Source organism: Actinokineospora baliensis, assembly GCF_016907695.1.
GTDB lineage: Bacteria > Actinomycetota > Actinomycetes > Mycobacteriales > Pseudonocardiaceae > Actinokineospora > Actinokineospora baliensis.
Genome location: NZ_JAFBCK010000001.1, coordinates 2,276,749 through 2,504,297 on the forward strand (window position 1 = coordinate 2,276,749; position 227,549 = coordinate 2,504,297).

Below are 227,549 nucleotides of genomic sequence, written 5' to 3' on the forward strand. Positions count from 1 at the left end.
CCGGTGGCTTGGCGACCCTCGTGGCCGAGGCCGAACGCCAGCACGCCGACAAGCGTCGGTTCCGCGACCTGGTTCTACGCGAAGAGGAAGTCCGCGCGCAGGTAGCGGACGCCGAGAAGAAGTTGGCTCTATACCCAGACAGGATCAAGAAGGCACGAGAAGACCTAACGGCCGCGACGACCGCGCGCGCTGAGTTGGTCGGCTTGCGCGCTCGCCGGTCTGAGATCGACGCGGCCCTAGGTAACCGAAAGGCCCTACCTGGCGCGCAGAAGGCCGTAGTCGGCGCAGAAGACGCCCAACGCGCAGCCACGGACGCACACCAGTCCGCCCGCGAAGAGGTCCAACGCCTCCGCCAACTCCGCTTGGACGGAATGGCAGCAGAACTTGCGGCAGGCCTATCCGACAACCACCCCTGCCCGGTCTGCGGAGGCCGCGACCACCCGAACCCAGCGTCAACCCCCACGGGCGCCGCGACCGCTGCCGACGAACGGAAAGCCCAGGCAGCCGAGGTAGCGGCTCTGCGCGTGCGTGAGCAGTCAGGCGCCACTCTCACCAAGGCCCGCGCCGCCGTCGATGTACTCAACGAGCGCCTTGCCCCTTGGGGCGGACACGACCTAGCAACCGCCTACACCGACGCCGACAAGGCGTACACCCGCGCCAATGACATCGCCTCACGCCACCCGGCCCTAGATCGCGCCCTGCGCAACGTCGAGCGCGAACAGGAAGCCCTGCGCGACGGGCACGCCAAGCAAGACCGTGAGGCTGCCAGGCTCGCCTCTGAGGCCGCCGAACTGAAGTCCGCCATAGACCGCCGAGAAACCATTGTCGACCAGGCCCGTGGCACCCACGCCTCCGTAGCCGACCACCGCCACCACGTCCTCGAGACAGTCACCGCCATAGACGCCTTGATCGAGGCGCACACCGCAGCCCTTACTGCCCACGACCGCGTCCGTGAGCAGCGCGACGCTCTTACAGACACGGTCTCCTCGGCTGGCTTCGCCGAGCTAGCGGAAGCTCTTGCCGCTGCTCGCACAGAGCCGATTATCGACAAACTGCGAACCCGGATCACAGAAGCCGCCGAAGCCGAACAGCAACACCGGTCGACCCTCCTAGAGCCCGAACTCTTCGGCCTAGAGGCAGACCTGGACGTCGACCTGGCCCCGCTACTCGCCCGCGCTGCGGCTGCTCGTGAAGACGCCGAGGAGGCGGTTGCTGTCGCGCGAGAGACGAGCTCCCGGTTGGAGCAACTGTCCGGCCTTGGAGGCCGACTGAGGGTGGCCTGGGCCGAGCTGGAGCCGCTAGAGGCCGAGTACGCGGAGCTGGACGCACTGACGGACGTGGTCAACGGACGCGGCCAGAACTCCACAAAGATGTCGCTGCGCTCCTACGTGCTGGCAGCACGCCTAGAGGAAGTCGCCACAGCCGCGTCTTCGCGCCTGCGCAAGATGACCCAGGGGCGGTACTCGTTCGAGCATTCGGCTGAGGCGGGTGCCCGCGGTACGCGCGGCGGGCTGGGGCTCGACGTGCTGGACGACTACTCGGGGATGACCCGACCCGCGAAGACGTTGTCGGGTGGGGAGTCGTTCGTGGCTTCGCTGGCGCTGGCGCTCGGGTTGGCGGACGTGGTGGCGGCGGAGAGCGGGGGAGGGGCGTTGCTGGACACCTTGTTCGTGGACGAGGGGTTCGGGACGCTGGACGCGGGGACGCTGGATGAGGTGATGGCGATCCTGGATGAGCTGAGGGATGGGGGGCGGGTGGTGGGGGTCGTGTCGCATGTGGACGAGTTGCGGCAGCGGATTCCTACGCGGGTGCGGGTGCGGAAGGGGCGGGGTGGGTCTGCGCTGGAGTTGACGGTGTAGGGGTTGTCCACAACGGCTTTGGTTGTCCACAGGGGCTGTTTGCGTCGCCTGATGTGGTGGGGCGCCTCGGTAGGCTGTGTATTCGGGGGATCTTGGGTTAGATGATCTTCGGCTCGCCTGCGGCATTGCGCTGGATCCGGGGTGGTGCGGTGTGCTCGATGGAGCGAACTTGTTTTCGCGGGGCCCCTGCGCCAGTCGTGGCAGGACCGCAAAGCTGGGGCCGAAAAGCGTGGCCCTGTCCGCGCTGAAACGCTACGACTGCCGCTCCCCCACGCAAAACAAGTCCGCCCCATCGAGCAGTTGGCACCTCGGGTTCCGAGTGTCCAGTGGTCGGCAATGCTGTCGGAGTCGGGTGGTTGGGGTGGCGGGGTTGGCTCGGGGGGCTGGGGTGGCACCAGCGGGTTCCGGGAGCGGTGATCGAGTTGGCGGGGTTGGTTCGGGGGGCTGGGGTGGCGGGGTCGGTTCGTGGTGGCTGGGTGGGCTCGATGGGGCGAACTTGGTTTGCGCGGGGCCCCTGCGCTACCCGTGGCAGGACCGCAAAGCTGGGGCCGAAAAGCATGGCCCTGCAGCGCACAACGCTACGGATACCGCCACCCCACACAAACCAAGTCCGCCCCATCGAGCATTGGGTGGGCGGCTTCCGGGGAGCGGTGGGTTGGCTCGCGGGGCTGACTCGGTGGGGCGGGTTGGCGGGACCGGCTCGGGGGGCTGGGTTGGCGGGGCCGGTTCGTGGGGTGTGGGTGTGCTCGATGGGGCGAACTTGGTTTGCGCGGGGCCCCTGCGCTACCCGTGGCAGGACCGCAAAGCCGGGGCCGAAAAGCATGGCCCTGCAGCGAGGCAAGGCTACGGGCACCGCCACCCCACGCAAACCAAGTCCGCCCCATCGAGCATCTGGCACCGGAAGTTCCGAGTGTCCAGTGGCTGGGTTCGGTGGTCGGAGTCGGGTGGCGCCTATAGGCCCTGGGCGCCTCAAAGGCGGTGGTGTGTCAGTGGCTTGGGGGACAAGGGGTTGGGGTTAGGGCGAATGGTCTAGACAGTGGGGCCTGCGGCGCGTAGTAGGTGCATTCCGGCGTAGGAGCGCCAGGGGCGCCAACGGCGGCCGTGTTCGGAGAGGGCTTCCATACTGGAGGGGAGGCCGAGGGCTCGGGCTCCGTTCCGGAGCGCCAAGTCCTGCGGTAGTAAGACATCTGGGTCGCCGAGGAGGCGCATTACTACGTAGCCTGCTGTCCACGGGCCGATGCCGGGGTAGGACTGCAGGCGGCTTCGTAGGGCTTCCCCGTCCACCCCCACGTGCAGCTCTATGTCTCCCGAGGCGATCGCCGCGCAGATGGTGCGGATCGTCTCCACTCGGCGAGCTGGGCCGGTCAGGATCTCCGGGGCTCGTTCGGCCACGGCCGCTGCTGAGGGGAACAGGGTTGTCAGGTCGCCTTCGGGGGCGAGGAGTTGTTCGCCGACGGCTTCGGTGAGGCGGCGGGCGGCTGAGCGGGCGGCGGCCACGCTGACCTGTTGGCCCAGGAGCGCCCGCACGACCGTCTCGGTGCCGTCCACGCTGCCGGGGACGCGGATCCCGGGTATCGCGGCCACCGACACCGCCAGGGCCGGGTCGGCGGCCAGCACGCCGTCCACGGCGGCCGGGTCGGCGTCGAGGTCGAAGAGCCTGCGGAGGCGGGAGACGGCGGTGCTGAGGTCTCGGAGGTCGGCCAGGCGCAGCGTGCATTCGACGTGGGTGCCCGCCGGGCGCAGGTGGGCGGTCGCCGAGCCGTGGGGGAGGCGCAGGGTTCTGGCGTAGCGGCCGGGGCGGGCGGATTCGACGCCGGGGATGGCTCTGGCGGAGAGGAAGGCGAGGATCCCGGCGGCGTCGAACGGGGTGCGGACGGGTAGGCGGAGGCGGACCCGACCGGCGCCCGCGTGGTGCCTGCCGCGTCCGGCGCGCTGGGCCGCGACCCGCAGTTCCGACGGTGTGGTGGCGAAAACCGAGCGGATCGTGTCGTTGAACTGGCGCACGCTGGCGAACCCGGAGGCGATGGCCACGTCCGACACCGACATCGTGGTGGTCTCGATCAGCAGCCGCGCGGTGTGCGCGCGGTGCGCCCTGGCCAGCGCCAGCGGTCCGGCGCCCAGTTCCGCGGTCAGCACCCTGGTCAGGTGCCGTTCCGAGTACCCGACCCGGCGGGCCAGGCCGGGCACGCCCTCGCGCTCCACCACACCGTCGATGATCAGCCGCATCGCCCGGCCCGCCAGGTCGCCGCGGGTGTCCCACTCCGGGGACCCCGGCACCACGTCGGGCAGGCAGCGGCGGCAGGCGCGGTAGCCGGCCTGCTGCGCTGCCGCGGCGGTCGGGAAGAACTCCGCGTTGCGCCGCCGCGGCGCGATCGCCGGACACGATGGTCGGCAGTACAGCCCGGTCGGTCGCACGGCGAGGAAGAACTGACCGTCGAAGCGCGCGTCGCGGGAGACGACCGCGCGGTATCCCAGCTCCGGGTCGATCAACACCCGACCATGCTGCCGGCGTGCAAGCGCAAGAGCTGGCAGGAAAGAGACATCTGCATCCGTACGGCCCACAAAACAAGTGGGACCCGCCGCGAACGGCGGGTCCCACCCGGCTTACCCCTGGGGAATCAGGTTCGGTTACGACACCGCTTGGACCACGACGTCACCCGTTCCGACGAGCACGTTGCCGTCGTTGCGGACCTCGACGTTGCCGAGCAGGACGCGGCCGGCCGCCGGGGCCTGGTTCGCGGTCACCGTGCCGGAGACCGTCCACTGGGCGCCCGCCGCGCGGGTGGCGTTGGTGTCGGTCACCGACACCGTGCCGAACGCGGGGTTGGCGAACACGTCCAGGTAGCTGTAGGTCGTGGTACCCGCGGGCACCGCGTAGCCCTGGACGAGGACGATCCAGGTGCCCGCCGCCGGGTTGGCGATGGTCACCTCCTCCTCCGAGTCGCCGTCGGCCTGCTGCCCGGCCAGCACGCAGCTGCCCGAGGTGCAGTTGAAGACCGCGAGGTCGAGGTCGGCCCCGACGTCGGAGGTCTTGCCGATCTTGGCGCGCAGCGAGGTCGACCCGGCCGGGACGACGACCTGGTACTGCTGGTTCTGGCCGTCGGTGATGCTCAGCGTGCCCAGCTTGGCGCTGCCGAGCGGGGTGCCGATCGCCTTGCCGGTGAACGGACCGAACAGGTTCTTCAGCGTGTAGCTGCGGGTCACCGGGGTGCCCTTGGTCGCGGAAGCGATCGTGTCGGGGTTCGGGGACACCGAGGCGCCCAGGACCGACGCGGTCAGGGTGAACGGCGCGTAGGCGGCGTCCGAGGTCCTGCGGGCCTCGACGACGACCTCCCAGACACCGGCCTGCGGGTTGGTCAGCGTGCGGCTGGTGGGGCTGCCCGCGTCACACCCGGCGACCGGGGGGTTGTAGCAGTTGGTCGAGGCGTTGGCCTCGATGCCGACGCCGTACGGGTGGAAGCGCAGGAAGCGCAGCTGGCCCGCACCGGCACCGGTGCCGCCGCCCTGCAGGTCGACCTTGAAGGCCGGGGTGCCCGCCGGGACGCGGTAGTAGAACTTCGCGACCTCGTTGCGGCCGAGCTGGCCGCCCTTGCGGACGGTGTAGCTGTTGGTCGCGGTGAAGTCCTCGGCCGCGATGACGGTGTTCAGCGTCTGCGCCTCGATGCCCGAGGTGAGCGGGCTGTCGAGGTTCAGGATCGCCGAGTGGATGCCCGCGGAGCGCGGGTTGACCGTCACGACGTACTTGACCGGGCTGTTCTTCGGCAGCGTGATGACCGGCGACGAGCTGAACGTGCCGTCGTTGCCGACCCACTTGGCCTGGTAGGTGACCGGGTAGTCCGAACCGGTGGTGCGGTTGAAGGTGTAGGTCCGGGTGTAGCGGTCGCCCGTCTTGACGCCCTCGCGGTCGTAGATGCCGGTGCCCACGCCCGGGGTCTTCAGCAGCGGGGACAGCACGGTGTTGACCGGGACCGACGCGGAGATGGCGGTCTGCTTGGGGTTGTCCTTGAGCAGGTTCCAGGCCTTCTTGGTGTCGATGAGGCCGTTGCCCTGCTCGTAGGCGCCCAGGCCGTCGATGAAGCGGGCGGTCGAGCGGAACGCGGTGCGGATCTGCGCGGCGGAGTGCGAGATGTTCTTCGCCTTGGCGGCGCTGACCAGCAGCGCGGCGGCACCGGCTGCCTGCGGCGAGGCCATCGAGGTGCCGTTGAACTGCGCGTAGCCGGGGGGCAGGGTGTAGGTGCCCGGGACCGGCTGGCCCAGCTGCCAGGTCGGCACGGTCGAGATGGCCGAACCGGGGGCGACGATCTCCGGCTTGAAGCCGCCGTCCTCGCGCGGACCGCGGGAGGAGAAGCCGTGCAGGCTCTCCGAGCGGCCGAGGTCGGAGCCGTAGTTGCTCTTCCAGGTCTCCTTGGTGATGTAGGAGCCGACGGAGAGCACCTTGCTGGCCACCGACGGGTCGCCCACGGTGTTCGCGCCCGCGCCCGAGTTACCGGCGGAGATGAACATCTGGACGTCGTAGGTGTCGATCAGCCGGTCGTAGAGCTCGGCGCGCGCGTTGTTGGCGTCGTTGAGCGCGGGCAGGCCACCGATCGACATGTTGATCACGTCGGCACCGGCGTCGCGGGCGGAGTAGATCATGCCCTCGAGCAGCGCGTGGTTGGTGCAGCCGGTGATGAACAGGCAGACCCGGACCGAGACCAGCTTCGCGCCGGGGGCCGCGCCGTTGACGGTGCCGCCGAAGAGGCGGTTACCGGCGACGATGCCCGCGACGTGCGAGCCGTGCGCGCCGGAGACGATGCCGATGTTGACCACGTTGTTGGTCACGTCGGTCTGCACGACGTAGGGCATGGACTCCTTGACCGCGGTGGCCGGGTTGTCCTTGCCGAAGGTGCCGATGTCGTACTTGACCTTGTAGTCGGTCATCGGCTGGTCGTCGCCGAAGTTCTTGTTCTGGTTGGTGTCGACCCAGACGGTGCCGGTCGCCGGGTTCCACAGCACGCCGAACAGGCCGCTGCTGCCCGCGGGGTTGCCGTCGCGGTTGACGTCCGAGCCGACCTCGCCGCCGAGGCGGGCGTCGCGCTCGTTGAACACGCCGTAGCGCAGCGCGCCCGACTCGTTCGGCAGGCCGTTCTCCGGGCCGGTGGTCGGGGTGGACATCTGGATCCACGTCGGGTCGTCGTCGTTGTTGACGCCGTCGGTGAAGGTCGGGTCGGTGTAGGTGACCCAGTCGGTGATCTTGCGCTCACCGGTGGAGGTCTTGTTCAGCGACGGGTGGTCCAGGTCGACGCCGCTGTCGACGATGGCGACGGTGGTGCCGCGGCCGTCCCAGGTCGGGTGCTCGTTGACGAACTGCGCCGCGTTGGTGTCACCGGTCGGCATGTAGGGGTTCACCCGCGGCGTGTTCGGGCCGGGGGCGGGCTGCGGGGTGGGGTCCGCGACGCCGGTGGGGCGCGGGTCGGGCAGCGGGACGTTCTCGTCCAGGTCGAGCGCGGTCACGCCGGGCAGCTTGGCCAGCTTGGTGACCTTGTCCACGGGGACCTCGGCGCGCACGTAGCCGATCTCGTCCTCGCGGTACTCGACCTTGGCGCCTGCCTTGGTCAGCTCGTCGACGTGGCGGGCGGCGTCGCCCTCCTTGGTCGCGATGAGGACCTTCACGGTCTTCTCGCCTGCTTGCTGGGCCTTGGCCAGCAGCTCCTGGTCGTGCTTGCCGATTCCGGGGCCCTCTTCGGAGGGCGTCTGGACGGGCGCCGCGTTGGCGGTCGGGAACGTCGTCAGGACGGCGCCTGCCACCGCGGTGGTGAACGCCATCCCGAGCGCGATCCGGCCACGCCGTCGCCTGGGGGGTTGAATCATCCCACTTCCTTCTTCCTCAGCGGGTGAGCTGGGCGCGCCCCTGAGCCTCCGGTCGGTGGACGAGCGCGGGGGCGCTCACGGAGTGTTCTTCGCGGGTGTCCCGGTGACTAGCGTCCATTTGGGCTAATCCCGTCGGGTGGCTCTAGACGATTTGGCACGCAGTGTGCTCGCATCGTCGCAAGTGGCCAGCCCGTTACCAAGCGAACGGGGGGTTTGCTGCGTATGAAGGGCCCCGGACATACATCGTTTAGTAGTCAAAACTGGGAACGGTGTTGGTAACTATTTCGCACACGACCGGGTGGCCGGGCATCCTCGGCGGGGGTCCGTAGACTCAGGCACCGTGAGTTTGACCCTCGGGATCGTCGGCCTGCCCAACGTCGGCAAGTCCACCCTGTTCAACGCGCTGACCAACAACGACGTGCTCGCGGCGAACTACCCGTTCGCCACCATCGAGCCCAACGTCGGCATCGTGCCGCTGCCGGACGACCGGCTCGACCGGCTCGCCGAGCTGTTCAGCAGCGAGCGGACCGTGCCGGCCGTGGTGTCGTTCGTGGACATCGCGGGCATCGTCAAGGGGGCGAGCGAGGGCGCGGGGCTGGGCAACAAGTTCCTCGCCAACATCCGCGAGGCCAACGCCATCTGCCAGGTCATCCGGGTCTTCGACGACCCGGACGTGGTGCACGTCGACGGCGCGGTCGACCCGCTCGCCGACATCGAGACGATCAACACCGAGTTGATCCTGGCCGACATGCAGACCCTGGAGAAGGCGCTGCCGAGGCTGGAGAAGGAGGCGCGCACCCGCAAGGAGGCCCGCCCGCTGCTCGACGCGGCCACCGCGGCCAGGGACGTCCTCGACAGCGGCCGCACCCTCTTCGCGGCCGGTGTGGACACCGCGCTGCTGCGCGAGCTGTCCCTGCTCACCACCAAGCCCTTCCTCTACGTCTTCAACGCCGACGAGGCCGTGCTGACCGACCCGGCCCGCCGCGCCGAGTTGGCCAAGCTCGTCGCCCCCGCCGACGCGGTGTTCCTGGACGCGAAGGTCGAAGCCGAACTCCTCGAACTCGACGAGGAGTCCCGCCGGGAACTGTTGGAATCGGTGGGACAGGACGAGCCCGGCCTCAACGCGCTGGCCCGAGCGGGCTTCCACACCCTCGGCCTGCAGACCTACCTGACCGCGGGCCCCAAGGAAGCCCGCGCCTGGACCATCCCCCAAGGCGCCACCGCCCCCCAAGCCGCAGGCGTGATCCACACCGACTTCGAACGGGGCTTCATCAAGGCCGAGGTCGTCTCCTACGCCGACCTGGTCGAAGCGGGCTCCATGGCCGCCGCGAAGGCCGCGGGCAAGGTCCGCATCGAAGGCAAGGACTACACCATGACCGACGGCGACGTGGTCGAATTCCGCTTCAACGTCTAGCGTGAGATAGGCGCACGCTTATCATTGCAGGTCACTGCTGTCAAACTCCCAGGTAGAAGGCGCGGAACCCCCCATCACGTATCCCGGACGTGATGGGGGGTTCCCGCTGTTTCTCACTCCCGTGCTGGGTTGGTGCTGGGTCAGACGGGGGTATCTAGTCCTTTGTGGACATCAATCTGACCGGCTGCGGCGGGCAGCTCGACAGCTCGTCGTCATCCGTGCTGGCAGTCAGTCTCAGAGGACACGGCCCGGTCGTGTCCTCGGCCCACATTGGGCTCACTTGTGTCTACCTCGCGCGGCACCAGGCGCAGGATCTCGGTCACACACTCGTCCACGAGCATCGGCGTGACCTCCCCCCGCACGTACTTCGTGGTCCCCGGGCGGACAACCTGAGCGTGAACCCAGCGGTCAAGGAGAGTCCCGCGCGACTCGATCACCCGGAACACGAAGGTTGTACCAATCGCCGGGCCCACGTAGCGGGCGTAGGCACCTACGGTCAGACAGCTACTCACAGCGTCGCCAATCGTCGTGACAGAAGCGAAACGCCGGGACCCCGTCGATCCGAGTTCCCGGCGTTCATGTGAACGAGATGTCTACTGGTGCTTCCGGAGCCATTCGGCTGCGCCAGCCAAGAGTTCGTCGATCGCACGCTGATCACTGGCAATCACAGCCGGGGCGCTCCGACCCCTCACTCGGCCCTCCTTGAACCAGATGGGCGCAAGCTCGATGACCATGTCGCGGTCAAGTCCAGTGAGGTCGGAGATGCCCTCGGGGGTCGCCCCTGCCCACCCGCATAGATTCGCCACTGCGGTCCGCGCCACGCCGATGAAGTAGGCGTACTCGGGCGATTCACCCGGCCAGTTCGTAGTGGCCTCAACGGCTGCTGCGGCGAGGGCGGAGTAGTCGCCCTTGCCGTAGGCCGGGTCATGGAACCCCACCAGCTCCCAGACGACCGAAGGCGAGAAGTCAGCCTGGGCCAGGTCCATACCCTGGCGGGTGGCCTCCTCCACCAGTTCGAGTGCCATACCTGCAATGTCGAAGTCGTTCAGCCCGCACTGGCGTGCGACGAAGTCGATGCTCGGGTGCATCGCCAGCACGAGCTTGACCACCTCCTCGACCTTCAAAGCCATGCGATCCTCTGCAAGCTCGAACATGCGCGTCGTTCCTCTCCGATACCTGGACATGCAGAAGGCCCCTGGCATGTTGCCAGGGGCCTTCCGAAGCTTCGATGTGAAGGTTGACGGACACAGCTCCGCCTGTGACCGCCACAGTAGCTCAAGCGCCCAGCAGCGACCATCCCCCGATCGAATGAAGACTGGCTGCACCTGCCGCACTCGGGGGCAGCGAGGTGACCGTGCTTCAAGGTCGGCTGTCGTGCTGACCAGCCAGACCCGGGGACTTGACGCGCGACAATAAACCACCTGGCTGCCGGGACCCCCGAACCAACGCAAGCTTCGTCGCGACCGGGGCAGCGGCCGAGCAGGGCGGCCCGCCCGCCTGGGGCGACGTCATCCGTTCGTGTAGGGCGCGAGGGGCCGTACCCTGGTGTCAGCATCTTCGCTGGGGGATCTGTATCCCGCCCGACGGGCGTGGGCAGTCTGGCGAAGCCCTGCGGGCGAAGGTGAGGAAGGCGCATGTCGGTCGACGAACTCGCGGGGCTGCCGTTGGGCGCCCGTTTGAAGGCCATCCGCGAGCGTAAGCACAAGTCACGTTCGGTAGTCGCGGGCCTTGTTGGCAAGTCAGAGAGCTGGTTGAAGAAGGTCGAGAGTGGGGAGCTCCTAGAGCCACGGACGGCCATGCTCGTACGACTGGCCGAAGCCCTCGAACTCCACGATCTTGCTGAGTTGACCGGGGACAAGGGGCTCACGATCTCCGTCGGAGGACGCACTGGGCACCACGCGGTTCCGGCGATGCGCCATGCCATCGAGGCGCCGATACTGGTGGTAGGTAGCGACCCCTTGCCTGACGCATCAGTGTTGACCGCGAGGGTCGTAGACGCTTGGGCGCTGTGGCACTCGTCCCCGACGCCCAGAGCGGCTGTGGGCGCCGTCCTACCACGGATCATCACCGATGGCCGTCGCGCTACACGAATGCTGGAAGGTCTGGAGCGCAGGCAAGCGTACGCAGCGCTCTCTTCCGCGTACGCGCTGTCCGAACAGCTACTTGCGTGGGTAGCCGATAGTGCCTTGCTCTGGCTTGCCGCTGACCGGTGTATGAACAGCGCGGAACAGGCCGACGATCCTTTGGCTCTGGCCAGCGCGGCGTGGGTCGTCGGCAACGTTTGGAGATCAACTGGGCGAGAGGACGAAGCTCTGACGTTGGCGCATGAATCAGCAGATCTGCTGAGCGCTCAGCTTGAAGAGAGCGAGGAGGCTCGCGCCCTGTGGGGCGCAGTTCGGCTGCATGGGGCGATCACCGCAGCACGAATGGGCCGTGAAGGCGATGCGCTCAATCTGATGGATCAGGCCGCAAGTATGGTCCGTCGGCTACCGGGTAGCTACGCCCATCCGAGCACACTGTTCGGAGCAGCCAACGCCGCGCTCACGGGCGTCAGTGTGCATGTAGAGCTCCGCAAGGGCGGGAGAGCAGTCGAGACCGCTGAGGACGCCGACCCTGACTCAGTTCCGTCGCTGGACCGTCGCGCCCGGGTCTGGCTGGAGGTCGCACGAGGTTACCGACAGCGCAAGGACACGACTGCTGCGCTGCACGTGCTCCATCGCGCAGTTACCACCAGTCGCGAGTCGATGTCATGCCACCCGCTGGCACGCACTCTGGCGGTCGATCTGGCCACGAATGGGGGAAAGATCGTGCAGCGCGAGGCTCGTGCCCTCGCTGGAGCTCTAGGCGTTGACCTATAACCCCAGGTCAGATGGGGTAGGTTTTGTACCCCTTCCCATACAGCCCCAAACTGTACCCCTTGTCCAGGATCTGTCCGCCTACCGTCGGTCCAACCCGACGCGGAGGTGACAGGTGCAGCAGCGATCACGAGTTTTGGACACGAGTCCGACCCGACACACGACACCGCTGCTCACACCTCGGGGGCCACTGAACGCACCAGAGGACGAGCAACCCAACGCCGCGGCGACCACCTCTGGGCCGCTGGCAGAGGTGCACGCAGCTACATCGTCAAGCTGCCGTACTCCAGTCTCTACGCGGACGCCCCGCGGCGCCTCGGTCGCCTCACAGAACGCGGTAGAGAACTGCATGTGGGCGCCGATTGTTAAGTTCCGGCGCAGCGACTCTCCTACGGTCGACGTCTCGTGACGACCATCCTCGCCATGCCCGCCGTGCTGCTGACCTTTGGTCTGCTAGCAGCGATTGGCCGTATTGCTCCCTGGCCCGACCATCGCGCAGCGGAGAGGCGTCAACGTGGCCTCCCGCGTTGACCCGAAGGTCTATGCCGAAGCTGCCGCCCGCAACGCGTATCGCGATAGAAAGGTCCAACTCCTATGGGACGCAGGGGCAACCTTCCTATTCAACGGGATACCTGCGACGAGACCCGCAGTGGCCATAATTCGCTACTGGGAGGGCGCTGGCTGTGCTGACGTGGTCATCCTTCGAAGCTCGCTCAATGGCGTCGTATACAGAACCAATCTACTGGGCAGCAACGGAGCCGAGGTCGACGTACTTCTACCACGCCGGGTGATCTGGGGGTTCTTCGAGAAAGAGAACTCCAACAACGCGCTTCGGATGATGTCTGAACAAGCGCACCCAAGAGTGCCCACTCAAGATCTTTGGGACTTTCCCCAGAATTTGGGGCTTGTTCGCGCCGACAGTGCGGAGTGCCATGTCGGGAACCCGAACAAGGTTGCGCCGAAGATTCGCTGGTCACAGCGACATTCGAGGATGACCGGCAGGGAAGTCGAATGACGGACGACCTCGGCGCCCGGCGGTATCTGGATCATCTGATCGACGGGCTTGAACGTGGCGAGCTGGATCGGATGACCAAGTACGTTGAGCGGATGTACGCATTCAGGCCGCCCCCACCGGAGCTGCCTGGATCGAACCCGACCAACACACACAAGTCCGAGCCGACGCATTCAAATGTGATCCAGTTTCCACGGCCGCTGGGGAACCAGCTCCCTGAAGACAATACGTGATCGACGCCGTCCCGACTTAGACAACAGGAACGGAATCAGACAGAAGTCCAATGACCCATGCGAGGTAGAACCTTTGGATAGCGACCAAATATTCTTGGAGTTGACGGCACTAGGCCCATCGACTGCCCAGATCCTCCCTAGGTGGACTAGCCGAGGGTGGGAAACTCTGGGGTTAGAGCCGGGCAACGTATATCTCTGGTATCCCGCGAGCTTTGGTGGAAAATGGACCAAGGAGCGGCCAGAGCGTAGGCGACTAGTGCCGATTGGCGAGTTTGGCTTGAACGGGCTGGAGGTAGCTCTTCACAAGGAGGACGACTCTCTGCTCGCAAGATTCTGCACGGCAGGGGTAACCGAGGGGTGCAGCGACCATCGTAGCGACAAGTACACGCTAGAGATCCCAAATGGTCACACTCCCGTCGGGCTGGAAGAGATCGAGCGATCCGCGAGTCAGATGGATGTGCCACAGTTGGCCGTGTGTCTAATCTTCGGAAAGTGCTCCTTTCGAACAGATCCACTACTTTCCACTTTGCCCTAGCATTCTGATGCGCGTTAATCATCGCGAAGGAAAAGTATGAGCTGCCCGGCTTCCTTCTCGGCGTCCGGCCACGGATGCATGGGGTGCCCCGTGTGTGTAGCGAAGCAATACGAGGAGCGCACCGGCGAGCCCCTGAAGCAATCAGGCACCAAGCCAAACGGCGCTAAGCCTGCCAGCGGCGCCAAGCCCGCCAAGTCGAACTAGCCCGGATTACAGCAGTACTCTGAGCCACCCAAGGAGATGGTTGCCGTGTTCGGCCGATTCAAAGCGCACCGATACAGGCTCAAGGTTGCGATATGGGCTGCGTACGCGATGGCGGCCGTCTCCGTCTCCGGGTGGGTAGCCTTGTCTATCCAGATTCGGACGCAAGTACCTTGGTGGAGGCTTCCCAGCTTGGCGTTTGTGGCGATGATCTTATGGGCCGGGCTTCTCGGATGGATCTTCTTGCCGAAGCTGTATACGTATCCAGGGCGGCGTGTTCCTCGCAGGAGATGCGCTCGAAACAAAAGGAGGATCCACCGGAAGAAATCGAAAGATCTCAATGGAACCGACTGTCGACCATCCGTGGCTGGTGATAATCTACCACCAACGGGAACAGAATTTAGTTCCTAGATGCGCTTCTCGAACACCTCCAAATTGGCAACACTTCAAGACCCAAGGTTCAAACATTGAAGTTGAAAATCCCAGGCGAGATTGCCGCAAGGTTCGTTGACGTCGCACATCGTCAGACCATACCCCTGTTCGCCGACGAACAGGGCATAAGCCCGTCCAGCGCGCGGCGGCTCCTTACTAGAGCGGGACTGCATCGCCCCGAGTGGCCCCACTTCCTCGGCTTGGACGCGCAGGGACTTGTGTCAGCCGTCAAGGCCAAAGCCATTGGGGGTATGACGGCTGCCGCAATCTCACGGGCAACCGGGATACCTGTAGCTTACATACGAGAAGTATGCAGAGGAGTCGTGCGTTGCCCTGGCATAACCGGTGTTGCCACCAAAATCGGAACCAGTTTGCCAACCAGTGCGTATCGGCAGCGCCCGGCTTCGGACAGGGCGTTAGCACTCCGATGGGCCTCGAACAAGACATCCATCCTTGAGTTCGCAGAGAAAATTGGGCGTACTCCAACTGCGGCGCGGCGACTGCTTGAGGACGAAGGTATCCACTCTCCCGAATGGCCGGACTTGCTTGGAATCGGCGCGAAGCTCCGGGATGGAGTGATCGCGGAGAAATACAAGTCTGGGATGAGCTTGAGCCAGATTTCCACAGCTACGTGTATCTCAATTCGGGAGGTAAAGCGAATCCTCGACGTCTGCGGCGTGTCAATCAGAGGGAAAACACGCGGCCCACTACCCGTATCTGATGCGCAGCCCACACTGGATCGACCCGGAAGATAGCGACCAATGGCGACGACCGAACCCAGTGATGAGCCCGGAGCGCGCCGCGGCCTTGCGGGGCCCGTACAGGTAGCAGCAGGCAGGATCATTCGAAGGCAGCGTGAAATGTTGAAACTGACTCGCGCTCAAGTTATTGCGTTGCTGGATCTTGAAATTCATTCTCAAACGCTGGCCACATACGAACTTGGCATACGTTCGATGTCCCTAGAACGCTTCGTCGAGATATGCCTAACGCTGCGACTGGATCCTGCGGAAGTAATCGCCCAGGCCCGGGTCGATATGGTCACCAAAAAGCCTGTTACGGTCAATCTGATCAGGTTGTCAGAGGCGCGAACCAAGAAGCTGGGGCCACTCAAAGGATGGGCCGCCATGGTGTCTTCAGGGTACAACACCTCGGAGTATGTGGTCGAGCCTGTAGAACTACGTGGCTGGGCTTTGCGGCTTGGCATGTCACCCGACGAACTACAGGATCTTCTTGAGAAGGTGGCGTGAAGATCGCAAGTTGCGTATAAGGTTCGGACACGTGTCAATCGAGAGCGAAGTCAAGCGATTACTCTCTCTGAGAGAGTCAGTCGTGGCGTCTGCCGTGGCGTTAGCGCCCTACGCCGAGTGGGTCGACGAGGCAACTCGTGACGTCCAGTCCATCCTTGGCCAGTCCGCCCGAATCAGCGTGGTCCTAGGGTTGCTAGAGCTAGTAAGAGAAAGCCTCGGCACGCTCGAACAAGTCGTAGTCCAGGCAAGCACCGCGATCGCTACCGCTGCAAGCCACCATGGCGGTCCTGCGGCGACGGGGCCTGCGGCAGGTACGCGACAGGAGCTGGCCCCCACAGCCCAGGCTAGTGACGACGATGGACTGCGGCGCGCCACCTTCGGGCATAGCGACTCGACCAACTACAAGAAGACGTTCTTTGCCGCACATCCGGATCTCAAGGGCAAGGTGTGGGTTCATCATGCCGTGGAACAGCAAGCGATGGAGCGCTTCCCAGAGGCCGGATTAACATCCGAGGAGATCCACTCGCTAGAGAATCTGAGGGGGATACCGACAGGGGAGACCAATAATCGAATACATCTGAGCGCAATACGGAAGGAGTGGAACAAGTTCTATCGAGCGAACAAGAACAAGAAGGTAACAAAGGAGAAGTTGCTCGACTGGGCGACGTCAGTGGACGAGAAGCACGGGACTGAGTTCCGTCCTCCGGTAAGGTGAGGCATGTGACGCACTACTATCAGCTTGAACCGGAGGTTCCTGGGGAGCTCGGGCCCGGCTCCGACGTGGACCGCTCGGCCGCCCCCTGGGTAATCCGCCGTGTGGAGTTCGCGTTCCACGACTGGCTTGGCGATGACCTGATCACTTCGGACCCTATATTCCTGGTGACCGCAGCGATGGCGGACAAGCTCGACGAGTCCGGGTTGACCGGGTTCGAGCTTCGCGAAGCGGCGATCACGCGGGCTTCTGAGGGACTCGACATGATCGAAGACTTCGAGTCCTACCCCGCGTTCAGGTGGCTGGACGTCGTGGGCAGGGCGACGGTAGACGACTTCGGCCTGGACCTTGAAGGCGCGCTGGTCGTCTCTGGCTCCGCGCTGGAGGTCCTCGAAACCGGGCGCCTTGATCAGTGCGACAAGACTCCGCTCTCGCCGTAGCAGCAAGTTCTCGGAGCCTGAAATGCCAAAAGCCCCGTCCGAGTGGACGGGGCTTTGGCCTTAGCGGTGCACGTCAGGTGTGGCCTGGCGAGGTCTACCTTCCACCACTGAGACAGCACGCGTCAGGAAGCTACGAGTGGCAGCAGACGCGCGAGGGCGTAGGCAGCCTGTGCTGGCACAACGCCGTTGCCCGCGGCCTGCTCTACCTCCCGTGAGGTGATGCCAGGTACACGGGAGAACCATCCTTCTGGTAGGCCCATGACCCATTCGCCGAAAGCCGCGCTGGTCCGCCGACCTCCGCGCGGACCTACCGACAGGGGGTACGGGGCTGGACGCCCTAGGATGCGACCCCATCGGGTGATGGCTGGCGCGAAGCGTCCCCAATCGGCAGGGCTCGCAGGGTCGAGACCATCATCGGCGTATCCCGTTTGTACTCGGCTGCGCAGATGCCTCTCGTAGAGTCGCTCGCTCTCGGTGTCGCTAGCAACGATAATGATTCGCTCCCGTTTGTGGGGTGCGCCAATGTCGGAAGCGCGTACGCACAGCCATCCCGCACGATACCGGCTTTGGGCCAAGTTACCGAGGACTTCGTCGAACCCCTTGCTGAGATGGCCTCGCACGTTCTCCAGGACAACGAGTCCGGGTCGTAGTGTGCGAATAGCTTCTGCGATGTAAGGCCAGATGTGCCGTTCGTCTTCGACTCCTCGTCTTTTGCCAGCAACGCTGAAAGGCTGGCACGGATAGCCAGCCGTCAAGATGTCGACGCGCCTGACATCGAGCCAGTCGGCCTCCTTCACATCGCCAAGGTTGGGGATGCCGGGGCGGTTGTGCTCGAAGATCCGCTGAGCGGTCTTGTCGATATCCGAGTACCAGGCGGTCTTCGACCAAAGGACGGTCTCGACCGCCAAGTCCAGTCCCCCGTAGCCCGTGCACAGGGAGCCGATTGTCAATGGCTCCAGTGGCTCGTCCTTCGTGCTTGAAGGCTGCGCCCTACGTCCTCCGCTAGCCAAAGGCGATCCCAGCGACAGTGAGGGTCAGGAGCAGGACCACGAGCCCGGCCGCGGCGATCGCGCGCAGGCGGCTGGCAGCTCGAAACACGTCGTCCGGAAACTGGGTCGGCTCTGCGCAGTCGTGGTGCCTGGTCAAGCGGCCTCCGTTTTGCAGAAGTGATCGCGATTCAAGAGGAACTCGGGTACATCTTGAGGCTTCATGCAAGGGTGTCTCCTTCAGTCACTAGACCGATCAGGTGGTGCTCTCTGGGGTTTGGATAGAGAACCTCTCTAGTGTTCGGCGCCGTACAATGAGCCCCAGGACCGACTACCCACTTCTGGGTCGGTGTCGACCAGAACTGGCCCCATCTGTTCGGCCATAAGGTTCGCGATCCGGTCAGCGCCCCAGTTCGCGCGGTCGGACGGTAAGGACGCAACGACCTCGTCGTGGATTGGAAGGCGTAGGTAGGGAGTGAACCCCGCGCGGTGGAGCTTCACCAAGCCGCGGCACGTGACATCGCGACTGGTGGACTGAACTACGTAGTTGAGTGCCGCGTATGAACGGCTTGGGTCAACGGGCAATCGGCGCCCGGATGGGGTGGTGACATAGCCCTGTCCGGCTGCCACCTTGGCGAGCTGGCGGGAGTAAGCCGCTACACCGGGGTACCTGCGGTCGAAGGCGTCTACGACGCTCTTGGCGGTGTCCATGCTGATGCCGGTCGCTTCGTGCACCATCTTGGCGGCGCCGCCGTAGACGCGGCCGAAGTTCACCGTCTTGGCGATCTTGCGGTGCTGTTTGTCGTTGGCTTCCGGACCGAATGCGGCTCGGGCGGTCATCATGTGCAGGTCGGCGCCTTCGGCGAAGGCCCGGATCATCGTCTGGTCTCGGGCAAGGGCGGCAAGTACTCGTAGTTCTTGTGCCTTGTAGTCAACAGATGCGATGAGTTGGCCTTCGTCTGCGATGAAGCATCTGCGGATGATCCAGTCGCCTGCGGGCAATGTTTGCGCCGGAATGCCGGTGATCGACATTCGTCCGGTCCGTGCTTGCAGAGTGTTGATCGAGGCGTGGCACCGGCTGTCGACATCCATCTCACGCAGGAAGGTGTCGACCCATGTGGTCCGCCACTTTCGCGCCCTCTTGGCTTCTTTCACTGCTTTGGCGAACTGGTCACCTTGAGCCACTAACGTATCCAGCAGTGTCGAGTTGACTTGCCGCTTTCCGCTGGGTGTACGCCCGTTGATGATCACGCCGCGGTGTTCGAGGACGTCGGCAACTTGCTCCGTGCTGTTGACGTTGTCGCACCCGAAAGACCGGGCGATCTCGGTGAATCGCTGTTCGTCAGCACTCAAGCGGGAGGAGAGCGCACGGGTGTACTCGACATCAACGAGGAAGCCGGTCCGTGCCATGGACGAGCAGATCTCCGCCACTTCGTGCTCGAAGGAGATCAGGTCACGAGCACTGTGTGGGATTCGTGGCAACAGCATCCCGACCAGCCGCGCCACGAGAATGCAGTCCATCCCGGCATAGAGGTTGTACTCAGGGTGTGCAAGGTCGATCAGTTTCCAGATCTTGGTCTTGGTGGTCTTGTGCTCTTTGGCCAGTCGGGCCATGAGTCCTTTTACTTCGGCAGCGATTTCCGTGCTGATGTAGTGATCCGTCAAGTCCTCCAGCGACGTACCGATTCCGCCCTTGTCCCGTGCTCGGGGGTCGATCAGCTTGGCAAGGATCTGCGTGTCGACCGTCTTGTCCCAGAGCTGTTCTTGGGGTATGCCCAGGTGTCGGTCGAAGACGGCGAGGTCGAACGAGGCGTTCTGGATGACGAGCTGGTCGAGGCCGAGCAGAGCACGGCGCGCCGCCTCCTCGAAGGGGCGGCCGTGCTCCACCGGAACTACCCACGCATCCGTCTTGTTGCCAAACTGCACCAATCGGACTCGATTGGTCGGGGCATAGATGTCCAAGCCCGTTGTCTCGGAGTCCACTGCCAGACCGCGCAGGTGTCGGCGGACGAAGTCCTTGAACCGAGTCAGGTCGCTTTCATGTTCGACAACATGGATGCGGACGGCCTCACCTTGAACGGTGTAGGTCTGTTCGCGCAATAGCCCTCCGGGGCGGCCTTCGAGAATCGGGCTAAACTGGGTGGTAAATTCCTCGGACGATTCGACTCACGGTCGCCCGGTTGAGGTCGAAGCGATCGGCGATCCAGGCTTGCGACCGACCCTCCTTGCTGAACCTCCGGATTCGTGCGACTTCGGCGACGCTTAGCTTCTTCCGATTGTCGACCTTGGATTTCATCACCGCGAGGTCTTGCACAACCTCACGGTATCGCGCCCGCAGCTCGTCGAGTTCCCTTTGGACGTTGACGAACGGGTCCGGACGTCGGCTGGAGTATGCGACTACCGTCACGTAGGTGTCCCTGCCCTCTTGCAGTAGGCGACCCATTTTTCGGCCGCGTAGACGACTTCCTCGGCGGGAGTGTGGATTACTAGTTCTTTGTCCTCGAACAGGACTTCGGCAGGAGAGAAGATGGATACTGCGCCGGTGACGTCGAGCACGTAGACGGTCGTCATCGCGGAAAGCCAGGCGCGCGACCCGCAAGGTCCTGTACTGAGTTCGGCGCGATGCCCGACAGCGCGTTCTCGACCTCTGCGCAGAAGCTCGCGAGTTCGCTGCCCTGGGAGGTGCTGTGGGCAGACCACATGAGGTCACGCCACGCACGGACGGTCGCGGTGACCACCACGGGCGCCTCGGTGCTGTTGGGCAGGATCGAGTGCGCTGTCTGCCTCGCTGTCGAGCGGTCCAGCCCGTTCCGCACAAGCAGGGTCATCAAGCGCTCGTAGGCGGCACGTGCGTGGACGTCCTGCTCGTGGACGATCGCCGCGGCCTGGTCGGCATCGCTGTCCGCCAGGCTCTCAAGGACCGGTGGCATCACGACTCCGACGTGATCGGCATCGAGCTCGCCGTGGGACAGGGTCGAGATCGACAGACGTCGGTGCAGACTGAGTTCTGCGATCATCGCTCGTGATGCGCCCTCGACATAGAGCGTGATGCTCACGTGCTCGAAGATCGACATGTTTCCTTGCCGGATCGCCTCGCCGAGAAACGCCCGGTTGTTCGCCGTTGCTGGGTGTGGCCGATCGAAACTGAGCGACTGAGCCCGTCCGATGAACTCGGCGACGTTATCGGCTTCTGTTCCCTCGATGTTGTAATCCATCCAATCGTCAATGGCGAAGGGAGGCCCCTCGCCGTAGATGGGAGCGAGTCGGGTGTGGGCGATGACAGAAACGTTCAACTGAACTCCTCCGCCGAAGAGCGACGTCTCTGGGGAGACGTAGGGGATTGCCTACTTGACGAACTCGGGCTTGCACTGCTCGTTGCGGTCCCGCTCCGAGCAGAAGAACCCCCGATAGGGCTTGCCCGACGACTTCGAAATGCCGCTCATGTACTTCATCGAGCCGTGCTTGCAGTAGCGTTCCTGGCCATCGGGGGCCTGCTCGGCTCCTGCGGGCTTGCCGGGCTGTTGCGAGCTGGAACCGGCCGCACTGGGCGAGTACGCCTTGTGCAGAGCCTTGGCCGCGGCGTCGGTCGCGGTGATGAGTCGGCCGATGGCGGGGCGGTCCTCAAGGCGGGCGGCGACGTGGTCCACCGTCGCGCCACGGATGACGATCCACGGCGCTTCGTATCCCGTCCCGGCCTTGAGCGTCACCGACACGGCGGCGGCCGGACTCGTCTGGTTGGGAGCGGAGGCGGGATCGCTGTCCTGCTCCCAGGAGCCGGAGCTGGTCGTGTCCTTCTGCGCCTCGTCGGCGCCGTCGTGCTCGAAGGGGTCAAAGGTCATTGAGGGTTGGGTCTCCCGTCAGTGGAATGGAAGATGGGGAATGCGTTCGCGGTCCGGTTTCCGGTACCGCAGCGGGGCGAACCGACTCAGTAGTGCTTGCCGGTGAGGGCCTGGGCTTGATCGTTCGTGAGCACTTGGCGTGATCCCGGACCGGCGGTGACCTGGTTCGTGTGGTCGCGATGTGCGCGGTTCATGTGGCGTGTGAGTGACTCGATCGCGCGCTGTAGGTGCTTGCGCCGGGTCGAGCCGCCCACGGGTTCGCGGCGCAGGTAGACCTCGCCAATGATTCTGGAGTGTCCAGGATTGGCTTCGCTGAGCCGAAGCAAACCTGCGTGCGCGTCCATCCGTTCGACGTCAACGGTTTCCTCCCGCTCGTCGAGTACACCGCTGTCGAGGAGTCGGCGCACTTCGTCTGTTCCGTAGTGCCACTGGCCGCTGAACACGTCGAAGTCATCGCGGTGTTCCGATGCGATGCGGACGCCGATGCGGTTGAGGACGTCGGCACGGGCCGCGGGGTCCAGCTGGGCGGCCTGCGTCGCGTATCGGTCTTCGAGCAACCGCAGCGCGATCTCTTGTGTGAGGTCGTCCGCGTCGATCACGTCGGACCAGCGATCTGAGGTTCGGCGCGCCGCTCGTTCGATGTCGGGCAGGATGGACGCGAGAGCGTGGCCCAATCCCTCTCCATTCTTGTTGTGCGTCATAGGCGGTACAGGACCCCATCGACAGAGAATCGCTTTCCCTCGATGAAGACGAGTTCGGGTTGCACTGTCTTCTCTTCGGTGGTGACGAGTGCGAATCCCTGCTGCCAGTTGCCCGTACCGCCCTTGAGGTAGCCGGCCTGCCTCATGTCCATGAGGTTTCCGACTTCCATCCCTACGAGCGTCTTTCCCACTTCTCCGCCATAGCCGGATGTGTGGGCACCGATGCCCATTCGGTGGGTGTGGCCCATGATCACCGACGATCCGAACCGTCTCGCGGCGTTCAATGCCGTGTTGCCCGCGATCTGACTTAGCCCGATCTTCCCGAGGTGACCATGTGTCATGATCCATCCCGGCGAGAATGGGTAGAAGTCTGGGAGAAGGCGTGCGCCGAAACCGTCGAAGTCGAGCATCACGTCCAGCGTGAACGCGCCTGACTCGGCGAGCGCAGGCGCGTACTTCGCGAGGTATTCACGGGGTCGCAGGTCGTGATTGCCCTCGATCACTCCGATGGGTCCGTCGTAGACGTCCCGCAGTGGTGAGAAGAAGTTCCTCTTGGCGTACTCGGCGTCCTCGAATACTGATCCTTGGAACTCCGCGGCCGTGTCCTTGGACCACCGCGACGGCTGCGGGAAATCCATCAGGTCTCCGATCTGCACGACCTCGTCTGGCTGGTAGTCGGCTACGAATCGGATCACCGAACGAAGTGCTTTGCGGTCTTCGTAGGGCATCTGGGTATCGGATATGACGACGTACCGTTTGGTCAAACACTATCCTCCGGGATCATCTCGTTCAGTCGGGCGAGAAGAGTTCATCTGCCGTACAAGGTGTCTCGGCGTCACCAGCTAGGCGATCGCGTCGGGTCGCACCACTTTCTCACCTGTGGACTCTTCGCCTGAGTTCACCGGCGCCGTTTTTGACGACGGTGGAGTTCACGTCTTCGCCGTCAGCCATTCGAATGATCACACCGTTGGGGAGGTCCGCTGCGACGGTGTTGGCGAACTTGATTCCAGCCTGGTCACCATCCGCGAGAATGAGAACCAGCTCGTAGCCGAGCAAGGGCTCTCGAAACACACTCTTCCAGCTCCCGGCCCCGGGTATCCCGATCGCGGGCACACCGGAAATTGTGGCTGTTATCGCGTCGATCTCTCCCTCCGTGACGGCGATCTGTTCGTCATTCCGGATGATCTCCAGGGTGTTGTATATCCGAGGGCGGTCACCGGCCACGGTGTTGTACTTGCCGTGGTATTCGTGCGAGCAGGCGTCATCGAGGCACCGAAAGCGGATAGAGACCACCGACCACTCGCGACCGGGACTCACTCGAAGGTAAGGGATGGCGAGCATTCCCCGGTAGGGCTCGTGTCCTGGTAGTGGATCAGACACGTAGCCAAGGCGGTAGGTGGCGGTCTTGTCCGCGATGCTCGGTGCCAGCAGGCCGCGCGTCGCCAAATGCTCTTCGCCGGGACTTCCTGGCAGGCTGGCGTGGTAGCGGCCCGTTGCCTCTGCCAAGAATCTCCTCCGCACGGCGGACTGCCGCGCCATGAGCGATCTTCTCCTCTCTCATGATCAGTTGGATGACCCCGCCTTTGGTGCCGCAGCCGTGGCAGTTAAAGGCGTTGTGCGTGTAGCTGACCGAGGCTGATGGGCGGGATTCCGCGTGGAACGGGCACAGACATCTGAGCCAGGGCCGGCCGTTGTCGGACGGCGGTTCCCAGTCGGGGTAGTACACCTGGATCACGCGTACAACCTGAACATCCACTGTCTGTCCGAAGTACAGTTAGGGGCCGAAGAGTACCCGCCACGCGGGCGGGTCCTCCAGGTACTCAGCGGCCCGGCGAAGGGCGTCGGGATTGTCGCGGAGGTGTCCGAGGACATCCCTGTTGCAGGTCTTGCACAGCAGGCCACGTACGCATCGGCCGCAACTGAGCGGTCCCGGGCAGCATCGGTGGTCATGGTCGACCGATAGACGGCGACCTCCGGTGCCCTTGGCTCTCCGGCAGATGTGGCAGGCCCCGCCTTGAGCGGCGTAGAGGGCGTCGTACTGACCGGGAGTCAAGCCGTAGGTTCGCAACACGTGGCGGTCCCGTGCTGCCTGCCTGAGTGCTCGCTGTCGCAGTCGCTGATGAGTCGCGCACCGAGGGCCGGGATGGGGTGCCGGTCGTCGAGGTGCCGCGGCAGGGCAATCCTTGCAGCGTCGCGGCGTGGCTGGCATCTAGGCGGCCAGCACCAGGGCCGGATTGAGGAACTCGTCGCGAAGGCGACCTGCGATACGGGTGAAGCTCTCCCGGAACCCATCGTTTAGCGAGACAAGATCGCCCAGCAGCGTGGTGCTGGAGTGAGCGAAGATGTCAGGGGCAATGCCTGCCCAGGCGAGTACTGAGCGAGGCGGGACCATCGAGACTCCGTCGTAGTGAGTCAGCGTGGTCCAACTCGACTCGACGGCCGGCGGGATGGCACCCGCGCGGACGGCGAGCTCGCACAGCACACCCCAGACGCACCAGACCGGCCCGGCGGGTGTTTCGGTTCGTAGGGCGTGGAATCCTTGGCGGAACTCGCCGGACTCCAGTGCGGCGGCCCACTCTTCCGCGATCTCGCGGTGCATGGTCAGTCGGTCCCTTCGTCGTAGTCGTCGTCGAGCAGATCCGGGTCATCGCCGCTACGCGGACGATCGCATTCCTCGCAGCAATAGAAGTCGTCTTCTGGGCCGAATGATTTTTCACTGTCAGAATCTCGATCTGGTGCGCCGAGATCACTGACGCCATCGGCGTCGATCAGGTCCAACATTCCTCGCTATGCGTACACTCGATCGCGGATATTCATGGTCGCCCCGTCGAAATCAAGTTCGACGTAAGTCTGTCCGGAAGGGTCCGCTTTCCCGCCCCTGTTCTTCACGGTGGAGACACAGAGAGCATCCGGGTTGAAGTCATCGCCAGGCTTGCGAAACAACGTCAATACCGTTTCAGGTACGCGGGTGATCTGGCCCTTGACGCCACTGAGAGGGATGGGTTTCGCAGAGTCATTGAAGGGGCCGGTGACGTGATGCAGCCCGACCACGCACGCTTCGGTCTCCCGTGCCATCGTGTGCAGGTAGTCCATTAGGCTTTCCAGACCTGCGAATGGATCATCGTCGCCATTGGGCCGGTCCAAGCGGACGTTGGTCACGTTGTCGACGATGATCAGGTCCGGATACTCCCCGTAGACTTCCTCGTATGCCTCAAGTTGACCTTCGATGACATCGAGTGTCGGGCTCGCCGAGTAGTGCATCCGGATCGGAAGACCGGTCAAATGCTTGCGGACCTCATCCAGACGGTCTTCGAGAATGACTGCGGCCGATCGTTCCTGCGTCCAGCCTGTCTTGATGGAGATACAACGCTTCAACTGCTCGAACGCGTCGGAATCGGCCGAAAAGTACATACACGTAGCTCTTGACTTCAAGGCCAACGTGAGGGTGAATCCGGACTTTCCCGTCCCCGGTCCAGCAGGTACGAGAACGAGTTGTCCCCGCCGGAAATGCGTTCCCGAGTCGGCAAGACTCTGGTAGACGGTGGGCAGCGGTTCTCCGGCCGCACCCCTGATGCGTTTGCTCTGGATCAGAGAGTGGATCAAGACCTCCCAACGTCGCAGATTGTCCGAAGTGCAGTTCTGGTGCGCCGAAAAGAACTGGCTACTCGTAAACTGTGATTGACTTGATCCTCGGAAACACCTCGTAGAGGTCTCCGTCCCACTCGGTCCCGTCATAGGAGCTGTAGTAGCCGTTAACGCGGAAGTAGCGCACCGGCCCGTCCTCGGGGAGCACGCGGAACACCAGGTGTGCGTGGCTCCCCTGGTCCTCTCCGCCCACGTTCTCCACCACCGTCACGACACCCAGGCCCGGGACGGGCTCGTCGGCCTCGGCCTCGTAGTCCCAGAACTTCCAGCCGTCGTCCTTGGGGGCGTGTGCTCGGAGAAACGTCGCGATGTCGTGCGCTGTCATCGTGTGCACGGGGGCTCTTCTCAGTCGTAGTAGGTGACGGACTTGGTCTTCGCTACGACCTCGGTGAAAGGCCCGTTGAAGTCCATGCCGCCGTAGCTGTCGATGGTTCCCGTCTTGCGGTAGTGCTTGCCGTCGATCTGAAAGACGATCCAGATCCCGGCCGCGGCGTCGATCCGATCGCCGTACTCGGCGCCCTGCGCGACCTTGGTGATGGCCGTGCCATCCGGCGAGGTCACGACCTCGCCGATGGAGAAGTAGCGCGTCCAACGCCACCACGACGCCGTTTCGAGCACAGCATCTTCGATCGAGCTGTCGGGAATCAGTTGCCGACAGGTGTCACAGAGCACGGTTAGTGTCCAATCAGGATCAACTTGTGTCCGTTCGCCTTGTGCCATTTCACGTAGTCGACGTCCGGCGCGCGGAAGACGTCATAGTGCTCGACCAAGAATCGAGCCGACCACCCTCTTGTGAGGCTGGTGATCGTCCGCCGCAAGGCCCAGGCGTAGGCAGCTCTCGGCGACTGGCGGTATCCACTGGGGATGATCAACCGTTCCAATGCTGTCGCATAGACCTCCTCCCGGTAGAGCCGGACCTGGTCGGCAAACGAAAGCGCCCGGACCTTGGACATGTCGATCGCGACCGAGGCGCCGTCGACGAGTACCGACTCATAGAGCGGCCTGTCGCCGTAAGCGACGCTGGCATGGATCGAGTCGTGGTCGTAGCGACGGGTGACAGCGTCTGCGAAGAAGTCCGGCGCGTCCTGGTCGAGCTTCACCCGCTTCCGGCCGTGCTCGGACGACCAGACGCGGTACAACATCCTGTGCAAGCTGGGAATCAACTGTGCGCCAACGCCTTTCAGGCGCATCGCATCCATGATGTGCTTCTCCCAGGAGCCGTTCTCCAACTCCCAGTACGAGTGCGAGACCTTGATCGTGTATAGCTCGTCGCGGGTCGCGTGACGATCCGTTCCCTCGGGAATCCAGTCCGCGAACGCTGGATCCCAGTAGGACTCTGCCGCGGCTTGCGGGTCTGGGCTGAACACGTCCAGGTCCTTGGGGGTTCTGTCCGACAGGCCCATGCCTTGCAGGGCCGTCGATCCGATTACCAGGCGTCTCACGTGGCCCTCGGGGACCATGCCTCATGGGCTCTTGGGAGCGCCGTACCCGAGTCAGCCGTCCGGCCCTCGATCGGCAACGCGCTAGGCGGCGATGACGCGGCCATACCTTGCAACTCAACTTCCCATCTCTGTCCGAAGTGCAGTTTTAGACGGCGAAAGGACATGCGGAACTCACCGAGCACCGTCCACATGAGGCGGGATCCGGGCGAGGCGTCCAATCCTCTGCGGTGATGGCGGCATCGAGTTCGCCGAACATCTCCGTCAGTCGCGGCTTCGTCCACTCCTTCAGGTCGTAGGGGAAGGTGGCCTTCCCACTCTGAGCCATCCAGTAGTCCCCGAAGCGGGCCTCGTGGTCGTAGACCTCCTCGATCGCGAGGGCGTAGACGCCGAGTTGAAAGGGGTCTCCTGGCAGACGTCCGGTCTTGGCGTCACGGACGGTGAGACTCGTCCGCCGGGGGTGCTTGTAAACGTTGTCGATGTACCCCCGTACCCACACCCCGCCAAGTTCGATCACGAAGCCGAGTTCGACGGCTAGCGTGCCATCCGGGGTCACCCAGGGCGTTTCTTCCGCCCCCGCTCCCTCGCAGTACGACAGGTACCGCGCGACCTGCTCCAGCCCGAGGCCGTAGCGGCGTTCGATGTCACGTTCTCCGTCGTACGGTCCGGAGCGGGACCAGAACGACAGGTTTGGGGTATGGGCGGTACTGGCGTTCACCTCGGCCGCGTATGACTCACGGAAGACGTCCTGCGCTTGGTCCACCGTGAGGAGTCGGCCGGACCGCTCATACGCCTCGATCGCGGCATGTACGGCGGTGCCCTGGGGCAGCCAGGCCGCGGGCCGCTGCCAAGCCTTGACTACGCGGCTGAGGTAGTAGGCGTGTGGACACTCACCGAAGTACTGCCGGTACTGAGATACGGATCTGTAGTGGACGGTGGACGGAGCGTCAGCCATACCTTTCCTCCTGAGTCGGCAGGGGTCCTCGCTTCCGGGATTGTCGGGCTCGATCTGCACTCGTGGGCCACGTGCGGGCCGGGACATCCCTGGAAGACCGCGTAAGTGGTCATCCTGGCTCGACCGTGGAGCATGTCCGGGTCCTCGATCTCCACGGTGGTGTTCACGTGGTGGCAGCGCGTAGCGAGCACTGCCGCGACCGGCCGATAGACCAGATCGTCCACTTTGACCTGGACACTGGCGTAGACCCTGAGCACCAATCCAAGGGCTTCGACAGGCAGGAGAACCGCAGAGAGGTAGGGCACGTTCGCGGCAACCACGCCGCCGGTCAGATGCAGCAACGGTAACTCCCCCAGTGCAGGCATACGGCCTGCGGTCACGCGCGGGCTAGGGCTTGGTGACCCTCCGTGCCCTTTTGATCGCTTCCTGTGGTAGGCGCCAAAGCCCCCTGTCCTCATCGGTCACGGTGGTGTGTTCGTTAACTCGGATCACCAAGTCGGCGTCGGCAGGCTCGCGCCGTACGTAGTCCCATCCCCCGCTGGCGAGGCCGGGTTTGGCCGGGAACGCGGGGTCGAACTCCACGACGATGCGGTTGTCACGGAGGCTTTCGTGGAAGGAGTTCAGCCGGTCGAGCTGGTTGTCCGAGAGTTGGTCGACCCCGCAGACGGCAAAAAGCAGGTGCTCGGTAACCCTCTTATAGTGTGCGGCGACCTTGAACCTAGGGTCCATGGTCTTCCACGGAAAGTATTCCATGGCTTTCTCGCGTGGCTTCCTGAACTGGCCTCCATTATTACGATGCCAGCTCACGGCCGACTTGCTCACCCCGTACTGGGCCGCGATAGCCTCGATTGTGAGACCTTGTTTCATCAATTGATCGACAAGCGCCGCCGTGAGTCCACTGCGTCTGCCGTAGGAAATTCCGTCATTGGTCGAATGGCTTGTTGATATGGATGTCGTCATGTCATCGTCGCCTGCACTCACTTGTATCACCTCGGACAGAGACGGTACGCGGGCACCTGGACAGGGTCAACGTGTCCGACGTCCAGTCCGGTGGGGGAGGCCAGGCGTACGTCCCCACAGGTCGTACGCCTGGCCTTGGCTCCGCCCCAAGCCCTTCTTACCCGCGCTCGGGCGACCGCCTAGACGGCCGCCTTCTTGGCCCTGCCAGTCCGACGGGGTGCCGCCGGAGCCGCCGTCGCGACGAGCTCGTCCATGACGGGGGCCTTGGACCGGGCCGTCCTCGGTGCCGAGCGGGTCGACTTCCTCGCCCGCCTCCTGGGTGCGGTCTCGGTGTCGGCTGCGTCGACGGAAGCGAAGTCGGGAGCGTCCGGCGCCTGCTCAGGAGCAGCGGCCTGGGTGTCGACGTCCAGGTCAGGCGCGCCGTTGGCGGTGGCCTGCTCGTAGGCGTTCACGATGTCGAGCGGGATGCGCCCCCGGTCCGCCAACGTGTATCCGTTCTGCTGAGCCCAGGCACGGATACGGCGGTTGCGCTCCTTGTTGACGCCGATGGGCGCCGCCGCGGCGCTGGCGCCGCCCCGGGTGGGCAGTCGCCGACCGCCGGAGCGGCGAGCGCTCGTGACGAACTTCGCCAGGGCCTCGCGCAGCTCCTCTGCGTGGGCCTGCGACAGGTCGATGGCGTAGGTGACTCCATCAAGGCCGAACTCGATTGTTTCGTCCGCGATCGAACCATCGACGTCGTCCACCAGGGTGATGGTGACCTTCTGAGCCATTGCTTTCTCCAATGTGGGTTGAACAAGGACCGCCACGCACCTGATGCAAGTCAGGTGCGCGACGGAAAGGGTTCAATCCTCTCGCCTCTGCGGCTGCGTCGGTGTCGTCAGCGGGGCACCAGACAGACACATGGGCAGCATCAAGGGCACGGCGTACAGGCGCGAACGATTCGTGACACCGGACAAGGATAGTGATTGGGCTAGCCGGAATTGGGTGAAGGCTAATGCCTTCTCACCAATGGGCATCGCATGAACCGGGCTCCGCTGGACTCGACGCGCGCCGGAATCTCGAACTGGACCCAGTCGACGTTGTTCCTGCCGGTGACGCGGACGACACCGGCCGGGGAGAGGTCGACTGTTCGACCGTCCGACAGCGTCATCGTCACCCCACCTACCCCACTCGCGTCCCCAGGTTCACCGACCACCATAGATCAAACCTCCCGAGGATGTGGCGCCCCCTGGGCGTCTTGTCGTCACGGGTGCCCTACTTCCACGCTCGTGCGAGGCGAACGGCAACGTACGTCGCGAAGGCAGTGCGTGAGGACGGGTGCATCGACGCGGTCAGGTACTCCAAGCGCTTGATGGCGAGCTCGACCGGATCCTCACGCTTGGCGGCCCGTTCTCGGGCGTCGAGGCCCAACTGCAGCTCTGCGGCGCGGGTCTTGGCCGATAGCTGGTCTCGCAGCTCTTCGTCCTCGGATCGGTCACCCGTGTAGCCCGGTCGACCGTGGAGGTAGGTGCCGCCGTCATCGTCCCGCGTCACGCGTGCGTTGTAGACGGCGCCGACTGCGTAGGACCCCGCAGCCTTGAAGTACCTGCCCTCTCCGTTGGGAGAGAGCCAGTAGTGGACTCGCTTGTTCTGGTGGACCCGGACTCCGCCGAACACCCACCGCTCTTGGGTTGGCTCCTTGTTTTCCATGCCAAGCCTTTCTAGTTGGGGACGGACGGACACGGCCTTGGCCATGTCCTACCGACTCCGACTAGCGAGTACCCCCAACCAGGCGCGCGATCTTCAATGCGAGAGCCAGGGGTACGTTCTTCAGCTCGATGGTGTTGAGGTTCGAGCCGTCCCGGTCCACAGTCCACGTGCCACCAGGAACCCGTGCGTCGGCGTAATGAGAGAGCCGCCGGTCAGCGACTCTGGCTCCAGGAAGCTGGCGAGCGAGGTTGTCGAGCGCGCGTGTCCGCCGGTCGGTCTCGTCAATGTCCCGGTTGAGGCGGTCGATCACATTGTCGAGCGCGACCCGGTAGTCGGGGAGAAGCCTCCGATGGATCTCCCGAACGATGACTTTTGGGTCTCGCCCGTAGTACACGCCGATGCTCACAGTGTCGACATGTCCCAGTTGGGAGAAGGTCGATTGCGGGTAGGCGCCCTCGAACACGAGCCGATCGTTGATCTTCTCATCGAATCGAACCTTGATCTTCATGTTCTCCGGGCCGTCGATGTAGATCAGGTGCTCATGTCCCCGCCCGAGGTTCAACCGCCATCCCGCGCCCAAAGCAAGCACAACAGTGCCAGCGGCACTTCTTAGTCGTTCGGTCTTTGTGTCCACGTCATTCCTTCCGCTGGGCATGTACGGCGCAGGCACGGCCACGGCCGTGCCTCACCGAACAGGACAAGCGTCATGGAGACTCAAGGGCCATGCCGATAGCTGGCCAGAAGATGCGGTCGTAGTCGTTGCTCGCGAGTTCCTGTGCGAGGTACCAGGCCGCGGAGCCTTGGCGCGCCCACTTGACGACCGTTGACAGGAAGTCTTTCAACGCGCGGGAGCCCCCGAAGAGGTAAACTTTCCGGCCCTGAGCGGTCAGGATCTCCTCATTGTCCAGCCACATCAGCAAGAGGTCGGTGACGTACTGCTCCCGGGCACTGAGCGTGGGTGGGCGGGGGATGTCGGGCACCGATAAGCCGAGTGCGGTCATCGACCCAATCCTTTCGTATCCGTTCGGGAGAGTGGCATCACTCGTAGGTTCTGAGAACCGCGACCTCGCCACCAAGGCCCTTGACGAGCAGGTAGTCGGACGTCTCCGCGTAGCTCTGCCAATCGAAGGTCAGAGGCAGGACATTCGCGCAATACACCTTGTAGACCTCGGGGTAGAGTTCCTCGAACTCCGACAGAGCCCAATCCTCGACGCTGCCGAACTCTCCCACGTATGCATCGTCGAACGCGGCGATGCGCTCTTCTACAAGCTCGTCGGCATCATGGTTGAGCCATGCAGCCATGACTGCGCCATGCTCCGAGATCGCGGCACCCACGGCGACCACCTCCCGAAGGCTTGCGTACTCACCTACGTCGTAGCCGCAGAATCCCTCGTGGTCGTGAATCGCCCACTCTTCCGCAGGTCCCGACACGCTCCGTGAACTGGCTAGCAGCTCCTGAACGCCTGTCATCAACTCATCGAATTCGGTGGTCTGGTCGATCTCAAACCATCGTCCGTGATAGTAGCCATCGTTGTAATCGGACAACGACGCGACATAGATTCGTGGTGGCGTCATTTCAAGACTCTCTCTAGGTTGGTCATCACACAGAGCCGTGTACGGACATCGGAGTGCCCGTACACCACTCAATGCGGTGGCCGCTCTCGAATCACCTAGCTCGGATCCAGCCGTTCGATTCGACTTGTGCGGCAACCAGCCGGACAAGTGGCGTCCTTGTCGGGTAGCGCCCCTGTGGGCTCTCCCGACCAGGGGCACGAGTCCCCGATGTCGTTTGTGTGATCTGTCCATGTCGCGCCCCGCTGTTCCCACCAGGTTTCACCGGTGGCATCCACATGCGTCACGCCGTCACAGACGGTCGCGACACAGAAGCCGGACCAACATCCCTGAGACATACCATTCCTCTCTGATCGCGCATGGCCGGATACGTCACCAGGGACGCACCCCGCCAAGCGCGATCAGTCGGGATCGGCGTCCGACAACTCGCCGATGTCGACCGAATCGGATACGCCTGTCGCGTCGTTGGTGACATCCACCATGGGCGCGTACATCCGAATATCGCGCCACGCCAATCTGGCGGCCCGCTCCATGCAACAGGCATGGTCGACGGTGACCGAAAATCGGACTGTGTATCCCATGTTTTCTCTCCCAGGTTCAGAAGTCGGCAATGTGCATGACGTGTTGGCCTTCTGCTTCCGCGAGATAGACGGTCACGTCGTATGCGCGGACGCGTCTGCGCTTGAACGCAGGCATGGCCTGGAAAACTGCCACGGCCTTCTGCTGTGCCAGGTGCGTCGTGTCCGCGTGGACATCGGTTCTGCTCTGCCGGTATAGGCAGATGTAGCCATTCATGGCCAACCCTTCGGTCCGGTACAACACGGCGCAGGCATGGCGACGGCCATGCCTCACCGAATCGCGCCGATCACACAATCCAACCGAAAACCGTGCGGGCGGCGTACTTCATGGCTTTCTCATGGGCGGCGTTGACCACATTGGTCGCCCCTTCGCAGTACCATTCGTTGTCCGGGTACTCGTAGTACGCTACGCGGAATCTGTCCTCGAATGTGTCCCACAGCCAGTCCGCGTAGTCATTGTGGTCCACGACCGGATGACCGTAATACATGGCGACGAGCGGTACTTGAACATCGACCTCGTGTATCAGCTTGGATACCTCGATCGACAGATCGCTACCTAGGTACTGGTCCCAGTTCTCGTTTGCCAGCCTGGTCATGTGCTCCGAGTGCGCGTCGTCGGAGAGCAGAGGGTTGTCCGTCGTCGATTCGACAATCCGCGCCAGCAACTCAAGCCTTTGAACCGCATCCTCGGTGTCCTCGCTGTCGGGCCAAGCCTCTCCGACCTGGATCCACGCTGACCCATCGCCGTGGGTGCCGTTCTCGGACAGGCACACCCAGCCAGGGAACTCCTCTGCCAGCACGCGTGCGTTGACCACGTCGCAGCAGTCCCCCGAGTAGTCCGACCAGGAGAACAGGGTCAGGGTGTGCGCCTCGACGTCGTCGGTCGCGGCGCCGTCCGACATGACGAGCTCGTAGAGCGTCGTGTCAGGCACAGGGCCTGCGGCGTTGCGGTATCCGCAGTCGGCGGCGACGCGCACGCTCGGACTCGCCATGATGCCTTGCCACGCGTTCACCACGCGTTCGTACTGCGCTGGTGAGTAGGGCCATGCGATTTTCATTGCTCCACCTGGGAAAGTTGAGTGTCGAGTGGACAAGGGGGGACACGGCGCGTGTCCGTGCCCCGACTTGCCCGATCGAAACTCAGAAGTCGACTCCGACGCACGCGGTGATCCAGGTGTGCGCGTTGGACTCGATCCGCCCGCCCGCATCGGCGCACCTGGCCTCGTGGCCATCATCGGGTCGCATGACCAGGATGACCGTGTCGCCGGGTTCGGCGTTGAACTGGTGGCCGTAGTCCTCGGGAACGTAGATCGTCTGCGGGGGGCGAAGGCTTCCGATCGGGGTATCGACCGCATGGGTGGTCTGTGTTCCGGCCGCCAGAGCGGCCCCGACCACCACCAGCGCGGCCGCGGCGATCATCGAGAGACGTAGTCTCATCTTTGATTCCTTTCAAGTTTGGTGTTTCAACCCCGGTGGACAGACATTGCCTGTCCACCGGATTCAGACGCCAAACTTCGCGGGTCGGACGTTTTCGACGTACCATCCCTCGTACATGAACTGCGCCACCGATTTTGTGACGTTGTGAAAGACCATGACATGCGGGTCCCAATGGGCCTCGATGCCCAGCCAGGTTGCGAACCACCAGCGGACGCACACAGTCGTTCCGCCAGGGGCGGTTCGCCATGCGTAGCAACGTCCAGCACCGAGGTCATCCGTTCCGTCGCCGATGGCATGCTCAGTGATCATTTCTTCTTCCCTTTCGATCGCTCAAGGCCCCACACGGATAGGAAATGGACAGATGATGGGCCGATGCTTAATCGGAATCCATCACGTTGAGCCATTCCCGTGTGGGGGTATTCAACGATCAAACCTTGCGTGTACTGCGATTGCGATTTCCGGTAGCGACCTTGCGATATTTCCTCGCTCACCCCGAGGGGAAGCGATGGTCTATCTCGGAGCGCATACGGTCCCCGTGTTGACCGGGGTCGATATCGAAGGGTCACCCTCGCTTTCCGAGGGCTGTCCCGCTGTTCCGGATCAGCCGGCCAGGGGGTTCGGGTGGCTCTGGGCACGGCTCCTACTCGCCATCCGTGCCGGTCATCGCGTGTCGCTCTCCCGGGGAACCGGGGTCGTCGCGCTAGCACCCGCCTGCCTGACCGCCGCGTGGTTCCGTCCGGTCGGTCGTACATGGGTAGTCGCTATGGAGTTCTCAAGGAACGGGGTGTGGCCTGTGCGCGGTTCCGTGAAGGGGGACCGTCTGCCGATGAGGGCGGCACTCGGGGAGGCGCTTCGGCCTGACTTCGGCCGTTCCGCCTGGCCCCGGTTGGCCTGACAACGAGAACTGTACGCAGGCGATCTGTCCGAAGTACAGTTAAAGTGACGGCGCTCACATCGACATCTGTTTCCGCAGGTCAAGGCGTCGCAAACAGCCTGGTAAAGGTGGGATGTTTACCAGGTGCTGCCTGATCGGGCACGGCGGATGTCACGCACCCCCCCGACGTGACCCCCCTAGGAAGGGTGAGGGGAGCACAGCGACCCGAGCCCGGTGACACCCCCTGCCGGGGCGCTGCAGCTCTAGGCCGACCCGTTGGTCGGCCCTTGCCCGTGACACCCCGGCCGCGGCCTCTGGCGCGGCCCGTGGAGCGCGTCAACGCGCCCGAGGGGATAGGGGTGTTGGTGTCCGGTTGGAACGGCTCAAGCCGTGCCGGGCGCCTGCCCGGGGACTGGCCTGCCCGCAGGGCTGCCACGCTCGCCAGGGACAGGCACAGGTGCCAGCTCCGTGGACCCCTGTGTGTCGGGCTGGCGTCCGAAGTCGATCACGTTCGCCCCGGTGACGATCACGACCTGTCCAACCTGCGGGCCGTCTGCCGTCCCTGCCACGCAGGGAAGTCCGCTCAGGAAGGGCACGCCGCACGGGCCCGGCTGGCGCTGCTCCGCAGACGCCCCGCCGCACGGCACCCGGGAATGCTGACAGGAATGGCGCAGCCGCGTATACCGCATTGGGAATAGGGCGGCTAGAGAAGAATTGCGGGTGCGGCGTAGGCCGCACTCGGGTTGTGCAGTGCGCGGGTTAGGGTAGGATTTGCATTGCTGGTTGACAGTGAGAATATTGTTCGGCCCCCAGGGGGTATACCCCTGCCGGGCCGCCGCTGATCGGCCGTCATAGCGCCTGACCGTTCTTGTACGGGTTTCAGGTCCGCCAGGCGACGACCTCAACCTGTTCGATCACCAGTGAAGTCCGAAGGTGCAGGAAGCCGCGAGCGGCCCCCTGCACCTACCGCAGAATTGCCCCAGATTTGCGCGGTTGCGCCTATCCCCAGACGGACGATGTGTCCGGTCTTGCGATTCAGGGAGCCTCGGTGATCTTCACCGAGAACGCCTGCGGGTAATCCTTGTTCGGGTGGGGGTGGATGGACCCGGTGAACGACACCGTGTCTCCCGCCCGTATAGCGCTCTCGACTTCTGAGCTGAGATCAGTCCTGGAGAAGAACCAGGAACGTCCCGTCTCATCGTGGATGAAGCCGAACTTCTCTCCAGCCAGTAGCCGGTTGACGACACCGTGACGTCGACCAGCGTCGAGCGAGGACGATTGCACCCGTTTCAATAAGGCAATCGTCGCGTCGAATGCCTCGACACGCCCCCGGGCCGCCACGCCCGCGAACCGGACTTGCTCATTCTCGCGTGTTACCCCAAACTTCTCCGCTTCTTCTCTGGAGTTGAACGGACCGATATCTACCGCGGCTTCCACTGTCTCAAACCGCGCGTCGAAACGCGTAGTCATGATCTAGGTATAGCCGATGCACGTGCATCGTGCACACGCAGGGGTGCCGACCTGCCGGGATTCACCCGTTCGGCGGTATGTCAAGCCTGACCTGCGGTGACGCCGCGCACCCTAGTAGTCCGATCGGGCCTACGCCACCCATTTCGGACATGCGGGAAAGTTGATCTTGGCCGTGCCTGACCGTCGACCGGAGCGCCTCCGGTGACTACCCGCATACAGTGTTTAGTTTGTTGGAGGTGGCCTCATGTCCGCCAGGGGGCCTATCCCCAAGAGGTCGGATCAGCGCGTTCGTCGAAACAAGGACAGCGGCGCCCCGATCCAACAGGTTGCAGCTATTGGTGCGGTAGACGTTCCCGCTCTCAGCATCCCTGATGCCCATCCGATGATCGAGGACTTCTATCGAAGCCTCATCGACTCGGCACAATCCCGATTCTATGAGCCGTCTGATTGGCAGTTCGCCCGTTTCACTCTTCACTTCGCCGACCGGCTGGTAAAGAGTTCTAAGCCAAGCGCTCAAATGCTTACGGCGGTGAACAGCGCTCTGACCGACCTCCTTGTTTCCGAGGGGTCGCGTCGCCGAGTTCGCCTGGAGATCGAGCGCGAGCAGGCTGCGGGCACCGTGATCGACGTCGCGGAGATGTTCCGCCAGCAGCTTACGGCCGCCTCGTAGCGCGACTCAGCCGTCGCGATCCGGACGTCGGCGGATCGCGTAGTCCGGAACCATCTGCTCGCGAAGCCACAGTTCCGATCTTCTGCCATCGGCGTACTTGACGCCGAAGTTGACGATGGCGACCCAGTCGCCGCTGACGGTCGGCACCCAGTGCGTGAGCGTGGCCGGCGCGTGGCCACTCAGGTCGATGCCCGCGCCGTTGATGTGGTTGGGCCTGCCAGGTCCACGTACGTACAACCAGTCGAGACAGACGAAGACCCGGTCCGGCGGCGTCGTGAGGCCGTGGTTCGCGTCGATCACCCGTGGGGCGGTCCCCTCGGTCCTCGGCAGATCCTCCATCGAACTCATGTTCGACACAGTAGCCCGACTCCCGTGATCGAGTCGAGTCCACACGAAACGATCTTGCGCCTCGTAAAGGTCCCGTCCTAGGCGGACGGTCGACGGCGCTCAACACCTACCGGGAGACAATCCGTGGCCTCGTGGGGCGAAGACGCCAGCCTGATCGCGCCGGAGCAGCCAACAGCGGCATCGAGTTCGGACCACGGTGCGATCAGCCTGGGTACCCGGATGACATCCACCACTGCCGGCCGGATCACCGCCGTGTTGTGGTACTGCCCCGCCGGGTGGCAGGCCGCTGGCACCGTCTACGCGTCGGTGTATCGAAGCCCGTCCGACCGAGCCGCGCACGTGGCACTCCCCGCCCCGATACCGGGGGCATGGAACCGCGTCGCGCTGCCCGCCCCGGTGGAGCTGCCCGCGGCCTCCTCCTGGACCGTCGCGGTCTGGCTACCTGCCCGCGCGAGCGGCGGCGACTACGCGTATACGCCGGCCAAGCTCGGTGGCCCTGTCGTTCGAGGAGACCTGACCGGGACGGGCGGAGCGTTCGACTACTCGATCGGTGCCGTGTTCCCGAGCAACGGCACGCCCACGTGGTTTGGCGTGGACGTCGTGTGGCAGGCCGCGGTGACCGACCCGACGACGATCCCGCCCGGATTTCCCACCCAGAGCACGACCGGCCCCGCGCCCGGCACCACGTTCACGACATACGCAGGGCCTACGACGATCCCACCAGGCAGCTACCTCGGGATGCGTTTCCCCGAACTGCCGCCGAGAGGGTTCTACGACAGCAACGCGGCCGACCTGATCTTCCGGGACTGCGAATTCAACAGTGGCCTGGTCCTTCGCGGTGACCGCCTGACGATGGAACGCACCCGGATCGCCGGCGGCTTGTCCCTCTCCGGCGTCGACACCGCTCTCCTGAGACTGATCGACGTTCACCACTCCGGCACCGATCTTCTGCACATCACCTCCGACAGCGGGCAATGCTCAGACATCACCATCTCCGACTCGGTGTTCCGCAACCCCGTGCCGATCGAGGACGCACACTCGGACGGACTCCAGGTCCGAGGAGTCCGAGGGCTCACGATCCGGCACTGCTCGTTCGACATGGGGCCGTGGGTGCTCGTAGCGGGCAAGGACACCCTGAACTCCTGCGTCTTCTTGCAGAACGCTCAAGGCGGCAATCATGACGTCCGCATCGAGGACACCTACCTCGACGGCGCCGGCTTCGCACTGGTCGTCGATGTGGTGCACGGACGCCTGATCCTCAAGGGAAACCGTTGGGGAGTCCAAGATCATCATGGCCCGGTCTCGCTGACCGGCGCGGTCCCCACGCTGGCGCAGGACAACCGCCGGTATGTCTCGGGCACTTTGGTCATCCCGGACACGCTCGGTGTCGACGACCTTTCGATCACCTGGACTCCGCTTCGGCCACAATGGACATTCGACGTGAAGGACTTCTAGTGGAGCTGCGTCAAACCGCCGGCGAGAAGAAGTTCCTGGCCGTCACCGTCGCCACGACCACGGCAGTGGACACCGAAGACCTCGTCATCAGGTTCGCCTTCACCCCCTACGCCGCGCAGGCCCCGGGAACGACATGGCATCCCGGGCAGTGGCTCAGTCCGATCAAGACGGCCCGCATCCTCCTCGGTGTCGGAGCAGTACCCCTGCCGACCGGGCTGCTCAAGGTCTGGATCTCGGCGAGCAACGGAACCGAAGTCGTGTTCGACGTGCTCGGCACCATCCGGGTCAGCTAGTCGCAGCTCCGTCGACCGAACCGCGGCCTCCGCGCACACCTCGCTCACGTGAAACCGGCTGTGGACCGTGTTTCGGCTCCATCGACGGGATTCCATGACGCAGGACCAGTTCCTCCCTGCGCCGGGTCACATGATCGGTCCGACCTGGCGACGTTCGCACGACGGCAAGTGGTGGCTCCCGCAGCGGACCCTCGGCTGGTCCATCCTCAATTGGTTCGCAACGTATGTCGCTCAGCCCAATGGTCCGACAGCAGGGCTCCCTTTCTTGCCCACTCTGGAACAAGCGCGATTCATTCTCTGGTGGTACGCGGTTGACGAACGCGGCCGGTTCGTTTATCGCGCAGGTATTCTTCGAAGAATCAAAGGATGGGGCAAGGACCCAATTTGTGCGGCGATGAGCCTTGCCGAACTATGCGGACCTACCCTATTTTCACACTTCGACACAAAAGGTGATCCAGTCGGCAAGGCGCATTCGTCGCCGTGGATTCAAATCGCGGCCGTCAGCCAGGACCAAACGCGGAATACTTTCTCACTGTTCCCCGCAATGGCCACGAAGCGGCTTCGAGAAGAGTTCGGCCTCGATCTGAACAAGACCGTCATCTACAGCAGGGCAGGCGGGATCATCGAGGGTGTCACCTCCAGCCCACTCGCGCTCGAAGGAAAGCGGCCCACGTTCTGTGTGCTCAACGAGGTGCAATGGTGGCTACAAGCCAACGACGGCCACTCGATGTTCAACGTCATCGAAGGAAACATCACTAAGAGCCGCGACGGCGAAGCGCGCTACCTGGCCATCTGCAACGCGCACATCCCGGGCCAGGATTCGATTGGTGAACGTCTATGGGACAACCACCAAGCAGTCCTGAGCGGACAAGCAATCGACACGCGCATCCTCTACGACGCTCTTGAAGCACCAGCGACGACGCCGGTATCGGAGATCCCCAACCCGGACGATGACCTTGAAAGGCATCGAGACGGGATCGAGCAACTGCGTGCCGGTATCGCGGTCGCAAGAGGAGACGCGACCTGGCTCGACCTGGACGTCATCATCGCGTCCATTCTCGACATCAACAATCCGGTTTCGGAGTCACGCCGGAAGTTCCTGAATCAGATCAACGCATCCGAAGACGCGTGGATCGCGCCTTGGGAGTGGGACTCCTGCCAAGGAGATGTCACGCTGGAAGCGGGAGACCGAATCACGCTCGGATTCGACGGTTCCAAGGGCTCCGACCACACCGCGCTCGTCGCATGCCGCATCTCCGATGGCGCGATCTTCCCGTTGAAGATCTGGAATCCAGAACTGCATGGCGGTCAGATTCCTCGGGACGACGTCGACGCGATGGTTCACTGGACGTTCGCCAGATTCGATGTGGTCGCCTTCCGTGCCGATGTGCGCGAGTTCGAGGCGTATGTAGACCAATGGGGTGCGAAGTATCGCCGGCGACTCAAGTACAAGTCGTCACCGACCAACGCGGTCGCGTTCGACATGCGCGGGAACAAGAAGAGATTCGCCCTGGATTGCGAACGATTCCATGACGCGGTCCTCTCCTTGGAGATCACCCACTCCGGGAACTCGCTGCTCCGCCAGCACATCCTGAACGCGCGCAGGCATCCGACAGTCTATGACGCCATCACGATCCGAAAAGCGAGCAAAGACAGCAACCGAAAGATCGACGCCGCCGTTTCGGCCGTACTCGCTTTCGGTGCCCGGCAGGAGATCCTGATGAGCAAACATAATCGAGGGCGGAAGGTGGCTGTACTGCGTGGCTGACTATTCCGGGCCGGTGGAAGAGTTGGCGCACCAGATCGCAACCAATCGTCCTCGGCTCGATCTCTCTGCCGACTACTACGAAGCGACATATCGGCTTCAAGCAATCGGACTCGCCGTCCCCCCTGAGATGAGGGCACTCACGGCCCACATCGGCTGGCCTCGCATGTACTTGGACAGCCTCGAAGAGCGGCTGGACATCGAAGGGTTCCGGCTCGGCCAGGACACCGGCGCGGTGGATCGGCTATCCGACTGGTGGCAGGCCAACTCGCTCGACGAAGAGAGCGGCCTCGCCCATCTCGACGCGTTCATCTACGGCAGGTCCTACGTCACCGTCGCGGCACCGAGCGACGAAGACGAGCCCGGTGTTCCGGTGATCCGTGTCGAGTCCCCTGTATCCATGCTCGCCGAGACCGACCCACGGACGCGCAGGGTCACCCGCGCCCTGCGTCTGTACCGGAGCTCGGATCAGACATGGGCCACACTCTACCTACCTGATCGCACCGTCCCGATGACCCTGCGCCGCGACAGATGGGAAGTCGACGGTCCGGTCGTGGAACACCGCCTGGGCATCGTTCCCGTGGTACCGCTCCTCAACCGCGAGCGGCTGTCAGACCGCCACGGGCGAAGCGAGATCACCCCAGAGATCCGCAGCCTCACCGACGCAGCCTCTCGAATCATGATGGACATGCAGGCCGCGGCCGAGATCATGGCGGTCCCGCAGCGTGTCCTCTTCGGTGTCGAAGCCGAAGATGTGGCTGGCGGGGGAACGCCGACAGAGATCATGGATGCCTATCTCGCCCGCATTCTCGCTTTCGAGAACGAGGGCGGCAAGGCGTTTCAGTTCACTGCGGCTGAGCTTCGCAACTTCGTCGAGGTTCTTGAGCAACTTGCGAAACACGTCGCGTCCTACACCGGGCTGCCACCACAGTATCTCGCCTACAACAGCGACAACCCTGCATCTGCGGAGGCGATCCGCAGCAGCGAGGCACGCTTGGTGAAGAAGTCCGAACGCAAGGCACGGATGTTCGGCGGAGCGTGGGAAAGCGTGATGAGGCTGGCCATCCGTGTCATTGACGGGTCAGTGGCGCCAGAGTTGAACCGGCTCGAAGTCGTCTGGCGTGATCCCTCCACTCCGACATTCGCCGCCAAGGCAGACGCCGTGATGAAGCTCTACGCCGGCGGCACGGGGATCATTCCGCGCGAGCAGGCGAGGATCGACATGGGGTACACGCTCGAACAACGCGATGAGATGCGGCGCCTCGATGATGCGGACCCCCTGTCTCGGTTGAACGCACTCGTGGGTTCCCCTGCCGACGCACAAGCCGCGGACGCAGGTCGATTCGAGACGGCCGCGTGACCGCACCGGCACCCGGTCTGACCTACAGCCAGTACGTGCTGCGCCAGGCCGCCATCGTGTCCGCTCTCGCTCGGATCTTGGTGGTGCTGCTAGCGCCGTATCGCGTGTTGCGGCTGGGGCCGGGACTCTGGCAGTCGCTCCTGACGGCGGTCTTCCCCCACGTCGATCGTGCTCGCACGTTGTCGGCATCACTGGCGAGGGAGTTCTACGACGCCGAACGTCTCCGCCAGCTCGCGGACGGAGCGACACAGCAACGTGACAACGAGCACCAGGCGGTGCCAGCCGGGCGAGACGACCCGCCCCGGAGTCGGCATCCGGTCGACCTGCCCGGATACGACCCTCGGTGGCTGGCCGAGTCCTTGGAACCTCATCGCGCCGCACTGTCCCTGCCGAACGCCTCGGCGACGGCGTTGGCCCAAGTCGTCTCGATCGCTGCCAAGCACGCAGAGGACGCGGGCCGTAAGACCACGTTGCGGGGGATCAAGGACGACAAGGAAGCAGTCGGGTGGGCCAGGGTCGCAGGCGGCGGTGAGAGCTGCGCGTTCTGCACGATGCTGATCAGCCGCGGACCGGTCTACCTCTACGCATCAACGGCGGGTCTCGATACCGATGACTTCACCGCCGGGCAGGCAGCGAAGAAGCTGGTCAAGTCGGGGGACAGCACGCTCGTCGACGAGCTGATGACCCGCTGGCACCCCCACTGCGACTGCAAGGTGGTTCCTGTTTTCCGACTTTCCGCATGGTCGGGCAGAGACGCCTATCTAGAGGCGCAGTCTCTGTGGGAAACCGCAACCAAAGGGCTCCGTGGCAAAGACGCGTTGAACGCGCTACGGAGAGCCCTCTACGCAGGTGAACGCGACGAGGACGTTCCCGTCCCCTTGCGCCCCGCAGCCTAGTCACTTCTCCCAATCTCTTGGCGCCCCCGGTGGGCGCCCTTTTTGTGCCCTGGAGGCATTCATTATGTCTGGTTCCACGGTCGAACCGAGCGCATCGGCGACCAATGTTAACGACCTCCCTGAATGGGCGCGGAACGAACTGTCCAGCGTCCGGCAAGAAGCCGCAACTCGTCGTGTCGAGCTGCGAGCGAAGGAGGCCGACGCTACCGCGGCCCTGAATCGGGTCACGGAGCTGACCACCGCGAACGCTGATCTCGAAGCCCAGCTCGTCGCCTCCAGTGCGGAACTCCTACGTCTCAGGATCGCATTGGAGTCCGGCGTACCCGGGGACAAGGCCGCCGACTTCGCGGCCCGTTTGAAGGGTTCGACCGAAGACGAGCTTCGCGTGGACGCGGAGTCCGCCAAGTCGCTCTTCGGCGCTTCCACCTTCTCAGCTCCAGCTATCGACCCCTCGCAGGGGCGCGGCAACGAGACGCCGGTCGCAATCACTCCACAGGCCGCTTTCGCGGAAATGATCCGCGCACAGTTCGAGAGCCTTCACCGATAGGACGCACCCAACTTAATGCCTGCTGCTGGTAACCGGACTGATCAGGGCTATCTGAGTCGCCTCCCGGCTAATCGACTTCCTCGCGAAGTGGTCGGAGACATCTTTACCAAAGCCAAGGATCAGTCGATTCTGCTTTCCCTCGGTCGAGAGATCCCCGTTTCGATCAACGAAACGGTCATCACGACCGGAGACACCTTCCCCGAGGCCGGACAGGTCGGCGGCACCACGCTCGCCAGCCGTGAAGGCGCGGAGAAGCCCCTCCAAGGTATCGGGTTCGGCACCTCGAAGAGCTTCAGCCCGATCAAGCTAGCCGTCATCGTCACCGTTGGCGATGAGTTCGCCAAGGCTAATGTGGACGGTCTCTACACCGACCTCGCCGCCAAGCTGTCCGGGGCGATCGCGAGGGCGGCGGACCTCGCGGCCTTCCACAACCGGGACGCCATCACCGGTCTTCCGCTGATCGGCACCACCGCTTCGTCGTACGTGAACGCCACCAGCAACAGGGTGGAGCTCAACTTCCGCAGGGACGCCGCTCCCGATCTCGTGGATCAGCTCCTGGCCGGGGTGGACCTAGTCGAGGACGACGAGGCCAAGAACTTCGAGGTGAGTGGCTTCGCGGCGGTCTCCCGCATGCGGACGAAGCTCGCGACCCAGCGGGACAAGAACGGTAACCCCGTCTTCATCGGTGACTACCCGGGCAGTGGCGCGCAGATCAATCTGCGTGCTCGCATGGGAAACCTGTTCGGTGTTCCGATCGCCTTCGGACGGTCGGTGAAGGGCAAGCTCGGCGCCTACGCGGGATCGAAGGTCAAGATGTTCGCCGGCGACTGGACTCAGCTCGCCTGGGGCTTCGCCGACGAGATCCGCGTCAAGGTGAGCGACCAGGCCACGGTCGGTGGAGTCAGCATGTGGCAGACCAACCAGATCGCGGTGCTGGCCGAGGCGACTTTCGGCTGGATCGTCAACGACACCGCAGCTTTCGTCGCCTACGACGACGCCGTCGTAGACGCTGCCCCCGCGTGACCTGGGTGGGACGCCCCCTACCGGGCGTCCCACCTCTCGGACGAATAAGAGAGAGTCCCCGAACACCCATGGCCCAACTGACAAGCCCGCGAGGGGTGAAGGTCTTCGTCGCCGACGACAAGGTGGCCCAGCTCGCCCTGCTGGGGTACGTCCCTGTCACCCCGGATGAGCCCGAGCCCGAGGCCGCGGCGCCCCGCAGGCGCGGTAGGCCCCGAACTCGGACCGAGGACTCCGCCCCGGTAGGTGAGTGATGGCCTACGCGACATCCTCCGATGTCGAAGACCGCCTTGGCCGCGAGCTGGACGACAGCGAGACCCAGATCGTCTACACCCGGCTTGAGGACGCCGAGACCCTGATCCTCGCCAAGATCCCCGATCTGCACACCCGGGTCACCGCGAACACTGTGCCGCGCTCGGTCGTCACCATGATCGAGGCAGACGCGGTCCTGAGACTCCTTCGCAACCCGAACGGATTCAGCGGCGAGACCGACGGCAACTACTCCTACCAGCTCTCACGCGACGTGGCATCCGGAAAGCTGGAGATACTGGACAGCGAGTGGGCTCTATTGGGGATTCGACGAAAGCGGTTCGTCATCGCGCCCCGGCTCCCAGTGCCAACGTTCCTCGTTGGGCGATGCTGCAACCCCAACTATCCCATCGAGTCCTGCCTGTGCCTTCGAGAGGCGAACACAGATTAGCCTTCTGGACAGAACGAACTACGACGTCGTGGTCTACATGGAAGAGAAGTCAGCGGACTCCGATGGCAACATCGTGACGCGCCCCTCGTCCGTGGGTTTTCCGGCGCGGGCAATGATCCAGGTTCTCGCACAATCCGGTACGTCCGCCAGGCGCTCCGAGCAGGACAACGAAGGATTCGAAAGCGAGGAAGTGTACCGCTTGCGATTCGCCCGGTCCTTCCCGTACCGATTGGGCGCACAAGCGCGCATCGAGTGGCGTGGCCAATACTGGGCGATCATCGGCGAGGCCCGAATCTATGCGGGCTCTCGCAGCACGGCGCACGTCGACTACACGATTCGCCGCACCTAGTCAGGCACCGAGGCCATCGAGAGCGAACCCGAAAAGCAAAACCACAAAACTCAACAGCTTGATGGTTTTCACGGTTCGATCGTGCCCGTAGACCCAGATCGCGGCGAACAGAAGCACCACCCGGCCAAATGACGTGACGATGACGCCAGTCAACAGGCTAATCCCGGATACAAGAACGATCCGCGGCGCGTCACAGTAGACCAGCACTGTCAAGGCGACAACGAGCGGGATCGTCAGCAGTGTCACTGCCCGCTCCTGGACGGTCAGGTCGATTCCTGCGAGTCGCTTCTTCGGCTTCTCGGCGCGACGGTTCGCCCATGCCTGTATGCGCTCGGGGCCGACAAGGTCCACGACGATGACGGCCGCAGCGATCAGCGTAAGCAGCTTCCCGAGGCGAGCCCACCAGAGAATCTTCATCCCCCACAGGTATGCATCGCGCAGCGTGGGATCTCCCGCTGCCCACCTGCTCAGGGCCTCGCCAACCGATACGTGATCCATTCTTCGCCTTTCCGTGGAGACTCGCTTTGGCCCGACGATATTCAGCCAGGTACATCAACGATGTTGTAGCTCACTTGGCGGGCGTGGTGGATTCGGTTCACGACACCGCCACCCGCATCGGCATTGAAGCCGAATCTCGACTCGACCGCCACCGGTACCGGGGTGAAGCCCGGATCGAGGTAGAGCGTGGAGGTAAGACCGACTCGTTCGTGTCGCTTGTCGACCCGGCCGCTCGGAGTATCGAGTTCGGACACCGGCACAACTTCACTGGCCGATGGGTCCCAGGGCTCTACATCGTGACCGGTGCCGCTCACCGGTTCTAATCGCAGGACGGACTTTGGCTACGCGAACAATGCCGCGAATCCAAGAAGTGGTTATTCCGGTACTGCGGGCAAATCTGCCGGGAGTCACCGTCACATCCTGGGTCCCTAAAGTAGACCATCGAGACTTTCCGCTGCTGAACATTCGCAGGCTGGGTGGACTTCCGAAGGACGTCCGGCGACTGGACATGCCGGTCATCGAAATGACGGCATACAGCCGCGATGGGCTGATCGCCACCGAGAACCTTTATCTGGATGCGCGCCAGGTGCTCTGGGACATGGTCCGCGATCAAACCGTCACTCCACGCGGATATCTTCACAGCTACTTCGAAACCATGGGCCCGTCCCAATTCGACAGCCCGTACGACGACTCCTGGCGAATCCAAGGTTTGATCCAACTCGGGCTTCGCCCGCTCAATCCGTAGGAGTTTCGCCGATCTATGGCGCTCAATGACGATGCGGTTTTCACCGCCGCAAAGGGATACATCCTCACCGCCCCAGTCGGCACCGCGGCCCCAACCCCGACCGCGATCGACTCCTTCAATCCAAACACCGGCCTGTCGCCGTGGATCAGCATCGGACACACGTCACGGGAGGACTTACCCGAGTTCGGTTTCGACGGGGGCGAGACCGAAGTCCGGGGAACGTGGCAGAACGAAGCCCTCAAGTCCGTGACCACGGAAGCGGCGGTCGACTTCGTCACCTTCTCGCTGCACCAGTTCGACGAAGAGGCCCTGTCGCTCTACTACGGGGTGACGAACAGTTCGTCCACGACCGGAGAGTTCTCGGTCGCGGCGGCCTCGACGTCCGCCACCGAGCGCGCGCTGCTGATCGTCATCGTGGACGGACCCACGTCGATCGGCTTCTATGCCCGCAAGGCCGCAATCCGACGCGAAGACGCCATCGAGCTGGCCACTGACGAGTTCGCCCGCCTACCACTGCGCGCCACCTTCCTCAAGGACGGTGCGAACCCACTGTTCTCGTGGATCTCTCTCGACACCGACGTCAACCCGGCGCCTTGAGGCCCGGAACGCGCGGCTCTTGGCGGACCTCAGCGCTTTCCGCCCCACGGCATGGTCCGCCGAACACCCCAGTTGAAAGGTTCGCCGCCGCCCGATGCCCAACATCTTCACCCTCTCCGACCTCCGCGCGGATCTTGACCGCGAGTTCGCCCCACTGACCCTCGACCTGGGCGAGGGGGTTGTCACACTCAGGAACCTCATGCGTGTCTCCGAGGACGAGCGAGCCACCGTGCTCACCGCCCTGTCCGAGGTCGACGAGCTGCATCACTCCGAAGACGACTCCACGACCACCACCCCCGAAGACCTTGCCCGGCTCGCCCGCGCGGTCGAGACGATCCTGTCCGTCGTCGCCGAGCCCGGCCGCGGCGATGCTGTCGTCCGAGCGTTGGGTGGAGACCTGATGCTGTCCATGAAGGTGATGGAAGCCTGGGCGGAGGCGACTCAGCCGGGGGAAGCGCAGCACTCGCCGAGCTGATCGACAAGCACGGCGAGGAACTTGTCGCAGACTTCCTCCTCTACTACCGCCTGGACCTACGTATGGCGCTCGTGCCTGGGTCCGGCCTCTCCGCTCGCCGGGCGCTCGCCTTGGTCAGGCAGCTCCCCCCGGAGTCTGCGACCGTCGCCGCAATTCGCGGTGGACCTCGGTTTCGCGGCTGGGGGCCTGACAGGTACCTCATGGCGAGGCTCATCGACACCGTCACCAATCACGCGTACGCGTTCGTAGCGGCCAACTCCAAGCGGAAGCCGAAGCCACCCGATGCCGTGACACGCCCGGACACCCGCGCTCGCAAGCGCGCCCGAGGCGACTTCTCCGCCTTGGCCGCCGCCCGTATCTCAGCGGTGAGAAAGCTCAAGGAAGGTATGGATGGCGAAAGGCCCCGGCGGTAAGGAAGTCGACCGCGTAGCCGTTCGAGTCGCTCCCAACACCAGCAAGTTCGCCAAGCAGCTCCGGGCTTTTCTCAAGAATCTGAAGAAGATGCTCCGCCTCACGGTGCCAGTCGAGCTAGATATCAAACACGCACGACAGTCCATGGCCCGGCTGAGACGAGATCTCGCCAAGCCCGTGAAGGTCGCCGTCCAAGTCGATGCGAAGAAGCTGGACACCAGCCTCCCGCGAATCGACATGTCCGGTTTGAATCTCGACCTGGGACCAACTGAGACGTTGATCGGCAACATCCTCGTCAAATGGATGCAGACCGAGAGGTTCCTCGGTCTGGTACGGCGGAGAGCAGTCGAGGTAGCCCGCGAGACACTGAACATCGCGAAGCGCACCGCCAATGTTCGCGCACACTGGCGCTATGTCGGCGGAAAGCTGACACAGGCCGCCAAGTCTATTCGCGCGATCAAGGCCGACGGCTTCTATAAGAATCTCCTCCGAACCGGTGACGCACTTGCTGGTGCCACCGGTCGAATGGGCCGGTTCGGGATCGCCGCCACGAGAACCCTCGGACGGACCACAACCCGCCTTGCCCGGGGCGCTGCATCGGCTGTCGGCACCATCGGTTCAGCACTGGGAAGCGCGGTCGGTTCGCTCGGCAAGCTCGGCCGCGCGGGATGGATCGCCGTAGGGGTCTTCACCCTCGCTGCTCCCGCAATCGGACTCGTCAGCACATTGCTGGCCGGCTTGCCGTCATTGGGCCTTGCGGCAGCCGCCGGAATCGCGGCGGTATCCCTCGGGCTGGACGGAATCAAGAGGGCCGCAGCTCAGCTCAAGCCAAACATCGCAGCGCTCAAGGCGTCGCTATCGGCGAACTTTGAGAGCGGTCTTAAGCCGGTATTCGCACAGCTCAAGCGCGTCTTCCCCGTTCTCGACCGGGGTCTCAACAAGGTCGCTGACGGCGTCATCGTCATGGCGCAGTCCTTCGTGGACGTAGTCACGTCCGCGCAAGGTCTTCGCCAGATCGAGGCCATCCTAGGCAACACGGGGAAGTTCTTCACACAGCTTTCCCCGATGGTTCGGGACGGCACGAGCGCATTCTTGGCACTCGGAAAGGCCGGTAGCGAGCAGTTCGGCCTTCTGGCCTCAGTCCTTAACAAGTTTGCACAGGACTTTCGGGCTGCAACCGACCGAGTCATCTCCGACGGCTCTTTCAAGCAAGGAATATCTGGGCTTGCAAAAGTAACAAGCTCCCTGCTTGACGTTTTCGTAAAGCTGTTCGAATCCGGCATCCGAGTAATGGGCCAGATCGGCGGCTCGTTGTCCGAGCTGATTTCGGCGGTCGGTGACGCCGCAGTGGTCCTGCTGCCAATTCTAGGCACCCTGACCAATCTGGTCTCGAAGGTCTTGACCCAAGGGCTTCGCGCACTCATTCCCGTCGTCGAGGCGCTTCAGCCAGCCTTCGAGCTGCTTGCAGAAATGGTGGGGACACTCCTCGGAGACGGGGCAATAGGCGGCCTAGCTCCCATTCTCCTAGAGCTGGCTCGGGTGGTCAATTCCGTCCTGGTAATGGCGCTTCGCGCCATCCAGCCAGCAATCGGCCCCCTAGTCGATTTCCTAGTCCAACTTGGGCGGATCGTGGGGGATTTCCTCGCGGGTGCGTTCCGCGAGCTGGAACCGCTCCTGACTGAGCTTTCGAAGATTCTGTCCGAATTGCTGATTGCCGCCGTTCCGCTTTTGCCTTCTTTGCTTGAGATCGCGCGAGTCGGATTCGGCGTACTGCTGGCAGTTCTCTCTCAGCTCGTCCCGCCCGCCGTGGAATTGGCTCGCGTGGCGCTCCCGATTCTGGTGGATATTGTTCGACTGGCTGTGCCTGCGGTGGCTCAGCTCGCAAAGATCCTAGGTGGGCTTCCTCTCGCGGAACTCACTGGCGCGATCGTGCAGTTCCTGATTCCGGCGTTCAATGCTGTTCTAGTCGCGACGCGAGCGGTTTGGCCACTGGTCTCCGGGATCATCAAAGGCGGCCTCGATTTTGCGATCGGTCTGATTCGATTATTCGTCGGTCTTCTAACCGGAAACTGGCAACTTGCCTGGGAAGGCGCCAAGCAGATCTTGTCTGGCGCCTGGGTCGCGCTCAAGAATGGCTTCACGCTCGGATTGCGCGCGCTGTACGAGCTGGTCGTCGGAATCCCGATGGGGATCCTTCGCAGTCTTGGGAATCTTGGCAGCCTCCTGTATGACGCCGGAGCTTCGATCATTTCCGGGCTGATCGACGGAATCCGCTCGATGTTCAACTCCGCGCTGAACTGGGTGGGTGGACTTGTCTCCGACATTCGAGACTTGTTCCCGTTCTCACCGGCGAAGAAGGGTCCTTTCTCAGGTAAAGGCTACACCCTGTATTCCGGTCGCGCTCTCGTCAGCGACTGGGCAAAGGGCATCCGCGACGGCACGCCGGCCGCGATCGGAGCTATCGAGGAAATGATGGCCGCCACCAACACCGCGGCCTCCGCCGAATGGCAGGGCGAAATCAAAGCCGATGGGTTCGGCGGAATCGGCTCGGTTGTCGCGGACGCACTGTCGGGCTGGCAAGTACAACTCGACGGAGGCGGCTTAGCGAAGCTGGTCAACAAGGCAAACACACGGAATGCGAGGCGCGGGTGAGCACCTGGTACCTAGGCCCCCTCGGGGATCTCCGGGCACTCACCTGCCCCGAGCCAGGCATCACCGTCAGCCAGGTCCGTTACGGCGGTATCCACCAAGGTCTTTCCGGTGCTCGCACGCTGGACGTCACCGGCCACAAGGCGGAGTACACCTTTCAGTGGCGTTGGATCGACCCCGCTGAACGACTCTGGCTCGAAGCACTCCACACCAGACTGATCCCCGGACCGTTTCGTCTCATCGACCCCCTGCGCCACAACCGACTCTCCATCAGCGCGGTCACCCTCAACGGCCCCGGCATCACAGTGCCCACCGCGACCCGAACCTGGACTACCGACTGGCCTGCACTCGCCGGCCCCGGGTACCGGTCGTTGCGCCTGACCGGCTGGGGTGGCGAGACCAACACGGTCACCTTCGACCAGGCGGTCAAGACGGCGGTGTTCCCCGAGGAACAGATGGTGGGCTCGGTCTGGCTCAAGGCCGACGCTGCGGTCAGCGCCCGGATCGGCTTCGAGTGGTTCGACCGGACTGGTGCCCAGGTGGGCACCAACTACAACACCGTGTCCATCACCACCACGTGGACTCGTTTCTCGATGTTCCGGTTGGCCCCAGTAGGGGCGGTCAGCGGGGTGTTCCAGTTCCGTGGCCAGACCTACACCACGCCTGTCCAGCTAGCCGCACCCCAGTTCGAACGCGGCAGCACACCCGCCGCGTGGGAGACCGGAGGCGGCGCGCCAGTGGTGGTGCTGGACCAACTCGCGCTCACCTCCCCCCGATTCCCCTTGGTCGACTGCGACCTGACTCTCCTGGAGGCATGACTTGCAGACCCACGGCGGCACAGCAGCCGCCGGTGCGATCGAATCGCGTGAACGCAGATTCCTCGCTTCACTGATGGTCGACTGGAACCGCAACGGTCTGTTCGATCATCCGCTGTCAGACCTGTCGTCCTACCTCGACGACGTGTCGGTCGATCGGTCGCTGCGTGGCACGGCCCCGGAAGAGCTGCTGCTGATCGAAGGAGCCGCGGCGGCCGAGCTCGTCGCCACGGTTCACGGCGCCTACAACGGGCTGCCGTTCTCAGGGGTTTTCTCCCCGTACAACACCGCGTCACCGCTGTACGGCAAGGATGTCATCGGAGCGGAGATCATTTACCGGCTCGGCGTGGAGACCCCCGGCGGTGTCATCTGGTACCCCCAGTTCACCGGGCGTGTCCGAACCGCCTCGCCGGACCGGTCGGATGGCGCCGTGGAGATCACCGCCCTCGACCGGGCCGAACTGCTCCGCAGGCCGGTCACTCTGCCCTACTGGGCCGTGTCGAGCTACCAGGAGCGCGAGGGGGCGTACGGCACACAGCTCATCAGCTCCCAGTGGGTGATCGACACGTGCCTTCGCCAGTGCGACACATCGCCGACTCCCTACCGACCCGCGACCCGCGAGGAGTTCTCGCTACCGGACTCGTCCTCGACAGGGACGCAGTTCTGGATGTCCGGTACCGGCTCGCTGGTCCCGACTGTTGGGTACTTCGGACACGCGGTCGACAACCTCTATCCGACCGACGCATCCGGCGCCGTCATGTATCGAGCCACTGCACCCACCCATCCCAACTCGCCCGAGCCCACTACAGCGCCCCTGGCGCTGGCGGCCCTCGGCACCTCGTCCGGGGACCTGCATCGCTACTCCGTGCTCGACCGAGACCAGATTCTCGAAGAGGGAACCCACTACGCGGGTTTCACCCTGGTCACCAACGGCGTAGGTAGTGACTACTACAAGACCGCGGCCAACCACAGCGTCATGGGCGTTTGGATCGGGGCTCGCTACTTCTTCAACGTGGCCATTGGTGACAACGGCAAGATCTGGTCGAACTTCTGGAATCTGGATGGTGGCCCCACGCTCTCGTCACCCAAGCTGACTATTCCTACGACTGGAAGCAGTCAGCGGGTAGAGCTGATCTGGGACCCATTCCGTTCCGGTACCCCGCAAGTCTTCCTCCGATGTGGCACCGCCACCACAGGCGGGTGGGTTTCCACTGGAAGCGCGTTTCCCTTCACATGGCAAGACGATGGGGACAAGGGCACCATTGTCCTCTCCCACAAGGACTCCCTCAGTGACGTCTTCTACGGAACCTGGGAGGGCAACTCGCCGTCCGTGGAGACGACGTACCTGGTCACCCGGCCGGCGAAGTACGCCGCCGTGCTCGACCAGTCGAAGAACCGCCTGTGCACCATCGCCGCGCAGAGCGGCACCGACGCCTGGGACGTAATCACGGAGGTGGCAGCGGCCGAGTACGGGTCGGTGTTCTGGGACGAGTCAGGCATCTTTCGCTTTTGGAACTACGACCGAGTGGTCGGGTTACAGAGCACGGCGGTTCGATCGTTCACACTCGATGACGTCACCGGCCTCAAGTTGACCAACTCGCTTGATTCCGTCCGAAACATGTACTCCGTCAAGGCCAAGCGTTCGCGCTCGCACTACGCGCGAATCTTCAAGTCCGACGATGTCGACCAGTTCTACACGCCAGGCGGTACGGTCAAGTATTTCACCGTACCGGTCGACCATGTCGTTCAACCCGATCCGCTGAGACCTTCACGCCGAACCAATGCGACGTGGCGCGACTCGGACAGGCACCGCTATGTGGTCCAGTGGTTCAAGTCCGGGGCATGGGTCGAGGACGACACCCGCACCAGCGGTGTCGACATCCGCGCCTACTTCGACGAGACCCGCCGAGTGGTCATCGAGATATGGAACGGGTACGGCGAACCCTGCCGACTGGCCAACAACAACGGAGAAGCCTGCCTGGCAATCGGCGGCACGGTCGTCGAAGACTATCCCGAGTGGACCTTCACGCGGAAGAATCTCGCGTCGGTCAACAAGTTCGGAGGCAGGAACTTCGAGCTGGCAAGCGATTGGCACCAGGAGTCCTACGACGCGCTGTCGCTGGCCACCACCCTTCTCGGCAAGACCAGCAGTCCCACCCCGGCGACAGACGCGATCAGGATCGCGGGCGACCCGCGACTCCAACTGGGGGACTGCATCTCCATCGCCGATCCGGACGCAATGGGATCTCTCAAGCTCCAGATCTACGGCATCAGACGCGTCTTCAGCAGAACCGATGGTCTCTCCGACACGCTGACCATCGAACTCGTCCGCCCCGCACCGTAGAGAAGACTCGACCATGAGCCCTCTGATTCCACCACCGATCGGGGAACCCGAAAGCCTAGGCGAGCTGTCCCGACTGGTCTCCTACGTCCTGACGTCGATCAGCCAATCCCTGAGCGACATGTCCTCTCGGCTCGACCACGTGGTCACCCGCGACCAACACCGAGCGGACCTCGCTGGCCTGCGCCGCGAACTGGACGAGGCCAAAGCAGAGATAGCCGACGTCAGCAAGGCGTGCGAGGAAGCACAAGCGCGCTCGGCGTCGACCGTCCGATGGTCCATCGGCTCCATGATCACCATCGTGTCCATTGTGGTCACAATCTGGCTTGCCCTCTCAGGCAACTAACACCCCCACCACGCAATGCCCCTCAGCCACAGGCCGGGGGGCATTGTCGTGCGCTCTCAAGGAGATCCATGCCAGTCAGCCAGAACGGTTGGCCTGTAGACCCCCCGCGCTCCAGCCGGCTCGTTCCGGGAACCAACGTCCGAGTCACCGTCGCCAACGGCCCAGCAGGCGACGTGCTTCTCCACGTCCTCTCGCAGTTCGACCGGCGGGTCGAAGACCTCGACCTGGCCTCAACCCGAGGAGAACTGGACGACTGGGGCTACGCGAGCCGCCCGATCCGCGGCGGCACCGCGACATCCAATCACTCCAGCGCTACCGCCGTAGACGCAAACGCGACAAGGCATCCCCTTGGCGTGCGCGGAACGTTCAATGCCGCACAGGTAGCCGAAATCCACCGCATTCTCAACGAAGTCGAACACGTGGTCCGCTGGGGCGGAGACTACGTCGGGCGGCCAGACGAGATGCACTTCGAGATCAACGCCTCGTACGAGCACGTCGCTCGCGTGGCTGCCCGACTGGCAGGTGGTTCCTCCCCCTCCCCCTCACCCGCTCCCAACGGCCGCCCCACACTCCGGCGGGGAAGCAACGGCGCAGACGTCGCCTTGGTCCAGCGCTATCTCGGCGTCCGACCCGCAGACGGCATCTTCGGCCCTGCGACCGAGGCCGCTGTCCGGACCTACCAGGCCCGTCAGCTCCTCAGCGTGGACGGCGTCGTCGGCCCAAGCACCTGGGCACGTATCCAGTCCGGCCTTGGGTCTGCTGTACCTGCTGGGGGCGGGACTCCTGCACCTGCGCCGCCGCGCCCGAGCCGTCCGACGATCCGAAGGGGATCGACGGGCGAAGACGTAGAGACGCTGCAGCGGTGGCTTGGACTGCCCACCGATGGCGCCTTCGGCCCCGCGACCGAAGCGAAGGTCCGCCGGTATCAAGCCATGAAGGGCCTGAGCGCGGACGGCGTCGTTGGCCCGAAGACCTGGGCCGCAATGGGCCTGTAGGCCCTCACCGAGCAGAAACGGACTGAACCTTGACTACCCCGAACCCCAACCCGAACCTGCCCACTCGCAAGGTCGGCGTGTCCACTGCGGTTGGTGCACTCACTGTCGTACTTGTATGGATCGCGGGCTCCCTCGGCGTCGTCGTACCCGAAGTGGTCGCCTCCGCAGTCACCGTGATCCTCGCCTCGATCGCTGGATACATGGTCCCTGAGCGAGACCTGTAGACAGAAAGCCCCCTCCCGGCCAAGCCGGGAGGGGGCTTTCTGTGTTTGACCACCGACGTCGTCTCGCGGCTTGGTGCTGACGCTCAGGCCGCGGTCGCATCGCTCTCGATCGACCACCGGAGCAGAACCCGCTCGATGTCCTCTCGGCGGAACCGCAGCGGGCCGCTATCGCCGCCGCCTATCCGCACGGCCGGGACACCCCAGGTACGCCAGTTCTGGTAGACGGTCTTCGACGCGATCCCGAGGTAGTCAGCTACCTCTTCAACGTTCATCAACCTCGCCATACGCGTTGCGTGTCTCCTGTCGGCTACTGGGGCACGCGCCCCTGCATCATGAGACCTCTTGACTACCCCGTCTGTCAACCATGCTTGCCATACCTGGGTATGTCCGGCATGATGGGCTCATGGGAGAAGCAAGCAGGGAGCTTCCCAAGGTCGCTGACCTGGGGATACTCCAGACCATAGGTCCCTGGCAGGTCAGCCTTCGCTGGCCGGAGGGGGCAGACCAGGGAGGACCCTGGCACTTGGAGATCCGGATGGATCCCGCCGCAGACCCAGAGGACGCCGTCGGCGGCATTTCCTCGACGGTCATTCGGCAAATCGACTTTCGTCGGGCTGCTGAAGGATGGCGCCAGCTCCGTGGGGCGGCAATCAGCGGTGCGGAGGGAATCCGGACACTTGCGATTACGGCCGAGGGGTTCAGTAAGATCGTTCGGCCGCTGATTAACGATGGACTCAGTGATGAGTACCTGGCTTGGTTGGCGACTGCCTATGTCACCTTCGTGGAGGCCGGTGTGGCTTCTGTGACGGCGCATTTGTCCGACGTTGTCCAGCGACGGCCGGACACAATAAGGTCACACCTGAAAGAAGCCCGTAACCGTGGACTCTTGACTACGATCAAGGGGCGGGCTGGGGGGAAACTGACCGACAAAGCCAAGGCCATTACTTCTGTCAGGTTCGAGGGAGATGATATTGGCGAAGGTGTTTCAACGTTGCAAGGAGGAGTGGGATCCTCCCTGCACTAAGGCTCGGTGCGGTCACGACTGGACCGTTCGGTACCGCGAGCCAGGAGGGCGTACGGGGCGCCAGCGGGAGCAGTCCTTCCCGCGCGCCAAGGAGGCTCGCGCCTTTGAGTCCAGGATCGAGAACCAGAAGAACGAGGGCCTCTACCTCGATCCGAAGCGAGGCGCTGTAAGCGTCGCGTGGTGGGCGGATCAGTGGCTGAAGAACATCAATGTTAGCGAAGGGACGTTCTCCAACTACAGCGGATTCGTTCGCAACTGGGTAGTTCCAGCCATCGGTGATCGCACCTTGGCGGGACTCCGAATGGAGCACGTACAGACGGTCCCCACGGCGATGCGGGAATCGGGCTTGGCCGCTTCGACCATCCTTGACCGGTTTGACATTCTTTACAAGATGCTGAACGCAGCGATCCGTGCCGAGCGGATTCGGAACAATCCGTGCGAAGGGGTCAGCCTTCCTACGGCCGTCGCGGCTGCCGTCAACCAGGATGATATTCCAATTCTGGAAGAGGTGGAGGCCATCCATGAAGCCATGGTCGACTATTACAAGCTGACGGTTCGTCTCATGAGCGGCGGCGGTCTGCGAGTGAGTGAGGCTCTGGCGTTCAACAGGGGCTGTCCGCGTGGTGACTTCATGCGAATCTCACAGCAGATCAGCTCGAAGGCCAACCGGGAAGACTGCAAGACCCGGTTGGTTCCTCTGAAGCACAGAACGGAGAAGGAGTACCGTGACGTCCCCCTCGTCCCGCTTCTGAGGCAGGACATCGACTGGCACCTGGACGAGTTCGGGACCGACCTGTTGATCAGCGGCAACAAGGAGGTGGAGGTCTTCTTCGCGCCGCGGCAGCGCGGCAAGGGGACCATGCCCACCGCCACCACCTACGGGTACCACTGGGTGAAGGCGCTGAAGGCGTGCGGGCTCGTGACACTGTCGGGCAAGCACAAGTACACCCCGCATGATCTACGTCACTTCTTCGCGTCGGTGGCGTTGGCCAACAATCTGCCCATCTTGGAGCTGTCGCGGTGGCTCGGGCACAAGTCGTTCAAGACGACGGCGGACATCTACGGCCACATGATGGCCGACGCCGTGGACAGGTTCCTCCTGGTCATGCAGGCTGCGCTCACGGTCAGACGGCCAGCCTTGGTGGCCGCGTAGGATCTCCCGTGCTGGATCGGTGCTGGCTCCGACCAACTTTGACCCACATACAGCCTGGTAGGAGGGGGTGTGGCAGAATTCAGGTTCAACGTATAATTCGACCACTGCCGCGCTGCCCCGACAATCGAAACACCCAAGCGCGCTCGGGTTTTTGTCGAGCCTGATCCGCGAGATCTGGCAGTGACGCGCGGAGCCCCTCGTGCGGCGCATCCTGGTGCCGCAGAACGCATCGGGGGCCCGCGTGGTCATCGCGCCTGCTGTGCGGGTAATGGGCCGGGGTACGATGCGCGCTGAGGGGCGTATTGGACACGGGGTGTGTGGGTGAAGGATTTTCTCGACGGGGTCGCGGGGCCGAGCAGTATCACCGATCGGCATTTCGTCCGGCACGTGGAGCGGGCGGTCGCGGAGTTGGGTGCGGGGATCACCTGGCACAGCGGGCACTGGATCGGCGAGATCAGCAGGGGCGCGGCGCGGGGGTTGATCATCGGGTACTCGTTCCCGCTGAACAACGTCGCCTCGGCGAAGGCCGCTGACGACAAGGTCGCGACGACGGTGTTGTTGGCGGCGGCGAAGGTGCCCTGCGTCGAGCACCGGCTGGTGCGTCCGGGGTGGACCGGGTCGGCGCCGGTCAACTGGGACCGGGAGTTGCCGGTGGTGGTCAAGCCGAACGTGGAGTCCGGGGGTCGGGGGGTGCTGCTGGCGGCCACGCGGTCCGAATTGGACTCGGCGATCAGGGAGCTCAGCGGCCGGTACCGGGCCATCGCGTGGTCGCCGTTCCTGACCGTCGCCGACGAGTACCGCACGGTGTTCCTCGACGGCGAACTGCTGCTGGCGTTCCGCAAGGTCCGCACCGGGGCGACCGAGTGGCGGCACAACCTGCACCTCGGCGCGACCCCCGAGGTGTGCGTCGACCCGGCCGTGCTCGACCGGCTGACCCAGGTCGGCGGCGACGCGATGACCGCGCTGGGGCTGCGGTTCGCGACCGTGGACGTCGTCGTGGTCGACGGGGAGCACCTGGTGATGGAGGTCAACAGCGGGGTGTCGCTCGAGCGGTTCAGCAGGCACAGCCGCGAGTACGCCGCCCTCGCCGGGGACGTCTACGCGAAGGCCGTCGCGGCCAGCGTCAACTAGAGGTTGACGATCCGGTCATCGTCAACCTATGGTTGACGGCATGAACGCACCTCGACTCGACGACCTGATCGCCGCCATCGAACACCGGACCGACGACCCGCTCGGCAGGCTCACCGAAGCCGTTGTCCTCGGCCGCCACCTCGACGAGGTGGCCGACCACCTGATCGGCCACTTCGTCGACCGCGCCCGCCGCTCCGGCGCCTCGTGGACCACCATCGGCGACAGCATCGGCGTGACCAAGCAGGCCGCGCAGAAGCGGTTCGTGCCAACCGAACCCGCGACCGGCGAGGACGACATCCGCATCTTCGCCCGCTACACCGACGGCGCCCGCCAGGTCGTGGTCCGCTCCCAGGAGCAGGCCCGCGCCGCGCACCTGCCCGAGATCCAGCCCGGCCACCTGCTGCTGGCCCTCCTGCAGGACGACGCCGTGGCCGCCCTGATCCCCGACGCCGACCAGGTCTCGACCACCACCAGGACCACCCTCGGCACCGGCACCGCCCCCACCGAGGACGCCATCCCCTTCTCCGCCGCCGCCAAGAAGGCCCTGGAACTGGGCCACCGCGAAGCCCTTCGCCTGGGCGGCGACAAGATCTGGCCGGAACACCTCCTCCTCGGCGTCCTCACCATCGCCCCGGACCACGGCGTCACCCGGGAGCAGGTGGAGGAAGCCCTGCGCGCCAGGGGTGAGTGACTAGGCGTGCGTCAGAGTTCGATGCGGTGACTGGATTCCCCGTCTTCACCGCTGACCAGCACCGCCCCGTGCGTGCCTTGCCGTGGTAGCAAGGAGATCTCGTACGTTCCCGGTTCGATCGGGCCCGTGCCGTAGATCCGGGTCGGCAGCCAGGGGCCCGTGCCGTTGAGCTTGATCACGACCGGGATGGTGTCGGTGTGGTCGTCGATGACCGTCAGGCGGGTGCGGCCGGTCGTCAGCGGGATCGCCAGGGATTCCAGTTCGCCGCCGGTGATGCGGTGGGCTTGTACGCCAACGGTGTGCGGGTATTCCGACAGTGCGACCGCTTCGCCGCGGGCGATCAGCAGTGCCCCGCGGGCGGTTTCGGTCGGGTCCGCCCAGCGCACCGAGGTGACCCGCCCGGCCGCCGCCGCGGTGACCGCCTCCAGCACCGCCGTCGCCGCGTTTCCGCCGGTCACCACCGCGTGCGGCAGCAGCGGTCCGTCGACCCGGCCCAGTAACCGCCGGACGGCCGCCGCGGCAACCTCGCTGGGGGAGTCCCGCCAGCCCGCGCTGGTCAGGTCGCTGTGCGCGGCGTCGACCAGTCGTGTGGTCACACCGTCCACTATGTACACGGCAGCGTCCACTGCGGACGCTCCAACGTCGAGTGCCAGCAGCGCCCCCGCCGGGCGGCCCGGCCTGCATTGTGCGGCGGCGACGCATTGCAGGCCGGGTACCAGGCGGGCGTCGGCGAATCCGACCTCGGTGGTCAGCACCCGCGCGAACGCCTGGCCGGTCTGGCTGGCCTCCGGTGCGACGACCGCGTGCTCGTCGAACACCGCCCACCGGTCGGGCACCGCGAACACCACGCTCGCGCCGCCGGGGTCCACCGGCACCAGCCCGGTGAACACCTCGCCGAGGAACCGGGCCAGCCGCCGCGCCGCCGACCGGGTCGAGACGTGCTCGGCGATCCCGGTGGGTGACCCGCTCGGTAGCGGCGGGCTCGCGCACTCGTGCACCGACCCGGCCGCGGCGATCTTGGTCCGCGCCGTGCCGATGTCGATACCGACCGCGTTCGTGCTGGTCATCGGTCCTGCGCCACCCTGGTCAGCGGGAACGGCACGGTGGTCGCCGGACCGGCGCGACCGAGCACGCGGGCGTCGGCGGCGAGCCGGTCGGCGGTGGCCCAGTCGGCGCGCAACGGGGTCCCCGGACGGGTCAGCGCGGCCCACACCGCGCCCGCCTTGTCGCTGGTCTCGTTGTTCTGCGCGCACCACGCGGGCTGCTCCCACACCGCCACCCGGTGCACGTCGTCGCGCTCCAACCTGGCCAGCAGGTCCGGCCAGCGGTGCTGGTTGGGGCAACTCGGCGCCAGCCGGTAGCCGAGGTCGGTCGGGTGCGGCGGCCTGCTCCCGAGCAGCACGAGGGTCCGCGGTACCGGCCGCCACGGCATGCTCGCGGCAGCCCACAAAGCATCTTCGACGGGAGCGGCGCACTGCTCGACCAGCGGTGTCGCGCGCAACCGGTCGACGAACTCGCGGGCCAAGTGGAGTGCGCCGAATTCCTGCACGGCAAGGACTTGCTGCGGTTGGCGTCCTTTGTGGTCGGAGTAGCCGAGTACCGCGATCCGCGCCGCCGCCGGGTCCGGGTGCTCGCGCTCGATGGTGTCGAACAGGTCCAGCGCCAGGTCCCGCCTGCGGTCGAAGGCCTCCCCGCCGAGTTCCACGGCGACGACCAGGTCGACGGCGTGGTCGTGGCGGCGGTAGCGCGGCGGCACCCGGTCCAGCGAAGCGGGCCAGGTGTCGACGGCCCACTGGTCCGGCTCGGTGGCGGGCTCGACGATCTCCACCGCGCACGGTCCGGTCAGCCGGACGCGGATCGTGTGCTGCCGGTCCGGCGCGAGTTCGCACGTCGCCGCGCTGATCGGTGTGCAGCGCCACGGCGGTGCGCCTGGCGGACCCGCGACCACAGCGAGCAGCACCGGTTCGCCCTGCGACGGCGCGCCGACCCGGACCACCGCCTCCTGGCTGTCGAGCGCCGTCGCGCCGCGCGGGAACAGCGGGTGGGTGACGGTGCTGGTGCGGCCGTCGGCGGCGACGTCGACGAGGACCAGGCCGCAGGCGTGGCTCTGGGGAACGGCACGGGCGAGGGCGCGGACGAGGTCGTCGTCGATGGGGGGTTCGTCGCCGCGGATGTGGTGGGTGGCGGGCCAGTCGCCGACCAGGTCGTCCGCGGTGCGCCAGCCGGTGAGCCGGTTGAGCACGACCGCGTCGTCCGGCCAGTCGGGTTCGAGCACGGCGGTGCCCGCGGCCAGCGCGAGCCGGGCCTGGTCGTCGTCGGCGGGTAGGCCGAGCGCCTGCCAGCTGTGGTGCTCGGTGCCGGAAAGCCGGGGTCGACCGAGGCCGTCGGTCTCGAGGTGGCACTCGGTGATCCCGGCGGGACCGATGTCGATGATCGTCGCGGTGGTGAGCAGCACCGGGCCGATCGCGGCACCGACCGTGCCGAGGTCCTGCCTGCGCGCGGCCGCGGCGTCGATCGCGGCTCTGAAGTCCGATTGTTCCGGCCTCGACCCGCGGGCGCGCAGCACCAACCTGGCGAACCGGACGGGGTCCCCGGCATCCGGGTAACCGGCGGCGAGCGCGGCCGCGGTCAGGTCCCAGGTGCGGCAGGCGGCGGCGAACGCGGTCGCGAACGAGTGTGCGCGCGCCGCCGAGGGTGGGCCGACCCACGGACCGGCCGACAGCAGCCACCCGCAGCCGGGGCAGTGCGTGCCGACCGGGTCGGTGCGCTGGCACACCGGGCAGGTCGCGCTCGTCATCGCTTTCCTCGATCGCCGAAACGTTCGCCCGCGACGCCGTGATCGCCGTCTGCTGTGGTAGTCACCGAACCCCGGCGGCGCGTTACAAGCGCGATATTCGGCCAATCTCCCGGTGAACTCGGGGTTGCGGGAAATGGGACAACATTCCGCCGCGACCACGATTCCGGTCGTAGTACACCTTTCCGTCGACTGGGTGTCACTGAATCCAGTTACGGTCGGGCCGCGCACACACAGAGCGGAGTGGGCCCATGGAGCGTCGCAACTTCCTTCGGGTGGCCGTCGTCGGTGGTGCCGCCGCCGCGTTCGGCGGCGCGTCCTGGGGGACCGCCTTCGCGGCGACCGCCCAACCCGGTCCCAGTCCCTACGGCGCGCTTCTGGCGGCCGACGCCAACGGCATCCACCTGCCGGTCGGCTTCGCCAGCCGGGTGATCGCCCGCACCGGCCAGAAGGTCGCGGGCACCGACTACTTCTGGCACCCTGCCCCCGACGGCGGCGCCTGCTTCGCCGACGGTGCGGGCTGGATCTACGTGTCCAACAGCGAGGTTCCGCTGGTCGGCGGGGTCGGCGCGGTCCGGTTCGACGCGTCGGGCGCGATCACCGGTGCCTACCGGACCCTGTCGGGAACCAACGTCAACTGCGCGGGCGGCGCGACCCCGTGGGGGACCTGGCTGTCCTGCGAGGAGATCGACTACGGCCGCGTCTTCGAGACCGACCCGTGGGGTGTGCGCGCTGCGGTCGCTCGCCCCGCGCTGGGCAAGTTCAAGCACGAGGCCTGCGCCGCCGACGCCGACCACGGCTACATCTACCTGACCGAGGACACCACGGACGGGTGCTTCTACCGGTTCCGCCCGACTACCTGGGGTGACCTCTCCAGCGGCGTGCTCGAGGTCATGACCGGCGCGAACGACCTGGTGGACGGTCCGGTCGGCTGGGCAAGGGTCCCGGACCCGGACGGCTTCCCGATCACGACCCGCAAGCAGGTCCCCACCGCCAAGCGCTTCAACGGCGGCGAGGGCTGCCACTACGCGGCGGGCACCTGCTGGTTCACCACAAAGGGCGACAACCGCGTCTGGTCCTACCGCCCCGCCACCTCCACCATCGCGCTGACCTACGACGACTCCCTGGTCACCGGCACCCCGCCCCTGACAGGTGTCGACAACATCACCCGGTCGGCCACCGGCGACCTCTACATCGCCGAGGACGGCGGCGACATGGAGATCAACATCATCACGCCAGCCGGTGTGGTGGCGCCGTTCCTGCGGATCGCGGGCCAGTCCTCGTCGGAAATCACCGGCCCCGCCTTTAGCCCGGATGGCCGCAGGCTCTACTTCTCCTCCCAACGCGGCACCGCCGGAAATGTCTTCGGCGGCATCACCTACGAGGTGACCGGCCCCTTCCGGAGTTGATCCACCCTCAGTTCTCCACCGATTTGCTTTGTAGTCGCCGTGGTGCCCCGGTCAACTGACGGCGGTTAGGCGAGAACGGCTTCTATCTGCGTCGCCAGTGCGGCGTCCTTGGCGGTGATGCCGTTCGCCGAGTGGGTGGTGCAGCGGAAGGTCACCTTGTTCCACCTGATGTCGATGTCCGGGTGGTGGTCGGCGGCCTCGGCGAGGTCGGCGACCCGGTTGACCACCGCCATCGCCGCGGCGAAGTCGGCGAGTTCGGCGACGCGGACCAGGCCGCCCTCGTTGAGGCGCCAGCGGGGGAGGGTGCCAAGGGTCTTGCCGATTTCCTGGTCGCTCAGCAGTTCAGCCATGGTGTCCATCCTCGCCCCAACGGCAGGCGTACGCTCATCGCGCCACGGGAGTCCGGATGTCGGGCTGAGAGGAGGGCGCGCAGCCCTCGACCGTCCACACCTGATCGGGGTCATGCCCGCGCAGGGAGGTGCTCGTGGCGCGCACGCCCGAGGAAGGACATCCATGCGCCGTCTCAGTCTCCTGCTGGTGGTCGCCGCGACCCTGACCGCGAGTTGCACCAGCAGCACCCAGAGCAACGGCGAGCGCACCGTCGTCCTGGTGACCCACGACTCGTTCACCGTCGAGCAGTCCGTGCTCGACCGCTTCCGCGCCGACACCGGGATCAAGGTCGACGTCCGCAAGAGCGGCGACGCCGGGGCGTTGACGACGCAGTTGGTGCTGACGAAGGCGGCGCCGATCGGGGATGTGGCCTTCGGGGTGGACAACACGTTCGCGTCGCGGGCGCTGGCGGAGGGCGTGTTCGCCGAGTACCGGCCCGCGGACGCCGACAAGGGGCCGCAGAAGTTCGCGGTCGACGGCCTGAACCGGCTCACCGCGGTCGACGTCGGCGATGTCTGCGTCAACGTCGACCTCGCCACGCTCGCGGGCCGCGAGTTGGCCACGCCGACCAGCTTCGAAGACCTGGCCGACGCGCGCTACAAGGACATGCTGGTCATCGAGGACCCGGCGACCAGTTCACCCGGGCTCGCCTTCCTCATGGCGACGGTCGCGCACTACGGCGCCAAGGACTGGCCCAACTACTGGAAGCGCCTCAAGGACAACGGCGTGAAGGTCGTCGCCGGTTGGGAAGAGGCGTACACCCAGGAGTTCTCCGGCTCTTCGGGTAAGGGGCCGCGTCCGCTGGTCGTCTCCTACGCGTCTTCCCCGTCCGCGGAGGTCGGGACCGACGGCAAGCCGAGGACCGCGGCCGTGCTGGACACCTGCTTCCGGCAGGTCGAGTACGCCGGTGTGCTCGCCGGTGCGAAGAACCAGGACGACGCGCGCAAGGTCGTCGACTTCTTGATCTCCGAGACCTTCCAGAAGCTGGTCGCCGAGTCGATGTACGTCTACCCGGTGCGCGACGGCATCGCGCTGCCTGAGGCGTGGCAGAAGGCGTCGCCGCGGCCGGAGAGCCCGGCGTCGTTGCCCGCCGAGGACATCCAGGCCAACCGGGAGCGGTGGATCGAGCAGTGGCGCACGGTCGTCCGGGGTTAACCGGAGCTCTCGCCGCCGCTGCAGTGCCGCTGGGTTTCCTGGCGGTGTTCTTCCTCTGGCCGGTGGCGGCGATCGTCCAGCTCGGCCTCGGTGACGGGCTCGGCGCAGTTCTCCTCGCGCCGAGCACCTGGAAGATCGTCGGCTTCACCTTGGGGCAAGCTGCTGCGGCGACGGCGGTAGCGGTGATCACCGGCATGCCGGTGGCCTTCCTGATCGCTCGGACTTCTCTGCGCGGCAACGCCTTCATTCGAGCGGCCGTGATGGTGCCCTTCGTGCTGCCGACCGTCGTCGTTGGGCTGGCGTTCCGGTCCCTGTTCGGCGAGGGCGGCCCGGTCGCGATCATCCTGGCCAACGCGTTCTTCAACGTCGCGGTGGTGGCCAGGACGGTCGCCGCTCTGTGGTCGCATGTGGACAGACGGGCCGAAGACGCCGCCCGGTCGCTCGGGGCGTCCCGGCTGCGGACCTTCACCTCGGTCACCCTGCCCGTGCTGCGACCGGCGATCTCCTCCGCCGCTGCCGTGGTGTTCCTGTTCTGCGCCACCAGTTTTGGCGTGGTCCTGCTCCTCGGTGGCGGCGAGTACGCGACGTTGGAGACCGAGATCTACCTGCGCACCGTGCAGCTGTTCGACCTCACCGGCGCGGCGGCGCTGTCGCTGCTGCAGATCACCTCGGTCGTCGCGGTGTTAGTCATAGGAGCCGTCCTGCGCCGCCGGTCGACCACCCTGCGGCTGCGCGGCCGCGCGGACACCACCCGCCGACCCGCCGGTGGTGAGTGGGGCATCGTTGCCGCCGCCTACCTCGTCGTGCTCGCCCTGTTCGTCCCGATCGCATCGCTGGTCGCGAAATCGTTCGAATCGGGACTCGACGGCTACCGGGCGCTCGGCGGGACCGGTTTCCGCGGATCGCTGCAGGTCACCGGCTGGGAAGCGGTGCTCAACTCGCTGCGCGCGGCAACGGATGCCACCCTGCTCGCCCTGGTGCTCGGTGGCATCTCCTGCGTCGCACTGGTCACCCTCGGGCGGACCAGAGCCCGCCCGAGCCTCGTCGAGGGCATCGACACCGCGTTGATGCTCCCGCTCGGCGTCTCCGCGGTCACCGTCGGCTTCGGGTACCTGATCACCTTGCACCTGCTCCCCGGTGACCTGCGCACCTCGCCCCTACTGGTCCCCCTGGCGCAGGCGCTGGTGGTGACGCCGCTGGTCATCCGCACTCTGCTGCCGGTGCTGCGCGCCATCGACACCCGCCTGCGCCAGGCCGCCGCCACCCTCGGTGCCGCCCCGCTGCGGGTGTGGCGGGAGGTCGACCTCCCGCTGGCCGCCCGCTCGTTCGTCGCCGCCACCGCGTTCGCCTTCGCGGTCGCCCTTGGCGAGTTCGGCGCGACCAGCTTCCTCGCTCGACCCGAATCAGCCACCCTGCCGGTCGTCATCGGCAGGCTCGTCGCCCGCCCCGGCGAGCTCAACAACCAGATGGCCTACGCGTGTTGCACCCTGTTGATGCTGGTCACGGTAGCGATCGTGATCGTCGTCGACCGGTTGCGCGTCGGCTCGGTAGGGGAGTTCTGACATGCTCCAGATCACCGACCTGACCGTGCACTACGGCCGCCAGCGAGCGGTGGACGCGGTGGACCTGCGGATCGCCGACGGGGAGGTGCTCGCCCTGCTGGGTCCGTCCGGCTGCGGCAAGTCGACCCTGCTGCGCGCGGTCGCTGGCCTGGAACCCGCGGACGGCGCGATCTCCTGGGACGACGTGGACCTCAGTGGCGTCCCAGTGCACCGACGCGGGTTCGGCCTGGTCTTCCAAGACGGCCAACTGTTCCCGCACCGCACAGTGGCGGGCAACGTCGTCTTCGGCCTACGCATGGCAGGCGTCGCCCGCCCCGAACGCGACCGCCGCGTAGAGGAGCTCCTGGACCTGGTTGGCCTCGCTGGCTTTGGAGCAAGAAGGGTCACGGAGCTCTCTGGCGGTGAACAGCAGCGGGTCGCCCTAGCGAGAGCTCTTGCTCCAAGACCCCGCCTGCTGCTTCTTGACGAGCCACTGTCTGCCTTGGACAGATCCCTACGCGAGCAGCTGGCCATAGACCTGTCTCGGCTCCTAAGAGACTCCAAGACCACTGCCTTGGTCGTCACCCACGACCACGACGAGGCATTCACCTTGGCTGACCGGGTAGCCGTCATGCGAGAGGGCAGGGTCGTTCAGTCCGGTCTCCCAGATCAGGTCTGGCGTCACCCAGTGGACGAAGACACCGCAAGGTTCCTGGGTTGCAGCACCTTCGTAGACGCCCCCGCGAAGGACGGCGTTGTCCAAACGCGATTCGGTTCTCTCGCGCTTGATGTGCCCGACGGGACCACGCACCTCGGTCTTAGGCCGTCCGCGCTAAGAGTCGGCGGCGGCCCTGTCGCAGGTCTGGTGCAGGCCGTCGTTCACAGGCGCGACCACGTGCGCGTCACAGTGCGGACGGGGGAGCAAGAGGTCGACGCGGTGGCTGGTATCGCCACCGCGCCATCCCCCGGAGAACAGATCCACCTGGAGCTCGACCCAGACGGCATCGCCGTCATCGGGTAGGTCACCCGTCCCGCGTGAGCATCCGGCTGTAGGCGATCGACCCGCCGATCACCAGGTAGCACAGGCCCCGCAGGCTGCCCTCGATGAGCGGGCCCCACTCGATCGGGTCCCGGACGACCTCCGACACCGCGTCCCAGCTCGTCGTCACCAGCACCGGGTCCACCCCGTCCAGCGCCGGGATCGCCGAGAGCACCCCCGACACGATCACCACGCCCAGCGTCACCACGACCACGATCAGCGGGTGCTCGGTGAACGCCGACACCGCCAGCGCGACCGCGGCCAGCGCCCACACCTGCAGCGTCACGTACAGGACCGTGATCAGCACCCGGCCCAGCGCGTCCATGAACGGCAGCGAAGTACCCGACGCGGTCAGCATGCCGTCGCCGCCGAGCAGGATGACCCCGCTGAGGATGCCGGTCAGCGCCATCAGCAGCACGGCGAGCAGGGTCACCGAGGCCACCCCGAACGCCTTGACCGCGAGCAGCCGCCCGCGCCCCACCGGGGCCATCAGCATGCCGCGCAGCGTCCCGTGCGCCGATTCCCCCGCCAGCGCGTCCGCGGCCAGCATCGCGCCGGTCAGCGGCAGCAGCATCGCCATCGCGATGGACAGCGCGAAGATCGGCAGCAGCATCCCGTTGCCGACGACCAGCGCCGCCAGTCCCTCGGTGCCGCCCTCCTCGCCGTTGGCGGTCGCGATCGCGATCCCGACACCCATCAGCACCGGCACCAGTGCCAGCAGGCCGAGCCCGATCAGCGTGCGCGGCCTGCGCAGCACCATCCGCAGTTCCGAGCGCAGCACCCGTGTGATCGGTGCCCGGCGCACCACCAGCGTGCTCATCGGGCCTCCTCCGCGATCAGCGTGTCCAGCTCGGTCATGTCGGCCGTCGAGGATGCCTCGGTCAGCCGGGCGAACAGGTCTTCCAGTCCGGTCCGCTGCTTGCGGACCTCGTACACAGGCACCCCAGCGCGCACCAGTGCCTCTACGACAGCGGGCGCGGTAGTGGCCGACAGGTCCACGCGCACCCCGTCTGGAGTGGGTCGCGCAGGCACCCGCTGGTCTCGCAGTGCGTCGACCGCGGCCGTGGCCTCCGGTGTCGTCACGAGCAAACTCCCGCTACCGGCCTCTAGAAGCGCCGACAGCTCCCCCTGCGCCACCACAGTGCCCTGGTTGAGAACCGCGACGTGCGTACAGGTCGCCTCAACCTCAGCTAGCAGGTGCGAGGACACCAGCACGGTGGTCCCCGCCGCGTGGAGGTCCGCGATGATCGTGCGGATCTCCCTAGTGCCAGCCGGGTCCAAGCCATTGGTCGGCTCATCGAGCACTACGAACTTGCGAGGCACCAGAAGCGCCGCCGCCAAACCCAGCCGCTGCTTCATGCCGAGCGAGTACCCCCGGAACCGTCGCCCCGCAGCCGCGGTAAGTCCCACCCGCTCTAGCGCCGCCCCCACGGCGTTAGGCACATCCGCGGTGGCCAACAGCGGCTCCGCAGCACCGAACCGCAGCAGGTTCTCCCGCCCGGAGAGGAACGGGTAGAACCCGGGCCCCTCCACCAGCGCCCCCACCTCGGGCAGCGCCTTGGCCGCCCCGTCCGGCATCTTCTCGCCGAGCAGCTCCACCTCACCCGCGGTGGGCGTGACCAGACCGAGCAGCATCCGGATGGTCGTCGTCTTGCCTGATCCGTTGGGGCCGAGCATCCCCAGCACCGCGCCCGTCGGGACCTCCAGGTCGACGTTGTCCACGGCGACCGTCCCCCGGTAGACCTTGCGCAGGCCCTTGGTGCGGGCGGCCGCGGTACCCACCGCGGCCGCCCCCTGCTCGGTCAAGCCGCTCACTTCTGCCCGAGGGCGTCGATGAGGACCTGCTGCGGCACGGCACCCACGGCGATCCGACCGTCGGTGGTCACCAGCGCGGTGCCGACCTTGGTCGAGATCGCGTACCCGGTGCCGAACGGACCGCTGACCTCCTTGCCGAGCCGCTTGAGCATGCTCGTCACGTCGACCGCCTGCCGCTCACCCGACTGCGGGACCTGCGCCGACAACAGCGCCGCGGGCACCTGCCCGGTGGCGACGGTGTCCCAGCCGTCCCCGACGATCTTCAGGTTGGCCGCCTTGAACAGGTCTTCCCGGTCACCCTCGTTCTTGCCCTCGGTGGACCCCTCGACCACCTTGGCGCCCGCGGGCGGGGTGAAGGTGAACAGCGCCGGGTCCTGCGCGCCCGTGCTGAACTCGGTGAACCCGACCCGCAGCGCGGGCTCGGACTGGCCGTTGGCCAGCACCTCCAGCCGCAGCGGCACCCTGGTCTCGGAGTCGACCGACACCCGGACCTCGCGCAGCAGCGTGCGCTCGGTCGGCTTCGGGGTCAGCACCAGCTGGTAGACGGACCTGCCCGCGACGCGCGCCGTGCCGTCCACCGAGACGGTGCTGGACTCCTTGATCAGGTCGACGACCTCCTTGGCCGCGGCAGCCGGGTCGGCCAGCTTGTCCTCGACCTCCTTGGGGTCGGCGCCCTTGGCCGAGTCGAACTTGGTGACCGACCGGTTCGCCGAGCTCCACAGCCAGGTGGTGGTGCCGTCCTGCACGAAGGTGCGCTCGCCGCTGCCGTCCTTGAGCGAGACCCGGCCGCGGCCGGTGCCGTCGGCGTAGACCCGCGCGACGTTGTCGCCGGAGACCTGCGGCAGGCCCGGGATGGGCAGGCCGATGTCGTTGCGCAGCTCGACCGCGCCAGCCAGCGACGGCACGTGGGCCTCGATGGTCGACTGCACCAGTGCCTCCGCGCTGATCGGCGGCAGCACCGGCGGTGTCTCGTCGGCCCCGGCCGGGCTGGCGATCAGGACCAGCCCGGCGACCCCCGCCGCCGTCCCCGCCGCCGCGACGGTCAGCGCCGTCCTCTTCCTGTCCATTGCTCTCTCCCTGTTCGGGTTGTCGTTCCCGCACCGAGAACACTGCGCCCTGGTCGCTGAGATGGTGCTGAGAGCGGCCACGCTGCTGAGAGTCGGCTGAGAGTCCGCGCCCCGCGCGGGGCGATAGCGCCATGATGGCACTCGTGAAGCCTCGGGTGTTGGTGGTCGACGACGAGCTCGGCGTGCGCCGGGCGCTGCAGCGCGGGCTGACCGCCGAGGGCATGGACGTGGTCGTGGCCGCCGACGGGCCCAGCGCCCTGCGCGTGGCGCTGACCGGGGCGTTCGACGTGATCCTGCTCGACATCATGCTGCCCGGCCTGTCCGGGTACCGGGTGCTCGAGCGGCTGCGGGGCGAGGGGGTGCGCACGCCGGTGCTGCTGGTCTCGGCCAAGGACGGCGAGATCGACCAGGCCGACGGGCTCGACCTGGGCGCGGACGGGTACCTGGTCAAACCGTTCTCGTTCGTGGTGCTGGTCGCCCAGGTCCGCGCGGTGTTGCGCCGCGGTGCCGATGAGGGCGGTGGCCGGACGCTGCGGCTGGGGGCGCTGGAGATCGACCGGGGGACTCGGCAGGTGCGGTTCGCGGGGGCGCCGGTGTCGCTGAGCCCGCGGGAGTTCGCGGTGCTGGACACGCTGGCGGGCCGGGCTGGGTCGGTGGTCACGAAGGACGAGCTGCTGCGCGCGGTGTGGGGCGACGAGCAGGCCGCGACCCGCAACGCCGTGGAGGTCTACGTCGGCTACCTGCGCCGCAAGCTCGACGCGGCGGGCGCGGACGGCATCGTGCGGACCGTGCGCGGCCACGGGTACCTGGCCTCGACCTCGGACCTCGACGCCGCCATCGACCCGGCACCCAGGTGATCGACTTCTTGTGGCGCCGCCGCTCGATGCGGCTGCGGGTCACCGCGGTCGCGACGGCGGTGACCTTGGCGGTGCTGATCGCGCTCGCGCTGCTGACCAGCCGCATGATCGGGCCGCTGCTGGTCAGGTCTGCCGATGACGAGCTCGCGCCTGTGCTGTCGGCGGCCGTTCAGTCTGTCGCTGCTGGTGAGACTCCGGTGCCGGGGTCGCCGAACATCCATGTGCACGTTCTGGACACTGCAGGAGACCCGGTAGATGGGCAGCCTGCGCCGGTGTTGTCCTACGCGGATGTGCGGGTCCTAAAGGCGGGCACGCCTGTCCTACGACTGACGGACACGCCTCCAACGCGGTGGCAGGGGACAGTCACTACGGCCCCCGACGGATCCCAGCGCCTGGTGATCGTTGGCACCGGGCTGCCCGGGTACTCCGCTGCGCACGGCAGTGCCATCAGGTGGCTCTTGATCGCGGCGATCATCGTTGCGGCCGCCGGTGCGCTGGCCACGTGGTTCGCGGTCAGCTCGGCGCTGCGACCGGTGCAGAGGATGCGCCTGGCCGCAGCTCGCCTGGGTGCGGGCAAACGTTTGCCCCTGCCGACTTCCCACGATGAGCTGCGCTCTCTCGCGGGGGCGTTGAACGACCTCTTGGCCCGCCGAGACGAGGCAGCGGACCGCCTGCGCCGCTTCACGGGGGACGCGGCTCACGAACTCCGGTCTCCCGTCGCGTCGATTCGCGTCCAGGCAGAGGTAGCCGTGCGACACCCCGACCCGGAGCTGTCGCAAGAGGTCCTGACCGAGGTGGTCCACGAGTCCGAGCGCCTATCGGCCTTGGTCGACGGCCTACTGACACTGGCCCGGTCTGACGCGGGCGAAGTACCCCCAGCCGAACCGGTAGACCTAACGGCGGCCACCCACGATGCCGCCGCCCGCTGCTCCGACGACGGCCCAGAGGTCGTAGTCCACACACCGACCGGCTTGTGCTGGGTCTGGGCCGCGCACAACGAGGTCGACCTGGTCTTGGACAACCTGCTCCGCAACGCGAGCCGCCACGCCCGGTCTCTTATAACGGTGACGGTGATCCCCGGCCCCACAGTGACCCGCCTAGTGGTCGACGACGACGGCTCAGGCATCGCTGCGGAGCACAGGCAGCGTGTGTTCGACAGGTTCTATCGCGTGCAGGACGACCGAGCCCGTAGTAGCGGCGGCACAGGCCTAGGGCTCGCATTGGTCGCGGAGGTAGTCCGCCGACGTGGTGGGACTGTGCGCGTGGCTGAGTCACCCGAGGGCGGCGCGCGGTTCTTGGTGAGTTGGCGCACGACGTCGGTGTCGTAAGGATGACCGCCATGCGCGTAGTGGTGGGAACAGCGATCGTCGGCTCACGGGGGCTCTTGGCGCAAGAGCGCGCGTTTCCGCCTGAAGTGGCGGGGATGTGGGAGGTACCGGGGGGACGGGTAGAGCCGGGCGAGACGGAGGAAGAGGCCGTCCGTCGGGAGTGCATGGAGGAGCTGGGTGTGATCGTGGTTGTGGGGGAGCGCGTAGGCCCAGACGTGCCTTTGCGCGAAGACTTGGTCCTACGCGTCTATAGGGCTGATCTGGTTGATGGAGAACCCACCGCCCGAGAACACAAAGCCCTGCGCTGGCTCACAGCAGAAGACCTACCGACCGTCGAGTGGCTCCCAGCGGACCAGGTACTGCTGCCTGCCCTACGCGCCCTGTTGCCGTAAGAGAACGTGCCGCCGCGGTCGGCGCGCCCCTAGTGACGTCAGGCGGACAGTTCGACCTGGATGAGGTTGACCAAGGTCTCCAAGGCCCCTCGGGTGAACCGCATGGTGAGGTCCTGCCCGGTGACGGACTCGTTGAAGTGCACGTCGACGCCGTCCGAATCGGTCTCGAGGCGCATCGGGCAGTCAGCGGTGATGGTGACGAACGTGTCGACGATGACGGGACCCTGTCGCATGGTTTCTCCTGGTTGGTGGGGTCGAGATCGCGCTCCGGTGCCGCATGGCTACGCTGCGGAGGCGACCTCGGTGGTGTGGGTTACATGTATCCCATAACCTAGGGGGTACATGCATCCGGAACTAGACGCCCGATCGGGTGTAGTTCCCCCCAGCGCAACGAGATGGTGGGATGGCTATAGCCGTGCCCACGACGACAGGAGAATCGATGGCGAAGGGCGCAGCCACCATGCCCCGAGTCTTCCTCGGCGTGGCCCTGGCCCAACTCCGCGCCGACGCGGGCATCTCCCTGGAAGCGGCGGCCAAGCACGTCGGCAAGTCCCGCCAACGCCTCATGAACCTCCTCGAAGGCAGAGCCACCTTCACCGCGGAGGAGTTGCGCCACCTAGCCCAACACCTAGGCGCCACCGGCGACCGGTTGTCGGAGCTAGAAGCCCTAGGCGCCGAAGCCCGAAAATCCCCCACCGGCGACCCCTACACCGACCTAGGCCCCGAATCCTGGCGCCGCGTCGCCTACCTAGAGGCGAAGGCAGAGTCCATCCAGGACTATGAGTATGGGATCTTCCCTGCTCTGATCCAGAGCGCCTCCTACGCAGAGGCTCTCATCCGCGCCACCGAAGGCGTATGGCAAGACTCCCTGGGCGATCAGGTTCGTGCCACCCGCGCGGCGTTCCGACTCAAGCGGCAACAGTTGGTCTTCGACTCGGCGGAGCCGAAGCGGATCAGCCTCTTCTTCACCGAGGACACCTTCAACGCCGGAGTCGGCTCACCGCACGTGATGAGCGAGCAGTGCCAGCACATCCTCGACTTGGTCGAGGCTCATGACAACCTCGATGTGAGGATCATCCCGGCATCCACTTGGGACAACCCGGCCCAGAACGGTGGCTTCGTGCTGTTTGGCTTCGGCGAACTGCTTCGGCCCATCGGGTTTCTCCCGGTCATCTACGGGCCATCCACGTACATGGACGGCCCTGAGGACACCAAGCGGATGGCCCGTGCCTTTGCGCGCCTCGGCGAACTGGCCCTCAGTCGTGACGACAGCCTAAAACTGGTTTCCACGAATAGGGAAAGGTTCGCGAGATGAAGATCGGTCCCCAAGACACCGGCTGGTTCAAGAGCTCCTTCAGCGGCGGCGCCAACGACCACTGCCTCGAAGTCCGCTTCACCGAAGGCAACCCGGTAGCCATCCGCGACTCCAAGAACCCCACCACCGACCTCGCTGCCCCCTCCGCCGCCTGGTCCCACCTCATCCACTCCATCCGATGACCACCGCCTGGTTCAAGAGCACCTTCAGCGGCGCCGCCAACGACAACTGCGTCGAAGTCCGCTTCACCGAAGGCAGCCTCGTCGCCGTCCGCGACTCCAAGAACCCCTCCGCCACCCTCACCATCCCCACCTGGCGCCACTTCCTCACCACCCTCACCCGCTGACGGCATGGCATCCTCGGCGGCATGGACTACACCGTGTCGCCGTGGGTGCTGACCTGGGACGAGGTCGATCCGGGTCGCCACCCGTTCGACGCCGGTCCGGTGCGCGACGTTGTTCGGGAGTTGGCCCCGGCAGTGCCCGCTCCGCTGACCGCGGAGGAAGAAGCGGCGCTCGACTGGTCGGAAGATCCGGGCTCGCGCTGGACGGATGCCATGACCGCGAGCCTGGTGGATCGCTACGGGTCATGGGCCGTCGGGTGGAGTTGGGGCAAGGATGAGAGTGACTACGGCGGTGGTCCGGTGGGTAGTTGGTGCTGTGCGAGGGACTCCATCACCACCGCCGAGGAAACCGTCGCCCGGGTGGCCGATTCGTTGATCGAGTGGCGGGGGTGGCTGGAGGAACTCGCCGGGTGCTTCGAGCGGTTCCCGTTGGCGGACCTCCGGGAACCTGAACGGTTCCAGGTTTGGGAACGCGGCGCGGTCTGGCTGGTGCACCACGTGGTGGAGCGCACCGGCGCGGGCGACGCCTGGTACCGGCATTGCGCGCAGGTGCTGACCTGGTTCCTCGCGCGCTGGGGTGTGTCCGGCGATGTCGCGGCGCGGATGGTCGAGCAGGCGATCGGCGGCCGGTTCGACAGTTGGATCGTGCCAGCCGACAGCCTGGTGGACGACATAGCCGGCCACATCGCCTGTGCCGCCACCAGCCCGTGATCGACCACCTGCGCATCTGGTGCCAGATCCGAGAACAGGTTCCCTGGCAAGACATCCGCCACGGCCCCGACTGGCCACCCGCCCCCGTCCAAGCCCACCGCGACGGCCTGACCCACCAAATCACCACCGTCGACCAAGCCCGTGACCCCGCCCGGGCCCGAAGACTCCTAGCCGCCTACGACCAGGCGCGCGCCGATACCGCCAGCCCCCTCACCTTCGGCCTACTAGCCCAATGGCAACAAACCATCCTGGGCGTAGACGACGCGCCATTCCGCAACGGCCCAGCATTCGCCAAGGCCGGTCGCGAGCACTACGGCCTCGACCCCGATACCCCCGCCCTCTTCGACCTTTGCCTAGCAGAGACCGAGGATCCCGCCCTCCCCATCGCATCCCGCGCCGCCCGCGCCTACCTCGACATCTGCTTCTTCCACCCCTTCCCCGACGGCAACGCCCGCTCGGCCCTTCTAGCCCTCACCTTCGTACTGGCCAAGCAAAACATCGTCCTCGACCAAGTAGCCCCCCTCACCCTCCAACGCCCCGCCCACGACCCAGACGGCCCCCAAGCCCTCGCCAACCTCGTCGTCACCCTGATCGAAAACACCCAACGCCGCTCCGATTCCGCCCCGGAGCCGAAACCCCACAGATCGACTTAACGCCGCTCAACGCTCACTTGCCTTTCCACCGCGCACGCCCGCTGAGGCGAGTTCGCGGACTGGCGGAGGCCCCTACGATGACACTGTGTCCATCGCCGAGTCCGCACAGCGGTTGGCAAGGCTCGCCGCGTCAGTAGCGGATCTGCAGCGCTTCCTCAAGGACTGGCATCGTGGGTTGGACGCGGTGGATAGGGACATCGCAGCACTTCTAGGGCCGTCTTCGCGAACAGTCGACATCAATGTCGCGCTCGGACGAGCCGAACACTGCCTGCAAGACCTGAACGCCGTACTCGATCAGGTTTCAGACAAGATCCGTGCTATCGCGGATCACCACCTCGGCAACCAAGTAACCGGTCCGAGAGCTGATAGGCGCGACCTCCGCGCTGGCCTTCCTCCCGACTTGCCGAGCACGAAAGACCGCTTGCGACGACGACCGTCCGCAAAAACACACGGGCGGTGGAGTGGGTCAGACGGTCGAGTTCGCGAAGAGATCAGCGGGTGGGACGACAAGTACCACGCGGCTGTCCGGTGGTTCAAGGATCAGCCGGGTGCGAGAGTGCCGATGGCCGCCGCCGACGTGGAGGTGAAGGTGGCTGTGCACATGCGCGACAACGAGATCAGGGAGGTGACGCTCGCGATCAACAACATCCCGTGCGTCGGCGAGTGGGGGTGCGACACCTTGGTGCCGCGGATCCTGCCGCGTGGATACACTTTGACAGTCCATGGATCCGGCGGATTTCGTGCCGTGTATCACGGGGAGGCGAGTCCATGAACGTGGTCAGGGTCTACTTCGAGGACGACGAGCCGCTCGTTGTCCGTACTCTCGAAGAGGTCACCGCGTTCCTCGACGGCGCACGGGCTGACTCCCGGCAACACGATCTGCCGTTGTTCTCGCAGTGGTACCTCGACGCCGAGCCCGGTGCGGTGGAGTTCGGTGTCGGTGTGAACGGCGATCTGGGCGCGCTCACCTTCTCCGGCGGGAACTGGCCGGGCTTGTGGTTCAGCCAAGGCACATCCTCGGCGGAGGGCCTGCTCGGCTACGACTACATGGGCCATGAACGGCCGGTCCCGGCCTCCAGCGAGATCCCCTTCGACGACATCGGCCGGGCCGCAGTGGAGTTCCTCACCACCGGGGACCGGCCGACGTGTGTCGAGTGGGTTGAGCTGGGGTGATCAGCGGCGAGCCGCCTGCTGTATCCAGGTCACGACCGTGCGGTTGCCCGGATGGGCGTTTCGCGCCGCCCGTGGTGGCGCCTAGCCTCGGGTCATGCGCCTCACGGGTGAGCCGTCTGAACGGTCCCGGGTTCCGCCTGCGGCGCCGGAGCGGGTGCGCTCTCCGCTGGAGATCTTGCAGGGGCGGGTGGGGAACCGTGCCGTGCAGCGGCTCGTCGCGTTGCAGCGGGAACCCACCGCCGAGCAGAGCGCGGAGTTCGACGGGTATGTCAAAGCCGGTGATTGGGGGCGGGCGGCCTGGGTGCTCAACGACTGGCAGTCCGGTGACATCGCGGCGCGGCTCAAGCTCCTGTCCAAGACCCAGTTGGAGTTGTTGAACGAGGGCGCCTGGCACGGGGGCAAGAGCAACGTGGACGCCGCGGTGCGTGCCGCGGACCCCGGCGCGGCGATCCGTGGTGCGTTGCGGGTCCTCATCTGGGGCAAGCGGTGGGGTGAGGCGGCGACCCAGCTCGCCGGTCTTGGCCGCATGCCTGCGCTCATCTACGTCCGCAACCTGGCCAACCAGAAGCTGATCACCGGCGACGAACTGCGCCAGTTGGTGGGGTTGGCCCCGGATGTGCGGTTGCGCCCCGGCGACGCGCTGACTGTGCGCCACACGACCTACGTCGTCTACGCCACGACAGTTCGGTTCGAGGGGGAACCTGCTTGGCGCAACAGCAATCCCGGTGCTCTTAAGCTACCTTCCCCGGCAATCCCCGGGTGGGGCTACACCGACATCGATCCGGACTTGTTCCTGGTATTCCCCGACTCGGCCACGGGGCAGTCCGCAGCCATGGCGAACCTGGAGTTCCAGGCCAAGGAGTTCAGCGGCAGGTCAATCGTGGACACCATGCGCAAGTACGCGAGCATGCCGTCCGACGATCCGGTGGCCTACGCCAACAAGATCGTCACAGCCCTCGGCGGGCCACCGGTGACCAGGGACACCCCCTTCGGCAGCCTCACCAAGGCCCAGTTGGAGACGGTCAAGGGTGTCATCTTCGCCACCGAGAAGGGCAAGGTCGGCAGGGAGGTCCCGCATGACTCCACCGAACTGCCCGGCGAGATCCGGGACCTGCTGATGCCGTGAACATCCCGGCGGGTGTTGGGGTCCGCCGAAGCCGTACCGAACCCCAACGCCCGCCTGGTCACTTCACCCGCTGAGCCCCGCCATCCGCAGCGCGGACTCCAGCACGTGCTGGCCCCGCTCGCGAGCCCGCTCAGCACCCGCCGCCCGGATCGCGTCCAGGCCCGCCACGTCGTCCAGCAGCTCCAACGCCGATGAGCGCAACGGGGACAGCTCCTCAACAACCGCCTCCGCGACGGCTTCCTTCAGTTCGCCGTACGAGGAGTACTCGTCCGCCACCTCTATAGGCGACCGGCCAACGCACGTGGCCAGGATCTCCAATAGGTTCGCGAGTCCAGGCTGGGTCGTTGGTCGATACTCCAGGCGATTCTCGTTGTCCGTCACCGCGCGCATCACCTTGCGCCGCACCAGGTCTGGCTCGTCCAACAAGAACACGACGCCCGCGTTGTCCTGTGTGGACTTGGACATCTTGCGGGTTGGGTCTGAAAGGTCCATCACACGAGCAGCGGTCGGTGCCATCACCGCGCGCGGTACGACGAACACCTCGCCGAAGGTCGTGTTGAAGCGGCGGGCCAGACTTCGGGCCAGTTCGACGTGCTGTGTCTGGTCTTGCCCCACCGGCACCTCTGTCGCGCCTTGCAACAAGATGTCCGCCGCCATCAGCACCGGGTACGTCAAGAGGCCGAGCCGGACCGTGCCTTGGCCGTCGGCCTTGGTCTTGAACTGGGTCATCCTGGCGGCCTCGCCGAACGAGCAGGTGCACTCCAGGACCCAGCTCAGCGCCCCCAGCTCGCGCACCAGGTCGGACTGCACGAACACCCGGTCCGGCTTGATCCCGGCGGCCAGCAGCACGGCCAGCAGCTCCCGGGAGAGCTTGCGCAGCCGTGACGGGTTGTAGGACACGGTCATCGCGTGCAGGTCGCTGACGAAGTACAGGTCACCGGGGGTGCCCTCGCGCGCCCACCGGCGGATTGCGCCCAGGTGGTTGCCCAGGTGGGCGTGGCCGGACGGGGTGATCGCCGACAGGCGGGTCATCTCTTCGCTCCTCGAAGCCGGGGCCGCCCGTCCCGGGACCCGCTGGGCCGCCCGGGGTGGGCGGCCTGTGGGGTGCACAACGTCAGGGCCGCCGGTCGGTGGCCCACCACAGGGTGACGTTGCGAGTGCTCATCACGACGAACGGTAGCGCAGCCGTCACGCCGCCTTCAATCGTTTCAACGCCAGCACCGGGCACTTGCCGCACCGCGGTTTCGACTGGCAGCACTTCTTCTTGACCTTCCCCGACTTCATCAGCTTCCGCACCGCCTCGGCGGGCGTGCGCTGCTTTTTCCCCACGTCACACCCCCAGCGCTCCGGCGAAAACCCGCAACTGAGGTTAGGTTAACCTTTCTAGATCCCGTGCGTGGTGCTGCTCACACCACCCCACGGGGTATCCTGGTGTACGCCATCAGCAGCTCATCAGCTGCGCGGGCGCCCCTGCCACGTGACACCTGCCCGGGCCGCCCTCAACCGACAGAGCAAGGAACCGGGAGCACGCGCGTGCCCACAGCGACCGCATCCGCCGAGCAGGCCACCTCCGGCCTGCGCCGCAACGACCTGCGCAACGTCGCCATCGTCGCGCACGTCGACCACGGCAAGACGACCCTGGTCGACGCCATGCTGCGCCAGTCCGGCGCCTTCGCCGCGCGTGCCGAGCTGGTCGACCGGGTCATGGACTCCGGCGAGCTCGAGCGGGAGAAGGGCATCACGATCCTGGCCAAGAACACCGCCGTGCGCCGCCAGACGCCGGACGGGCCGATCGTGATCAACGTCGTCGACACCCCGGGCCACGCCGACTTCGGCGGCGAGGTCGAGCGTGGACTGTCCATGGTCGACGGCGTGCTGCTGCTGGTCGACGCCTCCGAGGGCCCGCTGCCGCAGACCCGGTTCGTGCTGCGCAAGGCGCTGGCGTCGAACCTGCCGGTCGTGCTCGTGGTCAACAAGGTCGACCGACCGGACGCGCGCATCGCCGAGATCGTCGAGGAGACCCACGACCTGCTGCTGGAGCTGGCCTCCGAGCTCGAGAACGTCGACGAGTCGGTGCTGGACCTGCCGGTCGTCTACGCCTCCGCCCGCGCGGGCATGGCCAGCCTCAACCAGCCCGAGGACGGCGGCCTGCCCGACAGCGAGAACCTCGACCCGCTGTTCGACCTGCTGATGGACAAGGTCCCCGCGCCGCTCGCCGACGCGAGCGGGCCGCTGCGCGCCCTGGTCACCAACCTCGACGCGTCCAGCTTCCTCGGCCGCATCGCGCTGTGCCGGATCCACTCGGGTCGGCTGCGCAAGGGCCAGACCGTGGCCTGGATGCGCGAGGACGGCTCGATCTCCAACGTCCGCATCACCGAGCTGCTGGTCACCGAGGCCCTGGACCGGGTGCCCGCCGAGGAGGCCTCCGCCGGTGAGCTCGTCGCCATCGCGGGCATCCCGGACATCACCATCGGCGACACCCTCGCCGACTTGGACAACCCCGAGGCGCTGCCCCGGCTGACCGTCGACCTGCCCGCCATCTCGATGACCATCGGGGTCAACACCTCCCCGCTGGCCGGGCGCAACGGCGGCAACAAGCTCACCGCGCGGATGGTCAAGGCCCGGCTCGACACCGAGCTGGTCGGCAACGTCAGCGTGCGCGTGCTGCCCACCGAGCGCCCCGACGCCTGGGAGGTGCAGGGCCGCGGTGAGCTGGCGCTGGCCATCCTGGTCGAGCAGATGCGCCGCGAGGGCTTCGAGCTGACCGTCGGCAAGCCCGAGGTCGTCACCCGCACCATCGACGGCAAGCTCTGCGAGCCGTTCGAGCGCCTGACGGTCGACGCGCCGGAGGAGCACCTCGGTGCCATCACGCAGCTGCTGGCCAACCGCAAGGGCCGCCTGGAGCACATGGGCGGTCACGGCACCGGCCGGATCAAGGTCGAGTACGTCGTCCCGTCGCGCGGCCTGATCGGCTTCCGCACCGACTTCCTCACCGAGACCCGCGGCACCGGCATCGCCAACGCCATCTTCGAGGGCTACTTCCCGTGGGCCGGTGAGATCCGCAGCCGCCACACCGGCTCGCTGGTCGCCGACCGGCAGGGCCCGACCACCGCGTACGCGATGCTCCAGCTCGCCGACCGCGGCACCTTCTTCGTCGACCCGGGCGCTGACGTCTACGAGGGCATGGTCGTGGGCGAGAACCCGCGCGCCGAAGACCTCGACGTGAACGTCACCAAGGAGAAGAAGCTCACCAACATGCGCTCGTCGTCGGCGGACGTCTTCGAGACGCTGGCCCGGCCGCGCAAGCTGAGCCTGGAAGAGGCCCTCGAGTTCTGCGCCAACGACGAGTGCGTCGAGGTCGCCCCCGAGGTGGTCCGAGTCCGCAAGGTCATCCTCGACGCCACCACCCGAGGCCGCCAGCGCTCCCGCGACAAGGCCCGCGACCAGCGCTGACCTCCACCCCGCTTCGACCGCTCGGGACCACGGTGCCTGCCACCGCGGTCCCGAGCGCGTTGTGGGGTCCGGGGCGGTGGAGATCACACGGAACCTGGTCCCGGGCCCGTGCGTCATCCGGTTGGCTGCATAACCGGTGGCGTGGCGGGTCTGGGAGCATGGATCATCCGGGGGTCGCCTGGGGAGGAGAGTTCGTGCGGGCTAGGGGAGCGCGGTGGGTGGCCGTCTTGGCGGCCATGGCGTGCGCTGCGGCCTGCACCAACGCACCGCCGCCGCCGTTGGTGACGACCGAGGTGGCCAGGACCCAGACGACGAAGTTGCCGACGCCGAACGAGGCCGTTGTCGGGGTCGACAGCGTCACCGGGGGGTACAACCCGCACAAGTTGGCCGACCAGTCCGCGATCACGACGGCGCTGTCGCAGGTGTTGCTGCCGTCGGTGTTCCGGCCCGGTCCGGACGGCACGCCCGTGCTCGACCGGACGTTGATGGTCTCGGCGGAGGTCACCAGCGCGGAGCCGTACACGGTCACCTACCGGTTGCGACCCGAAGCCGCGTGGTCCGATTCGGCGCCTATAGCCGCCGAGGACTTCGTTTACCTGTGGGAACAGCTGCGCGAGGAACCCGGCGTGCTCGACAGCGCCGGGTACCAGCTCATCTCGAACATCTCCGCGCGGGACGCGGGCCGGGTCGTCGAGGTGACCTTCTCCAAGCCGTACCCGGGGTGGCGGGGCCTCTTCACGAACCTGCTGCCCGCGCACCTCTTGAAGGACATCCCCGGCGGCTGGTCCAACGTGCTCCGGGAGAACTTCCCGGTCACCGGTGGTCCCTTCTCCGTCCGCGGCATCGACCGCGACCGCGGGGAGATCGTCCTAGAGCGCAACGACCGCTACTGGTCCACTCCAGTCCCTCTAGACCGGGTCATCCTCCGCCGCGCGGACGCCGACGGCATCGCGTCCGCTCTTAAGTCCGGACACGACCAACTGGCCCTCACGGCGCCAGACGCCGACGAGCTCCCCGAGTACACCAACCTGGGTCTTACCGTCACCAGCTCGGTCGTCCCGCGAACGTCTGTGGCCACTGTCCTGCTTAGGCCGGTCGGCGCCGCTATGGCCGATCAGCGCATCCGGTCCGCAGTGATCGCTCTTACCGACCGCGAAGCCCTCATCAAGGCGGGCACCGGCGGCGGTCCCGGTTCCACGTTCGCGGCCAACGCCCTGGTCCTAGCTCCGACCGCCAAGAACTACGCAGCGACCGGCCCGGCGCCTACGAAGCCAGACGTCGCACTAGCCGAAGGGCTCCTCGCGCAAGCCGGGTACACCAAGCTCAACGGCAGCTGGGCGCTCGGTGAGACCCCACTTAACCTGGTGATCGCCGCGCCTGCCGGTAGGTCCGCTTACGTCGACATCGCCAGGGAGCTCCAACGCCAACTGTCCGCGGGCGGCGTCCAATCGCGGCTGATCACACCCGAGTCCGCCGACCTGTTCACCACCTTGCTCGCCCCGCAACCCCCCACCGCCACCGCGCCCGTCGAGCAGGTGGACCTCGTAGTGGCCCCCCAATCGACCACAGGCGACCCCGCGACCGTCCTGGCGACCCGGTTCGGCTGCGGCCCCGTCCAGGCGGGCAGCGTGCCGACGGCGGCCAACCCGACCGGCTTCTGCGACCAGACCGTCCAGGAGGTCGTCGACAAGGCGCTCACCGGGTCGATCTCCTTCGCCGAGGCGACCGGCCTGGTCGAACCGACCCTGTGGAACCGGGCCGTGGCGCTGCCGCTCTACCAGGAGGCGGACTCGCTGGTGGTCCGCCGGGAGATGTCCGGGGTGTCCGCCGGACCCCCCGGCGCGGGTCCCTTCGCGACGGCCCCTCAGTGGCAGAGACCCTCGGGGTGACTCAGACCACTCTCCGTCATGACATGACACCGGTGGGTACCGACTGGTAACGGTCTCGTTGCACCCGGACGCCTGCCGGTCACCCTTTGGTCACGATCGACGCGCCACAGGTGACCCCGGTGACAGTTGATTCCTAGCGTGCCCACCTAGTGCGCTGCCCAACGCTTCGTTGGGGGCGTGATGGGTTACGGGTGCGACCCGGCCGGATCGGTCGCGGTTGGCCCTGTGCTAGGAGGGCACGTGTCAACTAAGAGAAGCTCACTGACGGCGTTCGCGGCGATTGTCAGCGCCTCGCTCGTCCTGAGCGCGTGTGGCGGCGGCAGCACCGACGGCGGCGGCAGCACCGGGGCGCAGGAACCGACCGGCGACATCGCCTCGATGGCGATCGCCAAGGGCGAGTCGGGCGACGAGTACACCTCGCCCGAGGTCCCGCAGTCCACCGACACCTTCGTCGTGTCGACCGACAACCCGTACACCGCGTACAACAACTCCGCGGCCGACGCGAACAACTCGTACAACACCTTCGCGCTGGCCCAGGTCATCTCGGGCGCCTACAAGCTCGACGGCAACAACAAGGTCCTGCTGAACAAGGACGTCATGGAGAGCGTCGAGCTCACCAGCAAGTCCCCGCAGGTCGTCACCTGGAAGATCAAGTCGGGCGTGACCTGGTCCGACGGCGAGGCCTGGGACTGCGACGACTTCTACCTGGCCTGGCTGTCCTCGACCGGCAAGTCCAAGGGCGCCGACGGCAAGGACATCTTCACCTCGGCCAACACCACCGGCTACGAGCTCATCGACAAGGTCGAGTGCCCGACGCCGACCGAGGTGGTCACCACCTTCAGCACCTCCTACCCGGACTACAAGGGCCTGTTCGGCATCTCGCTGGACATCATGCCCGCGCACATCCTGGAGAAGGAGACCGGCGTCGCCGACGTCACCAAGCTGACCCCGACCGGCGGTGACCAGGCCGCGCTCGGCAAGGTGGCCGAGTTCTGGAAGACCAAGTGGAACGGCTTCGACGCGAAGCTGATGCCCGCTTCCGGCGCCTACCAGATCACCGCGTTCGAGCAGAACAACTCGGTGACCCTCGAGCGCAACCCGAAGTGGATCGGCAAGCCAGGCGGCCCGGCCAAGATCGTGCTGCGCGGCATCTCCGACCAGGTCGCCCAGGCCCAGGCGCTGGAGAACGGCGAGGTCCAGGTCAACTCGATGGCCCAGCCCGACGCCAACGCCGCCGAGCGGCTGCGCGGCCTGTCCTCGCAGGGCGTGCGCTTCGGTGCCTCCAACGGCCTGTCCTTCGAGCACATGGACCTCAACTTCAAGAACAAGTGGTTCGCCGACCAGGCCGTGCGCAAGGCGTTCATGCAGTGCGTCAACCGCGACGAGCTGGCCGAGAAGCTGATCCGCCCGGTGCTGGAGAACGCCAAGCCGCTCGGCTCGCTGGTGTTCTTCCAGGCCGAGGAGGGCTACACCGACAACTACGCGCAGTACAAGGGTGACGCGGCCGCGGCCAAGGCCACCCTCGAGGGCGCGGGCTACACCATCGGTGGCGACGGCTACGCCACCAAGGGCGGCGAGAAGGTGTCGATCAAGATCAGCCACACCGACATCCCGCGGCGCAAGCAGACCGTCGAGCTGATCCAGTCCCAGTGCAAGCCCGCTGGCCTGGAGATCATCGACGACACCGACCCGAACTTCCTCGACACCCGGGTCAGCCAGGGCGACTACGACGTCGCGCTCTTCGCCTGGTCCGCCGCGCCGTTCAAGTCCAGCCAGAAGGCGATCTACGAGACCGGCGGTGGCCAGAACTGGTCCAGCTACGCCAACTCCAAGGTCGACGCGGCGTACAAGGACGCGAGCAGCAACCTCGACGAGGCCGCTTCGCGCAAGGCCTTCCAGGAGGCCGACCGCCTGATGGCCGAGGACAACTACTCGCTGCCGCTCTACCAGCTCCCGAACATGTGGGCCTTCAAGGGCATCGACAAGGTCTACTTCCAGTCGTACAACGGCGCTCTCTGGAACGCCAACGAGTGGGTCAAGACCTCGTAGTCGAATGCCAGCCGCCCCCAGGCGGCGTCATCTGGTCGACGAAGTCCGAGGGGCCGGACCACCAGTCCGGCCCCTCGGCCTTGGGTACCTGACCTGGTCGGGCGCACACTGACGCAGGCAGGGACAACCAGCGCCGCCCACCGGCCGCCTGGACCCCACCGAGGAGCTCTCGTGATTCGCTACATCATCCGTCGGCTGCTGATCTCCGTCCCCATCCTGGCCATCGGCAGCCTCCTCGCCTTCTTCCTCGTCGCCGCCGCGGGCAACCCGGTCGCCGAGCTGAAGGCCAAGCCGGGCGTCACCGCCCAGCAGATCCGCGACCTCGAGTCCAGTCTCGGCCTCGACCAGCCGATCATCGTCCGGTACTGGAAGTGGCTGCTGGACTTCCTGCAGGGCGACTGGGGCAAGAGCATCGCGCTCGGCCAGGCCAAGGTGGACATCTTCGAGTCCGTGATGCGGGCCCTGTGGATCACCGCCCGGCTGGTCATCGGCGCCGAGCTGCTGGCCATCGTGCTCGGCGTCTCGGTCGGCGTGCTCGCCGCCGTCAAGCAGTACTCGATCTTCGACTACCTGGCCACCTCCAGCGCCTTCCTGATGTTCTCGATGCCCATCGTCTGCGTGGCGGTGATCCTCAAGACCTACGGCATCAAGTTCAACAACCTGCTGGAGAGCCTGGGCATGGACCGGTGGCTGAGCACCGTGAGCCCGGCCGCCGGTGGGTTCAAGGGGTCCTTCGGCGAGGTGCTCTTCCAGTACACCGGCACCTACCTGCTGCCGACGCTGAGCCTCACGCTGATCAGCTTCGCCGCCTACAGCCGGTTCCAGCGCGCCTCGATGCTCGAGACGCTCAACTCCGACTACGTGCGCACCGCCCGCGCCAAGGGCATCTCCCAGCGGCGGGTGATCTTCCGGCACGCGTTCCGCAACGCGCTCATCCCGGTCACCACGCTGTTCTCCATCAACTCGGCGGCGCTGTTCTCCGGGGCGATCATCACCGAGACCGTGTTCGGGTGGAAGGGCATGGGCAACCTGCTTGTCCAGTCCATCCGCACCTTCGACCCCTACATGCTGATGGGCTGGCTGATGGTCACCGCCTCGCTGGTCATCGTGTTCAACCTGGTTGCCGACATCATGTACGGCATCCTCGACCCGAGGATCCGCCTTGCCTAGCGACCCCACCCTCAACCCGCTCGGGCCCACGAGCCTGCCGCCAGCGGGTAGCGCCACCGTGGCCACCGCCAGCGAGTTCGACACCACCAAGGCGCGCAAGCAGAGCACCCTGATCATCCGGCGCTTCTTCCGCCACCGCCTCGCCGTGGCCGCGCTGGTGGTCTTCCTGCTGATCTGCGCGATCGGCTTCCTCGGCCCGCTGTTCTGGACCATCTCGGTCGAGGACACCAGCAGCCGCGGCTACCTGCCGCCCAGCGCGGCGCACCCGCTGGGCACCATCCAGACCGGCAAGGACATGCTCGCCCAGCTGATCGTCGGCACCCGGCTCTCGGTGCAGATCGCGCTGGTCGTGGCCTTCGGGTCCACCCTGCTCGGGGTGCTGCTCGGCGCGCTCGCGGGCTACCTGCGCGGCGCGGTGGACAGCGCCATCAGCCGGTTCGTCGACCTGATGCTGATCATCCCGCAGATCGCCGTCGCCGCGATCCTGGTCCGCGCGCTGAGCGGCTCCTGGTACACCGTGGCGTTCATCCTGGCCGCGTTCGGCTGGATGACCGTCGCCCGCATCACCCGCGGCGAGACGCTCTCGCTCGCCCAGCGCGAGTTCGTCGAGGCCGCCCGCGCCGCGGGGGCCAAGACCCGGTGGATCATCTTCCGGCACCTGGTGCCCAACATGATCGGCACGATCACGGTGAACACCACGCTCGCCGTGGCCAGCGCCGTGCTCTCGGAGGCCGCGCTGTCGTTCATCGGCCTCGGCGTGCAGCCCCCGGACACCTCGCTCGGGCTGATCATCAACGAGAACTACTCGCAGATCACCAACCGGCCCTGGCTGTTCTGGGGGCCGTTCGTGATCATCGTGCTGCTCTCGCTCGCGGTGAACTTCATCGGCGACGGCCTGCGCGACGCGTTCGACCCCCGGCAGACGAAGGTGCGTGCCTGATGACCGGACTGCTGCACGGCAACCACCACGACGCCGCTAGGACCGACACCGTGCTCGCGGTGGAGAACCTGTCGGTCACCTTCCCCACCGACGACGGCGACGTCCGCGCGGTGCGCGAGGTCTCCTACCAGCTGCGCCCGCGCGAGGTGCTCGGCATCGTCGGCGAGTCCGGCTCGGGCAAGTCGGTGTCCTCCATGGCCGTCATGGGGCTGCTGCCCGGTAGCGCCAAGGTCACCGGGTCCATCCGCTACCGGGACCGCGAACTGGTCGGGCTGTCCTACAAGGACATGCAGAGCGTGCGCAACAACGGCGTCGCGATGATCTTCCAGGACCCGATGACCTCGCTCAACCCGGTCTACACCATCGGCTGGCAGTTGGCCGAGGCGTACCGGGCGCACCACGCGGTGTCCAAGAAGGCCGCGTGGGCCAAGGCGGTCGAGGCGCTGGAACTGGTCGGCATCCCGCAGCCGGACCGGCGCGCGGCGCAGTACCCGCACGAGTTCTCCGGCGGCATGCGCCAGCGCGTGGTGATCGCGATGGCGATCATCAACGACCCCGACGTGATCATCGCCGACGAGCCGACCACCGCGCTCGACGTCACCGTGCAGGCGCAGATCCTGGAGACCCTGCTGCGGCTGCGCGACGAGGTCAACGCCGGGATCATCATGATCACCCACGACCTCGGCGTCGTGGCGGGCATGGTGGACCGGGTGCAGGTCATGTACGGCGGCACGGTGGTGGAGTCCGGCCCGGTCGAGGAGGTCTTCGACCGGCCGAGGATGCCCTACACCGTCGGCCTGCTCGGCTCGCTGCCCAACCCCGCCCGGCTCGGCCAGCGGCTCACCCCGATCACCGGGGCGCCGCCGTCGCTGATCAACCTGCCGCGCGGCTGCGCGTTCTCGCCGCGCTGCCCGCTGGCCGTCGACGAGTGCTGCACCGAGGAGCCCGCGCTGCTGGGCACCGAGCGCGGCGACCACACCACCCGCTGCCACCGCTGGCAGCACCTCGCCTCGCTGCACCGGCCGAGGTCGCTGTTCGAGCACGAGGAGATCGGGGTGATCGAGAACCCGGCCGCGCTGGTCGAGGCCGATCCCGGGCTCCCGGTCGCCGAAGAGGCGCACACGGTGCAACTGCGGCTGCCGCACGAAGGGCCCCACTCATGACGAACACCGAGGCAGCCCCGGGCAGGCACGCCGCCCCCGAGGGACCCGTCCCGCTGCTGCGGGTGGACAGGCTGGTCAAGTCGTTCCCGGTGCGTGGAGGTGGGATCATCCCGCGCACGGTCGGTCAGGTACAGGCGGTCTCCGAGGTGAGCTTCGAGCTCAACCGCGGCGAGACGCTCGGCCTGGTCGGCGAGTCCGGGTGCGGCAAGTCGACGACCGGGCGGGCCATCCTGCAGCTGCACAAGCCGACCTCCGGGTCGGTCCGGTTCGAGGGCCGCGAGCTGACCACGCTCAAGCCAGCGCAGATGCGGCCCCTGCGGCGCGACCTGCAGATCGTGTTCCAGGACCCGTACGCCTCGCTCGACCCGCGCTGGCAGGTCAACGACGTGGTGGCCGAGCCGCTGCGCATCCACGGCGTCGGGTCGGCCAAGACGATCCAGCACCGCGTCGACGAACTGCTGGAGCTGGTCGGGCTCAACCCCGAGCACCGCAACCGGTACCCGCACGAGTTCTCCGGCGGGCAGCGGCAGCGCATCGGCATCGCCAGGGCGCTGGCGCTGGACCCGAAGCTGATCGTGCTCGACGAGCCGGTGTCGGCGCTGGACGTGTCGGTGCAGGCGGGCGTGGTCAACCTGCTGGAGGAACTGCAGCACCGGCTGGGCCTGGCGTACCTGTTCGTCGCGCACGACCTGTCGGTGGTGCGGCACATCTCGCACCGGGTCGCCGTGATGTACCTGGGCAAGATCGTGGAGATCGGCGACCGGGAGTCCATCTACACCCGGCCGACGCACCCGTACACCCAGGCGCTGCTGTCCGCGGTGCCGGTACCGGACCCGCGGCAGGAACGGCAGCGGCAGCGGATCGTCCTCACCGGCGACGTGCCCAGCCCCGTGTCACCGCCGTCCGGCTGCCGGTTCCGCACCCGGTGCTGGAAGGCGCAAGAGGTGTGCGCGGTCGAGGAACCGCCATTGGTGCGCCACGGTGCGACTTTCTCGGCCTGCCACTTCGCTGAGGAACGCAACGTCCTGCCGTAGTAGGGTGCTGCCGCCGGGGTCCCTGCCCCATGACGGTCGTACGGTGCCGGTGCGCGGCGAAGTTCGACGCACCGGCACCGCCCTACTCTTAGGCTGAACCCGATGCTGACAGCGCCACCTCGACTTCTGCTCGTCCACGCCCACCCGGACGACGAGAGCCTGTGGACCGGCGGGACCATCGCCCGCTACGCCGCTGCCGGGGTCCAGGTCACCCTGGTCACCTGCACGCTCGGCGAGGAGGGGGAGGTCATCCCGGCCTCCCTCGCCCAGTTGGGCCCGGAGGCCGCCGACCAGCTCGGCGGGTACCGGGTCGGCGAACTGCGCGCCGCCTGCGCCTCTCTCGGTGTTTCCGACCACCGCTACCTGGGCGGTATGGGGCGGTGGCGCGACTCGGGCATGGCCGGAGTGGGCGCCAATGGCCACCCGCGGGCCTTCGCTGCCGGTGACGTCGCAGAGCAGGTCGCCGCTCTTACCGCGATCCTGCAAGACGTTCGCCCACAGGTCGTGGTGACCTACGGGCCTGACGGCGGCTATGGCCACCCGGACCACATCCGCGCACACGAGATCACCGCCGCCGCGGTCGCGGAGGTGCCTGAAGTGGCGCGGCTGTACTACGCCGTCGTGTCCAAGCGGGCGATCGAGGACGGTGTGGCCGCGCTCGACGGGGTCGCTGGCCTGCCTTGGCGCCTGCCGGCTGCCGGTGAACTGCCGGTCGTCGACGACGCGGAGATCACCACGTCCGTCTTCATCGGCGACCACCTACCCGCCAAGCTCCGCGCACTACGCGCCCACGCCACCCAGGTGACCGTGTGGCAGGGGCAGGACGGCACGCACGCCTACGCGCTGTCGAACGGCATCGCGCAGCCGGTCGTCGACCACGAGTACTACGTGCTGGCAGGCGGGACAGCCGATCCGATCGAGTCGGACGTGTTCGGCGGGCTCGCCCCGGTCGAACACGTCGGCGCCGACCGGTGACCCTGGGCGAACGGCTGCGCTACGGCGGGTTGCTCGCCGTGAGCGTGGTGCTCGGCGTGTTCGAGCTGTTCTTCCTCCCGTTGCGACTCGACGGTCGGGTGCTGCCGGACCTCTGGTCGCTGCCGTTCCCGATCACCGCCGTCCTGGCCGCGTTTACCATGCCCTGGCTGGTGGTAAGGGCAAGTCGGATCAAGGCGAGGGCCGTGGTCGCGGGCGGGCCGCTCTACATCTGGCTCGCCACCCTGCTCGCGTTCATCGTGGTCGCCCCCGGCGGGGACTCGATCGTCATCGCCGATTGGCGGACGCTGCTGCTGTTGGCCGCGGGCGCGTTCCCGGCGACGGTCAAGATCGGTGATGTCCTGGCGGGCACGATGAAGGAAGCGCATGAGCGAGCTGATCACTGACAAGCACGTGGTGTCGGTGCTGCGCCCCTTCGTCCGCGCCACCACCCCGATGCTCGGCGCCCTGCGCGACGCCGACCCGCTCGGCCTGGTCCGGCGGGTGCTCGGGTCGCGGGAGGAGCACGAGGCGGCGATCGAGCTGGCCAAGGTCGACCGCAGCGTGGTCAAGGGCCTGGAGAGCGTGAAAGTCCCCGGTACCGCCGCCTGGCACGCGATGTCGGTGGCCGAACGCGACGACTGGTGGGTCAACCGGGTCGGCAGGTTCACCGTGCTGATGGCCTCGATCCCCGGCATCGGCGGCGCCCTCGCCGACCGGCTGCCGATCCAGGACACGCTCGCCACCGCGGGCCAAGGCCTGGTGCTGTCCGCGCTGGCGGTCGAACACGGCGCCGCGGACACCGGGACCAGGGTCCGGTTGATCGGGCACGTGCTGTTCGACCGCGACATCGACCCGGTACTGGCCAGCGGCGAGGGCGACCTGCTCACCGACGAGCAGGAAGACGCCGCCACCGCCGAGATGACCGCCGACCTCGACGAGTCCCAACGCGCCCACGGCAAGATCACCCCCAAGGCGGCGGCCAAGACGCTGTGGCGCTTCGGTCGCACGCTGTGGGCACTCGGTGACGAACTGGACAAACGCCCGCAGGGCCGCTTTTACCACAAGGCAATGGGAATGCTGCCGGTCGTGGGGATGGCTGGGGACTACCTCGGCGAGCGGAGCGCGCTCAAGCGGGCGGCCAAGAAGGGCCGCAGGTGGCTCGACACGGTCCAGAGTGACACGGTCTAGCTCGCCGGTACCCAGTACCGGTAGCGGTGCGACTCGCGGTACCCCTGCCGCTGGTAGAGGGCCAAAGCCGCCTCGTTGTCCGTCGCCACCTGCAACACCCGACCTCGTGCGCCCGCTGCCCACCGGTCTAGACCGTTGAGGAGTTCAGTGGCGATCCCTTGCCGTCGGTAGTCGTGACGCACCTCGACAACCGCTATGTGCAACCAGTCGTCGACCACGCAACCGCGAGCCACTCCCACAATCTGGGCGCCCTTGCGGACAGAGGCGAAACCGACTTTCGGGCCCCCGGTCAGCACGTGCCGCTGCGCCTCGGAGACCGCGCCGCCGACGGCCAGCTCCAGCCAGCCCGGTGGCGGTTCGGTGTCCACCTGGGCGGTCGTCGGACCTGTCCCCAGGGGACTGTGCAGGACGGCCGATTCGGCCCCCTTGGGGTGGGCCAGGTTCACCGACCACCCCTGCGCGGCGAGGTCGCGTTCCCACCTCGACCCGACCACGACCTGCGCGTACGGCCGGATTCCGTGCTCTTCGGCAAAGGAAACGACGCGGCCTAGCGCGGTCGCGGTCGGTACGCCAGGGTCGCCGTGGAGCAGCGCGCTGTTGGCCCTGCCGGTGTAGCCGCTGGCCGCGCGCAGACGCCACTGCCCGAGCTCCTGCGTGACCTGCGGCGGCCACGCGTCGGCGCAAACGGACTCCAAAGTCGCCACCGTGCTCACCCCGAGAGTGTGGCCCCTATCGGCCCGTATGCGTGTGTGAGCTAGGCAGCACCGGGTGCATGCGCCCGCGACGGGCGAGAGATACTGTCGGCTGTCGCGCATCTTCCCGAATGCGCGCGCAACACCATGAAGGAGCAGGAGAGCGCAGTGACCTACGTGATCGCCGAGCCCTGCGTCGACATCCTCGACAAGGCCTGCATCGAGGAGTGCCCGGTCGACTGCATTTACGAGGGCGACCGGATGCTCTACATCCACCCCGACGAGTGCGTGGACTGCGGCGCCTGCGAGCCGGTGTGCCCGGTGGAGGCCATCTACTACGAGGACGACGTCCCCGACCAGTGGTCCACCTACACGAAGGCCAACGTCGACTTCTTCAACGACCTCGGCTCCCCGGGCGGGGCGTCCAAGGCGGGCAAGGTCAGTGCCGACCCCGACTGGATCAAGGCGCTGGAGCCCAGGGGCGAGTGAGCTTCCCCGACCTGCCGGACTTCCCCTGGGACGTCCTCGCCGACCACGCCGCCCGGGCCCGGACGCACCCGGACGGCGTGGTCGACCTCTCCATGGGCACCCCGGTCGACCCGGTACCGCCCCTGATCCAGGCCGCCCTGGCCACCGCGGCCGAGCTCCCCGGGTACCCGACGACGCACGGCATCCCGGAACTTCGCGCGGCGGCCGTGGCCGCCCTGGAGCGCAGGTACGGGGTGGTCGGGCTGGACCAGGACGCGGTCCTGCCCACCATCGGCTCCAAGGAGCTCGTCGCCTGGCTGCCGACCCTGCTGGGCGTGCGGTCGATGGTGATCCCCGAGCTCGCCTACCCGACCTACGAGGTGGGCGCCCGCCTGGCTGGCGCGACCTACACCCGCACCGACGGCCTCACCGTCCTCGGCCCGGCCGCCCCCGGCCTGATCTGGCTCAACTCGCCCTCGAACCCCACGGGCCGAGTCCTGCCGGTCGAACACCTCCGCAAGGTCCTCGCCTGGGCCCGCGAACGCGGCACCATCGTCGTCTCCGACGAGTGCTACCTGTCCCTGGGCTGGGACACCACCCCCGTCTCCGTCCTACACCCCGCCGTGTCTGATGGCGATTTCACCAACCTCCTCGCCGTCCACTCGCTGTCCAAAACCTCAAGCCTGGCCGGCTACCGAGCAGGCTTCATCACCGGCGACCCGGTGTTGGTCCGCGGCCTCCTGGAAGTCCGCAAACACGCGGGCCTCATCGTCCCGCGCCCGGTCCAAGCCGCCATGACGGCGGCACTGGCCGACGACACCCACGTGGCCACCCAAAAGGCCCTCTTCGCCGCCCGGCGCGCCCAACTCCGCCCGGCCCTGGAAGCGGCGGGCTTCCGCATCGACCACTCCGAAGCGGGCCTGTACCTCTGGGCCACCCGCGCCGAGCCCGCCTGGACCACAACGGAGTGGCTGGCAGCCCGAGGCATCTTGGTGACTCCGGGCCACTTCTACGGCCCCACCGGCTCCCACCACGTCCGCATAGCCCTCACAGCCACCGACGAACGCATAGCCACCGCCGCCGCCCGCCTAGCTGGCTAAGCAACACTCACGGCAGCTCCTCTCTACGCGGCCCACCCCCTAGGTACGCTCGGCCTCCTACCTAACGTCTGCCCTGCACGCGTCAACCGGTGCACTGCGCCTCTTGGCGGACTCGTCCCCGTGCTCGGTTCCGGTGCCCGCATTCCCACCCCCAACCTTCGTCGACCTCCTACACCTATCCGTAGCCGTGTTCGGCGAGCGCTCCACCAGCCCCACGCCTTTTCCAGCGCAACGCACATCAAGCGCCACAGCTTGCCTGTCGCTATTGCTCGGACCCAGGTCGCGTAGCGGTAAAGCGCCGTACGAAAGGCCGGTTCGCATTCCTTCGACATCCCCACTCCTCAAGATCATCCCACTCGTCCGCCAGGTCGGGCGGCACGTAATTGCCAAGCTATCCGCGTTGTCAACGGGGCCGCAACGGGGTGGTTTGACCTGGGGATGGATTGATGGGTTGTGGATAACTTGACCCGTCGCCACCTAGTCGGGTGACCGGGGGAGAGGGGTTTCGTGACTGGTTTCGTCACTGCCCAGCAGGTACCCGTGCCGCTGGAGTTCGGTGGCCAGGCGGACGGTGGTGGTGAGGAGGTCGTCGACGTTGTCGGTGCCGTCCGGGGGGTGCCAGCCCTGCGACAACAGCAGCAGTCTGTCCGCGTTGTCCCGCAACTGGAGCGCGAGTTGGCCCAGTTCGATCCGGGCCCTGACCTCGGCGGCGATCGCCCTGCCGCGGTACGCGCGCTGCCTGCAGGCGGCCGTGCAGTACCGGCGCGGCCGCCCGGCGCCCGCCACAACCAGGGGGCGCCCGCAGTATTCGCAGACTTTTGTCACCACGTTCGGGTGGCGATTCTGAGGGTCAGACACGGAATGTCCTGACTTTCTGTAGGTCCAGGCCAGGCACTATCGAGCGAACCCTATTTCATTGACGGGCCAACCGGACCGGTGGTCTACTGGAAAGGTCTTCGAAAGGCCGGGAGTGTCGGGGTCACCTTTCGGAGACGGGGTCACAGCGTCACCGCGCCGGGCGTTATTCGGCTTCCCCACCTGTGCCGCCCGGCTCGCCACCACCATTCCACCCATTCCCTTGGGAGCATTCAGCATGTCCACCCAGTACTCGCTCACCGTCACGAACAATTCGACCCAGTTCCAGGACCTGTGTGTCTACCAGAAGCCGGTCGACCTCGGCGTGCCCAACGCGCTGTCGCTGGCGTGGTTGACCGCGCCAGCCTGGCCGGGCACCACCGTCACCTTCACCTGGTCGCTGGACTACAGCTTCGTCTGGGCGCAGACCGGTTCGCTGCAACCGGGCGTCACGTTCAAGGCGCAGCAGACCATCGCGGCCGACCCGGAGAACCTGGCCAGCAACCAGGTCCAGTTCGACTACCGGGCAGGCGCGTTCACCTTCCTCGACGGGCCCGCGGTCGGCACACCGCAGCTCGGGTCGCTCTACGTCCGCGAGCTCAACGGCGTCCCGGCCAACTCCGCCACCGTCGGCATCGGCATGTCCAACGCGGGGACCTTCGCCGTGCAGGCCCAGCCGAACACCAACCTGGTGTTCACCCCGCACCCGGAGTACTGGATCACGGCGGGCACCTTCAGCGCGGGCGAGGTGCTCGACATCGAGCAGATCACCAACGAGGCCGCCGTCCCCTACGACGGCACCTTCGCGATGAACGCGGTGCTCAACTCCAAGAACATCTGGCAGATCAGCGGGGGCGTGGTCTAGACAGCCCCACCCAGACGGCGGCGCACCGGGAACGCCGCCCCGGTCGAGGCCGCCGTCCGGCGGGGCGCGGGGAGCGTGGTCGCACCCCCGCGCCCCGCTGTGCCGCGCGCGAAAACCACGCCACGCCAAGGAGAATGCCGTGCCCAACTACAGCAAGGTCCAACTCATCAGCTACGGCACCGTGACCTCCACCCCCACCAGGGTGCTCACCGGTGACCAGTCCAACCGCTACTACGACGACCTGGCCAGCCGCGGCCGCACCCTGTGCGACGTCGCCGACTGGGTCGCCTCCACCTCGGCGTCGGCACTGGCCGACCCGGACACGCTCAAGGTGTTCGTCGCCCCCGAGTTCTTCTTCCGCTACGGCGGACCCTCAGATCCACCGGAGGTCCTCAACGACAGCTACCCCGACGGCGAACAGTTGCTGCCGCGGCTGTCGGAGGAGATCCTCAAGCCGCACTTCGCCGCCCAGGGCTACCGCGACTGGGTGATCGTCGCCGGGTCGATGTTCTGGCACAAGCGCGGACCGGTGAACCCCAGCTACTTCAACACCACGCTGGTGATCAACGGTGGTCCGGACACCACGCTCACCCCGCAGGAACGCGCCGCCAACGCCGACGTGCGCGCCCTGGCCACCGTCGGCGCCGCGACGACCAACCAGAAGTCGCTGATGTCCAACATCGACTACGCGATCGGCGTCGACCGGTCCGAATGGGACGCCTCGCTCAACCCGATGTTCCGGCTCAGCTTCACCGACAGCGAGTTCTGGCGCTGGCACGTGTTCGCCGCGCACGGCAAGGCGGGACCGCAGGGCCAGCCGCTGGTGTTCGGGCTGGAGGTCTGCCTGGAGCACATCGTCGCCTACGCGGGCTCGGACTCCGACGTCGGTCTGCTGCGCACCATGGAGGCCCGCGTCCCCGACCAGCCGGAGGTCGACGTCCACCTGGTCACCTCCTGCGGGATGACGCTCAACCCGGCCTTCGGCGTCGCCGCCCGCGACGACGGCTACGCGATGATCAACGACGGCATGCAGCCGGGCAGCCCGCCGCTGCCCTGGCCCAACGCCGACGTCCGCCGCGTGACCCGGGTCCAGCAGGACGGCAGACGGTCGGTCGGCGCCTCGGCCAGGGTGCTGAGCAATCGCCAGCTCCCGGCGAACCTGCAGCTCGGCATCGCGGGCAACCAGCACAACCCGCCCGATGCCGTCGCGGTCTGGGAAGCCGTCCCCCTCGCCGAGCGGGACTAGGACCCGGGCGATCGGCCACCCCCGGGCGGTGGCCGATCGCTCCCCACAACACCGAAAGGAGGTTCACGTGACACCCACCTGAGCACCACTCGACCCGGTCGAGTGGCACCGGGCCCGCGGGCGGGCAGTACCCCGGGGTGGTGGGTAAGCCTCAGCCATGAACAAAGCCCACCTGGCTCTCACCGGCCTGGCCACCCTGTCCGCACTCCTGCTCCCGGGCACCAGCGCGGCCGCGCTACCACCCGACTACTACCTCGCGGTGTCCGAATCGACCGGCCAGTGCCTCACCATCGCGGACGGCGTCGCCACCCTCGGCGCCTGCGAGATGACCGCGCAGTGGGACATCAGCCCGGTGGCCCTGACCATGCCACCGATGCCCGGCGGCCCGTTCGAGACGGTCCCACCCCGTCAGCAGTCGGAGCCGCACTACCTGATGCACACCGAGCGCTGCCTGGACAGCACCACCCTGGCGCTCGTCGAATGCCACCCGGGGCCGGAGAGCACCTGGCTCCTGCACCAACTCGCCACCGGCGGGTACCTCCTGGTGTCCCCGGTGAGCGGCGACGTGCTGGCGCTCGACCGTGATCAGGCGGTGGTCCTGGTCGAACCGCGCGGGACCGCGAACGAGCAGTGGAACTTCACGAAGTACGCGACTGCCTAGGGCGGTTGCTCTGTTGGGGTGACGGCTAGACCGTGCCGGAGAGGAGGTTGTTCGGGGGTGGGAGCATCGCTGCGGTGTGGAGCAGCGCGCGCGGGTGGTGTCGATGACCGAGTCACCGGAGCCCGGTGACCGGGTGGCGAACACGATCCCGAACGCGGCCGACGTGTCGAGGACCGTGCAGTCCGGCTCGATCGGTGGCGACGTGCTGACCGGTGGTCAGAAGTTCGCCATCACCGCCGAGCAGGTGGTGGTGGCTGGCCACGCTGGGGTCCCCGCCATGGAGTCGGTGGCGCCGCCCCGGTCGGCCAGTCGCATCCCGGCCACGCGGCTGTTCCTGGGTCGGTCCGCGGAACTCGCGCGGCTCGACGCGGTGGTGGGGGAGTCGGGGCGTGCGGTCGTGGTCGCTGTCCACGGCCTCGGCGGGGTGGGCAAGTCCACGCTGGCGGCGCGGTTCGCCGCGCTGCACGCGGACCGGTTCTCGTTCACGTGGTGGGTGGTCGCCGACTCGCCCTCGGCCCTGACCGCTGGCCTGGCCGAGGTAGCGGCCGCCGTGGCCCCGGGGACCAGGGCACTGCCGCTGGAGGAGCGGGCCGAACTGGGCGTGCGGTGGCTCGCGTCCCACGACGACTGGCTGCTGGTACTGGACAACCTCACCGGCCCGGCCGAGGTTGCCGATCTGCTGGCACGGGTGCGGACCGGCACGATCATCATCACCTCGCGCCTGGGCGTCGGATGGCACGCCGTGGCGACGACGGTCGCCGTGGATGTGCTGCCCGCTGCGGAGGCGGTGGCGTTGCTGTCCCAGATCGTGCTGGGCCAGTGGCCGGACGCCGACCTCATCGGTGCTGAGGACCTGTGCGAGGAACTCGGGCACCTGCCGCTGGCCGTGGAGCAGGCCGCTGCCTACCTCGCCCAGACCAGGATCTCCCCGACCGCGTACCTCGACCTGCTGTCCAGGTTCCCCGCCCGCATGTTCGCCGCCACCACCGAGGGCAGCGATGCCCAACGCACCATGGCCCGCGTCTGGCACGTCACCCTCGACCACCTCGCCGACACCCCACTCGCGGGCCAGTTGCTCCACCTCATCGCCTGGTGGTCTCCGGACACCATCCCCCGAGACCTCTTCAGCGATGCCAGCGAACCCGGCGTCCACGAGGCCCTAGGGCGACTCGCCGCCTACAGCATGATCACCCTGGGGCCTGCCACGATCTCCGTGCACCGCCTGGTCCAAGCCGTGACCCGCACCCCTGACCCCGCCGACCCGCACCGCCACCCCGACACCATCGCCGAGGCCCGCGATCTGGCGACGTTCGCGCTCGCCACCTACGTGGCCGGTCTTGATCCGCTGTTGCCCGCGAATTGGCACAAGTACCAGGCTGTTCTGCCTCACGCGCAAGCGGTCATGGACCGCACGGCTCCAGAAGACGACACGGAGGACACGGGCATTCTCCTCAGCGAACTCGGCGGGTACTTGGATGGTCAGGACGCTGAGAGCATCGCCTTTCACAGGCGGGCACTCGACAGCCGCGTCCGGATCTTTGGACCAAACCACTCGGAAACGCTGGCGGCCCGCAACAACCTGGCTTATGCCCACTTCGCCGCAGGTGCCGAAGAACTGGCGACCACGCTCTTCAGCGAGCTCCTGGTTGATTGCGAGCGGGAGTTGGGCTCAGCTCACCTAAGCACCCTGATGGTCATGAGCAACCTCGCAGGCATGCACAGGGCCGCAGGTGAGTTTGACAAGGCATCTCCCCTGCTCGAGGCCGTTCTCGCCGCGCGCGAACGGCTGCTCGGACCCGAACACCCCCACACGTTGGAAGCCCGCAACAACATGGCGGAAATCCACTGGAAGGTTGGCGACCGCGCCCGAGGGCGTGCGCTGTTCGAGGCCAACCTTGCCGACCGGGGACGGGTTCTCGGTCTCGACCACCCTGACACCCTGGTCTCCCGCAACAACCTCGCGGAATTCCACAGGGACGCTGGCGAGCTCGATCAAACCATTTCGCTGCTGCGGACCAATCTGGCCGAGTGTAAGCGGACTCTCGGTCCAGATCACCCACTCACACTGCTGACCCGCAACAACCTCGCGGGTGCGTACCGGATGGCGGGTGCGGTTGACCGGTCGCTTCTGTTGTTCGAAGCCGCGTTGGCGGACCGCGTGCGGGTGTCAGGCCCCGATCACCCGCACACCCTCACCCTCCGCAACAACCTTGCGGGGGCCTACCGCGATCTAGGCGACCTGGAGCGCGCGATCTCGCTGTACGAGGACACCCTCAGCGATGCGACGCGCGTACTAGGCGCGGATCACCGCACTACACGGGGCATCCGGAACAACCTCAACCGCGTTCGGGGCTTGTGAGGACGGCTTCGGCGGCGGCGTCGACGTCTGCCAACGCGGGGCGCCATTGGGTGCGGCACTGGGCTTTGCGTGCACGTTCGCGTTCGACCAGGCGGCCGGCCACGAAGACGACGTCCACTGGGACTCCGTCGCCGAGGTCGGTGAGGAGGGAGCGGATGGTGTCTTCGGCGATGACCGCGTCCTGGTGGTCGCCGAGGATGTCCTGGAACTCCTTGGTGGCCGCGACCAGCGCCCGGATTCGCTTGCGGGCGGCCGGTTCGGCCATCTCTGCCGCGTAGCGCAGGCGCTTGCCGTGGATGCGGAGCTCGTGCAGGTCGTCGTCCGGGGGGTTTTCGCCGAGGGCGTCCGCGGCGCGCATCAGCTTCCGGTGCGGCTTGCGGATCACGCTGACCAGGGCGGGTGCCTCGGCGTCGTCCTCCGGGGCGGTCGCGACCACGTCGCCGGTGGCGGTCGAGCGCAGTGACTCCAGCAGCCGCCGGTACCGCTTGCTCCGCAGCACGCCCAGCATCTTCTTGCGGGCGTCTTTCCGCCGGACCACCAGGCTGTGCAGTAACTGCTCCACCGCCGCCAGTTCGGCCTCGTCGAACCCCACGGCTTGGGCGCGCAGGCTCTCCAGCTGCACGTCGAGGTCGCGCACCGCACCGAGCGAGGCGCCGAGCCACTTCAGCTCGGCGTCCAGCTCTGGCAGCGGAAGACCCGCCTTGAGCGCCGCCCGGGCCCGCCGCACAGCGACCCGCATCTGGTGCACGTGCTCTGTGTCGGAGCCCTCGCGCGCGCCCTCGGTGCGGGTCGAGAGCTCCTCGACCTGCGCGGCGAGCCTGGCCTGGATGCGGGAGACGAGTTCAGTCACACCGGACATCATATTTCCTCGGCCGTTCGGCCCCGGTTCACTCAGTCGTTGGCGTGCAGCGCGGTGTTGAGCTCGATACCGGTGCCGTCGCGGCCGACCACCTCGACCGCGCCCGTCGTCGAGTTCCGCCGGAACAGCAGGCCCGACTCCCCGGACAGCTCGCGCGCCTTCACCAGCGTCCCGTCACCCAGCCGCACCTTGGTGCCCGCCGTCACGTACAGCCCGGCCTCCACCACGCAGTCGTCGCCGAGGGAGATCCCCACCCCGGCGTTCGCGCCGAGCAGGCAGCGCTCACCGACGCTGATGACCTCCTTGCCGCCGCCGGAGAGCGTCCCCATGATCGACGCGCCGCCGCCGACGTCGGAGCCGTCGCCGACCACCACACCGGCTGAGATCCGACCCTCCACCATGGACGCGCCGAGCGTGCCCGCGTTGAAGTTCACGAAGCCCTCGTGCATCACGGTCGTGCCGGTCGCCAGGTGCGCGCCGAGCCGCACCCGGTCGGCCTCGGCGATGCGCACCCCGGCGGGCAGCACGTAGTCGACCATCCGCGGGAACTTGTCCACCCCGTACACGGTCACCTGGCCGCGGGAGCGCAGCCGCAGCCGGGTCGCCTCGAAGCCGTCGACCGGGCACGGGCCGTGGTTGGTCCACACGACATTGCTCAGCAGGCCGAACACGCCGTCGAGGTTCTGCCCGTGCGGGCGCACCAGGCGCGCCGACAGCAGGTGCAGCCGCAGGTACACGTCGTGCGCGTCGGTCGGCGGGCGCTCCAGGTCGTCCACGGTGGTGCGCACCGCGACCACCTCGACGCCGCGCGCCGGGTCCGGCCCGAGCAGCGCGGCCACGCCAGCGCCCAGTTCCGCGGTCGCCTCGTCGGTGGTCAGCCGCACCGTGCCCGCCTCGGCCACCGCGCCGAGCCGGGGCGAGGGGAACCAGGTGTCGAGCACCGTGCCGTCCGTGGTCACCGTCGCCAGGCCGACGCCGTGGGCGCCCTTGCTCTCAGTCGCTTCCGCACTGCTCACACGCGACACGGTAACCAATCGCGCGGGGAGTAGCGTGACGGGCCGTGACCGTTGAGCTGGATCTCACCGCTGACCCCGTCGACCTCACCACCGCCCTCGTCGCCGTGCCCAGCGTCTCCGAGGACGAGGTCGTGCTGGCCGACGCCGTCGAGCGCGCGCTGCGGGCCCAGGCGCCGCACCTGGAGGTGGTCCGCAGCGGCAACGCCGTGCTGGCCCGCACCAACCTCGGCCGCGCGTCCCGGGTGGTGTTCGCGGGTCACATCGACACCGTGCCGGTCAACGACAACCTGCCGCCCCGGCTGGTCGACGGCGTGCTGCACGGCCTCGGCGCGGTCGACATGAAGGGCGGGGTGGCCGTCATGCTGCACCTGGCCGCCGCGGCGACCGATCCCAAGCACGACCTGACGTTCCTGTTCTACGACTGCGAGGAGATCGACGCCGCCCGCAACGGCCTCGGCCGGGTCGAGCGCGACCTGCCGGACTGGATGCGCGGTGACCTGGCCGTGGTCTGCGAGCCGTCCAACGGCACCATCGAGGCGGGTTGCCAGGGCACCATGCGCATCGCGGTCCGCACCTCCGGCGTCCGCGCGCACACCGCTCGCGGCTGGATGGGTGTCAACGCGATCCACGCGATCGGCGCGGTCCTGGCGACCCTGACCGCCTACGAGACCCGCGTCGTCGACATCGACGGCTGCACCTACCGCGAGGGCCTGCAGGCCGTGCACATCTCCGGCGGCGTCGCGGGCAACGTGGTCCCGGACGCGGCCGAGGTGCGGATCAACTTCCGGTTCGCCCCCGACCGCACCCCCGAGCAGGCCGAGGCCCACCTGCGGGAGGTCTTCGCCGGTCACGACGTCACCGTGGTCGACGGCGCCGCAGGTGCGTTGCCCGGTCTCACCGCGCCCGCCGCGCAGGAGTTGCTGGCTGCCGCAGGCGGCACGCCCGTCGCCAAGCTGGGGTGGACGGACGTGGCCAGGTTCGCCGCGCTGGGCATCCCGGCGGTCAACTTCGGACCGGGCGACCCGACGCTGGCCCACACCCAGCACGAGCACGTCCCGGTCGGGCAGATCACCGAGTGCGCGCGGGTCCTTCGCCTGTTCGTTGGCGGATAGTCGCCATTAGCCCGATCGGGAACAAGGTCATCGTCCTAGACTCGGCCGCGTGACCATTGACGGACCCGATGACCTCGGCAGCGACCTGCACCCCAAGGAGCGCCAGCGCGGCCCGGTGACCTTGCGCCGGGAGCGCAGCGAAGAAGCCACCACCACCGACCAGCGCCTGCTCGACTCGCGCGGGCCGTCGGACTGGGTGCACACCGACCCGTGGCGGGTCCTGCGCATCCAGGCCGAGTTCGTCGAGGGGTTCGGCGCGCTCGCCGAGGTGCCGCGTGCGGTGACCGTGTTCGGTTCGGCCAGGACCAAGCGCGACGACCCCGAGTACCAGCTCGGCCGCGACATCGGCGCCGCGCTGGCGGCTTCCGGTTTCGCCACCATCACCGGTGGCGGCCCCGGCGCGATGGAGGCGGTCAACCGCGGCGCGTCCGAGGCCGGTGGCCTGTCGATCGGGCTGGGCATCGAGCTGCCGTTCGAGCAGGGCCTCAACCCGTGGGTCGACCTCGGCGTGAACTTCCGGTACTTCTTCGCGCGCAAGACGATGTTCATCAAGTACTCGCAGGCCTTCATCTGCCTGCCGGGTGGCTTCGGCACGCTCGACGAGCTTTTCGAGGCTCTTACCCTCGTGCAGACCAAGAAGGTCACGAAGTTCCCGGTTGTCCTCTTTGGCACCGAGTACTGGGGCGGCCTCTATGAGTGGCTGCGCAGTTCGGTCCTCGCGGGCGGCAAGATCGGCGAGAAGGACATGGCCCTCTTGCACCTGACCGACGACGTCGACGACGCGGTCGGTGTGGTCGAGAAGGCCTACCAGGCCTGGAGCGACGCCCATTGAGCCGCTCGGTAGCCGTCTACTGCGGCTCGCACTCGACCGTGCCGCGTTCGTACCTGGACTTAGCTGACGAAGTCGGGGCTGGCATAGCCGCGCGCGGCTGGACGCTCGTCTGGGGCGGATCCGCCGTGTCCATGATGGGCTCGGTGGCCCGCGCGACAAGGCGCGGCGGATCGCGGACGGTGGGCGTCATCCCGCGCGCGTTGGTGGAGCTGGAAACCGCGGACCCCGACGCCGACGAGCTGATCGTCGTCGACACGATGCGCGAGCGGAAGCGCGAGATGGACGACCGCGCCGACGCCTTCCTGACGCTGCCCGGCGGCCTGGGCACCTGCGAGGAGCTCTTCGAGGTCTGGACGTCCCGCTACCTGGGGATGCACACCAAACCCGTGGTCCTGCTCGACCCCGACGACCACTGGTCCGGCATGCTGACCTGGGTCCGCGAGCTCCACTCCAGGGGCTTCGTCAACGACGTCGCCCTCAACGCCCTCGTCGTCACCCGGACCGCCGAAGAGGCCCTGGCCGCCTGCGCCTGACTAGGCGGCTTCGCTGGGGCGCTTGTGGTACGAGTCGACGTACTCCTGGCCGCTGAGCTCGAGGATCGCGTACATGATCTCGTCGGTCACGGCGCGGCGGATGGGCAGTGAGTTGGCCAGGCCGTCGTAGCGGCTGAAGTCGAGCGGCTCGCCGAAGCGCACGGTGATGCGGTGCGGGCGGGGCCACTTGCGGCCCGCGGGCTGGACCTTGTCCGTCCCGATCAGGGCCACCGGCACGACCGGCGCCTTGTGCTCCAGCGCCAGCTGCGCCACCCCGGTCCGGCCGCGGTGCAGCTTGCCGTCGAGGGAGCGCGTGCCCTCGGGGTGGATCGCGAACGCGTCGCCCGCGTCGAGCACCGCACCGGCCACCTCGAGCGAGGCCAGCGCCGCGCGGCTGTTGTCCCGCTCGACGGGGATGGCCCCCAGGGCGCGGAAGAGCACGCCGACCAGGCGCTTCTTCGGTGAGCCCCCGGCGAAGTACTCCGCCTTGGCCAGGAACGACACCCGGCGGGAGACCATCATCGGCACCACGAAGCTGTCGATGACCGCCAGGTGGTTGATCGCCAGGATCACCGGGCCCTTGGCGGGTACCCGCTCGGCGCCCTCGACGACGGGTCGCAGGAACAGCCTGGCCAGGAACGAGAGCACGACGCGCAGCGTGCGGTAGAACACGGATTGGCCTCCTCGGTCGCGCTCAACTGTAGCCGGCGCCGGTCGCGACCACCGCACGGTGGAGACGCCGCTCACCATGGCACCATCGGTAACCATGACGGCTCTGCGGTTCGGCACCCGCGAGGTCCCCCAGGACCGCGCCCTGGTGATGGCGATCGTGAACCGGACCAGGGACTCCTTCTACGACCGGGGTGCCACCTTCGCCGAGCCCGCCGCCCTCGCCGCGGTCGACCGGGCGGTGGCCGAGGGCGCCGACATCGTCGACATCGGCGGGGTGCGGGCCGGGTCGCACGGCGAGCCGGTCGACTCGGCGGAGGAGGCGCGGCGGGTGGTCCCGTTCGTCGCGGCGGTGCGCGAGCGCCACCCCGACCTGGTGATCAGCGTCGACACCTGGCGGCACGAGGTGGGTCGGGCGGTGTGCGAGGCGGGCGCCGACCTGATCAACGACACCTGGGCGGGCGCGGACCCGCGGCTGGCCGAGGTCGCCGCCGAGTTCGGGGTCGGCATCGTCTGCTCGCACACCGGTGGCGCCGCCCCGCGCACCGACCCCCACCGGGTCCGCTACGGCGACCTCGTCGGTGAGGTCGTGACCGAGCTGGTGGCCAGGGCCGAGCGGATGGTCGAGCTGGGCGTGCCGCGCGAGGGCGTGCTCATCGACCCGACGCACGACTTCGGCAAGAACACCTGGCACGGCCTGGAACTCCTGCGCCGCTTGGACGAGCTCGTCGCCACGGGGTGGCCGGTGCTGATGGCACTGTCCAACAAGGACTTCGTCGGCGAGACCCTCGACGTGAGCCTCGACGAGCGCGTGGACGGAACCCTTGCCGCCACGGCCGTTTCCGCGTGGGCGGGCGCGAAGGTCTTCCGCGCGCACCAGGTCGCCAGGACTCGTCAGGTCGTCGACATGGTCGCGGGCATCGCCGGAACCCGCCCCCCGGCCCGGGTGACCCGGGCCCTGGCGTGAGCAGCCTGGAGCGGACCACCTGGCAGAGTCCCGAGTGGACTGTCACGCAGTTGGTGCGCGCCAAGGGGAGCAGGACCGTCAGCGTGGTCCTACCCGCGTTGAACGAAGAGGCCACGGTCGGTGCTGTCGTCGCTTCGGTGCTGCCCCTGGTCGGCACGTTGGTCGACGAGCTCGTGGTCATCGACTCCGGGTCGACCGACCGCACCCGCGCTCGCGCCGAGGCCGCGGGCGCCCGGGTCGTGCACCGCGACGCCGTGCTGCCCGCCGTCGCGCCGCGCCCGGGCAAGGGCGAGGTCCTGTGGCGCTCGCTGGCCGCCACCAGTGGTGACCTGGTCGTCTTCCTCGACTCCGACCTGGTCGACCCCGACCCCGCGTTCGTCCCGCACCTGCTCGGACCGCTGCTGACCGCGCACGGCGTGCACCTGGTCAAGGGCTTCTACCGGCGCCCGCTGCGGCTGGAGACCGAGGAGGTCGGCACCGGCGGCGGCCGGGTCACCGAACTGCTGGCCCGACCCGCCCTGTCCGCGCTGCGCCCCGAGCTCGCCGACGTGATCCAACCCCTCGGCGGCGAGTACGCGGCCACCCGCGAGTTCCTCACCTCCGTCCCGTTCGCCGCGGGCTACGGCGTCGAGATCGGCCTGCTGCTCGACGCGCACACCCGCTACGGCCTCGCCGGGCTCGCCCAGGTCAACCTCGGTGTCCGCAAGCACCGCAACCGCTCGCTGCTGCAACTGGGCGTCATGGCCAGGCAGATCCTCGGCACCGCTCTCGATCGCTGCGGCGTGCCGTCCGCGACCGGCGTGCTGACCCAGTTCGTACAGGTCGGCGGCGAATGGCTGCCGGACAGGACCGAGGTGCTCGTCGCCGACCGGCCCCCGATGGCCGGGGTGCTCGGCGGCTAGACCGGCCTGGTCAGGTGGTACTCGGTGATGCTCGGGTCGTTCGGGTACGGCATCTCCCGGCCGTTCGGGGTGAACCCGAGCCGGTCGTAGAAGCGCCGCGCGCGGGGGTTGTTGCCCACCACCCAGGCGTTCACCGCGCCAGCCCCCTCCGCCTTCGCCCAGTCCACCAGCGTCTCCACCAACTCGGTCGCCAGCGACGTGCCCCTGGCGGCTGGCGCGATCCACACCGAGATCATCTCCACCGGGTCGCCGGGGATGCCCGCCGCGATCGCGACCGGCTCGACGTCGGCGAAGGCCAGGAAGACGGCGTGCTTGCGCGGCCAGTCCCGCCAGTGGTCGTCGCCGTAGGGCGTCTCCTTGGCCAGGGTGGACGCGAACGCGTACGGGGCCTCGGTGAGGGCGGCCAGCCGGACGGCGCGGATCGCGGACCAGTCGGCTGGGGTGGCGCGGCTGATGGCCATGATCGCGAGGTTCCCCGGGGTGCCGGGGGCCCGGCAACCGGTTTTCTCCCGCTCACCCGCTGTGCGGACCGGCCGATGCGTGACACGATCTGCCCGTGACCACCGTGCTCATCTACCTCGTCGTCATGGCGCTCGTGGCCGCCGTGGTGTTCCTGCTCGCCTCCGTGGTGTTCGGCCGCGGCGAGGAACTGCCCGCGCTGCCCCCCGGCGCGTCCCCGACCCGGCTGCCCGCCACCGACGTCACCGGCGACGACGTGCGCTCGGTGCGGTTCCAGCTGGTGTTCCGCGGCTACCGGATGACCGAGGTGGACTGGGTGCTGCAGCGCCTCGGCGGCGAGCTCGACCAGCTGCGGGCCAAGGTGGCCGAGCTGGAGAAGGCGGATGATCCGAGTCGCTGAACGCGTCGACATCCAGGCGCCAGCCGAGGTGACCTGGGCGGCGATGACCGACTGGGCGCGGCAGGGCACCTGGATGCTCGGCACCACGGTCAGGGTGACCGGCGGTGACGGCCGCGGCGTCGGGTCGACACTGGCCGCGTTCACCGGCGTCATCGGCATCGGGTTCACTGACCACATGGAGATCACCGAGTGGCGGCCCCCGGCCCGCTGCGCCGTCCGCCACACGGGCTGGCTCGTGCGCGGCACCGGGGTGTTCGAGGTCGAAGACCGCGGCGCCGCCGGGTCGACCTTCGTGTGGCGGGAAGACCTGCGGGTGCCGCGACCGCTGTGGGCCCTGGTGAGCCCGGTGTTCCGCGCGGGACTGCGGCTGTCGCTGCGCCGGTTCGCGGCGTTCGCGGAGGCGCGCGCGTGACGGCGCTGGTGCGGTGCGCCTGGGGTGACTCGACGCCGGACTACGCGGACTACCACGACAACGAGTGGGGCGTGCCGCTGCGCGGGCGGGACGCGATGTACGAGCGGGTGAGCCTGGAGGCGTTCCAGAGCGGGCTGTCCTGGATCACGATCCTGCGCAAGCGGGAGGCGTTCCGCGAGGCGTTCGAGCAGTTCGTCCCGGAACGGGTCGCCGGGTTCGGCCCGACCGAGGTGGACCGGCTGATGGCGGACGCGGGGATCGTGCGCAACCGGGCGAAGATCGAGGCCACCATTCGCAACGCTCGGGCCGTGGTCGCCCTGGACGAGCCCTTCGACGACCTCCTCTGGTCCTTCGCCCCCACCACCCCCCGCCCCCGCCCAGCCACCCACGCGGACGTCCCGGCCATCACCCCGGAGTCCACGGCGATGGCCAAAGCCCTCAAACGCCACGGCTTCGCCTTCGTCGGCCCCACCACCTGCTACGCCCTCATGCAAGCCACCGGCATGGTCAACGACCACGTCGCCACCTGCTTCCGCGCCACGGAGCACTGACCACAAACGAGAGCACTGCTCTCGAAGTGGAGCACCGCTCCCGGAGGGTGGCGCTCTTCGCCGAGAGCGCTGATCGCCGTCGTGAGCACCGCTCTCCCGGATGTCGGATCGCGCGGAGAGCACCGCTCTTGTTGGAGAGCGGCGCTCTCGACCGCGTCGATCCTTGGCGAGAGCGGTGCTCTCGAATGAAGGCGCCGCTCTGCCTGTGGGTCTCGCGAACGCCGCTCATTGTCGAGAGCACTGCTCTCGACAATGAGCACTGCTCTCGGGGCTAGTGGCCGACGAAGTTGGGGGTGCGTTTGGCGACGAAGGCCTCGACGCCCTCGCGGTGGTCGGCTGTCGCGCCCGCTTCCTGCTGGGTGCGGCCCTCGACAGCCAGCCCCTCAGCGAGTGGGGCGCCTGCGGAGGCGAGCAACGCCTCCTTGATCTTGGCGTAAGCCGCCGTCGGGCCCGTGGCGAGTCGGGCGGCCAAAGCCTGGGCCGTGGGCAGGACCTCGTCCACCGGCACGACCTGGTTGACCATCCCGATCCGCAGCGCCTCCTCCGCGTCCACCGGCCGCGCCAGCAGGAACAGCTCCATCGCCCGCCCGTACCCGATCAGGCGCGGCAGGGTCCACGCCGACCCGGAGTCCGCGGTCAGCCCGACCCCCGCGAAGGCCATCAGGAACTTGGTCGATTCGGCCGCGACCCGCAGGTCGCACGCGTACGCGAACGACGCCCCCGCCCCGGCGGCCATCCCGTTCACCGCCGCGATGATCGGCTTGGGCAGCGTGGTGATGGCCGTCACGATCGGGTTGTAGTGCTTGTCGACCGTCGCCAGCGGTGCCGGGTCGTCCGCGCGCAGGAGGTCGAGGTGCTCCTTCAGGTCCTGTCCCGCGCAGAACGCCTTGCCTGCCCCGGTCAGCACCACCGCCCGCACCGAGGCGTCCGCCCCGGCCTCTTCCAGGGCCGTGATCAGCGCTTCCTTCAGCGCCACGGTCAGCGAGTTGAACGACTCCGGTCGGTTCAGAGTCAGCGTGCGCACCCCGTCGCGGTCTGAGATCGTCAGCACCTCGGCCACTGGACGCCACCTTTCCTGGTCACGCGGTAGACCTCTGCTTACCACCCCGCCGCAGGCAGTCGTCCAGGAACTCGGTCACAGCCGGGGCCAGGCGGGCCGTGTGCCGGTCGAAGAACTCCGCGGCGGCGAACCCCGGCCAGTCCGGGGGCAGCAGGTCCACCGGCAGCCCCGGGTCGGCGAACAGGAACTTGCGCCACGCGTGCAGCAGCCGCTGGGTCGCCGCAAAAGCCTCCGCCGGGTCGGTTCCGTCCACAGCGGACATCACGGGTGACCAGGTCGCCACGAACTCGCGGTACCGCTCACCCAACCCGGTGAGATCCCACGCGCGGGCGGCCAGGTCCACGTCCGACCCGTCCTGCGCCCCGTGGAAGACCCTGGCCGTCAACCCCTCCCCGGCCAGCACCTCGCCCAGCTCCGCCGACGGCCGGGGTGCGACCCAAGTCGACGGTCCCAGCGGCCCGTACCCGAGTAACCGCAACGACGACGCCAGGCGGTCGCGCGCGCCCCTCGGCGGCGCCTCCTCCAGCACGACCACGTGCCAACGCCCGTCCCAAGTGGACGGGAGGGTGCGGTAGATCCTGGCGCCCGCCTCGTCGAGCCGCAGCTCGGCGCGGGTGGTGAGGGTGTAGCCGGGGCCGTCGGCGAGGCGGACCGGGGTGAGCCAGCCCTGGCGGACCATTCTGGACACCGCGGTCCTGATCGCGGGCGCGCCGAAGCCCAGCGGCTCCAGCAGCCGCACCAGCGCGGCGATGGTCGCCGAGCCGTCCCGCTGCCGCAGGTGGCCGCCGAAGACGTCGAAGAGGGCGGAACGGGCGCGCACGACCGTCGAGTCTGGCAGGCCGTCGACCCCCGGCGCCACCCATCGTGGCCGGTCACCCGACACGCGATGATCGGTTCCGATTTCACCGCCGCGCGCCGGATGGGGGAGAATGGCCCGGACCCGGCGGGTTCGCTGCGTCGGGTGGGCAGGCTATGACGGAGGGAGCACGCTATGGCGGCCATGAAGCCCCGGACCGGAGACGGTCCCCTCGAAGTGACCAAGGAGGGCCGGGGCATCGTGATGCGCGTCCCGCTCGAGGGCGGCGGACGTCTGGTGGTCGAGATGACCCCGGAGGAGGCCAGCAACCTCGGCGACGCGCTCAAGTCCGCCTCGGGCTGATCCCCCAACGCCGGGCCTGATCACCGCCTCCGGTCGTGATCACCCCGGCGCACCCCGGCCCCAGCCGACACCCTCGACGCTCCCGCACGGAGGACCGCTTGCCCACGCCGACCCCGCCGACGCCGCTGCCCGACGTGGAGGTGTCCGCCGGGTCCGCGGCGGGTGTCCCGGTCGCCGTCCTCACCAGGGCTTCCGACGACGGCCCGGCCCAGATCGGCCCCGGTGGTGACGAGCTCGGCCCGGCCTGGGCGGAGGCCGTGGGCCTGGCGGGCAAGGCGGGCGAAGTGCGCCGCGGTCCGGTTGACGCGGCGGCCAGGTGGGCCGTGGGGGTCGGCGCTGGTGAGCCCAAGCACTGGCGCGGCGCGGGCGCGGCACTCGCCCGCGCGGTCAACGCCCTGCTGGAGACCAGGCCGGACGCGGGCGACGCGGTGCAGGTCGAGCTCCCCGCCGACGTCGACGCCGAGCAGGCCGCCTGGTTCGCGACCGGGCTGCGGTTGGGTGGCTACCGGTACCGGGTGACCGGCGAGGACCAGGCTCCCCGGTTGCGCTCCGTGCGCCTGGTGGTGTCCGAACGCGACCGTCGCGAACGGATCGCCGCCGCGGTCAAGCGGGCCGGTGTGCTGGCCGCGGCGACCGCGCTGACGCGTGACCTGGCCAACGCGCCCTCCAACGTCAAAGACCCCGCCTGGCTGGCCAAGAGCGCGGTCAAGGCGATCGGCAAGCCCAAGGGCCTCACCGCGCGCATCCACGACGAGAAGTGGCTGGCCGAGCACGGTTTCGGCGGTCTGCTCGCGGTCGGCGGGGGCTCCTCGCGCCCGCCCCGCCTGGTGCATGTGACCTGGTCGCCGCCCAACGCCGTCGGGCCGCACATCGGCTTGGTCGGCAAGGGCATCACCTTCGACACCGGCGGCATCTCCATCAAGCCGAACGAGGGCATGCACCTCATGCGCACGGACATGGCCGGTGGCGCGGCTGTGCTTGCTGCGATTGGCGCAATCGCCCGTCTTGGCCTGCCTATTCGCGTGACGGCTCTAGTCCCGTGCGCGGAGAACCACGTGTCCGGGTCCTCTTACCGCCCTGGCGACGTAGTGCGCCACTACGGCGGTAAGACCACCGAGATCACCAACACCGACGCCGAAGGCAGGGTCGTCCTCGCGGACGCCCTCACCTACGCCCACCAGGACCTAGGAGTCGACCTCCTCGTCGACGTCGCCACGCTCACTGGTGCGATGAAGGTCTCTCTAGGCACCCGCATCGGCGGCCTCTTCACCGACGACGACGCCCTAGCCGACCGGATCTCCGCCGCCAGCACCACCGCCGGTGAGTCCTTGTGGCGGATGCCGCTGCTGGACCATTTGGCCGCCGAGGTGCACAGCGACGTCGCGGACGTCCGCCAGTGCCCGCCAGGGCCCGGGGCCATCACCGCGGCGCTGTTCCTGCGCGAGTTCACCGGTGGCCTCCCGTGGGCGCACCTGGACATCGCCGGACCGGCACGCGCCGACCGCGCTTACGCCGACGTCGTGCCCGGTGCGACCGGGTTCGCCGCCCGCACGCTGGTCGAGTTCGTCGCCTCGTACGGCTCCTGAGCGAAGACCCGGTCGAGGAACGCGTACTTCGCCACGAACACCGGCAGGCCGCTGAGCACGTAGGTGACGTTGAGCACCAGCGTGCGCGCGGCCCGGTCGGCCACCAGCGGGCCGACCAGCCAGTCCGCGGCGGCGGTCAGCAGCACCGACACGAGCCCGCCGAGCACCGTGACCACCAGGTACCCGACGACCTGCCTGGTCAGCCGGGGCATGCCGCGCTGCCCCCAGGCCCACCAGCGGATCATCACGAAGTGCGGCACCGCGCCGACGGCGAAGGCGATCGTGCTGGCCACCAGCGCGCCGAACACGCCCCAGCCGTAGAGCACGAACAGGACCAGCTGGCTGATCCCGGTCGCCACCAGCGAGGCCACCGTGTAGCGGGTGAACCGGACCCGCACGTTCTGTCCCAGCACCCTCGCCAACCTACGAGCCACCGGCTGATGGTCCTCTCAGTGCGGCGCGGTACACCTCGACCGTCCGCTCGGCGACCGACTCCCAGGAGAACTCCCGCTCGGCCCGCGCCCGCCCGGCGGCACCCATGGCCGCCGCCCGGTCCGGTGTGGACAGCAGTGCGTTGACCGCGTCCGCGAGCCCGGCCTGGAACGTAGTGGCGTCGTTGGGGTCGTAGTGCACCAGCAGGCCGGTCTCCCCGTCTGCCACGACCTCGGGGATACCGCCGACATCGGAGGCCACGACCGCAGTACCGCAGGCCATCGCCTCTAGGTTCACGATGCCCAGGGGCTCGTAGACCGACGGGCACACGAACACGGTGGCGTGGCTGAGCAGCTGGCGCACCTCGGGCTGCCGCAGCATCCGCTGGATCCAGAACACCCCACCACGCTCTTGCGCTAAGAGCTCCACCGCGGCCCGGGTCTCCTCGGCGATCTCCGGCGTGTCCGGTGCACCCGCGCATAGAACCACCTGCGCAGACGGGTCGATCCGGTGCGCGGCGGCGATGAGGTGGTTGACGCCCTTCTGGCGGGTGATGCGGCCCACGAACACGACCGTCGGTTTCGCCGGATCGATGCCGTTGTCGACGAGAACGTCCACCTCGGACACCGGGTGGTAGTTGGCCGCGTCGATCCCGTTGCGCACGACGTGCACGCGAGCCGGGTCGAGCTCGGGGTAGCAGTCGAGGACGTCCGTGCGCATCCCCTCACTGACCGCGATCACCGCGTCCGCCGCCAGGTAGGCGGTGCGCTCGACCCAGCTGGACAGCCGGTAACCCCCACCGAGCTGCTCGGCCTTCCACGGCCTGCGCGGCTCCAGCGAATGCGCGGTCACCACGTGCGGGACGCCGTGCAGCAGCTGCGCGAGGTGCCCTGCGTGGTTGGCGTACCAGGTGTGCGAGTGGACCAGATCCACTCCTTCGACGGCGGCGGCGATGGACAGGTCCGCCGACAGCGTGCGCAGCGCAGGGTTGGCCTGCTCCAGGCCAGGCGCGGGGTTGTGCGCGGTCGCGTCCTCGCGCGCACCGCCGAAGCAGTGCACGTCGACGTCGGCCAACGCCCGCAGCCTCGGCACCAGGTAACCCACGTGGACACCTGCCCCGCCGTAGACCTCCGGTGGGTACTCCCTGGTCAGCAATCCGATGCGCACGCCTGCCACGGTAGTCGCAGTCCGCCGCGCGCAACGCCGTGCGGCGCCCGGGTGAACACCCGGGCAATGGGCGGTCAACGAGCGCCCACACGGAGTAGCGCGTATGGCAGGACGACCACGCTGACGGTTAGATTCATCGTGTGAAGGGCAAGCCGCGCGTACTCGGGATCGTGTTGGCTGGTGGCGAGGGCAAACGCCTGTGGCCCCTCACGGCGGACCGGGCCAAACCCGCTGTGCCCTTCGCGGGCAACTACCGCCTCGTCGACTTCGTGCTGTCGAACCTGGTCAACGCCGGGTTCCACCAGCTGTGCGTGTTGACCCAGTACAAGTCCCACTCCCTGGACCGGCACATCTCCACGACGTGGCGGCTGTCCAACGTCCTGGGCCAGTACGTGACCCCGGTCCCGGCGCAGCAGCGCCTCGGGCCGCGCTGGTACCAAGGCAGTGCCGATGCGATCTACCAGTCGCTCAACCTCGTCTACGACGAGCAGCCCGACTACATCGCGGTGTTCGGTGCCGACCACGTCTACCGCATGGACCCCGGCCAGATGCTCGAGCAGCACATCGACTCCGGGGCGGGCGTCACGGTCGCGGGCATCCGGGTCCCGCGCCACGAGGCCAGGGCGTTCGGGTGCATCGACTCGGATGCCTCTGGGCGGATCACCAGCTTCTTGGAGAAGCCGGACAACCCGCCCTCAGTACCCGACGACCCCGACGTCACGTTCGCCTCTATGGGCAACTACCTGTTCTCGACATCGACGCTGATCGAGGCCCTACGCGCGGACGCGGCCGACCGTGACTCCATGCACGACATGGGCGGCGACATCATCCCGATGCTGGTGGACCAGGGCGCCGCCCACGTCTATGACTTCGCCGACAACGTCGTGCCAGGGGAGACCGAACGCGACAAGGGCTACTGGCGCGACGTAGGGACCATCGACGCGTTCTACGACGCGCACATGGACTTAGTGTCGGTGCACCCCGTCTTCAACCTCTATAACCGGCTCTGGCCGATACGCACCGCGACCCCACCGCTACCGCCCGCCAAGTTCGTCAACGGCGGCACTGCCACCGAGTCGATCGTCGGACCCGGATCGGTCATCTCCGGCGCCACTGTGACCGACTCGGTCATCTGCGCCGACGTCGTCATCGAGGACGGGGCGGTCGTGGAGGGCAGCGTGCTGCTGCCCGGTGCCCGTGTCGGCAAGGGCGCCGTGGTCCGGCGGGCGATCCTGGACAAGAACGTCGTGGTCGCCGACGGTGTCCGACTCGGGGTGGACCTGGAGGCCGACCGGCAGCGCTACACGGTCAGCTCCAGCGGGGTGGTCGTGCTCGGCAAGGGCGCGCGCGCCGACTAGGCGATCTTGGCGGCGAGCAGCAGGCCGTCACCCAGCGGGAGCAGCAGCGGGACCAGCCGGTCGTCCTCGCGCACGGCCCGCACCACCTCGCGCAGGGCGAGGGTCTCGGCGTCGCGCCGGGCCGGGTTGGCGATGTTGCCCTGGTAGAGGACGCTGTCGAAGGCGAGCACCCCGCCGGGGCGCAGCAGCCGCACGCCGTGCTCGTGGAACGCCGGGTACTCGGTGGCCGCCGCGTCGACGAACAGCAGGTCGTAGCCGCCGTCGCTGAGCCTGGGCAGCACGTCGAGAGCCCGCCCCATGATCAACCGGGTGCGGCCGGGCGGGACGCCAGCCTGGCGGAAGGTGCGCTTGGCGACCGCCTGCACCTCGGGTTCGACGTCGATCGAGGTCAGCACCCCGTCGGGGGCCATCCCGCGCAGCAGGTGCAGGCCGCTGACGCCCACCCCGGTCCCGACCTCCACGACCGCCTTGGCCCGCAGCGCCGCGGCCAGGAACCGCAGCGCCGCGCCGGTCGCCGCGCCGACCGGGGCGCAGCCCAGCTGGGCGCCCAGGGTCCGCGCCGCGACGAGCGTGTCGTCCTCGACGAGGTAACCCTCGATGTAGTCGCTGAGCCCCACCGGGCCAGCGACGGGCGGTTCCGGTGCCACGGGAACGCAGATTAGCGGCGCTCGTGGCCAAAACGGGTGAACCTGACCGGAAGGTCACCCGGCCACGTTTTCTCAGCCTCGTCTCAGCCCACTCTGAGGGTTGCCACATGGGCGGGCGGCATCGTGGTCGTCAACAGGGGAAGTGGCGAGAGCGGGGACGCTGTGGGACTGGGCGCGGTGGGGTCGAAGAGCAGGGCGAGCGCGGGGAACACGGCGGGCCGCGCTGGCGTTGGGAACGGTAGTGGGCAGGACGGGCTTCAGGAGGTGCGCATCCCCACGACGCAGAGCGCGACCGAGGTCAAGCCGGTCGAGCTGACCGAGCAGGCCGAGTGGACGGTCCCGAGCTGGGACGAGGTCGTGCGCGAGCACGGCGACCGGGTGTACCGGCTGGCGTACCGCCTCTCCGGCAACGCGCACGACGCCGAGGACCTCACCCAGGAGACGTTCATCCGGGTGTTCCGCTCGCTCGCGTCGTACAAGCCCGGCACCTTCGAGGGCTGGCTGCACCGGATCACCACGAACCTGTTCCTGGACATGGTCCGGCGCCGCTCCCGGCTGCGCATGGAGGGCCTGCCCGAGGACACCGACCGCATCGAGGGCGACGAACCCAGCCCCGAAGAGGTCTACGACGAGACGCACCTCGACCCGGACCTGCAGGCCGCGCTCGACGAGCTGCCCCCGGAGTTCCGCGCCGCGGTCGTCCTGTGCGACGTCGAAGGGCTGTCGTACGAGGAGATCGGCGCCACCCTCGGGGTGAAGCTGGGTACTGTGCGCAGCAGGATCCACCGCGGCCGCCAGGCACTGCGGGTGGCTTTGGAGCGCCGCCGGGCGCTGGCGCGGGAGGCATCGGCATGACCACCTGTGTGGAGGTCGACTCATGACGCTCGAACGCGCCCTCGGGCTGGGCGAGCAGCACCTGCTGCCCGACGCCGTGGTCGCCTTCGTCGACGGTGAGCTCAGCCGGGCCGCCCACGACCGGGTGACCTCCCACCTGACCAGCTGCACCGGCTGCGCCGCCGAGATCACCGCGCAGCGCCAGGCCAGCGCCGAGGTCCGCGCCGCGTCCGCCCCGGCCATGTCGGCCGGGCTGCTCGCCGCGCTGCGGGCCATCCCGCTGGAGACCGAACTGCCCGCCACCCCCGACGGCCTCGCCGTCACCGCCGACGGCCAGCTCGTCGCCATCCAACGCCCCGACCGGGCCGCCGCCGCGTTCGGCGCGGGCGCGCCCTTCGGCTCCGGCCCCAAACTGGGCGAGGGCCGAGTGGTCCTCGGCAAGCGCAACCGCCGAGCCGCCCAAGGCGCAGGCGTGGTCGTGTCCGGCCTCGTCCTCGGCGCCCTGGCCCTGGTCAACACCGGCGGCCCAACCCCAGCGGCCACCCCACAGCCCACCCAGCCCCTCGACGGCGGAGCCCAGCCCGTGGGCTTCGTCGGCCAAGGCACCATGCCGTCCCTGTTCCCCAACTACAGCATGGTGGCCGCCCGCTAAGACCTTTCTCCACACGTGAAGGCCACTGCCAACCAAGGCGGTGGCCTTCATGCTGTCCCCTGATCACTCCACAGCCGCTGCCGCGTGACCCTTCTCCGTACGCCGCGGCGCCGCTCACATGCTTGCTGTGTCCCTGCCGAGGCGGTGCTGCGCTCCTAGCCGCCACTCACGCGGTCCCCTCGTCCGTACCGCGTCCCCTCGCCGCGTGCCTCGTTGCCACGCCGTTGGCCCTTGCCGCGCCTCGTCGCTTCCGCTGCGGCCCTCGCCTCCCTATGCCCCGCTCCGGGCTGCGTTTTCTTGCCCTCGCCCTCTCCGTGCTGCTCACAGCGCTACCCGCCTCGCCGTGCCGCCAGCCGTGTCGGGCCGCTCGTCATGCGAGTCCTGCTTTCGCAGCGCTTCTCCCTCCTCCACCGTTCGCTCGCCTGCCGCGTCCCCATGCCACATCCCCCACCCGTGCATTGCCGCCTGCCTGCCGCGTCCGGCGCCTCGCCCTCGCCGCCCTTTCTCCGCACACCGCCCTCGTCCTTTGCCCACGCTGCGGGCCCTCGCCGCCTCACTGCTCACCGCGCCTTGCGGCTCGCCCACCTCTTGGTGCTCGCAGCCGCCCCTCCTTGACGCACTCCCTCTTTCCGCGCCGTGTCGTCCCTGACCCTGCCGCCTTTCTCCCGCGCCGTCCCCGTCCGTGCCGTCCTTCCCCGCTGCCCTCACTGCCCCCGCCTCCCGCACCGCGATCCCGTCCTTGCTGCGGCCTTCTTTCGCGCTGTGCCTCCCTCGTCCTCACTGCCCTCCTTCTCGCGCAGCCGCCCGCCCTCGCTTTGACCGCGCCTCCCGTCCTGGCCGCGTCCCCGGCTTCCGTCCCGCTCCTGCCACTTTGCTGCGCCTTCTCGTGTCGTCCCGTCCGCCCTGCCCGCGTCGCTCGCCTTCGCCGCGTCTCTCCCTCCGCCCCTCCCGCGACACTCCCGGGTGAACCTGACCCCAACCACCCGCTTCACCCAGGCCGCACTTGTCCACAACCCGCCCGCCCATCCACAGCTTTTCGCAACCCCCTTCCGCGCCCCCCACCCCCGGTAAACTGGCACCGGGGACGCCCCCCAGTGGTGTGGTGGGGGTTGGTGTGGTGGGGGTGGTCCCCGGAACGGGGGGTGGGGGTCCGCACGCGCACTTCACCGGGGGTTTGGCAGGGTGGACGGTGATGAACCAGAACCCTGAGTCGGGTGGTGAGCAGCGGCTCGCGCCCAGGCCGTTGGAGCGTCCGGCGGTGGATCCTTCCGCTGAGGCGGTGTTCGGGCGTCCTGCTGGTGTCGCTGGGGCGTTCTCCCCGGTTGGGGCTGCGCCGGTGGCTGTGGGGGAGGTTCGGTCCACCCCGCCGACGCCGGAGGCTTTGGTTAGTGCGTTTGGGCGGCCTGTGGGGGAGACCGCGGTGTTGCAGCGGCCGCCGGGGAGTCGGGAGGCGGGGGCGGGGGGCGATGAGGCTCTCTGGTCCGCGGACTCCGACCCGTGGCGGGATCCGGCGGCTGGGGCCGTGATCGGGCCGCCCGCGGTGGCGAAGGACGACGACGAGGACGAGGGGGCGCCGGACAAGACCGGGCCGCTGCTCAGTCTGAGCGATGTGCTGTTCGGGCGGCGGGTCAAGCCGTTGGCGCTGGGTGTGCTCGGGCTGGTCGCGCTGGTGATCGGGGCGGCCGGTGGGTTCGTCGGGTGGTTGGTCGCCAGGGGTGGGGACGCGTTGACCAGCGAGGTGACCCTCGCGCAGACCGACGTCGGCAAGGAGCGGCCCGCTGGGTCGGTCGCCGACATCGCCAAGCGGGTGCGGCCCGCCGTGGTGTCGATCGAGGTGAAGATCGCCCAGGGCGGCGGGACCGGGTCCGGGGTGGTGATCGACGGCTCCGGCTACATCGTGACCAACTGGCACGTGGTGACCCTGGAGGGCCGCGCGGACGCCTCCGCGAAGATCACCACCGTGTTCACCGACGGGACCAGGGCCGAGGCGCAGTTGGTCGGCACCGACCCCAAGACCGACCTCGCGGTGATCAAGGTGAAGGTCACCAACCCGACCGTGCTGCAGTTCGGCGACTCGGCCAAGCTGCAGGTCGGCGACAGCGTGCTGGCCATCGGCTCGCCGCTGGGCCTCACCGACACCGTCACCGAGGGCATCGTCAGCGCGCTGCACCGGCCGGTCGTGGCAGGCGGCGACAACGGCGAGTCCCCGATCACCTACGACGCGATCCAGACCGACGCCGCGGTGAACCAGGGCAACTCCGGCGGCCCGCTGGTGGACTCCACCGGCGCGCTGGTCGGCATCAACTCGGCGATCCGCAGCAGCGCGGGCAACACCGGCAGCGTCGGCCTCGGGTTCGCCATCCCGTCCAACGACGCCAAGCGCATCGCCGAGGCGATCATCCGCGACGGGTCGGTCAAGCACGCCGACCTCGGCGCGAACGTCAAGTCGGTGTCCGCGGAGACCGCGGAGGGCGCCCAGGTGGTCAACGTGACCGACGGCGGGGCGGCCGCCAAGGCCGGGCTGGCCGAGGGCGACGTGATCCGCAAGGTCGGCGACCGGCAGGTCCGCAACGCCGCCGAGCTGACCGTGGCGGTCCGGCAGTACCAGCCGGGGCAGACCGTTCCCGTGGTGTTGGCCAGGCAGGGCCGGGAGCTGACCATTCAGGTAACCCTGCAGTCGGATTGACCGGCTACGCTGGTGGCCTGAGGCGTAGTTCGGAGGTAGCGAGGGTGTTCGAAAGCATCGGCTGGGCCGAGATCCTCGTACTCGGCATCGCCGGTTTGTTCATCTTGGGCCCGGAGCGGTTACCCGGTGCGGCCGCCTGGGTGGGGCGCAGCATGCGCAAGGTGCGCGAGTTCGCGACGGGGGCCCGCGACCAGCTCAAGGGCGAGCTGGGCACCGACTTCGACGATCTGCGCAAACCGCTGCAGGACCTGCAGCAACTGCGCAACTTCGACCCGAAGCAGATGGTCGCCAAACAGCTCTTCGGTGACGACACCAACGGCACCAAGCCCAACGGCTTCGCCGCGTCGCAACCGGCCATCCCCCCGGCCCCGCCCGCACCGAAGGCGGATCCCCCCAAGCTCAACCCCGGTGAGCGTCCCCCGATCGACCCGGACGCCACCTGACGACGAAGAGACCCGGCGCAGGCGCCGGGTCTCTTTCGTCTGTTGTGTGTTCCCCGTGAAACGGCGGTAATCGGACGGGCGCTAGCGGCCTGCGGGGGACACCGAGAGCATCCGGCCTGCGAGGCCGCGGGCGCGGACCGAGAGCTTGGTCGCGATGTCGGTCAGGACCTTCGCCGCTGTGGTGTCGGGCTGGGACAGGACCAGGGGCGTCCCGGCGTCGCCGCCTTCGCGTAGGCGGGGGTCGAGGGGGACCTGGCCGAGTAGCGGCACCGTCGAGCCCACTGCACGCGACAGGGAGTCGGCGACGGTGTGGCCGCCGCCGGTGCCGAAGAGGTCGGCGCGGGTGCCGTCGGGCAGTTCGAACCAGGACATGTTCTCGATCACCCCGGCGACCCGCTGGCGGGTCTGCAGGGCGATCGCCCCGGCGCGCTCGGCGACCTCGGCCGCGGCCTGCTGCGGCGTGGTCACGACCAGGATCTCGGCGTTCGGGATCAGCTGGGCGACCGAGATGGCGATGTCGCCGGTGCCGGGCGGCAGGTCGAGCAGCAGCACGTCCAGGTCGCCCCAGAAGACGTCGGCCAGGAACTGCTGCAGCGCTCGGTGCAGCATCGGGCCGCGCCACACCACCGGGGTGTTGCCCGGGGTGAACATGCCGATCGAGATGACCTTCACGCCGTTGGCCTGCGGCGGCAGGATCATCTTCTCGACCTTGGTCGGCTTGTCCGTCGCGCCGACCATGCGCGGGATGGAGTGGCCGTAGATGTCGGCGTCGACGATGCCGACCTTGACCCCGCGCGCGGCCATGGCGACCGCGAGGTTGACCGTGACGCTGGACTTGCCGACGCCGCCCTTGCCGGAGGCCACGCAGTACACCCTGGTCAGCGAGCCGGGTTCGGCGAACGGGATGCGCGGCTCCTCGGCGTCGCCGCGCAGGGTCTTGCGCAGGGCGGTGCGCTGGGCGTCGTCCATCACGTCCAGCTCGACCGCGACCGAGGCCACCCCGGGCAGCGCCGCCACCGCGGCGGTGACGTCCTTGGTGATCTTGTCGCGCAGCGGGCAGCCCGCCACGGTGAGGTAGACCGCGACCTCGACCCGGCCGTCCGGGTGCACCGCGATGTCCTTGACCATGCCGAGGTCGGTGATCGGCCGGTGGATCTCCGGGTCCTGCACGCCCGCCAGGGCCTTGCGGACGGCCTCGACCTCGGGAACCTGTTGGGTGGTGGTCACCGCCCCATGCTACGGGCGGGTAGCGGGGCGGGGTGCGCGCGGATGGTCAGAACCACAGTCCACCGCGTGCGGACCCGGTCCCGTTCCGTACCATTACCACCCTGTTTGTGCCGCTAGGAGGAATCTTGACCGTGCCGGAGAGCACCGCCCGGCCCACCCGAGAAGAACTGCACGCGTGGCGCACCTTTTTGCGGGCGCACGCGCACATCACCCGGGTGCTCGAGGCCGAGTTGGTCGCCGAGCAACGGCTTTCCCTCGGGGGCTACGACGTCCTTGTCCAGTTGGCGGAAGCCCCGGGCCGCAAATTGCGAATGGCAGAACTCGCCGACGCGGTCCTGCTGTCGCGCTCCGGGGTGACCAGGCTGGTCGACCGGCTGGAACGGGCCGGGATGGTGGCCAGGGAACGGGTCGCGGGCGATGGCAGGGGGGTGGTCGCCGCGCTCACCGAACAGGGGCTGGACGTGTTGCGCACCGCGTCCAAAACGCATCTCGCCGGTGTTGCCCGGCACTTTGTCGCGCGATTGGATGACACCCAGTTGAGCGATCTGGGTGACCTCTGCGGGAAGTTGATCGACTAGCTCGAGACCTCGTCCCAGCGCGGGTCCTCGCGCAGGGTTTTCGCGTCCGGCCGCGATTTGTTCCGCTTGCCCTTGAGGTCGCCGCGCAGTTTGTCGAGCTCGCCGCGCAGGTAGTCGCGCGTGGCGACCTCGCCGACGGCCAACCGCAGCGCGGCGAGCTCGCGGGCGAGGAACTCGGTGTCGGCCTTGGTCTGCGCCGCGCGCGCCCGGTCCTCCTCCAGCGACACCCGGTCGCGGTCGTCCTGGCGGTTCTGCGCGAGCAGGATCAGCGGCGCGGCGTAGGCGGCCTGGGTGGAGAAGGCCAGGTTGAGCAGGATGAACGGGTAGGGGTCCCAGCGCAGGGTGACCGCGACCAGGTTCGTGGTGATCCAGGCCAGCACGATCAGCGTCTGCCAGAACAGGAACTTGCCGGTGCCCAGGAACCGGGCCAGCCGCTCGGAGAAGCGGCCGAAGGCGTCCGGGTCGATGGCCAGCCGCCACCCGCGCGGCTGGCGGGGCTGGTCGAGGCGGCGCCGGGGGCTTGGCTCAGGCACTGTCGCTCCCGTTCCGGCCGACCGGTTCGCGCTCGCGCCAGTTCTCCGGCAGCAGGTGGTCGAGGACGTCGTCGACGGTGATCGCGCCGAGCAGGTGTTCCTCGTCGTCCACCACCGGCGCGCAGACCAGGTTGTAGGTGGCGAAGTAGCGGGTCACCTCGACCAGCGAGTCGGTCGGCCGCAGCCGGGCCAACTCCTTGTCGACCGCGCCCGCGACCAGGTCGAACGGCGGTTCGCGCAGCAGCCGCTGGATGTGCACGCAGCCCAGGTAGCGGCCGGTCGGGGTGGCCGTCGGCGGCCTGCAGACGAACACCATGCTGGCCAGCGCGGGCGGCAGGTCGGGGTTGCGCACCCGGGCCAGCGCCTCGGAGATCGGCGCGTCCGGGGTGAGCACGATCGGTTCGGGGGTCATCAGGCCGCCCGCGGTGTCGTAGGAGTACTCCAGCAGCCGCTTGACCGGCGCGGACTCCTCGGGCTCCATCAGCTCCAGCAGCCGGTTCTTGTCCGGTTCCGACAGCTCGGCGAGCAGGTCGGCCGCGTCGTCGGGGTCCATCGCCTCGAGCACGTCGGCGGCGCGCTCCTCGTCGAGGTGGGCCAGCAGCTCCTTCTGGTCCTCCTCGGGCAGCTCCTCGATGACGTCGGCGAGCCGTTCGTCGTCGAGCGCGTCGGCCACCTCGTAGCGGCGCTTGAGCGGCAGGTCCTGCAGCGCGGTGGCCACGTCGGCGGCCCGCATGGTGTCGAACACGGCCAGCAGCTGGTCGGCGGCCTGCGGCGCGGTGGACAGCTCGGTGATCCCCGGCGCGCGGATCTCCGACCAGGCCAGCACCGTCACCGGTCCGCGCCTGCCCAGCCGCCCGGTGCGCTCGCGGATGGCGACCCGCGAGAGCACCCAGTCCCTGGTCCTGGTCTGCTCCATCGCGGTGTCGACCACCTGGGCCCGCGCGCCGCTGGCCACCACCGTCACCCTGGCGTCGAGCAGTTGGCCGACGACCAGGACCTCGTTGGGCCGCTGGTGGAAGTGCCGCAGGTTGACCGAGCCGGTGGCCAGGGTGACCGCGTTCGCGTCGATCGTGGCGACCCGCAGCATCGGCACGAAGATCCGCCGCCGGGTGGCCAGCTCGATTACCACGCCGAGCACCCTCGGCGGCGACCCGTCGGTGCGCAGCCCGGCCACCAGGTCGCGGATCCGGCCGATCGACTCGCCGTCCGGCCCGAACACCGGCAGACCGAGCAACTGCGCCGCGAAGATCTTGCCCATGCCCGCCACGCGGTCAGGCTAGCCCGACTCGGGCCCGCGCACCGGTCGGCGTCAGCGGATGACCTGGTCGTTGCGCTGGTACCGCACCTCGCGCTTGACCCGCGCCTTGGTGATCAGGCTGGCGCTATAGAGCACGGACAGGTGGTAAGAGACGGTTCCTGGTGCCAGGCCGTGTCGCTTGGCCAGGTCCGTAGTGGTGCGGGGCATATCGAGGTCGCGCAGCAGGGCCGCGCGCGTAGGGCCCAAGAGCTTGGCTAGCGCGGCCGGGTCTGCTTTGGGCGCGACCAGACCTTGAGGCGGGTAGTACAAGACGGAGTTCTCCGCCTCTTCCAGTTGCGTGTAGAACTCCGGCCACGTCAGGGCCACCGGTGTCACCGTTAGGTCGCCCGGTGTGCCTTCACGGTTCCAAGAGTTGACGATCCGCAGCGTGCTGCCGTCCCAGGTGATGTTGCTGTGCAGGGACGTGAAGAGTGCGCCCACGCCTTCTGTCGCCATGATCCGCGCTTTGGCGGAGATGTCGTCGTCCAGGCGTTCCTTCAAGCCGGACCAACTGTCGGCCATGGCTATGGTCCAGAACTTGGCCATCCCGTTGGCGAGTCGTGTGGCGAGCGTCCCCGCTTCCGCCGCAGCGACGACCGCGTTCGACGGGGCTGGCATCTTCGCCACCTGTTGCGCCGCGACTTCCGCTGACGTCCCCGCCATCAGTTCCAACTGGGTAGGCCAGACGAGGTCGGGCGGAACTATAGGCGGGATCGGTGTGATGAGGTCCGGCTTGTAGTAGGGACCGCTAGGCAGCGTGCTCGCGACCAAACGCACATCTGGGTCGCGCAGCGCGAAGCGTGCCGCGGCTCCCGGCTTGCCGAACACGGGGTGCTGGCGCTCGTTGACGGTGTTCAAGAGCCAAGCCATCGCTTCAGCGGCGGGCGACGTCGCGAGGCGGACCTTGTTCAGCACGGCCGCGCCGAGGTGGGCCGTGATCACTGGAACCTGTCGGTGCGTTGGTAGAGAACGGTTCGCTTGGCGCGGGACTTGCTGATCAGGCCGGAGCTGTGCAGGACGGACAGGTGGTAGGAGACGGTCGCGGGCGCCAGGCCGTGCCGCCTGGCCAGGTCCGTGGTGGTGCACGGTGCTTCGAGGTCGCGCAGCAGGGCCGCGCGGGTCTGCCCCAGGAGCTTGGCCATCGCGGCGGGGTCGGTGTTGGCCGACCCGAGCGTGGGCGGCGGGTAGTACAGGACGGCGTTCTCGGTGTCGCCCAACTGGATGTAGAACCTTGGCCACGTCAGGGCCACCGGCGTCACGGTCAGGTCGCTCGGCCGCCCGTCCTGCTCCCACGGGGTGGCGATCCGCAGCGTGTCGCCGTCCCAGGTGATGTCGCCGTGCAGGGAGGTCAAGAGGGAACCGATGCCCTCCGTCGCCATGATCCGGGCCCTGGCCGCGATGTCGGCGTCGAGGCGTTCCTTCAGACCGGGCCAGCTGTCGGCCATGGCGGTGGACCAGAACTTGCTCATCCCGTTCGCGAACCGCGAAGCGAGCGTCCCCGCCTCAGCCGCTGCGATGACCTCCTTCGGCGGGGCGTCCAACTGCGCCACCTGGCTCGCGGCGTCTTCCACCGAGGTCTCCGCCATCACCTCAAGTTGCGTAGGCCAAACCCTGTCGGGGGGAACAAGAGGCGGGAGAGGGGCTAAGAGGTCCATCTTGTAGTTGGCGTTGCTGGGGAGCGTGCTCGCGACTAGTCGGACATCTGGGTCGCGCATCGCGAACCGAGCCGCGGCCCCCGGCTTGCCGAAGATCGGGTGCTGGTGATCGTTGACCGTGAGGAACAGCCAAGCCATGGCCTCGGCGGCGGGGGACGTGGCGAGGCGGACCTTGTTGAGCACGGCCGCGTCGAGGTGGGCTGTGATCACTGGAGCCTGTCGGTGCGTTGGTAGAGGACGGTCTTCTTGGCCCGCGACTTGGTGACCAGCCCGGAGCCGTGCAGCACGGACAGGTGGTACGACACCGTCCCCGCCGCGAGGTGGTGGCGCTTGGACAGGTCGGTCGTGCTGCGCGGCACGTGGAGGTCTTGCAGGAGCGTCGCCCGGGTGGAGCCGATCAGCCGCGAGATGGCGTCCCGGTCGCCGTCGGTCGGGACGCCGAGCCCCTGCGGCGGGTAGTACAAGACCGAGTTCTCCTGGTCTTCGAGCTGCACGTAGTAGTTGGGCCAGGTCAGCGCTACCGGGCTGATGACCAGATCGGTCGGCGCCTTGTCCCAGTAGCAGGCGTTCTTGGCGACCTCGACGGCTTCCCCGTTCCAGCGGATGCCGGTGTGCAGCGTGCCGAGCACCTCACCGATACCGCTGGTCGCCATCAGCTTCGACTTCGCGGCCACGTCGAGGTCGAGCCGCTCGCGCAGCCCCGACCAGCTGTCGGCCATCGCCGCGGACCAGAACCGGGCGAGCCCCTGGGCGGCGCGCGCGGCGAACGTGCCGGACTCCGCCGCGCGCACGGCGTCGGCGTTCGGCCGCATGCTGGACCGGACCTGCTTGGCCGCGACGTCCGCCTCGGTGGCGGCGGTGACCTCCAGCTGATCCGCCCACGTCCGCTCCGCCGGACCGCGCGGGGGCGGCGGGGACAGCAGGTCGGGCATGTAGCCCGGCCCCTGCGGCAGCGTGCTCGCGATCATCCGCACGTCGCGGTCGCGCAGGGCGAACCGCGCGGCCGGTCCGGGGGCGCCGAAGATCGGGTGCCGTCCACCGTCGACGGTCAGCACCAGCCAGGCCAGGGCCTCCGCCGCGGGGGAGATCGCCAGCCGGACCCGGCTGAGCACCGGGGCGGACAACCGGGCGGTGATCACCTGGCCAGGCTAGCGGCTCGACCCAGATGGTTGGTGGGGTATCGGCCTGTCCACGGCGTTCCTGGCAAGGCGCCGGAACGGCCTCGTACTGGGCGTACTCGGTCGTTTCGGCAACGCAGCCAGGGACGTCGTGGGCGGGTCGAGACCCTGTCAACCATCTGGGTCGGGCCGCTAACGCTGCATTCGAACGCCTTCGAATGGTTTCCGGTTACCGGTCGGTTCGCGATCTCCTGTGGTCCTGGGGGTCTGGCGGCCGGGACCGGGGGGTGGTCCCGGCCGCCGGGGGAGTGGCGGTGGCCACAATGGCGGCCCGGCTCGGGGCGTGGTCGACTAGAACACTGGTTGTTACTGGTCGGTTAACCTCGCGCGGAGGTCGCATGCGCTCCCCCAAGGACTTCTTCCGCCCGCTCGCCGTCGGCGCTCCCGAGCCGGTGCGGGAGATCCCGTTCCGGCCCTCGCGCATGATCCACTTCTTCGACCCGGGCAACGAGAAGATGGCCGCCAAGGTGCCCGACCTGGTGGCCAAGGCCGATGTCGTGCTCGGCAACCTCGAGGACGCCATCCGCGCCGACCACAAGGTCGCCGCGCGCGAGGGGCTGGTGCGCGTCGCGCGGGCCACCGACTTCGCCGACACCCAGCTGTGGACCAGGGTCAACAGCCTCGACTCGCCGTGGGTGCTCGACGACCTGATCACCCTGGTCACCGAGATCGGCGACAAGCTCGACGTGATCATGGTGCCCAAGGTGGAGAGCGCCGCCGACATCCACTACGTCGACCGGTTGCTGGCGCAGTTGGAGGCCAGGGCCGGGCTGACCAGGCCGATCCTGGTGCACGCGCTGCTGGAGACCGCCGCTGGCGTGGCCAACGTCGAGGACATCGCGACCGCCAGCCCGCGCATGCAGGGCATCTCGCTCGGCCCCGCCGACCTCGCCGCGAGCCGCCGGATGAAGACCACCCGCGTCGGCGGCGGTCACCCCGGATACCTCGTGCGCACCGACCCCGTCGGCGAGGACCTGACCGCGGGCCGCACCACCTATCAGCAGGACCTGTGGCACTACACCGTCGCGCGGATGGTCGACGCCTGCGCCGCGGCCGGGATCCTGCCGTACTACGGCCCCTTCGGTGACATCGCCGACGTCGTCGCCTGCGAGGACCAGTTCCGCAACGCGTTCCTGCTCGGCTGCGTGGGCGCGTGGAGCCTGCACCCCCGCCAGATCGAGATCGCCCGCCGCGTGTTCTCCCCGGACCCGGCCGAGGTCGCGTGGGCCCGCCGCGTCATCGCCGCCATGGGGGACGGCACCGGCGCGGTCATGCTCGACGGCAAGATGCAGGACGACGCCACCGTCAAGCAGTGCCGGGTGATGGTCGAACTCGCCGACGCCCTCGCCGCCCGCGACCCCGAACTCGCCCGCGCCTACGCCGCCGAGGAGAACCCCCGTGGCTAACCCCCGCCGCTCCGCCCTGTACATGCCCGGCGCCAACGAGCGCGCCCTGGAGAAGGCCCGCGGGCTCGACGCGGACGCGCTGATCCTCGACCTGGAGGACTCGGTGTCCCCGGACGCCAAGGCCGCGGCCCGCGATCTCGTGTGCGCGGCCGCCGGGTCCTACGGCAAGCGGGAGGTGACGATCCGCGTCAACGGCCTCGACACCGAGTGGTTCGCCGACGACGTGCGCGCCGCGGTCGCCGCCGCCCCGGACGCCATCGTCGTCCCCAAGGTCAACTCCGCCGCCGACGTCCACCGCATCCTCGACGCCGTCCCCAGCGACCTCCCGATCTGGGCGATGGTCGAATCCCCCCTGGCCATGCTGCACGCCTACGAGATCGCCTCCGCCTCCCCCCGCGTCGCCGTCCTCGTCCTGGGCACCAACGACCTGGCCAAGGAACTGCACGCCGAACACGTCCCCGGCCGCGGCCCACTGCTGACTTCCCTGTCGCTGGCCCTGCTCGGCGCCCGAGCCGCAGGCAAAGCCATCCTCGACGGCGTCTACAACGACGTGAAGGACCTGGACGGCTTCGCTGAGGAGTGCACCCAAGGCCGCCAGTACGGCTTCGACGGCAAGACCCTGATCCACCCGGGCCAACTCGAACCGTGCAATCGGATCTTCGCCCCCTCCGAAGCCGAGATCGCCCACGCCGAGAAGGTGATCGCCGCCTTCGAGGAGGCCAAAGCCGCAGGCAAGGGCGTAGCCACCGTCGACGGCAAGATGATCGAAAACCTCCACGTCGCCAACGCCGAACGGGTTCTCTCGGTGGCCGCGGCGATCGCGGGCCGGGACTGACCGTCAGCCCGTTGAAGGTTCGGTGAACTCGGTCAGGCGGTGCCGCCAGGCCTGACAGAGTGCGGGTATGAGCGAGGTGCCCGCCGGGAGCGGGGAGTGGTGGGTGTTGGTCGAGCGGGTGGGGGAGCCCGGGGACATCAGCGAGGCGCACAGGGCGGGTGAGCGGACCGCGGCCGAGGAGATGGCTTGGGCGGTGGCGCGGGAGTACAAGCCGCGGGTGTTGCGGCGGGTTCGGCGGCGGTTGGTGTTTCGGCGGCCTGAGGGTGGGTACGTCGTGAGGGTCGATGGGGTCACCGGGGACGATTACTTCCGGGTACTCCTCGTCGAGATGATGGGTGAGTTCGACGGTAAAGGCAGTGAGGTGACCGGGGCGTGATGTTCACGCTCTGAACATGCCGCAGGTCGCGGGCGTTACGAACCTGCCCAGGTTGCCGTGACATAACGCACAGATCACGGCGGAGACTTGCTCGTGACCATCGGCCTGGGGTGCCCTAGACGGCATGGGTAGACACAGCCTTCCTCAAGAGTCGCGTGGCGTGCTGAGCTTCTTCGGCGGACGCGGCAGGCAGCGGGATGACCTGTTCGACCGCAGCTTCCGCTCCTGCACCGACTGCGGGGCCGACGTCTACGTGCTCGCCGAGGACTGCAAGGACTGCGGGACCACCCTGGAACTGCGCGCTGGCTGAACCCCACAAGACCACTCGACGGCCCGGGTACCGGACAAGGTGCCCGGGTCGTCGCGCGTGGTGTGGCGCACTCGACGGCGCGAACGGGCGTTAACCGCGACATACTGACCGGTAACAACCTCGGCCCAAGGGAGCTCGCATGGCCCGCCTCGCGCAGACCGCCGGACTGACCGACATCCAGCGGGAGATCCTGGCCACGGTCAAGGACTTCGTGGACAAGGAGATCATCCCGCACGCGCAGGCCCTCGAGCACGCCGACGCCTACCCCGCCGACATCGTCGCGGGCATGCGCGAGATGGGCCTGTTCGGCCTGACCATCCCGGAGGAGTACGGCGGCATCGGCGAGTCGCTGCTGACCTACGCCCTGGTCGTCGAGCAGATCGCCCGCGGCTGGATGAGCGTGTCCGGCGTGATCAACACCCACTTCATCGTGGCGCACATGGTCAAGCAGCACGGCACCGAGGCGCAGAAGCGGCACTACCTGCCCAGGATGGCCACCGGCGAGGTTCGCGGCGCCTTCTCCATGTCCGAGCCCGACCTCGGTTCCGACGTCGCCGCGATCAAGACCAGGGCCAGGCGCGACGGCGACACCTACACCGTCGACGGCGCCAAGATGTGGCTCACCAACGGCGGCAGCTCCAACCTCATCGCACTGCTGGCCCGCACCGACGAGGGTGCCGAGAAGCCGCACCAGAACCTCACCGCGTTCCTGGTCGACAAGCCGGAGGGTTTCGGCGAGGTCGCGCCCGGCCTGACCATCCCCGGCAAGATCGAGAAGATGGGCTACAAGGGCGTCGACACCACCGAGGCGGTCTTCGACGGCTACCGGATCGGCGCCGACCAGGTCCTCGGCGGCGCGCCGGGCAAGGGCTTCGCGCACATGATGGACGGCGTCGAGGTCGGCAGGGTCAACGTCGCCGCCCGCGCCTGCGGCATCGCGATCCGGGCGTTCGAGCTCGCCGTCGACTACGCCCAGCAGCGGCGCACCTTCGGCAAGGCCATCGTCGAGCACCAGGCGATCGCCTTCAAGCTCGCCGAGATGGCCACCAAGGTCGAGGCGGCGCACCTGATGATGGTCAACGCCGCGCGGCTCAAGGACTCCGGGCAGCGCAACGACGTCGAGGCGGGCATGGCCAAGCTGCTGGCCAGCGAGTACTGCGCCGAGGTGACCCAGGAGTCGTTCCGCATCCACGGCGGCTACGGCTACTCCAAGGAGTACGAGATCGAGCGGCTGATGCGCGAGGCGCCGTTCCTGCTGATCGGCGAGGGCACCAGCGAGATCCAGAAGACGATCATCTCGCGCGGCCTGCTGCGCGAGTACGGTGCTTGATCTCTCCCACCACCCGCCCCCTCTTCCCCGCCCGGCATCGTTCCCGGCTCCCGGTGCCCGGTTCCCGCCTGAACCGGACGAGTCGGATTAGCACGGCAGGGAACTGGTTGGCAGGATGGGGGCCATGACCGGTGCGTTCTCCGGCCCTGGACGAGCGAACCAGGGTCTGCCCAAGGTCCCGACCCCGCCCAGCGGCTGGCCGATCGGGTCCTACGACACCTACCAGGAAGCCCACCGCGCGGTGGAGCACCTGGCGACGAGCGAGTTCCCCGTCGAGGAGGTGACCATCGTCGGGGTCGACCTCATGCTCGTCGAGCGCGTGATCGGGCGGCTGAGCTGGCCGAAGGTGCTGGGCACCGGCGCGCTCTCCGGCGCCTGGTTCGGCCTGTTCGTGGGGCTGCTGCTCGGCCTGTTCAACCAGCAGCAGGCCTCCTTCGGCCCGATCCTGGTCGGCCTGGGCATCGGTGTGGTGTTCGGTGTGGTCTTCGCCGCGGCCGGGTACGCCAGCACCCGCGGCCGCGGCCGGGAGATCGCCTCGGCGACGCAGTTGGTCGCCGGGCGCTACGACGTGCTCGCCCAGCCGCGCAACGCCGAGCGGGGCCGTGACCTGCTGGCGAAGCTGTCGATGCGGCCGAACGGCGGCATTGGCTAGGCCGTTCGCGCGTCGAATTGCGGGCCGTGATCACCGGATTTAGTTTCAGGTGACCCGGTCGCGGGTACCGAGCTACCCGCGTGACGGCGCACGTCGAGGTGCTAGCTCGTGTCGGTCGGTCTCCTCGGCGTGTCCCGTCGGAAGGAGGTCGGACGATGGGGCGTGCTCATCGGATACCCGGCCGCCGAGGACGACGCCTGCGAGCGGCGCTGTGCGCCGCTGTGATCGCTAGCCCGTTGGTGGCGGCATGTGGTTCGGACAGTGGCGGGATCACCGTCAACGTCTACTACTCCACTGAGGAGAACTTCGACAAGGTCGTCGCCAACTGCAACGCGGCGGCGGCCGGGCGGTACACCATCGCCCTCAACGTGTTGCCGCGCGGCGCCGACGACCAGCGCGAGCAGATGGTGCGCCGGTTGGCGGCTGGCGACACCGACATGGACGTGCTGGGCCTGGACGTCACCTGGGTCGCCGAGTTCGCCGAGGCGGGCTGGATCAGCGAGTGGACCGGCCAGGACAAGGCCGACGTCGAGGACGGCACCCTCGCCGGGCCGCTGGCGACCGCGAAGTGGGAGGACAAGCTCTACGCCGCGCCGAAGAACACCAACGTGCAACTCCTGTGGTACCGCAGCGATCTTGTGCCGACCCCGCCGAAGTCGTGGGGCGAGATGCTGGAGCAGGCGCAGCGGCTCAAGGCGGAGGGCAAGCCGGGCGGCATCCTGATGACCGGCGCCCAGTACGAGGGCCTCGTGGTGCAGTTCGCCACGCTCACCGCCGGTGCGGGCGGCAAGATCCTCTCCGACGACAGCACCCGCGCGGTGGTCGACGACGGCGCGGTCAAGGCGCTGGAAGCGTTGCGGGACTTGGCGAACTCGCCCGCGGCCAGCCCGTCGCTGTCCAACGCCAAAGAGGACAACATCCGGCAGGAGTTCGAGTCGGGCAAGAGCGCGGCGTTCCAGTTGAACTGGCCGTTCGTCTACGCCTCGATGGCCAAGTCCAACCCGGACCTGGCCAAGGTGTTCAAGTGGGCGCCCTACCCGGCGATCGACCCGAGCAAGACCGGGACCGCGACCCTCGGCGGGTTCAACCTCGCGATCAGCTCGTACTCCCAGCACAAGCCGGAGGCATTCGAGGCGGCGAAGTGCTTGCGCAGCGCGGAGAACCAGAAGTACTCGGCGATCAACTCCGGTGTGCCGCCGACCATCGAGTCGGTCTACGACGACCCGGAGATGGCACAGCCGTACCCGATGCGCGACGCGATCCTCGACGAGCTCAAGAACCCGGCCGTGCGCCCGATCACCCCGGCGTACCAGAACGTCTCCACGCTGATCTCCACCATCCTGTCCCCACCGGGGGCCATTGACCCCAAGGCCACCGCGGCGAGGTTGCGCACGGAACTGCAGGACGCTCTCGACTCGAAGGGGGTTCTGCCGTGAAGACCGTGACCGACGGCAAGAAGGCCGAGCGCAGGCTCGGGTTGTGGCTATGCGCGCCTGCCGCGCTGGTCATGGTCGCGGTGACCGCCTACCCGATCATCTACTCGGTGTGGCTGTCGCTGCAGCGCTACGACCTGCGGTTCCCCGCCGAGCGCGAGTTCGTCGGGATCGAGAACTACGTCACCGTGCTGACCAACTCCTACTGGTGGAGCGCGTTCGGGGTCACCACGCTGATCACGGTCATCTCGGTGGCCATCGAATTGGTGCTGGGCATGGCGTTGGCGCTGGTGATGCACCGGACGCTGGTCGCCCGCGGTCTCATCAGGACGGTCGCGCTCATCCCGTACGGCATCGTGACCGTGGTGGCCGCGTTCTCCTGGCGCTACGCCTGGGACGACAACACCGGTTACCTGGCCCAGCTGTTCGCCCCCGACGCCGCGCCGCTGACCCAGCGGGCCTCGGCGCTGGGGATCATCATCCTCGCCGAGGTCTGGAAGACCGTGCCGTTCATGGCGTTGCTGCTGATGGCCGGTCTGGCGCTGGTGCCGGAAGACCTGCTCAAGGCGGCGTCGATGGACGGCGCCGGGCCGTGGCAGCGGTTCACCAAGGTGATGCTGCCGGTGATGAAGCCCGCGATCCTGGTGGCGCTGCTGTTCCGCACCCTGGACGCGTTCCGCATCTTCGACAACATCTTCGTGCTCACCAGCGGCGCGCAACAGACCGGCTCGGTGTCCATGCAGACCTACAACAACCTGATCCGCGGCTTGAACCTGGGCATCGGGTCGACGATGTCGGTGCTCATCTTCATCGCCGTGGCCGCCATCGCGTTCCTGTTCGTGAAGGTCTTCGGCGCCGCCGCGCCCGGCAACGACGGGGGGAAGCGCTGATGGCCACCACCGAGAGCGGTGCCAAGGTCCGGTGGGCCCTGATCGACGTCGTCGTGCTGGTCTACGCCCTGGTCCCGGTGCTGTGGATCGTGTCGCTGTCGTTCAAGACCAAGGAAACCCTGGCGGACAAGAACTTCATCCCGCGCGAGTGGACCTGGCAGAACTACGCCGACATCTTCACCACCAACCAGTTCCTGCGGGCGTTGCTGAACTCCGTGGGGATCGCGCTGATCGCGACCCTCATCGCCGTCGTGCTCGGCACCATGGCCGCCTACGCCATCGCCAGGCTGGACTTCCCCGGCAAGCGGGCGCTGGTCGGGGTGTCGCTGCTGATCGCGATGTTCCCGCAGGTGTCGTTGGTGACGCCGCTGTTCGAGATGGAGCGCTCGCTCGGGCTCTTCGACACCTGGCCGGGGCTGATCCTGCCCTACATCACCTTCGCGCTGCCGCTGGCGATCTACACGCTGTCGGCCTTCTTCCGGGAGATCCCCTGGGAGCTGGAGAAAGCGGCGAAGATGGACGGGGCGACCCCGGCGCAGGCGTTCCGCAGGGTGATCGCGCCGCTCGCCGCGCCAGGGGTGTTCACCACGGCCATCCTGGTGTTCATCTTCTGCTGGAACGACTTCCTGTTCGCCATCTCGCTGACCTCGACGACCTCGTCGCGGACCGTGCCAGCGGCGCTGTCGTTCTTCCAGGGGTCCTCGCAGTTCGAGGACCCGACCGGCACCGTCTCCGCCGCCGCGGTGGTCATCACGGTGCCGATCATCCTGTTCGTGTTGTTCTTCCAGCGCCGCATCGTCGCGGGGCTGACCTCGGGCGCGGTGAAGGGCTAGGTCATGGCTGAGATCGTTCTGGACAAGGTCACCAAGCGGTACCCCGACGGCGCGCTCGCCGTGTCCGATGTGGACATCACGATCGCCGACGGCGAGTTCATCATCCTGGTCGGGCCCTCCGGCTGCGGGAAGTCCACCACGCTGAACATGATCGCCGGTCTCGAGGACATCACCGACGGCGAGCTGCGCATCGACGGGCAGCGGGTCAACGAGCGGGCCCCCAAGGACCGCGACATCGCCATGGTGTTCCAGTCCTACGCGCTGTACCCGCACATGAGCGTGCGGGAGAACATGGCGTTCCCGCTGCGACTGGCCCACGTGGACAAGGAGACGATCAACAGCAAGGTCGAGGAGGCCGCGCGCATCCTCGACCTCGGGCAGCACCTGGACCGCAAACCGGGCAACCTGTCCGGCGGGCAGCGGCAGCGGGTGGCGATGGGGCGGGCGATCGTGCGCGACCCCAAGGCGTTCCTGATGGACGAGCCGCTGTCCAATTTGGACGCCAAGCTGCGGGTGCAGATGCGCACCTCGGTCGCCAAGCTGCAGCGGCGGCTGGGCACCACCACGGTCTACGTCACCCACGACCAGACCGAGGCGATGACCCTCGGCGACCGCGTTGTGGTGATGCGTGGCGGATTGGTGCAGCAGATCGGCTCCCCGCAGGACCTCTACGACCAGCCGGTCAACCTCTTCGTCGCGGGCTTCATCGGCTCGCCGTCGATGAACTTCCTGCCCGCCACCCTGGAAGGCGGCAGGCTGAACACGCCGCTGGGCGCCGTCACGTTGACGGACCGGATCCGGCGGCTGGCGGAGTCGGCGAAGGCGCCGCGCAAGGTGCTCGTCGGTCTGCGGCCCGAGCACTTCGAGGACGCCGAACTGCTCGACGACACCGAACGCGGCCGCGGCGTCACCTTCACCGCGACCGTCGAGGTGCTGGAGTCCATGGGCTCGGACAAGTTCGCCTACTTCCCGGTGGAGGGCGAAACGGCGACCTCGGCCGAACTCGACACCCTGGCCGCCGAGACCGGCTCGACCGAGATGACCGACAGCGGACCCCAGATCGTCACCCGCCTCGCGGCCGCCTCCACCGCCACCGAAGGCGCCCCCGTCGACGTCTGGTTCGACCCCGACAAGCTCCACCTCTTCGACCCCACCGACGGCCGAACCCTCACCCACGTCAAGTAACCCGATCGGGGCTGTGCACAACTTCGCGCACGGTCCCGGACTTTCTGTCACCTTGATCCCCGTCGAGCGGCTCACCGGGAGCCGCCCAACGGGGATCAAGGAGTTTTCGGTGCTGTTGAGGGTTGTTGTGCTGAGCCTGGTCGCGGTGTTCGGCCTGGCCGCACCGGCGAGCGCGTCGGTGTCCGTTCGGTGCGATCGGGGCGAACTCTGCGTGTGGTCCGGCTTGGCCTTCCGCGGCGAATCCGGCCGTCTGGGTGTGGGGGCCGTCGCGGAGGGGGAGTGCCTGGTGCTGGGCCGGGAGACGCGGTCGTTGGTGAACCTGCTGCGGAGGGAGGTGACGGTGTACGAGTCAGCGGAATGCGCCACGGCCGCGGACTTCACCACGTACCCGGGGATGGGCACCTACGTCCCGGCGACACCGTTCGTGGTCCGCGCGATCCAGGTCTGGCCAGCGTGATGGCTGGGTTCTGCTCGCGGGGTGTGGCCGTTTGCCGTGGGGTGCCAATCGGCTGGGCGGCGGATCGGAGGTGGTGTGGCTGGCCGTGGTCGGGATGAGGGTGGGGCGCACCGCTGACCGGCTTCCGCCTCTGCGGGTTGAGTTGCCCGGGCGGTCCATCTCCTGGCTGTGCGGCACATCCCGCGGCTCGACGGCGACGGCGTTGTGTGGCTTGAGGGCGCGCATCGACTGCCACCAGGTGGCTTTGCCCACCGTCTCGAAGACGGCGTCCACCCGCCCGGGCAGGCGGGCGTCGGACTCGAAGGTGTCGTGTGTGCCCGGCTCGGCGACCAGGGCCTGCTTGGCCTCGGAGCGGCCTGCCACTGACGGCTGCACCGTCTCCGCGGGAGCGCTCAGCTGCATCGTGGGCACCCTGGCGCCTGGGCTGTCGTTCATCGCCGACGTGGTGCTGGGTGTGGTCGCCGAGTTCGTGGCGCCCACGTTCTCGATCAACACCGCCGCGTCGGTGACCGCGCCGGACCCGGCCGCCTCGTGCACCGATCCACTGGGCACGGTGGTCGATCCCACTCGCTGCCGCGCGTGGGAATCCGTCGACGGTGGCGCCACCGTCCATCGCGGGCCGCCACTGCGCTGGTGCGGTTCGGGCGGTCTCGGGTGGGCCGGGTGGTTGCCCGTTCGGGCAGGGATCGTGCTGGGTGGTTATGTCCGGCTGGTGGGGTTCGACGTGGATAGGAGGTGATCTTTTCCCTGCATAGGGGGCGGTGCGCGTGGCGTCCGAGGTGGTCGGTGAGGGTGCTGAGCGGGACTGGTCGGTGCCGGTTGAGGGGCGGCACCCGGCTTCGGCTTGGCGGATGTCGGTGGTGGAGCGGCTGCAGCGGTTGCAGGCCGAGATCGACCACCGGGGCGGCGATGTCCCGCGGGCCGTGCACACGGCCATGGGGATCGCGGCGCGGGCGGTGCTGCTGAAGAGTTCCTTACCCCGGTGGTACTCCGGGGTGAACTTGGAGCGGGCGTGGCGCGCGGTGCACCTGGCCGACGAGGTGCTGGTCGCCTCCAGTCCGGACCTGGTCGGGCGGATGCCTGCGATCCGCGCGACCGTCGCCCGCAAGTTGTCCGCCAAGGACGCCAGGGTGAAGGCGCTGGAGCCCGCCGTCTTTGACGGGTTGGCGGCGTCCGCGCAGCGGGAGGTCGTCCTCGCCGCCCTGCGCGCGGCGCACCAGGCCTCGCACGACGCGGCGACGGCGGTGCGCAGCCTGCGGAACCGGATCATCCTGTTCGGCTTGCTGCTGCTCGGGATCAACCTCGCCGTCGGCTGGTTGACCGCCTACCACGAGCACATGCTGCCGCTCTGCCTCACCAGCGGGTCCACCACCACCTGCCCCACCGGCGGCGCCACCCCCACCAGTGGCGACGTCTGGTGGCTGCAGCTCATGGGGATGCTGGGCGCCTCGATCGCCGTGGTGGTCCTGCTCCTGCGCACCAAACCCAGCGTCGTCCCCTACACCCTGACCCCGTACCAGGCCCTCGTCAAAGTCCTCCTCGGCTCCATCCTCTCCGTGATCGGCGTCCTGATCCTGCGCGCCGGTCTGCTCACCGACGTCGTGACCAGTCAGGCCGCGCTGCTCACCTTCGCCCTGGTGCTCGGCTACTCCCAGCAGGTGGGCACCCGCCTGCTCGACACCTTCGCCGACCAGGTCGTCCAACGCGCCCAACCCTCGGCCACCACCGAATAGCGTCAGTCGCGGGTGCGCAGGGTGGTGAGCACGCTGTCGTCCCAGTTGTGGGAGCGGATCAGGCGGTAGCGCTCGCCCACGGCCCAGAGGTAGACCTCGGCGTTGGTGCGGTCGGTGGCGATGCCCGCTTGGCGGACCATCTCGACGACCGGGGTGAACTCCTCGGTGTGCCAGCGGGAGGCCACCGTGGGGCGGTCGAGGAAGCGCTGTTCGTCCTGCATCAGGCGGAAACCCCAGGCTTCGACCGCTTCGCTCAGTTCCGCGTAGTCCCACGGGTCGGTCAGGCTGATCGTCGCCCGCGCCGCGGGGTCGAGGGGGACGCGGTCGAGGAAGATCCGGTGGAAGTCCTTGGTGATCAGGTCGCCGCGCAGGCGGATGCCGGTGGCGGGGACCCGGGTGGTGATCTGGGTGACGACCGCGTCGATGGTCCCCAGGCCGAGGGCGTGGGCCACGGACACGCGGTGGTGGCCGTCGACGACGAAGTGGAGGTCGCCGATGCGGTAGAGGTCGACCGGTGGGGTCGGCTCGCCGCGGCGGGCGGCGCGGGCCAGGCGTTCCCACCGCTGCCGCGACTGGGCGGACGTCGGCCGGAAGCGGCGGTCGAACTCCCGGCCGCGGTCGACGCTGCCGACGATGGAGTCCAGGGGGACGACCTGCCTGCCCAGTCGCCGTTCGCCGGTGCGGCCGAGGGCGGCGACGACCTCGTCGAAGGGCAGCATGATGTTCACGTCGTCGGGTTCTCGGCGCAGCCACGCGCCGAGCCGGGCCAGCACCTGGCCGCGGCGCGCCCGCAGGAAGTCGTACTCGGCGTCGGCGGCGGGGAATCCGGTGTCACGCGGCATGGCTGGCTCCCGGGATCTGCGGAGGCCCCCAGTCTTCTCCCCTGATCGGCCGCCCGCACACTGCGCCGCCCGGGTGAAATCGGCGGGTGCGGGCACCGCGTCTGGGTGGGCGTCCGCGGTCCGTTTCCGGACTGTGGCTGGGGAACGGGTGACGTGCGCCGCCCGCGCGTGAACGCTCGGTAACCTGCCGTTCGCGCAGGGGGCCGTGACCTGTGGTCGGGCTGTCGTGCTCGGCTGGTACGAAGATGCGCACACCGGGCAACTTCCCGGTCTCGTTCGGTATCGATGCGGGTGTCGGGAACGAGGAGTGGTGGGAAGGGAACTGTCGGTGTCCGGCGCGCGTCCAACCGGATAGCGTGATCGTCGAAAGCGATCGTCCGCGGGGCGCAGGGGAGCGGTGGTCCGGTCAGCCACCGAGGGGAGCGAGCGATGGTGAGTGGACAGCACGGCTACGACCAGTACGTCACGGGTGGGGTCCCGTGGGAGGACTACACGCTGGAACAGCTGATCAAGATGGTGGAGGACCAGGCGAGCGCTCCGCAGCTGGAGCAGTTGGCCACCGACTGGCGCAGCATGGGCGACCAGGTGGTCGCGGCCTCGGAGCTGCTCTCCATCGCGCTGTCGCAGCTGATGGAGTTCTGGGCGGGCAGCGCCGCCGAGCAGGCCCGCGAGGACGTCGACCTCAACGCGCGCTGGGTCGGCGACCTCGGCCACACCGCGCACGAGATCGGCCCGTCGATCGATGAGGCGGCCAACGCCTTGTCCGCCGTGCAGGCGGCGATGCCGGAGCTGCCCACCGCCCCGGCCGTGCAGCCCGCGCTCGCACCGGACAGCGCCCTGCGCGGCTACCAGTCGGGTGGCCCGTTGGTGGCCGCGATCAACGGCACCGCCGCGGGTACCGAGAGCGCGTTCGGCGCCGAGCAGGAGCACAACGCCCTCAAGGCCCGCGCCGTCGAGGCCATGCGCCGCTTCGAGGGCGCGGTGATCAGCATCGACGAGAAGATCCCGCAGTTCAGCGAGCGCCGCGACGGCGAGCACCTGAACCCGGGTGAGCCGGTCCCGACGCCGACCCCGCCGCCGGGCACCACGCCGCCGACCCCGTACCCGACCGACCCGGAGAAGCGCTGGGACGACCTGACCAAGGCCGACCCGAGCACCGCCGCGCAGGGTGTCGGCGAGACCGGCTACTCGGGCGGCGGCGGTTACTCGGGTGGCGCCGCTCCGCTGAGCGCCGACGCGTCCCGGCCGCCGTTGCAGTCCGGCGGTGCTGTCGGTGCGACGGAAGCCGTCACCGGCACCAACGCGCGGCCCGCGCTCACCGGCGCGGGGGCGCCGGTCGCGGCGGCCGCGGGCGCGGGTGCCACGGGCATGGGCGGTATGCCGATGGGTGGGGCGGGTGCGGGCGGCGGTCAAGAGGCGGGCGGCGAGCACCGCAGGCGCTACCCGTACGACGGGGAAGACCCGTTCCTGTTGGACCAGAAGGCTTCCCCGCCGGTGATCGGGCTCTGAGGCCAGGGAGACCACGACGATGCGCGAGTTCGACCAGTTCCCCGATGGCAGCCAGATCCCTGACGGCAACACCGTTTCGGTGCCGGTCATCGGGGCTCTCACGCCGCCGGTAGCCACCCCGGCCCCGCAGCCGGACGCGACCCCCGCGGCGGCTGCTGCGGACCCGGCACCGCTGCCGCCCACTCCGGACCCGGTCCCCGGCCCGGGGCCGCTCGCCCAGGCGGCGCCGTTCTCCGTGCCGGTCGCGCCCGTCGCGGCGCCGGAGGCCTACCAGCCGGGGGCATATCCCCAGTACCAGCCCGGCCCGGCGACCCACCAGTACGCGCCGCACCCGAACAACGCCACGAACCTCGCCGGAACCGGGTACCCGACCGTCGACCCGGACGCCCAGCCCTACCCATTACCCGCTCCCGTGACCGGGAACCCCACCCCGGCACCGCAGCCGATCCCGGTCCCCAGCGGTCCGCACTGGAGCCCCAAGCCCGGCAGGGCCGAGCACTACCCCAAGCCAGGTACGCCACCGCCCGCAGGCTCCGCGCCCACCCCGGACTACGGCAGCAAGCCGCCCCCGCAGCAGGGTGGCGGCGGCAACTTCCCGGACTCCAGGCCGCCCAACACCGGTGGCAACAACACCGGCACCCCCGGGACGACCGAGCCGGGCAGGACCAGCCCCGCGGACGCGACGCACCCCTCCAGCGGGGCCAAGCCGGACAACACGACCTTTCCCGGCACCGCGCCGGTGCAGCCGTCCAACGGCACCACCCAGGGCTACTGGCGGATCGACCCCGACGAGCTCGCCGGTTTCGAGCGGGCGGTCAAGGCCGCGCGGACCGGGCTGCACGGGGTGCAGGAGAAGGTCAAGGGCATGGAGGGCAAGGAGCCCAAGCTGGGCACCAGCCCGGTCGGCGCCCAGTTGGCCAAGAAGTTCGACGACCGGCTCAACGGGCCGAACGGGCTGCGCACCCTGCTCGACCAGGCCATCAAGAAGATGGACGGGTTCATCCTCAGCGCCGAGCGGGTGCGCGACAACTACGTCGAGGCCGACGACAACGCGCGGGTGGACATGAACCTGCGTGACCAGTCCGCAGGCGGTACCACGTGACGGAACTGTCCACCGGCCTTGAGCTCGGGACCGACTACCGGGACGGCGGCGACGCGTCGCTGCACCCGGTGGAGGTCGATCTGCTGTGCACGTTCGCCGAAGTGGCGACGCCGTTCCCGTTGCGGGTCGGTGGCGCCATGGACCGCGCGTCGGCTTTCGCGACCGCGCGGGCGGAGTTGGCGCGGCGGGGGCTGGCCGATGGGCGGGGGCCGCGCGGGGTGGCCAGTGACTTCGTGCACCTGCTGCGCAACAGCGCGGGCACGCTGGACCTGATGATCGCCCGGCTCGGTCAGAGCCGCGGTGCGTTGATCCTCGCGCAGCGCGACGAGGCGCTGCTGGTGCGTCAGGACATTGGCTTGCCGGGCGCGCGGGTGTACTTGGAGGCGCTCTCGCTCTATGACGCGATTGAGCGCTTGGTTGACCTTGTGCCGGAGCACGGTGCTGGGATGGCAGCTCCGTTCAGCCTGTCGCAGCGGGCGTTGGACAAGGCCTATAGGGCGATCCAGGCCGCCATCGGTGAGTCGAGACAGCCGCGCAAGCTGCACGCCGACGACGTGGACCGGCTGCTGCGCGATAGCGGCATCGACGAGACCACCGCGCGGCGGATGACTACGCACCTCCACCCGGTGCTCGGCAACGGCCAGGTCGGCGCCGCTGTGCGCCGCGGGTACGCCGACGTGTGGGGGCGCCTCGGCGACGAGCTGCGGTGGCTGGACACCGGCAAGGGCCGGTTCCGCCTGGGCACCGACACCGACGGCTGGGTGAGCGTCAACCCGCTCACCCGCGACGACCTGCGGGCGGGAGTGCGGTCCCTCGCAGGCCAACTGTGGTACTGACCATGGCGGACATTCCCGGATCGTCCGTCCGATCGGCTACGGTGGCAGCGCGGGAGTGGCCGGTTGAGGGAGGGGCAGGGGCATGATCGCCGATCTCGACGACGTGGTGCGCCGGTTGGCTGAGCAGGCCGAGCGCGCGGCGCAGGCGCGCCGGGCGGCCGAGCAGGAGCGCAGACGGCGCCGCGATGTCGACGACAGCTACGTCACCGGCGGCGTGCACTGGGACGGTTACTCCCTCAAGGCCCTGCAGCGCATGGTCGGTGACCGCGCCAACGCGGCCCAGTTGGACATGCTGGCCGCCGAGTGGTCCCGCTACGGCCAGAAGGTCGCTGAGGCCTCGAGCGACCTGTCCCGCTCGATGGCCAAGCTGATGCAGTTCTGGTCCGGCGGCGCCTCCCAGGACGCCTCGCGGACCGTGGTGAGCAACGCCGCCTGGATCTCGCAGCTCGGCGGCACCGCCGCGCAGATGGCCGACCCGATCCAGGACGCCGGTGGCGCGTTGCGCTCGGCGCAGAGCACGATGCCCGGCGGTTCCCCGAGCAGCCCGTTCCTGGCGACCGCCGGTGGCGGCGCGGCGGCGGGCTTCGCGATCGGCGGTCCGGTCGGTGCCGCTTTCGGCGCCGCGATCGGCGGCATCGCCAGCGCGTTCGGCTTCGGCAGCAACAAGAAGAAGATGAAGCGCAAAGCGGTCCAGACGATGCAGCGCTTCGAGACCGCGGTGCTCGGCATCGACGGCACCACCCCGCGCTTCGGCAGGCCCGCTGACGGTGTCGACCCTGGCGTGCAGCGCCCGCTGCCCCCGGCGCCGCGCCCAGGCCTGCCCGGCCCGGGTGTCACCGTGCCCGGCGGCCCCGGCCGTGGTCCCTCGGACCCGTCCGCCCCGGTGCCCGGTTTCGGCGGCGGCCCCAGCATGGGCACCACCCCGTCGTTCGCCCCCGGCTTCGACAAGGGCTGGGAGAACCACTGGCGCGGCCTCACCGGCATGGGCCCCGGCGGTCAGCTCCCCGGCGGCATCGGCAACAACGTCGGCAACGGTCCTGGCTCCATCGGCTTGGGCAACGGAGGCTTCCTGCCCGGAGGTCTCGGCACGAGCGGTCGCGGCGGCGGTGCGGGTTCCGGTCGCGCGGGCCTGGGCTCCGGTTTCGGCGCTGGTGGTCGTGGTGCGGACGGCGCTCGCGGTTCGGGCGGTTCGGGTCGCGGCACCTCCGGCGTGGGCGCGGGTGGTCCTGGTGGGGGTCGCGGTCGCGACGGCAGCCGGGGTGCCAGCAGGTTCGGCCGCGGCACCGGCTTCGGCAGCGACCCGCACGGGCGCTCCGGCAGCGGGTACGGCATGCCCGGTGGCGCCAAGGACAAGGAAGAGGACGGCACGCACCAGCGGCGGGTGCCGATCGAAGAGGACCCGTTCACCACGGCCGACCTGACAGCGGCACCGCCGGTCATCGGCGCCTGACCGCCGAGCGAGGGAGCGACATGAGCGACAACGGTGGCTGGCAGGTCGAGCCGGAGCAGGTGCGCGAGTTCGCCGCGGCGGTCGAGGAGGTCCGCGCGGACCTGAACTCGATCTTCGCCGAGGTGGCCGACCTGGCGACCCCGGCGTACCTGCCGATGCTGGGCACCAGCCCGGTCGGCCAGGAGCTCTCGGACAAGTTCACCGAGCGGCTGGCCGGGGAGACCGGGCTCAAGGGGCAGTTGGAGGAGGCGCTGCGCCGGATGGAGGAGTTCGTGGCCAGCGCCGAGCGCTCGTCGGCGGCCTACCAGGACAGCGACGACAACTCCGCGCAACGCTTCACCACCCCGTGACCGCGCCGGTCCCCGGCGTCGCGCTGCACCCGGTCGAGGTGGACCTGCTGTGCGCGTTCGCCGAGGTCCAGCCGCCGTTCCCGATCGAGGTGCCCGCCGCTGCGGCCTCCGACCAGGAGCGCGGCGCGCTGTACCGGGCCGCCGCCGAGGAGCTCGCCGCGCGCGGCTTGGCCGACGACAGCGGTCCGCTCGACGTCGCCGAGGAGTTCGTCTACCTGCTGCGCGCCTGCACCGGGGTGCTGGACGTGGTGGTCAACGGCGGCACGGGCACCCTCGCCGTCGCCGTGCTGGTCACCGGCGACGAGGCGCTGGTGCTCACCCAGGACCAGGCCGACCCCAACGGGCTCATCCGGATGTGGGCGGCCACCCTCGACGAGGCGCTCGACCGCGTCAGCCGGATGATCCCGCGCGCCGACACCCCGCTCACCGCGCCGTTCAGCGTTCCGTTGCGCCCCTTGGAAGAGGCGTTCGCGGTGATGCTCGCGCGGATGCCCGAGCCCGACCAGCCGGGCGCGCCGAACCCGATGGGCCAGGCCGAGATCGACGACCTGCTGCGCGCGCACGGCATCGACGACCGCGTCACCCGGCGCATGGTCGCGCACCTGCAACCCGTGCTGGGCAACGGCCAGTCCGGGGTCGCGGTCCGCGACGAGACCGAGGACCAGTGGCGCCGGGTCGGCGACGAGCTCCGGTGGTTGGACACCGGGCGCGGCAGGTACCGGCTGGCCTCGGTGTCCGGTGTGGACGGTTCCTGGCTCAGCGTCAACCCGCTCGGTCGCGACGACCTGCTGGCCGCCCTGCGCTCGCTGGCGTACGCCGCCCGCGGCTAGTCCACAGTGGACTAGCCGAGAACCGTTAGGACGTCGGGGTTTCCGCGATGATCACGGTTACCACCGTGATCCAGGTGACGATCACCGCGAGCAACCAGAACTTCACGTTGGTGAGCAGCCGGGCCATGGGGAAACCTCCCGTCAGGGGGGACGGACTGGGGGACGGGCGGCTCAGAGCCACCGGTTCTTGCGGAAGATGCGGTAGAGCACGATGCAGGCCAGGAAGATCACGACCATCACCGCGGGGTACCCGAAGCGCCACTGGGTCTCGGGCATGTAGTCGAAGTTCATGCCGTAGACGCCGACCACCATGGTGGGCACCGCGATGATCGCCGCCCACGAGGTGATCTTGCGCATGTCGGTGTTCTGCTGCAGCGTGATCTTGGCCAGGGTGGCGTCGACCAGCGTGGTGAGCAGCTCGTCGAAGCTGGTGACCCGCTCGGACACCGTCGTCAGGTGGTCGTCGACGTCGCGGAAGTACGAGCGGATCGTGTCGGGCACCAGCGGCGAGCAGCCCTCCGCCAGCCGCCGCAGCGGGTTGGCCAGCGGCATCACCGCGCGCCGCAGCTCGAGGATCTCCCGCTTCATCAGGTACATCTGCTCGGCGCTGACCGGGCTGCGCGGTGCGAAGACCGCCTTCTCGATCAGGTCGATGTCGGTCTCGAACGCGTCGGTGACCGCGAGGTAGGTGTCCACCACGTGGTCGGCGATCGCGTGCAGCACCGCTGCGGGGCCGCCGCGCAGCCGCTCCGGGGTCTTCTCCAGCCCGGAGCGCAGGTCGTGCAGACCGGAGTGCTTGCCGTGCCGGACGGTCACCACGTAGTCCGCGCCGAGGAAGGCCATGATCTCGCCGGTCTCGACGATCTCGTTGGCCGTGGTCGGCGACTCGTGCTCCACGTAGCGCACCGTTTTGAGCACCATGAACAGGTTGTCGTCGTAGCGCTCCAGCTTGGGCCGCTGGTGCGCGGTGACGGCGTCCTCGACCGCGAGCTCGTGCAGCCCGAAGGTCTCGGCCACGCCCTGGATCTGGCGTTCGTCCGGTTCGTGCAGGCCGATCCAGACGAAGCCCTCACCCCGGCGGCGCACCTCGGCGACGGCGTCGATGTGCGTCCAGCGACCGGGCAGCCGCACCCCGTCGACGTACACGCCGCAGTCGACGACGTAGGCCGACAGCGGCACCGGGATCGGCGGGGCGGGCGGGGCCACTCGGTTCGCGCGGCCTCTCAGGCCGCCGAACGACGGGATGGTGGGCATCAGACCTCCAGGCGCGCGGACGCGGCGAACCGGTTGGCCGATCGGCTGACCGGTGGCGGAGCGCCCCGGCCGGTAACGCGGTGCTCACCGCCTAGCGGCGGGCACCTCCGGAGGGGACGCGGGGACTACTGCAACCGATCTCGGGTTCATGACCGTTCGGGTCGCCCATGCGTCTCACCTCCTCTGGTCGGCGGCGGTCTGGCGCGGTACGCGCGGGCCTGCCGGGAGGACAGCGTACTCCCGATCGCGGCGGGGCCGGGCACCAGGCGGGGAAACCGAACGCGTTTCACACGCGGTGCCCTGCCTCACACACCGGTTGCACCCCGGCCCGCGCGGCCGTACACAGGTCCCCTACTGGCCGGTCACATGCGGGAGGTCGACGTGCAGTTCGGGCGGTACTACGAGGAGTTCGAGGTCGGCGCGGTCTACAAGCACTGGCCGGGCAAGACGGTCACCGAGTACGACGACCACCTGTTCTGCCTGCTCACGATGAACCACCACCCGCTGCACACGGACGCCAACTACGCCGAGAACACCACCGACTTCGGCAAGAACGTCGTGGTGGGCAACTACGTCTACTCGCTGCTGCTGGGCATGTCCGTGCCGGACGTGTCCGGCAAGGCCATCGCCAACCTCGAGGTCGAGTCGCTGCGGCACGTGAAGCCGACCTTCCACGGTGACACCATCTACGGTGAGACCGAGGTACTCGACAAAACGCCCTCCAAGTCGAAAGACGACAGGGGGGTTGTGCATGTCGAGACACGGGGCTACAAGCAGGACGGGACAGTCGTCTGCACCTTCCGCCGGAAGGTGATGGTGCCGAAGCGCTCTTACGGTGAAGCGCGCGGAGGTGAGCAGCCGGGACGACCGGAGCCGAAGGCTTAACTGCCGGGTTGGGACCAGCCCGGGCGGAGGGAAGGAACAGCCGTGACCGTGTCGCTGGAGGAGGCCAAGAACCGGTTGCGGCGCTTCGCCGAGGTCGAGGCCGCCGGGGTGTCCCCGCTCTACCAGCACCTGGCCGAGCGGGCCGCCGAGGACGACGACGTCGCCGCGCTGCTGACCGCCGCCCAGCCCGGGTTCGAGACCGCGACCCTGCTCTTCGCCGCGATCCACCGGGCGGTGCAGGCCGAGCCATTCCACGAGTTGGTCAACTACTACCCGTCCATGGGTGGCAGTTACGGCGTGGACGCGGCGATCTGGCCGCTGTTCCGGCAGTTCGTGGTCGAGCGGGCGGAGAAGATCCGCGCACTGGTCGCCGCGCACACCACGCAGACCAACGAAGTGCGCCGCGCCGCGCTGCTCTACCCCGCGGTGTCGTTGGCCGCCAAGCAGGCCGGTGCGCCTATAGGCCTCCTCGAGGTCGGCTGCTCGGCAGGGCTCCTGCTCAACCTCGACCGCTACGGCTACCGGTACCAGACCGAGCAGTCCGGTCAGATCGTCGTCGGGCCCGCCAAGACACCCCTGGGACTGCACTGCGCGCTGGAGTTGGGCCCGGAGGCGGCTCTGCCGTCCATCCCCAAGAAGCTGGCCGTCGCCGAGCGGGTCGGTCTCGACCGGGCTCCGGTGGACCTGGGCGACGAGGACGCCGCCGCGTGGCTGGAGGCCTGCATCTGGGCCGACCAGCCCGAGCGCCAACGGTTGTTCAGCACCGCCGCCGCCCTGCAGCGCAAGAGCCCGCCCCAGTTCGTCGAGGGCGACGCGATCGCCGACCTCGAGAAGGCCGCGGCGCTCATCCCGACCACCGTCCCGCTGGTCGTCATCACCAGCCACGTCCTGCCGTACCTGTCCGAGGACGACCGCGCGGACTTCGTCGCCGCCGTGGCCGCACTGGCGGGAACGCGACCGCTGTGGTGGGTCAGCGACGAGGTCTACACCGTCGGGCTGCGGCACGTGCTGCCCGACCGCGAGGACCTCGTCCCGGTTCCCGGGCAGCCCGCGTTCAGCGTCGTCGGGCTCACCAGGTGGGATGGCGGGGTGCCGACTTCTGCCGCTCTCGCCCGCGCGGCCATGCACGGCGAGCGCATGGTGTGGCTTGTCTGATTCCCGTCATCCCGGCAGCTCACCCCAGCCGCTCAACGTCTCGAAAAGGCCTGCCACCAGGGCATTACGGTCATCCAATGTGGTGAACATCGCAAGATCCACCCACCTGGCCGCATCGGCGTCGTCACCCGGCGAAAGATCACCCGCGGTGACCGCGCAGCGGTAGTCGTGTATCTCGAACAGCCCACTGGGCGCCGGGCGCTCCACCATGCCCACGTGGTCACCGACGGCCACCACGAGCCCGGTCTCCTCGCGCATCTCCCGCGTCAGTGCCTCGTGGTCGGACTCGCCTTGCTCCACCTTCCCACCAGGGATGGACCACAGTCCGGCGCCGGGTTCGCGGCCGCGCCGGATCAGCAGAAGCCGCCCGCCGCCGTCGCGCACGAGGCCGCCGACGCACCTGATCCGCCGAATGTGATCCGCGTTCATGACGACACAGAGTAGCGATCACCGGGTGATCACGCTCCGCGTTGCCCCAAGAGCTTGACTACTCTCCCTAACCGCCGCCCAGTGCGGTACAACGGTTTTCAACAGGCGCCATGCAGGGTGCGTACGGAACGGGGTAGATCGCAGTGGACATCAAGAAGATCTTGATCATCACTGGGGCCGCTTTGCTCGTCTTCTTCCTGGTGACGCAGCCGGTCCAGTCCGCGGGGATCGTGAACTCCATCCTCACCAGCCTCCGCGAGGGGGCCGAAGCGGTGATCACCTTCGTCCGCACTGTCTTCCAGGGCTGAGACGAAGTAGCGTCGGAGGATGTTCGCGCCCAGGGACCCTGACGAGTACCTGCTCGACTCCGAACGGCGGGTGATCCGCGTCCGCAGGCACTGGGCGAGCTTGGCGTGGCAGGTGTTCGAGGCCGTCGCCCTGCTCGCGGTGTGCGTGATGATCTCCTACCTGCTGCCGCCCGCAGCGTGGCTGGTCCAGAACATCCTCTGGTACGTCGCGCTGGTGGTGGTGCTCCGGTTCACCTACCAGGTGATCGAGTGGTGGGTGGAGCGGATCGTGGTCACCGACAAGCGGTTCATGATGACCACCGGGGTGTTCACCACCCGGGTGCTCATGATGCCGATCAGCAAGGTCACCGACCTCACCTACAAGCGAACCGCGACCGGCCGGGTGTTCGGCTACGGCACCATGGTCGTGGAGTCGGCCGGGCAGATCCAGGCGCTCAACAACATCGAGTTCCTGCCCCGGCCGGAGCAGGTCTACGACGCCATCTCGGAGCTGGTCTTCGGCGACAAGAAGGCCCAGGCCGAGCGGTTCTCCATGATCAAGGCGCAGCGCATGGCCAGGGGGACCCGCAAGGCGCGCAAGCCGGTCGGCTGACCCGCCCGGACCGCCGGTGACCTGGGTCATCGGGAACACTGGTCCGGTGCGGATCGACCTCCACTGCCACTCGAACGCCTCCGACGGCACCGACAGCCCGGCCGAGCTGGTGCTCGCCGCCGCGCGCGCGGGCCTGGACGCCGTGGCGATCACCGACCACGACACCACCGCGGGCTGGCTGCCCGCCGCCGAGGCGTTGCCCGCTGGGCTGCGGCTGGTCCGCGGCGCCGAGCTGACCTGCGTGTCCGAGGACGGCCGCGGCGGGCACTGCACGATCCACTTGCTGGCCTACCTGTTCGACCCGCACGCTGAGGCCGTGGTCCGCGAATACGCCCGCACCAGGGCCGAACGGCGCAGCAGGCTGCACACCATGGCCACCCGCATGGCAGCCGACGGCTTCCCCGTCGACCCCGACTCGCTGATGGCCGACCTGCCGCCGGACGCCCCCGCCGGGCGCCCGCACCTGGCGCAGGCGCTCGTGCGCGCCGGGGTGGTCGGCTCGGTCACCGAGGCGTTCGCCAGCCTGCTGCACGGCCGCAACGGCTACTACGTGCCCAGCTCCAAGACCCCGGTCGCCGACGCTATCGAGATGGTCCGCGCCGCGGGCGGGGTGACCGTGCTGGCGCACGGCTTCGCGCACAAGCGTGGCCCGACGATCACCGGGGACGTCCTGGTCGACCTGGTCGGCGCCGGGCTCGACGGGGTCGAGATCGACCACCCCGACCACGACGGCGAGTCCAGGGCCCGGCTGCGCGAGATCGCCGACCGGCACGACCTGATCGTCACCGGATCGAGTGATTACCACGGCACCAACAAGACGATCGGGCTCGGCGCGGAGACCACCGCGCCCGCCATGCTCGACGAGATCGTCGCCCGCGCCAGCGGCGCCGACCTGCTGGTGGGTGCCTGATGGCGGTGTTCGACGCCGCGCTGTTCGCCGAGGCCACGATCACCCTGGTGGTGATCATGGACCCGCCGGGCACCGTCCCGGTGTTCCTCAGCCTGACCGGCCGCAAGACCAAGCAGACCCGCAACCGCGCCGCCCGCCAGGCCGTGCTGGTGTCCCTCATGGTGATCAGCCTCTTCGCGATCAGCGGCGAGGCCATCCTGCGCTACCTGGGCATCGGCATCCCGGCCCTGCAGGGCGCGGGCGGGCTCCTCCTCCTGCTGATCGCCCTGGACCTGCTGACCGGCAAGAACGCCAACGAGCCAGAAGCCGTCGAGGACGTCAACGTGGCCCTGGTACCGCTGGGCACCCCACTACTGGCAGGTCCCGGCGCCATCGCCGCCACGATCGTGTTCGTCCGAGAAGCGGGCGGACACATAGCCTCTTACGTCGCGCTGGGGCTCGCGATCCTGGCCGTGCACCTGATCCTGTACCTCTGCTTGAGGTTCTCAGGCGCAGTGATCCGCCTAGTGAAGGACAGCGGGATCACCCTGCTCGCCAAGATCGCAGGCCTGCTCCTGGCCGCCATCGCGGTCCAACTGATCGCCAACTCGGTTCGAGGGTTCATCACCGGCAGCGGCTGATCACCCGCCGGTGCGCAGAGCCGCGTCGATCTCCGCTTGGCTTCTGGCGACGAAGGCACGGCCGTCGTCGGTGATGATGATGGGGCGTTCGATCAGTGCCGAGTTAGTCGCCGGTACGTGATCCACCCGGCTCGGCCGAATGGTTGGTCGGCCAGGCGCGCCCCTCGTCAACGGCTCAATGAGCCCGCCGGGATCTCGAGTCCGCTGCTTGTCGCAGTTGCGGTGCTACTAGTCGCCAACTCCGGGCGCGGCAACGTCACTGGCGAGGGCGCAGCGCCGCGTCGATCTCCGCCTGGGTCCTTGCCACGAAGGCATGGCCGTCGTCGGTGATGATGATGGGGCGTTCGATCAGTGCCGGGTTGGCCGCGAGTACCGCGATCCACTCGGCGCGGTCCTTCGGCTTGGTCGCCAGGCCGAGGTCCTTCGCCAGTGGTTCCTTGAGCCGGGTGATGTCCCAGGGCTGCTTGTCGAGCTTGGTCAGGACCTCGTCCAGGTGCGCCGCGGTCGGCGGCTCGTCGAGGTAGCGGCGGACGGTGTGCTCGGGGGCGGCGGCGTCGAGCGCGGCCTTGGCGGTGCGCGACTTCGAGCAGCGCGGGTTGTGCCAGATCTCCACGCGTCGATTGTGCCCCCACCGGGGTTGTCGGTGCCGGTGCGTACCGTGTACCTCGTGCAAGGTCAACTCGGGTTCGACAGCATGCCGCGCAAGCTGATCAAGGTGACGCCGTCGCGGCTGGGGGTGTGGAACGACTGCAGGCGCCGGTTCCGGATGACCTACGTGGACCGGCCGACACCGCCGCGCGGTGGTCCGTGGGCGCACAGCACGCTGGGCGCGGTCGTGCACAACGCGCTCAAGGCCCTGTTCGACCTCCCCGTCGAGCGCCGCACCCCGGAGACCGCCGCCGCGCTGGTCGGCACGCACTGGAAGGACGACGGGTTCGCCGACGCCGAGCAGGCGGGGCAGTTCCGCGAGCGCGCCGCGGGCTGGGTGCACGACTACGTCAAGGACACCGACGTCGCCGACGACCCGGTCGGCCTCGAGCGCTGGGTGTCCGCCCCGGTCGGCACGATCGTCGCCGAGGGCCGGGTGGACCGCATCGACCAGCGCGGCGGCGAACTGGTGATCGTCGACTACAAGACCGGCCGCCACGCGCTGACCACCGACGACGCCCGCGGCTCGCAGGCGCTGGCCCTGTACGTGCTGGCCGCGCGCCGCACGCTGCGCCGACCCTGCACCCGTGTGGAACTGCACCACCTGCCCACCGGCGGCGTGGCCACCTGGGACCACACCGACGACTCCCTCGCCAGGCACCTGGCCCGCGCCGAGGAGTCCGCCGACGAGTTCCAACTCGCCATCGACACCCACAAGGCGGGCGGCGACCAGGAGGTCCTCTTCCCGCCCAACCCCGGCCGCCAGTGCTCCTGGTGCGACTTCCGCCGCAACTGCGCCGAAGGCCAGGCCGCTGGACCGGCGATCGACCCATGGGCGATGCTGTCCCCGTGACCCACCCCGACCCGCAAACCCGCCCCGACGACGTCACCGTGGAGCTCCCGCGGACCCCCGCCGAACGGGTGCGCTCCGGCTTCTGGCGCGAACTCTCGGGAGCCCTGGCCGTCGGGTTGAGCGGGCTGGCACTGGTCGTGCTGGTGCTGCAGGTGATCGCGTGGACCCGAGGCGTGCCAGGACCGGGGATCGGCGTGGTGCTCGGCCACTTCGCGGCGGCGGGCGCGGCCCTCGTGGCCCAGCGCTTCGCCGACCGGCGCCGGGGCCCGGAGGCCGCGCTGGCGGTGGTCGTGGTGGCGATCGCGACGGGTGTCGCGATCTGGTTCTTCTGGTGGGCGTGAGCCACCCCCCACCGCTGCATACCTGCAGGTGATCAGCCACTGCCGGTTATGAAGCCTCGGACGGAGTTGGCGACTCGGCACCGCAACCGCGCGCCGCTGCCGATGCGCGTCGGCCGTGGTGGTGATCGCGGCCGGTACGGCGATTCGGTTCTCGTGGACTGAGCTTTCCTAGCCCCCGGGCCCGGCGAGTGGGCCTTAGCTACCCAGCCGCGGCTACCTCTACGCCAGCGGCCATCGGGGTCCCGCTCGCCACGAGTCCGGCTAGTTGGGCCCGCACCTCGGCCGCGCGTTCGTAGTTGAGCATGTGCCCGGCGCCTGGGTAGATCAGCAGTGATGCGGAGGGCAGTGCGCCCGCGATGATCCGCGCGTCCGCCACCGTGCACAGCCGATCCCGGCCGCCTGCCATCACCACCGCGCGTACGCCCCGGTACACCGGCAGGGCGTGCAGGCGTTCGTGTTCGTTGAGGGCGTTGCGGAACTCGACCATGTTCGCCGGGTTGCAGCGGCCTACTTGGGCGGCGGTCGCGGCGATGTGGGTGGGGGACGGGCGTTTGCCGAACACCAGCCACCGCACGCCGGGTCTGGCGTAGCCGGTGCGCTTGCCCAGCAGGGCGGGTCTGCGGATCCTGGCGATCCGCCGGTTGACCATTTTCTCCGCGTACAGCACCGGTGCGGCGACCCAGCGCGGGAGGCCCAGGGTCAAAGTGGACAGTCCGCCTGAGGTGGTCGCCACGAACGCGACGCCGGTGACCCGGCTGGCGATCAGGTCGGGGTGCCGTTCGGCGAGGGCCATCAGGGTCATCCCGCCGAGCGAGTGGCCGCCGAGCACCAGGGGTCCTGTCGGGGCGACCGCGGCGATGACCTCGGCCAGGTCGTCGGCGATGCGGGCGATGGTGGCGGTGCCCTTCGGGGCGGGGCCGGAGGCGCCGTGGCCGCGCAGGTCGAACCGGACCACGCGGGCACCGGGCAGGTCTTCGGCCACCAGGTCCCAGGAGGTGTGGTCCATGGTCCAGCCGTGCACCAGCACGACCGTTGTCGGCCCGTCGCCGCTGGTCACGACGGTGAGGTCGACACCGTCAGAGGTGCGCACGGTGCTCATTTCGCGACCAGCATCGAGCGGCGCCACAGGACCGCGCCCGGCCCGCCGACCAGGTCGGACTCGTCGAGGAACTTCATGATCCGCTCGCCCCAGTAGCGCATGGTCTCCTGGAAGTGCGGGTTGTTCTTGGCCGCCTTCCACGCCTGCTTGGGGTCGAGCCCGACCGCGCGGTAGACCTGCGGGTTGATCAGGCTCAGCGCCACGAAGTACGACACGACCGCGGTCAGCAGCCGGTGGTAGTGCCTGGCCAGCCATCCCGCCTTGGCCATGCCCTGCACGACCTCCTGGCGGGCGAAGGTGACGTGCCGCGCCTCCTCCAGCACGTGGATCCGGTTCACCATGCGGATCAGCGGCTGCAGGCCGGGGTCGACCATGTTCTCCCGCTGCATCCGGTCCAGCACCTCCTCGGCCACCAGGATCGCCGCGTACGCCGAGGGACCGCGCCCGAGCACGGGCAGGACCTTGGCCAACTGCTTGACCCACTTGCGCGGACCGTAGGCGGGGACCCCGAAGCGCTTGCACGCCTTGCCGAACATCGTGGAGTGGCGGCACTCGTCGGCGATCTCGGCCAGCAGGTAGTGCACGTGGTCGGTGGTCGGGTCGTGCTTGTAGACCTGCTTGAGCAGCATCTGCATCAGCAGGACCTCGAAGAAGATCCCGGTGCTGGCGATGCTGGCGATCTCGTGCTTGCCGAGGTCGAGCCGCTGCTGCGGGGTCATCCGCTCCCACAACTCGGTGCCGTACAAGGAGATCCGGTGTTCCGGGTGGAAGTGCAGGTCGGCCGGGATCTCGGCGTCCCAGTCGATATCGATGTCGGGGTCGTAGAACTTGTCCGCGGAGGACTTCAGCAAACGACCCGCGGTCTTCTCCCGATCGGCTAACTTGGCAACCTGCGTCGCGCGGCTCATCGTCGAGTCACTCCTCTTACGCGGCGGTTCCAGCACGCGTAACTTCGGGTAACAGTTACTTCTGGTAGCATGGGTGGCATGGCTGACCGTGTCAAGCGCCACAGCACCGACGACACCGGGGACGCGCGGCGCGACCGCTGGAAGTCCCACCGCGCCGCCCGGCGCGAGGAGTTCGTCGCGGCGGCGCTGCGCGCGCTCGCCGAACACGGCCCCGACCTGGGCATGGAGCACGTCGCGGCGGCGGCGGGGGTGACCAAGCCGGTGCTCTACCGGCACTTCGCCGACAAGGCGGACCTGTTCGTCGCGCTCGGCCACCGCGGCACCGAGATCCTCTTCGAGCGGCTGATCCCGGCGATGAGCCGCGAGGAGGCGCCGCTGCCCAGGATCCGCCGCAGCCTCGACGCGTTCTTCTCGATCATCGAGGAGTACCCGAACCTCTACCGGCTGCTGGTGCGCAGCACCTTCGCCGACCGCAAGATCGACAACGACATCGTCGCCGAGGACAAGGAGGTCATCGCCAACGCGCTGGCCTCGCTGCTCGGCGACTACATGCGGGCGTACCAGATCGACTCCGGCGGGGCCGAGGTCTGGGGCCACGGCATCGTCGGCATGGTGCAGAACGTCGGCGAGTGGTGGCTGGAGCGGCGCACGATGAGCCGCGACGCGGTGGTGGAGTACCTGACGATGACCATCTGGGCCGCCATCGACGGCACCATGCGCGGCTACGGCGTGACCATCGACCCGCACAAACCCCTGGAAATCAACAAGATCATCACACTGTCCACCGGCGACGCCGCCGCTGGCTGAGGGAGCAGACCATGAGCGAACTGCCCGACGACGACGGCTACCGTGGACCGGCGCGGCTGCGCGTCGGCGAGCGGGAGTTCGCCGTGACCGTCGACCTGCGCGGCCACTTCCAGCCGATCGACGGCTACTACCGCTGGTACGGCCGGGTGTCGGCCGACCAGGAGCTCTCCGCCGCGCTCGCGGGCCGCAAGACCCCGGCCACCCTCACCACCCCGCAGGGCAGCGCCTCCGGCGAGCTGTCTGATCCGGACCCGTGGGACCGCTACCGGGTCATGGGCACCTCGACGCCGCCGTTCACCGTGCTGACCGAGCTGGACGCGGCGCTGGAGGTCTGATCGGCGCAACGAAAAGGCCGCTGTCCGGTGTGGACAGCGGCCTCGACGGGTGCCCCGATCAGGGGGCGAAGCCGACCTTGCGGGAGTCGGCGCTGCCGATCTCCACGTAGGCGACCCGCGCTGCCGGGATCACGTACCGGCGACCCTTGTCGTCGACCAGGGCCAGGTGGCCGCTGCCGGTGCGCAGCGCGTCGGCGACCAGGGCCTCGACCTCGTCGGGGGTCTGCGAGCTGTTGAGCACGAGCTCCCGCGCGGTGTCCGCGACACCGATCTTGACCTCCACGCCGAACCTCCGGGCATCGAATCGAAAAGACCTTCGTCGGCAAGGCTAGTGGAGCGCGGGGCCCCGGGCGCGCAGGGGCGCGTTCACCGATCGCGAAACCTAGCCCAGCCCCAGCGCGGTCATCCGCTTGCCGTGCTGCTGCTGCAGGCGGCGGAACAGCGCCGCGATGCCCGCGAGGTCACCCGTTCCGGCGACGATCAGCTCGGAGAGCCCGTCGCGCTCGGCCACCACGTACTGGGCCTGGGTGAGCGCCTCGCCCAGCAGCCGCCGCCCCCACAGCGCCAGCCGGTCGCGCACCGTCCTGTCCCGCTCGATGGCCGCGGTGACCTCCCGCTCGGCGAACGCCGAGTGCCCGGTGTCGGCCAGCACCGCCAGCACCAGCTCCCCGCTGTCGGCGTCGAGCCACGCGGCGATCTCCCGGTACAGGTCGGCGGCCAGCCCGTCGCCGACGTAGGCCTTGACCAGCGACTCCAGCCACGAGCGGGGCGCGGTCGAGGCGTGCCAGGTGTCGATGTGGGCGATGAACGGCGCGATCGCGTCCTCGATCGACACGCCGTGCGCCGCGAGGTACTTCTCGATCTTGGCGTAGTGCCCCACCTCGGCGGCGGCCATCTCCGAGAGCGCGGCGCGCCCGGACACCGTCGGGGCCGACCTGGCGTCCTCCGACAGCCGGTCGAACGCCGACAGCTCCCCGTAGGCGAGCACGCCGAGCAGGTCGACCACCCCCGCCGACAGGCCGCTCCCGGACACTCCCGACTCCGCGTTCTCCATGGTTGGCAGCGTATCCGGCGGCCGTCGCGGGTAGACTCGCCAGGACGCCTGGCTCGCCACCGCCCGAGGGCGGGTGGCGCCGGACGACCACGAAGACCTCGGGGAACGCCGCGGGCACCCTGCCCGCGGGACCGAGTGAGAGGGTGCGCGCCTACCTCGCAGGCCCTCCCGCGCCCCACCCGGGCCGCGCAGATCAGCGCAGGACCGGGGCGGGACCGGCGCGGTCGAGAAGGGCCCTCCAGGGCAGTGCGCGCTGGTACGAGAGAGGCTGATCACCCTGACGCAGGACGACACCCAGGGCGGCGACACCGCCGCCGCGACCGCCGGGCTCGACCCGGTCACGCTGGAGCACAGCGAGGCCGGGCTGCCCGACAACGACACATCGCACCCGCTCACCGCGGGTGCCCCGGTCAAACCGACCGCACCGACCTTCGCCGAGCTGGGCGTGAAGGCCGAGATCGTGCGCGCGCTCGCCGAGGCGGGCATCGAGCGCACCTTCGCCATCCAGGAGCTGACGCTGCCGCTGGCGCTGGCCGGTGAGGACCTCATCGGTCAGGCGCGCACCGGCACCGGCAAGACGCTGGGCTTCGGCGTGCCGCTGCTGCAGCGGATCGTCACCCCGGGCGACGGCACCCCGCAGGCACTCGTGGTGGTGCCGACCCGCGAGCTGTGCCTGCAGGTCACCGCGGACATCCGCGACGCGGGCAAGCACCTGGGCATCCGGGTGCTGTCCATCTACGGCGGCCGCCCGTACGAGCCGCAGGTGGCCGCGCTGCGCAAGGGCGTGGACATCGTGGTCGGCACCCCCGGCCGCCTGCTCGACCTCGCCGAGCAGAAGCACCTGGTGCTGGGCAAGGTCCGCGGCCTGGTCCTCGACGAGGCCGACGAGATGCTCGACCTGGGCTTCCTGCCCGACATCGAGCGGATCCTGCGGATGGTGCCCGACCAGCGGCAGACCATGCTGTTCTCGGCGACCATGCCCGGCCCGATCATCACCCTGGCCCGCACCTTCCTCACCCGCCCGACGCACATCCGGGCCGAGGAGAACGACGCCAGCGCGGTGCACGAGCGCACCGAGCAGTTCGTCTACCGGGCGCACTCGCTGGACAAGGTCGAGGTGGTGGCCCGCTCGCTGCAGGCCGAGGGCCGCGGCCTGACGATGATCTTCACCAGGACCAAGCGGACCGCGCAGAAGGTGGCCGACGAGCTCACCGAGCGCGGGTTCGCCGCAGGCGCGGTGCACGGCGACCTCGGCCAGGGCGCGCGCGAGCAGGCGCTGCGGGCGTTCCGCTCCGGCAAGGTCGACGTGCTGGTCTGCACCGACGTCGCCGCGCGCGGCATCGACGTGACCGACGTCACGCACGTGATCAACTACCAGTGCCCCGAGGACGAGAAGACCTACGTGCACCGCATCGGCCGCACCGGCCGCGCTGGCAAGACCGGCGTCGCGATCACCCTGGTCGACTGGGACGAGGAGACCCGCTGGAAGGAGATCAGCGACGCGCTCGGCCTGGACAAGCCCGCCCCGGTGGAGACCTACTCCACCTCCGAGCACCTGTTCAGCGACCTGGGCATCCCCGAGGGCTCCACCGGCAGGCTGCCGATGTCGCAGCGGACCAGGGCCGGGCTCGACGCCGAGCCGGAGGAGGACTTCGGCGGCAAGCGGCGCGGCGGTGGCGCCGCTGGCGCGAGCCGGACCAGGCGGGTCCGCGCGTCCGGGGCGAGCCGGGCCAAGGCCGAGGCGGCCGCCCGACCCGCGGGCGACGAGGCGGGCGAGGGCGACAGCAGGCCGCGCAGGCGGCGGCGCAGGCGCGGCGGTGCCGAGGTCGGCGAAGCCGGAACCCCGGTCGAGGTCAACGCCGAGCAGAAGCAGCAGCCCGAGCAGGCCGAGGCCAAGGCGGACAAGCCCGCCAGGGTCCGGCGCAGGCGGCGCCGCGGTGGCGGCGACTCCGCTGGTGAGGCGGGGGCCAACGCTGGCGACACACCGGGCGGGGCAGACTAGCGCCCGTGACGCTCGGCGAGACCAGGGACGACAGCGGGGACCGGGAGCAAACCGGCCCGGCCCCGCACTACGGGTCGGCCAACGGCCAGGTTGCCGTGGCCGACGAGGACGTGCTGGCCGGGGCCACCCCGGCCGCACGGGTGCGCGGTCCGCGCAACGGGTTCAACACCAAGCGCGACTGGGCACTGCTCGGGCTCGTGCTGATCTCCTTGGTCGCCGCCGGGGTGGTGGTGTGGCAGACCAGCGACTTCGCGGCCACCGAGTCGGAGCCGGGCACCGGCACCTACAAGGCGCTCCAGCCGCCCGAGGTGTTCCCGCCTTCGCTGGGTGAGGCGTGGCGGGTCAACAGCCCGGCCACCTGGCAGCCCGTGTTCGCCACCCCGCTGCCCGACCAGAGCACCCCGCCCGCCGCGTCCACCGTGGTCACCGGCGACGGCGGCGTGGTCTCCGGGCGCGACCCCGAGACCGGCGAGGTCCGCTGGACCTACGGTCGCGACCTGCCGCTGTGCGGGCTCACCTCGGCCTGGAACAAGATCGTCACCGTCTACCGCACCGACGGGAACCTGCTGCCCGCGAAGGACCCGCGCTCGTCCGGCGGGTGCAGCGAGGTCACCTCGCTCGACCCGACCACCGGGGTGCGCGACAACCAGAACAACGGCGAGTCCAACGGCGGCCAGCGCAACTGGGACGCCGAGCCGGACGCCAAGTTCCTCTTCGACGGGCAGGACTACCTGACCGCCACCGGCGCCAAGCTGCTCGTGTCGATCCGCTCCGACCTGGTCAAGACCCAGGAGTACGGCGCGGTGCCCGCCAAGGTCAACCCGGGCAGGCAGCCAAGGACCGGCTGCGAGTACCACTCGGTCCTCGCCGCGGCAGGCAAGGTCGCCGTGGTCGAGAGCTGCCCGGACGAGAGCTCCGACCGCCTGACCGTGCTGCGCGCGGCGCCCGCGGAGTGGGAGAAGCCGGAAGAGGTCACCAGCCAGGTCCTCGACGGCAGGGGCGCGCAGGTGGTGGCCATGAACAACGGCCTGACCGCCATCGCCCTGCCCAACCCCGGTCGGCTCGTGATCTACAACGAGCAGGGCCAGCGCACCGGCAACTTCGACATCGACCTGGGCCCGGACGACCTCACCACCGACGCCCCCGGCCGCAGCCCCCTGGTCACCACCGCCACCGGCGCCTACTACTGGTACACCGGCTCCCGCACGATCGTGCTGTCGGCCACCGAGTTGCGCCCGCTGTGGACCATCCCCGACACCCTCGGCCCCGGCGTCGTGTTCGCAGGCCGCGCGCTGGTCCCGGTCCCCGACGGGCTCGCGGTCCTCAGCCAGGCCGACGGCGCCAGGATCGGCACCATCCCGGTCAACCGCGAGGGCTACCGCGGCCCGGTCACCCTGGGCGCGGTCGGCCCGATGGTGCTGGAGCAGCGCGGACCGGTGCTGGTCGCCCTGCACTGATCGGCTCGCCGTGTCGTGGCCGGGTGGCAGACTGGCGGCATGCACTCGCAGCTGAGCAGCCACTCGGCCGAGCCGGTCGAGTTGGCCCACTCGATCGCCGCACTGCGCGTGGACACCGGCGGCCCGTACGCGCTGCTGGTGCCCGGGTACACGGGGTCGAAGGAGGACTTCGCCCCGATCATCGACGAGATCGCCGCCGCGGGCCTGAGCCCCCTGGCCATCGACCTCCCCGGCCAAGTCGACTCCCCGGGCCCCGACGACGAGAGCGCCTACCTCCCAGAACCCCTCGGCCAAGCGGTCGCCGCCCTCATCGCCACCCTCGACCGCCCAGCCCTGCTCCTGGGCCACTCCTACGGCGGCCTGGTCGCCCGCCGAGCGGTCCTCGCAGGCGCGAAGGTCATCGGCCTCACCCTGATGAGCACCGGCCCAGCCGAACTCCCCCTCGGCCCCCGCCGCCACGTCCTCGACATGGCCGAGGTCCTGCTCCGAGAACAAGGCCTAGCCGCCGTCCACCGCGGCCTGGAAGTGATGAACGCCGCCAACCCCCGGTGGCTGGCGCAGCCCCCGCAGGTCCGCGAGTACCTGAAGCTCCGATTCCTGAGCAACAGGTCGGAGGTGTTGCTCGGCATGAGCAACGGCCTGCGCACCGAACCAGACCTCGTGACCGACCTGGCCCGCACCCTGCGCCGAACCAACACCCCCTGCCTAGTGACCTGCGGCGCCCTGGACGACGCCTGGCCCCCCACCACCCAAAGAGACATGGCCGACCGCCTAGAAGCCGACTTCGCCACCATCGAGTCCGCCGCCCACTCCCCAGCCATAGAGAACCCGGGCGCCCTCCTGGCCGCCCTCCTCCCCACCTGGAAATCCTGGCTGGACTAGGACTTCAGGCTGCGAACCCCGCAGCGATGAATGGGCTGGCGCCCTGATTCCGGGTGGACTGACCGCCGCCGCGTTGCTGGCGAGGCCGCCGGACGCTCGGGACAACCCGCTGCGCTCCCGGCGCCCCAAGCATTGCCATCCGCTGGCCACTCCGAAGTCGTTGGTGCCAGAACAACCCACCGAGCCAACCCACCCAAACCGCGAGCCCGGCCACCGCTCCCGGAAGCTGCTGGTGCCACCCCAGGCCCCTGAGTCAGCCCGCCCACCCCTGCCCGCCGAGTCAGTCCCGCCGGCCCGGCCGCCGCTTCCGGAGGCAGGCGTGCCAATCCAACTCCTCGAGTCAGCCCGCCCACCCCGGCCCGTCGAGTCAGTCCCGCGAGCGCCGCCGCCGCTTCCGGAGGCAGGCGTGCCAACCCAACTCCCCGAGCCAGCCCACCCAACCCAGCCCACCGAGTCGGCCCCGCCAGCCCGGCCACCGTTCCCGGGAGTTGCTGGTGCCACCCCAGCCCATCGAGCCAGCCCACCTGGTCGGCCACCGCTCCCGGAAGTCGCTGGTGCTAGCTCAGCCCACTGAGCCAGCCCCGCCAACTCACCGTTCCCGGGAGTTGCTGGTGCCAGGCCAGCCCACCGAGTCAGCCCCGCCAACTCGGCCACCGCTCCGGAAGTCGCCGGTGCCACCCCAGCCCACCGAGCCAACCCACCTGGTCGACCACCGCTCCCAGAAGCAGGCGTGCCAAACCAACCCACCGGGTCAGCCCACCGAACCCGACCACCGCTCCGAGGAGTCGCTGGTGCCAACTGCTCGATGGGGTGGACCTGTTTTGTGTGGGGGAGCGGCACCCGTAGCCTGACCGGCGGCTGGCTGGGCCGTCCCTTTGGCCCCCAGCTTTTAAGCCCAGCACGGGTGTCGTAGGGGCCCCACGCAAAACAGGTCCACCGCATCGAGCCTGCACTCAAATCGCGGATCCAGCGCAATGCCGAAGGCGAGCCGACGACCCGACGGCGAAGCCGAAACAAGAGACCCGCGCCCAAGATCAACGCGCTAAGAAGCCCCCGATATCCATCCTACCGAAGCGCACTGACAATCCAGGCGCGCCAAAGAAACCCTGTGCACAACCAAGGCCCTTGTGGACAACCGCCCCGGACAAACGGCTCACACTCCGGCGTGCGCCAGGCTAGGCACCCGCGCCTCCACCCCCGCCCTCCGCAAATAGAAGAACCACGTCATCCAAGCGAACACCACATAAGCCCCCACAAACACCCACAACGCCGACGTAGACCAATCCGCATGCGCCGCAGCAGCAGCCGCCTTCTCCTCCACCGTCCGCGCAGCAGCAACCGCCGACCCCACCGGCCCACTGGCCACCCGAAAAACCTGCTGGATCAAGAACCCACCAAACGCCCCGATAGCCCCCGCGATCCCGATCACCGCAGCCCCCATTCGCTTGTACCGCAACGCCGTAGTCTCATCATCCGACTCCCGCCGCCCCAGCGCCCCGAAGATCACCGGGATCATCCGGTACGTAGACCCGTTCCCCGCCCCCGAAAGCGCGAAGATCACCATGTAAGCGCCGAAGAAAACCCCGAAGTCCCGCTGCGTGACCCCCAGCATCGCGACCAACGTGAACGCGGCCATCAGCACGAACACCCACAGCGTCACCCGCGCACCGCCCAGCCGATCGGACAGCCATCCGCCCAGCGGACGTGTGATCGAGCCGATCAACGCCCCCAAGAACCCCAGTCCCGCCAGGTAGGTCCCGATGAACGGGTGCGAGGCAAGGAATTCCGGGAACGTCAGCTTGATCACCAGTGGTAGTGCGAACGAGAACCCGATGAACGATCCGAAGGTCCCGATGTAGAGCACCGACATGATCCAGGTCTGCCCCCGGCTCAAGCACGCCGCATAGGAGCTCGCGTCCGAGCGGGCCATTGTCAGGCTGTCCATGAATAGCCACGCACACACGACGGCCGCCACGATGAATGGGATCCACATCAGGCCCGCGTACGCCAGGTGGACCGGGTGCACCGGGTTCTTGGCGATCGCGTAGGGAACGCCGACGATGATGACCAGGGGGGTCAGCAGCTGCACCACTGCCACGCCGAGGTTGCCGCCCGCGGCGTTGAGGCCGAGGGCCAGGCCTTTGCGCTTCTCCGGGTAGAAGAACGAGATGTTGGCCATGGAGGAGGAGAAGTTGCCACCGCCGACGCCCGCTAGGGAGGCGGCTACGAGCAGCAGGGTGAACTGGGTGTCGTGGGTTTGGGCGCGGACGAAGTCGAAGTGGACGAGGGCGGCGAGGGTGAGGGTGGGGATGAGCAGGAGCGCGGCGCTGATCGCCGTCCACAAGCGACCGCCGAAGCGGGGGACGGCGAAGGTGTAGGGGATGCGCAGGGCCGAGCCGACCAGGTTGGGGGCGGCGGTCAGCCAGAAGAGCTCGCTGGGGGTGAACGGGGTGCCGCCGCCGAAGCCCGCGTTGGTCAGGTTGAGCACGACGACCGACCACAGGACCCAGATGGAGAAACCCAGGTGCTCGGCGAAGATCGAGAAGACCAGGTTGCGCCTGGCGACCCGCTTGCCCGTGGTGGCCCAGAACCGCTCGTCCTCGGGGTCCCAGTGGTCGATCCAGCGGTTCATGGCCCCTCCGGGCTGGTGGTGGCGAGCCAGTCGGCGACGGCCCTGGTCGTGTCGGTGCAGGTGCCGCACCCGGTGGTGGCGCGGGTGGCCGCCACGAGGGCGGGCACGTCGGTGGCGCCGTCGCGCCACGCCTGGACGAGGCGGGCCTTGGTGACGGTGTTGCAGCGGCAGACGAGCGCGTCGTCGGGGAGCCGGTCCGGGGTGCCGGACTGGGCGCCACCGGGGTTGGCCCGGCCCAGCAGCAGGGCGAGGCGGTCGGTGGGGGCCGGGGCGCCGGTGTCGAAGAACTCGGTGATGGCGGCGGCCGCGTCCGGGAACCCGAGGACGATGGCCCCCGCCACCCGGTCCTCGCGCAGGACGAGTTTGGCGTACCGGTCGCGAGTCGGGTCGTGCAGCGTGATGACCTCAGCGTCCTCGGCGTGGGTTTCGCCGAGCGCGGCCAGGTCGATGCCGCGAGCCTTCAGCCGCGTGACCGGGGGTGTGGCGCGGTAGCGGGCCGCCGGGTTCGTGCCGGTCAGCAGGTCCGCCAGGACAACGGCTTGGTCCCACGCGGGCTGGACGAGACCCGCCACAGTGCCGGGGTGGGCCGCGCAGTCGCCGATCGCGTGGATCCGGGGATCGCTGGTGCGCAACAGGTCGTCGACCACGATCCCGCCGCGTACCGACAACCCGATCGACTCGGCGACGCCCACTTCGGCTCGGGTCCCGGCGGCGACCACCACGAGCTCCGCTGGGACGTGGCTGCCGTCGTCGAGCTTCAAGCCGTCCCCGCTGACGTGCTGCGCGGCGGAGCGGCCCAGCCGGATGTCGATGCCCAGGCCAGCCAGGGTCTTGGCCAGCACGCCGCCCGCCGCCGGGTCGAGTTGTCGCTCCATCAGGTGGCCGACCGGGTGGACCACGGTCACCAGGCAGCCGCGCCCCAACAGCCCGCGTGCCGCCTCCAGTCCGAGCAAACCGCCCCCGAGCACGGTGATCGGCGCGCCCGGCCGCACCCGGTCGATGATCGCCGTGCAGTCGTCCAGGTCGCGGAACGTCGCCACATCCGGTGCCAGCGAGCCGTTCTCGGCGACCAGGCCGTCTACCGGTGGGACCCAGGCGCAGCTTCCCGTTGCCAGCACCAGCGAGTCGTATTCCACAGTGGACCCATCGGACAGCGACACCGTCCGCCCAACCCGGTCCACCGACTCCACGCTGACCCCGACCCGCAGGTCGACACCGGTCTCAGCGGCCCACTCCGGCCCGTGCAGGCCGACCAGCGACGCGGGGATCGACCCCGCGAGCACGGCGGAGAGCAGGACCCGGTTGTACGCCGGGTGCGGCTCGGCCCCGACCACCGTCAGCGCCACCCGTTCGCCACCGGGGTCGCGGCGGCGGACCTCGTCGGCGAACCGGGCGCCCGCCATGCCGTAGCCGACGACGACAACCCGGCGCGGGGTCACAGCGCCTCCAAGCGGACCGCGCACACCTTGAACTCGGGCATCCGGCTGTACGGGTCCAACGCCGGGTTCGTCAGCAGGTTGGCGCGTTGCGCGCCGGGGAAGTGGAAGGGCAGGAAGACGGTGTCCAGCCGCATCGTCGGGTCGCACCGCACCACCGCCTCGGTCGCCCCTCGGCGGGACACGACCCGTGCGCGGCGCCCGTCGACCAGTCCGGCGCGGGTCGCTGTGTCGGGGTGCACCTGCACGAACACCTCCGGCACGGCGGCGGTGAGCTCGGGGACCAGCCTGGTCTGCGCGCCGGACTGGTAGTGCTGCAGGACGCGGCCGGTGGTGGCGATCAGCGGGTACTCGTCGTCGACCGGCTCGGCGGGGCCGGTGTGCTCGACGGGGGTGAACCGGGCGCGGCCGTCGGGGTGGGCGAAGCGGTCGAGGAACATCCTCGGCGTGCCGGGGTGCTCGGTCGACGGCACGGGCCAGTGCAGCGGTTCGCCGTCGCGCAAGCGCTGGTAGGTGATGCCGGAGTAGTCGGCAGGACCGCCCTGGGACGCTCGGCGCAGTTCCTCGAACACCGCCTCGGGGTCGGTGGGGAACCGGTGTTCCGGCTGCCCGAGGCGGATGGCCAAGCCGTGCACCAGGTCCAGGTCGCTGCGCACACCGTCGGGAACGGCGACGGCGGGGGAGCGCAGCAGGACCCGGCCCTCGAGGTTGGTCATCGTGCCGCTCTCCTCGGCCCACTGGGTCACCGGGAACACCACGTCGGCGAGCGCGGCGGTCTCCGAGAGCACGAAGTCCGCGACCACCAAGAGGTCTAATGTGGACAGTCGGTCCGCGATGTGGCTCGACCGGGGCGCTGACACCACGACGTTGCTGCCGAAGACGAGCAGCGCGCGCGGCCCGCCCTCGGTGCCAAGCGAATCGAGCAGTTCGTACGCCGACCGCCCAGGACCCGGCAACGACTCCGCTGGCACGCCCCAGACCGAGGCGACGTGCGCGCGGGCGGCGGGGTCGACGATCTTGCGGTACCCGGGGAGCTGGTCGGCTTTCTGCCCGTGCTCGCGCCCGCCCTGGCCGTTGCCTTGCCCGGTAAGGCATCCGTAGCCCGAGCCGGGCCGTCCCGGCAGCCCGAGGGCGAGCGCCAGGTTGATCCACGCGCCGACGGTGTCGGTCCCGTTGGCGTGCTGCTCCGAACCGCGACCGGTCAGGATGTGCGCGTTGCGCGCGCCCGCCAGCAGGGCCGCGGCCTCGCGTTGGTCCCGCGCGGCGACCCCGGTCACCCGTTCCACCCGCTCGGGCCACCACGCCGCGACGACCCGCCACGTCTCCTCGAAACCGGTGGTGCGCTCGGCGGTGTAGTCGGCGCGCAAGTGCCCGTCGGCGACCACCGCGTGCAGGATCCCCAGTGCCAGGGCCAGATCCGTGCCCGGGCGCGGCCGCAGGTGCAGCTGCGCCCGCTCGGCCGTGGCCGTGCGCCGGGGATCCACCACGATCAGCGTGCCCTTCAGGTGCTGCACGAACGGCGGCATGGTCTCGGCGGGGTTGGCGCCCGCGAGCACCACGACGTCCGAGCCGGCCAGGTCCTCGACGGGGAACGGCATCCCCCGGTCCAGTCCGAACGCGCGCGTCCCGGCCGCCGCGGCCGAGGACATGCAGAACCGGCCGTTGTAGTCGATCTGCGCCGTGCCCAGCGCGACCCGCGCGAACTTGCCGAGCTGGTAAGCCTTCTCGTTGGTCAACCCACCACCGCCGAACACTGCCACCGCGTCCGCGCCGTGCCTATCCCGTGTTCGCGCCAACTCCGCCGCGACGTGGTCGAGGGCGGCGTCCCAGGAGGTCGCCCGCAGTTCGCCGTCCACACGCACCAACGGGGTGGTGAGCCGGGCCGGTGTGTCCAGCAGCGCGCCGGATGTCCACCCCTTCTGGCACAGGCCACCCCGGTTCACCGGGAAGTCCCTGGGTTCGACGGTGCTGCCGGAAAGCCGCATCCCGCACTGCAGCGCGCAATACGGGCAGTGGGTGTCCACCCGGCCGGGCGCGGCCAGTCGCCTCACGCGTTCCCCCTGTGTCGGCACCTACCCCTAGGAGAACGTATGTCGCGTCGCGCCGTCCAGACTTCGCCGGCAGGAACTTGCCAGAACGGCCGCTAGTGGCCCGACCCAGAAGGTTGACGGGATCTCGACCTGCCCACGACGTCCCTGGCTGCGTTGCCGAAACGACCGAGTACGCCCAGTACGAGGCCGTTCCGGCGCCTTGCCAGGAACGCCGTGGACAGGCCGATACCCCACCAACCCTCTGGGTCGAGCCACTAATAGGGGTCAGATCAACTGCCCGATCACCTGCGCGGCCCGCTCCAGGCCGCGCATCGACCGCGGCGTGGACTTCGGGTGCAGCGCGTGCACGGCCAAGCGGAACAGCAGGGCCCGCAGCAGCGCCTGCGGCCACTCCGGCAGGTGGCCCCAGCGCTTGGCGATGGCCTCGTCGGCCCCGCCCCACGCCATCGCGTCCACCACGACCACGGCCGCCGCCCACTCCGGTGGCCGGAAGAAGGCGGTGAAGTCGATGATCCCCGGGTCGGCGTCGCCGTCGAAGAGCAGGTTGCCGAACAGGTCGCCGTGCACGACCTGCGCGGTGAGGCCGACGTCCTTGCGCGACTCGGCGTAGATCTCGAACAGCCGCCCACCCAGGTGCGGGTCGAGCTTGACCTTCTTCTCCTCGCCCCAGGCCAACCGGTCGGCCGTGGCGAACACGTCCGCGCGCAGCTGCAGGAACCGCGGCCTGCGCAGCTCGGCGGTGGCCTTGTGCAGCCGCAGCGACGCGGAGATCACCTCGTCGTAGCGCGGCTCGGCGCGGCCGGGGATGAACCGGAACGCCACCCAGCCGCCGACCACGTAGCGGCCGTCGGAGGAGCGCACCGGCCTGGCCACCCGCAGCTCGGGGACCTCCAGCTCACCGAGGGTCTGCGCGACCCAGGACGCCTCGGCGGGGTTGACCGCCTGCCGCAGCGCGATGTCCCCGCAGCGCCACACGGGCCCGTGCTCGACCAGCACCGGCTCGGCGGTGCGGGCACCGAAGGCGGCGCGGACGTGCGGCGGGGGCGGTGTTCTCACGGGCGGGGACGCTACCTGCCCGGTGCGCACCCGAGGGGGCGCGACACGTGCCCCCGGATGGTTGATCTCGGGGTGGGAAAACGGGAACGGTCCCGGTTCACGGGGGAACCGGGACCGTTGCCACGACGGCCGAACGAAAGATCAGTAGGTGGGCAGGCTGGTGTCCACGTCGCGGGCCCAGCCGAGCACACCGCTGCCCACGTGCACCGCGTCCTTGAACCCGGCCTTGTGCAGCACCGCGAGCGCCTCGGCCGAGCGCACACCCGACTTGCAGTGCAGCACGATCTGCCGGTCGTGCGGCAGTCCGGCGAGCGCCTCACCGGAGATGATCTTGTCCTTGGGCACCAGGGTGGAGCCCTCGATCCGGACGATCTCGTACTCGTGCGGCTCGCGGACGTCGATCAGCGCGAACGAGTCGCCCCGGTCGAACTTGGCCTTGAGCTCCTGCGGGGTGATCGTCGAGCCCGCGGCGGCCTGCTGGGCGTCGTCGCTGACCACGCCGCAGAACGCGTCGTAGTCGATGAGGCCCTCGATCGGCTTGGTCTCCGGGTCCTTGCGGATCTTGATGGTCCGGTAGGACATCTCCAGCGCGTCGTAGACCATCAGCCGACCCAGCAGCGGCTCGCCGATGCCGGTGAGCAGCTTGATCGCCTCGGTCACCATCACCGAGCCGATGGAGGCGCACAGCACGCCCAGCACACCGCCCTCGGCGCAGGACGGGACCATCCCCGGCGGCGGCGGCTCGGGGTAGAGGTCGCGGTAGTTGAGGCCCTGCCCGTTGGGCGCGTCCTCCCAGAACACGCTGACCTGGCCCTCGAACCGGAAGATCGAGCCCCACACGTACGGCTTGCCGAGCAGCACCGCGGCGTCGTTGACCAGGTACCTGGTGGCGAAGTTGTCGGTGCCGTCGAGGATCAGGTCGTACGGGGCGAAGATCTCCAGCGCGTTGGTGGAGTTCAGGTGCTCCTGGTGCAGGTTCACCGTGATCAGCGGGTTGATCTCGGCGATGGACTCCTTGGCCGAGACCGCCTTCGGCTTGCCGATGTCGGACTGGCCGTGGATCACCTGGCGCTGCAGGTTCGACTCGTCGACGACGTCGAAGTCGACGATGCCGAGGGTGCCGACACCGGCCGCGGCCAGGTAGAGCAGCGCCGGGCTGCCCAGCCCGCCCGCGCCGACGACGAGGACCTTCGCGTTCTTGAGCCGCTTCTGCCCGTCCATGCCCACGTCGGGGATGATCAGGTGACGGCTGTAGCGGGCCACCTCGTCGCGGGTGAGCTCCTGGGCGGGCTCGACAAGCGGCGGCAAACTGCCTGGCATCTGCTCCTCCTACAAGCACGGATGTGTGCCGGATTCTCCCCCGGTACAACGCCGGAATCCCACTCGCCTCTTCCCGTATCCCACGATCCGGGAGCGGGGGTCAGCCCGCGGGCCGCGCCTGTGGGTTGGGCCACGCGTTGGGCTTGCAGACCAGCCCGTCGGCCTTGACCGGGTCCGGGTTGCCGACCTGCTTGTTGAGCTGCGCGACGTAGTCGTTGGCCACGCCGAAGCTCTGCTGCATCATCACCGGCGCCAGCGCCCCGGCCTGCGGGCAGCCGACGTGGTTGTTGCGGAAGGCGTGCCCGACCTCGTGGTTGAGCGCGTACTGCCGGTAGGTGAGCATGTCGCCGCCGAAGGCCACCGCGCCGCGCGACCACCTGGCCAGGTTGATCATGACCCGCTTCTCGCTTGAGCGGTAGCAGGAGGACTCGTACTTGATCGAGTACCCGCACATGTCGGGGCGGTGCGCGGTGTCCGGGCTGGTCAGGCTGATCCGGAAGCTGGGGTTGGGGAAGTCGGCGGCCACCCGCTGCACGGAGATCTCGCCGAGGCCGGTCCAGCCGCGCGGGTCGGCCAGCGTGGAGTCGACCAGGCTGGCGAAGGCCTCGTCGCCGCCGAAGGAGGCCGCGTCGACGCCGTTCTCGACCTCGACGGTGTAGGTGAAGAACTTGGGCCCCGTGCCCACCTTCTGGCCGCTGCCGGGCACCACGTGGAAGGTGCCCGCCCCGGCCTGGGTGTACGCGCCGCCGTTGGGCAGCTCCGCCGACGGGATGTTCAGGTCGACCGGGCCGCTGGGGCGCTCGGTGACATCCGGCGGGGTGTTGCCGCCGTCTGTGACCGGGTTCACCGGGGTACCGGCCTCCGCGGTGGGCCCGGAAGCCACCGGCTCCGCCTTGTCGCCGGCGGTGCGCACGGCGACCAGGGCGGTGATGGCGACGAGGACCGGGACCGCGTAGATGCGCCAGCCGTAGGTGGCCACGAAACCGCGCTTGCGCGCCGGGCGGGGGCGTTGCGGTGTCCAGCTGGCCGCCAGCGGCTCGGCCGCGGTGCGCCTGCCGCCGGGGCGCGCGCGGTCACCGGGTTCAGCTGCGGAGCGTGACGACCGGGGGGCCGTGTCCGGCTCGCCTTGCGTCATTCGGCTCACGGGCCCCAGGGTGCCACATCACCCAGCGCTCGGTTGACCACTGGCGGCACCGCCACGCGGTGCGATTTCCCGACGACGGAGCGTGTCACCAGTCGCCGGCCTCGGCGGTCTCCCACAGCCCGAGCACCGCCCTGGCGACGGTCGAGGGCCGCTCCATCTGCGCGACGTGCCCGGTGTGCTGGAGCACCAGCAGCCGGGCGCGCGGGATCAGCCTGGTGGTGCGGGGCGCCTTGCGGACGCTCATCAGCCGGTCGCGGTCACCCCAGATGACCAGCGTCGGTGCCTTGATGTGCGGCAACGCCCGCCACAGCGAGCGGGGGCCGGTGGCGAACCAGGCCCGGATGAGGCCGATGGTGCTGGCCGCCAGCGCCGGACCGGCCCAGGTCATGCCCGCGCGCTCGGCGTACTCCGCGGTGGCCTCGGCGAGCCTGCCCTCGGTGACCGTCCACGGCTCGGCGTAGCACAGGTCCAGCATCTGCCTGGCCCGCTCGGCCGGGGTGAGGTTCGCCAGCGCGCGGCGCACCCGGGGGCCGACGACGGGCAGGAAGGCGAGCGGGATCCGCCGGTCGGACATCCGGCTGGCCTTGGGCCGCAGGTCGGGCACGGCGGGGGAGACCAGGGTGAGCGTGCGGACCAGGTCCGGGTGCCTGGCGGCGAGCAGGATGCTGATCGCCCCGCCCATCGAGTTGCCCAGCAGGTGGACCGGGCCCAGGTCGAGGCCGCGCAGCCAGGTGGCCAGCGCGTCGGCGTGCGCGGTGAGCGCGTAGGTGTAGCCCTTCGGCGGCTCGCTGTGGCCGAAGCCGGGCAGGTCGACGGCGATGCCGGGGGCGTACCCGGCCAGCGAGGCGGCCAGGTCGGTCCAGTTGGTGGCCGACCCGCCGAGGCCGTGCACGTACACCGCGGTGACGTCGCCGACGCCGGGGGTGCGGCGCACGTGCAACCGGATCCCGGCCGACTCGACGACCTCGCCGGGCCACGCCGCGGTCGCCGGGTCGAGCACCGGCAACTCCGCGTCCGACAGGGGGACCTGCGCGGTCGCGGCGCCACGGCTGGTTGAGACACTCATCGAATAAGTGTGCACGCGATCCCCGGGGCTCGCCGCAATGCGACGTGGGTCACACTGGATACTTGTCGGGGAGCACGAACGTCCATGAAATTGCCCCGAACGGGGATACCGGCGAGTACGGTCGACCCAGCCGCGGGTTGGCGATCCTGACCCGGCATAGCGGTGAACGAGGGTGGAGACGCATGTCCGAGACGGTTCAGTCGAACGGGGTCGGCCGAGGGGCGAGACTGCCGCGCACCGCCAGGCGCGCGCAACTGCTCGCCGCGGCCCAGGACGTGTTCGCGGCGAACGGCTACCACGCCGCGGGCATGGATGAGATCGCCGAGCGCGCAGGCGTCAGCAAGCCGGTGCTCTACCAGCACTTCCCCGGCAAGCTCGAGCTGTACATGGCGCTGCTGGACAAGCACGTCGACGAGCTGGTCCGCCGGGTCAGCGAGGCGATGGACGCCACCACCGACAACAAGGCCAGGGTGCGCAACGCGGTCGGCGCCTACTTCGACTTCGTCGACGGCGAGAGCCAGGCGTTCCGGCTGGTGTTCGAGTCCGACCTGCGCGGCGAGCCGCTGGTGCAGGACGCCATCGAGCGGGCGACCAGCGCCAGCGTGGACGCCATCGCCGCGACCATCACCGCCGACGCCAGCCTCGACTCCACCAGGGCCCGGCTGCTGGCCGTCGGCCTGGTCGGCGCCAGCCAGGTCGCCGCGCGCGCGTGGCTGGCCGACAACCGCGCCCTGCCCAAGGAGGAGGCCATCAACCTCATCTCCAACCTGGCCTGGCGCGGCATCGGTGGCGGCTTCCCGTTCCACCCGCACGACTGAGGTCGGTTCCCCCGGGGTGAGCCCTCCCCCTGCCGCGGCGGCCGCCGACCGGGCACCGTAGGAGCATGATCTTCTCGGCGGCGAGCAGAACGGCCCTGGGCGGGCGCCCGACCAACCAGGACGCGGCCCACGCCGCGGAGCGCCTGCTGGCGGTGGCCGACGGCGTCGGCGGTGCCCCGGCTGGCGAGGTCGCGTCCGCGCTGACCATCGCCACCGTGGTCGACCAGCGCGGTGACGCACCGGAGAGCATGGTCGAGCTGGCGAACGCGGCCGTGCTGGCGCACTCGGCGGTCGACCCGAGCACCGCGGGCATGGGCACCACCCTCGACCTCGCCGTGCTGGTCCGGTCCAAGGGCCGCTGGCTGGTCCGCGGCGCGCACATCGGCGACAGCGTGACCGTCGTCCAGTCCGACGCCGGGACCCGGGTGCTGACCACCGGCCACACCCTGGCCAACGAGCTGATCGCCGCCGGTCACCTCACCGAGGAAGAGGGGGCCCGCCACCCCAACCGCGCCGCCCTCGTCCGCGCGGTCGGCCTGGAACCCGACATCCGCCCCGACCTCTGGGAACTCCCCGCCACCAGGGGCGACCGCTACCTCCTCTGCACCGACGGCCTCACCAACACCCTCGGCGACGCCCTGTGGCCGCTGCTCGACTCCCTCCGCACCGCCCCACCCGAAACCTGCGTCGACGAACTCCTCCGCGCGGCCACCGCCGCGGGCCCAAGAGACAATGTGACGGCGGTAGTGGGTGATGTGCGCGGAGGTGCCGGTTGGCTGAACTGATCGTCGACTACCACGCCCTCCCGCACCCCGCGGTGATCCCCCCGACCGACCAGCTGTCCCTCGACCGCGACTTCCTCAGCGGGGGAACCGACGAACGCATCTCCCGAGCCCCCAACGCCCCGTTCCTGCGGCACATGGACGGCCGCTGGTGGCTGGTCAACAGCCGCGACAAACTCGCGGTCTGGGTAGCCGCGGAGAGCCGCCGGTTCATGGTCGGCGAGCGCTGCGCTTTCCCCTTGCCAGACGGCGAATCAGAGGTCCGCGTGTGGGACGCGCGCGTGCGGCTGGTGGTGCGTGATTCTGTCGAATGGCACATCCCCGACCCGAGCGGCCCGGAAACCTCGATCGGCCTGAACGGGGCAGCGGTGCGGGTGGCGCTGCTGCTGTCGCGCAAACCGCGGCACCGGGCGGTTCTTGCCGCGTACTACCGGGAGTACTTCACGCCTGGGATCGAGTCGCCCAAGCCGCTGGACCGGACGCGGACGCGGCTGTGCATGGGGCTGACGTCGTTCACGGCGTTGGAACGGGCGTTGAACGATGTGGTGGCGGAGGTGTGGGGGGAAGCGCAGGGGCACCGGCATGAGGTGGCGGATTATTTGATCGGGGAGCGGTTGCTGGTGGCGGCGGATCAGGGGTTGGTGCCGCATCGGTTGTGCGGGCATCGGTGAGGGGTCGGCTCGCCTGCGGCATTGCGCTGGATCCGTGGTGGCTGGGTGTGCTCGATGGGGCGAACTTGTTTTGCGCGGGGCCCCTGCGCCAGCCGTGGCAGGACCGCAAAGCTGGGGCCGAAAAGCATGGCCCTGCAGCGCAGGAACGCTACGACTGCCGCTCCCCCACGCAAAACAAGTCCGCCCCATCGAGCATTTGGGTGGGCGGCTTCCGAGTGTCCAGTGGTCGGCAATGCCGTCGGAGTCGGGTGGTTGGGGTGGCGGGGTTGACTCGGCGGGCTGGGTTGGTGGGCTGGCTCGGGGGTTGAGGTGGCACCGGCTGTTCCGAGTGTCCAGTGGTTGGCAATGCGACCGGGGCGGGCGGGAAAGCGGTGGGCTGGGGTGGCACCAGCGGCTTCCGGATGTCCAGTGGCTGGCAACGCTGTCTGGGTTAGCCGGGGGTGTCGGGGAGGCGGTCGAAGATGGATTCGGTGATTTTCTTGGCCGTGGGGCAGGGGGCGGAGTCGAAGCTGCCCAGGACGGTGAGGTGGGAGCCGTGTTCGTGGGGGGCCAGGTAGGGGTCGAGGGCCACCGCCAGGCCGCAGGCGGCGGGGTCGGGGCCGACTACCTGGTAGCTGGTGTTGCCGAAGTGGTCGGTGGTGGGGACGTAGCTGGGGGTGCCTGGGGGTTCGGCGCGGAAGAAGACCGCGACGTTGGTGGTGGCTCGGGGGTAGGGGAGGCGGTAGCGGCAGAGGCCCGCTGACTCGGCCAGGGGTTCGGCTTTGACGCCGGTGGCCCTGGAGATCAGGGGGACGTAGGTGGCGCAGTCCAGGGGCGTGGGGACGGTTTTGGGGGAGCCGACCATGATGCCTGGTTGGCGGGCTCGGGTGGGGACCTGGACCGCCGTGGTGGTGGCGGGTTCGGCGCGGATGGGGGCCAGTTCGGCGCGGGGGCTTGCGGTGGAGGTGGCGCAGCCGGTGGCGGTGAGGGCGGTCAGCAGGAGGGCGGCGGGTCGGGCGAGCACGCGGAAACGGTAGGGGCTCGCGGTCGGTGTCGCCTGGTGCGGTGGCGGCATTCAGCCGATCGTGGAAGTCCGCAGTGGAGAGAGAGGGCTCACGGGCGCGTAACGGACCATCCGGGACGGTCGAATCTGCGGGCATGAGGTCAATCGCCGGTGTAGTGGTGCTTCTCGCTGTGGTCACGGGCTGTTCCGCGCCGGTCACCGGATCCGCGTCGGGGGCGGCGACCACAACCACCCCCGAACCCACAACCACCACAACCAAAACCACGACAACAACGACAACCACGAAGCGAACCACCACCACGACCAAGCCCAAGCCCAGCAGCACCCTGCCCACGATCGACGAGAGCGCCCCCACCACCCACTGCGACCGCCCCTTCAAGGGTGCCCTCGGCAAGGACATGTACGCGGCGGTGGTCGAGACCCCCGCGGGCAGGCTCAACTGCGAGCAGGCGGCCGCGATCCTGTTCGACTACTACGCCGAGCGCCCCGACCCGAAGACCGGCCTGCCGCCCTTCGAGATCGGTCCCATGCGCTGCAACCAGGTCGACGAGCCCGCCTTGGCGCAGGTCGTCTGCGCGGACGAGGACAACCTCATCTACTCGATGTGGGGCCAGACCTGACGGAATAATTGAGCGCGCAACTAGGTTGACGGGGGTGTGGTCGCCACCCCGGTGGCCCTAGGAGATGGAGGCGGACATGCCTGCTGTCACCGCCGACACGTTGACCCTGCCCCGCCTGCCCGTGCTGCCCGAGGCGACCGCGTGGCGCCGGGTGCGCACGACGGTCCGGGCGCGGTCCTTCCTCGAGGGGGAGGGCTTCCAGGTCCGCAGGCCTTTCCCGGGCGTCGACATGGCGATGGCCGACCCGTTCCTGTTGCTCGACCACATGGGTGCCGTCGAGTACGGGCCCGGTGAGGCCAAGGGCGCGCCCTGGCACCCGCACCGCGGCTTCGAGACCGTCACCTACATGATCGACGGCGCGATGGCGCACACCGACTCGATCGGCGGTGGTGGGCTCATCACCGACGGGTCGACGCAGTGGATGACCGCGGCGAGCGGGATCCTGCACAACGAGGTGCCCCCGCCGGAGTTGGTGGCCAAGGGCGGTTTGTTCCACGGCGTGCAGCTGTGGGTGAACCTGCCCAAGGCGCTGAAGATGGCGCCGCCGCGTTATCAGGACATCGCCGCTGGGGACGCGAAGCTGCTTTCCAGCGACGACGGCGGAGCTCTTGTCCGCGTCATCGCAGGCGACCTCGCCGGGTACGAGGGGCCGGGTTCGACCTACACGCCCATCAACTACCTACACGCGACTGTGGCGCCTGGCGCCCGGTTGTCGATGCCATGGCCGGAGCGCTTCAACGCCCTTGTCTATGTGCTCTCCGGTAAGGGAACCGTGGGCAGGGAAGGCAGGCCGCTGGAAGAGGGCGAACTCGCGGTATTCGACGAGGGCCAAGCTCTGACTCTTCGCGCCGCCGAAAAGCAGGGGGCGTGGGAAATCCTCGTGCTGGGCGGTCTGCCGATCAACGAGCCGGTGGCCCGATACGGTCCGTTCGTGATGAACACCCGACAGGAGATCCTGCAGGCGTTCGAGGACTACCAAGCGGGCAGGCTCGGGCAGATCCCGGTCGCGCACCGCACCAGCGCCGACATCGCGGAGGAGGAATAGATGACCGATCTCGCCACGCTCTACGAACTCGGCCGCCGCTACCGGGAGGGCGGCGACCCCACCACGGCCGCCCGCTACCTCGCGCAGGCGGCCGAGGAGGACCCCAGTTCGCGAGCGGTGCTGACCGAGTTGGCCTTGGCGCACTTCCAGTCCGCTGCACTGGGTAAGGCCGAGACCACTGCGCGTGCGCTCGTCGAACTCGACCCGTCGGACGCGTTCGCGCTGACCCTGCTGGGGCGGTCGCTGGTCAGGCAGAGCAAGCACGCCGAGGCGGTGCCGTACCTGCGGTTGGCCGCGGTGATGACGGGTTCGGCCGAGGCGGGTGCCGCGCTCGCTGAGTGCGAGGCCCGGCTCACTTAGCGTTTCCGGAATGCGCGCTGATTGGGCGGGCGGAAAACCTTTCGCCCAATCAGGGCAACCCATCGGGTCGCCACGACGTCTTCACGCCATGGACATTGGTCTCATCGCGGTAGTCGTGGGGGCGTTGTTGCTCGTGGGCAGCCTGGTCGCCTTCACCAAGCGGCGGATCAAGCAGTGATTGTGCTCACCCCATCGCGATCCGTGACATTCACGGCGGCGTAACACAACAGGTCCGTTGGGCCCCTTGCGGCTGACGCATTGGGCTGAAAGAGTGACGCACACTCCGGCCGGCACGCCGCGCGAATCCCCTGTGGGCACCTCGACGCCCTTCGTGGTGGCGGCCGTCTCCAGGAAGGTAGTCGTCATGACGCTCGCGAACGGGACACCGACGTCCCCGACCAGGATCGCCGCCGCACGGGAGGTCGAGTCCATGCACAACGCCGAGCAGTGCAGCAAGGCGGCGCGCACGGTGGCCGACCACTCGTCCGACGCCGCGGACTGCCTGCGCCTGCTCGACATGCTCGGCCTCGACCCCGCGGTGGGCAAACGGACCTGAGTGGTACGAGACCCACTAGAACAACCCGGGTTCCGGCTCCTCGACCACCTCGGCCCACCGGTGCCGCCGCAGGTCGACGCGCTCCTCGTCGGCCAGCACCCCCTCCGCGCGCAACCGCTCGAGCTGCTCGCGCGCCAGGTGCGGGGCAGGGGTCCCGTTCGCCCGCAGCACCCGGTGCCACGGCAGGTCGTGACCGTCCTCGGCCAGGACCTTGCCGATCAGCCGCGGTGACGGCGCTCCGGTGAGGGTGGCGATGTCGCCGTAGGTGGCGACGCTGCCCTCGGGGATCGACTTGATCGCCGCGCGCACCCGTTCGTGCAGTTCTTCGTCCACGCCACTCACCCCACGAAGTCGGTCACCAGAGCGCCGACGCGCTCCGGGGCGTCCACGTAGACCACGTGGCCGCAGTCGAGGTCGACCGTGGCGCTGAAGCCGGGGTCGACGAAGTCGGCGCCGAGGGCCCGCACGACCAGGGTCTCCCCGGTCGGCTTGGGCACCGGTCGGCACATCTCGCTCCACGCCGTGATCACCGCGGCCGGGCAGTAGCGCGGCCGCCAGCCGTCCCCGACCCGCACCCAGTGCGCCGCGACTTCCTCGGCCACCACGGCTTCGGACGCCGCGGGCCAGTCACCACGTTGCGCGGCGTGCGGATCACTCGCTGTCGCGGCGGCGTTCTCCGCGTACTCCAACGCTTGTTGCGGCCGCACGCTCACCGCGGGGTCGAGCAGCACCAGCTGACCCACCCGGTGCCGGGGCAGATGCAGCGCCACCACCCCGCCGAACGAGTGCGCGATCATCGGCGGCGCTTCGAGCCCGAACCGCTCGATCACCGCGAGGACGTCGGCCGCGTGCTGCTCCAGCGTCCACGGCGGCAGCCACGGCGAGTGCCCGTGCCCGCGCAGGTCGGGCGCGATCACGCGGTACCCGGCCAGGTGATCCTCGGCGAGCGCGCGGTAGCGGCCGCCGTGCCCGGTGACCCCGTGCAGTGCCAGCAGCGGCGGCCCGTCGGGCGGGCCGAAGACGTGCACGGTGAGGGCGTCGGACATGCCGTGAATCATTCCACCCGCGGTCCACGGGCGTGCCGCGTCGGGGTGCCGGTGGTGGCCGTGGTCCAATCGGCGGATGGTCGCCGGGAGGTCGTCGCTCGCTCCTCGGCTCGTCCGCGTCCCCGAGCCGCGCCAGCGGGCACTGCGCTGGGGCGAGGACGCCCGCCGCGTGCTCGCCGGTGCCGACGGCTTCGTCCGCGTCCTCGGCGGTCCCGGGTCCGGCAAGACGACCCTGCTCGCGGAGTTGGCGGCCGACCGGATCCTGCGCGGCGGGGTGGACCCCGAGCAGTTGCTGGTGCTCACCGCCAGCCGCCGCGCCGCCGCTGACCTGCGTGGACGCATCACAGCGCTGCTCACAGACCAGGGTGCCCCGCGCACGGTCCGCGAGCCGCTGGTGCGCACCGTGCACTCGTACGCCTTCGCTGTGCTGCGCATCCAGGCGATGTTGCACGACGGTCCCGGTCCTCGGCTGCTGTCGGGTCCCGAGCAGGACGCGGTGATCCGCGAGCTGCTCGAGGGCGACATCGAGATGGGCGCGAAGCACTGGCCCGAACGACTGCAGCCCGCGCTTGCGGTGCCCGGGTTCGCCGAGGAGTTGCGGGATCTGATCCTGCGGGCGTCCGAGCGCGGTCTCGGCCCCGAGGACCTGATCGGGCTGGGTGAGCGGGAAGGCCGCGACGAGTGGGTCGCGGCAGGCCGGTTTGGACGACAGTACGAACAGGTCACGCTGCTCCTCGGTTCGGCGGACAGCGGTATCGCGCACACCACGGCGCCCGCGCTCGACGCCGCCGAGCTCGTCGCGAGCGCGCTGCTCGCCTTTGACACCGACAACACCCTGCTGACCGCCGAGCGCGAGCGGGTCAGGTACCTGCTCGTCGACGACGCCCAGCACCTGGATCCGCTGCAGTACGCGCTGTTGCGGACTTTGGGCGGTGCGGCCAAGGAGTTCGTCGTCGCGGGCGACCCGGACCAGGCGATCTTCTCCTTCCGCGGTGCAGACCCGGCTTTACTGCGCGATGCCGATCCCGGTGGCGGGACGGTGGTTCTCGGCGCTGGTCACCGGATGGCGCCGGCTGTGCGCAAAGCGGTGTCGCACCTGGCCGCGCGGTTGCCGGGTGCCGTTCGCCGCGTGGACAAGGGCAGTGACAAGGGCGGCACGGTCACCGTTCGGCTGCACCCGTCGGCGGCGGCCGAGGCTAGCTGGGTCGCGAACCAGTTGCGCCGCGCGCATCTGATCGATGGGGTGCCGTGGGCGGATATGGCCGTGCTGGTCCGGTCCGCGACCCGTTCGGTCCCCGTGCTGCACCGGGCGCTCGCCGCCGCCGGGGTTCCCGTCGCCGCGCCCGGTGACGAGCTCCCGCTGTCGCAGCAGCCCGCGGTTCGACCGTTGTTGGCTCTGCTGCGGTGCGCGGCCGTCCCGTCCGTCCTCGATCCCGCGTACGCGGAGATGCTGCTCGCCTCGCAGCTCGGCGGCGCGGATCCCTTGGCGTTGCGGCGGTTGCGGCGCGGTCTGCGCCGCCTGGAGCTCACCTCCGGCGGCGACAAGTCCAGCGATGAGCTGTTGGTCGAGGTCATCAACGACGACGACCGGCTCAGCGCCCTCGCCGACACCGAGGCAGGCCCGGTCCGCCGGGTCGCGGGTCTGATCGCCTTGGCGCGCAAGGGGATCGAGGAAGGCGCGGGGCTCGAGCAGATCCTGTGGGACGTGTGGCAGACCAGCGGGTTGGAAGCCAGGTGGGTCGGCGTCGCCTCGCGCGGGGGGCCGGTCGGGGCGCAGGCGGACCGGGACCTGGACGCGATCGTCGCCCTGTTCCACACCGCCCAGCGCTACGCCGAGCGGCTGCCCGGGTCCGGGGTCGCCGGGTTCGTCGACCACATCGTGTCCCAGCGGATCGCGGGCGACACGCTGGCGCCGAGCGCGCCGAAGGGCGATGCCGTGGCCGTGTTGACCGCGCACGCCGCCGCCGGTCGTGAGTGGACGGTCGTCGCGGTTCCCGGTGTCCAGGAGGGGGCCTGGCCGGACCTGCGGCTGCGCGGGTCGCTGCTGGGTGTCGAGCGGCTGGTCGACCTGCTGGCCGGGGTCGGTGAGGAGGCGTCGGCCACGGCACCGCTGCTGGCCGAGGAGCGCCGCTTGCTGCTGGTCGCGGCGTCCCGGGCCCGGTCGAAGCTGCTGGTCAGCGCCGTGCGCGGGGAGGAGGAGCAGCCGTCGCGGTTCCTCGCCGAACTGGCGGGCGCCGACACCGCCGACACCGACATGCCGGTGCCGATGGCCGAGCAGGAGCGGGCCCTCGTGCTGGCGGACCTGGTCGGTGAGCTGCGGCAGGTGGTGTGCGACGCCGCCGCAGACCCGGCTCGACGCGGCCAGGCGGCCCGGCAGTTGGCCAGGCTGGCGGAGGCTGGCGTGCCGGGCGCGAACCCGGACAGCTGGTACGGGCTGCCGGAGCTGACCACCGCGGTCCCGCTGCGCGACGTCGACCAGCCGGTGCGCGTGTCACCGTCCACAGTGGAGATCCTGGCGAAGTGCCCGCTGCGCTGGATGGTCGAGCGGCACGGCGGACAGGACCCGGCCGAGCTCGCCGCGATCACCGGGACGCTCGTGCACGCCCTGGCCCAGGCCGCCGCGTCCGGGGTGCCGCGCGCCGAGCTGATGTCGGAGCTGGACAAGGCGTGGCACGCGGTCGACGCGGGCGCCCCGTGGTTCTCCCGGCGCGAGCAGCAGCGGGTGCGCGCGATGGTCGACACCTTCCTGGGCTGGATGGGCTCGACCCGCACCGAGCTGACCCAGGTCGCTGTCGAGCGCGAGGTCACCGTCGAGCTGCCCGACAAGATCACCGTCGCCGGTCGGGTGGACCGGCTGGAGGTCGACGCCGACGGGCGCCCGGTGATCGTGGACATCAAGACCGGCAAGTCCCCGGTCAGCGCGAACGACGCGCAGGAGCACCCGCAGTTGGCCGTGTACCAGCTCGCGGTGGCCTACGGGGCGTTCACCGACGTCGGCACCGAGCCCGGCGGCGCGCGGCTGCTCTACGTCGCCAAGCCGAACAAGAAGACCGGTGCCACCGAACGCGTCCAGACCCCGGTGCAGGGCGAGTCGGCCGAGCACTGGCTGAAGATCGTGCGCGAGGCGGCGGCGTCCACCGTGGGGCCGGAGTACGCGGCCTACGAGAATCCGGATTGCCCGCGGTGCCCGGTGCGCACGGCGTGCCCGCTGCACCCCAGTGGTCGCCAGGTCACCGAGTAGCGTGATCGACTGCGGTGAGTGACGGGGTTCGCCGGTGCCGCGAGGTAGATTGTCGCCCATGAGGTCGAGTCGCCGGTGAGCCTGCCGCTGCCTGGGTTGGCGCTGGTCAGCCCTCGGGAGTTGGCGGCCGAGCTGGGGCTTGCGCCGCCGACCCGGGAGCAGGCCGAGGTCATCTCGGCCCCGCCGGAGCCCGCGCTGGTCGTCGCCGGGGCCGGGGCGGGCAAGACCGAGACCATGGCCGGTCGCGTTGTGTGGCTGGTCGCGAACGGCCTAGTGACACCTGAGCGGGTCCTAGGGCTCACCTTCACGCGTAAGGCGGCTCGCCAGCTCGCTGATCGCGTCCGTGCCCGGTTGCGCCGTCTCGCCGGGTCGCGCCTGCTCGACAAACTCGACCCCACCGGTGAACGCAAGGCGGCTGTGTTCGCCGGTGAGCCCACGATCCTCACCTACCACGCCTACGCGGGCAGGCTCGTCGCGGAGCACGGGCTGCGTCTACCGGTGGAGCCCGGTGCGCGGTTGCTGACGGAGACCGCTTCATGGCAGACCGCGCACCGCGTTGTGTCCACCTGGGGGCACGATCTCGACACCGACTACGTGCCCGCGACGGTCACGCAGTTCTTGCTGTCGCTCGCTGGTGAGCTCGCCGAGCACCTTGTAGACGCGGATGCCTTGCGTAGGCACGCGGAGGCTGTGTGTGCGGCGATTGAGTCGGCTCCCCGCGCGAAGGGGCAGCGGGCTGAGCCTTCCCAGGACTTGCAGAAGGTACTTGTCACGCAACGGTTCCGGATCGCACTGCTGCCGCTGGTGCAGGCCTACGCGGACCGCAAGCGCCGCGAGGGTGCCCTGGACTTCGGCGACCAGATGTCCTTGGCCGCGAAACTCGCCGCGGGCCACCCTGAGGTAGTACAAGGCGAACGGGTCCGCTTCGGCGCGGTACTGCTCGACGAGTACCAAGACACCGGGCACTCGCAGCGCGTTCTGCTGCGGTCGCTGTTCGGCAGCTCGTTGGAGTACCCGAACGCCGAGCCGATGCCGGTGACCGCGGTCGGTGACCCCGCCCAGGCGATCTACGGCTGGCGCGGTGCGAGCGCGGCGAACCTGCCCCGCTTCACCACCGACTTCCCGCAGAAGCACCGCGGCCGCAAGGAACCCGCGAAGCGCTACGGCCTGCTCACCAGCTTCCGCAACCCGCCAGAGGTCCTCGAACTCGCCAACGCCGTCTCCGGGCCGTTGCGCCGCAGCGGCCTGGAGGTCGACGAGCTGCGCGCCCGCGAGGAGGCCCCGCCAGGTGACATCCGGCTCGCCTTGTTGTCCGATGTGGACACCGAGGTGGCCTGGATGGCCGACCAGGTCGCCGCCCGCTGGCACGCCACGGTCGAGGAACACGGGACCCCGCCGACGGCCGCGGTCCTCGTCCGCCGCCGCGCGGACATGGCCGACATCGCGACCGCCCTGCGCGAGCGGGGACTGCCGGTGGAGGTCGTCGGACTCGGCGGGCTGCTCGACGAGCCCGAGGTCCGCGACCTGGTCAGCACCCTGCGCGTGCTGATCGACCCGCTTGCCGGAACAGCGGCCGCCCGGCTGCTCACCGGTTCTCGCTGGCGGGTCGGTGCCGCGGACTTGGCCGCCCTGTGGAACCGGGCCCGCATTCTCGCCGGTGCCTACGCCACCGAACCTGGCGCCCTCGTCCCCGGCGAAGGCGCTGAACAGGCCGGGCTGGTCGACGCGATCGACGACCCCGGCGACGCGGACGTGTACTCGGCCGCCGGTTTCCAGCGCATCCGCCACCTCGGGCGCGAGCTGACCATGCTGCGCCGCAGGCTCGACCAGCCGCTGCCCGAGCTGGTCGCCGACGTGGAGCGCACCATGCTGCTCGACATCGAGGCCACCGCCAGGCGCGGCGGCGCGGGTCGGGCGCACTTGGACGCCTTCGCCGACGTCGTGGCCGACTACGCGCAGGCGGCCCCGGCGGCGAGCCTGGCCGCTCTGCTGGACTACCTGGCCACCGCCGAGGCCGCCGAGGACGGGCTGGAGCCGGGCGAGGTGCAGGTCGCTGAGGACAGGGTGCAGATCGTCACCGTGCACTCCGCGAAGGGCCTGGAGTGGGAGGTCGTCGCGGTCCCGCACGTGGTGCGCGAGGTGTTCCCCAGCGGTCGGCGCGGCGGCAGCTGGCTGCGGACGGTCACCGAACTGCCCGCCGACCTGCGTGGCGACGCCGTCGACCTGCCCAAGCTGAACCTGGCGGGCGTGGCGAACCGCAAGGAGGTCGAGCAGCTGCTGAAGATCCACAACGAGGAGTTCGCCGAGCGCGGGCTGCTGGAGGAGCGGCGGCTGTTCTACGTCGCGCTGACCAGGGCGGAGCGCACGCTGCTGGTGTCAGGGCACTGGTGGGCCCGCACCGGGTCGGCCCCGCGCGGCCCCTCGGAGCTGCTCACCGAACTGGCGGGCTACGAGTCCTTCGTGGACGTGTGGGCCGACGAGCCGGAAGAGGGCGCCGACAACCCGCTGGCAGCGGTGGTCCGCTCCGCGCGCTGGCCCGCCGACCCGCTGCGGGAGCGCCGCCCGGACGTCGCGGAGGGCGCTGAGCTGGTGCGCGCCGAGCTGGCCGCGTTGCGGGCGGGGGAGGAACCGGTCGCCGAGGAGGACGACCCGGACGGCTGGGTGCGCGACACCGACGTGCTGCTGGCCGAGCGCGCCGCCGGTGGCCGCCAAGAGCAGGTGCGGCTGCCCGACCAGCTCTCGGTCAGCCAGCTCGTCGAGCTCGCCACCGACCCGACCGCGCTGGCCCGCCGGTTGCGCAGGCCGCTGCCGTTCCCGCCCAACCCGGTGGCCCGCCGCGGTACCGCCTTCCACGCCTGGCTGGAGCGCCGCTTCGGCTCCCGCGCCCTGCTCGACCTCGACGAGCTCCCCGGCGCCGCCGACGCCGACGCCGCCCCGGACACCGAGCTCGACGCGCTGCGCGAGGCCTTCCTGGCCGGTGCCTGGGCGAACCGGACCCCGCACGAGGTCGAGGTCCCGTTCGCCACCGAGATCGACGGCGTCGCCATCCGCGGCCGGATGGACGCCGTCTACCTCGACCCCGACGGCGGCTGGACCGTCGTGGACTGGAAGACCGGTCGGGTCCCCGACGCCGACCAGCTGCCCGCCTTGACCGTCCAGCTGGCCGCCTACCGCCTCGCCTGGTCCGGCCTCTCCGGTGTCCCGCTCGTCCAGGTCCGCGCCGCCTTCCACTACGTGCGCCCCAACACCACCCTGCGGCCGGCCGACCTCCTCGACGCCGACGGCCTCCGCGCCCTGCTCCGCGGGGTCCCGCACGCCGAGTAACGGGTCGACTCCGCAGGCGATCTACAGTGGCGTGATGCCACGGCCCACCGGAATCCGCAACGACGAGCCCGCCTCGGTCGACTCCCTCGACCGCGCGAAGATGGCGCGGGCCCTGGCCTCGGCGGTGCGCGTGTGCGGCACCCCCCTGGTGGTGGGCGTCTACGGGTCGTGGGGGACCGGCAAGACCTCGTTGATGCGGCTGGTCGAGCAGGACCTGGTCCAGGATCCCGACTACTACACGGTCTGGTTCGACTCCTGGCAGCACCAGTTCGACGACAACCCCGCTATAGGCCTGCTGCACACCATGGTGACCCAGTTGGGCCTCGGTGACGACGAGGAAGCCCAGTTGCTGCTCACCTCAGTGGCGGGTGCCTTCACCGACCTCACCCAGTGGGTTCAGCCGGTTGTGGACACTTCCGCGCAGTTGGACCAGCTCCGCAAGAGGTTCCTAGAGGAGCGGTTCGCTGCCAGAGAGCAGCAGATCCTCCTACGCCAACACCTGACCAAGCTGCTCAGCAAGGCCACCAAGGGCGGTGCCATCCGGCTGACGTTCTTCATAGACGACCTGGACCGCTGCCTGCCCGAGTACATCCTCAAGACCCTTGAGGCCCTCAAGCTGTTCCTGAACCTGCCCGACTGCGTGTTCGTCCTCGGGGTCGACCGGGACGCGCTGGAGAGCACGATCCGCACCCGCTACGGCGACGAGGGCATCAGCGAGCACTACCTCGACAAGATCGTCCAGGTCCCGTTCGCGCTGCCGCCGATCACCAGGTCCGCCGCGGACCGGTTCGTCCGCTCGCTGCTGCCCGCCGACCTGGCCGACCTCACCGAGCACATCGTCGCGGGCCTCGACGCCAACCCGCGCGGGCTCAAGCGGTTCGTCAACTCGTTCATCCTCAACAACGAGCTGGCCAAGCAGATCTTCGACGGGCGCCCGTACGACCCCGAGGTGCTGGCCTACCTGCTGATCGTGCAGTACCGGTGGCCCGCGTTCTACAAGGAGATCGCCGACTCGCGGCAGGCGCTGGTCGCCAACGGTCCCGACAAGACGGTCAACAAGATCAACGACATCTCGGTGGCCAAGCTGGCCGAGTTGGTGCGCCGCGACGGCGCCGCCCTCGACGGCTACATCTACCTGTCCGAGGTGGTCAGCGTCCGCCGGATCGCCTTCGACCTGGTGGTCACCGAGGTCGGCGAGTTCCGCATCCAGCTGATCAGGGTGCTGCGCGAGCAGCTCGGGCTCAGCCTCAAGGACGCCAAGGACCTGGTCGAGGCCAGTGTGCCGATCACCATCGCCACCGCGCTGAGCAGGGAGAAGGCCGACGGGCTGCTGGCCAAGGTGCGCGCGTCCGGCAGCAGCGCCGAGATCGTCTGAGGGTGGGAGCGAGCGCGCGCGGGTCCGGGTCGGTAGCCTTCCCGCCGTGAGTCGCACGGTGGGGCAGTGGCGGTGATCCGCCCTCGACGGTCTGATGACCTCGCGGCGCGGGCCGAGCACGACCTGGTCGGCATCATCCGCATGCCGGAGAGCAGCGTCAGCCCGGTCACCTCGATCATGCGCCGGATCGTGTGGGCGCTGGTCGCGCTGTTCGCGGCCGTGCTGCTGGTCTACCTCGACCGCGACGGCTACCGCGACGTCAACGACGACGGGATCTCCTTCCTCGACGCGGTGTACTACGCCACGGTGTCGCTCTCGACCACCGGCTACGGCGACATCACCCCCTACAGCGACTCGGCGCGGCTGACCAACATCCTGGTCATCACCCCGCTGCGCGTCCTGTTCCTCATCGTCCTGGTCGGCACCACCCTCGCGGTGCTGACCGAGCGCTCACGGCAGGCTTTCAAGATCCAACGGTGGAGGTCGAAGGTGCGGGACCACGTGGTCGTCGTCGGCTACGGCACCAAGGGGCGGTCGGCGGTGAGCGCGGTCCTGTCCGACGGGGTCGAACCCAGCCGCATCGTCATCGTCGACACCGACCAGGCCATGCTGGACGCGGCGTCGTCGCTGGGGCTGGTGACCGTGCACGGGTCGGGTACCCGCGCGGACGTCTTGCGGGTGGCTGGCGTGCCCAGGGCGAAGTCGGTGGTGGTGGCCGCGAGCCGCGACGACTCCGCGGTGCTGATCACCCTCACTGCGCGCGAGATGGCGCCTAGCGCCCAGATCGTCGCCGCAGTGCGGGAGACCGAGAACGTCCACCTCTTGCGGCAATCCGGGGCCAACCAGGTCGTGGTGTCGAGCGAGACGGCCGGTCGGCTGCTCGGCATGGCCACCCACACGCCCACGGTCGTGGACATGGTCGAGGACCTCATCACCCCGGACGAGGGCTTGGCCATCGCCGAGCGCGAGGTCGAGCCGGGCGAGGTGGGCGGTTCGCCGAGACACCTGCCCGACATCGTGCTCGGGCTCGTGCGGGCCGGGAAGCTCTACCGGGTCGACTCCTCCGAGGCCGACGCCATCGAGTACGGCGACCGGTTGCTCTACATCCGGAAGGTGACCCCGGCCGAGGACTGACGGCTCCTTGCGCGGTCTGCGACGATCCGGGGATGCGAGTCCCGTTCGCCATCCCGGCTCCCGCCTTGAAGTTGGCGGCGGTCGCGGTGTTCAGCGTCGTCGTGGCGCTGGGGCTGGCGATGGCGGGCGCCTTGGGGCACTGGTCCAGCGGTCCCACGACGGCCACGACCGTTCAAGCGACGGTCCTCGCCGGGAGCCCCTGCAACGGTGACGGCCTGGAACGGGTCTCTTACCCCAGTGGCGGCGGTACGCAAGAGGCCCGGCTGGACGCCTGTGGGCACGAGGCGGGGGAGAAGGTGGAGGTCACCGTCGGCGACGGGGTCGTCCACCTGGCACGAGCCACGGCGGGGGCGACGGTGGACGCGCGCCCGTTCGCCGTGGTTCTCCTCATCTTCGCGGGGATCGCCGGGGCCTGGTTCACCCAGATCAAGCGCCGGGACTAAGAGACGTCCCCTGGGGCCGCGAGCCAGGTGTTGCACGGTGTGGTCCGGTTGTTCTTGAACCCGTGCTCTTGCCACGCGCCGTAGTGCTGTGGGGAGCCGTGGTCGGGTGGAACCCCCTGCTGCCAATCGCCCCGGGTGTAACCGTCGGCGAGCATGTCCCGGATGAAGTCGTCGGTGATAGAGCCGCCGCCGTGCTGGCCGCCCGCGAACCACATGCCGCCGAAGCACTGCGCCTGCAACTCCGAGCGCCGCGACAGCTCCAGCCCCGCCGGGGTCTGGTCGCCCGCCTCGTAGCGGGCATCCCAGTAGGCGTCGTTGATGCCGGACATCGCCTGGATGTGGTGGGCGAACTCGTGGGAGAACAGCGCCAGGTACACCCCGGCCTTGTTGCCGTACTGGTCGATCTGCAGGCCCTCGTACGGCATGTAGATCGTGTTGTCCTGGCCGCAGTAGAAAGCCGCCCACGTGGACGCGGCGGTACCGCAGGCACTGGACCAGGTCTTACCGGGCGGGAACTTCAGCGCGGGGGTGAAGTAAGGCAGGTTCGCGCGTTGCATCACCGGCGCCCACGCCTTGTCGAAGCACGGTAGGGCAGCCGTGAAGAACGCTTGCGCGCTCTGCGGGTCACTACGCCACGCCGGGAGGTTGCAGGTGACGACGTTGACGCCATTGGTGGTGCTGAAGACGGGGTTGTCGCCTAGCGCGTGAACGGGCTGCGGGCCGGACTGCGTAGTGGTCGTTGGCTGCGAGGACCGCGTAGTACCGCGCGTCGTTGCGGTGGTCGCGGTGGTGCGGGTCGGCCGGGACGTCGTAGTGGTGGTTGTTGTCGTCTTAGAGCGTGACGGCGCTGTGGTGGTGGGGGCCGAGTAGCCGACGTCGTTGGGGCGCTTGCCCGCCAGTTGGACGTATCCGACGAAAGCCGCGCCCGCGAGTAGGAGGGTCACGAAGCTGATCGCGACAACCAGGCCGGTGTTGGACTTTGGCCGCATGGGGGCATATCCGGGCGGCGGGCCGTACCAGGTCCTTTGTGGATACTGCTGCTGGTAGTGCTGTTGTGGATAGCCCTGCTGCGGGTAGCCCTGGTGCGAGTAGGGCGGTAAGACCATCGGCGGCGGCGCCACCGGCATAGGCGGCGGGTATGGGCCATGTGGACGCCATGGACCCATGGGCGGATGGCTCATCGTTCCCCCGTGTCGGCTGGAGTTGGCCAATTCGGCCAGACCGGCGGTGAGCATAAGGGCGCTCGGCTATCGTTCGCTGCCGTGTTGAGGAAATGGGGGGTCGCCGTCGTCACCTCCGCGACGGCCGTGTTGATCGTGGGTATGGCCGCGGGCGCGGGCGCGGCGGTCCAGCCGACGTTCCCGTCCCTGCCCTCCTTGCCGCCGACAGCCCCGAGCATCGACTTCCCCATCCCGAAGCCCGGCCCGACGGGGACGGTGAAACCGCCGGTCATCGACCCGATCCCGCCCACAGGTGGCCCCACCCGGCCGCCGGGCGGCATTCAGCCGATCCTCCCGCGCAGCGTCAACGTCCAGCTCAAGGTCGAGCGCGACGGCGGGCTCACCGTGCGCGAACAGGTCATCGTGCAGGCGAAGCAGCAGATGGTCCGCGTCGCGCCGCTGCGGATCGGTGACCGGGTGTTCACCGTCCGCGACGCGCGGGTCGAGGGCAACGGCGCTGTCGACGCGACCGCCGACGCGCTCACGATCCGCCTCGGTGAAGGCGCTTCGACGGTGCACTACACCGTGGACGGCACCATCGCCGACGCCGACGACCGGCAGGAGTTCCGGTGGCAGCCCGCCAGCGGGTGGGACACCAAGCTGGCTCTCGTGCGGGTCTCCCTGCTCACGCCGCGGCCTGGCCGCGACTTCGTCTGCCTGGCGGGGCAACCGGGCACGGACCAGGTCTGCGATTCGGCCCTCACCGACGGCAGCGGCATCCTCCGGGTTGTGCAGTCCGACCTGGACACCGGAGGGCGGGTCGATCTCACCGCCCAGTTGCCCGCCGGTCTCGTCCCTGCGAATGCGCGCTTTGAGAAGGCGCCTTCCACCGCCTTCGCGGTCACGCCTCTTAGCGGTGCCGGGCTGGGGTTGGCCGCGCTCCTGCTTCTAGGCGGATTCGTCTTCCTCTGGCGTTCTCGTGAGCGCGACGCCAACGCGATCCTCGCTGAAGTAGGCCCAGTCGGGCTCGTAGTCGACAACGACGGTAAGACCACCTTCGCCTCGCCGGATGGTGTCCTACCTGGACAAGCTGGAACCGTGCTCGCGGAACGGGCTGGTGAGAACGAGCTCGCAGCCACCATTGTCGACTTGGCGGTCCGCAACTACCTCTGGGTGACCGAGTCCAGTGGTGACTGGCAGATCGTTCGCCGCAACCCCGCAGACGACGCTCTTAGCGGCTATGAAGCTGCCGTCTACACGGCCTTTCTTCCAGAGGGGACCGAGTCGGTCACTCTCTCCGCACTGCGTAATGCCCCGCTCGACCTCACTGCGGCGCGCTCGGCGCTACACGCGGACGCCGTCAATCGCGGGTGGTTCGCTCGGCACCCTGATCGACCGGGCCGCTGGCAGATCGCGGGAGCGGTAGTGCTGGCGCTTGGTGCTGTTGGGACCGTCGTGCTCGCGCTGACCGCTGGTCCTGCCCTGCTCGGCATCGCGGTGACCGTGGGAGGGCTGGGGCTCTTCATCGGCGGCCGGTTGGCGCCTGTGCGCACCAAGCGCGGTTCCGCGCTGGCCCAGAGGGTGCGTGGTGTCGCGCTGTACCTGGCGAGCGTCCAGCCGGACACGGTGGCGGCCGAACGCGAGGTCGTGTTCTCCCGGGCGCTGCCCTACGCGGTCGCCCTCGGCGAGTCCGAGCGCTGGCTGTCCGGGTTCGGCCCGATCGACCCCGCGGCGGTCCACTGGTACGCCACCCAGGACGCCGAAGTCGCCGCTGACCAGGGGAAGTTCGTCGACCAGGTGGCGGCATTCGCCGACTCCCTGGGTCGGGTGCTGAACCCGTCGGAAAAACACTGACCGTCGCCAATCCATCACGCGTCCGACCTGGCATTACACACTTTCGGGGGTAATTAGCGGATCAACCATCACGCGGTGTACGTTTCGCCCACTTCATCGCGTGTCCTGGGAGGTCCGTTGCTCACGTTCGTGAAGCGCGCAGCCGTGGCAGTCGTGACCGGGTTGACCCTGGTCGCCACCGCGGTACCCGCTCTGGCCCAGGACGACCCGGACCTGTCCTTCCCGGACTACCCGATGGACGAGGTGGTCAGCCCCACCCCGGCCACGGTCGCCAGCATCTGCAAGAAGGGCGTGCGCTCGGTCGAGGTCAACGTGCACGACAGCGGCCCGTTCACGGTCCGCCTGGTCGGCTCCGACCTCCCGGCCAAGACCACCAAGGCCACCGACGACCCCAAGGTGACCTTCAAGCCGGTGCCCCCCGGCGAGTACACCGTCGAGATCGACGGCGCGGGCGAGAAGTCCGACGGCCTGCCGGTCGTGGTCAAGCCGTGCACCGAGGACACCCCGTCGGACGACCCGCTCGAGGTCTCCGTCCAGTGCCGCGGCGGCTGGGGCATCGTCACCGCCAAGATCACCAACCCGTCCACCGACGAGGTGCGCGAGTACGCGATCGACATCGACCTGCCCTACACGCACTCCGGCGAGATCTCCCCGGGCGTCGCGTTCACGGTCGTCGACAACGCCTACGAGGACCGCGACAAGTACCAGATCAAGCTGCACGGCCCCGGGTTCGACCCGCCGATCATCAAGAACTTCAGCGTCAACTGCCGCTCCGGCAACGCGCCGGGCGTGGGCACCTACGCGCAGTGCGACGCCAAGGAGAACGTCACCAGCCAGCCCACGCTGTGGGTCGAGCTCGACAACCCCAACCGCATCTCGGTGGACTACACCGTGACCGCGCACGAGGCCACCAAGACGGTCACCGTCCCCGCGGTCGCGCACGGCAGCGCCGACCTCGGCCCCGTCCCCGCGGGTGACTACAAGGTCATCGTGAAGGGCTCCGACGGCACCGAGGTCGTCACCGGCGTCTCCGTCGACTTCTGCGAGGACGTCAAGGTCGACCGCGACGGCCTGCAGGTGTCCACCCGCTGCGTCGACGAGCAGTCGGTCGTGACCATCCGGTACTACGCGGTCGGCCCGTACCCGGCCGAGCGGAAGTTCACCGTCGAGGGCAAGCCCGGCTTCGAGGAGACCGTCCGCTTCGACGGCGATGGCGTCTACCAGTGGACCCGCCACGTCGGGGTCTTCGCCGACGGCAGCTACACCGCGCACCTGACCGGTTCCGGCCTGAACACCACCGAGAAGTTCACCGTCGACTGCGAGCGCGACACCACGCCGACGACCACACCGTCCACCCCGGACACCACGACCGCCCCGCCGTCGACCACCGCCACCGTCGACAGCTCGGCGCCGAGCAGCACCACCACCAGCCCGGCCCCGCAGGGCGGCGTGCCCCCGACCACCGACGACGGCTCCGGCGGCCTGCCGGTCACCGGTGCCGCGGTCGGCGGCCTGGTCCTGCTCGGCCTGGCCGCGCTCGGCGGCGGCGCCTTCCTGCTGCTCGTGCAGCGGCGCAAGCGCTCCGCCTAGCGGAGTTATCCACAACCCACGGGTTCCTCCACAGGCGGACACGCACGGTGTCCGCCTGTGGTGCACCTCCCGTAGGCTCGCCAGGTGACCGTTTCCCAGCCGTACCGCTACACCCTCGCCAACGGCCTGCGGGTTGTCCTCGCCCCCGACGACACCGCGCCGGTCGTCGGCGTCAGCGTGCACTACGACGTGGGCTTCCGCTCCGAGCCGGAGGGCAGGACCGGGTTCGCGCACCTGTTCGAGCACCTGATGTTCCAGGGCAGCGAGAGCTTGGAGAAGCTGGCGCACTTCCGGCACGTGCAATCCTCCGGCGGCACCTTCAACGGGTCCACCCACCCGGACTACACCGACTACTTCGAGGTCCTGCCCTCGGCCGCCCTGGAGCGCGCGCTGTTCCTGGAGGCCGACCGGATGCGCGCCCCCAAGCTCACCGAGGAGAACCTGCGCAACCAGATCGACGTGGTGAAGGAGGAGATCCGGCTCAACGTGCTCAACCGCCCCTACGGCGGTTTCCCGTGGATCCTGCTCCCGCCGGTGCTGTTCGACACCTTCCCCAACGCGCACAACGGCTACGGCGGGTTCGAGGACCTCGAGCAGGCCACGGTCGCCGACTGCGCCGCGTTCTTCGACACCTACTACGCCCCGGCCAACGCCGTGCTCACCGTCGCGGGCGACTTCACCGTCGAGGCGGCCAAGGAGCTCGTCGAACGCCACTTCGGCGACGTCCCGGCCCGGCCCCGGCCGCAGCGCCCCTCCTTCGCCGAGCCGCCGCCCACCGCCGAGGTCCGCGCCGACCACCCGGACCCGCTGGCCCCGCTGCCCGCCGTCGCGATCGGGTACCGCATCCCGGACCCGATCGAAGAACTCGACGCCTACCTGGCGTACCTGGTCCTCGCGGGCGTCCTCACCGACGGCGACGGCTCCCGCCTGCAGCAGCGCCTGGTCTACGGCGACCAGCTGGTCACCGAGGTCAGCGCGGGCTGCGGCATGTTCGGCCCCTTCGAGGCCCGCGACCCGGACACCTTCACCATCACCGCGATGTACTCCCCCGAGGTGGCGCTGGACCCGGTCCTGGCCGCCATCGACGAGGAACTCGAGCGCCTGGCCAGCACCCCGCCGGACCCCGCGGAACTGGCCAAGATCACCGCCCGCTGGGCCGCCAGCCTGCACAAGGAACACGACCGCATCGTCAGCCGCACCCTGGCCCTCGGCGCCTTCGAACTCCTCTACGGCAACCCCGGCCTGGTCTACGAACTCCCCGAACGCATCAACGCCATCACCCCCGACGCCGTCTCCGCCGCCGCCAAGGCCCTGCGCCCCGACTCCCGAGCCATCCTCACCATCACCCCCTCCGGCGGTGCCGAGTGACGGATCTCCCCGCAGGCGCCACCCCCTTCACCCCGGCCGCTGTCGGCCTCGCACGCCCCGTTTCCCACGCCGTCGCCACCGGCGGCCTGCCCGGCGGTGGCCAGTGATGGGCCTGGTTTGCGGGCTCGTCGAGCACGCCTCTCCTTGTGCCTCGGCTGCGGTCGGGGCCGTGGGTCCCGCTGCTCGCGTCACTGTCACTCCCTTCGGCGGTGCCGAGTGATGGGCCTGGCCTACGAGCTCTCGGAGCGCACTGCTCCCTTCATCCCGGCCGCTGTCGGGGCTGAACAGCCCGCTTCTCGTGCCATCGGCACCGTCACCCCCTTGGCGGTGTCGAGCGACGGGCCTGGTTTGCGGTTCCCCGAGTGCGCTGCTCCTTCTGCCCCGGTTGCGGTTGGGGCCGTGCGTCTCGTTTCCCGTGCCATCGGTCCCGTTGGCGGTGTCGGGTGATGGGCTTGGTCTACGAGTTCCTCGAGCGCGCCTGCACCCCAGCCGCTTTCAGGGGCCCTGCGCCCCGCTTCTCGCGCCGTCGTCACCGTCAACCCATTGGCGGTGTCGAGTAGTGGGCCTGGTCTACGAACTCCCCGAACGCGCCTACACCCCGGCCGCTGTCGGGGCCTTGCTGCGCCCCGCTTCTCGCGCCGTCGTCATCGGCTGGTCGGGCTCGGCGGTGGCGAGTGACAGTCGTGGTGCCACCGCCACCCGGCGGTGTCGTGTGATCAGCGCCGTCGCTCTCGATGCCGCGGCGGGTGCGCTCCGTGCCCCAGCGGGCATTGGCGCCGTCCGAACCATTTCCCCCGGTGCCGCGGGCGGGTCCCCGCGGTCACCCCACCTTCCCGCAGGAGGACAGCAGTGAGCCGCACCGCAGAGCAGATCGGGCGCACCGAGCTCGGGCCCCGACCGCTCCCCCCGCTCGGCGAGCAACGGGCGGCCACCAACCTGTCCGTTGTGGACACCGTGCTCGACAACGGGTTGCGGGTCATCGCCGTGCACCAGCCGACGGTGCCGATGGTCGAGCTGCGGTTGCGGATCCCGTTCGCGGGCACGGATCCGGCGCACGCGCCGACCTCCGAGGTGTTGGCCGCGGCCCTGCTCACCGGGACCGCGACCCGCGACCGGGTCGCGGTGGACACCGAGCTCGCGCTGGTCGGCGGTGAGCTCAACGCCGCGGTGGACCCGGAGTTGCTCTCCCTCGGCGGCAACGCGCTGGCCAGCGGGTTCGACACGCTGCTCGCCGTGCTCGCCGACGCGCTGACGGCGGCGACGTACGCCGACGAGGAGGTGGCGGGGGAGAAGGCGCGGCTGGTCGAGCGGATCACCGTGGCCAGGTCCAAGCCCAGCGTCATCGCCCGCCAGGCGTTGCAGCGGCACCGCTACGGCGACCACCCGTTCACCAAGGAGATCCCCGAGGCCGCCGAGGTGGCCAAGGTCGAGCCAGCCGACGTCCGGGCGCTGCACCGGGCCGCGGTGCTGCCGCGGGGCGCGGTCCTCGTGGTCGTCGGTGACGTCGAGCCGGTCGAGGCTGTCGCCGGGGTCGCCGCCGCCCTGGCCGACTGGCGCGGTGACGGGGCGGCGTCGGTGCTGCCGCCGCTGCCCCCGCTCACCCCGGGCGACCTGCTGGTCATCGACCGGCCGGGCGCGGTCCAGTCGCAGATCCGGCTCAGCGCGCAGTCGATCACTCGCACCGACCCGCGCTACCCGGCCCTGCAGTTGGCCAACCTGGCCTTCGGCGGGTTCTTCTCCTCCCGCCTGGTGGAGAACATCCGCGAGGACAAGGGCTACACCTACCACGCCCGCTCCTACCCGGAGTTCACCCCGGACGGCGCGACGCTGCTCATCGACACCGACACCGCCAGCGACGTCACCGCCGCGGCGCTGCTGGAGATCCGCTACGAGCTGGGCAGGATGGCACTGGTCGCGCCAGCGGAGTCCGAAGTGGACATCGTGCGCCAGTACGCCATCGGTTCCCTGCTCACCAGCACCTCCTCCCAGGGCGGCCTCGCCTCCCAGATCGCCGCCCTCGCCGTCCTCGGCCTCGGCGTCGACTGGCTGGTCACCCACCCCGAGCGCCTCAAGGCCGTCACCGCAGACCAGGTCGCCGAAGCCGCCGCCGAGTTCTTCGCCCCCACCCGCTTCACCGGCATCATCGTCGGCGACGTGGCCAAACTGTCCCCCCTCACCCGCATCGGCGGCATCCGCCTCCCGTGACCGAGCACCCCGCACTGTCCACACAGGGCAGTGCGGGGTGTGGTCCGGTTCATCCGGGCGGTGCGGAAACCGCTGCCACCGGCCATCCCTGAGTGCGTAGGGTTGGCGCCGGGTGCCGTCCCGTGCCCGTCCGACCAGTTGCCTGGGGAGGCGCTGCATGACCGCCCGTGCACCGTTCCAGCTCGTCGCGCTGCCCGCGTTGTCGCGGGCCACCGCCGCTCGGGACGAGACCGCCCGCAAGGACGCGGATCGGCTTGACCAGCTGTGGAAGTCCGGTCAGGTCCTCCTGGTCGACCGGCACGGCCGCACCCCGGTCCGCGACGCCGGTACCGCTCTGGCGCCCCGCCCGGCCCAGGAGATCGCCGCCGACCGCCCCGGCGCCGCGATGCTCTTGGGCGAAGAGGGCGACACGGCTTACTGGGCGTTGTCGACCGTCGTGGATCTGCGTCCCACCAACGCCCCGCCCGGCGCCTGGGGTCTGTGGGGTGGCGCGGTCTCCGACACCGGCGAGGAGTGGCACGACCTGCGCGGCATCGGTGCCCTGCTCGACGACACCGCCGCGGGTTTGTTCACCACCGCAGTCGGGCTGGTCAACTGGCACGCCAGGGCCCGTTTCTGCGCCAAGTGCGGCTCCCCGGTCACCGCTTCCGCCGCCGGGTGGTCGACCACCTGCACCGGTTGCGGTCGCGAGGAGTACCCCCGCACCGATCCCGCCGTGATCTGCCTGGTCCACGACGGCGCCGACCAGGTTCTCCTGGCCCGGCAACCGATCTGGCCGGAACACCGCTACTCGATCCTCGCGGGCTTCGTCGAGACCGGCGAGTCGTTGGAGGCCTGCGTGGCGCGGGAGATCGCCGAGGAGGTGGGCGTCGAGGTGGCCGACATCCATTACCTGGGCAGTCAGCCGTGGCCGTTCCCGCGCTCCATCATGATCGGCTTCACCGCCACGGCCGACCCCGCCGCGCCGCTGACCCCCGCCGACGGCGAGATCGAGCACGCCCGCTGGGTCCCCCGCGCGGAGATCACCCAGGCCCTGGCCAACGGCGGCCAGACCCCCACCCTGATCCTGCCCGGCGAGACCTCCATCGCCCGCCAGATGATCGAGAGCTGGGTGTCGGCCCCGGCTTAGAGCAGCCAGCTCAGCGGCAGGATGATCGCGATCCCGACCACCGAGATCACCGTCTCCATGATCGACCACGTCTTGACCGTGTCGCCGACGCTGAGCCCGAAGTACTCCTTCACCAGCCAGAACCCGGCGTCGTTGACGTGCGAGAAGAACAGCGACCCGGCGCCGATCGCCAGGGCGAGCAGCGCGGCCTGAGCGGGTTCCATCCCCGCCGCCAGCGGGGCGATGATGCCCGCCGCGGAGATCGTGGCCACGGTCGCGGAGCCGGTCGCCAGGCGGATGGCCACGGCGATGAGCCAGCCGAGCAGCAGCGGTGAGAAGTTGGCGTCCTTCGCCAGGCCGGTGATCACGTCACCGATGCCCGCGTCGACCAGGGTCTGCTTGAACCCGCCGCCCGCGCCGACGATCAGCAGGATCCCGGCGATCGGCGGCAGCGACGAGCCGATCGACTCGGCGAGGCGGTCGCGGCCGAAACCCCGGCCCAGGGTCACCATCCCGACCAGCACCGCGAGCAGCAGCGCCACCAGTGGCGTGCCCAGGAAGTCCAGCACGTGCCGGACGGGGTTCTGCTTGTCGAGCAGGATGTCCGCGAGCGCCTTGCCGAGCATCAGCGCGACCGGCAGCAGCACCGTCCCCAGCGTGGCCGCGAAGCTCGGCCGCTCGGTCGGCCGCTCCTGCTCGACCTCCACCTCCGGCGCGGTCACCGGCACCCACCGGGCGGCCAGGCGGGCGAACAGCGGGCCCGCGATGATCACGGTCGGGATCGCGACCAGCACACCGAGACCGAGCGTCAGGCCGAGGTCCGCCTTCAGCGCGTCCACTGCCACCAGCGGACCGGGGTGCGGCGGCACCAGCCCGTGCAGCACCGACAGACCCGCCAGCGCCGGGATCGCCAGCAGCATCAGCGGCCGCCCGCTGCGCCGCGCGGTCAGCAGGACCACCGGGATCAGCATGACCAGGCCGATCTCGAAGAACATCGGCAGCCCGATCAGCGCCGCCACCAGCGCCATCGCCCAGGGCAGGCCGCGGCCGGGGGTGCGGTTGAGGATGGTGTCGACGATCTGGTCGGCGCCACCGGAGTCGGCGAGCAGCTTGCCGAGCATCGCACCGAGCGCGATCAGCACCCCGACGCCTGCCACGGTGGACCCGACGCCCTTGGTGAAGCTGTCCACCAGCGCGCCAACCGGCATCCCGGCGACCAGCCCGAGCGTGCCAGCGCCGAGCACCAGGGCCAGGAACGGGTGGAACTTGACCTTGGTGATCAGCACGACGATGAGCGCGATGCCCAGCACCGCCGCCCCGATGAGCCGGGTGTCGTGACCGGTCCAGGCCGCCGCGGTGATCATGGCTTGGCTCCTTCGAACTCGGCGACGGCGCGCGCGGCGGCCTCGACGAGGTGGTCCGGGGATGCGGAGATGTCGAGCGCGACGCCGGGTTCGGTGTCGGTGAGCGGCTGCAGGTCGGCCAGTTGCGAGTCCAGCAGCGACACCGGCATGAAGTGCCCGCTGCGGCCGCGCATGCGCTGCGCCAGCAGGTCCCGCGAGCCGGTGAGGTGCACGAAGAACACGCGCGCGTCGGCGGCGAGCAGGTCGCGGTAGGAGTGCTTGAGCGCCGAGCAGGTGACGATCCCGCCGCCGTCGTGCCCGCGCTCGGCGATCCAGTCGGCGATCGCGGCCAGCCACGGCCAGCGGTCGTCGTCGGTGAGCGGGACACCGGAGCGCATCTTGGCGATGTTGGCCGCCGGGTGGAACTCGTCGGCCTCGGCCAGCGGGACCCCCAGCCGCGCGGCCAATGACCCGGCGACGGTGGTCTTGCCCGACCCCGCGACGCCCATCACGACCACGACTGTGTGCATCGACCCAGTGAAACCCAAAAGTACTACTTATTCAAGAGGGCGACACGTATTGGTCATATGAGTGAGACACTGCTCCGGTGACCTCAGGACTCCCCGGGCGACTGCTCGACGACCTCGGCCCGGCCATCGTCAGCGGCGAGTACCCCACCGGCGCCGTGTTGCGCACCGAAGAGTTGGAGCGCGCGTTCCAGGTCTCCCGCACCGTCGTCCGCGAGGCGCTGCGGGTCCTGGAGGCCATGCGGCTGGTCAACAGCCGCCGCCGGGTCGGGATCACCGTCCTGCCCCGCGCCGAGTGGAACCTCTACGACCCCCGCGTCATCCGCTGGCGCCTCGACGGTTCCGACCGCCCCGCCCAGTTGCGGTCCCTCACCGAACTCCGCTGCGCCACCGAACCCGTCGCCGCCGCCCTCGCCGCCGCGCGCGCGACCCCGGACCAAGCAGGCACCCTCACCGCCCTGGCCGTCGAACTCCGCTCCAGCACCCACGACCTCGACGCCTTCCTGGTGCACGACATCGCCTTCCACCGAGCCCTGCTCACCGCCTCCGGCAACGACATGTTCACCCAACTAGGCGACGTCGTCGCCGCCGTCCTCACCGGTCGCACCCACCACCACCTCATGCCCCAAACCCCCAAACCCCACGCTGTCCGCCTCCACGTGGAAGTAGCCGAAGCCGTGGCCGCGGGCGACCCGGCCCGCGCCGAAGCCGCCATGCGGGCCATCGTCACCGAAGTCCTGGACGAGCTCCCCGGCTAGAAGGTGAGCAGCTCCGCGACCAGGTCCGCTGCCAGGAGGTGTTCGGGGACGGACCAGCCTGCGCGCATGGCTTCGGGGAGGGCCGGGTCCCAGGGGGCGATGAGGGGATCGGGGCCCAGGGCGGGCAGGTCGTGACCTGCGGTGAGGGCGGCGCGGTAGTCGTTGGCGGACATGCGCCAGGGGGTGCCGTTGGTGAGGGTCAGGGCTTGTTGGGCGATGAACAGGCCGTGGGCGTCGAAATCGCTGTGGATTCGGGGGGTGTGCAGCTTCGACAGGATCGTGCGGGCCACCGGGTTGAGATGTCCGGACAGGCAGATCACCGGGTGGCGGACGCCTGCGGTGATGCAGTTGTCCACAACCGCCGGACTTGTGCACACCACGGCGTTCACCCCTGACGGGATGGTGTCGCGGATGGTCAGATGGGTGGGCAAGCCCAATTCCGTCCGCGCCTCACACCCGGGGAATGCCCATGTCAACACCGTCGTCGACACCGCGTCCAGCAGCACGCCGCTGCGCTCCCACAGTCGCCTTTCGTCCGCTGCTGCCTTCGGCACCGCCACCCCGTGCGCCACTGCCGCCGCCCGCAGCACCAGCCCGGCCAGTCGTGTTCCTCGAACCACACCGAGGTCCGACAACACAATCCACTCGGTGGGCGCGCCTTCGCCCAGGTGCAGCCGCGCGATCGCCGCAGCGGCCTTCGGCGCGACCTCGGCCAGCTCCGCGGCGGAGATCTTCGCGTACCGGCGGGCCTGATCCACCCACGCCCGCACCCAGCCGCCGCTGATCCCGTGCGCTGAGACCGCTGCCCCGAGGACGTCGTCCGCTTCCGCCGGGGCCACCACCTCGCCTGCCCGTTCCCCGAAGAGAGAGGAGAGCAATTCCCCCAACCCACAACTGAACACAGCGCGAACCCGCGCATCGAGCTCAGCGACGACGATCGTCGTCCCGATGCCCGCGGTCAGCTCGCGCCCGATCACCGCACCGACGGCCGAAGCCGCCGCCGGGTCAGGGGCCTTGTAGCCCAGCTTCACCTGCCCGCGCGCCACCGCCGTACGGGCTTGCCGCCACAACACGGCGAACTCCGGGCGGCCCGGATCGGGGTGAGCGGTCACGGGTCGTCCCGGTCCAGGGAGGAGCCGTCCCAGGTGGTGTGGGTGCAGGCGACGCCGTGGCCGGATTTGGGGCGGAGGACGTCGTAGATGTGCATGCGGGGGATGCGGTCGGAGACGCCCCAGCCGCTGGGCCAGGTGATGATCCAGTCCATGTCGAGGTCCACCAGGAGCTCGAGCATGCGGGCGATCGTCGGGTCGTCGAGGCGCTCGAAGGCCTCGTCGAGCAGGACCAGGCGCAGCGGGGACATCGTCGACGCCAGGCCCGCCGAGATGGCGCCGTAGAACGCGGCGGCGGCGGCGAACAGGGTCACGTACGAGATCAGGCGGGTTTCGCCGGAGGACAGCTGGCGCAGCCTGCGCGAGCGGGGCTTGCCGTCCGGGCCGGTGTCGCGGACGCGGACGGTGAAGGCGAACCAGGACCGGTAGTCCAGGGCCCGCGCCAGGATCTCGGTGTACCCGCCGGTCGCACTGTCGCGTTCGGACTCGATCCGCTCGGTGAACACCTGCTGCAGCCGGGTGTCCTGCTCCTCGGTCCGCTGCGCGAACGGGATCCGCAGCAACCGCAGCGCCTCCAGGGTGGACTCGTCCAGCCACGCCGCGGGCTGCCAGTCCAGCCGGACGTGCACGCCCTGGCTCGACCGGGCCGTGTCCAGCACGTCGTTCATCCGGCGGGTCAGGTCCTCGGCGACGGCGATCTGCGCCGAGAGCCGGTCGGCCAGTTCCCTGACCAGGTGCAGGGCGAAGATCCCCTGGTACTGCTCGGTGAGGAACCCGCGCCGCTCGGCAAGCCGGGTGGCGACCCGCCTGGCCGACACCGCGACCGGGGCCGGGCCCTCCTCGGCCGAGACCACCACGGTCAGGATCCCGGCGTGCCGCTCCGGCAGGACGTTGTGCGTCCCGGCCAGCGACGCCTGCAGGTTCTGCAGCTTGCCGAGGACGTTCTCCTCGCTGGGCAGCCGCTTGGCCTCGGCGACCGCCGTGGCCAGCACCTCCCACGCCTGGGCGTCGTCGTCCGGCCGGTCCTCGGTGACCGCGGCCTGCCACACACCCGGCGCCGACAGGGCCTCGGCAAACGCTTGCGCGGCGGATCCGGCCGCCGCGCCCTTGCCGTCGATCTCCGCGCCCCTGGTGTCGAGCAGGGTCTGCGTCTTCACCACCTGGTTCGACAGCTCACCGGCCGTCCGCCTGGCCTCCGGCAGTTCGGCGCGCGCCGCCCGGCGGGCCTTCTCCAGCTCGCCGAGCTGCCGCGAGACCTCCTCCGCCGCGCCACCGACCGCCGCCGTCAGCTCCGCCAACGCGGCCGCCTCGCGGTGGAACGCCACGCACTTCTCGTCTGCCACCCGCTCGGCGGTCTCCCGGTCGTCCACCGCCGCGTTGTGGTCGTGCAGTGCCTCGACCAGGTCGCGCACCGTGCCGACGCACCGCTTCGCCAGCGCGTCGCGCAGGCTCTCCGCCGACCCGCGCGCCTGCGTCGCGGCCCGGTGCGCGTGCCGCAGCGCCTCCGTGTCGGCGGTCAGCCCCGCCGCGCCCGCGTCCTGCGCCAGTCCGGTCTCCATCGCGCGGACCCGGCCCTCGGCGGCCACGTGCTCGGACCGCCGCCGCTCGGCCTTGGTCGCGGTCTCCTCGGCTTGGCGTCCCGCCTGCTCCGCGGTCACCCTGGCGCCGATCAGCTCCCGGTCGTCGGGGAACGCGTCGAGGTGGCGGTCCCACACCTCCACCGTCCGCGACCGGTCCCGCAGTTCCGACTCCGCCGCCGACAGTTCGGTGTGCAGGACCTCCAGCGCTTCCGCCAGTTCCGCGATCGCCCGCTGCCGCGCGGCCTCGCGGGCGCCCGCGCCGACGAACTCCGCGTCCGGCTTGGTCCCCGCCCCGCGCAGCACTCCCGCCCGCCAACGCCCGTCCGGCCACACCGCGAGCCCGGCGTACTCCTCGCCATACGACACCGACGCCAACAGCCCTGCGACGACACCAGCGGGCACCGGCCCATCGGGCTCGACCGCTGGTGTCAGCACCGAATCCAACGGCGACGCCACCGCGTCGTTCACCGCCAGCGCGGCCGCGATCACCCCGGCCTGCGGTGTCTCGCCGATGCCGCCGTCCGGCCGCACCCAGGCGGTCAGCAGCCCACTGCCCTGCAGCGCCGCTTCCAGCCCCGCGCGCTCGTCCGGCGCCAGCCCGGTGAAGTCCACCAGCCGGTAGAACGGCGCACCCGGGCCTTGGTCGACCAGCCCGGGTGGGGCCGCGTCCACGCCCTTGCGCAGCTCGATCAGCCGCGCTTCGGCCGACTTGACCCGGCCGACCAGGTCGTCCACGGTCTGGCGCGCCGCGGCGACCCGCTGCCGCAGCCCGGTCAGGTGCGGCGCGGCCCACTGGCGTGCCGCGTCCCTGGCCTGCCGGGTGGCCTCTGGGCCGGTCAGCACCGCGTCCGCGGCGGGCGGGCGCGGCGGACGGGCCGCGTGGTCACCGGCGAACGGTCCGGCCGCGGTCCACGCCGCCGCCTTCTCGCACCACACCTCGGCCGCGACGGTGAACCGCTGCCTGGCCTCGTTGCGCCGCCCGGCCGACTCGGTCGCCTCGATCTGCGCGTCCCTGGCCTTGGCCTGCAGCTTGTCCAGCTCCTGCCGGTCCGCGTCGAGCGACATCGCGCGGTCGTGCAGCGACATCGCCAACGCCGCCCGCTGCGCCACCACGCTCGCCAGATCGCCCGCTCGGCCTGCGGCTGAGGCCAGCGCGGTCGACAGCTCGTCGGGCGCGACCTGCGGCGGGGTGCGGCGCTGGATGGTCAGCGGCTCTGCCTCCGGGTCCGGCTTGGCCCGCACCCGGTCGGTCACGGTCCCCGGTACGGGTTCCGGCGCCGCGGGCACGGCGGGGCACAGCCCGGCGTCCAGCCCGGCGGCTGCCACCGCGTCTGCAGTGGACAGTGCGAGCTCGGTGGCGTCCTCGATGTCGCCGCCCAGCCTGCGCAGCACGGTCAGCACCGTTTCCACCGCGCGGTCGGCGTGGTTGCGCTGCACGCCAGCGTTGTCGAGAGCCGCCCCGGCGGCTTCCCGCGTCCGCTCGACCAGCTTCTCCCGGTCTTGCAGGTCGCGTAGGCCCTGATAGGCGGGCAGCGACTTGAGCGAGTCGATGCTGTTCTCCAGCTCGGCGTCCCGCTCCTCCAGCACGCCAACGCGTTCTTCCGCCTCGGCGTGCCGTTCGGCGTCGGTCAGCAGTCGCTGTTCCAGCTTGTGGATCTCGGCGTGCGCGCTGTCCAACGCCTTCGTAGCAGCCTGCGCTTTGGTGCCAGAGGCGTGCAGAGCGCTAAGAGCGTAGCCAGAGTAGGTGGTCAGGAACGCGCTCATGGCCGAGTCGGCCGCGCTCAGCCTGCCGATGTTCTCCCGGATCGACTCGAGGTCTTCGAAGGAGGTCGCCAGCTGCTCCACCACACCGGCGTCCAACGGCGGTAGGGCGTCCGTGAGGATCTGCTCCAGCTGACCGTCTTGCACCTTCAACCCGATGTCGGGGTTGCGCAGAGTTCGCTGTAGGTGCAAGAGATCGCCATAACGCCCACCTGGCACGCCATAGACAGTTTCGGCGACCTTGGCGCGGAACGCAGCTTCGTCATAGACGCGGTCTGCGCCGAGAACCTCTCTTAGCGCCGCCGGGCCTAGAGGCACACGATCCGCAGAAGCCAACTGGAAGTGGGTACCCACCCGCGAAGGGGTCACGAACCGCCACGAGTCGCTGATCTGCTGCGACGTCGCAGACGCCTTAACGCCGAGACCGCAGGTGAGGTACTCGTCCCCGCCGGTCGCCGTAGTGCGGTGCAGTTCGATCCACGCGTAGCCGATGCGGTTGGGCCCACCGTCGTAGTCGTCGAGCATCAGGCGGCGGATCGACACGGTGCCCGCGCCTTTGGACCCCAGGTAGCGCAAGTCGCCGTCGAGGCACAGCGGCAGCAGCAATTCCAGGGTGCGCGACTTGCCGGACCCGTTGGTGCCCTGGAAGATCGCGCGCCCGCCGGAGAAGTCGAAGGTCTGCTCGCGGTACTGCCAGATGTTGACGATCCCACCCCGGTGCAGCCGCCACCGCCCGACCACCGGCTCGGTCGCGACCTGCTCCAGGTCGGTTTCGATCGGCTCGGTCACCGCGCCCCCTCATCGTCGAACAGCGACCACCCCGGCTCCGGTGGGATCTCTGATACCGCCACTGGGCGGCCCGGAGAATCATCCGGCTGTGGCAGCCACCGGTGCGCTGCGGGGCTGATGAGCCATCCGTCGCCCTCCGGCACCGCGAGCGTTAGGCGCACGAGCAAGTCCGTGACGTCCTCGGCCAGCGCGGCCACATCATCGGTTGCCTGCCGCGACCATGCCGCCGGGTAGTCCTCTACCAAGTTCCGGCACACCTCTAGGAGCCGTTCTTGGCTCACCGGTATCCGACCGTCCGGCCGGTACTCAGGCTCTTCGTCGGAGACGTCAGTCTGGTCAACGAGTTCCGGTAGCGCCAAGAGCGTGATCCGCGCGACCGTGCCGGTGGACGGGAACACCACGTCGGTCAGGTACTCCTCGGGGTCTGTCACCGCCACACCCTCCGCGCGGATCTCGGTGACCAGCCCGAAGCAGCGCTCGAGCACCACCGATTCCCGGCGCTGGTTGCGCAGCAGCCACTCGGCCTGGTCCGGCGGAAGATCCGCGTGCAGCGTCACCGGGTCCTCGACCAGCCTGCGCCGGACCGCGTGCTCGACCCCCAGCCGTCCCGGAGCAGAGGCCAGTTCCACCAGTTCGTCGGCGCTCCCGGCCTCAGCAAGTGGGCCCGCGAGCAGTTGACCGAGGAGGTCCGTGTGGATGGTGATCAGCGCTTCCGGTGGTGTCTCGGAGATCAGCCCGGCCACGGTGCCGTCGGTTTCGGTGATCACGCCCAGCGTGATCAGGTGGCGCAGTGCAGCGGTCAACGCCCGTCGGTCACCCACGTCATCGACCACGTCGAGCCCGGCTTCCGAGGCGGCAGCCCTTACATCGGCCACCAGTCGCGACAACAGCACCTGGCGTCCGACACCGGTTAGCGCGGCCATTGTCAGGCAGACGTATGCGTAGGCGCGTGGTGACAGTGCTGCCTCGCCACGGGTGTGGTCCTCACCTGGACCGCTCTTATAGAGGCGCGCGAAGCGACGCTCCACTACGAGCCGATACCCGAGCAGGCTCGCGAACATCTCTTGAAGCGAGATCCGATAGCGGTAGACCAAGGGCAGTAGGTCGCCATCGGGTCCACCCGGGCGCAGGAGGGGATGCCGCAGCAAGACCTTCGCGCACCGGGCGACGTTGGCCGCGTCGATGTCGGACAGGTCGCCTAGGACGTCGGGACGGCTCTTAACGGCCACTGCGACCCCTAGTGACGACGCGAGAGATCCCGACCACGGTGTCCCGCAGGGTCAAGGTGCCTGACGTGCTGCGAATCCGCGTGACCTGCCCTACTTGCGGTGTCAGCGTCAGGGCCAAGCCTCTTACCTGATCGGTCGCCGCCCCAGGGTCGGATGCCCCCTCGCGCTGCGCCATCGCCAAGGTAAGAAGCTCGCAGAACGCACTTAGTGCCTCGCCGGACAACGTCGCCTCGTCCAGGTTCTCCGCCGCTGCCGCCAACTCCGCCGCTGCCGCTTCCCGCAGCTCGTCGGCTTCCCTGGCTTGGGCGAGCAGGCCCTGCTCGGTGATCGGGTCGTCCATGATCCGCGAGGTCCGCCCGCGGGCACCCCGGTCACCACGCCCGCGCACGCTGACCGACACGTCGATCGCCGGACCGTCCCGCCACGGCGTGTGCTCGTCGTCGCCGTCGTGCTCGGGGGCGGGCAGCAGGTTGCGCGCCGAGTGCAGCCCGAACGCCGCCGCGTACACCGCGTGCGCCCGCTTGGGCGTCGACGCGTCCAGCCAGGCCGCCAGGCGCACCAGTTCCGCGCGCCTGCTCGGCAGCAGCCCGCCACCGGTCGTCGCCCGCCGCACGGTCGCCAGCAGCGCCCCGATCGCCCTGGTCGTCGCCTCGCGCAGCGCGGTGACCTGCGAAGGGTTGCCCGGCCGGTCGACGAACCAGTCCGTCAGCTCCTGCCAGTCGGCTTCGCCGCGTCCCCGGGTGCGCTCGACCGCGACGCCCAGTTGCTCCGCGGGCCGCAGCAGCCGCAGCACTTCCGTGCGCGACCGGGCCAGCGTCGACAACGCCGTCGCGATCGCCGGGGTGTGCCTCAGGACGTCTTCAACCACGACCTGGATGTACTCGACTAGCAGGTTGCGGAAGCCCGAGATCTCTTCCGGTGCCAGGTGGTGGCGAGTGAGGATCTGGCCGAGGTAGGCATAGAAGTCGCGAACCGTGGCAGCGAGCTCCGCGTGTTGCAGGAAGAGGGTGGTGACCCGCTCAGCCAACTGCTCGCGGGCCCGCCGCGCCGGTAGTGAGCCGGGGTCACGTTGGCTACGGGCCACGGCGACCGCTAGAGCCTCACCCAGCTCACCTAGGCCCCGCTCGATAGCGGGCAGCAGCTCGCGCGAGACCTCGCGGGCGCCTTCAGGCACCCGGAGCAACTCGTCAACATCGCGCTGAACGCGCACCGCGAGCTTGGACACCTGGTAGCGCATAGAGCCCTGTTGGAACTCCGCGATGCTCGCCGCGATCGTCTCGCGGCGGCCGTGCACGAGGTTGCCCCACTCGACCAGCTGCCGCAGCCGCGGGATCACCACGTCGATGTGCGACTCACCGATGTCGATGCGCCCGTCGCGCTCGGCGGCGGCCAACGCGCTGGACACCTCACCCGCGGACAGGTCGGCCAGCAGGGTCGAGGTGAACAGCCGCATGATCGCGAGGTAGGTGTGGTGGTGCTCACGTGGCTGCAGGTAGGCGTAGAGCTGGAGCCGTCCAGCGGCCTCTTGACCTGCGTCCCCCTGCGCGTCGTCCACGGCGGGCCACGATAGCCCGACCGGCCGACAGCCGCGCACCCCGGCCGCCCGCGGCGCTACGGTTCCCCCGCCAGGGGGAAACCGACCGGGAGGTCCGCCGATGTCCGCGACGCGCGCGTTTGGCCTGCTCCTGGGGGTCGCGGCGGACGCGGCCTTCGGTGACCCCCGCCGCTGGCACCCGGTCGCCGGGTTCGGGCAGCTCGCCCAGCGCGTGGAGCGGGTCGTCCACCGGGACAACCGGGGCGCGGGAGCCGTCTACACGGCTGTTCTGGCTGGTGGCGCGGTGGGTCTCGGTGTGTTGGTCGATCGCGCGAACAACCCGATCGTGCGGATCGTGGGCACGGCGGCGGCCACCTGGGTCGTGCTGGGCGGGCGGTCGTTGGCGGCCGAAGGGTGGGCCATCGGGGCACGGTTGAGCGAGGGGGACGTCGACGCTGCCCGGGAGCGGTTGCCCCACCTGTGCGGGCGGGATCCGTCGACGCTGGACGAGGCCGGGCTGGCGCGGGCGACGGTGGAGTCCGTGGCCGAGAACACCTCCGACGCCGTAGTGGCGCCGCTGCTGTGGGGTGCCGTCGCCGGTGTACCCGGGCTTCTCGGGTACCGAGCGGTGAACACGATGGACGCCATGGTCGGCCACAAGTCACCCCGGTACCTGCGGTTCGGCTGGGCCTCCGCGCGTTTGGACGACCTGGTCAACCTTGTCCCCGCCCGAGTCGCGGCGGCGCTGACGGTCGTAGGCGCGCCTGCCGTTAAGGGGGATCGTCAGCGCGCAGTGGAGGCATGGAGGCGGGATGCCGGGGCTCATCCGAGCCCTAACGCCGGTCAGGTGGAAGCCGCGTTCGCGGGCGCGCTCGGAGTCCAGTTGGGTGGGCGCACCGAGTACTCCTACGGCGTAGAAGAACGGCCGACGCTGGGGGAGGGGCGAGCGCCTGACGCGACCGATGTCGCACGGGCGGTGACCCTGTCGCGGGTCGTAGGGCTGCTCACTGCTGGTCTGGCGGCTTTGATCAGCCTGAAGCGGCGCGCTCGCGGGCCTCATCCTCGGCGAGGATCTCGGCGACCGACTGGCGCTTAGGCCGGTCCTCCGTGAGCGAGCCCCCTGGCTTGATCTCGCGCCAGGTGAAGTAGAAAAGCCCTAGCAGCGCCATCGCCCCGAACGCGATCCACTGCAACGCGTAAGAGAGGAACGGGCCCGCCTCTAGTTGGGGGAGTGGCAGCGCACCGAGGACGCCCGGTGAGCCCTCCTCGAGTTGCACGTAGCCCGGCTCGATCTTCAGGTTCGCCGCGCGGCCCACTACGCCCGGGTCGATCGCATAGACCTGCCGATGGCCGTCTTCCTCGAACGCCTCGCGCTCGGTGCTTTCCCCGCCGCGAACGCGGGCGAGCAGGTTGACCTGCCCTGCAGGCGCCTGCGCGTAGTCCGGCACGCGGACACCTTCGCCAGGACGCACGTAACCCCGGTCGACCAGGACAACGCTGCCATTGGCGAGGCGGAACGGGGTCAAGACCTCGAAGGCGGCGTTGCCTTGCACTGTCCGCAGGCGTGCCAGAGCCTCGCCCTCGGGCAGGTAGCTGCCGGTGAGGGTGACACGACGCCACGGGTCCGACGGCACCGAGCCGATCGGCGCCGGGGGAGCGTCGAACGAGGACTGAACGGCGTCATTGGTGGCCTGGCGCTCGTCGTGCCGTTGGAACTGCCATGGCGCCAAGAGCGTGAAGCAGGTCACGGCGAAGGCCACGACGACCAGGGCCAGCATCAGCCAGCCCGGACGCAGCAGCAGTTTCAACCGCACCCCACCACGGTAGGCCAGGCTCATGCCCGTAGTGCCGCCTGGGCTGCCGTGACCGCCTGCCGTGCGTAGCCGGAGCCGAACAAGACGGTGTGCACGAGCAGTGGGAACAGTTGGTGCAACGGAACCCGGGCACGCCACCCGTCGGCCAATGGCCGGTGTTCGTCATAGGCGGCGAGGATCGTCTCTAGGTGCGGGCAGCCGAAGAGGGCCAGCATCGCCAGGTCGGTCTCCCGGTGACCTCCATGTGCCGCCGGATCTATGAGCCACGCCTGGTTCGACCAGACGACGTTCCCGCTCCACAGGTCGCCGTGCAGCCGCGCGGGAGGTTCTCGCGGAACGTCGATCCGGGCGCACGCCGCCTCGATCATCGAGACACCGTCGGGGTCGATCAGGTGGCGATCCGCGGCGTTGCGCAGGTACGGCTGGACGCGGTCGGCGACGTACCACTGGGCCCAGTCGGGGCTGGGCACGCACCGCATCGGCGCGAGACCGATCCACGCGTTCTCCGGGCCGGTGGACGCGCCGAACCCCTCCGCGCCCCAAGCGTGCAGGTCAGCGAGGTCCCGCCCCAGCGCCTCGGCGGCTGCCCGGGTCGGCTCCGACGGTTCGACCTGCTCCATGACCAGCCAGCGGTAGTCGTGCGCGCGCACGTTCGGCAGCGCTACCGCTCCCGGCTCGGCCAGCCAGGTCAGCCCGGCCACTTCGGCGGTGACCGCCCCCGGCCGCGGGTCGTACTTGGCCACCACGAGGTCGCCGTCCTCGGTGTCCACCTCGAACACGTGCCCGGCGATCGCGTGCACGCCCACCGGGGTCAGCCCGGTGAGCTCCGCCACGGCCGCGGCCGGGTTCAGTTCTCCTGGACCCACCGCACCAGCCCGGGGCAGGCGGCCTCGACCATGGCCAACACCTGGTCGAACCCGTCCGGCCCGCCGTAGTAGGGGTCCGGAATGTCAAGATCCGTCTCGGCACCGGGGTCGAAAACCCGGAACAATGTCACGCGTTCGGGGTCAGGCACCCGGGACCGCAGAGCGCGCGCGTGCCCGGAGTCCATCGCGACGAGCAGGTCGGCGTCGAGGTGGTCGGCACCCACCTGCGCCGCCACGTGCGACGTCGGGTAGCCGTGCCTGGCCAGCACCCGCGCGGTCCTCGGGTCGGCGGCTTCGCCCACGTGCCAGCCGTCGGTGCCCGCGCTGCTCACCCGCACCCGGTCGGCCAGCCCGGCCCGGCGCAGGTGTTCACCGAACACGAGGGCGGCCATCGGGGACCGGCAGATGTTCCCGGTACAGACGAAGCAGATGTGCACGCGGTCAGACTAAGAGGAAGGGGCCTCACATGGACAAGCCGTGGTGGACGCTCGACCCTGCTGACCCTGTCCCCGACCGCCTCCTCTTGGCGGTAGAGCACCACATAACGCTCCGCGTCTCCTCGGACGAGCTAGCGCGCCGCCGAGCCTGCCATTGGCTCCGCGCCAACGACCTGACGCCGCTCGCCGACTGCGACTGACCTAGGCGAACACCCGCGCGCCTATAGGCCGGGCAGGCTGCCTAGGATTGTGGGGATGACCAGCGACGACTTGCTCCGGCACCACGGGGACGTGGATGCCACACCCGGGTTGGTCGACTTCGCGGTCAACGTCCGAGGCGGACGGCCACCGGCCTGGTTGCGGGAGCGGTTGGCGCAGGCGCTGGATCGCGTGGGGGCCTACCCGTCCGCGGCGGACGACCTCAGGGCCCGGGAGGCGGTCGCGGGCAGGCACGGGTGCGCGCCGGACGAGGTGTTGATCCTCAACGGGTCGGCGGAGGGGTTCTCGCTGCTGCCCAACCTCGGGTCGCGGAAGGCGGCGGTTGTGCACCCGTCGTTCACCGAGCCGGAGGTGGCGTTGCGGGCGGGCGGGATCCCCGTGCACCGGGTGCTGCTGGACCAGGCGGACGGGTTCGTGCTCCACCCGGACCGGGTGCCCGGCGACGCCGACCTCGTGGTGATCGGCAACCCGACGAACCCGACCTCGGTGCTGCACCCCGCCGAGGCGATCCGCGGGCTCGCCCACGGGCGGGCGGTGCTGGTCGACGAGGCCTTCATGGACGCCATCCCCGGTGAGCCCGAGACGCTCGCGGGGGAGGCCGGGATCCTGGTGTTCCGCAGCCTGACGAAGATGTGGGCGTTGCCCGGTCTGCGCGCCGGGTACGCCATCGGGCACCCGGACCTGCTGGCCCGCCTCGCCCACAACCGTCCACAGTGGCCGGTTGGCACCCTGGTCCTGGAGGCCGTGGTCGCCTGCTGCGAGGCGCCCGCGCTGGCGGAGTCCGAGGTGGCCGCCCTCGACGCCCAAGCGCACCGGGAGGCTCTGCGGGAGCGGTTGGCCGGGTTCGTGGTCGGTGACCCGCGAGCGCCCTTCCTGCTCCTGGAGGTCCCCGACGGCGAGCGGGTCCGGCTGGCCCTGCGCGATCTGGGGATCGCGGTGCGCAGGGGCGACACCTTCCCCGGACTGGGGAGCGACCACCTGCGGGTCGCCGTGCGGTCGCCGCAGGAGTGCGAGCCGCTGGTCGCGGCGCTGCGTGAACTGGAGGTACGACCGTGAGCACCGTCGCCGACGCGATCCGCGTCCTGGAGGCCGCCTACCCGCCCGCGCTCGCCGAGGGGTGGGACGCGGTGGGCCTGGTCTGCGGGGACCGCGCGGAAGCGCTCACCAAGGTCCTCGTCTGCGTCGACCCCACGCGGTCCACTGTGGATGAAGCGGTCGAGAGCGGCGCCCAGCTCATCGTCGCCCACCACCCCCTCATGCTCAAGGGTGTCCACGGTGTCCCTGCCGACACGCCTAAGGGCTCTCTCGTGCACAAGCTCATCCGCAACGGCATCGCCCTCTATTGCGCGCACACCAACGCGGACGCCGCTGACCCCGGGGTCTCCGATGCGCTCGCGGAGGCGATCGGGCTCGTAGTCACCGCACCGCTGAATCCGAACGCCGATGGCCGCACTGGCATAGGCAGGATCGGCGAGCTTCCCGAAGCCGAGCCGTTCGCGCTCTTCGTAGACCGTGTCGCGCAAGCCTTGCCCGTCACCGAAGGCGGCGTAAGAGCGGCCGGTGACCCTAGCCGTCAGATAAAGCGGGTCGCTGTCTCCGGAGGCGCGGGCGACTCTTACCTCGCTACCGCAACTGCGGCCGGAGTCGACGCCTACGTGACCGCCGACCTACGGCACCACCCCGCCGGAGAGCACCTCGCGGTACCCGGCGCTCCCGCTCTGGTCGACGTGGCGCACTGGGCCAGCGAGTGGCCCTGGTGCGGCCAGGCGGCGGGGATCCTGCGCGCCGGGCTCGGCGGTACGGTCACCGTCGACGTCTCCACACTCCGCACCGATCCCTGGACCGCCCAGTCCACCGGGGCGCCAAGCCGAACCGGGAGGTTCACCGGGTGAAAGCCGATCCAGCCGCCCAGCGCCGCCTGCTCGACCTCGCCGAGGTCGACACCGAACTCGGCCGGGTGCGCCACCGGCGCACCACGATGCCCGAGCTCGCCGAGATCACCGCCGCCGAGACCGCCGTGCGCGCCCGCCGCGACGCCGGGGTCGCCGTGCGCACCCAGCTCGACGACCTGGACCGGGAGGCGGCCAGGCAGGAGAAGGAGATCGACGCCGTCCGCGCCCGCGAGGACCGCGACCGCAAGCTCCTGCAGGGCGGCACCGTCGGCGCCAAGCAGCTGGCCGACCTCGAACACGAGCTGCACTCGTTGGAGCGGCGGCAGAGCGTCCTCGAGGACGACCTGCTGGAGCTGATGGAGCGCCGCGAGGCCGTCGAGCTCGACGTCAAGCACGCCGAGGTCGAGCTGGCCAAGGCCGAGCACGTGCTCGCCGAGGCGACCGGCAGGCGCGACGAGAACCTGGCCGACCTCGACACCACCGAGGCCAGGCGCACCGCGGAGCGGGCGAAGATCCTGCCCGGCCTGCCTGCCGACCTGCTCGCGGGCTACGAGCGCCGGGTGTCGCAGGGCCGCATCGGTGCCGCGCTGCTGCGGGCCCGCCGCTGCGGCGCGTGCAGGCTCGAGCTCGACAGCCGGGAGATCTCGCGCATCCGCGAGGCGGCCGCCGACGAGGTGCTCGAGTGCGAGGAGTGCGGGGCGATCATGGTCCGCACGCCGGAGTCCGGTCTGTGAGGGTTCGGGTCGAGGCCGACGGCGGGTCGCGGGGCAACCCGGGGCCCGCGGGCTACGGCGCCGTCGTGCTGGCCGCCGACACCGGTGAGGTTCTCGCCGAGCGGGCCGAGGCGATCGGCGTCGCGACCAACAACGTCGCCGAGTACCGCGGGTTGATCGCGGGCTTGGAGGCCGCCGCCGAGGTCGGTGCGGACGCGGTCGAGGTGGCGATGGACTCCAAGCTCGTCGTCGAGCAGATGTCCGGCCGGTGGCAGGTCAAGCACCCGTCGATGAAACCGCTGGCCCGTCGGGCGGGCGAGCTCGCCGCCGGGTTCGAGCACGTGACCTACACGTGGATCCCGCGCGAGCGAAACCAGCACGCCGACCGGCTCGCAAACCGGGCCATGGACGGGGCCGCTGCCCCCGAACCGACCCGAGCCCCCCAGCCGACCCGTGCCTCCCCGGCCTCGTGGACCGGTGCGACCGGCAACCCGACCAAGATCCTGCTGTTGCGGCACGGGCAAACCCCGATGTCGGTCGACCGCCGCTACTCCGGCCGCGGCGACGTCGCGTTGACCGATCTCGGCGCCACCCAGGTCGAGGCGGCCGCCCGCCGCATCGCCAAGCTCGACGGCGTCGACGCGGACACCCCGATCATCGCCTCCCCGCTGACCCGCACCGCCCAGACCGCCGCCGCCGTGGCGGCGGCGACCGGCGGCACCGTGGCCACCCACGACGGGTTGCTGGAGACCGACTTCGGCCGCTGGGAGGGCATGACCTTCACCGAGGCGGCCGAGCGGGACCCGGACCTGCACCGGCGCTGGCTGTCGGACACCTCGGTGCCCGCCCCGGGCGGCGAGAGCTTCGACGCGGTGCACCGCAGGGTCAGCGCCGCGCGCGACGAGCTCGTGGAGCGGTACGCGGGCCGCACCTTGCTGGTGGTCAGCCACGTCACGCCCATCAAGTCGCTGCTGCGCCTGGGATTGGACGTCGGCCCGTCGCTGCTGTTCCGGCTGCACCTGGACCTGGCGTCGCTGTCGATCGTCGAGTTCTACCCGGATGGCAACGCTTCTGTGCGTCTTGTGAACGACATCGGGCACCTGAACTGAGGCGGGCTCAGCCGGTGAGCGGCACCGGGGTCAGGTGTGCCGCCGCCGGACGCCTGCGGCGGACCGTTTCGGCGAACCCCGTCAGCACCTCACCCAGCGCAGCGGCGGCCAGCGGGCGCACGTGCGAACCCTCGTGCTCGTCGGCGATCATCTGGTCGAGCACGAAGTGACCCGCGAGCACCTTCGTGGCCCCCATGGCGAACAGCAGCGGCCGCAGCACCCCGTCTATGGCCACGAGGTGCCCCTGGGTGCCTCCAGTGGCCAGCGGCAGCACCGCCTTGCCCGCGAGGGTGCCCGAGGGCAGCAGATCGAGTAGCGACTTCACCAAGCCGCTATAGGCCGCCCGGTACACCGGGCTGGCGACGATGAGCCCGTCCGCCGCGGCCACCGCGTCGACGGCGTCGATGATCGCCGGGTCCGCGGTGTCCTCGGCGAGCAGCGCCACCGTCGGCAGGTCGCGCACGCTGAGCACCCGGGTGCTCTCCCCGAGGGCGCGCAGCTCGTCGGCGACGTGGCGCACGAGCACGCCCGCGCGCGCGGCTGGTGACGGGCTGCCGGAGATGATCAGGATCGAGCCCACGGGGTCTCCCTGGGTGGAAGTGGCGTTCCTTGCCTGCGCTGGCGTCAGCCGCGACAGCCGCCACCGGCGAGCAGCAGGAAGTCCACGTGCCTGCGCCGCGTGAGAACTCGGTCACCGGACATGCCCGCAGTAGATCAGTCCAGGTGGCGGGCGCTCAACGGCGTCCACGCCATGGGACGTGCGGACCGCTGGGTGGACCCCCGTATCCTTGTCCCCGCGGGCGAGTCGACAGGGCGGCCGCGGCGGTGCGCGCACCGACGAGGAAAGTCCGGACTCCGCAGGGCAGGGTGGTTGCTAACGGCAACCCGAGGTGACTCGCGGGACAGTGCCACAGAGAAGAGACCGCCCGGCCGCACAGGCCGGGTAAGGGTGAAACGGTGGTGTAAGAGACCACCAGCACCCCGGGTGACCGGGGTGGCTAGGTAAACCCCACCCGGAGCAAGGCCAAGAGGGGGTCGCGAGACCCCTGCGCAGACGTTCGAGGGCGGCCCGCCCGAGTCTGCGGGTAGGCCGCACGAGCCTGCCGGCGACGGCAGGCCTAGATGGATGGTCGCCACCCGAGACGCGGGTCTCGGGGACAGGATCCGGCTTAGAAGTCGGCTCGCCCGCCCTAGGTGACCCGAATGGCCCTACACCGATTGGAGTAACTGCGCACGCGGCGCGCCGGGAATTTCTCTGTGAGATGCGTCACTCAGAGTGGTCGATGATCGCGCGTGCGGGTGAAACAGCCGCCGGACTAGGAAAATCGGGTGGTCGTGGGTCCTGACCGGCCCGCCCAGGATGATGATGGTGTGGTCAGATTGCAGCCCGACGGGACAGAGGAAGGCCACCAGGTTCAACGGAACGCATCCTCCTAGCTACCGTTAGTAATGACAACGATGTGCCGATCGTGCTGTACTCGACTGGCACCGCACAGACCTGTCGCGCGAGAGCACCACGCCCCCGGCCAGCCCCCGCGCACTTGGGAGATCGAGATGACTACCCCGACCATCGCCGCCCTCATCGACTTCGCCCAGCAGCAACAACCGGATCAGACCGACCTCGACACCAAGGGTGTGCAGGGGTGGTTGCTGGACAACATCATCCCGTTGGGCCTGCTCGCCATCGCGCTCATGCTGCTGTGGTTGGGCGGTGGAAAGGGAGACAACGCGGGCGTGATGCGCAGGCTGGGCGGCGTGATCGTCGCGCTGGCCGTGATCGGCCTGGCGATCAGCAACGACGCGGGCGAGAAGATCGGGTCTTGGCTCGCCAGCTTGCTGACCGGCTGATCAGGCGCGGGGAACAGACGTGCGGATACGCACCGACGACGAGGTCTACCGGGTCGACGCCGTGTGGCTCGGCCCGCCCAAGGCCACCTTCCCGTTCCGCGCGCGGTACGTGGCGTGGGGGGTCGGCACCGTTGTCTTCCTCGTCGTGCTCACGCTGCTGCGCAACCTCGGGGTCAGCCTGTTCTGGTCCTTCGCCTGGGGCCTGGTGGCCACCATCGCGCTGACCATGGTCATCTGCTCGCGGATCAGCCACGAGCGCCCGCTCGGCGCCGTGCTGACCATGTGGCTGCGCGAGCTCAACTCCCCCCGCGAGAGCACCTCGGGCACCGGCGGCGCCGTCAGCGCGGGCGGGCTCAAGGTGCGCGCGGAATTACCGCGGCGCGACCAGCGCGGGTCCGACCGCAGGCGCGCCAAGACCGCGCGCCGGGCCGAGCAGGCCCGCCGCCGCGCCAGGGCGGCGCGCACGGCGAACCCGCAGCCGCCCCGCACGTCCGGTTATGCCAGGAGCACGAGGAACAGGGAGGTCAGCGGTGTTCGGACGCCGTAAGCGCGAGCGGGACGCCCTCGCGCCCTATCCGGCGGGACATCCGCACGACCGAGCACCGCAACCCGGTCGCACCAGGCACAGCGCGCGCTACCAGCAGGCCCAGGCGCCGCGCGGGGGCAAGCGCCTGCCCGGTGAGTCCGCCATCCCCAGCTACACCCCCGAGATCTCCGCCCGCACCATCGACGGGCACCTGCTGCGCACCGGCACCGACGTCTACGCCTGGTACCGCCTCGCCCCGCAGCGCTGGTCGTTCCGCTCCGACTCGCAGCGCCAGGACCTGATCGCCGCCATCGCGGGCCAGTACGCCGAGCTGGCGGGCCGCTGGCTGCACCTGCGGGTCACCACCCGGCCGTACCCGATCCGGATGTGGGCCGAGGCGCACGTGCACAACGCGGTCAACCGGCTGCCGGACGTGCCGGGCGCGTTGAGCTTCGACGACTACCTCATCGGCGAGCAGCAGCAGCTCCTCGGCCGCTCCATGGCCGAGAAGGAGGTCTACCTCGGCGTCCAGGTGCAGACCCGCAACGTGGTCGACCGGGCCGTCGAGCGCGCCGCCCCGTTGCTGCGCAAGGTCTTCCCGGACGCGGTGGACGCCGAGCTGCTGGCCATCGAGAGCGAGGTCGAGCACCTCGACCAGGTCATCGGGTCCGCCGGGCTGGAGGGCCGCCCGGCCACCGCCGAGGAGATGTCCTGGCTGATGCACCGGTCCTGCTCGCTGGGGCTGCCCGCGCCGCGCAACATGCCCGCGGTGCCCGGGGCCGCCTGGGAGCCGGAGGACCTGGCCAGCTTCACCGACGCCGCCGACTTCCACCAGGACCCGTACGCCCCGACGGTCACCGTGCGCGGCCGAACCGGGTCCAACGCCGGGGTCACCCGGCACGTCACCGTGCTGACCGTGGGCATGATGCACGGCCTGCAGATCCCCGAGATCGACGACCCGTGGGTCCAGCGCAGCGACCGGCTGCCCGCCTCGGTGGAGTGGTCGGCGCGGATCTACGTGCGCAAGCCGGAGGAGGTCTCCGGCGAGCTGCAGCGGCAGATGAACAAGGTCCGCTCGCAGGTCAAGCACTACACCGACGAGCACGAGCTGGAGCCGCCGCAGTCGCTGGCCAGGCAGGCGAGCCGGGTGCTGGAGATCGACGACGAGATGACCTCCGGCTTCACCGCGCTGGCCACCCGGGTCCGCTCGTGGTGGCGGCTGGCGGTGTCCGGCCCGACCGAGCGCGACGCGTTGCGGCTGGCCCAGCAGCTGCTCGACCTCTACAAGCCGAAGGTGGCCATCGAGCACCCCGAGGCCCAGTACGCGATGGCCCGCGAGTTCATCCCGGGCGAACCGCTGGCCTCCAGCGCCTACCTGCGCCGCGGGTCCGTGGTCTGGGCGGCTTCGGCGGTGCCGACCGCGACCGCCGAGGTGGGTGACCGCCGCGGCATCCTGCTCGGCGAGACCTGCACCGCCACCCGCCGCCCGGTCGCCTGGGACCCGTGGATGGCGCAGGAGATCCGCGACGGCTCTGGGCTCACGGCGATGGTCGCGGGCCTCGGTGGCGGTAAGTCCTTCCTCGGCGGCGGCATCGTCTACAAGACGCTGCGTGCAGGGGCGCACTGGACGATCCTCGACCCGTCCGGTCCGCTCGCCCGGCTGTGCGACCTGCCGGAGCTGCGGCCTTACGCCCGGCCGATCAACCTGCTCAACGCGCAGGCGGGCATCCTCAACCCGTACCGGGTGGTGGCCGAGCCCAAGATCGACCACTTCCTCGACGAGGAGGATCCCGAGCGCGCTTGGCGTCGGGAGAAGGCGCTCGCCGCCGCGACCCGCCGCCGCTTGGTGCTCGACGTGCTCACCGGCTTGCTGCCCTACGAGGTCGCCCGGCTGCCGCAGAGCCGGATCGTGCTGCTGCGCGCTGTGCGGACCGTGGGCGGGCGCGCCGACGCGGACCCGAGCCTGGTGTTCGACGCACTGCGCCGCGACGCCAGCGAGCACCACGAGCACGCCGTAGTGGTCGCGGACTTCCTCGACGAGATGAAGGAGCGGATGTCGCTGCTCATCCCCGAGCGCGGCGCCGACCCCTACAACGAGCAGCGCGACGACCGGATGACCGTGCTGACCATGGCGGGCCTAACGCTGCCCAAGGACGGCGTAGGCCGCGAGCACTGGACCGACGCGGAGTCCCTCGGCGTCGAGATGCTCAACCTGGCCGCCTGGCTCACGCAGCGCTCCATCTACGACCGCCCCAAGGACATGCGCAAGGGCGTGTGGATCGACGAGGCGTTCTTCCTCTCCGAGGTGCCCACCGGCCGGGTGCTGATGAACCGGTTCGCCCGCGACTCCCGCAAGTGGAACGTGCGGGTGCTGCTGTCCTCGCAGATCCCGGCCGACTTCCTCAAGATCCAGGGCTTCGTGGCGCTGCTGGACTCGGTGTTCATCGGCAGGCTCGACGACGACGCCGCCCAGGCGGACGCGTTGCGGCTGCTCAAGGTGCCGGTCGGCGCGGGCTACGAGCAGGTGGTGGCCAGCCTGGGCCGCCGCCCCGGCGCGCACCGCGGCATGGTCGAGCGCGACACCGCGCCCCGGCAGTTCATCTTCGGCGACGGCGCCGGTGGTGTGGAGCGCATCCGCATCGACCTCTCCGGTGAGCACCTCGACCACCTGCGCACCGTCATGGACACCACCCCCGACGCGCAGCGCGAGTCCGCGCGCGCCGTCGCGGCGCCCGAGCTCCCGGCGCCGACCCCGCCGAGCGAGTACGAGTTCGAGCCGCTCGACGGCACCGTCGCCACCGACGAGGAGTTCGAGCGGGCGGCGGAGTTCGAGCTGGGTCTGACCGAGGAGGACTTCGTCGGGGAGCCGGTGCCCGGCGGCGGGGACGACCCGGAGGGCAAGAAGAAGCGCGACCGCGAGGACGCGGCATGAACCTCGGCGCGGACCCTGTCCGCGACCGTGACCGGTTGGCTAAGTTGATCAAGCTAGTGGCACTCGTGTCTGGTAACCCGAGCCCGGCGAGGTTGGTGGACGTCACATGATCACGCTCCTGGTGGTGGCCGCCGCCACGCTGCTGCTCGCGGCGCGGCGGCGGAGGAGACAACGCGGCGAAGCGCTGACCCGGCGCGGCTGGTCCATGCTCGCCGTCATCGGCGTGCTGACCTTCCAGGCGGTGATCGGCAGTCCCGCCATGGCGCAGGCCAACGACTCCTGCGTGCCCAACCCGGAACGCCCAGGCGCGGGCATGGTCGGCGCGCTCGACCCGCCCCAGGGCAACGGCGAGGCCGACAGCGCGTACCTGGTCTACGGGTACGCGGGCATGGTCTGGCACGTCTACGACGAGTCGTGCGGCGGCGTCATCCCGGCTGGCATGTCCGACCCGGGCGCCACGATCGACAACTGGGCGGGCAACGAGCTGTTCAACATGGCGAAGAACATCGTCGGCGCCACGAACTCGTTGCACTACACGCTGATGAACGGCGGTGTGCTCGGCGGTCTCAACGAGCAGATCGGCAAGGCGGCCGACTCGATCTTCAACAACATCTACACCCAGCTGTTCAGCATCTTCATGCTGCTGCTGGCCGTGCTGCTGTTCCGCCAGATCTGGAAGGGCGACCTGGCCACGGTCAGCAAACGGGCGCTGTTCGCCTTCGCGGGCATGTGGTTGGCAGCGTCGTCGGCGGTGCTGGTGGCCAACTACGACCGCGTCGACGACGTGATCGTGCGGACCACCACCGGCATCCAGGGCGGCTTCGTCGACCCGGAGGAAGACCGGGTCGTGCGGCACATCCTGCCGACCGACCTGCACAACAAGGTCGTCTACGAGAACTGGCTGCGCGGCGAGTTCGGCGACCCGCAGTCACCGCAGGCGCGCGACTACGGCCGCAAGCTGCTCGACGCGCAGGCGTGGACCCGCGACGACCTGGTGACCGGCCGCGACGCCGACAACGCCGCCGAGCAGGCCAAGAAGAACGAGTACAAGACGATCGCCACCCAGCTCGGCCCGGCGACCGGCTACTTCAAGGGCACCGACGGCTCGCGCACCGGTGCTGGCGTGCTCGCCCTGTTCCAGTCGATCGTGTACTCGCTGTTCCAGCTGTTCGCCAAGCTCGCCGTGCTGCTCGCGCAGCTGCTGCTGCGCGTCCTCGCGCTGACCGCCCCGGTGATCGGCCTGGTCGCCCTGGTGCACCACGACATCCTGCGCAAGGTCGGCCGCGCGGTCGGCGCCGTGGTGCTCAACGTGCTGGTGCTGGCGGTGCTGGCGGGCGTCCACTTCAAGTTCCTCGAGCTGATCTTCTCCCCGGAGGCCAAGCTCTCGCTGCTGACCCAGATGCTGCTCGCGGCCATCGTGACCCTGGTGTTCTTCCTGGTCGGCCGCCCCGGCAGGCGCATGTGGCAGATGATGGAGCTCTCCGTCGGGGCTGCGGGCGCGTCGATGCCGGGGGCGGGCGCGGGGATCTTCTCCCGGTTCCGCCGCAACAAGCACCAGGGACCGACCCCGCAGGACGACTTCTGGGAGCACGTGCGCGACGGCGAGGCCGAGGAGGCCGCCGAGGCGGGCGCCTTGGCCCGCACCAGCGGCCGCAGGCCCCGACCGGAGGCGAGCAACCCGGTCACCGTGCACGCCGAGCGGATGGACGTGCGCCGGACCCAGGCGGCCATCGGCGCGCCGCGGCCGAGCCTGGAATCCGCGCGCGGCGAGGTGCACGGCGAGGTCGTGCTCAACAACCTGCCAGGGGCCGCGGGCGCGACCAGGCTGGCCATCGGCAGCGGTCGGGCCAGCCGGATGGTCGACACGTCCCCGGTCGCCGACCGCGGCTGGGACCGCGGCGAGGACGCCGTGGTGATCCCGTCGATGGTGCCCAGCAGGCGCGGCGAGTTCGAGGCCCCGGTCGAGCCGAGGCCCAGCAACCCGGCGCCCAGGGTCGCCGACGTCGAGATGGTCGCAGGCAGGCCGGTGCACGTGGTCTACCGGCCCTCGCGCGGCCTCGAAGTCGCCGACAACGCCCCGCCGCGCCGGATGCCGCTGCACGACGGGCCCCGCGAGACCGACGCGGTGGTGAGGTGACCCGTGCCGATCCGCACCAACCGCGGCCGGGCCGCGGTGTACCGCAAGCTGTGGGGCTGGCCGCTGCGCTCGCCCCGGCACTTAGGGGTCGCGGTGTTCATCGCCGCGCTCGTGCTCACCGCGGCCGGGATCGTCATCCCCAAGGTCGTGGGCACGAAGGGGGGTAACCAGGTCACCGCGGGCAGCCAGTCCTCGGTCTCCGCCACGACCACCACCCGCCCCGGTCAGGTCCCCGACGGCGGCCTGGGCACCCAGACCACCACCAGCCCGCTGCCGACCAGGCTCACCTCGACGCCGAGCCCCACCCCGCGGCCGAGCGCGCCGCAGGAGGCGCTGGACGTGGTCACCAAGTGGGCCGAGCGCTGGGTCGACCACCCGACCGGCATCACCGCCCAGGACTGGCTGGAGCGGCTGCGCCCGTTCACCACCGACGAGTACCTCGGGGTCATGGCCAGCGTCGACCCGGCCAACATCACCGCGACGAAGGTGACCGGCCCGATCCGCACCGAGACCTCGTTCGCCAAGTCCGTCGAGGCGCTGGTGCCCACCGACGACAAACCGCTGCACGTGACGGTCATCGACACCGGGCAGGGCTGGAAGGTCGCCAACTACGAGCAGGGGTCGGCATGAAAACGGCCTTGATCGTCGGGACCGTCGTGGTCGCCGTGTTCACCACGGTCATCTCCACCGGAGCGATCAACCAGGTCGTCCAGCAGGACCAGGCCGCGGAGGCCAAAGCGGCCGGACTGGGCAACTGCAACGCCGCGCTCGGCCCGGCGAGCACCGGCCCCGCGGGCTCCGGCGCCGCGGACGCGGGCAGGCTCACCGAGGAGCAGCGCGGCACCGTCGCCATGATCATCGCCATCGGCAAGCAGCGCGACCTCGGCTCGCGGGCCTGGCAGATCGCGATCCAGGCGGGCATGACCGAGTCCGGCCTGCGCAGCCTCGACTACGGCGACCGCGACTCGCTGGGCATCTTCCAGATGCGGCCGTCGATGGGCTGGGGCACCCCGCAGGAGGTCACCAACCCGACCTACGCCATCAACAAGTTCTACGACGTGCTGCTCAACGTGCCCAACTGGGACACCCAGCGCCCCGGCGACTCGGCGCAGGACGTGGAGCGCTCCGGGTTCCCCGACCGCTACCACCAGTGGGAGGCCATGGCCGCCCACCTCATCGGCGAACTCGGCCACGTCGAGAACTTCACCGGCTGCGGCACCGGCTTCGGCAACCTGCTGCCCGCGCCGACCGCGGCCGCGGGCACGGCCATGCAGTTCGCGTTGGGCCAGCAGGGCAAGCCCTACGTGTGGGGCGCGGCCACCAACCAGCAGAACTCCTACGACTGCTCCAGCCTCATGGTCCAGTCCTACCGCTCCGGCGGCATCAGCCTCCCGCGCACCTCGCGCGAGCAGTACCGGGCGGGCGCGCTGCTGCCGCTGGAGCAGGCGCAGCCGGGTGACCTGCTGTTCTGGGCCTACGACGAGTCGGACCCGACGACCATCCACCACGTGGCGATGTACCTCGGCGATGGCAAGATCGTGGAGGCCCAGCAGACCGGCGTCCCCGTGCACATCCGGCCGGTCTCCTGGACCGAGGGCGAGCTGATGAACCAGGCCGTGCGGCCGGGGGTCTGAGGAGAACCGTTGAACATGTACCCACCGGGGCCGATCCCCCGCCACCCCGGACCACCGGCCTCCGGCGCGCCGGTGCGCGACTTCCTCAACTCGGCCGCGCGCCCCGGGGTCAGCGAGGGGTACGTGGTGCTGCCGCGCTCGCTCGCCGAGGCCATGCCGCTGCCCTGGCAGCAGCACATGGCCCACCTGCTGCACGAGTTCCACCAGGTCTACGCCCACCTCGACTGGCCGGAGTACCGGGTCGTGCCGTCGCGCCGCGAGCGCCTGGTCGACCTCGACGAGGACCAGCTCGCCGAGGTCGGCTGCATGGTCGAGATCGACGCCGAGGGCGAACTGGTCTACCGCGAGCGCAACGGCCGCCGCATCGAGAACCCGGAGCGCCAGGAGGTCCTGGTGTCCTGCCTCGACCCGATCCCCAGCCAGCACCACAACGCCAACCAGGACACCCCGCCGCGCGGTTTCCCGGTGCAGCAGTCACCCAACTGGGGTTAGGTGATCGGTATGACAGACGACCCGAACCCCGACCCCGGCTGGTACTACAACACCAAGACCAACCAGGTGGAACACGGCACCCGGTCCCGCTCGGTTGACCTGCTCGGCCCCTACCCCGACCGGGCGACCGCCGAACGAGCCC

The 227,549-nt window shown here is 68.9% G+C and carries 233 protein-coding genes, 1 other RNA gene, 2 pseudogenes and 1 riboswitch (2 of these 237 only partly in view); of the genes and pseudogenes, 145 read left to right on the forward strand and 91 right to left on the reverse strand.

The annotated features are described in order from the left end of the window. Positions 1-1,859, forward strand: the 3' portion of a protein-coding gene (locus JOD54_RS10870) for an AAA family ATPase (protein ID WP_204450411.1). The gene continues 1,105 nt to the left of window position 1, outside the view; only the last 1,859 of its 2,964 coding nucleotides appear in the window; its start codon lies off the left edge, out of view; its stop codon occupies positions 1,857-1,859. Between the two features lie 1,029 nt (positions 1,860-2,888). Here the strand turns inward: JOD54_RS10870 and JOD54_RS10875 are convergent. Together JOD54_RS10875 and JOD54_RS10880 are read right to left on the reverse strand one after the other, a co-directional pair. Then, positions 2,889-4,352, reverse strand: a complete 1,464-nt coding sequence (locus JOD54_RS10875) for an AlkA N-terminal domain-containing protein (protein WP_204450412.1) — start codon at positions 4,350-4,352, stop codon at positions 2,889-2,891. Positions 4,353-4,487: 135 nt separating this feature from the next. Continuing rightward, complete coding sequence (locus tag JOD54_RS10880) at positions 4,488-7,709, reverse strand: S8 family serine peptidase (RefSeq protein ID WP_204450413.1); 3,222 nt, start codon at positions 7,707-7,709, stop codon at positions 4,488-4,490. 340 nt (positions 7,710-8,049) lie between these two features. Between JOD54_RS10880 and ychF the strand changes: the two genes are divergently transcribed. Next, positions 8,050-9,123 carry a redox-regulated ATPase YchF gene (ychF, locus tag JOD54_RS10885; RefSeq protein WP_204450414.1) on the forward strand — a complete coding sequence of 358 codons (1,074 nt, stop codon included), beginning with the start codon at positions 8,050-8,052 and terminating at the stop codon, positions 9,121-9,123. A 593-nt stretch (positions 9,124-9,716) separates the two neighbouring features. On the opposite strand, the gene JOD54_RS10890 is transcribed toward ychF, so the two are convergent. Continuing rightward, on the reverse strand, positions 9,717-10,277 hold the full coding sequence (locus JOD54_RS10890; RefSeq protein WP_204450415.1) for a hypothetical protein: 561 nt from the start codon (positions 10,275-10,277) through the stop codon (positions 9,717-9,719). A 480-nt stretch (positions 10,278-10,757) separates the two neighbouring features. Between JOD54_RS10890 and JOD54_RS10895 the strand changes: the two genes are divergently transcribed. The 5 genes from JOD54_RS10895 to JOD54_RS10915 all read left to right on the forward strand — a co-directional run bounded on the left by JOD54_RS10895 (position 10,758) and on the right by JOD54_RS10915 (position 16,790). Then, a complete protein-coding gene (locus tag JOD54_RS10895) occupies positions 10,758-11,981 on the forward strand; it encodes a helix-turn-helix domain-containing protein (protein WP_204450416.1) in 1,224 nt (407 codons plus the stop codon). A 1,008-nt stretch (positions 11,982-12,989) separates the two neighbouring features. After that, positions 12,990-13,223, forward strand: coding sequence for a hypothetical protein (locus tag JOD54_RS10900; RefSeq protein ID WP_204450417.1), 234 nt, complete (start codon positions 12,990-12,992; stop codon positions 13,221-13,223). Between the two features lie 1,929 nt (positions 13,224-15,152). After that, a complete protein-coding gene (locus JOD54_RS10905; protein ID WP_204450418.1) occupies positions 15,153-15,638 on the forward strand; it encodes a helix-turn-helix domain-containing protein in 486 nt (161 codons plus the stop codon). 31 nt (positions 15,639-15,669) lie between these two features. Further along, on the forward strand, positions 15,670-16,353 hold the full coding sequence (locus JOD54_RS10910; protein ID WP_204450419.1) for a hypothetical protein: 684 nt from the start codon (positions 15,670-15,672) through the stop codon (positions 16,351-16,353). A 5-nt stretch (positions 16,354-16,358) separates the two neighbouring features. Continuing rightward, the gene (locus JOD54_RS10915; RefSeq protein ID WP_204450420.1) at positions 16,359-16,790 is read left to right on the forward strand and encodes a hypothetical protein; all 432 of its coding nucleotides are present in this window, start codon (positions 16,359-16,361) and stop codon (positions 16,788-16,790) included. Positions 16,791-16,912: 122 nt separating this feature from the next. Here JOD54_RS10915 and JOD54_RS10920 read toward each other — a convergent pair whose 3' ends face one another. From JOD54_RS10920 to JOD54_RS11065, 29 genes and pseudogenes are all read right to left on the reverse strand, one after another. Further along, positions 16,913-17,800 carry a DNA cytosine methyltransferase gene (locus JOD54_RS10920; protein ID WP_307859934.1) on the reverse strand — a complete coding sequence of 296 codons (888 nt, stop codon included), beginning with the start codon at positions 17,798-17,800 and terminating at the stop codon, positions 16,913-16,915. A gap of 270 nt (positions 17,801-18,070) precedes the next feature. Then, positions 18,071-19,876, reverse strand: a complete 1,806-nt coding sequence (locus JOD54_RS10925) for a DNA polymerase (RefSeq protein ID WP_239573337.1) — start codon at positions 19,874-19,876, stop codon at positions 18,071-18,073. Between the two features lie 303 nt (positions 19,877-20,179). Beyond that, positions 20,180-20,347, reverse strand: coding sequence for a hypothetical protein (locus JOD54_RS10935; protein WP_204450423.1), 168 nt, complete (start codon positions 20,345-20,347; stop codon positions 20,180-20,182). Then, positions 20,344-21,069, reverse strand: coding sequence for an FAD-dependent thymidylate synthase (thyX, locus tag JOD54_RS10940; RefSeq protein WP_204450424.1), 726 nt, complete (start codon positions 21,067-21,069; stop codon positions 20,344-20,346). Before thyX ends, JOD54_RS10935 begins: the two co-directional genes overlap by 4 nt. Positions 21,070-21,120: 51 nt before the next feature. Continuing rightward, positions 21,121-21,615, reverse strand: coding sequence for a D29-gp49 family protein (locus JOD54_RS10945; protein WP_204450425.1), 495 nt, complete (start codon positions 21,613-21,615; stop codon positions 21,121-21,123). Positions 21,616-21,701: 86 nt separating this feature from the next. Further along, positions 21,702-22,316 carry a hypothetical protein gene (locus JOD54_RS10950; protein ID WP_204450426.1) on the reverse strand — a complete coding sequence of 205 codons (615 nt, stop codon included), beginning with the start codon at positions 22,314-22,316 and terminating at the stop codon, positions 21,702-21,704. After that, entirely contained in the window at positions 22,313-23,080 is a 768-nt protein-coding gene (locus tag JOD54_RS10955) for a metallophosphoesterase (protein WP_204450427.1), read from the reverse strand. Before JOD54_RS10955 ends, JOD54_RS10950 begins: the two co-directional genes overlap by 4 nt. Before the next feature lie 109 nt (positions 23,081-23,189). Then, positions 23,190-23,855 carry a toprim domain-containing protein gene (locus tag JOD54_RS34040; protein ID WP_239573338.1) on the reverse strand — a complete coding sequence of 222 codons (666 nt, stop codon included), beginning with the start codon at positions 23,853-23,855 and terminating at the stop codon, positions 23,190-23,192. 34 nt (positions 23,856-23,889) lie between these two features. Continuing rightward, a pseudogene (locus JOD54_RS35980) lies at positions 23,890-24,072 on the reverse strand (CHC2 zinc finger domain-containing protein); the annotation flags it as partial. 18 nt (positions 24,073-24,090) lie between these two features. After that, positions 24,091-24,525: an endonuclease VII domain-containing protein gene (locus JOD54_RS35985; RefSeq protein ID WP_372440291.1), complete on the reverse strand. Its 435-nt coding sequence runs from the start codon at positions 24,523-24,525 to the stop codon at positions 24,091-24,093. Next, positions 24,526-24,915, reverse strand: coding sequence for a hypothetical protein (locus tag JOD54_RS10975; protein WP_204450431.1), 390 nt, complete (start codon positions 24,913-24,915; stop codon positions 24,526-24,528). It abuts the gene before it with no gap. A 2-nt stretch (positions 24,916-24,917) separates the two neighbouring features. After that, positions 24,918-25,094: a hypothetical protein gene (locus tag JOD54_RS10980; RefSeq protein ID WP_204450432.1), complete on the reverse strand. Its 177-nt coding sequence runs from the start codon at positions 25,092-25,094 to the stop codon at positions 24,918-24,920. A 9-nt stretch (positions 25,095-25,103) separates the two neighbouring features. Beyond that, positions 25,104-26,051, reverse strand: coding sequence for a DnaB-like helicase C-terminal domain-containing protein (locus JOD54_RS10985; protein ID WP_239573339.1), 948 nt, complete (start codon positions 26,049-26,051; stop codon positions 25,104-25,106). After that, positions 25,978-26,295, reverse strand: coding sequence for a hypothetical protein (locus JOD54_RS10990; RefSeq protein WP_204450433.1), 318 nt, complete (start codon positions 26,293-26,295; stop codon positions 25,978-25,980). The genes JOD54_RS10985 and JOD54_RS10990 overlap by 74 nt, the downstream gene beginning before the upstream one ends. A gap of 11 nt (positions 26,296-26,306) precedes the next feature. Further along, positions 26,307-26,579: a hypothetical protein gene (locus JOD54_RS10995; protein WP_204450434.1), complete on the reverse strand. Its 273-nt coding sequence runs from the start codon at positions 26,577-26,579 to the stop codon at positions 26,307-26,309. Positions 26,580-26,635: 56 nt separating this feature from the next. Further along, positions 26,636-27,328: a DUF7275 domain-containing protein gene (locus JOD54_RS11000; RefSeq protein WP_204450435.1), complete on the reverse strand. Its 693-nt coding sequence runs from the start codon at positions 27,326-27,328 to the stop codon at positions 26,636-26,638. A gap of 220 nt (positions 27,329-27,548) precedes the next feature. After that, complete coding sequence (locus JOD54_RS11005; RefSeq protein ID WP_204450436.1) at positions 27,549-28,355, reverse strand: RecB family exonuclease; 807 nt, start codon at positions 28,353-28,355, stop codon at positions 27,549-27,551. Beyond that, a complete protein-coding gene (locus JOD54_RS36155; protein WP_504739766.1) occupies positions 28,259-28,813 on the reverse strand; it encodes a hypothetical protein in 555 nt (184 codons plus the stop codon). The genes JOD54_RS11005 and JOD54_RS36155 overlap by 97 nt, the downstream gene beginning before the upstream one ends. After that, positions 28,743-29,336, reverse strand: a complete 594-nt coding sequence (locus tag JOD54_RS11015) for a helix-turn-helix domain-containing protein (protein WP_204450438.1) — start codon at positions 29,334-29,336, stop codon at positions 28,743-28,745. The genes JOD54_RS36155 and JOD54_RS11015 overlap by 71 nt, the downstream gene beginning before the upstream one ends. A gap of 413 nt (positions 29,337-29,749) precedes the next feature. Beyond that, a pseudogene (locus JOD54_RS34045) lies at positions 29,750-30,085 on the reverse strand (histone-like nucleoid-structuring protein Lsr2); the annotation flags it as partial. Positions 30,086-30,569: 484 nt separating this feature from the next. Next, positions 30,570-31,004, reverse strand: coding sequence for a hypothetical protein (locus tag JOD54_RS11025; protein WP_204450440.1), 435 nt, complete (start codon positions 31,002-31,004; stop codon positions 30,570-30,572). 61 nt (positions 31,005-31,065) lie between these two features. Next, entirely contained in the window at positions 31,066-31,638 is a 573-nt protein-coding gene (locus JOD54_RS11030) for a hypothetical protein (RefSeq protein ID WP_204450441.1), read from the reverse strand. 70 nt (positions 31,639-31,708) lie between these two features. Further along, on the reverse strand, positions 31,709-32,005 hold the full coding sequence (locus tag JOD54_RS11035; protein WP_204450442.1) for a hypothetical protein: 297 nt from the start codon (positions 32,003-32,005) through the stop codon (positions 31,709-31,711). A 37-nt stretch (positions 32,006-32,042) separates the two neighbouring features. Then, positions 32,043-32,810: an antirestriction protein ArdA gene (locus tag JOD54_RS11040; protein WP_307859935.1), complete on the reverse strand. Its 768-nt coding sequence runs from the start codon at positions 32,808-32,810 to the stop codon at positions 32,043-32,045. A 167-nt stretch (positions 32,811-32,977) separates the two neighbouring features. Next, positions 32,978-33,157 (reverse strand): hypothetical protein, encoded by a 180-nt coding sequence (locus JOD54_RS11045; protein WP_204450444.1) that lies wholly within the window; start codon positions 33,155-33,157, stop codon positions 32,978-32,980. Positions 33,158-33,173: 16 nt separating this feature from the next. After that, positions 33,174-33,371 (reverse strand): hypothetical protein, encoded by a 198-nt coding sequence (locus tag JOD54_RS11050; RefSeq protein ID WP_204450445.1) that lies wholly within the window; start codon positions 33,369-33,371, stop codon positions 33,174-33,176. Between the two features lie 70 nt (positions 33,372-33,441). Beyond that, positions 33,442-34,212 (reverse strand): hypothetical protein, encoded by a 771-nt coding sequence (locus tag JOD54_RS11055; protein WP_204450446.1) that lies wholly within the window; start codon positions 34,210-34,212, stop codon positions 33,442-33,444. Between the two features lie 82 nt (positions 34,213-34,294). Then, complete coding sequence (locus tag JOD54_RS11060) at positions 34,295-34,591, reverse strand: hypothetical protein (RefSeq protein ID WP_204450447.1); 297 nt, start codon at positions 34,589-34,591, stop codon at positions 34,295-34,297. 63 nt (positions 34,592-34,654) lie between these two features. Continuing rightward, on the reverse strand, positions 34,655-34,900 hold the full coding sequence (locus tag JOD54_RS11065) for a hypothetical protein (protein ID WP_204450448.1): 246 nt from the start codon (positions 34,898-34,900) through the stop codon (positions 34,655-34,657). A gap of 930 nt (positions 34,901-35,830) precedes the next feature. On the opposite strand from JOD54_RS11065, the gene JOD54_RS11070 reads away from it, so the two are divergent. Then, positions 35,831-36,163 (forward strand): HNH endonuclease, encoded by a 333-nt coding sequence (locus JOD54_RS11070; protein ID WP_307860529.1) that lies wholly within the window; start codon positions 35,831-35,833, stop codon positions 36,161-36,163. A 337-nt stretch (positions 36,164-36,500) separates the two neighbouring features. On the opposite strand, the gene JOD54_RS11075 is transcribed toward JOD54_RS11070, so the two are convergent. Continuing rightward, positions 36,501-36,935: a hypothetical protein gene (locus JOD54_RS11075; protein ID WP_204450449.1), complete on the reverse strand. Its 435-nt coding sequence runs from the start codon at positions 36,933-36,935 to the stop codon at positions 36,501-36,503. 244 nt (positions 36,936-37,179) lie between these two features. Between JOD54_RS11075 and JOD54_RS11080 the strand changes: the two genes are divergently transcribed. Further along, entirely contained in the window at positions 37,180-37,605 is a 426-nt protein-coding gene (locus tag JOD54_RS11080) for a phage terminase small subunit (protein ID WP_443601400.1), read from the forward strand. A 6-nt stretch (positions 37,606-37,611) separates the two neighbouring features. Here the strand turns inward: JOD54_RS11080 and JOD54_RS11085 are convergent, their stop codons facing one another. Continuing rightward, positions 37,612-37,953 (reverse strand): hypothetical protein, encoded by a 342-nt coding sequence (locus tag JOD54_RS11085; protein WP_204450451.1) that lies wholly within the window; start codon positions 37,951-37,953, stop codon positions 37,612-37,614. A 123-nt stretch (positions 37,954-38,076) separates the two neighbouring features. On the opposite strand from JOD54_RS11085, the gene JOD54_RS11090 reads away from it, so the two are divergent. The 10 genes from JOD54_RS11090 (at position 38,077) to JOD54_RS11135 (ending at position 46,338) form a co-directional block, all read left to right on the forward strand. Beyond that, a complete protein-coding gene (locus JOD54_RS11090; RefSeq protein ID WP_204450452.1) occupies positions 38,077-39,408 on the forward strand; it encodes a DUF4082 domain-containing protein in 1,332 nt (443 codons plus the stop codon). Further along, positions 39,408-39,701 (forward strand): hypothetical protein, encoded by a 294-nt coding sequence (locus tag JOD54_RS11095; RefSeq protein WP_204450453.1) that lies wholly within the window; start codon positions 39,408-39,410, stop codon positions 39,699-39,701. The genes JOD54_RS11090 and JOD54_RS11095 overlap by 1 nt, the downstream gene beginning before the upstream one ends. Positions 39,702-39,795: 94 nt before the next feature. Beyond that, complete coding sequence (locus tag JOD54_RS11100) at positions 39,796-41,469, forward strand: terminase large subunit domain-containing protein (protein ID WP_204450454.1); 1,674 nt, start codon at positions 39,796-39,798, stop codon at positions 41,467-41,469. After that, positions 41,462-42,826, forward strand: coding sequence for a phage portal protein (locus JOD54_RS11105; RefSeq protein WP_204450455.1), 1,365 nt, complete (start codon positions 41,462-41,464; stop codon positions 42,824-42,826). The genes JOD54_RS11100 and JOD54_RS11105 overlap by 8 nt, the downstream gene beginning before the upstream one ends. Further along, complete coding sequence (locus tag JOD54_RS11110; protein WP_204450456.1) at positions 42,823-43,722, forward strand: VG15 protein; 900 nt, start codon at positions 42,823-42,825, stop codon at positions 43,720-43,722. Before JOD54_RS11105 ends, JOD54_RS11110 begins: the two co-directional genes overlap by 4 nt. Before the next feature lie 64 nt (positions 43,723-43,786). Continuing rightward, on the forward strand, positions 43,787-44,269 hold the full coding sequence (locus JOD54_RS11115) for a hypothetical protein (RefSeq protein WP_204450457.1): 483 nt from the start codon (positions 43,787-43,789) through the stop codon (positions 44,267-44,269). Between the two features lie 87 nt (positions 44,270-44,356). Beyond that, positions 44,357-45,292 carry a phage major capsid family protein gene (locus JOD54_RS11120; RefSeq protein WP_204450458.1) on the forward strand — a complete coding sequence of 312 codons (936 nt, stop codon included), beginning with the start codon at positions 44,357-44,359 and terminating at the stop codon, positions 45,290-45,292. Between the two features lie 68 nt (positions 45,293-45,360). Continuing rightward, positions 45,361-45,543: a hypothetical protein gene (locus JOD54_RS11125; RefSeq protein WP_204450459.1), complete on the forward strand. Its 183-nt coding sequence runs from the start codon at positions 45,361-45,363 to the stop codon at positions 45,541-45,543. Then, on the forward strand, positions 45,543-45,989 hold the full coding sequence (locus JOD54_RS11130) for a Gp19/Gp15/Gp42 family protein (protein WP_204450460.1): 447 nt from the start codon (positions 45,543-45,545) through the stop codon (positions 45,987-45,989). The genes JOD54_RS11125 and JOD54_RS11130 overlap by 1 nt, the downstream gene beginning before the upstream one ends. A 28-nt stretch (positions 45,990-46,017) precedes the next feature. Beyond that, a complete protein-coding gene (locus tag JOD54_RS11135) occupies positions 46,018-46,338 on the forward strand; it encodes a hypothetical protein (protein ID WP_204450462.1) in 321 nt (106 codons plus the stop codon). On the opposite strand, the gene JOD54_RS11140 is transcribed toward JOD54_RS11135, so the two are convergent. After that, on the reverse strand, positions 46,339-46,755 hold the full coding sequence (locus JOD54_RS11140; protein ID WP_204450463.1) for a hypothetical protein: 417 nt from the start codon (positions 46,753-46,755) through the stop codon (positions 46,339-46,341). It lies immediately after the preceding gene. 11 nt (positions 46,756-46,766) lie between these two features. Here JOD54_RS11140 and JOD54_RS35990 point away from each other — a divergent pair, with 11 nt between their 5' ends. The 10 genes from JOD54_RS35990 to JOD54_RS11190 all read left to right on the forward strand — a co-directional run bounded on the left by JOD54_RS35990 (position 46,767) and on the right by JOD54_RS11190 (position 56,434). Continuing rightward, complete coding sequence (locus JOD54_RS35990; RefSeq protein ID WP_372440294.1) at positions 46,767-47,159, forward strand: DUF5403 family protein; 393 nt, start codon at positions 46,767-46,769, stop codon at positions 47,157-47,159. A 29-nt stretch (positions 47,160-47,188) separates the two neighbouring features. Beyond that, positions 47,189-47,581, forward strand: coding sequence for a phage tail termination protein (locus tag JOD54_RS36160; protein ID WP_504739778.1), 393 nt, complete (start codon positions 47,189-47,191; stop codon positions 47,579-47,581). 15 nt (positions 47,582-47,596) lie between these two features. After that, positions 47,597-48,178: a phage tail tube protein gene (locus JOD54_RS11155; protein WP_204450466.1), complete on the forward strand. Its 582-nt coding sequence runs from the start codon at positions 47,597-47,599 to the stop codon at positions 48,176-48,178. A gap of 94 nt (positions 48,179-48,272) precedes the next feature. Continuing rightward, on the forward strand, positions 48,273-48,653 hold the full coding sequence (locus tag JOD54_RS11160) for a phage tail assembly protein (protein ID WP_204450467.1): 381 nt from the start codon (positions 48,273-48,275) through the stop codon (positions 48,651-48,653). Between the two features lie 390 nt (positions 48,654-49,043). Further along, entirely contained in the window at positions 49,044-51,716 is a 2,673-nt protein-coding gene (locus JOD54_RS11165) for a phage tail protein (protein ID WP_204450468.1), read from the forward strand. Beyond that, positions 51,713-52,531: a hypothetical protein gene (locus JOD54_RS11170; protein ID WP_204450469.1), complete on the forward strand. Its 819-nt coding sequence runs from the start codon at positions 51,713-51,715 to the stop codon at positions 52,529-52,531. Before JOD54_RS11165 ends, JOD54_RS11170 begins: the two co-directional genes overlap by 4 nt. 1 nt (position 52,532) lies before the next feature. Continuing rightward, a complete protein-coding gene (locus JOD54_RS11175; protein ID WP_204450470.1) occupies positions 52,533-54,872 on the forward strand; it encodes a hypothetical protein in 2,340 nt (779 codons plus the stop codon). A 13-nt stretch (positions 54,873-54,885) separates the two neighbouring features. Continuing rightward, positions 54,886-55,215: a hypothetical protein gene (locus JOD54_RS11180; RefSeq protein ID WP_204450471.1), complete on the forward strand. Its 330-nt coding sequence runs from the start codon at positions 54,886-54,888 to the stop codon at positions 55,213-55,215. A gap of 68 nt (positions 55,216-55,283) precedes the next feature. Then, on the forward strand, positions 55,284-56,210 hold the full coding sequence (locus JOD54_RS11185) for a peptidoglycan-binding protein (RefSeq protein WP_204450472.1): 927 nt from the start codon (positions 55,284-55,286) through the stop codon (positions 56,208-56,210). Positions 56,211-56,239: 29 nt separating this feature from the next. After that, positions 56,240-56,434 carry a hypothetical protein gene (locus JOD54_RS11190; RefSeq protein WP_204450473.1) on the forward strand — a complete coding sequence of 65 codons (195 nt, stop codon included), beginning with the start codon at positions 56,240-56,242 and terminating at the stop codon, positions 56,432-56,434. Between the two features lie 83 nt (positions 56,435-56,517). On the opposite strand, the gene JOD54_RS11195 is transcribed toward JOD54_RS11190, so the two are convergent. Beyond that, complete coding sequence (locus JOD54_RS11195) at positions 56,518-56,706, reverse strand: helix-turn-helix domain-containing protein (protein ID WP_204450474.1); 189 nt, start codon at positions 56,704-56,706, stop codon at positions 56,518-56,520. A 263-nt stretch (positions 56,707-56,969) separates the two neighbouring features. On the opposite strand from JOD54_RS11195, the gene JOD54_RS11200 reads away from it, so the two are divergent. The 4 genes from JOD54_RS11200 (at position 56,970) to JOD54_RS11215 (ending at position 60,433) form a co-directional block, all read left to right on the forward strand. Then, on the forward strand, positions 56,970-57,458 hold the full coding sequence (locus JOD54_RS11200; RefSeq protein WP_204450475.1) for a hypothetical protein: 489 nt from the start codon (positions 56,970-56,972) through the stop codon (positions 57,456-57,458). Then, positions 57,400-58,611: a tyrosine-type recombinase/integrase gene (locus JOD54_RS11205; protein WP_204450476.1), complete on the forward strand. Its 1,212-nt coding sequence runs from the start codon at positions 57,400-57,402 to the stop codon at positions 58,609-58,611. The genes JOD54_RS11200 and JOD54_RS11205 overlap by 59 nt, the downstream gene beginning before the upstream one ends. Positions 58,612-58,932: 321 nt before the next feature. Then, a complete protein-coding gene (locus JOD54_RS11210; protein ID WP_204450477.1) occupies positions 58,933-59,742 on the forward strand; it encodes an ATP-grasp domain-containing protein in 810 nt (269 codons plus the stop codon). Positions 59,743-59,782: 40 nt separating this feature from the next. Beyond that, the gene (locus JOD54_RS11215; RefSeq protein ID WP_204450478.1) at positions 59,783-60,433 is read left to right on the forward strand and encodes a Clp protease N-terminal domain-containing protein; all 651 of its coding nucleotides are present in this window, start codon (positions 59,783-59,785) and stop codon (positions 60,431-60,433) included. Positions 60,434-60,444: 11 nt separating this feature from the next. Here the strand turns inward: JOD54_RS11215 and JOD54_RS11220 are convergent, their stop codons facing one another. Beyond that, the gene (locus tag JOD54_RS11220) at positions 60,445-61,500 is read right to left on the reverse strand and encodes a hypothetical protein (RefSeq protein WP_204450479.1); all 1,056 of its coding nucleotides are present in this window, start codon (positions 61,498-61,500) and stop codon (positions 60,445-60,447) included. After that, positions 61,497-63,230 carry a hypothetical protein gene (locus JOD54_RS11225; protein ID WP_204450480.1) on the reverse strand — a complete coding sequence of 578 codons (1,734 nt, stop codon included), beginning with the start codon at positions 63,228-63,230 and terminating at the stop codon, positions 61,497-61,499. The genes JOD54_RS11220 and JOD54_RS11225 overlap by 4 nt, the downstream gene beginning before the upstream one ends. Positions 63,231-63,478: 248 nt before the next feature. On the opposite strand from JOD54_RS11225, the gene JOD54_RS11230 reads away from it, so the two are divergent. Next, positions 63,479-64,636: an alkaline phosphatase PhoX gene (locus JOD54_RS11230; protein WP_204450481.1), complete on the forward strand. Its 1,158-nt coding sequence runs from the start codon at positions 63,479-63,481 to the stop codon at positions 64,634-64,636. A 65-nt stretch (positions 64,637-64,701) separates the two neighbouring features. On the opposite strand, the gene JOD54_RS11235 is transcribed toward JOD54_RS11230, so the two are convergent. After that, positions 64,702-64,986, reverse strand: a complete 285-nt coding sequence (locus JOD54_RS11235) for a 4a-hydroxytetrahydrobiopterin dehydratase (RefSeq protein ID WP_204450482.1) — start codon at positions 64,984-64,986, stop codon at positions 64,702-64,704. Between the two features lie 34 nt (positions 64,987-65,020). Next, positions 65,021-65,130, forward strand: a riboswitch (TPP riboswitch). Positions 65,131-65,149: 19 nt separating this feature from the next. On the opposite strand from JOD54_RS11235, the gene JOD54_RS11240 reads away from it, so the two are divergent. The 3 genes from JOD54_RS11240 to JOD54_RS11250 are packed head-to-tail and all read left to right on the forward strand — an operon-like array spanning position 65,150 to position 68,743. Further along, complete coding sequence (locus tag JOD54_RS11240) at positions 65,150-66,181, forward strand: thiamine ABC transporter substrate-binding protein (RefSeq protein ID WP_204450483.1); 1,032 nt, start codon at positions 65,150-65,152, stop codon at positions 66,179-66,181. Then, positions 66,157-67,743: an ABC transporter permease gene (locus JOD54_RS11245; protein ID WP_204450484.1), complete on the forward strand. Its 1,587-nt coding sequence runs from the start codon at positions 66,157-66,159 to the stop codon at positions 67,741-67,743. Before JOD54_RS11240 ends, JOD54_RS11245 begins: the two co-directional genes overlap by 25 nt. A gap of 1 nt (position 67,744) precedes the next feature. Then, positions 67,745-68,743: an ABC transporter ATP-binding protein gene (locus tag JOD54_RS11250; RefSeq protein WP_204450485.1), complete on the forward strand. Its 999-nt coding sequence runs from the start codon at positions 67,745-67,747 to the stop codon at positions 68,741-68,743. A 1-nt stretch (position 68,744) separates the two neighbouring features. On the opposite strand, the gene JOD54_RS11255 is transcribed toward JOD54_RS11250, so the two are convergent. From JOD54_RS11255 to JOD54_RS11265, 3 genes are read right to left on the reverse strand one after another with little or no spacing between them, the layout of a single operon-like run. Next, complete coding sequence (locus JOD54_RS11255) at positions 68,745-69,581, reverse strand: ABC transporter permease (RefSeq protein WP_204450486.1); 837 nt, start codon at positions 69,579-69,581, stop codon at positions 68,745-68,747. Then, positions 69,578-70,567, reverse strand: a complete 990-nt coding sequence (locus tag JOD54_RS11260) for an ABC transporter ATP-binding protein (RefSeq protein WP_239573342.1) — start codon at positions 70,565-70,567, stop codon at positions 69,578-69,580. The genes JOD54_RS11255 and JOD54_RS11260 overlap by 4 nt, the downstream gene beginning before the upstream one ends. Before the next feature lie 5 nt (positions 70,568-70,572). Then, the gene (locus JOD54_RS11265; protein WP_204450488.1) at positions 70,573-71,643 is read right to left on the reverse strand and encodes a LolA family protein; all 1,071 of its coding nucleotides are present in this window, start codon (positions 71,641-71,643) and stop codon (positions 70,573-70,575) included. A gap of 131 nt (positions 71,644-71,774) precedes the next feature. Here JOD54_RS11265 and JOD54_RS11270 point away from each other — a divergent pair, with 131 nt between their 5' ends. From JOD54_RS11270 to JOD54_RS11280, 3 genes are read left to right on the forward strand one after another with little or no spacing between them, the layout of a single operon-like run. Beyond that, positions 71,775-72,500, forward strand: coding sequence for a response regulator transcription factor (locus tag JOD54_RS11270; protein WP_204450489.1), 726 nt, complete (start codon positions 71,775-71,777; stop codon positions 72,498-72,500). Between the two features lie 26 nt (positions 72,501-72,526). Beyond that, a complete protein-coding gene (locus JOD54_RS11275; protein WP_204456208.1) occupies positions 72,527-73,828 on the forward strand; it encodes a sensor histidine kinase in 1,302 nt (433 codons plus the stop codon). Positions 73,829-73,839: 11 nt separating this feature from the next. Beyond that, entirely contained in the window at positions 73,840-74,220 is a 381-nt protein-coding gene (locus JOD54_RS11280) for a (deoxy)nucleoside triphosphate pyrophosphohydrolase (RefSeq protein WP_372440299.1), read from the forward strand. A 38-nt stretch (positions 74,221-74,258) separates the two neighbouring features. Here JOD54_RS11280 and JOD54_RS11285 read toward each other — a convergent pair whose 3' ends face one another. Beyond that, positions 74,259-74,453 (reverse strand): hypothetical protein, encoded by a 195-nt coding sequence (locus JOD54_RS11285; RefSeq protein ID WP_204450491.1) that lies wholly within the window; start codon positions 74,451-74,453, stop codon positions 74,259-74,261. A 170-nt stretch (positions 74,454-74,623) separates the two neighbouring features. Between JOD54_RS11285 and JOD54_RS11290 the strand changes: the two genes are divergently transcribed. The 8 genes from JOD54_RS11290 (at position 74,624) to JOD54_RS11325 (ending at position 79,541) form a co-directional block, all read left to right on the forward strand. Beyond that, positions 74,624-75,535: a helix-turn-helix domain-containing protein gene (locus JOD54_RS11290; RefSeq protein WP_204450492.1), complete on the forward strand. Its 912-nt coding sequence runs from the start codon at positions 74,624-74,626 to the stop codon at positions 75,533-75,535. Then, complete coding sequence (locus tag JOD54_RS11295; protein ID WP_204450493.1) at positions 75,532-75,717, forward strand: DUF397 domain-containing protein; 186 nt, start codon at positions 75,532-75,534, stop codon at positions 75,715-75,717. The genes JOD54_RS11290 and JOD54_RS11295 overlap by 4 nt, the downstream gene beginning before the upstream one ends. Then, on the forward strand, positions 75,714-75,881 hold the full coding sequence (locus tag JOD54_RS11300) for a DUF397 domain-containing protein (protein ID WP_204450494.1): 168 nt from the start codon (positions 75,714-75,716) through the stop codon (positions 75,879-75,881). The genes JOD54_RS11295 and JOD54_RS11300 overlap by 4 nt, the downstream gene beginning before the upstream one ends. 21 nt (positions 75,882-75,902) lie before the next feature. Further along, positions 75,903-76,589: a hypothetical protein gene (locus tag JOD54_RS11305; protein ID WP_204450495.1), complete on the forward strand. Its 687-nt coding sequence runs from the start codon at positions 75,903-75,905 to the stop codon at positions 76,587-76,589. Continuing rightward, positions 76,586-77,242 (forward strand): Fic family protein, encoded by a 657-nt coding sequence (locus tag JOD54_RS11310; RefSeq protein WP_204450496.1) that lies wholly within the window; start codon positions 76,586-76,588, stop codon positions 77,240-77,242. Before JOD54_RS11305 ends, JOD54_RS11310 begins: the two co-directional genes overlap by 4 nt. Positions 77,243-77,327: 85 nt before the next feature. Then, positions 77,328-78,014, forward strand: a complete 687-nt coding sequence (locus JOD54_RS35500; protein WP_204450497.1) for a DddA-like double-stranded DNA deaminase toxin — start codon at positions 77,328-77,330, stop codon at positions 78,012-78,014. Continuing rightward, positions 78,011-78,415, forward strand: a complete 405-nt coding sequence (locus tag JOD54_RS11320; protein ID WP_204450498.1) for an Imm1 family immunity protein — start codon at positions 78,011-78,013, stop codon at positions 78,413-78,415. Before JOD54_RS35500 ends, JOD54_RS11320 begins: the two co-directional genes overlap by 4 nt. A 94-nt stretch (positions 78,416-78,509) precedes the next feature. Continuing rightward, positions 78,510-79,541 carry a hypothetical protein gene (locus JOD54_RS11325; RefSeq protein ID WP_204450499.1) on the forward strand — a complete coding sequence of 344 codons (1,032 nt, stop codon included), beginning with the start codon at positions 78,510-78,512 and terminating at the stop codon, positions 79,539-79,541. 63 nt (positions 79,542-79,604) lie between these two features. Here the strand turns inward: JOD54_RS11325 and trpS are convergent, their stop codons facing one another. Continuing rightward, positions 79,605-80,573 carry a tryptophan--tRNA ligase gene (gene trpS, locus JOD54_RS11330; protein WP_204450500.1) on the reverse strand — a complete coding sequence of 323 codons (969 nt, stop codon included), beginning with the start codon at positions 80,571-80,573 and terminating at the stop codon, positions 79,605-79,607. 156 nt (positions 80,574-80,729) lie between these two features. Further along, entirely contained in the window at positions 80,730-80,870 is a 141-nt protein-coding gene (locus JOD54_RS11335; protein ID WP_204450501.1) for a hypothetical protein, read from the reverse strand. 204 nt (positions 80,871-81,074) lie between these two features. Between JOD54_RS11335 and typA the strand changes: the two genes are divergently transcribed. The 10 genes from typA (at position 81,075) to JOD54_RS11385 (ending at position 93,402) form a co-directional block, all read left to right on the forward strand. Continuing rightward, positions 81,075-82,994 carry a translational GTPase TypA gene (typA, locus tag JOD54_RS11340; RefSeq protein WP_204450502.1) on the forward strand — a complete coding sequence of 640 codons (1,920 nt, stop codon included), beginning with the start codon at positions 81,075-81,077 and terminating at the stop codon, positions 82,992-82,994. 194 nt (positions 82,995-83,188) lie between these two features. Further along, positions 83,189-84,883: an ABC transporter family substrate-binding protein gene (locus tag JOD54_RS11345; protein ID WP_307859938.1), complete on the forward strand. Its 1,695-nt coding sequence runs from the start codon at positions 83,189-83,191 to the stop codon at positions 84,881-84,883. Between the two features lie 240 nt (positions 84,884-85,123). Next, entirely contained in the window at positions 85,124-86,932 is a 1,809-nt protein-coding gene (locus tag JOD54_RS11350) for an ABC transporter family substrate-binding protein (RefSeq protein ID WP_307859939.1), read from the forward strand. 171 nt (positions 86,933-87,103) lie between these two features. Then, positions 87,104-88,102, forward strand: coding sequence for an ABC transporter permease (locus JOD54_RS11355; RefSeq protein WP_204450503.1), 999 nt, complete (start codon positions 87,104-87,106; stop codon positions 88,100-88,102). Between the two features lie 58 nt (positions 88,103-88,160). Then, positions 88,161-89,042 carry an ABC transporter permease gene (locus JOD54_RS11360; RefSeq protein WP_307860531.1) on the forward strand — a complete coding sequence of 294 codons (882 nt, stop codon included), beginning with the start codon at positions 88,161-88,163 and terminating at the stop codon, positions 89,040-89,042. Further along, on the forward strand, positions 89,042-90,205 hold the full coding sequence (locus tag JOD54_RS11365) for an ABC transporter ATP-binding protein (protein WP_204450504.1): 1,164 nt from the start codon (positions 89,042-89,044) through the stop codon (positions 90,203-90,205). The genes JOD54_RS11360 and JOD54_RS11365 overlap by 1 nt, the downstream gene beginning before the upstream one ends. After that, the gene (locus JOD54_RS11370) at positions 90,202-91,239 is read left to right on the forward strand and encodes an ABC transporter ATP-binding protein (protein WP_204450505.1); all 1,038 of its coding nucleotides are present in this window, start codon (positions 90,202-90,204) and stop codon (positions 91,237-91,239) included. The genes JOD54_RS11365 and JOD54_RS11370 overlap by 4 nt, the downstream gene beginning before the upstream one ends. 102 nt (positions 91,240-91,341) lie before the next feature. Beyond that, positions 91,342-92,214, forward strand: a complete 873-nt coding sequence (gene mshB, locus JOD54_RS11375) for an N-acetyl-1-D-myo-inositol-2-amino-2-deoxy-alpha-D-glucopyranoside deacetylase (RefSeq protein ID WP_204450506.1) — start codon at positions 91,342-91,344, stop codon at positions 92,212-92,214. Further along, positions 92,211-92,618, forward strand: coding sequence for a hypothetical protein (locus JOD54_RS11380; RefSeq protein WP_204450507.1), 408 nt, complete (start codon positions 92,211-92,213; stop codon positions 92,616-92,618). The genes mshB and JOD54_RS11380 overlap by 4 nt, the downstream gene beginning before the upstream one ends. Further along, positions 92,599-93,402 (forward strand): hypothetical protein, encoded by an 804-nt coding sequence (locus JOD54_RS11385; RefSeq protein WP_204450508.1) that lies wholly within the window; start codon positions 92,599-92,601, stop codon positions 93,400-93,402. The genes JOD54_RS11380 and JOD54_RS11385 overlap by 20 nt, the downstream gene beginning before the upstream one ends. Here the strand turns inward: JOD54_RS11385 and JOD54_RS11390 are convergent. After that, complete coding sequence (locus JOD54_RS11390) at positions 93,399-94,115, reverse strand: GNAT family N-acetyltransferase (protein WP_204450509.1); 717 nt, start codon at positions 94,113-94,115, stop codon at positions 93,399-93,401. The genes JOD54_RS11385 and JOD54_RS11390 overlap by 4 nt on opposite strands. Before the next feature lie 147 nt (positions 94,116-94,262). On the opposite strand from JOD54_RS11390, the gene fdxA reads away from it, so the two are divergent. Then, on the forward strand, positions 94,263-94,583 hold the full coding sequence (fdxA, locus tag JOD54_RS11395) for a ferredoxin (RefSeq protein WP_204450510.1): 321 nt from the start codon (positions 94,263-94,265) through the stop codon (positions 94,581-94,583). Beyond that, positions 94,580-95,662, forward strand: coding sequence for a succinyldiaminopimelate transaminase (dapC, locus tag JOD54_RS11400; protein WP_204450511.1), 1,083 nt, complete (start codon positions 94,580-94,582; stop codon positions 95,660-95,662). The genes fdxA and dapC overlap by 4 nt, the downstream gene beginning before the upstream one ends. Before the next feature lie 477 nt (positions 95,663-96,139). Here the strand turns inward: dapC and JOD54_RS11405 are convergent, their stop codons facing one another. After that, the gene (locus tag JOD54_RS11405) at positions 96,140-96,520 is read right to left on the reverse strand and encodes a hypothetical protein (RefSeq protein WP_204450512.1); all 381 of its coding nucleotides are present in this window, start codon (positions 96,518-96,520) and stop codon (positions 96,140-96,142) included. Between the two features lie 235 nt (positions 96,521-96,755). Between JOD54_RS11405 and JOD54_RS11410 the strand changes: the two genes are divergently transcribed. From JOD54_RS11410 to fxsT, 4 genes are all read left to right on the forward strand, one after another. Continuing rightward, positions 96,756-97,382, forward strand: coding sequence for a RhiA family protein (locus JOD54_RS11410; RefSeq protein ID WP_204450513.1), 627 nt, complete (start codon positions 96,756-96,758; stop codon positions 97,380-97,382). A 139-nt stretch (positions 97,383-97,521) separates the two neighbouring features. Beyond that, complete coding sequence (locus JOD54_RS11415) at positions 97,522-98,628, forward strand: hypothetical protein (RefSeq protein WP_204450514.1); 1,107 nt, start codon at positions 97,522-97,524, stop codon at positions 98,626-98,628. Between the two features lie 157 nt (positions 98,629-98,785). Further along, the gene (locus tag JOD54_RS11420) at positions 98,786-99,289 is read left to right on the forward strand and encodes an RICIN domain-containing protein (RefSeq protein WP_204450515.1); all 504 of its coding nucleotides are present in this window, start codon (positions 98,786-98,788) and stop codon (positions 99,287-99,289) included. Positions 99,290-99,392: 103 nt separating this feature from the next. After that, the gene (gene fxsT, locus JOD54_RS11425; protein ID WP_204450516.1) at positions 99,393-101,648 is read left to right on the forward strand and encodes an FxSxx-COOH system tetratricopeptide repeat protein; all 2,256 of its coding nucleotides are present in this window, start codon (positions 99,393-99,395) and stop codon (positions 101,646-101,648) included. Here fxsT and JOD54_RS11430 read toward each other — a convergent pair. Beyond that, positions 101,626-102,498 (reverse strand): CHAD domain-containing protein, encoded by an 873-nt coding sequence (locus tag JOD54_RS11430; protein ID WP_204450517.1) that lies wholly within the window; start codon positions 102,496-102,498, stop codon positions 101,626-101,628. The genes fxsT and JOD54_RS11430 overlap by 23 nt on opposite strands. 41 nt (positions 102,499-102,539) lie before the next feature. Then, entirely contained in the window at positions 102,540-103,523 is a 984-nt protein-coding gene (gene dapD, locus JOD54_RS11435) for a 2,3,4,5-tetrahydropyridine-2,6-dicarboxylate N-succinyltransferase (protein ID WP_204450518.1), read from the reverse strand. Between the two features lie 44 nt (positions 103,524-103,567). Here dapD and dapE point away from each other — a divergent pair, with 44 nt between their 5' ends. From dapE to JOD54_RS11450, 3 genes are read left to right on the forward strand one after another with little or no spacing between them, the layout of a single operon-like run. Next, the gene (gene dapE, locus JOD54_RS11440) at positions 103,568-104,635 is read left to right on the forward strand and encodes a succinyl-diaminopimelate desuccinylase (RefSeq protein WP_204450519.1); all 1,068 of its coding nucleotides are present in this window, start codon (positions 103,568-103,570) and stop codon (positions 104,633-104,635) included. A 49-nt stretch (positions 104,636-104,684) separates the two neighbouring features. Next, positions 104,685-105,467 (forward strand): LOG family protein, encoded by a 783-nt coding sequence (locus tag JOD54_RS11445; RefSeq protein ID WP_204450520.1) that lies wholly within the window; start codon positions 104,685-104,687, stop codon positions 105,465-105,467. Continuing rightward, complete coding sequence (locus JOD54_RS11450; protein WP_239573348.1) at positions 105,464-106,000, forward strand: LOG family protein; 537 nt, start codon at positions 105,464-105,466, stop codon at positions 105,998-106,000. Before JOD54_RS11445 ends, JOD54_RS11450 begins: the two co-directional genes overlap by 4 nt. Here the strand turns inward: JOD54_RS11450 and JOD54_RS11455 are convergent, their stop codons facing one another. Then, on the reverse strand, positions 106,001-106,672 hold the full coding sequence (locus tag JOD54_RS11455; protein ID WP_204450521.1) for a lysophospholipid acyltransferase family protein: 672 nt from the start codon (positions 106,670-106,672) through the stop codon (positions 106,001-106,003). 94 nt (positions 106,673-106,766) lie between these two features. Between JOD54_RS11455 and folP the strand changes: the two genes are divergently transcribed. Continuing rightward, complete coding sequence (gene folP, locus JOD54_RS11460) at positions 106,767-107,636, forward strand: dihydropteroate synthase (RefSeq protein WP_204450522.1); 870 nt, start codon at positions 106,767-106,769, stop codon at positions 107,634-107,636. Then, positions 107,633-108,538, forward strand: coding sequence for a glucosyl-3-phosphoglycerate synthase (locus JOD54_RS11465; protein WP_204450523.1), 906 nt, complete (start codon positions 107,633-107,635; stop codon positions 108,536-108,538). Before folP ends, JOD54_RS11465 begins: the two co-directional genes overlap by 4 nt. Here the strand turns inward: JOD54_RS11465 and JOD54_RS11470 are convergent. Then, a complete protein-coding gene (locus JOD54_RS11470; RefSeq protein WP_204450524.1) occupies positions 108,535-108,999 on the reverse strand; it encodes a GNAT family N-acetyltransferase in 465 nt (154 codons plus the stop codon). The genes JOD54_RS11465 and JOD54_RS11470 overlap by 4 nt on opposite strands. 95 nt (positions 109,000-109,094) lie before the next feature. On the opposite strand from JOD54_RS11470, the gene JOD54_RS11475 reads away from it, so the two are divergent. Genes JOD54_RS11475 through JOD54_RS11485 form a run of 3 tightly spaced genes read left to right on the forward strand, consistent with a single transcriptional unit; the run spans position 109,095 to position 110,360 of the window. After that, complete coding sequence (locus JOD54_RS11475; protein WP_204450525.1) at positions 109,095-109,397, forward strand: DivIVA domain-containing protein; 303 nt, start codon at positions 109,095-109,097, stop codon at positions 109,395-109,397. Beyond that, positions 109,381-109,809: an SRPBCC family protein gene (locus tag JOD54_RS11480; protein ID WP_204450526.1), complete on the forward strand. Its 429-nt coding sequence runs from the start codon at positions 109,381-109,383 to the stop codon at positions 109,807-109,809. Before JOD54_RS11475 ends, JOD54_RS11480 begins: the two co-directional genes overlap by 17 nt. Then, positions 109,806-110,360 carry a DNA-3-methyladenine glycosylase I gene (locus JOD54_RS11485; RefSeq protein WP_204450527.1) on the forward strand — a complete coding sequence of 185 codons (555 nt, stop codon included), beginning with the start codon at positions 109,806-109,808 and terminating at the stop codon, positions 110,358-110,360. Before JOD54_RS11480 ends, JOD54_RS11485 begins: the two co-directional genes overlap by 4 nt. Positions 110,361-110,631: 271 nt before the next feature. On the opposite strand, the gene JOD54_RS11490 is transcribed toward JOD54_RS11485, so the two are convergent. Beyond that, positions 110,632-111,420, reverse strand: a complete 789-nt coding sequence (locus tag JOD54_RS11490; RefSeq protein ID WP_204450528.1) for an enoyl-CoA hydratase-related protein — start codon at positions 111,418-111,420, stop codon at positions 110,632-110,634. Between the two features lie 19 nt (positions 111,421-111,439). After that, complete coding sequence (locus tag JOD54_RS11495; RefSeq protein WP_204450529.1) at positions 111,440-112,240, reverse strand: PaaX family transcriptional regulator; 801 nt, start codon at positions 112,238-112,240, stop codon at positions 111,440-111,442. Positions 112,241-112,411: 171 nt separating this feature from the next. On the opposite strand from JOD54_RS11495, the gene JOD54_RS11500 reads away from it, so the two are divergent. After that, positions 112,412-112,579 carry a DUF3117 domain-containing protein gene (locus JOD54_RS11500; RefSeq protein ID WP_204450530.1) on the forward strand — a complete coding sequence of 56 codons (168 nt, stop codon included), beginning with the start codon at positions 112,412-112,414 and terminating at the stop codon, positions 112,577-112,579. A 98-nt stretch (positions 112,580-112,677) separates the two neighbouring features. After that, positions 112,678-114,165 (forward strand): leucyl aminopeptidase, encoded by a 1,488-nt coding sequence (locus tag JOD54_RS11505; RefSeq protein ID WP_204450531.1) that lies wholly within the window; start codon positions 112,678-112,680, stop codon positions 114,163-114,165. Here JOD54_RS11505 and JOD54_RS11510 read toward each other — a convergent pair. Continuing rightward, positions 114,087-114,599, reverse strand: coding sequence for a GtrA family protein (locus tag JOD54_RS11510; protein ID WP_307859940.1), 513 nt, complete (start codon positions 114,597-114,599; stop codon positions 114,087-114,089). The two genes, JOD54_RS11505 and JOD54_RS11510, sit on opposite strands and share 79 nt — an antisense overlap. Next, positions 114,589-115,764 (reverse strand): glycogen synthase, encoded by a 1,176-nt coding sequence (gene glgA / locus JOD54_RS11515; protein WP_204450533.1) that lies wholly within the window; start codon positions 115,762-115,764, stop codon positions 114,589-114,591. The genes JOD54_RS11510 and glgA overlap by 11 nt, the downstream gene beginning before the upstream one ends. 140 nt (positions 115,765-115,904) lie before the next feature. Between glgA and glgC the strand changes: the two genes are divergently transcribed. Next, on the forward strand, positions 115,905-117,122 hold the full coding sequence (glgC, locus tag JOD54_RS11520; protein WP_204450534.1) for a glucose-1-phosphate adenylyltransferase: 1,218 nt from the start codon (positions 115,905-115,907) through the stop codon (positions 117,120-117,122). Here glgC and JOD54_RS11525 read toward each other — a convergent pair. Beyond that, a complete protein-coding gene (locus JOD54_RS11525) occupies positions 117,119-117,769 on the reverse strand; it encodes an O-methyltransferase (protein ID WP_204450535.1) in 651 nt (216 codons plus the stop codon). The genes glgC and JOD54_RS11525 overlap by 4 nt on opposite strands. Before the next feature lie 270 nt (positions 117,770-118,039). Between JOD54_RS11525 and sigE the strand changes: the two genes are divergently transcribed. The 4 genes from sigE (at position 118,040) to tatB (ending at position 122,384) form a co-directional block, all read left to right on the forward strand. Then, positions 118,040-118,624, forward strand: a complete 585-nt coding sequence (sigE, locus tag JOD54_RS11530) for an RNA polymerase sigma factor SigE (protein WP_307860533.1) — start codon at positions 118,040-118,042, stop codon at positions 118,622-118,624. Positions 118,625-118,646: 22 nt separating this feature from the next. Continuing rightward, positions 118,647-119,255 carry an anti-sigma factor family protein gene (locus JOD54_RS11535; protein ID WP_204450537.1) on the forward strand — a complete coding sequence of 203 codons (609 nt, stop codon included), beginning with the start codon at positions 118,647-118,649 and terminating at the stop codon, positions 119,253-119,255. Positions 119,256-120,675: 1,420 nt separating this feature from the next. Then, the gene (locus JOD54_RS11540) at positions 120,676-121,941 is read left to right on the forward strand and encodes a S1C family serine protease (RefSeq protein WP_307859942.1); all 1,266 of its coding nucleotides are present in this window, start codon (positions 120,676-120,678) and stop codon (positions 121,939-121,941) included. Between the two features lie 44 nt (positions 121,942-121,985). Beyond that, positions 121,986-122,384: a Sec-independent protein translocase protein TatB gene (tatB, locus tag JOD54_RS11545; RefSeq protein ID WP_204450539.1), complete on the forward strand. Its 399-nt coding sequence runs from the start codon at positions 121,986-121,988 to the stop codon at positions 122,382-122,384. An 81-nt stretch (positions 122,385-122,465) separates the two neighbouring features. Here the strand turns inward: tatB and JOD54_RS11550 are convergent, their stop codons facing one another. After that, positions 122,466-123,611, reverse strand: coding sequence for an Mrp/NBP35 family ATP-binding protein (locus tag JOD54_RS11550; protein WP_204450540.1), 1,146 nt, complete (start codon positions 123,609-123,611; stop codon positions 122,466-122,468). 125 nt (positions 123,612-123,736) lie between these two features. Here JOD54_RS11550 and JOD54_RS11555 point away from each other — a divergent pair, with 125 nt between their 5' ends. Next, entirely contained in the window at positions 123,737-124,189 is a 453-nt protein-coding gene (locus tag JOD54_RS11555) for a MarR family winged helix-turn-helix transcriptional regulator (protein ID WP_204450541.1), read from the forward strand. On the opposite strand, the gene JOD54_RS11560 is transcribed toward JOD54_RS11555, so the two are convergent. Genes JOD54_RS11560 through JOD54_RS35515 form a run of 5 tightly spaced genes read right to left on the reverse strand, consistent with a single transcriptional unit; the run spans position 124,186 to position 128,813 of the window. After that, entirely contained in the window at positions 124,186-124,722 is a 537-nt protein-coding gene (locus JOD54_RS11560) for a DUF1003 domain-containing protein (RefSeq protein ID WP_204450542.1), read from the reverse strand. The two genes, JOD54_RS11555 and JOD54_RS11560, sit on opposite strands and share 4 nt — an antisense overlap. Then, complete coding sequence (locus JOD54_RS11565) at positions 124,715-125,980, reverse strand: magnesium transporter MgtE N-terminal domain-containing protein (protein ID WP_239574396.1); 1,266 nt, start codon at positions 125,978-125,980, stop codon at positions 124,715-124,717. The genes JOD54_RS11560 and JOD54_RS11565 overlap by 8 nt, the downstream gene beginning before the upstream one ends. A 51-nt stretch (positions 125,981-126,031) precedes the next feature. Beyond that, positions 126,032-126,961 (reverse strand): ArsR/SmtB family transcription factor, encoded by a 930-nt coding sequence (locus tag JOD54_RS35505; protein WP_204450544.1) that lies wholly within the window; start codon positions 126,959-126,961, stop codon positions 126,032-126,034. After that, positions 126,958-127,884 (reverse strand): ArsR/SmtB family transcription factor, encoded by a 927-nt coding sequence (locus JOD54_RS35510; RefSeq protein WP_204450545.1) that lies wholly within the window; start codon positions 127,882-127,884, stop codon positions 126,958-126,960. The genes JOD54_RS35505 and JOD54_RS35510 overlap by 4 nt, the downstream gene beginning before the upstream one ends. Continuing rightward, positions 127,881-128,813, reverse strand: coding sequence for a winged helix-turn-helix domain-containing protein (locus tag JOD54_RS35515; RefSeq protein WP_204450546.1), 933 nt, complete (start codon positions 128,811-128,813; stop codon positions 127,881-127,883). Before JOD54_RS35515 ends, JOD54_RS35510 begins: the two co-directional genes overlap by 4 nt. 377 nt (positions 128,814-129,190) lie before the next feature. Between JOD54_RS35515 and JOD54_RS11585 the strand changes: the two genes are divergently transcribed. The 13 genes from JOD54_RS11585 to JOD54_RS11645 all read left to right on the forward strand — a co-directional run bounded on the left by JOD54_RS11585 (position 129,191) and on the right by JOD54_RS11645 (position 140,292). Further along, positions 129,191-130,258 carry an HpcH/HpaI aldolase/citrate lyase family protein gene (locus tag JOD54_RS11585; protein ID WP_204450547.1) on the forward strand — a complete coding sequence of 356 codons (1,068 nt, stop codon included), beginning with the start codon at positions 129,191-129,193 and terminating at the stop codon, positions 130,256-130,258. Next, positions 130,251-131,093 (forward strand): HpcH/HpaI aldolase/citrate lyase family protein, encoded by an 843-nt coding sequence (locus tag JOD54_RS11590; RefSeq protein WP_307859943.1) that lies wholly within the window; start codon positions 130,251-130,253, stop codon positions 131,091-131,093. Before JOD54_RS11585 ends, JOD54_RS11590 begins: the two co-directional genes overlap by 8 nt. Before the next feature lie 67 nt (positions 131,094-131,160). Then, positions 131,161-131,469 (forward strand): hypothetical protein, encoded by a 309-nt coding sequence (locus JOD54_RS11595; RefSeq protein ID WP_204450548.1) that lies wholly within the window; start codon positions 131,161-131,163, stop codon positions 131,467-131,469. A 124-nt stretch (positions 131,470-131,593) separates the two neighbouring features. Then, positions 131,594-131,779, forward strand: coding sequence for a hypothetical protein (locus JOD54_RS11600; RefSeq protein ID WP_204450549.1), 186 nt, complete (start codon positions 131,594-131,596; stop codon positions 131,777-131,779). Positions 131,780-131,918: 139 nt separating this feature from the next. Then, a complete protein-coding gene (locus JOD54_RS11605; RefSeq protein WP_204450550.1) occupies positions 131,919-133,109 on the forward strand; it encodes an acyl-CoA dehydrogenase family protein in 1,191 nt (396 codons plus the stop codon). A 124-nt stretch (positions 133,110-133,233) separates the two neighbouring features. After that, positions 133,234-133,761, forward strand: coding sequence for a YflT domain-containing protein (locus JOD54_RS11610; protein ID WP_204450551.1), 528 nt, complete (start codon positions 133,234-133,236; stop codon positions 133,759-133,761). 221 nt (positions 133,762-133,982) lie between these two features. Then, positions 133,983-135,197 (forward strand): ABC transporter substrate-binding protein, encoded by a 1,215-nt coding sequence (locus JOD54_RS11615; protein WP_307859944.1) that lies wholly within the window; start codon positions 133,983-133,985, stop codon positions 135,195-135,197. Then, positions 135,194-136,084 (forward strand): carbohydrate ABC transporter permease, encoded by an 891-nt coding sequence (locus tag JOD54_RS11620; RefSeq protein ID WP_204450553.1) that lies wholly within the window; start codon positions 135,194-135,196, stop codon positions 136,082-136,084. Before JOD54_RS11615 ends, JOD54_RS11620 begins: the two co-directional genes overlap by 4 nt. Beyond that, positions 136,084-136,917 carry a carbohydrate ABC transporter permease gene (locus JOD54_RS11625; protein ID WP_204450554.1) on the forward strand — a complete coding sequence of 278 codons (834 nt, stop codon included), beginning with the start codon at positions 136,084-136,086 and terminating at the stop codon, positions 136,915-136,917. Before JOD54_RS11620 ends, JOD54_RS11625 begins: the two co-directional genes overlap by 1 nt. A gap of 3 nt (positions 136,918-136,920) precedes the next feature. Beyond that, positions 136,921-138,102: an ABC transporter ATP-binding protein gene (locus tag JOD54_RS11630; protein WP_204450555.1), complete on the forward strand. Its 1,182-nt coding sequence runs from the start codon at positions 136,921-136,923 to the stop codon at positions 138,100-138,102. A gap of 109 nt (positions 138,103-138,211) precedes the next feature. Continuing rightward, on the forward strand, positions 138,212-138,559 hold the full coding sequence (locus JOD54_RS11635) for a peptidase inhibitor family I36 protein (protein ID WP_307859946.1): 348 nt from the start codon (positions 138,212-138,214) through the stop codon (positions 138,557-138,559). A gap of 238 nt (positions 138,560-138,797) precedes the next feature. Continuing rightward, a complete protein-coding gene (locus JOD54_RS35995; protein ID WP_204450556.1) occupies positions 138,798-139,298 on the forward strand; it encodes a hypothetical protein in 501 nt (166 codons plus the stop codon). Between the two features lie 28 nt (positions 139,299-139,326). Beyond that, positions 139,327-140,292 (forward strand): hypothetical protein, encoded by a 966-nt coding sequence (locus tag JOD54_RS11645; protein ID WP_204450557.1) that lies wholly within the window; start codon positions 139,327-139,329, stop codon positions 140,290-140,292. Between the two features lie 2 nt (positions 140,293-140,294). On the opposite strand, the gene JOD54_RS11650 is transcribed toward JOD54_RS11645, so the two are convergent. Continuing rightward, positions 140,295-141,134 carry a ParB N-terminal domain-containing protein gene (locus JOD54_RS11650; protein WP_204450558.1) on the reverse strand — a complete coding sequence of 280 codons (840 nt, stop codon included), beginning with the start codon at positions 141,132-141,134 and terminating at the stop codon, positions 140,295-140,297. Between the two features lie 429 nt (positions 141,135-141,563). On the opposite strand from JOD54_RS11650, the gene JOD54_RS11655 reads away from it, so the two are divergent. From JOD54_RS11655 to JOD54_RS11680, 6 genes are all read left to right on the forward strand, one after another. Then, positions 141,564-142,643 (forward strand): hypothetical protein, encoded by a 1,080-nt coding sequence (locus tag JOD54_RS11655; RefSeq protein WP_204450559.1) that lies wholly within the window; start codon positions 141,564-141,566, stop codon positions 142,641-142,643. 19 nt (positions 142,644-142,662) lie between these two features. Next, positions 142,663-143,745: a hypothetical protein gene (locus JOD54_RS11660; RefSeq protein ID WP_204450560.1), complete on the forward strand. Its 1,083-nt coding sequence runs from the start codon at positions 142,663-142,665 to the stop codon at positions 143,743-143,745. Continuing rightward, the gene (locus tag JOD54_RS11665; protein ID WP_204450561.1) at positions 143,742-144,581 is read left to right on the forward strand and encodes an ESX secretion-associated protein EspG; all 840 of its coding nucleotides are present in this window, start codon (positions 143,742-143,744) and stop codon (positions 144,579-144,581) included. Before JOD54_RS11660 ends, JOD54_RS11665 begins: the two co-directional genes overlap by 4 nt. A gap of 82 nt (positions 144,582-144,663) precedes the next feature. Further along, on the forward strand, positions 144,664-146,031 hold the full coding sequence (locus tag JOD54_RS11670) for a hypothetical protein (RefSeq protein WP_204450562.1): 1,368 nt from the start codon (positions 144,664-144,666) through the stop codon (positions 146,029-146,031). Between the two features lie 20 nt (positions 146,032-146,051). After that, positions 146,052-146,381: a hypothetical protein gene (locus tag JOD54_RS11675; protein WP_204450563.1), complete on the forward strand. Its 330-nt coding sequence runs from the start codon at positions 146,052-146,054 to the stop codon at positions 146,379-146,381. Further along, positions 146,378-147,211, forward strand: coding sequence for an ESX secretion-associated protein EspG (locus JOD54_RS11680; protein ID WP_204450564.1), 834 nt, complete (start codon positions 146,378-146,380; stop codon positions 147,209-147,211). Before JOD54_RS11675 ends, JOD54_RS11680 begins: the two co-directional genes overlap by 4 nt. Before the next feature lie 171 nt (positions 147,212-147,382). Here the strand turns inward: JOD54_RS11680 and JOD54_RS11685 are convergent, their stop codons facing one another. Then, positions 147,383-148,465, reverse strand: a complete 1,083-nt coding sequence (locus tag JOD54_RS11685; RefSeq protein ID WP_204450565.1) for a magnesium and cobalt transport protein CorA — start codon at positions 148,463-148,465, stop codon at positions 147,383-147,385. Positions 148,466-148,846: 381 nt separating this feature from the next. Here JOD54_RS11685 and JOD54_RS11690 point away from each other — a divergent pair, with 381 nt between their 5' ends. Together JOD54_RS11690 and JOD54_RS11695 are read left to right on the forward strand one after the other, a co-directional pair. Then, the gene (locus JOD54_RS11690) at positions 148,847-149,350 is read left to right on the forward strand and encodes a MaoC family dehydratase (protein ID WP_204456215.1); all 504 of its coding nucleotides are present in this window, start codon (positions 148,847-148,849) and stop codon (positions 149,348-149,350) included. Between the two features lie 42 nt (positions 149,351-149,392). Further along, on the forward strand, positions 149,393-150,505 hold the full coding sequence (locus tag JOD54_RS11695) for a DUF2332 domain-containing protein (protein ID WP_204450566.1): 1,113 nt from the start codon (positions 149,393-149,395) through the stop codon (positions 150,503-150,505). A 6-nt stretch (positions 150,506-150,511) separates the two neighbouring features. Here the strand turns inward: JOD54_RS11695 and JOD54_RS11700 are convergent, their stop codons facing one another. Then, positions 150,512-150,934, reverse strand: coding sequence for an NUDIX hydrolase (locus JOD54_RS11700; RefSeq protein ID WP_204450567.1), 423 nt, complete (start codon positions 150,932-150,934; stop codon positions 150,512-150,514). Positions 150,935-151,077: 143 nt separating this feature from the next. Between JOD54_RS11700 and JOD54_RS11705 the strand changes: the two genes are divergently transcribed. From JOD54_RS11705 to JOD54_RS11720, 4 genes are read left to right on the forward strand one after another with little or no spacing between them, the layout of a single operon-like run. Next, positions 151,078-151,242: a hypothetical protein gene (locus JOD54_RS11705; RefSeq protein ID WP_204450568.1), complete on the forward strand. Its 165-nt coding sequence runs from the start codon at positions 151,078-151,080 to the stop codon at positions 151,240-151,242. A gap of 19 nt (positions 151,243-151,261) precedes the next feature. Then, the gene (locus JOD54_RS11710; RefSeq protein ID WP_204450569.1) at positions 151,262-151,834 is read left to right on the forward strand and encodes a PH domain-containing protein; all 573 of its coding nucleotides are present in this window, start codon (positions 151,262-151,264) and stop codon (positions 151,832-151,834) included. Between the two features lie 46 nt (positions 151,835-151,880). Continuing rightward, positions 151,881-152,744, forward strand: coding sequence for a PHP domain-containing protein (locus tag JOD54_RS11715; RefSeq protein WP_204450570.1), 864 nt, complete (start codon positions 151,881-151,883; stop codon positions 152,742-152,744). Next, on the forward strand, positions 152,744-153,364 hold the full coding sequence (locus tag JOD54_RS11720; protein WP_204450571.1) for a MarC family protein: 621 nt from the start codon (positions 152,744-152,746) through the stop codon (positions 153,362-153,364). The genes JOD54_RS11715 and JOD54_RS11720 overlap by 1 nt, the downstream gene beginning before the upstream one ends. 256 nt (positions 153,365-153,620) lie before the next feature. Here JOD54_RS11720 and JOD54_RS11725 read toward each other — a convergent pair whose 3' ends face one another. Beyond that, positions 153,621-153,977, reverse strand: coding sequence for an ArsC/Spx/MgsR family protein (locus JOD54_RS11725; RefSeq protein WP_204450572.1), 357 nt, complete (start codon positions 153,975-153,977; stop codon positions 153,621-153,623). Positions 153,978-154,058: 81 nt separating this feature from the next. On the opposite strand from JOD54_RS11725, the gene JOD54_RS11730 reads away from it, so the two are divergent. Beyond that, a complete protein-coding gene (locus JOD54_RS11730; protein WP_204456216.1) occupies positions 154,059-154,865 on the forward strand; it encodes a RecB family exonuclease in 807 nt (268 codons plus the stop codon). Then, entirely contained in the window at positions 154,862-155,206 is a 345-nt protein-coding gene (locus JOD54_RS11735) for a hypothetical protein (RefSeq protein ID WP_204450573.1), read from the forward strand. The genes JOD54_RS11730 and JOD54_RS11735 overlap by 4 nt, the downstream gene beginning before the upstream one ends. A gap of 199 nt (positions 155,207-155,405) precedes the next feature. Here the strand turns inward: JOD54_RS11735 and JOD54_RS11740 are convergent, their stop codons facing one another. Then, the gene (locus JOD54_RS11740) at positions 155,406-156,305 is read right to left on the reverse strand and encodes an alpha/beta fold hydrolase (RefSeq protein ID WP_204450574.1); all 900 of its coding nucleotides are present in this window, start codon (positions 156,303-156,305) and stop codon (positions 155,406-155,408) included. Next, on the reverse strand, positions 156,302-157,213 hold the full coding sequence (locus tag JOD54_RS11745) for an AurF N-oxygenase family protein (protein WP_204450575.1): 912 nt from the start codon (positions 157,211-157,213) through the stop codon (positions 156,302-156,304). Before JOD54_RS11745 ends, JOD54_RS11740 begins: the two co-directional genes overlap by 4 nt. Positions 157,214-157,282: 69 nt before the next feature. Between JOD54_RS11745 and JOD54_RS11750 the strand changes: the two genes are divergently transcribed. Together JOD54_RS11750 and JOD54_RS11755 are read left to right on the forward strand one after the other, a co-directional pair. Beyond that, the gene (locus JOD54_RS11750) at positions 157,283-158,020 is read left to right on the forward strand and encodes a TetR/AcrR family transcriptional regulator (RefSeq protein ID WP_204450576.1); all 738 of its coding nucleotides are present in this window, start codon (positions 157,283-157,285) and stop codon (positions 158,018-158,020) included. Positions 158,021-158,031: 11 nt separating this feature from the next. Beyond that, the gene (locus tag JOD54_RS11755) at positions 158,032-158,355 is read left to right on the forward strand and encodes a DUF4873 domain-containing protein (RefSeq protein WP_204450577.1); all 324 of its coding nucleotides are present in this window, start codon (positions 158,032-158,034) and stop codon (positions 158,353-158,355) included. Positions 158,356-158,413: 58 nt separating this feature from the next. Here the strand turns inward: JOD54_RS11755 and JOD54_RS11760 are convergent, their stop codons facing one another. Together JOD54_RS11760 and JOD54_RS11765 are read right to left on the reverse strand one after the other, a co-directional pair. Then, positions 158,414-158,638: a DUF3107 domain-containing protein gene (locus JOD54_RS11760; protein WP_204450578.1), complete on the reverse strand. Its 225-nt coding sequence runs from the start codon at positions 158,636-158,638 to the stop codon at positions 158,414-158,416. Between the two features lie 99 nt (positions 158,639-158,737). Continuing rightward, entirely contained in the window at positions 158,738-159,409 is a 672-nt protein-coding gene (locus JOD54_RS11765; RefSeq protein WP_204450579.1) for a ferritin-like fold-containing protein, read from the reverse strand. A gap of 364 nt (positions 159,410-159,773) precedes the next feature. On the opposite strand from JOD54_RS11765, the gene JOD54_RS11770 reads away from it, so the two are divergent. The 3 genes from JOD54_RS11770 to JOD54_RS11780 are packed head-to-tail and all read left to right on the forward strand — an operon-like array spanning position 159,774 to position 163,750. Beyond that, a complete protein-coding gene (locus JOD54_RS11770) occupies positions 159,774-161,411 on the forward strand; it encodes a DEAD/DEAH box helicase (protein ID WP_504739779.1) in 1,638 nt (545 codons plus the stop codon). A 5-nt stretch (positions 161,412-161,416) separates the two neighbouring features. After that, complete coding sequence (locus JOD54_RS11775; RefSeq protein WP_204450580.1) at positions 161,417-162,868, forward strand: Rv3212 family protein; 1,452 nt, start codon at positions 161,417-161,419, stop codon at positions 162,866-162,868. A 39-nt stretch (positions 162,869-162,907) separates the two neighbouring features. Next, positions 162,908-163,750, forward strand: a complete 843-nt coding sequence (locus JOD54_RS11780; protein ID WP_204450581.1) for an alpha/beta fold hydrolase — start codon at positions 162,908-162,910, stop codon at positions 163,748-163,750. A 1,153-nt stretch (positions 163,751-164,903) separates the two neighbouring features. Here the strand turns inward: JOD54_RS11780 and JOD54_RS11785 are convergent. The 7 genes from JOD54_RS11785 to JOD54_RS11815 all read right to left on the reverse strand — a co-directional run bounded on the left by JOD54_RS11785 (position 164,904) and on the right by JOD54_RS11815 (position 174,455). Further along, positions 164,904-166,382, reverse strand: coding sequence for an MFS transporter (locus tag JOD54_RS11785; RefSeq protein ID WP_204450582.1), 1,479 nt, complete (start codon positions 166,380-166,382; stop codon positions 164,904-164,906). Then, the gene (locus JOD54_RS11790; RefSeq protein WP_204450583.1) at positions 166,379-167,821 is read right to left on the reverse strand and encodes an FAD-dependent oxidoreductase; all 1,443 of its coding nucleotides are present in this window, start codon (positions 167,819-167,821) and stop codon (positions 166,379-166,381) included. Before JOD54_RS11790 ends, JOD54_RS11785 begins: the two co-directional genes overlap by 4 nt. Continuing rightward, positions 167,818-169,869 (reverse strand): molybdopterin oxidoreductase family protein, encoded by a 2,052-nt coding sequence (locus tag JOD54_RS11795; protein WP_307859950.1) that lies wholly within the window; start codon positions 169,867-169,869, stop codon positions 167,818-167,820. The genes JOD54_RS11790 and JOD54_RS11795 overlap by 4 nt, the downstream gene beginning before the upstream one ends. A 264-nt stretch (positions 169,870-170,133) precedes the next feature. Beyond that, entirely contained in the window at positions 170,134-170,925 is a 792-nt protein-coding gene (locus tag JOD54_RS11800) for a TIGR02569 family protein (RefSeq protein ID WP_204450584.1), read from the reverse strand. 141 nt (positions 170,926-171,066) lie between these two features. Beyond that, the gene (moeZ, locus tag JOD54_RS11805; RefSeq protein ID WP_204450585.1) at positions 171,067-172,245 is read right to left on the reverse strand and encodes an adenylyltransferase/sulfurtransferase MoeZ; all 1,179 of its coding nucleotides are present in this window, start codon (positions 172,243-172,245) and stop codon (positions 171,067-171,069) included. Positions 172,246-172,345: 100 nt separating this feature from the next. Beyond that, complete coding sequence (locus JOD54_RS11810) at positions 172,346-173,380, reverse strand: DUF3152 domain-containing protein (protein ID WP_204456219.1); 1,035 nt, start codon at positions 173,378-173,380, stop codon at positions 172,346-172,348. Positions 173,381-173,474: 94 nt separating this feature from the next. Further along, positions 173,475-174,455 (reverse strand): alpha/beta fold hydrolase, encoded by a 981-nt coding sequence (locus JOD54_RS11815; protein ID WP_204450586.1) that lies wholly within the window; start codon positions 174,453-174,455, stop codon positions 173,475-173,477. 182 nt (positions 174,456-174,637) lie between these two features. Here JOD54_RS11815 and JOD54_RS11820 point away from each other — a divergent pair, with 182 nt between their 5' ends. The 3 genes from JOD54_RS11820 (at position 174,638) to JOD54_RS11830 (ending at position 176,726) form a co-directional block, all read left to right on the forward strand. Beyond that, the gene (locus tag JOD54_RS11820) at positions 174,638-175,273 is read left to right on the forward strand and encodes a TetR/AcrR family transcriptional regulator (protein ID WP_204450587.1); all 636 of its coding nucleotides are present in this window, start codon (positions 174,638-174,640) and stop codon (positions 175,271-175,273) included. A 65-nt stretch (positions 175,274-175,338) separates the two neighbouring features. After that, entirely contained in the window at positions 175,339-176,058 is a 720-nt protein-coding gene (locus tag JOD54_RS11825) for a PP2C family protein-serine/threonine phosphatase (protein WP_204450588.1), read from the forward strand. Then, the gene (locus tag JOD54_RS11830) at positions 176,046-176,726 is read left to right on the forward strand and encodes a hypothetical protein (RefSeq protein ID WP_204450589.1); all 681 of its coding nucleotides are present in this window, start codon (positions 176,046-176,048) and stop codon (positions 176,724-176,726) included. Before JOD54_RS11825 ends, JOD54_RS11830 begins: the two co-directional genes overlap by 13 nt. A gap of 430 nt (positions 176,727-177,156) precedes the next feature. On the opposite strand, the gene JOD54_RS35015 is transcribed toward JOD54_RS11830, so the two are convergent. Beyond that, positions 177,157-177,729 carry a hypothetical protein gene (locus JOD54_RS35015; RefSeq protein WP_204450590.1) on the reverse strand — a complete coding sequence of 191 codons (573 nt, stop codon included), beginning with the start codon at positions 177,727-177,729 and terminating at the stop codon, positions 177,157-177,159. Positions 177,730-177,863: 134 nt separating this feature from the next. Here JOD54_RS35015 and JOD54_RS11840 point away from each other — a divergent pair, with 134 nt between their 5' ends. The 4 genes from JOD54_RS11840 (at position 177,864) to JOD54_RS11855 (ending at position 180,310) form a co-directional block, all read left to right on the forward strand. Then, the gene (locus JOD54_RS11840; RefSeq protein ID WP_204450591.1) at positions 177,864-178,349 is read left to right on the forward strand and encodes a hypothetical protein; all 486 of its coding nucleotides are present in this window, start codon (positions 177,864-177,866) and stop codon (positions 178,347-178,349) included. A 76-nt stretch (positions 178,350-178,425) separates the two neighbouring features. Continuing rightward, positions 178,426-179,394 (forward strand): pirin family protein, encoded by a 969-nt coding sequence (locus tag JOD54_RS11845; protein WP_204450592.1) that lies wholly within the window; start codon positions 178,426-178,428, stop codon positions 179,392-179,394. Next, on the forward strand, positions 179,395-179,754 hold the full coding sequence (locus JOD54_RS11850; protein ID WP_204450593.1) for a tetratricopeptide repeat protein: 360 nt from the start codon (positions 179,395-179,397) through the stop codon (positions 179,752-179,754). Between the two features lie 364 nt (positions 179,755-180,118). Continuing rightward, complete coding sequence (locus JOD54_RS11855; protein WP_204457027.1) at positions 180,119-180,310, forward strand: hypothetical protein; 192 nt, start codon at positions 180,119-180,121, stop codon at positions 180,308-180,310. 15 nt (positions 180,311-180,325) lie between these two features. Here JOD54_RS11855 and JOD54_RS11860 read toward each other — a convergent pair whose 3' ends face one another. Next, a complete protein-coding gene (locus JOD54_RS11860) occupies positions 180,326-180,643 on the reverse strand; it encodes an MGMT family protein (RefSeq protein ID WP_204450594.1) in 318 nt (105 codons plus the stop codon). A gap of 5 nt (positions 180,644-180,648) precedes the next feature. Beyond that, positions 180,649-181,356 (reverse strand): alpha/beta fold hydrolase, encoded by a 708-nt coding sequence (locus JOD54_RS11865; protein WP_204450595.1) that lies wholly within the window; start codon positions 181,354-181,356, stop codon positions 180,649-180,651. 76 nt (positions 181,357-181,432) lie between these two features. On the opposite strand from JOD54_RS11865, the gene JOD54_RS11870 reads away from it, so the two are divergent. The 5 genes from JOD54_RS11870 (at position 181,433) to JOD54_RS11890 (ending at position 190,873) form a co-directional block, all read left to right on the forward strand. Next, positions 181,433-184,597: an ATP-dependent helicase gene (locus JOD54_RS11870; protein WP_204450596.1), complete on the forward strand. Its 3,165-nt coding sequence runs from the start codon at positions 181,433-181,435 to the stop codon at positions 184,595-184,597. A 75-nt stretch (positions 184,598-184,672) separates the two neighbouring features. Continuing rightward, positions 184,673-187,921: an ATP-dependent helicase gene (locus JOD54_RS11875; RefSeq protein ID WP_307859951.1), complete on the forward strand. Its 3,249-nt coding sequence runs from the start codon at positions 184,673-184,675 to the stop codon at positions 187,919-187,921. A gap of 34 nt (positions 187,922-187,955) precedes the next feature. Further along, entirely contained in the window at positions 187,956-189,296 is a 1,341-nt protein-coding gene (locus JOD54_RS11880; RefSeq protein WP_204450597.1) for a ribosomal protein L7/L12, read from the forward strand. Positions 189,297-189,368: 72 nt separating this feature from the next. Next, the gene (locus tag JOD54_RS11885; protein ID WP_204456221.1) at positions 189,369-190,430 is read left to right on the forward strand and encodes a potassium channel family protein; all 1,062 of its coding nucleotides are present in this window, start codon (positions 189,369-189,371) and stop codon (positions 190,428-190,430) included. A gap of 32 nt (positions 190,431-190,462) precedes the next feature. Continuing rightward, a complete protein-coding gene (locus tag JOD54_RS11890) occupies positions 190,463-190,873 on the forward strand; it encodes a hypothetical protein (RefSeq protein WP_204450598.1) in 411 nt (136 codons plus the stop codon). Here JOD54_RS11890 and JOD54_RS11895 read toward each other — a convergent pair. After that, entirely contained in the window at positions 190,870-192,000 is a 1,131-nt protein-coding gene (locus tag JOD54_RS11895) for a neutral zinc metallopeptidase (protein ID WP_204450599.1), read from the reverse strand. The genes JOD54_RS11890 and JOD54_RS11895 overlap by 4 nt on opposite strands. Positions 192,001-192,135: 135 nt before the next feature. Between JOD54_RS11895 and JOD54_RS11900 the strand changes: the two genes are divergently transcribed. From JOD54_RS11900 to nudC, 5 genes are all read left to right on the forward strand, one after another. Continuing rightward, positions 192,136-193,887: a DUF2207 family protein gene (locus tag JOD54_RS11900; protein WP_204450600.1), complete on the forward strand. Its 1,752-nt coding sequence runs from the start codon at positions 192,136-192,138 to the stop codon at positions 193,885-193,887. A gap of 117 nt (positions 193,888-194,004) precedes the next feature. Next, on the forward strand, positions 194,005-195,477 hold the full coding sequence (locus JOD54_RS11905; protein ID WP_204450601.1) for an LPXTG cell wall anchor domain-containing protein: 1,473 nt from the start codon (positions 194,005-194,007) through the stop codon (positions 195,475-195,477). An 84-nt stretch (positions 195,478-195,561) separates the two neighbouring features. Further along, positions 195,562-196,845 carry a M16 family metallopeptidase gene (locus JOD54_RS11910; protein WP_204450602.1) on the forward strand — a complete coding sequence of 428 codons (1,284 nt, stop codon included), beginning with the start codon at positions 195,562-195,564 and terminating at the stop codon, positions 196,843-196,845. A gap of 849 nt (positions 196,846-197,694) precedes the next feature. After that, the gene (locus tag JOD54_RS11915; protein WP_204450603.1) at positions 197,695-199,050 is read left to right on the forward strand and encodes a M16 family metallopeptidase; all 1,356 of its coding nucleotides are present in this window, start codon (positions 197,695-197,697) and stop codon (positions 199,048-199,050) included. A gap of 157 nt (positions 199,051-199,207) precedes the next feature. Further along, entirely contained in the window at positions 199,208-200,179 is a 972-nt protein-coding gene (gene nudC / locus JOD54_RS11920; protein WP_204450604.1) for an NAD(+) diphosphatase, read from the forward strand. Here nudC and JOD54_RS11925 read toward each other — a convergent pair. Continuing rightward, positions 200,176-201,522 carry a GntP family permease gene (locus tag JOD54_RS11925; RefSeq protein WP_204450605.1) on the reverse strand — a complete coding sequence of 449 codons (1,347 nt, stop codon included), beginning with the start codon at positions 201,520-201,522 and terminating at the stop codon, positions 200,176-200,178. The genes nudC and JOD54_RS11925 overlap by 4 nt on opposite strands. Further along, positions 201,519-202,031 carry a gluconokinase gene (locus tag JOD54_RS11930; protein ID WP_204450606.1) on the reverse strand — a complete coding sequence of 171 codons (513 nt, stop codon included), beginning with the start codon at positions 202,029-202,031 and terminating at the stop codon, positions 201,519-201,521. The genes JOD54_RS11925 and JOD54_RS11930 overlap by 4 nt, the downstream gene beginning before the upstream one ends. A gap of 77 nt (positions 202,032-202,108) precedes the next feature. Between JOD54_RS11930 and JOD54_RS11935 the strand changes: the two genes are divergently transcribed. Next, entirely contained in the window at positions 202,109-202,786 is a 678-nt protein-coding gene (locus JOD54_RS11935) for a FadR/GntR family transcriptional regulator (RefSeq protein ID WP_307859954.1), read from the forward strand. On the opposite strand, the gene JOD54_RS11940 is transcribed toward JOD54_RS11935, so the two are convergent. The 4 genes from JOD54_RS11940 to JOD54_RS11955 are packed head-to-tail and all read right to left on the reverse strand — an operon-like array spanning position 202,783 to position 210,809. Continuing rightward, a complete protein-coding gene (locus JOD54_RS11940) occupies positions 202,783-203,898 on the reverse strand; it encodes a DUF2399 domain-containing protein (RefSeq protein ID WP_204450607.1) in 1,116 nt (371 codons plus the stop codon). The genes JOD54_RS11935 and JOD54_RS11940 overlap by 4 nt on opposite strands. Then, positions 203,895-208,025: a TIGR02680 family protein gene (locus JOD54_RS11945; protein WP_307859956.1), complete on the reverse strand. Its 4,131-nt coding sequence runs from the start codon at positions 208,023-208,025 to the stop codon at positions 203,895-203,897. The genes JOD54_RS11940 and JOD54_RS11945 overlap by 4 nt, the downstream gene beginning before the upstream one ends. Continuing rightward, positions 208,022-209,254, reverse strand: coding sequence for a TIGR02678 family protein (locus JOD54_RS11950; protein ID WP_204450608.1), 1,233 nt, complete (start codon positions 209,252-209,254; stop codon positions 208,022-208,024). The genes JOD54_RS11945 and JOD54_RS11950 overlap by 4 nt, the downstream gene beginning before the upstream one ends. After that, positions 209,244-210,809 (reverse strand): DUF2397 domain-containing protein, encoded by a 1,566-nt coding sequence (locus tag JOD54_RS11955; protein ID WP_204450609.1) that lies wholly within the window; start codon positions 210,807-210,809, stop codon positions 209,244-209,246. The genes JOD54_RS11950 and JOD54_RS11955 overlap by 11 nt, the downstream gene beginning before the upstream one ends. 100 nt (positions 210,810-210,909) lie before the next feature. On the opposite strand from JOD54_RS11955, the gene JOD54_RS11960 reads away from it, so the two are divergent. Further along, positions 210,910-211,884 carry a cobalamin biosynthesis protein gene (locus tag JOD54_RS11960; protein WP_204450610.1) on the forward strand — a complete coding sequence of 325 codons (975 nt, stop codon included), beginning with the start codon at positions 210,910-210,912 and terminating at the stop codon, positions 211,882-211,884. Here the strand turns inward: JOD54_RS11960 and JOD54_RS11965 are convergent. Genes JOD54_RS11965 through JOD54_RS11975 form a run of 3 tightly spaced genes read right to left on the reverse strand, consistent with a single transcriptional unit; the run spans position 211,817 to position 213,905 of the window. Beyond that, a complete protein-coding gene (locus JOD54_RS11965) occupies positions 211,817-212,602 on the reverse strand; it encodes an SURF1 family cytochrome oxidase biogenesis protein (RefSeq protein WP_204450611.1) in 786 nt (261 codons plus the stop codon). The two genes, JOD54_RS11960 and JOD54_RS11965, sit on opposite strands and share 68 nt — an antisense overlap. Before the next feature lie 20 nt (positions 212,603-212,622). Then, positions 212,623-213,468, reverse strand: coding sequence for a fructosamine kinase family protein (locus JOD54_RS11970; protein ID WP_372440308.1), 846 nt, complete (start codon positions 213,466-213,468; stop codon positions 212,623-212,625). Beyond that, a complete protein-coding gene (locus JOD54_RS11975) occupies positions 213,450-213,905 on the reverse strand; it encodes a low molecular weight protein-tyrosine-phosphatase (protein WP_204450612.1) in 456 nt (151 codons plus the stop codon). Before JOD54_RS11975 ends, JOD54_RS11970 begins: the two co-directional genes overlap by 19 nt. A gap of 29 nt (positions 213,906-213,934) precedes the next feature. Here JOD54_RS11975 and JOD54_RS11980 point away from each other — a divergent pair, with 29 nt between their 5' ends. From JOD54_RS11980 to JOD54_RS12000, 5 genes are read left to right on the forward strand one after another with little or no spacing between them, the layout of a single operon-like run. Further along, the gene (locus JOD54_RS11980; RefSeq protein WP_204450613.1) at positions 213,935-214,105 is read left to right on the forward strand and encodes a hypothetical protein; all 171 of its coding nucleotides are present in this window, start codon (positions 213,935-213,937) and stop codon (positions 214,103-214,105) included. Positions 214,106-214,160: 55 nt separating this feature from the next. After that, positions 214,161-215,180 (forward strand): Rv2231c family histidinol phosphate aminotransferase CobC, encoded by a 1,020-nt coding sequence (gene cobC / locus JOD54_RS11985; RefSeq protein WP_204450614.1) that lies wholly within the window; start codon positions 214,161-214,163, stop codon positions 215,178-215,180. Then, positions 215,177-216,016, forward strand: coding sequence for a Nif3-like dinuclear metal center hexameric protein (locus JOD54_RS11990; RefSeq protein ID WP_204450615.1), 840 nt, complete (start codon positions 215,177-215,179; stop codon positions 216,014-216,016). The genes cobC and JOD54_RS11990 overlap by 4 nt, the downstream gene beginning before the upstream one ends. Then, positions 216,013-216,750, forward strand: coding sequence for a zinc ribbon domain-containing protein (locus JOD54_RS11995; RefSeq protein WP_204450616.1), 738 nt, complete (start codon positions 216,013-216,015; stop codon positions 216,748-216,750). Before JOD54_RS11990 ends, JOD54_RS11995 begins: the two co-directional genes overlap by 4 nt. Then, positions 216,747-217,838, forward strand: a complete 1,092-nt coding sequence (locus tag JOD54_RS12000) for a bifunctional RNase H/acid phosphatase (RefSeq protein ID WP_204450617.1) — start codon at positions 216,747-216,749, stop codon at positions 217,836-217,838. Before JOD54_RS11995 ends, JOD54_RS12000 begins: the two co-directional genes overlap by 4 nt. Positions 217,839-217,845: 7 nt before the next feature. On the opposite strand, the gene ssuE is transcribed toward JOD54_RS12000, so the two are convergent. Further along, the gene (ssuE, locus tag JOD54_RS12005) at positions 217,846-218,418 is read right to left on the reverse strand and encodes an NADPH-dependent FMN reductase (RefSeq protein ID WP_204450618.1); all 573 of its coding nucleotides are present in this window, start codon (positions 218,416-218,418) and stop codon (positions 217,846-217,848) included. A 221-nt stretch (positions 218,419-218,639) separates the two neighbouring features. Here ssuE and rnpB point away from each other — a divergent pair. The 9 genes from rnpB to JOD54_RS12050 form a co-directional block, all read left to right on the forward strand. Continuing rightward, an RNA gene (gene rnpB / locus JOD54_RS12010) (RNase P RNA component class A) lies at positions 218,640-219,026 on the forward strand. A 366-nt stretch (positions 219,027-219,392) separates the two neighbouring features. Continuing rightward, positions 219,393-219,686, forward strand: coding sequence for a hypothetical protein (locus JOD54_RS12015; RefSeq protein WP_239573351.1), 294 nt, complete (start codon positions 219,393-219,395; stop codon positions 219,684-219,686). A gap of 19 nt (positions 219,687-219,705) precedes the next feature. After that, positions 219,706-220,233: a hypothetical protein gene (locus JOD54_RS12020; protein WP_204450619.1), complete on the forward strand. Its 528-nt coding sequence runs from the start codon at positions 219,706-219,708 to the stop codon at positions 220,231-220,233. Continuing rightward, complete coding sequence (locus JOD54_RS12025) at positions 220,217-223,144, forward strand: ATP-binding protein (RefSeq protein ID WP_307859958.1); 2,928 nt, start codon at positions 220,217-220,219, stop codon at positions 223,142-223,144. The genes JOD54_RS12020 and JOD54_RS12025 overlap by 17 nt, the downstream gene beginning before the upstream one ends. A 106-nt stretch (positions 223,145-223,250) precedes the next feature. Continuing rightward, complete coding sequence (locus tag JOD54_RS12030; protein WP_239573352.1) at positions 223,251-225,281, forward strand: magnesium transporter; 2,031 nt, start codon at positions 223,251-223,253, stop codon at positions 225,279-225,281. 3 nt (positions 225,282-225,284) lie between these two features. Continuing rightward, positions 225,285-225,911, forward strand: a complete 627-nt coding sequence (locus JOD54_RS12035) for a hypothetical protein (RefSeq protein ID WP_204450621.1) — start codon at positions 225,285-225,287, stop codon at positions 225,909-225,911. Continuing rightward, entirely contained in the window at positions 225,908-226,915 is a 1,008-nt protein-coding gene (locus JOD54_RS12040) for a C40 family peptidase (protein ID WP_204450622.1), read from the forward strand. The genes JOD54_RS12035 and JOD54_RS12040 overlap by 4 nt, the downstream gene beginning before the upstream one ends. 15 nt (positions 226,916-226,930) lie before the next feature. After that, positions 226,931-227,407, forward strand: a complete 477-nt coding sequence (locus tag JOD54_RS12045) for a hypothetical protein (protein WP_204456226.1) — start codon at positions 226,931-226,933, stop codon at positions 227,405-227,407. 9 nt (positions 227,408-227,416) lie between these two features. Continuing rightward, on the forward strand, positions 227,417-227,549 hold the 5' portion of the coding sequence (locus JOD54_RS12050; RefSeq protein ID WP_204450623.1) for a hypothetical protein. The gene runs 65 nt beyond the window's last position; the window shows 133 of its 198 coding nt (coding positions 1-133); it begins with the start codon at positions 227,417-227,419; the stop codon falls past the right edge of the window.

Coding starts and splice junctions, on each gene's coding strand:
- folP (WP_204450522.1), top strand. CDS start 106,767: ATGACGGCTCTGCGGTTCGGCACCCGCGAGGTCCCCCAGGACCGCGCC.
- JOD54_RS11980 (WP_204450613.1), top strand. CDS start 213,935: ATGGACAAGCCGTGGTGGACGCTCGACCCTGCTGACCCTGTCCCCGAC.
- JOD54_RS11710 (WP_204450569.1), top strand. CDS start 151,262: ATGTTCGCGCCCAGGGACCCTGACGAGTACCTGCTCGACTCCGAACGG.
- JOD54_RS11625 (WP_204450554.1), top strand. CDS start 136,084: ATGGCCACCACCGAGAGCGGTGCCAAGGTCCGGTGGGCCCTGATCGAC.
- JOD54_RS11595 (WP_204450548.1), top strand. CDS start 131,161: ATGAGCGAGGTGCCCGCCGGGAGCGGGGAGTGGTGGGTGTTGGTCGAG.
- JOD54_RS11220 (WP_204450479.1), bottom strand. CDS start 61,500: ATGACCAGCACGAACGCGGTCGGTATCGACATCGGCACGGCGCGGACC.
- JOD54_RS11235 (WP_204450482.1), bottom strand. CDS start 64,986: ATGGCTGAACTGCTGAGCGACCAGGAAATCGGCAAGACCCTTGGCACC.
- JOD54_RS11500 (WP_204450530.1), top strand. CDS start 112,412: ATGGCGGCCATGAAGCCCCGGACCGGAGACGGTCCCCTCGAAGTGACC.
- JOD54_RS11755 (WP_204450577.1), top strand. CDS start 158,032: ATGAGCGAACTGCCCGACGACGACGGCTACCGTGGACCGGCGCGGCTG.
- JOD54_RS11605 (WP_204450550.1), top strand. CDS start 131,919: ATGGCCCGCCTCGCGCAGACCGCCGGACTGACCGACATCCAGCGGGAG.
- JOD54_RS11750 (WP_204450576.1), top strand. CDS start 157,283: ATGGGTGGCATGGCTGACCGTGTCAAGCGCCACAGCACCGACGACACC.
- JOD54_RS11745 (WP_204450575.1), bottom strand. CDS start 157,213: ATGAGCCGCGCGACGCAGGTTGCCAAGTTAGCCGATCGGGAGAAGACC.
- JOD54_RS11895 (WP_204450599.1), bottom strand. CDS start 192,000: ATGCCGGTGGCGCCGCCGCCGATGGTCTTACCGCCCTACTCGCACCAG.
- JOD54_RS11370 (WP_204450505.1), top strand. CDS start 90,202: ATGACGAACACCGAGGCAGCCCCGGGCAGGCACGCCGCCCCCGAGGGA.
- JOD54_RS11290 (WP_204450492.1), top strand. CDS start 74,624: ATGGCTATAGCCGTGCCCACGACGACAGGAGAATCGATGGCGAAGGGC.
- JOD54_RS11050 (WP_204450445.1), bottom strand. CDS start 33,371: ATGAATGGCTACATCTGCCTATACCGGCAGAGCAGAACCGATGTCCAC.
- JOD54_RS12030 (WP_239573352.1), top strand. CDS start 223,251: ATGATCACGCTCCTGGTGGTGGCCGCCGCCACGCTGCTGCTCGCGGCG.
- JOD54_RS11230 (WP_204450481.1), top strand. CDS start 63,479: ATGGAGCGTCGCAACTTCCTTCGGGTGGCCGTCGTCGGTGGTGCCGCC.
- JOD54_RS11140 (WP_204450463.1), bottom strand. CDS start 46,755: ATGAAGATTCTCTGGTGGGCTCGCCTCGGGAAGCTGCTTACGCTGATC.
- JOD54_RS11880 (WP_204450597.1), top strand. CDS start 187,956: ATGCCACGGCCCACCGGAATCCGCAACGACGAGCCCGCCTCGGTCGAC.
- JOD54_RS11655 (WP_204450559.1), top strand. CDS start 141,564: ATGGTGAGTGGACAGCACGGCTACGACCAGTACGTCACGGGTGGGGTC.
- JOD54_RS11165 (WP_204450468.1), top strand. CDS start 49,044: ATGGCGAAAGGCCCCGGCGGTAAGGAAGTCGACCGCGTAGCCGTTCGA.
- JOD54_RS11045 (WP_204450444.1), bottom strand. CDS start 33,157: ATGGGATACACAGTCCGATTTTCGGTCACCGTCGACCATGCCTGTTGC.
- JOD54_RS11115 (WP_204450457.1), top strand. CDS start 43,787: ATGTCTGGTTCCACGGTCGAACCGAGCGCATCGGCGACCAATGTTAAC.
- JOD54_RS11325 (WP_204450499.1), top strand. CDS start 78,510: ATGCGCCTCACGGGTGAGCCGTCTGAACGGTCCCGGGTTCCGCCTGCG.
- JOD54_RS11660 (WP_204450560.1), top strand. CDS start 142,663: ATGCGCGAGTTCGACCAGTTCCCCGATGGCAGCCAGATCCCTGACGGC.
- JOD54_RS11675 (WP_204450563.1), top strand. CDS start 146,052: ATGAGCGACAACGGTGGCTGGCAGGTCGAGCCGGAGCAGGTGCGCGAG.
- JOD54_RS11295 (WP_204450493.1), top strand. CDS start 75,532: ATGAAGATCGGTCCCCAAGACACCGGCTGGTTCAAGAGCTCCTTCAGC.
- JOD54_RS11200 (WP_204450475.1), top strand. CDS start 56,970: ATGGATCCCGCCGCAGACCCAGAGGACGCCGTCGGCGGCATTTCCTCG.
- JOD54_RS11685 (WP_204450565.1), bottom strand. CDS start 148,465: ATGCCCACCATCCCGTCGTTCGGCGGCCTGAGAGGCCGCGCGAACCGA.
- JOD54_RS11930 (WP_204450606.1), bottom strand. CDS start 202,031: ATGCACACAGTCGTGGTCGTGATGGGCGTCGCGGGGTCGGGCAAGACC.
- JOD54_RS10985 (WP_239573339.1), bottom strand. CDS start 26,051: ATGACGGGACCGAGTGGGACGGAGACCTCTACGAGGTGTTTCCGAGGA.
- JOD54_RS11850 (WP_204450593.1), top strand. CDS start 179,395: ATGACCGATCTCGCCACGCTCTACGAACTCGGCCGCCGCTACCGGGAG.
- JOD54_RS11670 (WP_204450562.1), top strand. CDS start 144,664: ATGATCGCCGATCTCGACGACGTGGTGCGCCGGTTGGCTGAGCAGGCC.
- JOD54_RS11720 (WP_204450571.1), top strand. CDS start 152,744: ATGGCGGTGTTCGACGCCGCGCTGTTCGCCGAGGCCACGATCACCCTG.
- JOD54_RS11060 (WP_204450447.1), bottom strand. CDS start 34,591: ATGAGACTACGTCTCTCGATGATCGCCGCGGCCGCGCTGGTGGTGGTC.
- JOD54_RS11155 (WP_204450466.1), top strand. CDS start 47,597: ATGGCGCTCAATGACGATGCGGTTTTCACCGCCGCAAAGGGATACATC.
- JOD54_RS11820 (WP_204450587.1), top strand. CDS start 174,638: ATGTCCGAGACGGTTCAGTCGAACGGGGTCGGCCGAGGGGCGAGACTG.
- nudC (WP_204450604.1), top strand. CDS start 199,208: ATGACCGCCCGTGCACCGTTCCAGCTCGTCGCGCTGCCCGCGTTGTCG.
- JOD54_RS11785 (WP_204450582.1), bottom strand. CDS start 166,382: ATGAACCGCTGGATCGACCACTGGGACCCCGAGGACGAGCGGTTCTGG.
- JOD54_RS11250 (WP_204450485.1), top strand. CDS start 67,745: ATGCTCCAGATCACCGACCTGACCGTGCACTACGGCCGCCAGCGAGCG.
- JOD54_RS11215 (WP_204450478.1), top strand. CDS start 59,783: ATGAACGCACCTCGACTCGACGACCTGATCGCCGCCATCGAACACCGG.
- JOD54_RS10905 (WP_204450418.1), top strand. CDS start 15,153: ATGGCGACGACCGAACCCAGTGATGAGCCCGGAGCGCGCCGCGGCCTT.
- mshB (WP_204450506.1), top strand. CDS start 91,342: ATGCTGACAGCGCCACCTCGACTTCTGCTCGTCCACGCCCACCCGGAC.
- JOD54_RS11255 (WP_204450486.1), bottom strand. CDS start 69,581: ATGAGCACGCTGGTGGTGCGCCGGGCACCGATCACACGGGTGCTGCGC.
- JOD54_RS11270 (WP_204450489.1), top strand. CDS start 71,775: ATGATGGCACTCGTGAAGCCTCGGGTGTTGGTGGTCGACGACGAGCTC.
- JOD54_RS11815 (WP_204450586.1), bottom strand. CDS start 174,455: ATGAGTGTCTCAACCAGCCGTGGCGCCGCGACCGCGCAGGTCCCCCTG.
- JOD54_RS11740 (WP_204450574.1), bottom strand. CDS start 156,305: ATGAGCACCGTGCGCACCTCTGACGGTGTCGACCTCACCGTCGTGACC.
- JOD54_RS11855 (WP_204457027.1), top strand. CDS start 180,119: ATGACGCTCGCGAACGGGACACCGACGTCCCCGACCAGGATCGCCGCC.
- JOD54_RS11285 (WP_204450491.1), bottom strand. CDS start 74,453: ATGCGACAGGGTCCCGTCATCGTCGACACGTTCGTCACCATCACCGCT.
- JOD54_RS11840 (WP_204450591.1), top strand. CDS start 177,864: ATGAGGTCAATCGCCGGTGTAGTGGTGCTTCTCGCTGTGGTCACGGGC.
- JOD54_RS11780 (WP_204450581.1), top strand. CDS start 162,908: ATGCACTCGCAGCTGAGCAGCCACTCGGCCGAGCCGGTCGAGTTGGCC.
- trpS (WP_204450500.1), bottom strand. CDS start 80,573: ATGACCCGCCTGTCGGCGATCACCCCGTCCGGCCACGCCCACCTGGGC.
- JOD54_RS10975 (WP_204450431.1), bottom strand. CDS start 24,915: ATGCACCGCGAGATCGCGGAAGAGTGGGCCGCCGCACTGGAGTCCGGC.
- JOD54_RS10900 (WP_204450417.1), top strand. CDS start 12,990: ATGACGGACGACCTCGGCGCCCGGCGGTATCTGGATCATCTGATCGAC.
- JOD54_RS11275 (WP_204456208.1), top strand. CDS start 72,527: ATGCGGCTGCGGGTCACCGCGGTCGCGACGGCGGTGACCTTGGCGGTG.
- JOD54_RS11385 (WP_204450508.1), top strand. CDS start 92,599: ATGAGCGAGCTGATCACTGACAAGCACGTGGTGTCGGTGCTGCGCCCC.
- JOD54_RS11535 (WP_204450537.1), top strand. CDS start 118,647: ATGACGCTCGAACGCGCCCTCGGGCTGGGCGAGCAGCACCTGCTGCCC.
- JOD54_RS11055 (WP_204450446.1), bottom strand. CDS start 34,212: ATGAAAATCGCATGGCCCTACTCACCAGCGCAGTACGAACGCGTGGTG.
- fxsT (WP_204450516.1), top strand. CDS start 99,393: ATGACCGAGTCACCGGAGCCCGGTGACCGGGTGGCGAACACGATCCCG.
- JOD54_RS11305 (WP_204450495.1), top strand. CDS start 75,903: ATGGACTACACCGTGTCGCCGTGGGTGCTGACCTGGGACGAGGTCGAT.
- JOD54_RS12040 (WP_204450622.1), top strand. CDS start 225,908: ATGAAAACGGCCTTGATCGTCGGGACCGTCGTGGTCGCCGTGTTCACC.
- JOD54_RS11470 (WP_204450524.1), bottom strand. CDS start 108,999: ATGGCCATCAGCCGCGCCACCCCAGCCGACTGGTCCGCGATCCGCGCC.
- JOD54_RS11420 (WP_204450515.1), top strand. CDS start 98,786: ATGAACAAAGCCCACCTGGCTCTCACCGGCCTGGCCACCCTGTCCGCA.
- JOD54_RS11320 (WP_204450498.1), top strand. CDS start 78,011: ATGAACGTGGTCAGGGTCTACTTCGAGGACGACGAGCCGCTCGTTGTC.
- JOD54_RS11280 (WP_372440299.1), top strand. CDS start 73,840: ATGCGCGTAGTGGTGGGAACAGCGATCGTCGGCTCACGGGGGCTCTTG.
- JOD54_RS11365 (WP_204450504.1), top strand. CDS start 89,042: ATGACCGGACTGCTGCACGGCAACCACCACGACGCCGCTAGGACCGAC.
- JOD54_RS35990 (WP_372440294.1), top strand. CDS start 46,767: ATGCATCGCGCAGCGTGGGATCTCCCGCTGCCCACCTGCTCAGGGCCT.
- JOD54_RS11265 (WP_204450488.1), bottom strand. CDS start 71,643: ATGGACAGGAAGAGGACGGCGCTGACCGTCGCGGCGGCGGGGACGGCG.
- JOD54_RS11730 (WP_204456216.1), top strand. CDS start 154,059: ATGCCGCGCAAGCTGATCAAGGTGACGCCGTCGCGGCTGGGGGTGTGG.
- JOD54_RS11065 (WP_204450448.1), bottom strand. CDS start 34,900: ATGATCACTGAGCATGCCATCGGCGACGGAACGGATGACCTCGGTGCT.
- JOD54_RS11040 (WP_307859935.1), bottom strand. CDS start 32,810: ATGGACAGATCACACAAACGACATCGGGGACTCGTGCCCCTGGTCGGG.
- JOD54_RS11180 (WP_204450471.1), top strand. CDS start 54,886: ATGAGCCCTCTGATTCCACCACCGATCGGGGAACCCGAAAGCCTAGGC.
- JOD54_RS11960 (WP_204450610.1), top strand. CDS start 210,910: ATGTCCGCGACGCGCGCGTTTGGCCTGCTCCTGGGGGTCGCGGCGGAC.
- JOD54_RS11410 (WP_204450513.1), top strand. CDS start 96,756: ATGTCCACCCAGTACTCGCTCACCGTCACGAACAATTCGACCCAGTTC.
- JOD54_RS34040 (WP_239573338.1), bottom strand. CDS start 23,855: ATGGCGCGGCAGTCCGCCGTGCGGAGGAGATTCTTGGCAGAGGCAACG.
- JOD54_RS10880 (WP_204450413.1), bottom strand. CDS start 7,709: ATGATTCAACCCCCCAGGCGACGGCGTGGCCGGATCGCGCTCGGGATG.
- JOD54_RS11565 (WP_239574396.1), bottom strand. CDS start 125,980: ATGGGCAAGATCTTCGCGGCGCAGTTGCTCGGTCTGCCGGTGTTCGGG.
- JOD54_RS11650 (WP_204450558.1), bottom strand. CDS start 141,134: ATGCCGCGTGACACCGGATTCCCCGCCGCCGACGCCGAGTACGACTTC.
- JOD54_RS10950 (WP_204450426.1), bottom strand. CDS start 22,316: ATGACGCACAACAAGAATGGAGAGGGATTGGGCCACGCTCTCGCGTCC.
- JOD54_RS11845 (WP_204450592.1), top strand. CDS start 178,426: ATGCCTGCTGTCACCGCCGACACGTTGACCCTGCCCCGCCTGCCCGTG.
- moeZ (WP_204450585.1), bottom strand. CDS start 172,245: ATGCCAGGCAGTTTGCCGCCGCTTGTCGAGCCCGCCCAGGAGCTCACC.
- JOD54_RS10945 (WP_204450425.1), bottom strand. CDS start 21,615: ATGACCTTTGACCCCTTCGAGCACGACGGCGCCGACGAGGCGCAGAAG.
- JOD54_RS11085 (WP_204450451.1), bottom strand. CDS start 37,953: ATGAGTTCGATGGAGGATCTGCCGAGGACCGAGGGGACCGCCCCACGG.
- JOD54_RS11765 (WP_204450579.1), bottom strand. CDS start 159,409: ATGGAGAACGCGGAGTCGGGAGTGTCCGGGAGCGGCCTGTCGGCGGGG.
- JOD54_RS11025 (WP_204450440.1), bottom strand. CDS start 31,004: ATGGAAAACAAGGAGCCAACCCAAGAGCGGTGGGTGTTCGGCGGAGTC.
- JOD54_RS11240 (WP_204450483.1), top strand. CDS start 65,150: ATGCGCCGTCTCAGTCTCCTGCTGGTGGTCGCCGCGACCCTGACCGCG.
- JOD54_RS10935 (WP_204450423.1), bottom strand. CDS start 20,347: ATGACGACCGTCTACGTGCTCGACGTCACCGGCGCAGTATCCATCTTC.
- JOD54_RS11160 (WP_204450467.1), top strand. CDS start 48,273: ATGCCCAACATCTTCACCCTCTCCGACCTCCGCGCGGATCTTGACCGC.
- JOD54_RS11810 (WP_204456219.1), bottom strand. CDS start 173,380: ATGACGCAAGGCGAGCCGGACACGGCCCCCCGGTCGTCACGCTCCGCA.
- JOD54_RS12015 (WP_239573351.1), top strand. CDS start 219,393: ATGACTACCCCGACCATCGCCGCCCTCATCGACTTCGCCCAGCAGCAA.
- JOD54_RS11080 (WP_443601400.1), top strand. CDS start 37,180: ATGTCCGCCAGGGGGCCTATCCCCAAGAGGTCGGATCAGCGCGTTCGT.
- JOD54_RS10895 (WP_204450416.1), top strand. CDS start 10,758: ATGTCGGTCGACGAACTCGCGGGGCTGCCGTTGGGCGCCCGTTTGAAG.
- JOD54_RS10890 (WP_204450415.1), bottom strand. CDS start 10,277: ATGTTCGAGCTTGCAGAGGATCGCATGGCTTTGAAGGTCGAGGAGGTG.
- JOD54_RS36155 (WP_504739766.1), bottom strand. CDS start 28,813: ATGAGGACAGGGGGCTTTGGCGCCTACCACAGGAAGCGATCAAAAGGG.
- JOD54_RS11225 (WP_204450480.1), bottom strand. CDS start 63,230: ATGACGAGCGCGACCTGCCCGGTGTGCCAGCGCACCGACCCGGTCGGC.
- JOD54_RS11035 (WP_204450442.1), bottom strand. CDS start 32,005: ATGACCGCACTCGGCTTATCGGTGCCCGACATCCCCCGCCCACCCACG.
- JOD54_RS11610 (WP_204450551.1), top strand. CDS start 133,234: ATGACCGGTGCGTTCTCCGGCCCTGGACGAGCGAACCAGGGTCTGCCC.
- JOD54_RS11130 (WP_204450460.1), top strand. CDS start 45,543: ATGGCCTACGCGACATCCTCCGATGTCGAAGACCGCCTTGGCCGCGAG.
- JOD54_RS11600 (WP_204450549.1), top strand. CDS start 131,594: ATGGGTAGACACAGCCTTCCTCAAGAGTCGCGTGGCGTGCTGAGCTTC.
- cobC (WP_204450614.1), top strand. CDS start 214,161: ATGACCAGCGACGACTTGCTCCGGCACCACGGGGACGTGGATGCCACA.
- JOD54_RS11005 (WP_204450436.1), bottom strand. CDS start 28,355: ATGGCTGACGCTCCGTCCACCGTCCACTACAGATCCGTATCTCAGTAC.
- JOD54_RS36160 (WP_504739778.1), top strand. CDS start 47,189: ATGCCGCGAATCCAAGAAGTGGTTATTCCGGTACTGCGGGCAAATCTG.
- JOD54_RS11125 (WP_204450459.1), top strand. CDS start 45,361: ATGGCCCAACTGACAAGCCCGCGAGGGGTGAAGGTCTTCGTCGCCGAC.
- JOD54_RS11925 (WP_204450605.1), bottom strand. CDS start 201,522: ATGATCACCGCGGCGGCCTGGACCGGTCACGACACCCGGCTCATCGGG.
- JOD54_RS11870 (WP_204450596.1), top strand. CDS start 181,433: ATGGTCGCCGGGAGGTCGTCGCTCGCTCCTCGGCTCGTCCGCGTCCCC.
- JOD54_RS11300 (WP_204450494.1), top strand. CDS start 75,714: ATGACCACCGCCTGGTTCAAGAGCACCTTCAGCGGCGCCGCCAACGAC.
- JOD54_RS11480 (WP_204450526.1), top strand. CDS start 109,381: ATGATCCGAGTCGCTGAACGCGTCGACATCCAGGCGCCAGCCGAGGTG.
- JOD54_RS11890 (WP_204450598.1), top strand. CDS start 190,463: ATGCGAGTCCCGTTCGCCATCCCGGCTCCCGCCTTGAAGTTGGCGGCG.
- JOD54_RS11865 (WP_204450595.1), bottom strand. CDS start 181,356: ATGTCCGACGCCCTCACCGTGCACGTCTTCGGCCCGCCCGACGGGCCG.
- JOD54_RS11825 (WP_204450588.1), top strand. CDS start 175,339: ATGATCTTCTCGGCGGCGAGCAGAACGGCCCTGGGCGGGCGCCCGACC.
- JOD54_RS11205 (WP_204450476.1), top strand. CDS start 57,400: ATGATATTGGCGAAGGTGTTTCAACGTTGCAAGGAGGAGTGGGATCCT.
- JOD54_RS11185 (WP_204450472.1), top strand. CDS start 55,284: ATGCCAGTCAGCCAGAACGGTTGGCCTGTAGACCCCCCGCGCTCCAGC.
- JOD54_RS35985 (WP_372440291.1), bottom strand. CDS start 24,525: ATGCCAGCCACGCCGCGACGCTGCAAGGATTGCCCTGCCGCGGCACCT.
- JOD54_RS11630 (WP_204450555.1), top strand. CDS start 136,921: ATGGCTGAGATCGTTCTGGACAAGGTCACCAAGCGGTACCCCGACGGC.
- JOD54_RS11700 (WP_204450567.1), bottom strand. CDS start 150,934: ATGAACGCGGATCACATTCGGCGGATCAGGTGCGTCGGCGGCCTCGTG.
- JOD54_RS12045 (WP_204456226.1), top strand. CDS start 226,931: ATGTACCCACCGGGGCCGATCCCCCGCCACCCCGGACCACCGGCCTCC.
- JOD54_RS11075 (WP_204450449.1), bottom strand. CDS start 36,935: ATGACTACGCGTTTCGACGCGCGGTTTGAGACAGTGGAAGCCGCGGTA.
- JOD54_RS11195 (WP_204450474.1), bottom strand. CDS start 56,706: ATGAACGTTGAAGAGGTAGCTGACTACCTCGGGATCGCGTCGAAGACC.
- JOD54_RS11100 (WP_204450454.1), top strand. CDS start 39,796: ATGACGCAGGACCAGTTCCTCCCTGCGCCGGGTCACATGATCGGTCCG.
- JOD54_RS11585 (WP_204450547.1), top strand. CDS start 129,191: ATGCGCTCCCCCAAGGACTTCTTCCGCCCGCTCGCCGTCGGCGCTCCC.